The organism is Streptococcus sp. NPS 308, from assembly GCF_002355895.1.
Lineage (GTDB): Bacteria > Bacillota > Bacilli > Lactobacillales > Streptococcaceae > Streptococcus.
In genome coordinates, this window is sequence record NZ_AP017652.1 from 461,017 (window position 1) to 691,702 (window position 230,686).

A 230,686-nucleotide genomic window follows, 5' to 3' on the forward strand; every position below is an offset into this window, starting at 1 on the left:
TGCTTATAAAGCGGTCTTATCTTACTTTAATGATTATAGAAATGCCTCGTTATATGGCTCATCAGATCCAAAAGAAGCACATAGACGTAACTATGGTCATAGAATTCCATTGCTAGCAGCTTCTGGGACAGGGATGGCTGTCGGAGCATCCTCTAGCGAAAAAACAAGCTATGGTAATTATGGAGTATTAACATTTATTAGTGAGAATAAAGATGTTTATGGAATACTTCCTTCTGGAGCTAAAGGGTATAGTAGTTATTTTTTAGCAACAGCAGAAAATAAAGATAGTAATCCAGATTATAGCGAATTTTACTTTAATGGGAAACGAGTAAAATTCTTACCTAAAATAATCTTCCGTTATGTTTGGAATGAAATCACACATCCTAAAAATCCAGCCTATACTAAAGCGAAAGAAGCTTTAGATAATTTTAATCGAAAACAAAGAAATGAAGAGACTGTGGCAAATGAAAAACTATCGTCTCTAAACAATAACCTTACCATTGCTAAAACGACTTTAGATAAAGATAAAAAAGAACTAGACAAATCTAAAAAACGTCTTGTGGATTTGACAAAACAAAATGAAGCTAAGCTAAACGTTTTGAAATCAGCACAAGCAGAATTGAGTAAACAACAAACTTTGCTGAGTGCTGCTAAAACTGAGTTTTTGAAACAAGAGATTGAACTAAATCGATTGAAAGTAGTCAAAAACGATAAGATAAAATTCGTTAAGACTGCTGAACAATCACTTAAAAATGCTAAAAAAGAGTTGGATACAGCACATCAATATGTTACAAATCTCAAAAATGCTCCAAAAAAACTCGATGAAGCTAAAAAAAGTTTGATTATCGCTAAACAGAAGTTTGAGGAATCAAAAAAAGCACTTGAAAATGCAAATGCTAAATTAAAAAATGCAAAAGTTAAAAAGGAAACTGCTAAGAAAGAATACATCAAAGTATCTGAAGCCTATAAGTTAAAAGTAAGACTTGCTTCAAAAGGAAGTTGGATTCAATCTTCTGGTCGTTGGTGGTACAGACACAACAATGGTTCCTATACATCTAATGGATGGGAGCTAATCAATGGGAAATGGTACCATTTTGATCGCTCGGGTTGGATGCAGACTGGATGGATTCAATCAGGTAATTCGTGGTATTATCTCAGTGGTTCAGGGGATATGCAAACAGGATGGGTCAAATCAAGTGGCTCATGGTACTATTTGAATAGCTCAGGCTCTATGCAAACAGGATGGTTCACTGTTTCAGGGAAATGGTATTATGCATATGGTTCAGGTGCCTTAGCAGTCAATACAACTACACCTGATGGATATCATGTCAATTACAATGGGGAATGGATTAAATAGAGAGTTCTATGCTATTTAAAAAGATTAATACAAACTCTCATTTTATTCAGTATAGTATAACCATCAAATATAGAGATTTACAACTAATTGTAATACATTAAAAATATACAAAATTTGAAAACAATATTGCAACGTGTATGAACTTTCCAATCAAATTTCTTGAAACCCTTTCCTCCTTCTGATAGACTAATACATAGTTTGAAAAAAGGAGACTTATCATGAAAAAATTTGTTGCTGAATTAATCGGTACATTTATGCTTGTGTTCATCGGAACAGGAGCTGTTGTTTTTGGGAATGGTGTTGAAGGTCTTGGACACCTTGGAATTGCTTTTGCCTTTGGTTTGGCAATTGTAGTCGCAGCTTTCTCAATCGGAACTGTTTCAGGTGCTCACTTGAACCCAGCTGTTTCGATCGCTATGTTTGTAAACAAACGTTTGTCATCTTCAGAACTTGTAAACTACATCCTTGGACAAGTAGTTGGAGCTTTCCTTGCGTCAGCGGCAGTATTCTTCCTCTTGTCTAACTCAGGCATGTCAACTGCTAGTCTTGGTGAAAATGCCTTGGCAAACGGTGTCACTGTCTTTGGTGGTTTCTTGTTTGAAGTCATCGCAACTTTCTTGTTTGTCTTGGTTATCATGACTGTAACATCAGCAAGCAAAGGAAATGGTGCGATTGCTGGTTTGGTAATCGGTTTGTCATTGACAGCTTTGATTCTAGCTGGCTTGAACATCACTGGACTTTCAGTAAACCCAGCTCGTAGCTTGGCTCCTGCTGTATTGGTAGGTGGCGCAGCCCTTCAACAAGTTTGGATTTTCATCCTTGCTCCAATCGTTGGTGGTGTTCTTGCAGCTCTTGTTGCGAAAAACTGCCTTGGAACAGAAGAATAAGAAACGAAAAAAGAGTCCTGTTCTCAGTTTGAGGAACAGGGCTTTTTCTATGCAAACAAAAAAGCACTCCCTTTTTGAATGGGAGTGTTTCGTGATTAGCTCAATTCAGCAACGATGGCTTTGATTTGTTCTGCTGTGTGAACACCTGCAACCTGTTTCACAACTTGGCCATCTTTCTTGAAGAGAAGGGTTGGGATAGACATGATTCCAAAAGCACGAGCTGTGTTTGGATTTTCATCAACGTCCATTTTAACGATTTTCAAGACATCTTCTGAAAGTTCTTCAGACAATTTGTCCAAGATTGGACCTTGCATACGACATGGACCACACCAAGTTGCCCAGAAGTCTACCAAGACCAAACCGTCTTTTGTTTCTTGTTCAAATGTTGCATCTGTAATTGCTTTTGCCATTGTATTTCTCCTTTTTTAGTTATATTGGCTTAAATCTTGTTTCATGAGATAGAAGAAGACATCTCCATAAGTCCCATGGTAGTCCAAATCATGACCATTGTAGGTTAATTTTTGGACAGTGTAGTAATCCGCGACACCTATAAGGCAGGCTTGTTGAGAACGTTCAAAGTCTTGGTATGACTCGAAAGTCATGGTTCTCTTTTGCTTGCTGGCATCTAGGTAGGTAATTTCGATCATATAAAACTCCTTTGTTCGATCTTGACTTTATTTTACTCCTTGGAAAGAGGAATGTCAAGAAAAATGATTGCGCACGCAACCTTTTTTTAAAAAATCTGATTACGAAATGAAATCAAGACTCGTCTCCAGTCTTTCTTCGACAGCCTTTTGCAGGTAAGCTAGAGTTGTCTGTCCCTCGTCAGTCAGGCAGATAAAGCTAGCCCGTCTATCCTGATCGCAACACCGGCGACTAAGCAAACCGCAGTTTTTCTCTTCTAGTCGGGCCACCATTCGAGAAACAGCGCTCGGACTAAGATGGAGTTTATCTGGCAGGTCAATCTGTCGTAAGGATTTTTCATCAGCTAGATCCAGATAGTAGAGTAGGTAAAACTCTTTTAAGGTCAACCTTTGTTCACTCTGTTGGGCGATGGTTTCTTCTAACATGGCTTCCATTTCCTTTTGACGACGGTTGTAGTCAAACCATTTTTCTAAGTAGGTCATTGTTTTCTCCTTTCTTTTCAAAGTAAAAATCACAAAGTCATTACTGATTATCTTTGTAACACAAGATGATTGCGCATGCAATGATTATACTACTTTTATCTAATCCTTGCAAGCAAGAAGAATTCCAATATTTCCTTGAAATTTTCTGAAAAAAGAGTAAACTGGTATGCAAGAAGTCTATTTCGTGGAGTTTAGGATGAAATTATATGTTCAATTAATGATTCTCTTTGTGATTTCATTGATCGGTGAGGGAATCTCTAGTTTCTTTCATCTGCCCATCCCAGGCAGTATTATCGGGTTGCTGCTTCTCTTTCTAGCCCTACAGTTCAAGTGGTTACGGATCAGGCATGTCAATATGGTCGGGAATTTCTTGCTGGCCAATATGACCATTCTCTTTTTGCCACCAGCAGTGGGAATCATGGAAAAGTTTGATGTGATTGCCCCTTACCTCTTGCCTATCGTTTTGATTGTCTTTTTTGCAGCTGTTATCAATATTATCCTTATAGCCCTAGTGGTTCAGTTCATCAAACGACGGTTTGAGGGAGATTATGAGAAAGGAGACGCCAAATGAGTGAATTTGTTTCCAATCCCCTATTTGGAATTGCATTATCTATCCTAGCTTATCTAGTAGGGATGTTGATTTACAGACGTTTTCCCCATCCATTGACAACACCCTTGCTGTTGTCGGCTATTTTTATCATTATTTTCCTTAAGGCGACGGGTATTTCTTATCAAGATTATTACCAAGGTGGGGTTTATCTGAACAACTTGATAGTCCCATCGACCGTGGCTCTAGGGATTCCGCTTTACAAGAGTTTTCACCTGATGAAGCACCATGCACGGAGTATTCTCTTTGGTAGTCTGTTAGCAGTAGTTGTCAATACTAGTTTTACAGCCTTAGTTGCGAAAATATTTGGCATGGACTTCTTCCTAGCTATTTCTCTCTTTCCCAAGTCAGTGACAACCGCCATGGCAGTGGGGATCACAGAAAAATTGCAAGGTTTGACGACTGTGACCTTGGTCGTCGTAGTGGCGACTGGGATTTTGACCAGTGTTATCGGACCAACCCTTTTGAAGTGGTTGAAAATTGATGATCCAGTTGCGGTGGGACTTTCCCTTGGTGGAACAGGTCATGCTGTCGGAACGGGTACGGCTTTTCGATACGGTTCTGTAGCAGGAGCTATGGGTGGCTTGGCTATCGGTGTCACCGGTATTCTCTACGTCTTTGTAAGCCCCATCGTAGCCAGTTTGATATTGAGTTAAAGAAAAACCCAGCTTTCTAGCTGGGCATTTTTTATTGCAAATTAACCTTGTTTTTTAAGATATAGTAGGTTCCGAGATAGTAGATAGCCGATAAAAAGAGATCGCGTAAGATTTCTGTACCAGCCATCACGTTAAAGTCATTGTCAACTCTTAAGAAGAAAGTGATATAACCAATAACGATGGAAATGACGATATAGGCTAAAATTCCCATTGCTGTTCGATACTCGTTAAAGAGTTGCCCAATAGAGATGGAGAGGTAAATGGATAAAATCCATGCGATAGAACTGACAAATAGTGATAGGGCATACAGCCAGCCGTAGCTGAGGTAAGGGGAAATGAAGTTATAGAGAGCAGTGAAGTCTTTTTCTATTGGTGTTAAGAAGAAGATAATCAATATACTCAAGATAAAGACGATATAGCTTAAGATGGACCAGACAAGACCACCTAAAAGTTTTGCGATGATGATTTGGTGCTCGGAGACAGGCAAAGTCAAGGTCAAGTAACCTTGGCGGTCATAAACACTACCCTTAAATCTTCGGATGATTAAAAAGATTGTTGCAATCCAAAGAGTGACACTGAGTCCTCCGAAGACTAAAATCAAAAAGAAAATGAGATAGCCTGTATTATCAGGGTTGTAACTAGGGCTAAGACTGCTAATAAAAATTCCAATCAAAACTGAAATTGCAAGTACAGCACCGTAGAGTGCAAGATACCATTTATTGATATTTTTAAATTCATAGCGAACTAAATTCCAAAACATAATAATCTCCTTTAACTAAGCCTTGAACTCTTGACGGAAGAGCTGGTCAATGGATTCACCTGACTCGTAACGAATATCATCAACATTTCCTTGTCGGGCGACTTTTCCGTCTTTGAGGAAGATAATCTCATCCAAGATTGGCTCAATATCTGAAATCAAGTGGGTTGAAATCAGCACCGTAGAGGTTGGTGAGTAGTTGTTGATGATGGTATTGAGGATATAATCACGGGCAGCTGGATCCACTCCACCGATCGGTTCATCGAGGACATAAAGACGAGCTTCGCGGCTCATAACCAGGATGAGTTGAACTTTTTCCTTGTTCCCTTTTGATAGTTTCTTGAGGCGGTTGTTCTCATCAATGCCAAGATCAGCTAACAGGTGTTGGGCTCTTTCGAGATTGAAATCTTGATAGAAGGTTTTAAAATAGGTTAGAGCATCCTTAACCTTCATCTCTTCATTGAGATAAGTTGTGTCAGGCAGATAAGAGACAATCGCCTTGGTGGCTGGACTTGGATCCTGTCCGTTAATGAGGACACGTCCTTTATCGGGCTGAAGGAGGCCATTGATCAGTTTGATTAAGGTTGTTTTCCCGGATCCGTTTGGTCCAAGGAGTCCGACAATCTTTCCGGCTGAGATCTCTAGTGAGATATTGTCAAGTGCCGCAGTTGCTCCATAAGATTTTGATACATTCTCAAGTGCTAGTAGTGTCATAGTCTTAAACTCCTTTGATATAATCACTTAATACATTTGGCAGTTCTTCTTTTTGGTAGCCAAATTGGAGCATGCAAGAGACGAAGTGTTGCAGTTGCTCCTCGGAAAGTTGTTTGCGGGACTGAACGATGAGGTCCAAATCCTCGGTGACAAAACGACCAGTTGTTCGCTTGCTGTATACAAATCCTTCACGTTCAAGGTCAGATAAGGCGCGCTGAATGGTATTAGGATTGACCCCAGCCTGGCTCGCCAGTTCTCTCACGGTAGGGAGCTGTTGGTTGGGTTCCAGTTCATGGGAAACAATCTGTAGTTTGATTTTTTCCATAATCTGTAAATAAATCGGTTTTGTATTATCAAATGACCAGGACATCATAGTCTCCTTTCTTTGTCTTTCTTGTTCTAATCAAATAATACAATAAAACAAAAAACTTGTCAAGTAAAAATAAGAATTGTTTTGGGAATTGCTCAAAAAATGGTATAATGAAAAGAAAACGACAAGGAGGGAAATGCATGCGTTGTCCAAAATGTGGGGCTACAAAGTCAAGTGTTGTTGATAGTCGACAAGCCGAAGAAGGAAATACCATCCGCCGAAGACGTGAGTGCGATGAGTGTCAGCATCGTTTTACAACCTATGAACGAGTAGAAGAAAGAACGCTGGTCGTCGTCAAAAAAGACGGTACACGTGAGCAGTTTTCGAGAGATAAAATCTTTAATGGGATTATTCGCTCAGCCCAGAAACGCCCTGTTTCAAGTGACGAAATCGGCATGGTGGTCAATCGCATCGAACAAAAACTCCGTAGTCGCAGTGAGAATGAGATCCAAAGTGAATATATTGGGTCTTTAGTCATGGAAGAATTGGCAGAGCTGGATGAGATTACCTATGTTCGTTTTGCCAGTGTTTACCGTAGCTTTAAGGATGTAAGTGAGTTGGAGAGTCTGCTCCAGCAAATCACCCAGTCCTCTAAGAAGAAAAAGGAAAAATAGATGAAACCAAATGACCGTTTTTCTTTTCTAAAGAATAATCGGGTGTCGCAAGATACCTCTTCTCTGGTGCAGTGCTACCTCCCGATTATCGGTCAGGAGGCGCTGAGCCTCTATCTATATGCCATTACCTTTTGGGATGGTGGGCAAAAAGAACACCTCTTTTCCCATATCCTCAATCACTTAAACTTCGGCATGCCGACCTTGCTCCAATCCTTTAAAGTCTTATCTGCCTTAGATCTGTTGACCCTTTATCAGAAGGGGGAGAACTATGAATTGCAGCTCCATTCTCCCCTCTCCAGTCAAGAATTTCTAAGCCATTCTGTCTATAGTAGATTATTAGAGAAAAAGATTGGGGATACTGCAGTCGCTTCCATGAAGCAGGCTCCAAGTGAGGGAGAAGCACTCTCTGTTTCTTTGAGTCAAGTCTTTCCAACCCTGACTGACGAAGTGACTCCAAGCGAGTCTAAAAGCAAGTTAAAAAATGATTTTGATTTGGAACATTTCCAGCGCCTGATGGCTCGAGATGGTTTGCGTTTTAAAGACGAGCAGACGGATGTTTTGGAATTGTTTGCCATCGCAGATGAAAAAAAATGGACCTGGTTTGAAACTTATCAATTAGCCAAGGCGACAGCAGTAGCTCAGGTTATTTCAGTCAAACGCATGCGTGAAAAGATAGCACAAAAACCAGCATCTTCTGACTTTAGCCCCAAAGAAATGACCATTATCAGGGAAGCCAAAAATAAAACTCCCCTGCACTTTTTAGCGGAAATCAAGCAAACGCGTAAGGGGAACATCACCCAAAGTGAAAGAGAACTCCTTCACCAGATGGCGTCTTTAAGCTTGTTGGATGAAGTCATCAATATCATCTTGCTTCTAACCTTTAACAAGGTTGATTCGGCCAATGTCAATGAAAAATACGCCATGAAGGTCGCAAATGACTACGCTTATCACAAGATTCGAACAGCAGAGGAAGCTGTGCTTCGGATTCGAGAGCGTCGGCAAAAAGGGCAAGAAGAACAGAAAAACAAGGTCAGCTCAACTAAGACAAATGTTCCTAAGTGGAGTAATCCAGAATACAAGAATCAAACCAGTGAGGAAACTCGTCTGGAACTAGAACGCAAAAAACAAGAAATGTTAGCCCGATTAGAAGAAGGAGGAGACTAGATGGAAAGTGTTGGTGATGTAATCAAACGTCAGACAAGTCGTTTTCAGTATCAGGACCTAGTCCAGCAGATTATGAAAGACCCAGATGTAGCAGCTTTTATCCAGAAAGAATCCCTCAGCCAAGAGGAGTTAAATCGTAGCATCTCCAAGTTCAACCAATATATCACAGAACGGGATAAGTTTCTTCGTGGGGATGCGGACTATATAGCGCGTGGCTATAAGCCTATCTTGGTTATGAATCACGGTTATGCGGATGTGTCTTATGAAGAAACACCAGAACTAATCGCGGCAGAAAAAGAGGCGGCAATCAAAAATCGTCTCAAGTTGATCAATCTACCAGCAAGCCTTAAGAAAGCGAAATTGGCTCAGATTGACCTAGATGATCTAGGCCGTTTGCCGATTTTTGAGAGACTCTATGCCTTTGTTGACCTTTATCCAAGCATCCGAAAAGGCCTCTATCTTTACGGAGATTTTGGTGTTGGTAAGAGTTTCATGATGGCAGCCTTAGCTCATGACCTATCTGAAAAACGTGGGGCCTCAACAACTATTCTCCACTATCCAAGCTTTGTCATTGATGTGAAAAATGCCATCGGTGAAGGATCTGTGAAGACCTTGGTGGATGACATCAAGCTAGCAGAAGTCTTGGTCTTGGATGATATTGGTGCAGAGCAGTCAACACCTTGGGTGCGTGATGAGATTCTCCAAGTTATTCTCCAGTATCGTATGCAGGAAGATTTGCCGACCTTCTTTACTTCCAACTTTAATTTCCAAGATTTGGAAAAACATTTTTCCAAAGGAAAGAATGGAAATGACGAGACTTGGGAAGCTAGACGGGTCATGGAACGAATCCGTTATTTAGCTGAGGAAACCAGACTAGAAGGAGAAAATCGCCGATGACAGAAACCATTAAACTGATGAAAGCCCATACTTCAGTTCGTCGCTTTAAGGAGCAAGAAATTCCTCAAGCGGACTTGGACGAGATTTTGACTGCTGCTCAAATGGCGTCATCTTGGAAAAATTTCCAATCCTACTCTGTGATTCTTGTACGTAGTCAAGAGAAGAAAGATGCCTTATATGAATTGGTTCCTCAGGAAGCCATTCGCCAGTCAGCTGCCTTTTTGCTCTTTGTCGGTGACTTGAACCGAGCTGAAAAGGGAGCAAGTCTTCATACGGACACTTTCCAACCTCAAGGGGTAGAAGGCCTCCTTATCACGTCTGTTGACGCTGCGCTTGCGGGGCAAAATACCTTGCTTGCTGCTGAGAGTCTGGGATATGGTGGTGTTATCATCGGTTTAGTCCGCTACAAGTCAGAAGAAGTGGCAGCGCTTTTTAACCTACCTGACTATACCTACCCTGTTTTTGGGATTGCCCTTGGCGTGCCAGATCAACAACACGAGGTCAAACCAAGACTGCCTTTGAACCAAGTGGTATTTGAAGAAGAATACCAAGAACAGCCTGTTGCAGCGATTTTGGACTATGACAAAGTACAGGCAGACTATGCTGGTGCGCGTGCGACGACCTCTTGGAGTCAGCGTTTGGCAGAGCAGTTTGGTCAAGTCGAACCTCGTTCAACTCGGAAGAATCTAGAACAGAAAAAGTTATTGTAGAAAGTGAGAAAATATGGCCTTACCAACTGTTGCCATTGTAGGACGTCCCAATGTTGGGAAATCAACCCTATTTAACCGAATCGCTGGTGAGCGAATCTCAATCGTAGAAGATGTCGAGGGTGTGACACGTGACCGTATCTATGCAACGGGTGAGTGGCTCAATCGTTCCTTTAGTATGATTGATACTGGAGGGATTGACGACGTCGATGCTCCCTTCATGGAGCAAATCAAACACCAGGCAGAAATCGCTATGGAAGAAGCGGATGTCATCGTCTTTGTAGTTTCTGGGAAAGAAGGGATTACAGATGCGGATGAATACGTAGCCCGTAAACTCTATAAAACCCATAAACCTGTTATCCTTGCCGTTAACAAGGTTGACAACCCAGAAATGCGAAATGATATTTTTGATTTCTATGCGCTAGGATTGGGCGAACCGCTGCCAATTTCGTCTGTCCACGGTATTGGTACGGGTGATGTGCTGGATGCCATTGTGGAAAATCTACCACACGAAGTCGAAGAAGAAAATCCAGATGTGATCAAATTTAGCTTGATTGGCCGTCCTAACGTTGGAAAATCAAGTTTGATCAACGCTATTTTGGGAGAAGACCGCGTGATTGCTAGTCCAGTAGCTGGAACAACGCGTGATGCCATTGATACCCATTTTACAGATACGGATGGACAAGAGTTTACCATGATTGATACAGCTGGTATGCGTAAGTCTGGTAAAGTCTATGAAAATACGGAGAAATATTCTGTCATGCGTGCCATGCGTGCCATTGACCGTTCTGACGTGGTCTTGATGGTCCTCAATGCCGAAGAAGGTATCCGTGAGTACGACAAGCGTATCGCAGGTTTTGCCCATGAAGCCGGTAAAGGGATGATTATCGTGGTCAATAAGTGGGATACCCTTGAGAAAGACAACCACACCATGAAGAAATGGGAAGAGGATATCCGTGAGCAATTCCAATACCTACCTTATGCTCCGATTGTCTTTGTATCCGCTCTCACCAAGCAACGTCTCCATAAACTGCCTGAGATGATTAAGCAAATCAGTGAAAGCCAAAACACGCGTATTCCGTCTGCGGTGCTTAACGATGTCATCATGGATGCCATTGCTATCAATCCAACACCGACAGACAAAGGCAAGCGCCTTAAGATTTTCTACGCAACCCAAGTGGCAACAAAGCCACCAACCTTTGTCATCTTTGTCAACGAAGAAGAACTCATGCACTTTTCTTACTTGCGTTTCTTGGAAAATCAAATCCGCAAGGCCTTTGTCTTTGAGGGAACACCGATTCACTTGATCGCGAGAAAACGAAAGTAAACCTTGCTTGTTTTTCTACAAAAATAAACTAAAAGAAGACTTCATAGTCTTCTTTTTTCTATACTAAAAGGGGAGAAAAGAACCTGCCAAATTGGAGGAGAATCTGTCATCAAATTTCAATCATTTTCCTAGCTTTTGTAATCTATTTGTAATGAAAATGCACTTTCTTTGTAAAAATCAAAATGCTATAATTCCTTAAATCAATTTTCCTTTATCAGGGAGGATATTATGAAAAAAAGCAGATTATTTAAACATAGTTTGTTGGTTCGCTTGCTTGGGTTGCTGATGGTCTTTCTCTTCTTGTCAGCATTCACAGCACCTGAAAAACCTGAGTACGGGATCTATGACCCAGATCACTATCTAACGGATGAGACTATAAGTCAGATTCGGGAATTGAATAATGTCAATAGTAAAAAATCAGAAAAATTCCAGATGGGCGTTTACGTTGTGAAAAGCCTAGATGGAGAAACAATCGAGACTGTCGCCAACGAAACAGCTAGAGCTTGGAAGATTGGCTACTCGGGAGACAACAACGGCGCCTTGATTGTGGTCGCTGTTGAGGATAGAAAATCACGGATTGAAACCAGTAATAATGTGGCAAGTAAGATCACAGACTATCAGACCAATAGATTTTTGAAAACAGCACGACCTTACTTTCAAAAGGGAGACTACAGCAATGGAGTTCTTTCTATAGCAAACAATCTCAACTACATGTTTTATAGTGGATCGAGTACGACTGCTTCAAGTTCTAAAAGTAGTTACGACTATACTACCAACTCTAGTCGCTTAAGGGAACTGGAAAGGTATGCTGGTGAGAGGAGTTCTTCACGACGTCATCGAAAAAGCAGTTCGAGTGACGGAGTTATCGGATTTGGAATTCTCATTTACTTCATCGTGATGATTATCGGATTTATATCTGGAGGTCGTGGTGGTGGTTCACATGGCGATGATTCTGGCGGTGGCTGGTGGGGCGGTGACTCATCAGATTCAGGTTCCTCTTGGTCTGACTCAGGATCCGACTCATCTGGTGGCTGGGACGGCGGTGGCTTTGATGGCGGTGGTTCGTCTGATGACTGGTGAGTGATCATATATTACTCAAACCGATTTCTCCATACAGTAAGGTGACTCCTTTGCAACAGTTCACTCCTTAATTAAAAATAAAAACAAAGTTTGGGAAATTGATTTAAAATCTGAGTATTTTCTCAGAAAAGTTGATAAAAGAAAGTGTTAAGGTTTTGATATGAAACAAAATAAAGTAATTCTCTCAATAGTGGCGATTTTCTTTGGACTACTAGTTCTGGGAAGTTGTTCCGCAGTGACGACCTATAATGCTCTGGTTGGTGAACAGACTAAGGTGGAGCAGGCTCAGGCCGATGTCTCGACAGCCCTCCAACGTCGTTCGGACTTGATTGGTAACTTGGTGGAGTCCGTTAAAGGACAAATGAATCATGAAACCGAAGTCTTTACCAAGATTGCGGATGCTAGAGCTAAAATCGGTAGTAGCTCTGTTACATCGGAAGAAAACCAAAAGGCTCAGGGAGAGTTGAGCTCAGCTCTTTCCCGCTTGATTTCCTTGACGGAGAATTATCCAGAACTCAAGAGCAATCAAAATGTTGAGCAACTAATGGTCGAACTTTCAGGCAGTGAAAATCGTATCTTTGTAGCACGCAAGGACTATAATAAAGTCGCAGCCGAGTACAATCAAAAGTTGAGAAGTTTTCCAACCGTGCTTTTTGCGAATATGATGAACTTTAAAGAAGCTGAAACCTTTAAAGAAACTGAAGAAGCCAAGACAGTTCCTAAGGTTGATTTTGGAACCTCTTCATCAAGTCAATAAAGTGAATCAGCATATGAATAAAGTAATTTCTCTAGTAAGACTAGTGATTTCAAACTCAAACCTGGAAAGTCTTTTCCAGGTTTTTTTGGTATAATAAAAGGGAAGAGACAGTGACTCAAATGGAGGTTTGCTATGGAGAAAACAAAAGCCTTTCTTGAAGCGCACTACAAGAGATATATCCTTACGATTTGCCTTCTCTGGTTCCTCATGTTTTTTCTTCCTTGGGATTGGCAAATAGGAGGAGTTTCAGTATATTATTTCGTTATGAGAAAACTCTTTGTGGTTTTTGGTGTTTTATCTATCCTATACTCCGTGCTGATTAAAAAAATCAGTCTTCTCATCTTTGGCATCATCTTTTGCTTGGCCTTCTGGATCAATCTCTTTTTGTATTTTGGGATATTGCCTGCATTCTTGGGAAATTAAACATTAAAAATTGGTGGACTAGACGAGCTTCTAGTCCTTTTTTCTTTCTTGTTAAAATAGTTGGAGATATGAAAATAATTTTGTTGACGGGCTGTCTGTATGATATAATAAGTCCCGTAAAAAGAAGATTAAGGGATTTGAAAATGGCTAAAAAAGTAAAAGATTATTATGACTTGACTTATGCTAGGGATTTGAGTCGACGGTTGCAAGAAGCGTCCCCTGCCTTTGATGGACAAAAGTTTAGGCTGTTGTTAGAAAAAGACTTGGAAAATTTGGAGTTTAGCCAGCGTCAAGAACTCTTGGCTAAAAGTATCAAAGAATGTCTCCCCCTATCTTATCAGGACTCTCTCAAGGTTTTTGAGAAAATTTTAGGTCCTGAGTTAGAGGGTGGTTTAGGCATGTTTTCAGAAGGGTATTGGCTTTGGCCAATCGGCAAATATGTAGAACTATATGGAGACAAGGAATTTGAATTGAGCGCGGCCTTTAGTAAGGAACTCACCAAGCGGTTTACGGGAGAATTTTCCATGAGGCCCATACTGGCTCGCTATCCTAAGGCTACAATGGCTTTGCTGTTAGAATGGAGTCAGGATGAAAATTTGCGCGTTCGTAGACTTGCCAGCGAGTGCATGCGTATCCGTCTGCCTTGGGCTAAGAGACAAACCGTGGTGTTAGATTATCTTGAGGATTTCACCACTATTCTGACCAATCTAAAGGATGATGGAGACAAGTCCATTCAAAAAAGCGTAGCCAACAATCTAAATGATTTATATAAGGAAGCCCCCGATAAGTTTGAAAGAATTATTCAAGCTTGGCAAAAGGAGGAGCTAAGTCCAAGTTGTGCTTGGATCATCAAGCATGCATCTCGAACAAAAAACAAAAAAATAGCATCAGAAGATTTATGCAAAAAAAGCTGAATTTTGACTGGTCTTTTCCGTTGTAAATTAAGGATTCTTTCTTGAAAAATAATAGTAAATATGCTAAAATGAAAAGAACATTCTAAAATATTCAGAATTAAAAGTAAGGAAAATCATGGCTAATATTTTAAAAACGATTATTGAAAATGATAAAGGAGAACTTCGCCGTCTAGAAAAGATGGCCGATAAGGTTCTTAATTATGAGAGCCAAATGGCTGCGATGTCAGACGATGAGCTAAAAGCAAAAACTGACGAATTTAAAGAACGTTACAACAAGGGTGAATCACTTGATTCACTACTATATGAAGCTTTTGCGGTAGTACGTGAAGCAGCAAAACGTGTCCTTGGGCTTTTCCCTTATAAGGTTCAGGTCATGGGTGGGATTGTTCTTCACCATGGTGACGTTCCAGAGATGCGTACTGGTGAAGGGAAGACCTTGACAGCGACCATGCCAGTATACCTCAATGCCCTTGCAGGTAAAGGAGTTCACGTAGTTACAGTCAATGAATACCTAACAGAACGTGACGCGACTGAGATGGGTGAGCTCTACTCATGGCTCGGTCTGTCAGTAGGGATCAACTTGGCAGCTAAATCTCCAATGGAGAAAAAAGAAGCTTATCTTTGCGATATTACCTACTCAACCAACTCAGAGATTGGTTTCGACTACCTTCGTGACAACATGGTCGTTCGTGCAGAAAACATGGTACAACGTCCACTCAACTATGCCTTGGTCGATGAGGTGGACTCGATCTTGATCGATGAAGCCCGTACTCCTTTGATCGTTTCAGGTGCCAACGCAGTTGAAACAAGCCAACTCTACCATATGGCGGATCACTTCGTAAAATCCTTGGACAAGGACGACTATATCATTGACGTGCAGTCTAAGACGATTGGTTTATCTGATTCTGGTATTGACAAGGCTGAAAGCTACTTCAAACTAGAAAATCTCTACGATATCGAAAACGTAGCTCTTACACACTTTGTTGACAATGCCCTTCGTGCCAACTATATCATGATCCTTGATATCGACTATGTGGTTAGCGAAGAGCAGGAAATTTTGATTGTCGACCAATTTACAGGTCGTACCATGGAAGGTCGTCGTTACTCTGATGGCTTGCACCAAGCCATCGAAGCCAAAGAAGGTGTGCCAATCCAAGACGAGACCAAGACTTCAGCTTCTATTACCTACCAAAACCTCTTCCGTATGTATAAGAAATTGGCAGGGATGACAGGTACTGGTAAAACAGAAGAAGAAGAATTCCGCGAAATCTACAACATTCGTGTTATCCCAATCCCTACTAACCGTCCAATCCAACGTATTGACCACTCAGACCTTCTCTATGCAAGTATCGATGCCAAATTCAAGGCTGTTATTGAAGATGTGAAGGCGCGTTACCAAAAAGGTCAACCTGTCTTGGTTGGTACAGTTGCCGTTGAAACCAGTGATTATATTTCTAAGAAATTGGTAGCAGCAGGCGTTCCTCACGAAGTCTTGAATGCGAAGAACCACTATAGAGAAGCTCAAATTATCATGAACGCTGGTCAACGTGGTGCGGTTACTATTGCAACCAACATGGCCGGTCGTGGTACCGACATTAAGCTTGGTGAAGGGGTTCGTGAACTTGGTGGACTTTGCGTCATCGGTACAGAGCGCCACGAAAGTCGCCGTATTGATAATCAGCTTCGTGGACGTTCAGGACGTCAAGGAGATCCAGGTGAGTCACAATTCTACTTGTCTCTTGAAGATGATTTGATGAAACGTTTTGGTTCAGAACGTTTGAAAGGTGTCTTTGAACGCCTCAACATGTCTGACGAAGCTATCGAATCTCGCATGTTGACGCGTCAGGTTGAAGCAGCTCAAAAACGTGTCGAAGGAAACAACTACGATACTCGTAAACAAGTCCTTCAATACGATGATGTTATGCGTGAACAACGTGAGATCATCTATGCACAACGTTATGATGTCATTACTGCAGATCGTGACTTGGCACCAGAAATCCATGCTATGATTCGTCGTACCATTGGACGTATCGTGGATGCACATGCACGTTCTAAGGAAGATGAAAAATTGGAAGCAATCTTGAACTTTGCTAAGTATAACTTGCTTCCAGAAGATTCAATCAACCGTTCAGATTTTGCAGGTTTGTCAGACCAAGCTATCAAGGATGAACTTTACCAACGTGCCTTGAAAGTCTATGACAACCAAGTTGCTAAGCTTCGTGACGAAGATGCAGTAAAAGAATTCCAAAAAGTCTTGATTCTACGTGTTGTAGACAACAAGTGGACAGACCATATCGATGCTCTTGACCAGTTGCGAAACGCTGTTGGCCTTCGTGGTTATGCACAAAACAACCCTGTTGTAGAATACCAAGCAGAAGGTTTCCGCATGTTTAACGACATGATTGGTTCGATCGAATTCGATGTGACCCGCTTGATGATGAAAGCACAAATCCATGAACAAGAACGTCCGCAAACTGAACACAATATCAGTACAACTGCGACTCGTAATATCGCAGCTCAGCAGGCAAATCTTCCAGAAGATTTGGACTTGAGCCAAATCGGACGAAATGACCAATGTCCATGTGGATCTGGTAAGAAATTCAAGAACTGTCATGGTAAGAGACAATAATATGAGATAAGATACAGGCGGATACCTGGTGAAAATCATTTTTTACTTGGTGTCCGTTTGCTTTATAAGGAGATGAATCATGGTATTTACAGCTAAAAGCCCCAAAATTAATATTGAAGAAGTTCGTGCCTTGTCAAAACTAGATGATTTGGCTTATGAGAAAAAATACCAGCGTGATCAAGAACTAGAAGCGATTATCCGTGGAGAAGACCAGCGTATTCTTTTGGTGATTGGACCATGTTCATCTGATAATGAGGAGGCAGTCCTCGAGTATGCCAAGCGCTTATCTGCCTTGCAAGAAGAAGTCAAAGATCGTATTTTTATGGTCATGCGGGTCTATACAGCCAAACCTCGTACCAATGGAGATGGCTATAAGGGCTTGATTCACCAGCCGAATGCGACAGAAGCCCCTAGTTTGATCAATGGAATCAAGGCTGTTCGCCAACTGCACTATCGTGTGATTACCAAGACTGGTATGACAACTGCTGATGAGATGCTCTACCCAGAAAACCTTCCTTTGGTGGATGATTTGATTTCTTATATGGCTGTAGGAGCTCGTTCAGTCGAGGACCAGCAACACCGTTTTGTAGCGAGTGGAGCAGGTTTTTCTACAGGGTTTAAAAATCCAACATCTGGAAATCTCAATGTTATGTTTAACGGGATTTATGCAGCTCAAAATAAACAGAGTTTCCTTTTCCTCGGTAAAGAGGTGGAAACAACAGGGAATCCCTTGTCCCACGCCATTCTTCGTGGTGCCTTGAATGAATATGGGAAAAATATTCCCAACTATTACTATGACAATTTAGTGGATACCATTGATCAGTATGAGAAGATGGGCTTGGAAAATCCCTTTATCATCATCGATACCAATCATGACAATTCGGGCAAGCAGTACATGGATCAAATCCGTATCGTTCGCCAGACCTTGATCAACCGTGACTGGAATGAGAAAATCAAGAAATACGTTCGTGGTTTTATGATTGAGTCCTATCTAGAAGATGGACGTCAAAATGAACCAGAAGTTTTTGGTAAGTCCATTACAGATCCGTGTCTAGGATGGGACAATACGGAAGCACTTGTTCGCGAAATCTACCAAACGATAGGAGAATAAGATGGCATTTATCGAAAAAGGTCAAGAAATAGATATTGAAGCAATCAAGGCTGCAACTCAGCTGTCACCTGAAGTCTTGCGTTATAAGGAAGCACGAGATCGAGAGTTGGCAGCCATCATCTCGGGTGAGGATGACCGAATTCTTTTGGTGATGGGGCCTTGCTCTTCTGACAATGAAGAGGCTGTTTTGGAATATGCCCGCCGTTTAGCTGACTTGCAGAAAAAAGTTGCGGATAAAATCTTTATCGTCATGCGAGTCTATACAGCCAAACCTCGTACCAATGGAGATGGCTATAAGGGTTTGATTCATCAGCCAAATGCTAGCGAGGCTCCTAGTCTCATCAATGGTTTGCAGGCTGTTCGTCAGCTACACTACCGTGTGATTACCGAAACGGGCTTGACGACAGCTGATGAGATGCTTTATCCGTCTAACCTCGTTTTGGTCGATGATTTGGTCAGCTATCATGCGGTTGGAGCTCGCTCAGTGGAAGACCAGGAACATCGCTTTGTAGCTTCTGGGATTGATGCTCCAGTTGGGATGAAAAATCCAACATCTGGCAACCTCGGGGTTATGTTTAATGCTATCTATGCAGCTCAAAACAAGCAAACCTTCCTTTACCACGGCCAAGAAGTGGAGACTTCAGGAAATCCCTTGGCCCACGTGATCCTTCGTGGCGCCATGAATGAATATGGAAAAAATGAACCTAACTTCTACTATGAGACCCTCTTAAACGCTATCAACCGTTATGAGACCATGGGACTTGAAAATCCCTTTATCATCATCGATACCAATCATGACAATTCTGGTAAGCAGTATATGGAACAAATCCGCATTGTTCGCAAAGCCTTGCTGAATCGTGATTGGAATGAAAAGATTAAAAAGACGGTTCGAGGCTTTATGATTGAATCTTACCTAGCAGATGGTCGCCAAAACCAGCCAGAGGTCTTTGGTTGCTCTATTACTGACCCTTGTCTAGGTTGGGAAAATACAGTGGCCTTGGTAGACGAAATTTATACTACCTTAACAAAATAAGTGAAAAGGATGGAGTTGGGGGAATCTCAACTCCTTTTGATGAAAATGATAGTTGGACATGGAATTGACATCGAAGAATTGGCTTCGATAGAACGCGCTGCTACACGGCACACAGGATTTGCCGAGCGGGTGCTAACCACTAAGGAAATGGAGCGATTTACCAGTCTCAAAGGCCGCAGAAAAATCGAATATTTGGCAGGTCGTTGGTCGGCTAAGGAAGCCTTTTCCAAGGCTTTGGGAACTGGTATTGGCAAACTGACCTTTCAGGATTTGGAAGTCTTGAACAACGAAAGTGGGGCTCCCTATTTTAGTCAGGCACCGTTTTCAGGAAAGATTTGGCTATCGATCAGCCACACAGATCAGTTTGTGACAGCCAGTGTCATTTTGGAGGAAAATCATGAAAGCAAGTCCACATAGACCGACCAAGGCTCTGATTCATCTGGGAGCTATTCGAAAAAATATCCAACAGATGGGAGCTCATATCCCACAAAGGACGCTCAAGTGGGCAGTGGTTAAGGCCAATGCCTATGGACATGGTGCTGTAGCTGTTGCGACAGCTATCCAAGGAGATGTCGACGGCTTTTGCGTTTCCAATATTGATGAAGCTATTGAACTTCGTCAGGCTGGAGTTAGCAAGAAAATCCTTATCTTAGGTGTGTCTGAGTTAGAAGCTATTGGCCTAGCTAAAGAATATGACATCACTTTGACGGTGGCAGGACTGGAGTGGATTCGAGCACTCTTAGCTACTGGGGCTGACCTAGCTGGCTTATCGGTTCACCTCAAGATTGACTCAGGAATGGGACGGATTGGTTTTCGAGAAGCTAGTGAGGCTGAGCAGGCTCAAGCCTTGCTCAAGCAAGAGGGTGCTCGTGTTGAGGGAATCTTTACCCACTTTGCAACTGCAGATGAAGCTTCAGACACCTACTTTAATGCCCAGTTAGAACGATTTAAAACCATTCTGTCAAGCATGAAGGAAGTGCCAGAGTTGGTTCATGCCAGCAACTCGGCAACGACTCTTTGGCATGCAGAGACTATTTTCAATGCCGTCCGTATGGGAGACGCCATGTATGGTCTGAATCCTAGCGGAGAGGTCTTGGACTTGCCTTATGATTTGACACCGGCCTTGACCTTGCAATCTGCCCTTGTTCATGTCAAAACAGTTCCAGCTGGAGCTTGCATGGGCTATGGAGCCACCTATCAGGCGGATAGCGAACAAGTCATTGCGACGGTGCCAATCGGCTATGCGGATGGTTGGACACGAGACATGCAGAATTTCTCCGTCTTGGTAGATGGACAAGTTTGCCCAATCGTCGGCAGGGTTTCGATGGACCAAATCACCATTCGTCTGCCTAAGGTTTACCCGCTAGGAACCAAGGTAACCTTGATTGGCTCCGACGGAGATAAGGAAATCACAGCTACTCAGGTAGCAGTCTACCGTGGAACTATTAACTATGAGGTCGTTTGTCTCCTCAGCGATCGCATTCCTAGAGAATACTATTAAAACTAAGAAAGGAGGGGGAGCATGAATCTACACCAACCCTTGCATGTCTTGCCTGGTGTGGGGCCAAAGTCAGCAGAGAAATACGCCAAACTAGGAATTGAAAACTTGCAAGACCTCTTGCTCTACTTTCCTTTCCGTTATGAAAATTTCAAGACCAAGCAAGTATTGGAACTAGAAGATGGCGAAAAGGCTGTTCTGTCTGGTCAGGTAGTGACTCCTGCTAATGTCCAGTATTATGGTTTTAAGCGTAATCGCCTGCGCTTTAGCCTCAAGCAAGGAGAAGTCGTTTTTGCGGTTAATTTCTTTAACCAGCCTTATCTAGCTGATAAGATAGAATTGGGAGCAACGCTTGCCGTTTTTGGAAAATGGGATCGGGCTAAGGCCAGTCTGACTGGAATGAAGGTTCTTGCTCAGGTGGAGGATGACCTCCAGCCTGTCTATCGTCTGGCTCAAGGAATCAGTCAGGCAGGACTGGTCAAGGTCATCAAAACGGCTTTTGATCAGGGATTGGACCTCTTGATAGAGGAAAATCTTCCCCAGTCTTTACTTGATAAATACAAACTCATGTCCCGTTGTCAGGCCGTTCGTGCCATGCATTTCCCTAAGGATTTGGCAGAATACAAGCAGGCCCTTCGCCGTATCAAGTTTGAGGAACTCTTTTATTTTCAAATGCAGTTGCAGACGCTCAAGTCTGAAAATAGAGTTCAGGGAAGTGGTCTGGTTCTGAATTGGTCTCAGGAAAAGGTGACAGCTGCTAAAGAAAATCTGCCTTTTGCCTTGACCCCAGCTCAGGAAAAGAGTTTACAGGAAATTTTGGCCGACATGAAGTCCGACCACCACATGAATCGACTCTTACAAGGAGATGTGGGGAGTGGGAAAACGGTAGTCGCTGGCTTGACCATGTTTGCGGCAGTGACGGCTGGCTACCAGGCTGCTCTCATGGTACCGACAGAAATCCTAGCAGAGCAACATTTTGAGAGTTTACAGAGTCTCTTTCCAGACTTGAAACTCGCTCTCTTGACAGGGTCCTTGAAAGCTGCAGAAAAAAGAGAAGTCTTGGAGACCATAGCAAAGGGTGAGGCTGATTTGATTATCGGGACCCATGCTTTGATTCAGGATGGGGTCCAGTATGCTCGTCTTGGTTTGATTATCATCGATGAGCAGCACCGTTTTGGTGTGGGGCAAAGGCGGATTTTACGGGAAAAAGGGGACAATCCAGACGTCCTCATGATGACGGCGACTCCCATTCCACGGACCTTGGCCATCACAGCCTTTGGAGATATGGATGTTTCCATTATCGACCAGATGCCTGCGGGTCGGAAGCCCATTGTGACTCGCTGGATCAAGCATGAGCAGCTGCCTCAGGTCTTGACTTGGTTAGAGGGAGAAATTCAAAAAGGTTCCCAAGCCTACGTCATCTCTCCCTTGATTGAAGAATCTGAAGCTTTGGATCTGAAAAATGCCATTGCCTTATCAGAGGAGTTGACGGCTCATTTTGCAGGTAAGGCTGAAGTGACTCTTCTACATGGTAAGATGAAGAGTGATGAAAAAGACCAGATTATGCAGGATTTCAAAGAGAGAAAAACGGATATTCTAGTATCTACAACTGTTATCGAGGTTGGGGTCAATGTCCCTAATGCGACCGTTATGATTATCATGGATGCCGATCGGTTCGGTCTCAGCCAACTTCACCAGCTCAGAGGCCGTGTGGGTCGGGGTGACAAGCAGTCCTATGCTGTTCTCGTGGCTAATCCCAAGACTGACTCTGGGAAGGACCGCATGCGCATCATGACAGAAACGACCAATGGATTTGTCCTTGCGGAGGAAGATTTGAAAATGCGTGGTTCTGGTGAGATTTTTGGAACCAGACAGTCAGGACTTCCAGAGTTTCAAGTGGCTGATATTATCGAAGATTTTCCTATTTTAGAAGAAGCCAGGAAGGTTGCCAGCTACATTAGTTCGATAGAAGGTTGGCAAGAGGATCCAGAATGGCGCATGGTTGCTCTCCATCTGGAAAAGAAAGAACATCTAGATTAAGCCTTTTCTAAGAAATCTATAAGCTAGCTTTTAGGTTTGGGTCTTATACTAGAGTCATCAAAAAGAAACGAGGACTCACATATGACGATTAAAGTAACCTACCAAAAGAAATTTCAGACTTTCAAACTAGAGAAAGGAGCTAGTACCTATTGATACACAGAGAGCGGAAACGCTCTTTTTATTTTTATAATATGGTCGGCTATAAATCAAACTTAGTCGAGTGATAAAAAGATATTAGTCTCCAAGCCTATTTACTCTTTGACTGAAGCTTGATATAATTGCCCCATCTGAGTAAGGAGGAGTGAAAAGATTGTTAGAAACAAGAACGATTGCTATCCAAGATAGGTATGGAGAACGATTTCAGTATTGTTGGGGATGTGGTCCCAAGAATGATTTAGGCTTACATTTAAAAACCTATCCAAGTATAGATGGAAAGAGTTGTATTAGTCGGATAAAGCTTGAAAATGCTTATACTGGTGGAGTTCCATCAAATGTCTTTGGAGGAATGATAGCGACTATTTTTGATTGCCATGGCACGGCCTCAGCAGCTTGGTTTGCCCATCATCAAAAAGGGTTGGAACTGACGGAATCAACTGTGATAGGACGTTTTATTACTGCTCGCTTGGAGATTGATTACCTTAGTCCTAGTCCAATTGAAGATGAAATTGTGGTCACTTCTACATTGGAGGAATTAGGGGAAAGAAAAGCAATTATTGCTATGGAGATGACAGTGGCTACTAAAGTCCGTGCCAAAGCCAAAATGGTAGCAGTTGCTGTAAAGGATCATATGTAAAACGGAAGATTAGAAGTTTAAGATTTTAAAACTACTTTCAGACGATCAGTTTGAGGGAGGAGAATCTAAAATCACTTTCTGTTTACCATTCTTTCTTGCATTGCTTTTCTAGATATGCTACAGTTATGATAGCGATTACAATTCAAAAGGGGCATGCTATGAAAAATCCAGCTTTGTTAGAAGAAATCAAGACTTATAAAGGAAGGGATGAGGTTCCAGAAGACTTTGATGCTTTTTGGGATGAAGAGGTCAAAAAAGTTTCAGTCCTTCCTGCCTACCAATTGGAGGAAAGAGATTTCCATATTCCCCAAGTTAAGTGCTATGAGCTAACCTTTGAAGGAACGAATGAAGGCAAGGTCTATGCACGAATCGTCCTTCCAAAGACTGAGGAGAAGGTTCCGCTAATCTTCCATTTCCATGGATACATGGGGCGTGGTTGGGATTGGGCTGACATGCTGGCCTATACTGTGGCTGGTTACGGTGTTGTTTCCATGGATGTCCGTGGCCAGTCAGGCTATTCTCAAGATGGTTTGCGCTCTCCTTTGGGAAATACCGTTAAGGGACATATCATCCGTGGTGCTGTGGAAGGTCGAAACCAGCTCTTTTATAAGGATGTCTATCTTGATATTTACCAGTTGATCGAAATTGTTGCTAGTCTGCCACAGGTAGATAAGGAAAGACTTTCTAGCTATGGTGCCTCACAAGGAGGAGCTTTAGCCCTGGTTGCAGCAGCGCTCAATCCTCGGATTCAGCGAACAGTTGCCATCTATCCTTTCTTGTCCGACTTTAGAAGAGTGCTTGAGATTGGCAATACCAGTGAAGCCTATGACGAACTTTTCCGTTATTTCAAGTTTCACGATCCCTTCCATGAAACAGAGGATGAAATCATGGCGACTCTAGCCTATATCGATGTGAAGAATCTTGCCCATCGTATCAAGGGAGAGGTCAAGATGATTACGGGCTTGGATGACGATGTTTGCTATCCCATTACCCAGTTTGCGATATACAACCGTTTAACTTGCGACAAATCCTATCGTATCATGCCCGAGTATGCTCACGAAGCCATGAATGTTTTTGTCAATGACCAAGTTTATAACTGGCTCTGTGGCAGCGAGATTCCTTTTAAGTACGTAAGATAATGAATGAGAGAGCCCCCAGAGCTCTCTTTTTATGTCCAAAACCTGAAAGTACTTTTAGAAAATTCAAAATATTAAAATATTCTTAAAAGTAAAATCTATTCTGTGGGAACACAGATATAAATATAAGACTTTGTTGTATAATAAAGGAAAAGTCAAGTAAGAAAGGAGAAGGAATTCTACTGTTTAAAACAGATGACAGTAGGGAGATGGAGGTAAGAATGAGAGAGCTCATTCATTTGTATTGCTTTTTTATTGTATAGTCATAAGGACTAAAAATTTTAGACAAAAAAGAAAGCGCTTTATTTTTATGAAAAATGGAAGGACGAACATGAATTACAAATCTTTACATCGGAAACAGCGATACGGAATTCGAAAATTTGCTGTTGGAGCAGCATCAGTAGTGATTGGTACAGTAGTATTTGGAGTAAATCCAGTCTTAGCTCAAGAGCAAGCCAATGCAGCAGGAGCTAGTACAGAAACAGTTGAATCTGGTCAAGGGCAAGGATTATCAGAGTTACCAAAAGAAGTGTCCTCGGGAGATCTTGAACATTTGGATAAGGATTTGGCTGGTAAATTGGTAGCAGCTCAGGACAACGGAGTTGAAGTAGATCAAGATAAGCTTAAATCACAACCAACAGAAGAGACTGAAGCACCTGCGAACAAAACTGAAGACCCATCTGCAGAAGAAACAGAAGATGAAGGGGCAATTCCAAGAGATTATTATGCAAGAGAGCTCGAAAATGCTAATCCTGTCCTCGAAAAAGAAGATGTGGTAACGGATTCTACAAATGGGCAGAGAGTTGACCTTTCTGGAGAATTAGAAAAATTAAAGACACTCCAGAATGCTACAGTTCATATGGAGTTTAAGCCAGCCGCAAACGCCCCATCATTTTACAACTTATTTTCTTTATCAAGTGATAAAAAAGAAAATGAGTATTTTACGATGTCTGTTCTTAATAACACTGCCTTGATTGAAGGACGTGATGCGAACGGAAATCAGTTTTATGACAAATATACTGATGCTCCCCTGAAGATTAAACCAGGTCAATGGAATTCTGTGACCTTTACAGTTGAAAGACCAAGTGCAGAGCACCCAAATGGTAAGGTTAGACTCTACGTAAATGGTGTGCTTTCTCGCACTAGTTTGAAATCTGGTCGATTTATCAAGGATTTGCCAAATGTCAACCAAGCTCAAATTGGAGCAACTAAACGTGGAAACAAGACATTTTGGGCTTCAAATTTGCAAGTTCGTAATCTTACCGTTTATGATCGCACCTTGACACCAGAAGAAGTTAAAAAACGTAGCCAACTATTTGAGCGTTCTGAATTGGAGAGAAAGCTTCCTGAGGGTGCTAAAGTTACAGAAAAATATGATGTTTTTGAAGGTGGATCTAATCGCCAACCAAATAAAGATGGTATCAATAGTTATCGTATTCCAGCCCTTCTCAAAACAGACAAGGGAACTCTGATTGCTGGAACAGATGAGAGACGCTTGCACCATTCTGACTGGGGCGATATCGGAATGGTTATCCGTCGTAGTGATGACAATGGTAAGACATGGGGAGATAGAATCGTTGTTTCTAATCCTCGTGACAACGAAAATGCCAAGGATCCAAATGCACCATCTCCAGTGAATATCGATATGGCTCTGGTACAAGATCCAGAAACCAAGAGAATCTTTGCCATTTACGATATGTTCTTAGAAGGGAAAGCTGTTTTTGCTTTGCCAGGTCAAGCACCCAAAGCCTACGAGCAAATCGGAGATAAGGTTTATCAAATTTTGTATAAACAAGGGGAAACAGGACAGTACACTATTCGTGAAAATGGTGATGTTTATGATCCTCAAAATCAGAAGACAGACTACCGTGTTGTTGTAAATCCTAAGAAAGCTGCTTATAGTGACAAGGGAGACCTATACAAGGGTGATGAATTAGTTGGCAATATTTACTTTGCTTATAGTGAAAAGAATATCTTTAGAGTAGCAAATACTAGCTATCTATGGATGTCATACAGTGATGATGATGGTAAAACTTGGTCTGCGCCTCAAGATATTACACACGGAATTCGCAAGGAATGGATGCATTTCTTAGGAACAGGGCCTGGTACAGGAATTGCCTTGCGTACAGGCCCTCATAAAGGACGTCTTGTGATTCCAGTTTATACAACCAATAATGTATCACATCTAAGGGGTTCTCAGTCTTCACGTGTTATCTATTCGGATGATCATGGTAAAACATGGCATGCAGGAGCTGCAGTCAATGACAATCGTCCTGTCGGAAATCAAACTATCCACTCTTCCAATATGGATAATGCTGGTGCTCAAAACACAGAATCTACGGTTGTTCAATTGAATAACGGAGACCTCAAACTCTTTATGCGTGGATTGACAGGAGATCTTCAAGTTGCCACAAGTAAAGATGGTGGTGCAACGTGGGAGAAGGAAATCAAACGCTATCCTCAAGTTAAAGATGTTTATGTTCAAATGTCTGCTATTCATACCATGCATGAAGGTAAGGAGTATATTGTACTCAGCAATGCAGGGGGACCTGGACGTTACAATGGTTTGGTGCATTTGGCTCGTGTAGAAGAGAATGGTGAGTTGACATGGCTCAAACACAACCCTATCCAAAGTGGTAAGTTTGCTTACAACTCCCTCCAAGACCTTGGAAAGGGAGAATATGGTTTGCTTTACGAACATGCGGATAGCAACCAAAATGAATATACCTTATCTTATAAGAAATTTAACTGGGATTTCTTGAGCAAGGATATGATCGTTGCAAAAGAAGCTAGAGTGAAGCAAGCTATCGAAATGGGACAAGGAATTGTTGCCATGGAGTTTGATTCGGAAGTATTGGTGAATGAAGCGCCAACACTGAAATTGGCAAATGGCAAAACTGCTAACTTTGTGACCCAATATGATAGTAAAACTCTCTTGTTCTCAATTGATAAAGAGGATATTGGTCAGAAAATCACAGAGATCATTGATGGCCGTATTGAAAGCATCCATAATCTTGCCGTGACTGTAGCAGGTTCAAAAATTACCAATGGTGTTAATGCAACTGAGCCAGCAGTTGAAGAAGTTCCGGAGTTCGCAGGTGGTGTTAATGCAGAAGAAGCTGCTGTGACAGAAGTTCCGGAGTATACAGGTTCAATGGCAACAGTGGGTGAAGAAGCAGCTCCAACAGTAGACCAGCCTGAATTCACAGGTGGTGTTAATTCAGAAGAAGCTGCTGTGACAGAAATTCCGGAGTACACTGGTCCTTTGGCAACAGTGGGTGAAGAAGCAGCTCCAACGGTTGAAAAACCTGAATTTACAGGTGGTGTTAATGCTGAGGAAGCCCCAGTGGCAGAAATCCCAGAGTACACAGGTCCTTTGGCAACAGTAGGCGAAGAAGCAGCTCCAACGGTTGAAAAACCTGAATTTACAGGTGGGGTCAACGCTGTTGAAGCAGCAGTCCATGAACTGCCAGAGTTTAAAGGTGGCGTTAATGCGGTTCTAGCTGCATCTAACGAGCTTCCTGAATATAGAGGAGGCGCTAACTTTGTCTTAGCAGCTTCAAATGACCTACCAGAGTATGTAGGTGGCGTCAATGGCGCTGAGGCGGCAGTCCATGAACTTCCAGAGTTTAAGGGAGAAACCAAACCAGTCTTAGCGGCTACAAATGACAAACTATCTCTAGGAAAAGATGTTACCTATCAAGCTCCAGCAGTTAAACAAACGGATCTACCAAATACTGGAAGCAAGGAAACAAGCTCACTGATTTCCCTTGGTCTTGCAGGTGTTCTTTTATCCTTGTTTGCATTTGGCAAGAAGAGAAAAGAATAGTAAGCAAAAGCTATTTGAATAAGTCTCAGAAAAGATAGCAGGTTTTTCAGCCTGCTATCTTTCTTTATTACATTCAGGTTGATTCGAAATCATAAGAAGTCTGAAACTACTTTCAGGATAGTCTGTTCTATAAAATAGTTTTGAAACTGAAATCTATTCTATCACAATCTATTGAAAGCGCTTAACAAATGATATATAATAAGCCCATAGAAGAAAGAAAGGGAGGAAAGAGGATGCCACAGATCAGCAAAGAAGCCTTGATTGAACAGATCAAAGATGGAATCATTGTCTCTTGCCAGGCACTTCCTCACGAACCGCTTTATACAGAAGCGGGAGGGGTTATCCCCTTGCTAGTCAAAGCGGCTGAGCAAGGTGGAGCAGTCGGTATCCGAGCAAACAGTGTTCGTGATATCAAGGAGATTAAGGAGGTTACGAAACTCCCGATTATCGGGATCATCAAACGTGACTATCCGCCACAGGAGCCATTCATTACAGCGACTATGAAAGAAGTTGATGAGTTGGCTGAACTAGACATTGAGGTTATTGCTCTGGATTGTACCAAACGTGAACGTTACGACGGTTTGGAAATTCAGGACTTCATCCGACAAGTCAAAGAAAAGTATCCACATCAACTTTTAATGGCTGATACCAGTACTTTTGAAGAAGGGCTAGCAGCAGTCGAAGCAGGGATTGATTTTGTTGGAACAACCCTATCAGGTTACACTTCTTATAGTCCAAAAGTAGATGGTCCAGACTTTGAACTAATCAAAAAACTTTGTGAAGCAGGAGTGGATGTCATCGCTGAAGGGAAAATTCATACACCTGAACAAGCCAAACAAATCCTTGAATATGGGGTGCGAGGCATCGTTGTTGGTGGAGCGATTACTAGACCAAAAGAGATTACGGAGCGCTTTGTTGCCGGTCTTAAATAACACAATCTCAAAAAAGAGGAGAGTGGTTGATGCGTCGGAGAAAATGAAAACGTATACAAATATAAACTTGCTCATTATCCAATATGGATACGCTTATCAATTAGGAGAATACAAATGAAATTTAGAAAACTAGCTTGTACAGTACTTGCAGGTGCTGCGATTCTTGGCCTTGCTGCTTGTGGTAACTCTGGTGGAAGTAAAGATGCTGCAAATTCTGGTAGCGATAGCGGAAAAACAGAAATCACTTGGTGGGCATTCCCAGTCTTCACACAAGAAAAAACTGGTGACGGTGTTGGAACTTATGAAAAATCAATCATCGAAGCTTTTGAAAAAGCAAATCCAGATGTAAAAGTGAAATTGGAAACCATCGACTTTAAGTCAGGTCCAGAAAAGATCACAACAGCTATCGAAGCAGGAACAGCGCCAGACGTACTCTTTGACGCACCAGGACGTATCATCCAATACGGTAAAAATGGTAAATTGGCTGAGTTGAACGACCTCTTCACAGACGAATTTGTCAAAGATGTGAACAACGAAAACATCGTACAAGCAAGTAAGGCTGGAGACAAAGCTTACATGTATCCAATCAGTTCAGCACCATTCTACATGGCAATGAACAAGAAAATGTTGGAAGATGCTGGAGTTGCAAACCTTGTAAAAGAAGGTTGGACAACTGATGACTTTGAAAAAGTTTTGAAAGCGCTTAAAGATAAAGGCTACACTCCAGGTTCATTGTTCAGTTCTGGTCAAGGGGGAGACCAAGGAACACGTGCCTTCATTGCAAACCTTTATGGCGGCTCTGTAACAGATGAAAAAGTAACAAAATATACAACTGACGATCCTAAATTCGTCAAAGGTCTTGAAAAAGCTGCTAGCTGGATCAAAGACGGTTTGTTGAACAATGGTTCACAATTTGACGGTGGAGCAGACATCCAAAACTTTGCGAACGGTCAAACTTCATACACAATCCTTTGGGCACCAGCTCAAAACGGTATCCAAGCGAAACTCTTGGAAGCAAGTAAGGTAGATGTGGTAGAAGTACCATTCCCATCAGACTCTGGTAAACCATCTCTTGAATACCTTGTAAACGGATTTGCAGTATTCAACAACAAAGACGATAAGAAAATCGCAGCTGCTAAGAAATTCGTTCAATTCATCGCTGATGACAAAGAATGGGGTCCTAAAGACGTTGTTCGTACAGGTGCCTTCCCAGTTCGTACTTCATTTGGCAAACTTTATGAAGACAAACGTATGGAAACAATCAGTGGTTGGACTAAATACTACTCACCTTACTACAACACTATCGATGGATTTGCTGAAATGAGAACACTTTGGTTCCCAATGTTGCAATCTGTATCTAATGGTGACGAAAAACCAGCGGATGCTTTGAAAACCTTCACTGAAAAAGCTAACGAAACAATCAAAAAAGCTACAAAACAATAAGCACTAAGTCAGATTGATTCCCCCTTTTCCCTGTGCACTAAGGTGTAAGAAAAGGGGGACTTTTGTTTGAAATGGTAGGAACTGTCACGAAATTAAAATGAAGTTCTTACATAAGCGAATCTTAAAAAATTTCATTTTGATTTTAAAACAGTTTAAGAAAATCAAAAACTATTCTAATTGAAAGAGAGGTGCCGACTGTGAAAGTCAATAAAATTCGTATGCGGGAAACAGTGATTTCCTACGCTTTCCTAGCACCAGTATTATTCTTCTTTGTAATCTTTGTCTTGGCTCCTATGATTATGGGATTCATTACAAGTTTCTTTAACTACTCCATGACGAAATTTGAGTTTGTAGGCTTGGACAACTACATTCGTATGTTTAAAGATCCTGTCTTTACCAAGTCTTTGATCAATACCGTTATCCTGGTTATTGGATCTGTTCCGATTGTAGTTCTCTTCTCGCTCTTTGTAGCATCTCAAACCTATCATCAAAATGCCATTGCTCGATCTTTCTATCGTTTCGTCTTCTTCCTACCGGTTGTAACAGGTAGTGTTGCCGTAACGGTTGTATGGAAATGGATCTATGACCCCCTATCAGGGATTCTAAACTTTGTCCTTAAGTCAAGTCATATCATCAGCCAAAACATTTCTTGGTTGGGTGATAAAAACTGGGCTTTACTAGCGATTATGATCATCCTTTTGACAACATCTGTTGGTCAACCGATTATCCTTTATATCGCTGCTATGGGAAATATTGATAACTCACTAGTTGAAGCGGCGCGTGTTGACGGTGCGACTGAGTTTCAAGTCTTCTGGAAGATCAAATGGCCTAGCCTTCTTCCAACAACTCTTTACATCGCAATCATTACGACCATCAACTCATTCCAATGTTTCGCCTTGATTCAGCTCTTGACATCTGGTGGTCCAAACTACTCAACAAGTACCTTGATGTACTACCTTTACGAAAAAGCCTTCCAATTGACAGAATATGGCTATGCAAACACTATCGGTGTCTTCTTGGCAATTATGATTGCGATCGTAAGTTTTGTTCAATTTAAAGTACTTGGAAACGACGTAGAATACTAAAGAAAGGAGACAGCTATGCAATCTACACAAAAGAAACCCTTAACAGCTTTTACTGTTATTTCAACGATTATCTTGCTCTTGTTGACCGTGCTGTTCATCTTTCCATTCTACTGGATCTTGACAGGGGCCTTCAAATCACAGCCTGATACCATTATGATTCCGCCACAGTGGTTCCCTAAAATGCCAACCATGGAAAACTTCCAACAACTCATGGTGCAAAACCCTGCTATGCAGTGGATGTGGAACTCTGTATTTATCTCACTGGTAACCATGTTCCTAGTGTGTGCAACATCTTCTCTAGCAGGTTATGTCTTGGCTAAAAAACGTTTCTATGGGCAGCGCATCCTCTTTGCAGTCTTTATCGCTGCCATGGCTCTTCCAAAACAAGTTGTCCTTGTACCATTGGTACGTATCGTCAACTTCATGGGAATTCACGATACTCTTTGGGCAGTTATCCTACCTTTGATTGGATGGCCGTTCGGGGTCTTCCTCATGAAACAGTTCAGTGAAAATATTCCAACAGAATTGCTTGAATCAGCTAAAATCGACGGTTGTGGTGAAATTCGTACTTTCTGGAGCGTAGCCTTCCCTATTGTGAAGCCAGGATTTGCAGCCCTTGCAATCTTTACCTTCATCAATACTTGGAACGACTACTTCATGCAGTTGGTTATGTTGACTTCACGTCAAAACTTGACTATCTCACTCGGGGTTGCGACCATGCAGGCCGAAATGGCAACCAACTATGGTTTGATCATGGCTGGTGCAGCTCTTGCAGCCGTGCCAATCGTAACCGTCTTCCTTGTCTTCCAAAAATCCTTCACTCAAGGGATTACTATGGGAGCTGTTAAAGGATAAGATCCTGCGAAAATCGAATTCAAACAACTTTAGCATCACCTTGCCATACTTAAGTACAGCCTGCAGTTAGCTTCCTGGTTTGTTCTTCAATTTTTATTGAGTATAAAAGAATACAGAGTTATAAGTGTCTACAAAATGTTGGGTATTTGTATGCCATAGAGATTTTGTCAGACACTTATAAACTTAAGAATGAACTCTTTTCATGATACTAGTTAGAGTAGGTTCGTTTTATGGTAAGTATTTCCCGCTATAGTGGTATCTAAGATAAGCATCTTACGCTTATCTTAGACGGAATTTTTGAGACTGACGATGAAAGAGCAACAGGCTCAAAAATTAGGAATGAAATTCCGAAAGAATTTGCTTCCGTCCGCACTATTACAGGAAAATAGAAAAAGAATCATTTGAAACTGAAAAATAGTAACTATCAGAAACGAAGGAAATAGTATGATTTTTGACGATTTAAAAAATATCACCTTTTACAAAGGGATTCATCCCAATCTAGATAAGGCTATCGACTATCTCTATCAGCACCGTAAGGATTCTTTCGAACTAGGTAAGTATGAGATTGACGGGGACAAGGTCTTTCTAGTTGTTCAGGAAAATGTCCTCAATCAAGCTGAAAATGATCAGTTTGAGCACCATAAACACTATGCAGATTTGCATTTGCTGGTAGAAGGACATGAATATTCGAGCTATGGTTCACGTATCAAAGACGAAGCGGTAGCATTCGATGAAGCGAGTGACATTGGTTTTGTTCATTGTCATGAACGCTACCCACTCTTGTTGGGTTATCACAATTTTGCGATTTTCTTCCCAGGAGAACCGCATCAGCCAAATGGCTATGCAGGTATGGAAGAGAAGGTTCGCAAATATCTCTTTAAAATTTTGATTGATTAAAAGAATCAGGAGGAGCAAACATGGCACAAAAAGGAGTAAGCCTGATCAAGGCAGCATTTGATACAGATAATTTTCTCATGCGTTTCAGTGAGAAGGTCTTGGATATCGTGACAGCCAATCTTCTTTTTGTTGTCTCTTGTTTGCCTATCGTGACGATTGGAGTGGCAAAAATCAGCCTCTATGAGACTATGTTTGAGATTAAGAGAAGCAGACGGGTACCAGTCTTTAGAACTTATATAAGGGCCTTCAAGCAAAATCTGAAACTGGGTTTCCAGTTAGGTTTGCTAGAGTTGGGCATTGTTTTGCTGAGTCTTTTAGACCTCTATCTTTTCTGGGGCCAGACAGCTTTACCTTTCCAGATTGTGAAAGCTATTTGTTTGGGGATTCTCATCTTCCTCACTCTTGTGATGTTGGCTAGTTATCCCATCGCTGCGCGCTATGATTTGTCTTGGAAAGAAGTGCTGCAAAAAGGGCTTATCTTGGCAAGTTTTAACTTTCCGTGGTTCTTCCTCATGTTAGCCATTCTCTTTCTCATTGTGATGGTTCTTTATCTATCCGCCTTCACTCTCCTCTTGGGTGGATCAGCTTTTATCCTCTTTGGTTTTGGTTTGCTAGTCTTTCTCCAAGCAGGATTGATGGAGAAAATTTTCGCCAAATACCAGTAGGATGAGGTGTTTCTGAAACTACTTTCAATCGTTAAAGTTTCTAAAATACAAGTAGAAACTAAAATCTAAGTGTATACAAGATATTGAAAGCGATTTTCACAAGGTGTATACTAAACTTGTAAAAAATAGAACTGCTCTCAGCAGAAAAAAAGAAATCTTAGGAGAAAATCTATGTCAGATTTGAAAAAATACGAAGGTGTCATTCCAGCCTTCTACGCATGTTATGATGATCAAGGAGAAGTCAGTCCAGAACGTACGCGCGCCTTGGTTCAATACTTCATTGATAAGGGAGTTCAAGGTCTCTATGTCAATGGTTCTTCTGGTGAATGTATCTACCAAAGTGTGGCAGATCGCAAATTGATTTTGGAAGAAGTCATGGCAGTTGCCAAAGGAAAATTGACTATCATTGCTCACGTTGCTTGCAATAATACAAAGGATAGTATGGAACTTGCTCGCCACGCAGAAAGCTTGGGAGTAGATGCCATTGCAACGATTCCGCCGATTTACTTCCGCTTGCCAGAATACTCAGTTGCCAAATACTGGAACGATATCAGTGCTGCAGCTCCAAATACAGATTATGTGATTTATAACATTCCTCAATTGGCAGGTGTTGCTTTGACTCCAAGTCTTTATACTGAAATGTTGAAGAATCCTCGTGTTATCGGTGTTAAGAACTCTTCTATGCCAGTTCAAGATATCCAAACCTTTGTCAGCCTTGGTGGAGAAGACCACATCGTATTCAATGGCCCAGATGAACAATTCCTAGGTGGTCGCCTCATGGGTGCCAAAGCTGGTATTGGTGGTACTTATGGTGCGATGCCAGAACTCTTCTTGAAACTCAATGAGTTGATTGCTGAAAAAGACTTGGAAACAGCGCGTGAATTGCAATACGATATCAACGCAATCATTGGTAAATTGACTGCTGCACATGGAAATATGTACGGTGTGATCAAAGAAGTCTTGAAGATCAATGAAGGTTTGAATATTGGTTCAGTTCGTTCCCCATTGACACCAGTAACTGAAGAAGATCGCCCAGTTGTAGAAGCAGCAGCGCAATTGATTCGTGAAACCAAGGAGCGCTTCCTCTAATCCATAAGGAGGTATTTATGACACACTACGTTGCAATTGATATTGGCGGAACCAACATCAAATATGGTTTGATTGACCAAGAAGGCCAACTTGTTGAATCGCATGAAATGCCAACTGAGGCATATAAGGGTGGCCCCCATATCTTACAAAAGACAAAAGATATCGTTTCCAGCTATTTAGAAAAAGGCCCAGTAGCAGGTGTTGCCATTTCTTCTGCGGGGATGGTGGATCCAGATAAGGGTGAGATTTTCTATGCTGGCCCTCAAATTCCTAACTACGCAGGAACCCAGTTCAAGAAGGAAATCGAGACGAGTTTTGCTATTCCTTGTGAGATTGAAAATGATGTCAACTGTGCAGGTCTGGCTGAGGCAGTATCTGGTTCAGGCAAGGGAGCGAGTGTCACACTTTGCTTGACCATTGGAACCGGTATCGGTGGTTGCTTGATTATGGATGGGAAAGTCTTCCATGGATTTAGCAATTCGGCCTGCGAAGTTGGTTACATGCACATGCAGGATGGAGCTTTTCAGGATCTTGCTTCTACGACAGCCTTGGTTGAGTATGTAGCAACAGCTCACGGTGATCCAGTTGATCAGTGGAATGGCCGACGCATTTTCAAGGAAGCCACTGAAGGAAATAAAATCTGTATGGCAGGTATTGACCGCATGGTAGATTACCTTGGGAAAGGTCTGGCAAATATTTGCTACGTTGCCAATCCAGAAGTAGTCATTCTCGGTGGCGGTATCATGGGACAAGAGGCTATCCTCAAACCAAAGATCCGCACAGCCTTGAAGGCGGCCTTGGTACCAAGTCTAGCTGAAAAAACACGATTAGAATTTGCTCATCACCAAAATACAGCAGGTATGTTGGGAGCCTATTATCATTTCAAAACAAAACAATCCTAGTTTGGTTGGACCAAACTAGGATTTTCTAGCGCGTTTTTGTCTACGATAGCCGTTGAGTTTTTTATTTTCCCAATAACTATTAAAGATTTTTTCTTTGCTCTCACGATTGATTTCTAAAAAGTAGGCATAAATCAAATCTGTTAAAAAGAGCATAGGAAGTTGAGCGGAAATACGTTGGATGTAAGAAGATTGGCTATGACTTGCGACTAGGACTGTTTCGGTGTAGGCCTGAGAGTCTTTGCTAGGAGAACTGGTAAAGAGAATGGTCTTGGCACCCATATCCTTGGCATCCAGCAAACTATCTAGGACGGATTGGGTAGTGCCAGACAAGGAAAAACCTAGCACCAAACAATTTTCATCCATGATACTGGTCGTCCAAGCAAAGCCATCCCGATCGGTCAAAGCTTCACAGACAACACCTAGACGCATAAAGCGCAATTTCATCTCACGGGCAATCAGACCAGAACTTCCCGTCCCAAAAAAGTAAACCCGTTCCGCATCATCAATTAGCTGGGCAACTCGTTCAAGCTGCGCTTCATCAATCAAATCCTGCGTGTGTTCTCGCATGATGCTGTAGCTTCGCAAAACACGTTTGGTCAAGGGACTGTGTTTGTGTGAATGGATGTCCTGTTTACTAGCTTGGTGTTGGTATTGAAAAACAAATTCTCGGTAGCCTGTAAAACCACACTTTTTGGCAAAGCGAGTCAGAGCTGCTTGTGAGATATGTAATTTTTGGGTAACTTGCTGAGAAGAAAGATCATCTTGGATCGTATCAGACTGCAAAAAATAGCGAGCGATTTCTTGCTCGAGCTCAGTTAATTCTTCAAAATGGAGATCGATTATGGTTGCGATATCTGGCTTATTCATGAGGCTCCTTTTTATGAGTCAAAGTCTTAAAAGTTGACGCTTCCCTAACTATTACTATCATTATATCATAGAAGGTTGGATAACAAAATAAAAATGCGTTTTGGATGAAATCTCAAAAAAGAGATAGACTTTTCCAAGAGTTTCTCCATAAAATATGGTACAATGAAAAGTACTGGTCTTCGGTCAAATCCTAGTATTTTTTAGCTGAGATTTATCCGGAAGATCTGCAATTTTCTAGAAAAGGGTCTTAGTTGTATGAGAAAATTTAATAGCCACTCGATTCCGATTCGGCTTAATTTACTGTTTGCGATTGTCATCCTGCTCTTTATGGCCATTATTGGTCGATTGTTATACATGCAGGTACTGAATAAAGACTTCTATGAGGCAAAGTTGGCATCAGCCAGCCAGACTAGGGTAACAACCAGTTCAGCTCGTGGCCAAATCTACGATGCAACAGGCAAACCCTTGGTAGAAAACACACTCAAGCAAGTTGTTTCTTTCACACGAAACAATAAGATGACGGCAGCAGAGTTAAAGGAGACGGCTAAAAAACTGCTGACGTATGTGAATGTCACTTCCCCTGAACTCACAGACCGTCAGATTGCGGACTATTACTTAGCTGACCAAGAAATCTACAAGAAGACAGTCGAGGCCCTTCCAAGTGACAAACGCCTGGATTCAGATGGAAATCGCTTATCGGAAGCGACACTTTACAATAATGCGGTTGAAAGTATTGACGTGAGTCAACTCAATTATACAGATGAGCAAAAAAAGGAAATCTATCTGTTTAGCCAGCTCAATGCAGTTGGAAATTTCGCAACTGGAACCATTTCAACAGATGCCTTGGATGATACGCAAGTTGCACTTGTAGCTTCTGCGTCCAAGGAATTACCGGGCATTAGCATTTCAACCTCATGGGACCGAAAAGTACTGGACACTTCTTTATCGTCTATCGTCGGTAGTGTTTCCAGTGAAAAGTCAGGTCTTCCAGCAGAGGAAGTTGACGCTTATCTCAAGAAAGGATACTCTCTCAATGACCGAGTGGGGACTTCCTATCTTGAAAAGCAATATGAAGACGTCCTTCAAGGCAAACGCTCCGTCAAGGAAATCCACCTCGACAAGCACGGAAATATGGAAAGTGTGGAAAATGTCGAAGAAGGAAGCAAAGGAAACAATATCAAGTTAACGATTGACCTAGCTTTCCAGAATAGTGTGGATGACCTACTCAAGAGCTACTTCAACTCAGAGTTGGGTAACGGTGGAGCCAAATATTCTGAAGGAGTCTACGCTGTAGCCCTCAATCCTAAAACCGGTGCAGTTCTGGCGATGTCAGGTGTCAAGCATGATGTCGAATCCGGGAAATTAAGTTCAGATTCGCTTGGAACGATAACCAATGTCTTTGTACCAGGATCTGTTGTTAAAGCAGCGACCATCAGCTCTGGTTGGGAAAATGGAGTCTTGTCAGGCAATCAAACCTTGACAGACCAGCCGATTGTTTTCCAAGGTTCGGCCCCTATCAATTCATGGTACACCTTGTCCTATGGCTCTTTCCCGATCACAGCAGTTGAGGCTCTAGAGTACTCTTCTAATACCTACATGGTTCAAACCGCGCTAGGAATCATGGGACAGACCTACACGCCAAACATGGTGGCTGCAACGGGACAGTTAGAGACTGCAATGGGCAAATTGCGATCAACCTTTGGGGAATACGGACTCGGAGCTTCAACAGGGATTGACCTCCCAGATGAATCCACAGGATTCACGCCAAAAGAATTTGATTTGGGGAACTATATCAATAATTCCTTTGGTCAGTTTGATAACTACACACCGATGCAGTTAGCCCAGTATGTCGCAACCATTGCAAACAATGGTGTGCGTTTAGCTCCTCACATCGTTGAAGGAATCTATGGCAACAATGACCAAGGTGGCTTAGGCAGTCTAGTTCAGGAAACAGCTGCCAAGGAAATGAACAAGGTCAATATCTCAGAAGCCGATATGGCTATCTTGCACCAAGGTTTCTATCAAGTTTCGCATGGAACGAGTGCCCTTACGACAGGTCGTGCCTTTTCAAATGGCGCAGCCGTATCCATCAGTGGGAAAACGGGTACTGCCGAAAGTTACGTTAATGGCGGTCAAAAAGCTAATAACACCAATGCCGTCGCCTATGCACCGTCGGATAATCCCCAAATTGCGGTCGCAGTCGTCTTTCCTCATAACACCAATCTAACAAACGGTGTTGGACCTTCCATTGCGCGCGACATTATCAACCTTTATAACCAACACCATCCAATGAATTAGAAAGGAACTTATGCTGTATCCAACACCTATTGCCAAGCTGATTGATAGCTATTCCAAGCTTCCGGGTATCGGGATCAAAACGGCTACCCGCCTCGCCTTCTATACCATTGGAATGTCTGATGACGATGTCAATGAATTTGCCAAGAATCTCCTATCTGCCAAGCGGGAATTAACCTATTGTTCCATCTGTGGCCGTTTGACCGATGATGATCCTTGCTCGATCTGTACGGATCCGACTCGAGACCAGACAACCATCTTAGTGCTAGAAGATAGTCGCGATGTGGCTGCTATGGAAAACATCCAAGAATACCACGGACTCTATCATGTCTTGCATGGACTCATTTCTCCGATGAATGGCATTAGCCCAGATGATATCAATCTCAAGAGTCTCATGACTCGTCTCATGGATAACGAGGTTTCAGAGGTTATTGTGGCAACCAATGCGACAGCAGATGGAGAAGCGACCTCTATGTATCTCTCTCGTTTGCTCAAACCAGCTGGTATCAAAGTCACTCGTCTAGCACGAGGACTAGCCGTGGGAGCAGATATCGAGTATGCGGACGAAGTCACACTCTTACGAGCCATTGAAAATCGGACAGAGTTGTAAGTTTGGACAAATTTACGAATTCAATTCATTTAGTTAAAAACCAAGGAGACCGAATTTGATGTTAACGGTCTCTTTTTATCTCTCTGAAATTCTAGTACCATGTTCAAGTTTCAAAAAAAGAAGCAAATATGATATACTAAAGAACGAGTATTCTATTAGAATTAGGACAAGCAATATGAAACAAACGATTATTCTTTTATATGGTGGGCGTAGTGCAGAGCGTGAAGTCTCTGTCCTTTCAGCTGAAAGTGTTATGCGTGCGGTCAACTACGACCGTTTCACAGTCAAGACTTTCTTCATCAGCCAGTCAGGTGACTTTATCAAAACGCAAGAATTTAGCCAGACTCCAGGTCAAGAGGATCGTCTCATGACTAATGAGACCATTGACTGGGACAAGAAAATCGCGCCAAGTACTATCTACGAAGAAGGCGCTGTGGTCTTTCCAGTTCTTCATGGCCCAATGGGAGAAGATGGCTCTGTTCAAGGATTTCTTGAAGTTTTGAAAATGCCTTATGTCGGCTGCAATATCTTGTCATCCAGTCTTGCCATGGATAAAATCACGACCAAGCGTGTCTTGGAGTCTGCTGGGATTGCCCAAGTACCTTATGTGGCCATCGTTGAAGGCGATGATGTGACTGCTAAAATCGCTGAAGTTGAAGAAAAACTGACGTATCCAGTCTTCACGAAGCCGTCAAACATGGGTTCCAGTGTCGGTATTTCTAAGTCTGAAAACCATGAGGAACTCCGCCAAGCTTTGGAGCTTGCCTTCCAATATGACAGCCGTGTCTTGGTAGAGCAAGGGGTGAATGCCCGTGAAATCGAGGTTGGTCTTTTGGGCAACTACGATGTGAAGAGCACGCTTCCTGGTGAAGTGGTCAAGGATGTTGCCTTTTATGACTATGATGCCAAATATATCGATAACAAGATTACCATGGACATCCCAGCCAAGATTAGTGATGATGTAGTAGCTTTCATGCGTCGAAATGCAGAAACAGCCTTCCGTGCCATCGGTGGTCTCGGTCTGTCTCGTTGTGATTTCTTCTATACAGACAAGGGCGAGATTTTCCTAAACGAGCTCAATACCATGCCAGGCTTCACTCAGTGGTCTATGTACCCACTACTTTGGGACAATATGGGAATCAGCTACCCAGAACTAATCGAGCGTTTGGTTGACCTTGCTAAGGAAAGTTTTGACAAGCGCGAAGCGCATTTGCTATAAAATGAAAGAGAGGGTAGAAGACGGAACCGTCACTGTAGGTGATTAGAGTTCTAGGACTTCACCCCTTTTTAAAGGAGTAGAAATGAAATTAACGATCCATGAAGTGGCCCAAGTTGTTGGAGCTAAAAATGATGTTAGTCTTTTTGCGGATACCCAGTTAGAAAAGGCTGAGTTTGACAGTCGTTTGATTACTACAGGGGACTTGTTTGTGCCCCTTAAGGGAGCGCGTGACGGTCATGACTTTATCGAAACAGCTTTTGAAAATGGTGCAGTAGTAACCTTGACTGAGAAAGAGGTTGCAAATCATCCCTACATTCTAGTAGATGATATCTTGACTGCCTTTCAAACTCTCGCAGCCTACTATCTTGAAAAAAGAGCGGTTGATGTCTTTGCGGTTACAGGTTCAAATGGTAAGACAACGACCAAGGATATGTTGGCGCATTTACTGTCAACAACCTACAAGACCTACAAAACACAAGGCAATTACAATAACGAGATCGGACTTCCTTATACAGTTCTTCATATGCCTGATGATACTGAAAAGTTGGTCTTGGAGATGGGGCAGGATCACCTTGGAGATATCCATCTCTTGTCTGAATTGGCTCACCCCAAGACAGCCATCGTGACCTTGGTTGGAGAAGCTCATTTGGCCTTTTTCAAAGACCGTTCCGAGATTGCTAAAGGGAAAATGCAAATTGCAGATGGTATGGCGCCTGGTTCCTTGCTTTTAGCACCAGCCGACTCCATTGTAGAGGACTATTTGCCCACTGATAAAAAAGTGGTCCGTTTTGGGCAAGGAGCAGAGCTGGAAATTACAGACTTGATTGAGCGCAAGGATAGTCTGACCTTTAAGGCTAATTTCTTGGAGCAAACCCTTGATTTGCCAGTAACTGGCAAGTACAACGCTACTAATGCTATGATTGCATCATATGTTGCCCTGCAAGAGGGAGTTTCAGAGGAGCAAATTCGTCAGGCTTTTCATAATCTCGAATTGACGCGTAATCGTACCGAGTGGAAGAAAGCGGCCAATGGAGCAGATATCCTGTCAGATGTGTATAATGCCAATCCTACAGCGATGAAGTTGATTTTGGAGACTTTTTCGGCTATTCCAGCCAACGAAGGAGGCAAGAAAATTGCTGTTCTAGCAGATATGAAGGAATTAGGTAGCCAGTCTGTCCAACTCCATAACCAGATGATTTTGAGCCTTTCTCCAGATGTGCTTGATACTGTTATTTTCTATGGAGAAGACATTGCGGAATTAAGCCAACTGGCCAGTCAAATGTTCCCAATCGGTCACGTTTTCTACTTTAAGAAAACAGCCGACGAGGATCAATTTGAAGACCTAGTCAAGCAGGTTAAGGAAAGCCTCAGTGCCAATGACCAAATCTTGCTCAAAGGCTCTAACTCAATGAATCTAGCTAAGTTGGTAGAAAGTTTAGAAAATGGGAGCAAGTGATTTTGCCAAGTATCTGCAAAGAATGCTAGCCATTACGGATACTGGATTAACCTTTACAAAAGATCCTTTCGACCGTGAGCGCTACGAGGACTTGCGAAGTCTGTTATCTGAAATGTTGAATCAGGTATCAGACCTCGATGCAGAAGAAGTTGCAGAAGTCTTGAAACCAACTTCCGCTTATGCAACTCCTCTGATGGACGTCCGCGCTTGGATTGTTGAGGATGAAAAAGTCTGTTTAGTTAGAGGAAAAGGGGAGGATAGTTGGGCTTTGCCAGGTGGTTTTGGTGAAGTCGGATATTCTCCAACCGAAAATATTCTTAAAGAAATTGAAGAAGAAACCGGTTTTACAGCAAAAACTGAAAGGTTACTTGCAGTTTTTGATACCAATCGTTTCCAACTGCAGAGCAAACAATATGCAAAGTTTGTCTTTGAATGTAAGCTTCTTGATGGACAATTTCAAGAAAATCAAGAGATTGCTGAGCTTCAATTTTTTGCCATTGACCAATTGCCAGTCTTATCTGAAAAACGCATCACAAAAGAACAAATGGAGATTCTTTGGCAAATTCATCAAGGACAAAGAGAGCAATATCTTGACTAAGAAGATTATTATCGTATTTCTGAATTCATTTTTTTCGATTGACATGGTATAATATGTGAGAAGATTTTGAAATAATGAGGAATATTAAATGAATTTATGGGATATTTTCTTTACTACGCAAGCGACAGAACCCCCCCAATTTGATCTTGTCTGGTATGTAAGTTTATTTACGTTATTAGCTTTGACCTTCTACGCTTCTTATCGCTATTACGATAAAAAAGGCTACCAACGTTTTTTCCAAATTTTGCAAGCTGTCCAGTTGATCCTTCTCTACAGTTGGTACTGGGGAAATCACATGCCACTGTCAGAAAGTTTACCATTTTATCATTGTCGTATGGCGATGTTTGTAGTGCTGTTACTTCCTGGTAAGTCAATGTACAAGCAATATTTTTCTCTACTTGGAATCTTTGGAACGCTAGCGGCTTTTGTTTATCCAGTACCAGATGCCTATCCTTTTCCCCACATAGCCATCCTATCTTTCATTTTTGGTCACCTAGCTCTTCTAGGAAATTCTTTGGTTTATTTATTTAGACACTATGATTCTCAATTATTGGATGTTAAGAGGATTGTTTTATTAACCTTTTCACTTAATGCTCTGATTTTTGTGGTTAATTTAGTGACTGGAGGAGATTATGGTTTCTTGACAAAGCCACCATTAGTTGGTGATCATGGCTTAGTGGCCAATTATCTGATTGTGTCGCTGGTGTTAGCTACAGCTATTAGTTTGACTAAGAAAGTATTGGAAGTTTTTTTAGAGCAGAAAGCAGAAAAAATACTTGTGAAGAAAGCTTAAATATAAGCTTTCTTTTTTTGTAAAAAACGATACTTTTTTTAAAGTTAGGCTGTTAAGATAAAAAAATAGAAATAAAAAGCGAAAAATGACTAGGAAATTTATCAAAATCTGAGCACAATCGGATTTTTTGTGTTATAATATTCTGTGAATAGCTATGCCCAAGTATAGTTATTAAATAGAAGTGAGAAACTTGGAAGATAGAGAGGATGCGATGTAATGACTAGAGATGGTTTTTTTACAGGCTTAGATATCGGAACTAGCTCAATTAAAGTGCTAGTAGCTGAGCATAGAGATGGCGAAGTAAACGTAATTGGTGTAAGTAACGCCAAAAGTAAAGGTGTCAAAGACGGAATTATTGTTGATATTGAAGCAGCTGCTTCAGCGATCAAATCAGCAATCACACAGGCAGAAGAGAAAGCTGGTATTTCTATTAAGTCTGTTAACGTTGGACTTCCAGCAAACCTCTTGCAGGTCGAACCAACACAAGGAATGATTCCTGTTACTTCAGATACCAAAGAAATCACAGACCAGGATGTTGAGAATGTTGTCAAATCAGCTTTGACAAAGAGCATGACTCCTGATCGTGAAGTGATTACCTTTATTCCTGAAGAATTCATCGTGGATGGATTTCAAGGTATTCGTGACCCTCGTGGTATGATGGGTGTCCGTTTGGAAATGCGTGGTCTGCTTTACACAGGACCTCGTACAATTCTACACAATCTCCGCAAGACAGTGGAGCGTGTAGGTATCCATGTTGATAATGTGATTATCTCACCATTGGCAATCGTAAACTCAGTTCTCAATGAAGGTGAACGTGAATTTGGTGCGACTGTCATCGATATGGGTGGAGGTCAAACTACTGTAGCGACTATCCGTAACCAGGAATTGCAATTCACCAACATCTACCAAGAAGGTGGAGATTACGTTACAAAAGACATTTCTAAAGTCTTAAAAACATCTCAAAAAATTGCTGAAAGTTTGAAACTGAACTATGGTGAAGCTTATGTTCCACTAGCAAGTAACGAAACTTTCCAAGTTGAAGTAATCGGTGAAGTAGAACCTGTTGAAGTGACAGAAAGCTACTTAGCAGAAATTATTTCAGCACGCATCAAACATATCTTTGACCAAATCAAACAAGAGCTTGAAAGAAGACACTTGTTAGATTTGCCAGGTGGTATCGTCCTTATTGGTGGAAATGCAATTTTGCCAGGAATTGTTGAATTGGCCCAAGAAGTATTTGGTGTTCGCGTAAAACTTCACGTACCAAACCAAGTGGGAATTCGCAACCCTGCATTTGCTCATGTGATTAGTTTGTCTGAGTTTGCTGGTAAATTGACAGAAGTGAATCTTCTTGCTCAAAAAGCGGTTAAAGGAGACGAATTCCTTCGTCAAAAACCAATCAACTTTGGCATTCCAAATCAACGTTTAAATCCAGTAGCGCAACCAAGTCCAACACAAGCAGCTCCAGCTGAAACTGTGACGGAAGCTCCAGTTGCTCCTAAGGAAGAATTCCAGGCAAGTTCTCAAAGTAAACCGAAGCTAACAGAACGTTTCCGTGGTTTGATCGGAAGCATGTTTGATGAATAAAAGAGGATAAGAAATTATGACATTTTCATTTGATACAGCAGCAGCTCAAGGCGCAATTATTAAAGTAATTGGTGTCGGTGGCGGTGGTGGTAATGCCATCAACCGCATGGTTGACGAAGGTGTTGCTGGTGTAGAATTTATCGCAGCCAACACAGATGTACAAGCTCTTAGCAGTACGAAAGCAGAAACAGTTATCCAACTTGGTCCAAAATTGACTCGTGGTTTGGGTGCTGGAGGTCGTCCAGAAGTTGGACGTAAGGCTGCAGAAGAAAGCGAAGAAGCTCTGACGGAAGCAATCAGCGGTGCAGACATGGTCTTCATTACTGCTGGTATGGGTGGAGGATCTGGAACAGGTGCTGCCCCAGTGATCGCACGTATTGCTAAAGATCTTGGAGCCCTTACAGTCGGTGTTGTGACTCGTCCTTTCGGTTTTGAAGGAAGCAAACGTGGTCAGTACGCTGTTGAAGGAATCAACGAACTTCGCGAGCATGTTGATACTCTATTGATTATCTCAAACAACAACTTGCTAGAGATTGTTGACAAGAAAACGCCACTTCTTGAAGCACTTAGTGAAGCAGATAACGTTCTTCGCCAAGGTGTTCAAGGAATCACAGATTTGATCACGAACCCAGGATTGATTAACCTTGACTTTGCCGACGTGAAAACGGTTATGGCAAACAAAGGGAATGCCCTTATGGGTATCGGTATTGGTAGTGGTGAAGAGCGTGTCGTTGAAGCAGCTCGTAAAGCGATTTACTCACCACTTCTTGAAACAACTATTGACGGTGCTGAAGATGTCATCGTTAACGTTACGGGTGGTCTTGACTTGACTTTGATTGAAGCAGAAGAAGCTTCAGAAATCGTCAACCAAGCAGCTGGTCAAGGAGTGAACATCTGGCTTGGAACATCAATCGATGAAAGTATGAAAGATGAAATCCGTGTGACCGTTGTGGCTACAGGTGTTCGTCAAGATCGAGTGGAAAAAGTAGTTGGTTCTCATGCGCCATACACAACAGGCCGCCCATCAGCTAAAACTCCACAGTCTCATACTTTTGACCGTCAATTCGATTTGGAAGAAACAGCAGAATTGCCTAAATCAAGTCCACGTCGCTTTGAAACGAACCAAGCTTCTGCTTTTGGAGATTGGGATTTGCGTCGTGAATCAATTGTCCGCCAAACAGATTCAGTAGTTTCTCCAGTAGAACGTTTTGAGACACCAGTTTCACAGGATGAAGATGAGTTGGATACACCACCATTCTTCAAAAATCGTTAATCAATGAATTTGAAAAAAAATACTGAATTGGTTTTTCAGCAAATAGCTGATGCTAGTCAAGAAGCCAACCGTGCTTTAGATGCTGTTTCAGTTATTGCAGTGACAAAATATGTAGACATACAAACAGCGGAAGCCTTGCTTCCGCTTGGTGTCCGTCATATAGGTGAAAATCGAGTTGATAAATTCTTAGAAAAATATCAGGCCTTGAAAGATTATCCAGTCACTTGGCATTTAATAGGAACACTACAAAGACGGAAAGTAAAAGAAGTAATCCCATATGTGGATTACTTTCATGCTTTAGACTCCCTAAAATTGGCTCAGGAAATTCAAAAGAGAAGAGACCAGGTTATCAAGTGTTTCTTGCAGGTCAATATTTCTGGGGAAGAAAGCAAGCATGGGTTTTCAAAAGAAGAATTGCTAGAACTTTTGCCAGAATTGGCTAAGTTAGATCAGATTGAGTATGTTGGTTTAATGACCATGGCTCCTTTTGAGGCAGATAGTGAGGAATTGAAAGAAATTTTCAAAGAAACACAAGCTCTGCAGGCAGAAATTAGAGAAAAACAAATCCCTAATATGCCGATGACAGAACTCAGCATGGGAATGAGTCGTGATTTCAAAGAAGCCATTCAGTTCGGCTCAACCTTTGTTCGAATCGGTACAGCATTTTTTAAATAGGAGAGAGCTATGTCTTTAAAAGATAAATTCGATAAATTTATAGATTATTTCACAGAAGATGGAGAGGAAACAACTAACTACCAGCCTCAACAAGAGGAAACAGTTCGTCCAGCCGTTTCAACTTCTAAGGAATTACCAGCACCTGCTCAGTCAGGACCAGCAAAAGATGCAAACATTACTCGCTTACATGCTCGTCAACAAGAATTGGCAATGCAAAGCCATCGTTCTGATGAGAAAGTAACAATCGACGTTCGCTATCCAAGAAAATATGAAGATGCAACTGAAATTGTTAATTTGTTAGCTGGAAATGAAAGTATCTTGATCGATTTCCAATATATGACAGAAGTACAAGCCCGTCGTTGCCTTGATTACTTGGATGGAGCTCGTCATGTCTTGGCTGGAAATATGAAAAAAGTTGCGAGCACGATGTATCTATTGACTCCTGTTAATGTCATTGTGAATATTGAAGATATCAAACTTCCAGATGAATCACAAAGCGCTGAGTTTGGTTTTGATATTAAACGAAATAGAGCAAAATAATGATTTTCTTAATCCGTTTAATCCAAAATGCGGTTAGCATTTACTCCATCATTCTCGTTGCATTTGCTCTTCTTTCATGGTTTCCAAATGCTTATGAAAGTCAACTAGGTCGCTTAGTCATTAGACTTGCTCGTCCAGTTATCGAGCCTCTTCGTAAGCTCAATTTGCAATTTGCGGGGCTTGATTTTACTGTTTGGGCTGCGCTTATTCTAATCCAGTTTGTTGGAAATCTCTTAACACGACTAGTCCTATTACTATGACAGCAAATCGAGCCATTTATCAGCATTTTTCCCATGAAGATATTCCTTTTATTGATAAAGGATTGGAGTGGATTAAGCGGGTGGAAGATACCTATGCACCAGTGCTTAGCCCTTTTATCAATCCCCATCAAGAACAGATCTTGAGGGTGCTGGCTGGGACATATGGACTGGGTTGTCAAAGTAGCGGTGATTTTTTTCCGACTGAGTCGGTTCGTGTTCTTCTTTATCCAGATTACTTTGAACCGGAGATATCAGATTTTGAAATGACCCTGTTAGAAATTTGCTATCCGAGTAAGTTTGAACAACTGAGTCATGGAAAAATATTGGGAACAATCATCAATCAGCTAGGAATTGACCGTAAATTATTTGGTGATATCTTGGTAGATGAAAAGAGAGCACAGATTTTTGTCAATCGTGATTTTATTCCTCTTTTTCAAGATGGGATAAGAAAAATTGGCAGACTTCCTGTATCGCTGGAGGAACGTCCTTTTACCGATAGGATTAAATCTAAAATTGACTATAGAGAACGAGAAATTTTAGTTTCGAGTTTTCGATTGGATGCCCTCTTATCAAGTGCCTTGAAATTATCTAGAAATCAAACTAGTCAACTGATTGAGAAAAAATCTGTCCAGGTAAATTATCATGTGGTTGAAAAATCTGATTACCAGGTCGCAGTTGGAGATTTGATCAGTGTGAGAAAGTTTGGTCGTTTGAAAGTTGTCAAAGACAATGGTCAGACCAAAAAGGATAAGAAAAAACTAACAGTCCGGCTACTTTTAAGCAAGTGAGAAAAAATATGTCGATTACACCACAAGAAATAAGTGATAAAGCTTTCTCAAGAACATTCAGAGGCTACAATCAGGAAGAAGTTGACCTCTTTCTTGATAAGATTTACTTTGAATTAGAGGAGATGATTCGATACAAAGATGAAACTGAACTCTATATCAAAAAACTAGAAGAGCGTCTTTCCTATTATACGAATGATATTCCTAAGAGAACAGTAACAAGCGAGCAAGAACCAGAAGCAATTAATGATTCTATTTTTTATTAAGTAAGTGAGGAAAAGTATGCCAATTACATCGTTAGAAATTAAAGATAAAACCTTTGGTACAAGATTTAGAGGTTTTGACCCAGAAGAAGTAGACGAGTTTCTTGATATCGTTGTTCGTGATTATGAAGACTTGGTTCGTAGCAATCACGAAAAAGAAACACGCATCAAGAATTTGGAAGAACGTTTGTCTTACTTTGATGAAATGAAGGATTCCTTGAGCCAATCGGTTTTGATTGCCCAGGATACTGCTGAGCGTGTCAAACAAGCTGCTCAAGAACGTTCAAACAATATTATTCAACAAGCTGAACAAGACGCTCAGCGTTTGCTCGAAGAAGCGAAATACAAGGCAAACGAAATTCTCCGTCAGGCGACAGATAATGCTAAGAAAGTTGCTGTTGAAACTGAAGAATTGAAGAACAAGAGCCGTGTATTCCATCAGCGTCTTAAATCAACGATTGAAAGTCAGTTAGCTATTGTTGAATCATCTGATTGGGAAGATATTCTTCGCCCAACAGCTACTTACCTTCAAACAAGTGATGAAGCCTTTAAAGAGGTGGTTGGTGAAGTTCTTGGTGAATCCGTATCTTTACAACCAGAGGAAGAACCAATTGATATGACTCGTCAATTCACTCCAGAAGAGGTAGCAGAGTTGCAAGCTCGTATCGAGGCTGGCAATAAAGAATTGGCTGAATTCGAAGCCCAACAAAATCAACATACAGAAGAACTTGTCCAGCATGAAGAGTCAGTTGAAGTAGAAGCTACTGCAGCAACTGAGGAAGATGCAAACAAAGAATCTGTTCTTATCCTATAAGAAAATGTGAGAACAAGATCGAACCAACTATATTTTCAGCGAGCGGGAGATGGTGAGAGTCCTGCAATCCCTAGTGGTTAGATTATCCTCTCAAGCAATCCAATCTGAAAGCAGTAAGACTGGACGTTCCCCACGTTACGGGAAAAGAGGAAAAGAGACGCTGTCTTTTTTCGAACAAAGGTGGTACCACGATTTTCGTCCTTTTTTGCGAGTCGTGGTTTTTATTTTGTCTATATAATAAAGGAGATATAATGAAACTCAAAGATACCCTTAATCTTGGAAAAACAGACTTTCCAATGCGTGCCGGTCTTCCAACCAAAGAGCCAGTTTGGCAAAAAGAATGGGAAGAAGCAAAACTTTACCAACGTCGTCAAGAATTGAACCAAGGAAAACCGCATTTCACCTTACATGATGGTCCTCCGTATGCAAACGGAAATATCCACGTTGGACACGCTATGAACAAGATCTCCAAAGATATCATTGTTCGTTCGAAGTCTATGTCAGGTTTTTATGCACCTTATATCCCAGGTTGGGACACTCATGGTTTGCCAATCGAGCAAGTTTTGGCGAAACAAGGTGTCAAACGCAAAGAAATGGACTTGGTTGAGTACTTGAAACTTTGCCGTGAGTATGCTCTTTCTCAAGTTGATAAACAACGGGAAGACTTTAAATGTTTGGGGGTTTCTGGGGACTGGGAAAATCCTTATGTGACTTTGACTCCAGACTATGAGGCAGCTCAAATCCGTGTCTTTGGTGAAATGGCCAAGAAAGGCTATATCTACCGTGGTGCCAAGCCAGTTTATTGGTCATGGTCATCTGAGTCAGCCCTTGCAGAAGCGGAAATTGAATACCATGACTTAGTTTCAACTTCTCTTTACTATGCCAACAAGGTAAAAGATGGTAAAGGTGTCCTCGATACAGATACGTATATCGTTGTTTGGACAACAACTCCATTCACCATCACTGCTTCTCGTGGATTGACAGTTGGAGCGGATATTGATTACGTAGTCGTTCAACCAGCTGGTGAAACTCGTAAGTTTGTGGTTGCTTCAGAATTGTTGGCTAGTTTGTCTGAAAAGTTTGATTGGACTGATGTCCAAGTCTTGGCGACTTATCGTGGGCAAGAATTGAATCACATTGTGACAGTCCACCCATGGGATACAGCAGTAGATGAACTGGTAATCCTTGGTGACCACGTTACGACTGACTCTGGTACAGGTATCGTCCATACAGCTCCAGGTTTTGGTGAGGATGACTACAATGTCGGTGTTGCCAATGGACTTGAAGTTGCTGTAACCGTCAATGAACGCGGGATCATGATGGCAAATGCTGGCTCTGACTTTGAAGGTCAATTCTACGACAAGGTGGTACCAACGGTTATCGAGAAACTTGGTAATCTTCTCCTTGCCCAAGAAGAAATCTCTCACTCCTACCCATTTGACTGGCGTACCAAGAAACCAATCATTTGGCGTGCAGTACCACAATGGTTTGCCTCTGTATCAAAATTCCGCCAAGAAATCTTGGACGAAATTGAAAAAGTCAAGTTCCACTCAGAATGGGGTAAAGTCCGTCTTTACAACATGATTCGTGACCGTGGTGACTGGGTCATCTCTCGTCAACGTGCTTGGGGAGTTCCTCTTCCAATCTTCTACGCAGAAGATGGCACACCAATCATGACAGCTGAAACCATCGAACATGTAGCGCAACTCTTTGAAGAACATGGTTCAATCATCTGGTGGGAACGTGATGCCAAAGACCTCTTGCCAGAAGGATTTAGCCACCCAGGTTCACCAAATGGCGAGTTCAAGAAAGAAACAGACATCATGGACGTATGGTTTGACTCAGGTTCATCATGGAATGGAGTAGTGGTCAACCGTCCAGAACTCAAATATCCAGCAGACCTCTACCTAGAAGGCTCTGACCAATACCGTGGTTGGTTTAACTCATCACTTATCACATCTGTTGCCAACCATGGCGTAGCGCCTTACAAACAAATCTTGTCACAAGGATTTGCCCTTGACGGTAAAGGTGAAAAGATGTCTAAATCCCTTGGAAATACCATTGCTCCAAGTGATGTTGAAAAACAATTTGGTGCGGAAATCTTGCGTCTCTGGGTGACAAGTGTTGACTCAAGCAACGACGTGCGTATCTCTATGGATATCTTGAGCCAAGTCTCTGAAACTTACCGTAAGATCCGTAACACACTTCGCTTCTTGATTGCCAATACTTCTGACTTTAATCCAGCTGAAGATGCAGTCGCTTACGATGAACTTCGTTCAGTTGATAAGTACATGACGATTCGCTTTAACCAGCTTGTCAAGACCATTCGTGATGCCTATGCGAACTTTGAATTCTTAACCATCTACAAGGCCTTGGTAAACTTTATCAACGTTGATTTATCAGCCTTCTACCTTGACTTCGCTAAAGACGTTGTTTACATCGAAGGTGCCAAATCACTGGAACGTCGTCAAATGCAAACAGTCTTCTATGACATTCTTGTGAAAATCACCAAACTCTTGACACCAATTCTGCCTCACACTGCAGAAGAAATCTGGTCCTATCTTGAGTTTGAAGCTGAAGACTTCGTTCAATTGTCAGAATTACCAGAAGCTCAAACCTTTGCTAACCAAGAAGAAATCTTGGATACCTGGGCAGCCTTCATGGACTTCCGTGGACAAGCTCAAAAAGCCTTGGAAGAAGCTCGTAATGCAAAAGTTATCGGGAAATCGCTCGAAGCCCATTTGACAGTTTATCCAAATGAAGTGGTGAAAACTCTTCTTGGAGCAGTAAACAGCAATGTAGCTCAACTTTTGATCGTGTCAGAATTGACCATCGCTGAAGGTACAGCTCCAGAGAGTGCAGTAAGCTTTGAAGATGTAGCCTTTACAGTTGAACGCGCTACAGGTGAAGTATGTGACCGTTGCCGTCGTATCGATCCAACTACTGCAGAACGTAGTTACCATGCAGTTATCTGTGACCACTGTGCAAGCATCGTAGAAGAAAACTTTGCGGATGCAGTTGCAGAAGGATTTGAAGCCAAATAATCAGATTAGAAATATGTCTTCTCATAGTTTAAGATGAGAAGAAAAGGAAAAAGAGAGGAAGTCATTTCTCTCTTTTTTGCTGGAAAAAGTTTAGAACAAAGATGCAGAAATCTAATAATTTTGGGGCTCGTTTTAAGTTGATTTTTGAGATTTTTTTAAAAAGAGGAGTCGTGTTTTGGTACTTTTCAAAAGCATGTGTTGTTTCTAAAAATCGCGACAAATAATTTGAATAATCAAGTGAAATCAGGTAGAATAGAAAGGATTGAATAATATATTGAAAAGGAAATCTTTAGAATGAAACATCAGTTTTATGGAGAAAAACGACAACGTTTTTCTTTCAGAAAGTTGTCAGTTGGATTGGTTTCTGCCACTATTGGAAGCTTCTTTTTGAGTGGGCAAATAACTGGGGACTTGACTTCTGTAAAGGCAGCAGAAATTCAAAGTCAGCAGTCTGCTCAGGTCAAATACCACTACGTAGTGGAGTCTGAATTGACGGAGGCAGAGAAGAGTGCCTTGATAAGGGAGATTCCAAAGTATGTTGAGGATGCTTCAGAGACCTATTATTTAGTTTATCGTCCGACTACTCAAGGGGATTCATCTGGAGTATTGCCTAAGACAGGTCACTCTGGCCTTTGGGAATCAACTTTTACAGCGATGGGTCTTGCATTACTAGTACTTGTAGTTGTTAGAGGCAGGAATGGGAAGAGGTATTTATCTTCGATTTTGTTGGTAACTGGGATGGGATCCATGCTGTTATCTCCAACAGTCTTAGCAGTGACGAATATCGAGCTCGCTGCATATAATCAAAGTCTTAACTTGGGTCTTGGAGATGCACTGCCAGCACCATTGAAAATTGACGGTTACGACTATATCGGTTATCTAAAGAATGAAGAACAAAATGATAGTCATTTAGCTCATTCTGCTCAGAAGGAAAATCTGACACTGGACTTGGAAAAAGAGAAGGGAAGTGAACTTAAACCGAGTGAAACAAATCCGAATACAAAAGAGATTGTTTCGGATAAGGAAGACGGTCTGACAGAGCAAGATAGAGAAGCTATCGCTACTAAGGAGAGAGAACTCGCTCGCCTTGGAGCAGTTCATGAATTGCCAGAATTAAAAATTAGTGAACAAAAGTCGGTTCAAGATCTCCCTTATCAGACCCAATACCAGTATTCCGATGAATTGGCTCAAGGTCAATCAAAAGTCATACAATCAGGTGTTCGAGGCCAACGTACAGTTGTGACTCGTCATTATCGTGAGAATCAAGAAATCGTAAAAAGCGAAATGATTTCTGATCAAGTGACGCTTGAACCTGTTTCTGAAATTATTTTAGTTGGAACAGCTCCAACTAACTCGATACCAAAAGAAACTCCAGTTCACGAAGTTCCAGAATTGACAGAATATGGCACAACTCCAGAAACAGCGCCTGTTCATGAAGTTCCAGAATTGGCAGAATATGGTACAAATCCTGAAACAGCGCCAGTTCATGAAATTTCGGAATTGACGGAATATGGAACTAATCCTGAAACGGCTCCAGTTCATGAAGTTCCGGAATTGACAGAGTATGGCACCAGTCCTGAGACAACTCCAGTTCATGAAGCACCAGAATTGACAGAATACGGAACTAGTCCTGAGACAACCCCAGTTCGTGAGACTCCAGAACTGACGGAATATGGCACCAGTCCTGAAACATCCCCAGTTCACGAAGTTCCGGAATTGGCAGAGTACGGAACCAGTCCCGAGACAACTCTAGTTCAAGAGATTCCAGAATTGACGGAATATGGTACAACTCCTGATACAGCTCCTATTCATGAGACTTCTGAGTTGGAATTGACTACAAATGATGAGGTTAGAATAGAAAAGATTGATTTTTCTATTGACGAGCAATATACAGATGAGATTCCAGAAGGAAGTCGTCAAATCGCCACTCCGGGAGTACAAGGTGAGCGGACCATCAAGACTCGTGTCTACAGTTCCAATGGTCAAGAGGTTGACCGCCAAGAGTTGTCTAACGAGGAAACTCTGGCTCCTGTCACACAAATCGTCAAAGTCGGTACGGCTAAACCAAGCGTGGTACCAAACGATGCGCCAAAATCAGAAACTCTTCCAGAGTATCCGTTGACTTATACTGACGAAACTCGTGTTGAGAAAATAGCCTTCAACATCGAGGAGCAATATACCGATGAGCTTGTTCGAGATGCTCGTCAAATCGCGACCCCAGGAGTCCAAGGCGAACGAACTATCAAGACTCGCGTCTACAGTTCTAATGGCCAGGAAATTGACCGTCAAGAACTTTCGAATGAAGAAACCTTGGCTCCCGTAACACAAATCGTCAAAGTCGGTACGGCTAAACCAAGCGTGGTACCAAACGATGCGCCAAAATCAGAAACTCTTCCAGAGTATCCGTTGACTTATACTGACGAAACTCGTGTTGAGAAAATAGCCTTCAACATCGAGGAGCAATATACCGATGAGCTTGTTCGAGATGCTCGTCAAATCGCGACCCCAGGAGTCCAAGGCGAACGAACTATCAAGACTCGCGTCTACAGTTCTAATGGCCAGGAAATTGACCGTCAAGAACTTTCGAATGAAGAAACCTTGGCTCCTGTAACACAAATCGTCAAAGTCGGTACGGCTAAACCAAACATGGTACCGAACGATCCACCGCAAGCAGACGCACTGCCAGAATATCCGCTAACTTACACTGACGAAACGCGCGTTGAAAAAATCAACTTTAACATTCGTGAAGAAGAAAGCGATGAGCTTGTTCAAGATGCCCGTCAAATCGCGACTCCGGGAGTACAAGGTGAGCGGACCATCAAGACTCGTGTCTACAGTTCCAATGGTCAAGAGGTTGACCGCCAAGAGTTGTCTAACGAGGAAACTCTGGCTCCTGTCACACAAATCGTCAAAGTCGGTACGGCTAAACCAAGCGTGGTACCAAACGATGCGCCAAAATCAGAAACTCTTCCAGAGTATCCGTTGACTTATACTGACGAAACTCGTGTTGAGAAAATAGCCTTCAACATCGAGGAGCAATATACCGATGAGCTTGTTCGAGATGCTCGTCAAATCGCGACCCCAGGAGTCCAAGGCGAACGAACTATCAAGACTCGCGTCTACAGTTCTAATGGCCAGGAAATTGACCGTCAAGAACTTTCGAATGAAGAAACCTTGGCTCCTGTAACACAAATCGTCAAAGTCGGTACGGCTAAACCAAACATGGTACCGAACGATCCACCGCAAGCAGACGCACTGCCAGAATATCCGCTAACTTACACTGACGAAACGCGCGTTGAAAAAATCAACTTTAACATTCGTGAAGAAGAAAGCGATGAGCTTGTTCAAGATGCCCGTCAAATCGCGACTCCGGGAGTACAAGGTGAGCGGACCATCAAGACTCGTGTCTACAGTTCCAATGGTCAAGAGGTTGACCGCCAAGAGTTGTCTAACGAGGAAACTCTGGCTCCTGTCACACAAATCGTCAAGGTCGGCACGGCTAAATCGACTATGGTACCGAACGATCCACCGAAAGCAGAGGCTCTGCCAGAGTATCCGTTGACTTATACTGACGAAACGCGCGTTGAAAAAATCAACTTTAGCATTCGTGAGGAAGAAACCGATGAGCTTGTCCAAGATGCTCGTCAAATCGCCACTCCAGGAGTCCAAGGTGAACGGACTATCAAGACTCGCGTCTACAGTTCTAACGGTCAAGAGGTTGATCGCCAAGAGTTGTCCAACGAGGAAACTTTAGCTCCTGTCACACAAATCGTCAAGGTCGGCACGGCTAAACCAAGCATGGTGCCGAACGAAGCACCAAAAGCAGATGCTTTAGAGGAGTTCGATTTAATTTCACTGCATAATCTCTTAGCAGAAGCGGATCAGATTAAAGCTCAGGCCCGTTATTTCAACGATAGTCAGAGTCATCAAGCTAACTATGATGCTGCTTTGACGGCAGGTCAAGCGATTCTGAGTCAATCCCAAGCCAGCCAAGCAGAAGTCAACCAATTGGTGGAACAAATCAATCAAGCCAAGGCTCAATTAAGTGGTCTTGAGGTTGTCAAAACTGCTCTTCAGACTGAGTACGATTTAAATCCAAGAGTTAAAACTTCGGTTAAATATAAGAATGCGGATTCAGAAAAGCAGACAGCTTATACTGACGAATTGACCAAGGCAGAGGGAGTTTTGAACAATCAAACTGCTACACAAGTCCAAGTCAATCAAGTTCTTGCTAGCCTGACAGCAGCCAAAGAAGCACTGAATGGAGTGCCTAAAGTCAAGCCGACAGTTTCGATTCTAAGTCTAACCGAGAATGCCGATGATAAGTCGGTTACGGTCCAATATAGATTGGAAGACCAGACCAAATCCTTCCGTTCAGCGACTGCAGAATTGTACCAGGGAGATCAGCTGGTTCGCACTCTTCCGATTACTAACTTTGCTGGTAGCTTGAAAATTGGCGACCTAGACTACTATACAGGTTATACTTTGAAAACTAAGTTGACTTATGAACTGGATAATGGCAGCTTTACTGAGTTTGAAACAGACAGTCGTAATTTTGATTTAGAATACAAGAAGATTGCCTTCCGTGATATTGATTCTGTTGAGTTTTATCATAAAGAAAACGACCAATATAAGCGCTTTGTATCGATGAGTTCTATGCCTACGGATCTGTCTACCTACTTCGTCAAGATCAAATCAAGCGAATCCAAGGAAATTCTCCTACCAGTTCACAGCATTTCTGAAGCAGAGAAAGATGGCAAGGCAGTCTATAAGGTTAATGTAACGCTTCCTGAACTCGTCCAAGAAAGTGAGACGGGTTACAAGTCTGGGCACGACTTCTACATCAGTAAGGCAGTCCCAAGTCAGCAAAATGTCTACACCAGCTTTGCTGGATTGGTAGACGCTATGAAGCGAAATATGGCAGGAAATTATGTTCTGGGAGCTGATTTGGATGCGAGCGAGGTCAACCTAGCTCCTGCGGATTATGTCTACCTCAAAGGGAACTTCACAGGTAGTCTGACAGGTAGTCATAATGGTAAGCAATATGCCATTTACAATCTAGTCAAGCCTTTATTTGAAAACCTCAAGAGTGGGTCTACCATTTCAAATATTGACTTTAAAGATGTGAATATCGTGGGGACCTATGACTCAGCTGCGCTGGCACGCAATGCGGAAAATGCGCAAATTACAGATGTTTCTGTTCAGGGGAGAGTATCGGTAGTAGGCAACGCTTCTAACGTAGCGGGTCTTGTAGTTAATGGAACCAATACGAAGATTACCAATAGTTCCTTTACGGGTACCATCCTATCTAACAGTCAACACATCAAAGCCTATAACGTAGGTGGTTTGGTTGCAAGCCTTAAAGGAGGAGAATCACTCCTCAGCCAAAGTAAAGCAGATGTAACGATTATTAGCGGTGCAAGATCAAATGAACAACGTATTGGTGGTTTGGTTGGACGTCTAGAAAACAATGCTCGAATCACCAAATCTTATGTGACAGGAAAATTATATAATTCAACTACTAATGGTCAGATCGGTGGAGTGGTCGGTTCGAACTACTTTAATGGTTTAGTTGATAATGTTATCAGTAATGTTAGCGGTACAAATGTTTACAGTATTTCTGGGGATCAGGGATACAAGAACGACCGCATTACACAAGCATATAAAGTTGCCAAAAGTGAAACCTTGAAAAACGATCAGTTTGTTACTTCTACCATTACTCAAGAAGAAATGGAAGAAAAACTGACTGCTATGGACATAACAACTAGCCTAGATGACACGAATCTAAATATGCGTTTTGTCGACTATGGTCAAGTAAACAATGCTCAATTTGACCGCGGATATTCTTATGCAAATATGGAGAAACTGCTTCCTTTCTACAATAAAGAAACCATTGTTTCGTTTGCGAACAAGATTCCGAAAGAGCATAAGTTGAACAAGGAGTACCTACTGGATGTTGTTCCGATGAAGGGTGACCAGGTTATCACTGATATCCATGGCAATAAAACAGCAATCAATCGTTTGATGCTGCACTACATGGACAATACTATTGACTACCTAGAAATATCTTATCAGGGAGATTTCGTAAATCGAGGCATTGCTGAGTATAGTATCAAGGGGTTAGACCTTCTTTATACTCCAGAAGCCTTTGTATCAGATTATACTAGTATTCTAAATCAAGTCTTGCCAGAGCTAAACAAAGTCGTTCTTGATTCGCCAGCTATGCGAACAGCTCTTGGAGTAGCAGCAGATACTTCTTTAGATGAACTATACTTAGACACCGCATTTACGCAAGTGAAAAGCAAACTGTCAACAGAACTACGAAAAGTTCTGGCTATGGATAAGGCTATCAATACTGAAGGTGAAGTAGTTAAGGATTATCTTGTTAAGAAGATTCTTGCTGATAAGGAAGCTTTCCTATTAGGTTTGACTTACCTTAACCGATGGTACAATATCAACTATGACAACTTTAATGTCAAAGACCTGTCGGCTTACAAGTTGGATTTCTACGGTAAAAATGACGTTTCGGTTCTTGATACAATCATTGCTTTAGGGAAATCAGGACTAGAGAATCTCAAGGCTAAGAACAACTATACAGCGTATGATAATTCGCTCTCTGAAGCAACTGGCAAGCGAGGACTCTTCAATTACCTTGAAGGCTATCGTCAGCTCTTCCTACCATACAAGACCAATAATGAATGGCTCAAAACCAATACAAAAGCCTACATTGTTGAGGCTAAGTCAGATGTAGCAGAAGCGAGACAGCTTCAGGACGCAGCCGAGGGCAAGAGCAAGTATTCTGTTGGTGTTTATGACAAGATTACTGCAGATAATTGGGAACACAAAGGAATGCTCCTGCCACTCTTGACCATGACGGAGAAAGGTGTCTATGCGATCTCTAATATGTCTACCCTCTCTATGGGAGCTTATGATCGCTATCGCCTGGATGCCAATAACAGAGTGCGTACAGATGCAGAACTAGCTGAATATGTCGAAGACCGAGTGAGAAAAACTGCTGAATACCAGCGCGACCACTATGATTTCTGGTACAAGATTCTCAGCCCAGAAAGCAAGGACAAGCTTTTCCGTTCTGTTCTGGTTTATGACGGATTCTCATTGATTGACAAGAATGGTCAAAAATATTGGGCTCCAGCTAATGATAAAAAATCTCTAGCTATGCAGGAGTTCTTCGGACCTGCCGGCAAGTGGTATCCAAGCAAGGGTTATAATGCCTATGCTACGGGTAGTGTAACTCACTTTGATGCTGCTAAATTGTTGGAAGACTATGGTAACTCAGTCTACACGCATGAGATGACCCATAACTCTGACGGTGCTATTTACTTTGAAGGATATGGTCGTCGTGAGGGACTAGGTGCGGAACTCTATGCTCGCGGACTCTTGCAGTCTTCGCCGAGTGCAGATGAACCAACTATTACGCTCAATACTCTCTTCAAGGTGGACAAGGATTCTAAGACACGTATGCATACCTATAATTTCAAGGAACGTGTTCAAAATGAAGCCGACCTGCAACACTATGTCCATGGTATGTTTGACATGATCTACACCTTGGACTATCTAGAAGGTACTTCTATGCTGAAGCAGAGCGATGCTGCCAAGTTACAGTGGTTCAGGAAGATGGAAAATTACTATATTACAGATAAGTATGGTAAGGAGACCCACGCTGGTAACCAGACGCGAAGCTTCACTGCTGAAGAAATCAAGCAGCTGAAGACCTTTAACTCTCTGATTGAAAATGATGTGATCACTCGTCGTGAGAACAAGGATAGTGGGAATTACGGCCGAAATGGCTACCTGAGCCTCAGCCTCTTCTCACCGATTTACTCAGCCTTGAGCAATCCAAATGGAGCGCCAGGTGACGTTATGTTCCGTCGCACAGCCTATGAATTACTGGCAGCCAAGGGCTACCATGAAGGATTTGTCCCTTATGTTTCTGGTCAGTACTCTCAGGAAGCCTTCGATGAAGGGATGAAAACGTGGGATGGATGGTCTGGAAGAGATGTTGGTCTTGTGACAGACCAGAAAGTCTTGGAAAATGTATTTAAGGGTGAATATGACTCCTGGGTAGCCTTCAAGAAGGCTATGTACCAAGAGCGGATTGATAAGCTAACCAAGCTCAAACCAATCACTATTGAGTACGAACTCAGAAATCCAAATAGTACTAAGAAAGTAACCATTCGCTCTTATGCAGACATGCAAAGACTGATGGACGCAGCAGTAGCAGAGGATGTACGCAACATTACCAATGCTACTAGCCGTGTCGAATCTAGCTGGGTCAATCTGCTCAAGAAGAAGATTTACAACGCTTATCTTCGTGAGACAGACGACTTCAGACAGTCCATCTTTGAAAAATAAACTTCTTACAAAGATAGATACGAAAAAAGAAGATCCAAGTGATCTTCTTTTTTCTATGAAAATTGCTAGATTACTACTAAAAACGAATGGACTTACAAACCAATCTATAGATTTTTTATATCCTTCTTAGCATGTTTAGATAGAAATTTGAAATCATTCATCATCTAGTATACTCGTTTTGAAATTTCTTTTGTTTTTCATGAAAATATGATAAAATGATAGCTGTACAAATTTTTAAGGAGATTCAGATGAAAACAAATACACTTGCTCGCGTAAATGCGATTTTTGGTCTTATTTCTGGTATTGTCTTGCTGTTGGCTCCAGTTGTTATGTTTATGATAGCTGTCGGTGCTGCTGCAGCAACGGAGGACTCAGATGCCACAGTTGGGCTATTGACGATTTTTTCAATTATTTTATCATTGGTGAAAATTGCAATCTTGGTTTTAGGAATTGTAGCTATTGTTTATTACAAGGATGATGAGCGTGTGACTCCTGCACCGTCTGTCTTGTTTATCGTGGGTGGTGCTGTTGGATTGATCCCATTCTTGGGCTGGGTAGGAGGAATTTTGACAATCATTGGTGGCTCCCTCTACTTTGGACTTTTGAAAAAATTCGATGTTCAAGAATAACGACTTTTTGTTAGGAATATTTTTAAATAAGAGAAGGCGGTTAGCCTTCTTTTTTCTTACCAAGTAAGAGATAAATCTGATAGGATAAATAAACTTTTTAATTCGTAAAACCTAAAGCATTTATTTGAGACAAGGAACTCTTTTTGTAGTATAATGATGAATGTAAATTACCTATATCAAAATATAATCCTAGTTATTTTCTTGATAGAGGTTAAAAAGCGAGAGGATTTAAAATGAAAAAGATTTTTGGAGAGAAGCAGCATCGTTTTTCCTTACGAAAATTAGCAATTGGTCTTGTATCAGCTTCGATTTCAAGCCTATTTTTTGTGTCCATTGCTAGCAGTGGAACCGTATTTGCTCAAGAAAATGTAGCTGTTCACTACAAATATGTGACGGATACGGAGTTGAGTGGACAAGAAAAAGACTTGATTGTAAAGGACATTCCTAAAATTGCTGAAGATAGTGAGAGCACCTATTATCTAGTCTACCGTATGGATGAGAAAGCACAGCTAGGTCAGTTGCCCAATACAGGTGGGCAGAATAGCCTTACTAGTGTTTTAACTGGTGGAACCCTGGCTTCAATTGGCCTTCTTATTTTTGTTGTATCCAAAAAGAAAGGCAAGAAGAAAGCCCTCTTGAATGTGATTTTGGTAACAGGGATGGGCAGTGGTTTGGTTTCTTCGGTTCAGGCTATTGAAAATCAGCTTTTGCTACAATACAATCAGGAATACCAATTATCCCAAGGAGATAGTCTGCCTTTGCCACGCACCCTATCGGGTTATACTTACCTAGGCTATATTAAGCAAGACAAGGACTCTAGTCTGCAAGAAACTGCTGCTAGGGATCAGAAATTTGACTACACGGTTCAACCTCATTTTCAGACCAATGAAGGTGGGCAAAAGGTAGGAGATGAGCAGAAAAATCCATCTCCAACAAGCCCTGCTGACAAGCCAATCCCTTCTCAAGATTCATCCAATCAAAAGCCGTCCGGTATTGCTAGTGTGGATCCTCAGGATGAAGTCTTGGCTGGTCGTGTGAACAAACCAGAGCTCCTATACAAAGACCAAGAAATTGTAACCAAACTAGACTTTTCAGAAGTGGTTCAAGAAAATCCAGAACTAGCAGAGGGAACCATTCGTGTCAAACAAGAAGGTCATGTTGGGAAGAAGGTTGAAGTCGTTCGCATTTTCACTGTTGAAAACCAAGAAATTTCCCGAGAAGTTCTCTCGACCAAGGTAGAAGAAGCCTTGCCACGTATAGTAGAAAAAGGGACTAAGAAGGCAGTTGCTGCAAGTGAGGCACCTCAGTCTGCAAGAAAAGGAGAGCCTGAGACGCAGGCTCCATTACCAGAATACAATGGGAATCAAGCGGGAGCGATTGTAGCCCCAGAGACAGCTGAAAAACCAGAATATACTGGCACCCAAGCTGGAGCAGTCGTTGAACCCGAGCAAGTATCTCCATTACCTGAGTATCAGGGGACTCAAGCTGGTGCTATCGTCGAGCCAGAACAAGTTGAGCCAGAGGTTGGGGGTGTCCAGTCTGGTGCTTTGGTGGAACCAGAAACGGCTGAGAAACCAGAATATACAGGCGAGCAGTCTGGAGCAATCGTAGAGCCTGAACAGGTGCCACCGACACCAGAGTATACAGGAACTCAAGCGGGAGCGATTGTTGCCCCTGAAACAGCTGAAAAACCAGAATATACAGATACTCAATCAGGTGCCATAGTGGAACCAGAGCAAGTCGCTCCACAAGCTGAGTATCAGGGCACCCAGGCTGGTGCTATCGTTGAACCAGAAATCCAGTCTTCCCTTCCAGAGTATAAAGGCACCCAATCTGGAGCCATTGTTGAACCCGAACAAATTGCTCCTCTTCCAGAGTATACGGGTAATACCGAGCAAGTAAAACCGGAAACTCCAACAGAAAAACCAAAAGAAAAAGATCCAGAGAAGACGCTTGAGCTAAGAAATGTTTCGGATCTGGAGTTGTATAGTCAGATCAATGGTACTTACAAACAACATGTTTCTTTAGACAGTGTTCCAAAGAATACAGAAACTTACTTTGTCAAAGTCAAATCTTCGTCATTTAAAGATGTCTATCTACCAGTTTCTTCAATAACGGCTGAAACGAAAGATGGTCAGACAGTTTATAAAATTACAGCCAAGGCTGAGAAACTCCAGCAAGAGCTAGAAAATAAATATGCTGACAATTTCACCTTCTACCTAGCTAAGAAGGCTACAGAGGAAACGACAACCTTTACTTCCTTTAGCAACCTGGTCAATGCTATCAAGCAGAATCTCTCTGGAACCTATCATTTAGCAGCTAGCTTGAACGCCAACGAAGTAGAGTTGGGTCCTGATGAAAGATCCTATATCAAGGGCACCTTTACTGGTCAGTTGATCGGTGAAAAAGATGGCAAGCAGTATGCTATTTATAACTTGAAAAAGCCTCTATTTGAAACCTTGAGTGGCGCTAAAGTAGAAAAATTAAGTCTGAAAAATGTCTCCATTTCAGGGAAAGATGATATTGGTTCACTGGCCTATGAAGCCCAGAATGGTACAAAGATTCAGCAAGTTCATGTCGATGGTGTTCTAGCAGGTGAACGTGGTATCGGTGGTTTGCTGGCTAAGGCGGACCAATCAAGCATCACAGAGAGCAGTTTCAAGGGAAGAATTATCAACACTTATGAAACGACTGCTGCCTACAATATCGGTGGTCTGGTCGGTCATTTGACAGGAAACAGGGCTTTGCTGACGAAGTCAAAAGCGACAGTAGCCATTTCATCCAACACAAATAGTTCAGATCAGACTGTGGGTGGTCTTGCAGGTCTTGTAGACCAAGATGCGCAGATCCAGCATAGTTATGCTGAGGGTGATATTAACAATGTCAAGCACTTTGGTAGAGTCGCTGGAGTGGCAGGCAATTTGTGGGATCGAACTTCTGGTGATGTAAGGTATGCTGGAAGTTTGACCAATGTTCTCAGCGATGTCAATGTAACCAACGGAAATGCCATTACCGGTTACCACTACAATGGAATGAAGGTAAAGGACACATTCAGTAGCAAGGCCAACAGAGTCTACAATGTCACTTTAGTCAAGGATGAAGTCGTCAGCAAGGAATCCTTTGAAGAAAGAGGAACCATGCTAGATGCTTCTCAAATTGCAAGCAAGAAAGCAGCAATCAATCCTCTCACTCTACCAACAGTGGAACCACTCTCAACAAGTGGCAAAAAAGATAGTGATTTTTCTAAGGTTGCCCATTATCAATCTAAGCGCGCCTTGGCTTATAAGAACATTGAAAAATTGCTACCTTTCTACAACAAGGCAACTATCGTCAAATACGGAAATCTGGTCAATGAGAACAGCCTTTTATATCAAAAAGAACTCTTGTCAGCAGTTATGATGAAGGATGACCAAGTCATCACAGACATTGTTTCCAACAAAAAGACTGCAAACAAACTCTTGCTACACTACAAGGACCATTCATCTGAAAAACTCAATCTCAAATACCAGGCTGATTTCGCCAAATTAGCAGAATATAGTCTAGGAAATACTGGACTTCTCTATACGCCAAACCAATTCCTGTATGACCAATCTTCTATCATCAAGCAAGTCTTACCTGACTTACAAAAGGTTGACTACCACTCAGAAGCCATCAGAAAGACGCTCGGTATTTCTCCAAACGTCAAACAGACCGAGCTCTATCTAGAAGACCAGTTCGCCAAAACAAAACAACAACTGGAAGACAGTTTGAAAAAACTCTTGTCAGCTGATGCTGGACTTGTCGGTGACAATCCAGTCACCAAGGGCTATCTTGTAGATAAAATCAAGCACAACAAGGAAGCCTTGCTACTTGGCTTGACCTATCTGGAACGTTGGTATAACTTTAGCTATGGTCAAGTAAACGTCAAAGACCTGGTTCTGTACCATCTGGACTTCTTTGGAAAGGGAAATGCCTCACCACTCGATACTCTGATTGAGTTAGGTAAATCTGGCTTTAACAATCTTCTAGCTAAGAATAATGTCGATACTTATGGTATCAGTCTTGCCAGTCATCATGGAACGAAAGATTTGTTTAGCACTTTAGAACATTACCGAAAAGTCTTTTTACCAGATACAAGCACTAATGACTGGTTTAAATCAGAGACTAAGGCTTATATCGTCGAAGAAAAATCCACTATCGAAGAGGTGAAAACGAAGCAAGGACTAGCTGGCAGCAAGTATTCTATCGGTGTCTATGACCGCATCACGAGTGCCACATGGAAATACCGCAATATGGTCTTGCCTCTCCTAACCTTGCCAGAGAGATCCGTCTTTGTTATCTCAACTATGTCTAGTTTAGGATTTGGAGCCTATGATCGCTACCGCAATAGCGAGCATAAAGCGGGCAAGGCTCTCAATGATTTTGTAGAAGAAAATGCGCGTGAAACAGCCAAACGTCAGCGAGATCACTACGATTATTGGTATCGTATTTTAGATAATGAGGGACGTGAAAAACTCTATCGTACGATTCTCCTTTATGATGCCTATAAGTTTGGTGATGACACAACATCTGGAAAAGCTACAGTGGAGGCTAAGTTTGATAGCGCCAATCGAGCCATGAAGAACTTCTTTGGCCCAGTTGGCAATAAGGTAGTACACAACCAGCATGGAGCCTACGCAACAGGGGATGGCGTCTACTATATGTCTTACCGCATGCTCGACAAGGATGGCGCTATTACGTATACCCATGAGATGACCCATGATTCCGATCAGGATATTTACCTTGGCGGCCATGGTCGAAGAAGTGGTTTGGGACCAGAGTTCTTCGCAAAAGGCTTACTGCAAGCCCCTGACCAACCAAGTGACGCAACCCTCACCATCAACTCCATCTTGAAACACTCAACATCAGATAGTACAGAGGACTCCCGTCTGCAAGTCTTGGATCCGACAGAGAGATTCCAAAACGCTGCAGATCTTCAGAACTATGTCCATAATATGTTTGATCTCATCTACATGCTGGAATATCTCGAAGGGCAGTCAATTGTTAAGAAACTGAATGTTTACCAGAAAATGGCGGCTCTCAGAAAAATTGAGAACAAGTATGTGAAAGATCCAGCAGATGGAAATGAGGTTTATGCCACTAACGTAGTCAAAGAATTGACAGCAGAAGAGGCCCAAAAATTGACCAGCTTTGAGAGTTTGATTGACCATAACATCTTGTCAGCTCGTGAGTACCAGTCTGGCGACTATGAACGAAATGGCTACTATACAATTAAACTCTTTGCCCCAATCTATTCAGCTCTCAGCAGTGAGAAAGGCACGCCAGGGGACCTTATGGGACGCCGGATCGCTTACGAACTTTTGGCTGCCAAAGGCTTTAAGGATGGAATGGTACCTTATATCTCAAATCAATACGAAGAAATTGCCAAACAAAAAGGTAAAACCATCAATCTCTATGGTAAAGAACGTGGATTGGTGACAGATGATCTTGTTTTGGACAAGGTGTTTGAAGGCAGGTATGCATCTTGGGCTGCCTTTAAGAAAGCCATGTATAAAGAACGTGTGGATCAGTTTGAAAACTTGAAGCAAGTGACCTTCAAAGATCCGACGCAATCATGGATGAGCAATGCCACGAAAACCATTCAAAGAGTAAAAGAATTACAAGAACTGATGGACCAAGCTGTGCTACAGGATGCAGTGGCTCCTCGTTGGAGTAATTATGATCCAGAGATTGACAGTGCCGTTCATAAGTTGAAGAGAGCAATCTTTAAAGCTTATCTTGACCAAACAAACGACTTCAGAACCTCTATTTTTAAGAAATAAGGGTTGGAAAATGAAAAGGGAGGATCGACAGATCTTCTCTTTTTATGTTCGGATGTCTGAAAGCTGGTAGGCGATTTGTTTGTGACGGAGAAGGTCTTTTGTTTCTGGAGCAAATATGGTAGAATGATAGCTACTATAGAAGGAGGTTTTTATGGAGAGAGATAGATTGGTTCGACTCAATTGGAGATTGGGCATGCTGGCAGGTATAACCTTGCTTTTGGGACCTGTTCTACGATTTTTGCTATCCTATACTGGGGCCATCATCTATAAAGATCCTTCAAAAATGCTGGTTGTCACGGTTGCCTTTTCCCTGCTCCTGACATTTTTTAAGATTTTGATGATTGCATTAGGAACCTTTATGCTAATCTATTTCGAAGAAGACCAACAACTTCGAATGCTGCCATCTATTTTATTTATCATTGGTGGCGTGCTGGGCTTTCTTTCAGCGACCGAGTGGATAGGAGGATTTCTAATCATTAAAGGTGCTGTTACTTTTTCTAAATTTTTAAAAGAAGTCCGTGGTCTTGTCTGATAGTCTAGTGAAACAATCCGTTTGAGGGTTGTTTTTTATTTAAAGAATTATCTGGCGAAAGAATATGTTAGCAAAATGCTTTTTTTATAAGAAAACATGATGTAACTAAGAATACTAATCGTTTAATTGATGCTTAAAATAACAAATAATTGCAATTGTTTCTTGATTGAATATCGAGAATTAATAATAACTAGATGAGAGGACACTGTTCTCTCTTTTTAATTGATTTTAACTAGCTTTTTTGTGAAAAATTGTGTAAAATAGAATAGATAAACGAGGGAAACCTCGAAAAATAAAAGGAGAATCCATCTAATGGTAAAATTGGTTTTTGCTCGCCACGGTGAGTCTGAATGGAACAAAGCTAACCTTTTCACTGGTTGGGCTGATGTTGATTTGTCTGAAAAAGGAACACAACAAGCGATTGACGCTGGTAAATTGATCAAAGAAGCTGGTATCGAATTTGACCAAGCTTACACTTCAGTATTGAAACGTGCGATCAAAACAACAAACTTGGCTCTTGAAGCGGCTGACCAATTGTGGGTTCCAGTTGAAAAATCATGGCGCTTGAACGAACGTCACTACGGTGGTTTGACTGGTAAAAACAAGGCTGAAGCTGCTGAACAATTTGGTGATGAGCAAGTTCACATCTGGCGTCGTTCATACGATGTATTGCCTCCAAACATGGATCGTGATGATGAGCACTCAGCTCACACTGACCGTCGTTACGCTTCACTTGACGACTCAGTTATTCCAGATGCTGAAAACTTGAAAGTGACTTTGGAACGTGCCCTTCCATTCTGGGAAGACAAAATCGCTCCAGCACTTAAAGATGGTAAAAACGTATTCGTAGGAGCTCACGGTAACTCAATCCGTGCCCTTGTAAAACACATCAAACGCTTGTCAGACGACGAAATCATGGACGTGGAAATCCCTAACTTCCCACCATTGGTATTCGAATTCGACGAAAAATTGAACGTAGTTTCTGAATACTACCTTGGAAAATAATCTATAAACAGAAAGCCTAGGATTCCTAGGCTTTTTTGTTTTTGCTTCTAGTTTTCAACTAGTTGAAAAAGCGTTATAATGATAGTAAAGAGTGACTTGATTGTAAGAAAAGTAGATATGCTTGAAGCCCTGAAATCAGTAGAGTAATTCATTGCTTTAAACAGTAAATCAGTTGACAAAGTCCCTGCTTCTTGGTAGAATAAGAACTGTCGTAAAGACAAATAACTTCTTCTTGGTTACAGGCATGCCAACCTGTCACTCGGATGAAGCCAAATAAAAAGGAGAAACATCATGGCAATCTCAAAAGAGAAAAAAAATGAAATCATTGCACAATATGCACGTCACGAAGGTGATACAGGTTCAGTAGAGGTTCAAGTTGCTGTCCTTACTTGGGAAATCAACCACCTTAACGAACACATCAAACAACACAAAAAAGACCACGCTACTTACCGTGGATTGATGAAGAAAATCGGTCGCCGTCGTAACTTACTTGCATACTTGCGTAAAAACGACGTTAACCGTTACCGTGAGTTAATCAACTCTCTAGGACTTCGTCGTTAATCTGCTTTATTTTCCACTTACATTGCGTTGTCACCCTACCTCGATATACTAAAGTATTATCTTCGGTTACGGTTCCTAGCACTGTAAGGTAAAATAAACCAGATCATCTCCCTTCGGGGAGATTTTTTGTTTCACTAAAATTTTTATACAATCTTCGGTTCATCGCCTAGTCTATAAACGGTTTATCCGGCAAGAATCATGATGCTAAGGGCGTTAAAAATCCGTATGAAAATAGGGAAAGGAAACAGTGTTCGATGAACACAAGGAGTTTCATCTTTTTCACTAGGATTTTAGCCCGAGCTCAAATCAGCTCTCTGATATTCAGAGAGCTTTTTTATTGAGGTTTTATCGGTCATAATTTTGGAGACTACAAAAACGACCTTGGAGACCATCAGACGTATTGATAAGTTTTATCGGTCATAATTTTGGAGACTACAAAAACTTTCTGCGTTGGATGCGCCTTGGCGTTGTAGTTTTATCGGTCATAATTTTGGAGACTACAAAAACCTCAAATGGTATCAGCTAATGACACCATGAAGGTGCGCAGTTACTCGGCTTTTCAAGCCGAGTAACTGTCTGCAAGCCCCCTCGGAGAGTCCACACTTTACGAAGTAAAGTATAGTATGTTATACTTTACATGGAAGTAGTCACCGAATTCCAGTTAGAAATTACTTTGTAACTACGTTTTGAGGAGGAGTAAAATGCTTTCCTACGTTCGACATTACCCACTAGCGATAGCTAAATTAATGTGTCTGTGCTCTCCTAAAATCTGCTGATTTATTACTGACTAATACAGGAGGTTTTTATGGGACAGACAATCATATCTGCTATTGGTGTTTATATTTCCACCAGTATCGATTATTTAATTATTTTAATTATTTTATTTGCACAGCTATCACAGAATAAACAGAAATGGCATATTTATGCGGGGCAATATCTAGGAACAGGCTTACTTGTAGGGGCGAGTTTAGTTGCTGCTTATGTCGTTAATTTCGTGCCTGAAGAATGGATGGTTGGATTGCTTGGTTTAATCCCTATCTATTTAGGGATTCGCTTTGCAATTGTTGGAGAAGGTGAGGAAGAAGAGGAAGAAATTATTGAAAGATTAGAACAAAGCAAGGCAAATCAACTGTTTTGGACAGTTACATTGCTGACAATTGCGTCTGGCGGAGATAATTTAGGTATCTATATACCTTATTTTGCTTCGTTAGATTGGTCACAGACCCTCGTGGCGTTGCTTGTGTTTGTAATCGGCATAATTATCTTTTGCGAGATTAGTCGGATGTTATCCTCTATTCCGTTAATATTCGAGACAATTGAAAAATACGAGCGAATCATTGTGCCCATAGTATTCATTCTACTTGGACTATATATCATGTATGAAAATGGCACGATAGAGACTTTTCTGATCGTGTAGATTTTTTTTGTTTCACTAGGATTTTAGCCCGGGCTCAAATCAGCTCTCTAATTTTAGAGGGCTTTTTATGTTGTCACTTTACCTCGATATACCTAAGTATAATCTTCGGTTACGATTATTAGCACTGTAAGACCAACTATATTTATTTTTCTCATCTTGTTCCATTGTTGAAAATATGGTATACTTTTTATGAGAATTTTCTAAATTTTTAATTTTGTCTAAGGAGGTTTTCATGCTTTCCAAATTTTCTGGAAGCCGACAAGATTTGCAATTTGTGTTACTTTTAGTTATTTTACTAGGTATTTTAGGGATTTCTCTCTTTCTAGCAGTTTCAATGGGATCTGTTGCGATTGATTTAGGAGATACCTATCGAATCATTTTGAGCAGATTGGGATTTCCTCTTGAGATAGGAGAGGTTTCCAAGTCTACTCTTGCCATTGTATGGAATATGAGGTTCCCCCGAGTATTGTTAGGTCTGATAGTAGGGGTTGGTCTTTCTATGTGTGGTAGTGTGATGCAGTCCACAGTGAACAACCCCATCGCTGAGCCTTATGTCTTAGGAATTTCTGCGGGTGCAACTCTAGGGGCAACTTTGAGCATCATTATTGGTTTAAAATTGGTGATTAGCCTTGGAGCTTTCCTTGGAGCTATTTTGGCAACAATCGCTGTCCTTATCATTGCCTCTATGCAGGGCAGGATGACGACTTCTAGTCTGATCTTATCAGGAACGGTGGTCAATGCTCTCTTTCTGGCATTTTCCAACTTTATTATCTCAGTTGGCGCTAATGCGGACAGTGTGATGACCATTAAGTTTTGGACCATGGGTTCGCTTGCAGGGACTACTTGGTCTGACTTAGTCCTGCCAACTATAGTAGTAGGATTGGCCTTTCTATTTTTCACTACTCAGTATCGTGTTTTTAATGCGATGATGATGGGAGATGAGGCTGCTTTAACTTTGGGAATTCCCTTACGCTTCTATTGGTATCTTTACGTGACCGTGGTGGCTGTGCTGACAGCTGTCTTAGTGGCAACTTGTGGGATTATTGGATTTGTCGGTCTGATTACTCCACATTTAGCTCGAGGGTTAGTAGGAACGAATTACAAGAGGCTTTTTCCCGTTGCAACCTTGCTGGGTGCCCTCTTTGTCATCTGGGCAGATGTACTCTCTCGTATCATCATTCCAAATGCCGAGCTGCCGATTGGTATTTTCACAGCTTTAGTAGGTGCTCCCTTCTTTATCTACATTGTTGGAGGAAGGCGAAGGGAGGTGAGGGCCTGATATGGACTTGATTTGTCAGGATGTCCACTTTGGAATAGGAGAGAAAAAAATTCTCAAAGGAGTTTCTCTTAAGGTTGAGGGGCATCAATTTCACACGATACTAGGACCAAATGGAAGTGGAAAAACTAGCCTGCTTAAACTCCTCTATCGTCAGGAAAAGGCAGACAAAGGCTTGATAAGCCTAGATGGAAAGCCACTGGAGCATTGGTCACTCAAAGAAACAGCCAAGCAAATGGCAGTTGTTACCCAGTTTAATCAATTGCAGTTTGATTGTACAGTTGAGGAAATCGTCTTGCTGGGAAGAACGCCTCACCTCTCTTTTTTACAGAAGGAAAAGGAAAGGGATTATGCCCTCGTTCAAGATGCTCTCGTCAAGGTGGATATGCTTGAGAAGAAAACTCGTCTCTATTCGTCTCTGTCAGGGGGGGAGAAACAACGAGTCTTATTAGCCCGCGCCTTGGCGCAAGAACCGACTCTCTTGCTCCTGGACGAACCAACCAATCACCTGGATATCAAGTATCAGCTAGACTTGTTGGCCATTGTGAAGAATCTCAAGGTCAATGTTTTAGCTGTCCTACATGATATTCAACTTGCTTGTCGCTATTCGAATTATCTCTATCTGATGAAAGAGGGAGAAATCCTTTACCAAGGGACTCCAAAGGAGACCATCACCCCAGAGTCATTGCAAACTGTATATGGAGTTCAAAGTCAGGTTACTTGGACCGAGGATCAGCAAGCTATGATTCACTATTTATAAGAAAGAAAAGGAAAACAAGATGAAAAAAACACTAAGCATTTTACTCGTAACAGTAGCTACCTTAACGATGGCAGCTTGTGGCAATACCACTACAGAAAAAGCAACCACACAATCTAGCACGGAAACAAGTCAAAAGGCCAGCACAGAGACGACTTATCCGTTAACAGTCAAGACCTATGATGCTAAAGGGAATGAAGTCGAACAAGTCTTTGACAAGTCACCTGAAAAAGTTATCACCAACAATCTTTCAACCACTGAAATCTTATTGGAGTTAGGCTTGAAGGATAAAATTGCTGGCATGCTCAACCCTGACAATGCTGTAACAGACAAATACAAGGATGCGATTGCGACGATTCCTCAAATTGGGGACAAAAAAACAGTCTCACAAGAGACAGTCCTTTCTTATGAGCCAGATGCTGTGATGGGTCGAAACATGATGTTTTCTGAAAAATCCTTGGGGACAGTTAGCACCTGGAATGAAAACAAAATCCCAGTCTATACGCAAAAAGCTTCTCTTTCAACGATTCAGCAAGATTTGGGAAATATCGTAGAAGATGTCAAAAATCTTGGAATGATTTTCAATGTTCAGGACAAGGCTAATGAATACGCAGTCCAATTACAAGCTAAAATTGATGCTGTTAAGAAAGCAAACCCAGCAAGCCAAGGTGAAAAGAAAAAGGCTTTGATTATGGTTGCTTATAATGACGAAACCTTTGGTGCTTACAAGTCTGCTTTGCAAGAGAGCTTGTTGAATCAACTTGGTTATACCAACGTTGCAACGGGAACATCAGGCTTGACCTTGGAAAATCTCGTGTCAATGGATCCTGAGTTGATTATCTATGTGACCAGCGACCGCAATAAAAAATTGGATGCCAACGCAGTAGAGTTGATGAAGGCAAATGAAGTTTTAGAAAACGTTCCTGCAATTAAGAATCAAAAAATCATGACCATTTCTTACGATGAGTTGATGGACTATGGTCCAGCAGTGATTGATTCCCTTGAGAAAATCAATGACTTTATCAATAAATAATGAGTTTGATTGGGAAGGGATCCAAGTCAAGGTCAGCCTTCCTTCAACCTATGATCCCAATCAAATCTATCCAGCGATTCTCTTGAATGATGGAAACTTGGATTTTCTATCTTCCCTTTCAGAATCTGTGATTTTAGTGGGCTTGACCTCTAAAAATCGCCTAGATGACTACACTCCCTGGAAGGCACCTGCTCTGAGAGATGGAGCTCCAGATTTTGGCGGTCAGGCAAATGCCTATCATAGTCATTTATTTGGAGGTCTTTTAGACAAGTTGCAGTCGCTTTATCGCCTGGACAAAAATCGCCTTGCCTATGGGGGTTACTCACTAGGTGGTTTGACAGCAGTATACAGTCTTTTCCATTTTGACAAGGTCTCCTGTATCTTCTCTATCTGCGGTTCCTTTTGGTATCCTGATTTTGTGACTTACTGCAAGGAAGAAAAGGTGAGAAATTTAGATTGTTTGCTGTATTTACAGAACGGTCAAACAGAAGGAGCCCATCATACCAATCGCTTGGCTCAAGCACCAGTCTATGCTGAGCAGATCCATACTAGCCTTCAGAAGCACTATCCGGCTGGTCAGTTTGTCTTTGATTCTTATGGGCATCATGAGCAAGTGGTTGAGCGATTTCTAGTCTTTTCCAGCTGGTTGGCCCAAGAATGGGAAATTGCATAAAAGAAATATCCCTTGGTAAAAGCCAAGGGATAATTGTATTTTTTAACCAAGAGACTCTCTCTTCTTATCTGGATTCCAGATAAAGCTTGCGATGAAGGTAAAGATAATCGTTAGGATACCAACAATCACAGCAAGGAAGAGGGCAGGGATACGGACAAACCACCAGAGTGGATTTGGTTTTTTATCATTGTGCCATTGCTTGGTTTCTTCGTCCAAACGTTGGAATTCTGCTTGGATACGGTCTGCAACCATTTCAATCCCTTCATCATTCATTTTCTTGATGTCTGAGATATCGATTGGATTTCCAAAGTTCATATCGACACGTTCACGGCTAACCAAGCCCTTCAAGGTCATGGGACCGGTGTAGGTAACCGGCATGATACGGACCTTGGCCATTTTAGCAATCAAGGCAACTCCGCCTTTGACATCTGTCGAGTGGCGACTACCACTAGGAAACATGATAAGGGAACGGTCACTTTTTTTGAGAACATTGATAGGGTATTTGATAGCAGAGGCGCTAGGATTTTCCCGGTCGATAGGAAAGGCCCCACACATACGAATCCACCAGCCAAAGATGCGGTTGTTAAAAAGCTCTTTTTTAGCCATAAAGATGAACTGTTTTGGTTTGGTCGCAAAAGCCATGTAAACTGGATCCCACCAGGTACGATGAGGTGCGACCAGGATATAGTTTTCATCTTTACTAGGGATTTTATCAGTATTGTGGTAGTGGGCATTGCCGTTGATGGACCACAAAATTAGCATGACTAGTCCACGTAAATAAGTATAAAACATGAGATCTCCTTCGATTGTATTGCTTTTATTATTATACCTTATCAAAAGACTGCTGGCAAACTTTTTCAGTTATCAGCCAACAGTTTTAGATTGGATTAGAATTCTTTTAAAAAAAATGATATGATAGAATTTATGGATAAAAATAAGATAATGGGATTAACCCAAAGAGAAGTCAAGGAAAGACAGGCTCAAGGTTTGGTCAATGACTTTACCGCATCAGCCAGTACCAGTACTTGGCAAATCATCAAACGAAATGTTTTTACACTTTTTAACGCATTAAACTTTGTTATTGCCCTAGCGCTTGCCTTTGTGCAGGCTTGGAGCAATCTGGTCTTCTTTGCTGTTATCTGCTTTAACGCTTTTTCTGGAATTGTGACCGAACTACGTGCCAAGCACATGGTGGACAAGCTCAATCTCATGACCAAGGAAAAGGTCAAAACCATCCGTGAGGGTCAGGAAATTGCCATCAATCCAGAAGAATTGGTGCTGGGTGATGTGATTCGTCTGTCGGCTGGAGAGCAGATTCCTAGTGATGCGCGGGTTTTAGAAGGCTTTGCGGAAGTCAATGAAGCCATGTTGACGGGTGAGAGTGATTTGGTGCAAAAGGAAGTGGATGCCTTGCTTTTATCAGGGAGTTTCCTAGCCAGTGGCGCAGTTTTGGCTCAAGTCCACCATGTCGGGGCAGAAAACTATGCTTCCAAACTCATGCTGGAAGCTAAGACAGTGAAACCCATTAACTCCCGTATCATGAAATCGCTGGACAAGCTAGCTGGTTTTACTGGGAAGATTATCATTCCCTTTGGTCTGGCTCTCTTGCTAGAAGCCTTGATTTTAAAAGGCTTGCCTCTCAAGTCTTCTGTAGTGAATACTTCGACAGCACTTTTGGGTATGTTGCCCAAGGGAATCGCCCTTTTGACCATCACTTCGCTCTTGACTGCGGTGATCAAGCTGGGCTTGAAAAAGGTCTTGGTGCAGGAGATGTACTCTGTCGAGACCTTGGCGCGCGTGGATATTCTCTGTTTGGACAAGACGGGAACCATCACCCAAGGAAAGATGCAGGTGGAGGCCCTTCTTCCTTTGACCGAAGAGTATGGTGAGCATGCGATTGCCAGCATTCTGACCAGCTATATGGCCCATAGTGAGGATAAAAATCCTACAGCTCAAGCCATTCGCCAGCGTTTCCAAGGAAAGGTTGCCTACCCTATGCTTTCCAATCTTCCCTTCTCTAGCGACCGCAAGTGGGGAGCTATGGAGTTGGAAGGGCTAGGGACAGTTTTCTTAGGGGCGCCTGAGATGTTGTTGGACTCTGAAGTACCAGAAGCCAGAGAGGCCTTGGAACGAGGTTCTCGTGTCTTGGTCTTGGCTCTCAGTCAGGAAAAACTAGATCATCACAAACCACATAAACCATCTGATATTCAGGCTCTGGCCTTGCTGGAAATTTTGGACCCCATTCGAGAAGGAGCAGCAGAGACACTAGACTACCTCCGTTCTCAGGAAGTGGGCCTCAAAATCATTTCTGGGGACAATCCGGTCACTGTATCCAGCATTGCCCAGAAAGCTGGTTTTGCAGACTATCAAAGCTATGTAGATTGCTCAAAAATCACGGATGAGGAATTGATGGCCATGGCTGAGGCAACAGCCATTTTCGGACGGGTTTCTCCTCATCAAAAGAAACTACTGATCCAAACCCTGAAAAAAGCGGGTCATACAACGGCTATGACAGGGGACGGTGTCAATGATATTCTGGCCCTTCGTGAAGCAGACTGTTCGATTGTAATGGCAGAAGGAGATCCGGCAACACGTCAGATTGCCAATCTAGTTCTCTTGAACTCAGACTTTAATGATGTTCCTGAGATTCTATTTGAAGGTCGTCGGGTGGTTAATAACATTGCCCACATCGCTCCGATTTTCTTGATTAAGACCATTTATTCCTTCTTGCTTGCTGTCATCTGTATCGCCAGTGCTCTTCTAGGACGGTCTGAGTGGATTTTGATTTTCCCTTTCATTCCGATCCAGATTACCATGATCGACCAATTTGTGGAAGGTTTCCCGCCATTCGTTCTGACTTTTGAGCGAAATATTAAGCCTGTTGAGCCAAATTTCCTCAGAAGATCCATGCTTCGTGCCCTACCAAGTGCCCTTATGGTCGTCTTCAGTGTTCTTTTTGTCAAAATCTTTGGGGCTAGCCAAGGTTGGTCAGAGTTAGAAATCTCAACCCTACTTTATTATCTCCTTGGGTCTATCGGTTTCTTATCCGTATTTAGAGCCTGCATGCCATTTACCCTCTGGCGTGTGCTTTTGATTGTTTGGTCAGTAGGAGGCTTCCTGGCTACAGCTCTTTTCCCAAAAATCCAGAAACTGCTTGAAATTTCGACACTTACAGGACAAACATTCCCTGTTTACCTTGTCATGATGGCTGTCTTTACAGTGATATTTATCTTAACCAGTCGTTATCAAGCTAGAAAATAAAGAAAGGCTGCAATCTGTGGATTGCGGTCTTTTTAGGAGCGAGATTGCTAGCTGAAATATGGTATAATAAGAGGTAACAGAGTTTTGGAAAGAGAGAGAAGATGATTTCAAAGAGATTAGAATTGGTGGCGTCCTTTGTGACACAGGGGGCCATTTTACTAGATGTGGGGAGTGACCATGCTTATCTGCCTATCGAGTTGGTCGAGAGAGGCCAAATTGAGCGTGCTATTGCTGGTGAGGTGGTGGAAGGCCCCTACCAGTCTGCGGTCAAGAATGTTGAAGCTCACGGTCTAAAGAAGAAAATCCAAGTCCGTTTAGCCAATGGCTTGGCAGCTTTTGAAGAGGCAGACCAGGTATCGGTTATCACCATTGCTGGCATGGGAGGTCGTTTGATTGCTAGGATTTTAGAAGAGGGTTTGGACAAGTTAGCTAATGTAGAGCGTTTGATTCTTCAGCCAAATAATCGTGAAGACGACTTGCGCATCTGGCTACAAGACCACGGTTTTCAGATTGTAGCAGAAAGCATCCTAGAAGAAGCTGGCAAGTTTTATGAAATTCTAGTGGTGGAAGCTGGAGAGATGTACTTATCAGCAAGTGATCTTCGCTTTGGACCCTTCTTGTCCAAAGAGGTCAGTCCAGTATTTGTCCAAAAATGGCAAAAAGAAGCAAATAAGTTAGAGTTTGCTCTTGACCAAATCCCAGAGAAAAATCGAGAAGAACGTCAAGTTCTAGCTCATAAGATTCAAGCCATCAAGGAGGTGCTCCATGTTAGCAAGTGAAGTGATTAAACGTTATGAAGATTTTTGTCCTCAGGAATTTTCCATGGAGGGAGACAGTCGTGGCCTGCAAATCGGTACTTTAGACAAGGATATCCAAAGGGTCATGGTTGCCCTTGATATTCGTGAAGAGACGGTGGCAGAGGCTATTGAAAAGGGTGTAGATTTGATTATCGTTAAGCACGCGCCGATTTTCCGTCCGATTAAGGATTTGGTAGCTAGCCGTCCACAAAATCAGATTTACATTGATTTGATTAAGCATGATATCGCAGTTTATGTCAGTCACACCAATATTGACATTGTCGAGAATGGCCTCAATGATTGGTTCTGTCAGATGTTAGGTATCGAGGAGACGACTTATCTCCAGGAAACAGGCCCAGAACGTGGGATTGGGCGTATTGGTGACATTCAACCTCAAACATATGAAGAATTCGCCAGTCATGTCAAGCAAGTATTTGACCTAGATAACCTTCGCATGGTGCATTATCAAGAGAGTGATTTGAAGAAGGAAATTTCAAGAGTTGCCATTTGCGGTGGTAGTGGTCAGTCTTTCTATCCTGATGCTTTGGAAAAGGGGGCGGATGTCTATATTACTGGTGACATCTACTACCATACTGCCCAGGACATGCTGTCTGATGGCTTGTTGGCGCTGGACCCGGGCCACTATATCGAAATTCTTTTTGTTGAAAAAATTGCTGATCTCCTTGCACAATGGAAGGCAGAAAAGGATTGGACCATTGATATCATACCTAGTCAAGCATCGACCAATCCTTTCCACCATATCTAGTTAGAAAGAGAAAACAATGAAAAAAGTTGCCATTATTGGAGCAGGGATTGTAGGGGCAACTGCTGCCTACTACCTCTTCAAAGAAGCAGATTTAGAGGTGACCGTTTTTGACCATGGACAGGGTCAGGCAACCAAGGCAGCAGCAGGAATTATCAGTCCTTGGTTTTCCAAACGCCGTAATAAAGCCTGGTACAAGATGGCACGCTTGGGGGCTGACTTTTATGTGGGTTTGTTGGCCGATTTAGAAAAGTCTGGCCAGGAAATTGACTTTTACCAACGTTCGGGAGTTTTTCTCTTGAAAAAGGATGAATCCAAGCTTGAAGAACTCTATCAACTAGCTCTCCAGCGTAGGGAAGTATCTCCCTTGATAGGCCAGTTAGCTATTCTGGGCCAAGCGTCTGCAAATGAATTATTCCCTTGCTTGCAGGGATTTGACCGCCTGCTCTATGCTTCTGGTGGAGCGAGAGTCGATGGCCAACTTTTAGTGACTCGTTTGCTAGAAGCCAGTCAAGTCAAGCTGGTCAAAGAAAAAGTGAGTCTGACTCCTGTATCATCAGGTTACCAGATTGGTGAAGAGGTATTCGACCAGGTTGTTTTGGCAACAGGAGCTTGGTTGGGGGACATTTTGGAGCCTTTAGGATATGAGGTAGATGTTCGTCCTCAGAAAGGGCAACTCCGAGATTATCAACTTACCCAAGATATGGAATCCTATCCTGTTGTCATGCCAGAAGGGGAGTGGGATTTGATTCCTTTTGCAGGTGGGAAATTGTCCTTAGGAGCTACCCATGAAAATGATATGGGATTTGACTTGACGGTAGATGAAACCTTGCTCCAACAAATGGAGGATGCGGCCTTGCCTCACTACCCAGCCTTGGCTGAAGCTACTATAAGAGGTGAGCGAGTAGGAGTCCGTGCCTATACCAGTGATTTCTCCCCTTTCTTTGGGGAAGTACCTGACTTAGCAGGTGTCTATGCGGCTAGTGGCCTAGGTTCATCAGGCCTCACAACTGGGCCTATCATTGGTTACCACTTAGCTCAACTGATCCAAGACAAGGAATTGACCTTGGACCCAGTAAACTATCCAATTGCAAACTATGTCAAACAAGTAAAAAGCGAATAAGATTTTACTGAAATTTTAGCAGGTAGTTTAGGATGGCAAATGACATTCCCTATCAAAAATGATAAAATAAGAAAAAATAATCCGAGAATCGAGGAAAAAAGATGCAAGAAAAGATTTTGGTAACTGGCGGTGCCGGATTTATCGGAACCCACACTGTTATTGAATTGATCCAAGCAGGTCATCAAGTCGTTGTGGTGGATAATCTTGTCAATAGCAATCGTAAGAGTTTAGAAGTTGTTGAAAGAATCACAGGTGTTGAGATTCCTTTCTATGAGGCAGATATCCGTGACACGGATACCCTCAGAGATATTTTCAAGCAGGAAGAGCCGACTGGTGTCATTCACTTTGCTGGTCTGAAGGCTGTTGGTGAATCAACACGTATCCCTCTTGCCTACTATGACAACAATATCGCTGGAACTGTCAGCCTGCTAAAAGCCATGGAAGAAAATAACTGTAAGAACATCATCTTCAGTTCTTCGGCGACAGTTTACGGAGACCCTCATACAGTTCCAATCTTAGAAGATTTCCCGCTTTCAGTGACCAACCCTTACGGTCGTACCAAGCTCATGCTAGAGGAAATTTTGACCGATATCTACAAGGCAGACTCAGAATGGAACGTGGTCTTGCTTCGTTACTTCAACCCAATCGGAGCGCATGAAAGTGGAGATTTGGGAGAAAATCCAAACGGTATTCCAAACAACCTCTTACCTTATGTGGCACAAGTAGCCGTTGGCAAACTAGAGCAAGTACAAGTTTTCGGTGATGACTATGAAACTGAGGACGGAACAGGTGTTCGTGACTATATCCACGTTGTAGACCTAGCCAAAGGTCACGTTGCAGCTCTACAAAAGATCCAAAAAGGTTCAGGCCTTAACATTTACAACCTTGGAACAGGTAAAGGCTATTCAGTTCTTGAAATTATCCAAAACATGGAAAAAGCGGTAGGACGTCCCATTCCATACCGCATCGTAGAACGCCGCCCAGGTGATATCGCTGCCTGCTACTCAAACCCTGCAAAAGCCAAAGCTGAACTGGGATGGGAAGCAGAACTCAGCATCACCCAAATGTGTGAAGACGCATGGCGTTGGCAAAGCAAGCATCCAAATGGATTTGAAGACTAAGATGATGATCTCAATCATTGTCCCTTGTTTAAACGAAGAGGAAGTACTTCCTCTTTTTTATCAGTCTGTTGAAGCACTGCTTCCAGAATTGGGAGGAGAGATTGAGTATGTCTTTGTAGACGATGGCTCAAGTGATGGGACCTTAGACTTGCTAAAGGCCTATCGGCTGCAAAATCCTGCGGTACATTACATTTCTTTCTCGCGAAATTTTGGGAAAGAAGCAGCTCTGTATGCAGGCTTGCAGCATGCAACTGGAGACCTGGTGGTCGTGATGGATGCAGACCTTCAGGATCCTCCTAGTATGCTACTTGAGATGAAAGCCTTACTAGACCAAAATGCAGACTTGGACTGTGTTGGGACACGGAGAACTAGTCGGGAGGGAGAACCCTTTCTTCGAAGCTTCTGTGCCAATCTCTTTTACCGCCTCATGCAAAAAATTAGCCCAGTAGCCTTGCCCTCGGGTGTCCGTGATTTTCGGATGATGAGAAGGTCTGTGGTGGATGCTATTTTAGCCTTGACCGAATCCAATCGTTTTTCTAAGGGTCTCTTTGCCTGGGTTGGTTTTCGAACGCACTATCTTGACTATCCAAATGTCGAAAGACAGGCTGGCAAGACCAGTTGGAGTTTTAGGAAGCTCTTTTTCTACTCGATTGAAGGGATTCTCAACTTTTCAGATTTTCCCTTAAGTATAGCCTTTGTAGCGGGACTCCTATCTTGTTTTATTTCTTTTATGATGACTGTTTTTGTGGTGTTTCGGACCCTTATCTTGGGAAATCCGACATCTGGCTGGACCTCTCTGATGGCTGTCATTCTCTTTCTTGGAGGGATTCAACTCCTGACAATTGGGATTCTAGGCAAGTATATCAGTAAGATCTATCTGGAAACCAAAAAAAGACCACTCTATCTCGTTAAAGAAAAAAGTGATTTTTCTATTTTTGAAGGAAAAAATAGCCGGAAAAGACTATAATTTTACCTAGAAATATGCTAAACTAATAGATGAAGGGATTAAAGTGATAAAAAGAATCTACAATATCAATCTCCCTTTTAAACTATGACCGATCTTTTAGAAGTGCACGTGTAGGACAATTTTTGATGGCCTCTAGAACATCGCTGGTCTCAGTGATTTCTCTTTGCAATTCAACTGGATCATCGTAAAATCGAACGATTCCATTATCGTGATAATCAAAGAGTTCAGAATAGGTTTGGCAAAGCCCACAGGCGATGCATCGTTCAGGTATAAGTGTGAGTTTCATATTTATATTGTAATAAGAAAGTTTAAAAAATACAAGGAGTAAGGTATGGAAAAAGAACCATGGCAAGAAGATATTTATGAAAATAATGAGGAAGAATCAAGATCGGAACGTCGTCACCGTAAACAAAAGGGAAAAGGCGTTGTTGCCAATCGTGTCTTGACAGTTCTAGCTAGCCTCTTCTTTGTAATCGTTGTAGCAATGGTTGTCGTATTGATTTACCTTTCTACTGGAGGAAGCAACCGTACGGCTGCCTTGAAGGATTTTTATGATCCTTCAGCACCTGCTAGCAGTTCCACTTCAAAAGTGGAAGAGTCTTCATCTTCAAGCAGCAAGGTAGAGGAAACAGCTTCTTCTGAATCAACACCTTCACAGAGCAGTTCGGAAGAACATACTACAGAGGGTGAAGGAACACTTACAGTACAGCCTGGAGAGGGAGAAGCAGCTCTTGCACAACGTGCAGGGATTTCCATTGCCCAGTTGGAAGCTTTGAATCCTTCTCATATGTCATCTGGCTCTTGGTTTGCTAACCCAGGTGATGTCATCAAGACAAGATAGGAGTCGGAAATGAAGACAATTCAAATTGCTATTGATGGTCCTGCTTCCAGTGGTAAGAGTACGGTCGCAAAGATCGTCGCAAAAGATTTTGGCTATACTTATCTCGACACGGGTGCTATGTACCGTGCGGCTACCTATATTGCCATCAAACACCAAGTAGATGCTGAAACTGTAGACCAACTTCTTCATCTCCTTGACCAACATCCCATTAGTTTTGGGCGTTCGGAGGCAGGTGAACAACTTGTCTTTGTTGGTGATGTAGATATTACCCATCCGATTCGTGAAAATGAAGTGACCAACCAGGTTTCAAGCATCGCTGCCATTCCAGAAGTGCGTGAGAAACTGGTCTCTCTCCAACAGAAGATTGCCCAGCAAGGTGGTATTGTCATGGATGGACGTGATATCGGGACAGTTGTTTTACCACAAGCTGAACTCAAGATTTTCCTAGTAGCCTCTGTTGAAGAAAGAGCAGAGCGTCGTTACAAGGAAAATATTGCTAAAGGGATTGAGACGGACCTGGAAACTCTGAAAGAAGAGATTGCGGCACGTGATTACAAAGATAGTCATCGCGAAACCTCGCCTCTCAAACAAGCAGAGGACGCAGTTTACCTCGACACAACTGGATTGAGTATCCAAGAAGTAGTCGAAAGAATTGAATCAGAAGCAAAAAAATATATGTCCTAGGGACGAGAGGAGCAGGCTAAATGAAGCCTGCTCCTTTTCTCTCTTTTGCGCGCGTTTCAAAACAGCCTTTTTGGGAGAATTTTGATAAAATAGTAGTATCAATAAAAAGGACGGAAGCATGACAAAGAAAATCGTAGCCATTTGGGCCCAAGATGAAAAAGGTGTGATTGGGAAGGAAGATCGTCTCCCTTGGCATTTGCCAGCAGAGTTGCAACATTTTAAGGAAACAACTTTGAATCATGCTATACTGATGGGGCGAGTGACCTTTGATGGCATGGGACGTCGTCTGCTTCCAAAACGGCAAACCCTGATTTTAACGCGAAATAGCGAAGAAGTCATAGATGGGGCGCTCGTATTTCAAGATGTGGAGTCTGTTTTAGCTTGGTATCAGAGTCAGGAAAAAAATCTCTATATCATTGGCGGAAAGCAGATTTTTCAGGCTTTTGAGCCTTATTTAGATGAAATCATCGTGACGCAGATTCATGCTCAGGTGGAGGGAGATACCTATTTTCCTGAGGATTTTGACTTGTCTCTTTTTGAGACAGTCGCAAGCAAATCTTATGAGCGAGATGAGAAAAATAACTATGATTTCACCATCCAATACCGAAAGAGAAAGGAAGTCTAATGGAGCGCAGTATATTTGGATTTTTTACAGCTTTTTTGTGTGTGATCTGTATTTTGACTGGAGCACAGGCTTTTCGTAAGAAGCGCTATGGACTGTCTGCCTTACTCTGGTTGAATGCTTTTACCAATCTGGTAAACAGTGTCCATGCTTTTTATATGACCTTATTTTAGATAGAATGATAAATTAGAATGGAAGGAACTCATGCCTACAAATAGGAAAAATGATATGATAGTTTATTGCTCATTTTGTGGCAAAAGCCAAGAAGAAGTAAAGAAAATAATCGCTGGGAACAACGCCTTTATCTGTAATGAATGTGTGGAGTTGGCCCAGGAAATTATTCGGGAGGAGTTGGCCGAGGAAGTTTTGGCAGACTTGTCTGAAGTACCAAAACCAATCGAGCTCCTCAATATCTTAAACCACTATGTGATCGGTCAGGATCGTGCCAAACGTGCCTTGGCAGTAGCAGTTTACAATCACTATAAACGCATCAATTTCCACGATACGCGAGAAGAGTCTGAAGATGTGGATTTGCAGAAGTCAAACATCTTGATGATTGGTCCAACTGGTTCTGGGAAAACTTTCTTGGCTCAGACTTTGGCTAAGAGCTTGAATGTGCCTTTTGCTATTGCAGATGCGACAGCTCTGACTGAGGCTGGTTATGTGGGTGAGGACGTAGAAAATATCCTCCTCAAACTCTTGCAGGCTGCTGACTTTAACATCGAACGTGCAGAACGTGGGATTATCTACGTAGATGAAATTGACAAGATTGCCAAGAAGAGCGAGAACGTGTCTATCACACGTGACGTTTCTGGTGAAGGGGTGCAACAAGCTCTTCTCAAGATTATTGAGGGAACTGTAGCCAGTGTACCGCCTCAAGGTGGACGCAAGCATCCGCAACAAGAGATGATTCAGGTAGATACCAAGAATATCCTCTTCATCGTGGGTGGTGCTTTTGATGGCATCGAAGAAATTGTGAAACAACGTCTGGGAGAAAAAGTCATCGGTTTTGGCCAAAATAACAAGGCGATTGACGAAAACAGCTCCTACATGCAAGAAATCATCGCAGAAGACATTCAAAAATTCGGTATTATCCCTGAGTTGATTGGACGCTTACCTGTCTTTGCTGCTCTTGAGCAATTGACGGTCGATGACTTGGTTCGCATCTTGAAGGAGCCAAGAAATGCCTTGGTCAAACAATACCAAACCTTGCTTTCTTATGATGATGTTGAGTTGGAATTTGACGATGAAGCCCTTCAGGAAATCGCCAATAAGGCTATCGAACGCAAGACAGGGGCGCGTGGTCTTCGGTCTATTATCGAAGAAACCATGCTAGATGTTATGTTTGAAGTGCCAAGTCAGGAAAATGTGAAATTGGTCCGCATCACAAAAGAAGCTGTCGATGGAACGGAAAAACCCATCCTAGAAACAGCCTAGAGGTGACTATGGAAATCAATACACATAATGCTGAGATCCTGCTCAGTGCAGCCAATAAGTCTCACTATCCGCAGGATGAACTGCCAGAGATTGCTCTAGCAGGGCGTTCAAATGTTGGCAAATCTAGCTTTATCAACACCATGCTCAACCGCAAAAATCTGGCCCGTACATCTGGAAAACCTGGTAAAACCCAGCTCCTTAACTTTTTTAACATTGATGACAAGATGCGTTTTGTGGATGTACCAGGTTACGGCTACGCCCGCGTTTCCAAAAAAGAACGTGAAAAGTGGGGGCGCATGATTGAGGAGTACCTAACGACTCGTGAAAATCTACGTGCCGTAGTCAGTTTGGTGGACCTCCGTCACGACCCGTCAGCAGATGATGTGCAGATGTACGAATTTCTCAAGTATTATGAGATTCCGGTTATCATCGTTGCGACCAAGGCGGACAAAATTCCTCGCGGTAAGTGGAACAAGCACGAATCAGCAATCAAAAAGAAATTAAACTTTGACCCAAGTGACGACTTCATTCTCTTTTCATCAGTCAGCAAGGCAGGGATGGATCAGGCTTGGGATGCAATATTAGAAAAATTGTGAGGGAAAGAAATGGCAAAAACAATTCACACAGACAAGGCTCCAAAAGCAATCGGGCCTTATGTTCAAGGGAAAATCGTTGGCAATCTATTGTTTGCGAGTGGGCAAGTTCCTCTTTCGCCTGAAACTGGGGAGATTGTAGGAGAGACCATCCAAGAACAGACAGAACAAGTCTTGAAAAACATTGGTGCTATTTTGGCAGAAGCGGGAACGGACTTTGATCACGTTGTCAAAACAACGTGCTTCTTGAGCGATATGAACGACTTTGTTCCTTTTAATGAGGTTTACCAAACGGCCTTCAAAGAGGAATTCCCAGCTCGTTCAGCTGTGGAAGTAGCTCGTCTTCCTCGCGATGTGAAAGTCGAAATTGAAGTCATCGCAGAGATTGGATAAGCTAGTTGAAGTTTGGTTTTGCCAAACTTCTTTTGATATAAGGAGAGATAGATGACAAAAAAACAACTTCACCTAGTGATTGTGACAGGGATGAGTGGTGCAGGAAAAACCGTAGCCATTCAGTCCTTCGAGGATTTAGGATATTTCACCATTGACAACATGCCGCCAGCCCTCTTGCCAAAGTTTTTACAGTTGGTCGAAACCAAAGATGATGACCACAAACTGGCTTTGGTAGTGGACATGCGTAGCCGTTCTTTCTTCTCAGAGATTCAAGCTGTTTTGGATGAGTTGGAAAATCAAGATGATTTGGATTTCAAAATCCTCTTTTTGGATGCCAAAGATAAGGAATTAGTAGCCCGTTACAAGGAAACCAGACGGAGTCACCCTCTAGCAGCAGATGGTCGAATTTTAGATGGGATTAAGCTGGAACGTGAACTTTTGGCACCTTTGAAAAACATGAGCCAAAATGTGGTGGATACGACAGAACTTACCCCGCGTGAACTTCGTAAAACCATTGCTGAGCAATTTTCGGACCAAGAACAAGCCCAGTCTTTCCGTATCGAGGTCATGTCTTTTGGATTCAAGTACGGCATCCCTATCGATGCGGACTTGGTATTTGATGTCCGTTTCTTGCCAAATCCCTATTACCTACCAGAACTGCGCAATCAAACGGGGATGGATGAGCCTGTCTACAACTATGTCATGAAACATGCAGAATCAGAAAGTTTCTATCAGCACTTGCTTGCCTTGATTGAGCCGATTTTGCCAAGTTACAAGAAAGAAGGCAAGTCTGTTTTGACCATTGCAGTGGGATGTACAGGTGGACAGCACCGTAGTGTTGCCTTTGCCAAGCGAATCGCAGAGGACCTAGCTAAAAACTGGCCTGTCAATGAAAGCCATCGTGACAAAGACCGAAGAAAGGAAACGGTAAACCGTTCATGAGAAAACCTAAAATAACGGTGATTGGTGGAGGAACAGGTATCCCCGTCATTTTGAAAAGTTTGCGGGAAAAGGATGTTGAGATTGCAGCCATCGTAACAGTCGCCGATGATGGTGGATCTTCTGGTGAGTTAAGAAAGAATATCCAACAACTGACACCGCCTGGAGATCTTCGTAATGTTTTGGTGGCCATGTCGGATATGCCCAAGTTTTATGAGAAGGTTTTTCAGTACCGATTCTCAGAAGAGGCTGGCTCTTTTGCTGGTCATCCCCTAGGGAATCTCATCATCGCAGGCCTTTCTGAAATGCAGGGATCTACTTACAATGCCATGCAGCTACTAAGTCTCTTTTTCCATACAACAGGGAAGATTTACCCATCAAGTGACCACCCTTTGACGCTACATGCAGTCTTTAAAGACGGTTCTGAGGTGGCGGGTGAGAGCCATATTGCAGATCATCCAGGCATGATCGACCATGTCTATGTGACCAATACCTTGGATGATGAAACACCCCAAGCCAGCCGTCGAGTAGTCACTACTATTCTCGAGAGTGACATGATCGTCTTGGGTCCTGGTTCCCTCTTTACATCGATTTTACCCAATATCGTGATCGAAGAGATTGGACAAGCACTCTTGGAGACCAAGGCAGAAATAGCCTATGTCTGCAATATCATGACCCAACGTGGGGAAACAGAGCACTTTTCAGACAGTGACCATGTGGAAGTCCTCCATCGCCATCTAGGTCGGCCTTTTATTGATACGGTCTTGGTCAATATTGAAAAGGTTCCTAGAGAATACATGGATACCAACCGTTTCGATGAATATTTGGTACAGGTAGAGCATGATTTTGCTGGTCTTTGCAAGCAGGTTCCTCGTGTGATTTCTTCCAATTTCCTTCGTTTGGAAAATGGAGGAGCCTTCCATGATGGCGATTTGATTGTGGATGAATTGATGCGAATTATACAGGTGCGAAAATGAGTTTTACAGTTGCAGTAAAAGAAGAAATTCTTGGTCAGCACCATCTCAGTCGTCATGAATTATCAGCCATCATCAAGATGTCAGGTAGTATTGGTCTCTCAACTTCGGGCTTGACCCTGTCTGTTGTGACTGAAAATGCCAAGTTAGCTCGGCACCTTTATGAGTCCTTTCTCCATTTTTATGAAATCAAGTCAGAGATTCGTCACCATCAGAGAAGCAATCTTCGCAAGAACCGTGTCTATACGGTCTACACTGATGAGAGGGTACAGGAGCTTTTAGCTGATTTGCGGCTTGCGGATTCCTTCTTTGGTTTGGAGACGGGCATCGATCCTGATATTTTAGCAGATGAAGAAGCAGGTCGTGCTTATTTATGTGGGGCCTTTCTGGCAAATGGAAGTATCCGTGATCCTGAGTCTGGCAAATACCAGCTGGAGATCAGTTCTGTTTATCTGGACCACGCCCAAGGACTGGCCTCTCTCCTCCAGCAATTCTTACTGGATGCCAAGGTTATTGAGCGAAAGAAAGGTGCAGTTACCTATCTCCAGCGTGCAGAGGACATCATGGATTTCTTGATTGTGATTGGGGCCATGCAGGCGCGTGATAATTTTGAGCGCGTCAAGATTTTGCGTGAAACACGTAACGATCTCAATCGAGCCAATAATGCCGAGACAGCTAATATCGCTCGAACAGTTTCTGCCAGCATGAAAACCATCAATAATATCAGTAAAATCAAAGATCGAATGGGCTTGGAAAATTTACCCGTGGATTTGCAAGAGGTGGCTCAGTTGCGAATCCAGCACCCAGACTACTCTATCCAGCAGTTGGCAGATAGCCTCAGCAATCCCCTGACCAAGAGTGGTGTCAATCACAGACTGAGAAAAATAAACAAGATTGCAGAAGAGCTATAAAACCACGGATTAGTAAATCCGTGGTTCTTTTCTTATAAACTGGTTGAGTGTTTGGGTTGTACTTTTTGGTCAGGGTCGATGTAGTTGATAGCATTGTTCACAGCTGTAGGTGCTTCTCCAAGTCCTGTGGCAATCAAATCAATCTTTCCTTCGTAGTAGCAGCAGTCTCCGATAGCATAGATACCTGCTTGGCTAGATTCTTGTTTGCTATTGACGATAATCTTATGACGGTTGAGATCTAGACCCCAGTTTTTAAGATTTCCGACAGAAGACTTGAAGCCGTAGTTGACAAAGAGGTGGTCTACCTCAATCGTTTCGGCTTCATCCGATTTGACTTTTGTAATTTCCAGTTTATCAAGTGTTTTTCCATCTCCAAGGAGTTGGCTAGGAACGAATGGTGTCTTGATAGTCACAGATGATGCTTGCAGGGCTTGCACACTGTGTTCCAAGGCGCGGAAGTTATCTCGACGGTGAACGAGAGTAGTTGGGGCAATTTTTTCGAAAGCCAATGCCCAGTCAACTGCTGAGTCCCCTCCACCAAGGATGGTCACTTTCTTACCAGCGTATTGCTGGATATTGGCAACGTGGTAGTGGATATTTTCATAGTTTTCGACACCATCTAGTTCGAGCGGACGCGGTTTAAAGGCGCCACCACCCATGGCAATGATGACTGTTTTGGTCAGGTGGCTTCCCTTGTTGGTTGTGATGGTAAAACCTTCATCTTGTTTCACTATTTCAAGAACAGTTTCGTTGAGGTGAACAGGTGTTTCAAAGCCGTTTAGCTGTTCAATCAAGCGATTGGTCAACTCTTCTCCGGTTAAGTTTGGAAAACCTGGCACATCAAGGATTTGCTTCTCAGGATAGAGGATGGCTGGTTGACCACCGAGCTGGGGAAGAGAGTCAATGATTTTGACTTTGGCTTGGCGTAGGTGGGCGTAAAAGGCAGCAAAGAGCCCAACAGGACCGCCACCTACAATGGTAATATCATAGAGTTGAGACATGATTTCTCCTTCGTTTTTTCTAGTCAGTTTATTTTATCATAATTTTGCTTAATTTAAAATGAAGTAGGATAGGGAAAAAATAGGCAAAAAATGGTATAATGGTACAGAAAGTGTTTTGACGGGGAGGAGGCCAGGGATGAATTTTCAACAATTATCCAATTTACAATACTGGACGAGTTTGTTTTCAAGTCCTTGGACGATAGTCATCAATCTGATTGATATTCTCATTGTGACTTATATTTTATATCATTTTACCAAAGCGATTGCAGGGACCAAAATCATGATATTGGTGCGGGGAGTCTTGGTCTTTATTTTAGGTCAGATTCTGTCCAATATGATTGGTTTGACGACCATTTCCTGGTTGATCAATCAGATCATCACCTACGGGGTCATTGCAGCGGTAGTTATTTTTTCACCAGAGATTCGGACTGGTTTGGAACGATTGGGTCGGGCTACGGATTTCTTCTACAATGCTCCTATTAGTGCGGAAGAGCAAATGGTTCGTGCCTTTGTCAAATCAGTCGAGTACATGAGCCCGCGTAAGATTGGTGCTCTGGTTGCTGTTCAGCGAGTAAGAACCCTGCAGGAATATATCTCAACTGGGATTCCTCTAGATGCTAAGATTTCCTCTGAGTTATTGATTAATATCTTTATCCCTAATACTCCCTTACACGATGGTGCGGTCATTGTCAGAGAAGACCGGATTGCCGTAACTTCAGCCTACCTACCCCTGACTGAAAATACAGGAATTTCCAAGGAGTTTGGAACACGTCATAGGGCGGCGATTGGTTTGTCAGAAGTATCGGATGCTCTTACCTTTGTGGTTTCAGAGGAAACAGGCGGAATCTCAATCACCTATAATGGAGTCTTTAAGCATGATTTGACCTTGGAAGAGTTTGAAGCTGAATTGAGAAGAATCCTGCTTCCAACATCAGAGGAAAAACAAGGTCTGAAAGAGCGTCTGCTAGGAGGATTGAAACATGAGAAAAAATAGTCTTTATATCATTTCTTCCTTCTTTTTCGCCTGCATCCTCTTTATCTACGCGACTTCTACAAACTACCAGAATAGCAACAGTGCCAGACAAGTGCGGACAGAAACCTATACCAATACGGTTCTTAATGTCCCAATCGATATTCAGTATGACAGTGATCAGTACTTTATTAGTGGTTTTACATCTGAAGTGACCGTCTTTCTGACTGGGTCAAACAGAGTTGCTTTGGCGAGTGAGATGCAGGAAAGCACTCGGAAATTCAAGGTCAAAGCTGACTTAACCAATGTCAGTGTAGGAACCATCGAAGTTCCTCTAACCATTGAAAATTTACCGAGTGGTTTGACGGCTGTTGCAACTCCGCAAAAAATAACAGTGAAGGTTGGTAAAAAAGCAAAACGTGATAATGTAATTGTTGTGCCGGAGATTGACCCTAGCCAGATTGATTCTCGTGTCAAAATTGATACAGTCACTGTGTCTGATGAAAAAGTAACGGTTATTAGTGACGAGGAGACTCTCTCTAGAGTGGATCGAGTTATTGCCATCTTGCCGACGAGTGAACGGATAACAGGTAACTACTCGGCCTCTGTTCCACTACAAGCAGTTGACAAAAATGGGAATGTCCTACCAAGCGTCATTATGCCATTTGACACTACAATGAAAATTACAACCAAAACAGTATCGTCTAGCTCGAGTTCTTCGTCAATGACCTCGTCAACAGGGTCCTCGACTAGCAGCTCGTCTTCAACGAGTTCAGAAACAAAACCAGACTCGTCTAAACAAGAATAAATAAAAAAGTAGAAAAGGATGATTAACAAAATGGGTAAATATTTTGGAACCGATGGAGTCCGTGGAGAAGCAAACGTAGAACTGACGCCAGAATTAGCCTTTAAATTGGGACGTTTTGGTGGTTATGTTCTTAGCCAACATGAAACGGAAGCCCCTAAAGTCTTTGTAGGACGTGATACACGTATCTCAGGAGAAATGCTAGAATCTGCCTTGGTGGCAGGTCTTCTATCAGTAGGAATTCACGTCTACAAACTCGGTGTTCTTGCAACACCAGCAGTAGCTTATTTGGTTAAAACTGAGGGAGCTAGTGCGGGTGTCATGATTTCCGCTAGTCACAACCCAGCCCTTGATAATGGAATTAAGTTCTTTGGTGGGGATGGCTTCAAACTTGATGACGAAAAAGAAGCAGAAATCGAAGCCTTGTTGGACGCTGCCGAAGACACACTTCCTCGTCCAAGTGCCGAAGGATTGGGAACCTTAGTGGACTATCCAGAAGGCTTACGTAAGTATGAAGGCTACCTTGTTTCAACTGGAGCGCCTCTCGAAGGGATGAAAGTGGCCTTGGATACAGCCAACGGTGCAGCAGCTACGAGTGCTCGTCAGATTTTTGCTGATTTAGGTGCTCAGTTAACAGTTATCGGTGAGACACCAGATGGTCTGAATATCAACTTGAATGTGGGTTCTACACATCCAGAAGCTCTTCAAGAAGTGGTCAAAGAAAGCCAGTCAGCTATTGGTTTGGCCTTTGACGGAGACAGTGACCGCTTGATTGCTGTTGATGAAAATAGTGACATCGTTGATGGTGATAAGATCATGTACATCATCGGGAAATATCTTTCTGAAAAAGGACAGTTGGCTCAAAACACCATTGTGACAACGGTTATGTCTAACCTTGGCTTCCATAAGGCTTTGGATAGTGCTGGCATTAACAAAGCAGTCACTGCAGTTGGAGATCGCTATGTTGTCGAAGAAATGAGAAAATCAGGCTACAACCTAGGTGGTGAACAGTCTGGTCACGTTATCTTGATGGATTACAATACAACTGGTGATGGTCAATTATCAGCTGTCCAATTGACCAAAATCATGAAAGAAACAGGTAAGAGTTTGTCTCAACTGGCATCAGAAGTGACGATTTACCCACAAAAACTGGTCAATATCCGAGTGGAAAATGCCATGAAAGAAAAAGCCATGGAAGTACCAGCTATCAAAGCAATCATCGAAAAGATGGAAGAAGAGATGGCAGGCAACGGTCGTATCCTTGTCCGCCCAAGTGGAACAGAACCCCTCTTGCGTGTCATGGCAGAAGCACCAACAACAGAAGAAGTCAACTACTATGTAGATACGATTGCTGCTGTGGTTAAAGATGAAATCGGAATTGACTAAAGCCTAGAAAACTAGATGAAATGATAAAAATGTGGTACAATTGCATAGTAAATTGTAGCAAAGGGAGAGAAAAATGAATCTTAAAAGAGAACAAGAATTTGTTAGCCAGTATCACTTTGATGCTCGTAACTTTGAATGGGAAAATGAAAATGGCGCTCCTGAAACCAAGGTAGACGTGAACTTTCAGTTACTCCAACACGACCAAGAAAACCAAGTAACTTCGCTAGTTGTTATCTTGAGTTTCATGATTGTCTTTGACAAATTTGTCATCAGCGGAACAATTTCCCAAGTGAACCATGTGGAAGGTCGTATTGTTAACGAACCAAGCGAATTTAACCAAGAAGAAGTTGAAACCTTGGCACGTCCATGCTTGAACATGCTCAACCGTTTGACGTATGAAGTAACAGAAATCGCCTTGGATCTTCCAGGGATCAATTTGGAGTTTTAGTCATGAAATTAGCTGTCATTACAGATTCTTCCGCCTATTTAGAGGAGAAGACGCTGCAAAGAGAGAATCTATTTATCTTGGATATTCCTGTCAATATTGATGGGGAAGAGTATGTCGAAGGTGTCAATCTGACTGCTGAGGAATTTTATCAAAAAATGGCTCAGTCTGCTGAATTGCCTAAGACCAGTCAACCAAGTATTGCTAAATTGGATGAGATTCTAAGTTCCTTGAAAGAAGAGGGCTATACCCATGTCTTGGGACTCTTTCTTTCGTCAGGGATTTCAGGTTTTTATCAGAATATCCAATATATGTTAGACGAGTATGAAGGTTTGACCATTGCCTTTCCTGATACCCATATCACAAGCTCCCCTCTAGGATTTATGGTAGAGAGTGCCTTTGAATGGGCAGAACAGGGTGATGATTTTACTCAGATTCAGGAGAAATTGGCTATCCAAATCGCTGATAACTCAGCCTTTATCATAGTAGATGACCTTGATCACTTGGTTAAGGGAGGACGTCTATCAAATGGGGCTGCCATCCTAGGAAATCTTCTCAGTATCAAGCCCATTCTTTACTTCAATGACCAAGGTGTGATTGAAGTTTACGAAAAAGTTCGTACAGAGAAAAAAGCAACCAAACGTTTGGTGGAAATCATCAAAGAGTTGACAAAAGATGGGGACTACCGTATTACAGTCATTCATGGGAATGCTCCTCAAAAGGCGGCAGATTTGCGCCAACTCTTGATTGAGAGTGGTGTGAATTCTGAGATTCCAATTGTCAGCTTTGGTAGTGTCATTGGGACCCACCTTGGAGAAGGCAGTATTGCCTTGAGCTATACGCCAGTTGTCTAGAATGCTCTGGGCAGCTAACGTCCTTTGTATCTTGATAATTGAACACGCCTGGAACACTGTGTGAAAAAGATAGTTCTGATCAAGGAGTAGACACTCCTTGATCAGAACTCCTATTTTCACTTTGTGTTCTTGCAGACTTTGTATCTTAGACAGGAGTAGAGATGAGTATTCGAGTAATTATTGCCGGTTTTAAGGGAAAGATGGGCCAGGCTGCTTGTCAGATGGTCTTGGCTGATCTAGACTTGGACTTGGTCGCAGTTTTGGATCCGTTTGAGTCTGAGTCAGAGTGGCAGGGAATTCCTGTCTTCAATGATAAGGTTGACTTGGTTGGGTTTGAAGCGGATGTCTGGGTGGATTTCACCACACCAGCTGTTGCCTACGAAAATACACGCTTTGCTCTTGAAAATGGCTTTGCTCCTGTCGTAGGAACAACCGGTTTCACTAGTGAAGAAATTACAGAACTAAAAGAATTTTCCCGTAAGCAAAATATGGGTGGCTTGATTGCCCCTAACTTTGCCTTGGGAGCTGTCTTACTTATGCAATTTGCGTCCCAGGCTGCCAAATATTTCCCAAATGTGGAGATTATCGAGCTCCATCATGACAAGAAAAAAGATGCTCCGAGTGGAACAGCCATCAAAACAGCTGAGTTGATGGCTGAAGTTCGGGAGTCTATCCAGCAAGGTGCGCCCGATGAGGAGGAATTGATTGCGGGTGCACGTGGTGCTAATTTTGATGGCATGCGAATCCACTCAGTCCGTCTACCAGGATTGGTAGCCCATCAGGAAGTCATCTTCGGCAATCAGGGAGAGGGATTGACACTCCGTCATGACTCCTATGATCGCAGCTCCTTCATGACAGGGGTCAATTTGGGAATCAAAGAAGTTGTCAAGCGTCATGAGCTTGTTTATGGATTAGAACACTTATTATGAGATTAACACAAATGCCTTCTGAATTTCAGAAGGCTTTACCAGTATTAGAAAAAATTAAAGAAGCAGGTTTTGAAGCCTATTTTGTTGGAGGCTCTGTCAGAGATGCCATTCTCCATCGTCCCATCCATGATGTGGATATTGCGACTTCATCCTATCCAGAGGAAACCAAGCAGATTTTTCCGCGAACAGCTGATATCGGAATCGAGCACGGAACTGTCTTGGTTTTAGATGGTGACGAGGAGTATGAGGTAACCACCTTTCGGACAGAGGATGTCTATGTAGACTATCGCAGACCCAGTGCAGTTTCCTTTGTGCGCTCGCTAGAAGAGGACCTCAAGCGCCGTGATTTCACAGTTAATGCCTTTGCTTTGGATGAGACAGGCGAAATCATCGATTTGTTCCATGGTCTCAAAGATCTGGAAAATCAAGTCTTGCGAGCTGTCGGTATAGCCAGTGAGCGCTTCAATGAAGATGCTTTGCGTATCATGCGTGGTTTTCGTTTTCAGGCCAGTCTTGGTTTTGAACTTGAGCGAGAAACATTTGAAGCCATGAAATCCTTGACTCCGCTCTTGGAGAAAATCTCTGTGGAGCGTACCTTTGTTGAATTTGACAAACTCTTGCTTGCACCTTTTTGGCGTGTTGGCTTGTTTTCCATGATTGAGAGTCAAGCTTATGATTACCTCCCTGATATGGCAGATAGTCGAGAAAAGCTCCAAAAATTGTTTGATTTAGAGGCGAATTTCACCTTTGAGTCTTCTGAACAAGCCTGGGCGGCTCTCTTGTGGGTACTGGAAATTGAGGATGCTCAACCATTTTTGAAGCATTGGAAGACCTCACGCCAATTTACAAAGCAAGTACAGGATTTGCTGACTATTTTGGCTTTGCGTGAAAAGGGAGAATTGAGCAAGCGTGATTGTTACCGCTTTGACTTGGATTCCCTTTTACAAGCTGAACGTCTTCGTCAAGCCCAAGGAAAAGAGGTCAACCCCCAACTTATCACAGAAACTTACCAGAGTTTGACTATTCATGACAAGAAAGAAATCCAGATTAACGGTGGTATTTTAATCAAGGAATATGGTTACCAGCCAGGTCCAGATTTGGGAGATATTTTAACTGAGATTGAGTTTGCCATTGTCGATGGTGACTTGGAGAATGACCGTGATGCCATTCATACTTACCTGAGGGAGAAAAAATGAGTGATTTTATCGTTGAAAAACTAAGTAAATCCGTCGGTGACAAGACCGTTTTTAAGGATATTTCCTTTATCATCCATGATTTGGATAGAATCGGTCTCATTGGTGTCAATGGCACGGGTAAGACCACCCTTTTAGATGTTTTATCAGGTGTTTCAGGCTTTGATGGGGATGTCAGTCCTTTTTCAGCTAAAAATGATTACCAGATTGGCTACTTGACTCAGGATCCAGATTTTGATGATAGCAAGACAGTCTTGGATACGGTTCTATCCAGCGACCTCAAGGAAATCCAGTTGATTCGTGAGTATGAGTTAATCATGCTCAACTACAGTGAGGACAAGCAGGCTCGTTTGGAACAGGTCATGGCAGAGATGGATTCTCTCCAAGCCTGGGAAATCGAAAGTCAGGTCAAGACGGTCCTCAGTAAGCTAGGTATTCAGGACTTGTCGACTCCAGTTGGTGAATTGTCAGGTGGTCTAAGAAGACGGGTTCAGTTGGCGCAAGTTCTCCTAGGAAACCACGACCTCTTGCTTCTGGACGAGCCAACCAACCACCTGGACATTGCGACCATTGAGTGGCTGACTCTTTTTTTGAAAAATTCCAAGAAGACCGTTCTCTTTATCACCCACGATCGTTATTTCCTAGATGCACTATCAACGCGGATTTTCGAGTTGGACCGAGCAGGCTTGACCGAGTATCAGGGAAATTACCAGGACTATGTCCGCCTCAAGGCCGAACAGGATGAACGCGATGCCGCTCTCCTTCATAAAAAAGAACAACTCTACAAACAAGAACTGGCCTGGATGCGCAGACAACCGCAAGCGCGTGCGACCAAGCAACAGGCTCGGATCAATCGTTTCCACGACTTGAAAAAGGAAGTTTCAGATAATAGTAGTGAAACAGATTTAACCATGAACTTTGAGACCAGTCGAATTGGAAAGAAGGTCATCGAGTTTAAAGATGTTTCCTTCGCCTATGAGAACAAGCCTATTTTGAAAGATTTTAACCTTTTGGTGCAAGCCAAAGACCGTATCGGTATCGTTGGGGACAACGGTGTTGGAAAGTCAACCCTGCTTAACCTCATCGCAGGAAGTCTTGAGCCGACAGCAGGGCAAGTTGTGATTGGGGAGACCGTTCGTATCGCCTATTTCTCTCAACAAATCGAAGGCTTAGATGAAAGCAAACGGGTCATCAATTACCTGCAGGAAGTAGCAGAAGAGGTCAAGACTAGCGGTGGTTCTACAACTTCCATCGCTGAGTTGCTAGAGCAATTCCTCTTTCCACGTTCGACGCATGGAACCTTGATTGAGAAATTGTCTGGTGGCGAGAAAAAACGTCTTTATCTCCTCAAATTGCTCTTGGAGAAACCAAATGTTCTCCTCTTGGACGAGCCGACCAATGATTTGGATATTGCGACCTTGACAGTCTTGGAAAATTTCTTGCAGGGCTTTTCAGGTCCTGTCTTGACAGTTAGTCACGACCGTTATTTCTTGGATAAGGTAGCGACTAAGATTCTCGCTTTTGGGGATGGTAAGATTCGTCCTTTCTTTGGCCATTACACTGATTACCTTGACGAAAAAGCTTTTGAAGCAGAAACAGCAAGTCAAGTTCAAAAGGTCGAAAAAGAGAAAGTGGTCAAGGTCCGTGAAGACAAAAAACGCATGACCTACCAAGAAAAGCAGGAGTGGGCAAGCATTGAAGGCGATATTGAAGCCTTAGAAAATCGCATCGCTGCTATTGAAGAGGAGATGCAGGCAAATGGCTCCGATTTTGGTAAACTGGCTACTCTCCAAAAAGAGCTAGACGAGAAAAACGAAGAACTTCTTGAAAAATACGAACGCTATGAATACCTAAGTGAGTTAGCATGATGGAAGAAAAAATCATTAAACGTAGTCCCAAGAAAATCATTTGGAATGCCTTGTTTGGCCTAGCTTCGGTGCTTTTCTTCTTATTACCTCTCTATTATCTCCATTCGTATTCGGAAAAGGGGACGGGACTTCATACGATAAGTCTTTTGTTAATGCTGCTTGTACTTTTTTGCGCTGGAGTAGTCATTTATCAGACATACAGACTGTTAAGTTCCGATAAGGAATATTTGAGATGTACAGTTAAGGGGTTTTACTACAAACCGAATCCAAAGAAACCCAGTCATTTCTACGCTTGGGCTGATGTAGAGGAATTTTCCTTCTCTCGGATTCGAGGGAAGTATAGGGATTCCTACCGGATTGAAGTTGATTTTAAAAACAAGGAAAATGCGAAATCCCAATCACCTCTAGCCCTACTTAAGAAAATGTGTTTCCCTTTTCATCCGTCAGCAGATTTGATCATCCCTATCTTTCTACTAGATGTAGGTCTTCCTGAAAGGGTATACGAGACCATGAAGTACTATGAAAGAGAATGGCGTATCGAACAAAATCGTCAAGCAAGAAAACAGACAAAACAAGCTTCGAAAACCAGATCTTCCAAATAGCTATAAGCCCGTTTAGTTTAAAGAAAATCAATCAAAAAAGGCCCTATCCACTGGATAGGGTCATTGTTTGTCTTCTTTTTTAGTTTCCTGGTGGAAAATATTTTGCCAAGTCTCATGGTGACGCCATATACTAGTGTGGACGATGCCATCTAGCTCATAGCAAATGAGTTTGGTTTTTTGACTAATGGAAGTAATCTGAATGTCCTTGATTGTAGTAGGTAGTTCTTTTGCAACTTTATAAGCGCCCTTGTCCATCTGCTCTCCATCTTGACGGATATAGAGAAAGTCCTCAGCAAGGAGTTCTTCTAATTGATTTCCTTGGTCAATCAATTGCTCGCGCATGAGTAGTTTTTTATAGACATTGTCCAAAATTTCGTCCTCAGGTATGGGAGCTGGCTCGATATGAACATCGGTATCAAAGACTCCAAAACGCTCTTCTAGCATGGATTCGACCTGGTCTGCGATCTCATGACTTTCATAGACTGATAGGTCGGGATTCATCTCCAGCGTGATATCAAGGTAGATATTGCTACCGTAGGTACGCCCCCTTTGGGACTTGACCTTACTAATCTTTGGAATCTCCATGATGGCCTTTTGGTAGTCCTCCAGCAGACGGTCATCAAAACCATCTGAAAGACTGAAGGAAGACTCGATAAAGATATCATAGGCTGTCTTTAAGATAAAGAAAGTGATGATGATAGCGACCAGTTTATCCACGATTGGATAATTGAAACTGCTGGCTAGGATGGCAATGGAAGTCCCAAGTGAGGTAACAGCATCGGAAAGATTGTCCTTGGCGGCAGCCTTGAGGGCCTTGGACTTGGATTTTTTACTGAGGCGGGTATTATAGAGATAAACGGCGAACATGACCGCCGCAGAGACGACTCCGAGAGTTGCACCCAGAGGGTCGATAACTGTCTGTTCCCGACTGAGAATTTTTTGAATGGTGTCCCGAAGAACATCAAAGCCAACGTAGAACATGATGATGGAAGTAATCAAACTAGCCAAATCTTCAATCTTCCAGTGACCGAAACGATGATCACGGTCTGCAGGCTGGCGTGCCATACGAATACCGATCAGAAGAGCAACATTTCCGATAATATCGGATACGTTGTTGAAACCATCCGCTACCAAACTGGAAGAATGCAGGAGGTGACCAGTTGCCAATTTTGCTGCAGACAAGAGGAGGTAGGTCGAAATGCTGATAATGGCACCACGTTCCGCCAACTTGAGATTTGATATGGATTGATTCATCGGACTTCCTTTCTAGTGCTGAGATTCTGTTTTCATTATACTGGTTTTCATGGGAAAATTCAAATTTAGTCTTGTTTCATCGGATTTAAACCCTTGAAAATTGTTCAAATTTTGATATAATAGTACTACTCAAGGGAGTAGCTGGCAGAAACCTGTGATAGTGTCGTCATTCCGAATTTTATACTGCAAAGTATTCTTTCCGGCGCTATCTTAAACAGCGAGACTTGTTATGATTAACAGGTCTCTTTTTGTTTGTCATAAAACCAAAAGAGAGCTTGTTTTGCACACAAAGTCAAGGAGGAGACATATGTCAAAAGAACAAAAACGCCAAGCGTTTTATACTCAAAGTCCCGAAGAAGTCTTGAAGTCGGTTGAAGCAACTGAGCAAGGCCTTTCGTCAAGCGAAGCGCAGAAACGCCTAGCTGAATATGGGCGCAATGAACTCGAAGAGGGTGAGAAAAAATCTCTCTTGGTTAAATTCATTGAACAGTTTAAGGATTTGATGATTATTATTTTGGTTGCTGCAGCCATCTTGTCTGTCATAACTTCTGGTGGGGAAGATATTGCAGATGCCATCATTATTCTAGCCGTTGTTATCATCAACGCAGCCTTTGGTGTTTACCAAGAAGGAAAAGCAGAAGAAGCCATCGAAGCCCTCAAATCGATGTCTAGTCCAGCTGCGCGCGTTCTTCGTGATGGGCATATGGCTGAGATTGATTCCAAAGAATTGGTACCAGGAGATATCGTTGCCCTTGAAGCAGGTGACGTGGTACCAGCGGACCTACGTTTGCTAGAAGCTAATTCTCTTAAAATCGAAGAAGCAGCCCTAACAGGTGAGTCTGTTCCAGTCGAAAAAGACTTGACCGTCGAGCTCTCTGCAGATGCCGGTATTGGTGACCGTGTCAATATGGCCTTCCAAAACTCAAATGTGACTTATGGTCGTGGTCTTGGTGTTGTTGTCAATACAGGTATGTACACGGAAGTTGGTCATATCGCTGGCATGCTCCAAGATGCGGATGAGACGGATACACCACTCAAACAAAACTTGAACAACCTTTCTAAGGTCTTGACCTATGCAATTTTGGTCATTGCGCTTGTTACTTTTGTAGTCGGAGTCTTCATTCAAGGTAAAAATCCACTTGGTGAGTTGATGACCTCTGTTGCGCTTGCTGTTGCAGCCATCCCAGAAGGACTTCCTGCTATCGTGACCATCGTTCTTGCCCTTGGTACTCAAGTTTTGGCAAAACGAAACTCTATCGTTCGTAAGTTGCCAGCAGTAGAAACACTTGGTTCAACTGAAATCATCGCTTCTGATAAGACTGGTACGCTTACCATGAACAAGATGACAGTCGAAAAAGTCTTCTATGATGCAGTCTTACATGACTCTGCTGATGACATTGAACTAGGTCTTGAAATGCCTCTTCTTCGTTCTGTTGTTTTGGCTAATGATACTAAGATTGATGCAGAAGGAAACCTGATCGGGGATCCAACGGAAACAGCCTTCATCCAGTATGCCTTGGATAAGGGCTATGATGTTAAAGGATTTTTAGAGAAATATCCTCGTGTAGCTGAGTTACCGTTTGACTCAGATCGTAAGCTCATGTCAACAGTTCACCCATTACCAGATGGGAAATTCCTCGTAGCAGTCAAAGGGGCTCCAGATCAACTCTTGAAACGTTGTGTTGCTCGTGATAAAGCTGGCGATGTCGCTCCGATTGATAATCAAGTCAATGACTTAATTCACACAAATAACTCTGAAATGGCTCACCAAGCCTTGCGTGTCCTTGCGGGTGCTTATAAGATTATTGATAGCATTCCAGAAAACTTGACTTCTGAAGAACTGGAAAACAACTTGATCTTTACTGGATTGATTGGGATGATTGACCCTGAGCGTGCCGAAGCAGCTGAAGCAGTTCGTGTCGCTAAGGAAGCGGGAATTCGTCCAATCATGATCACGGGTGATCACCAAGATACAGCGGAAGCCATTGCCAAACGTTTGGGGATCATTGATGAAAATGACTCGGAAGACCATGTTTTGACTGGTGCTGAGCTCAACGAACTTTCTGATGAAGAATTTGAAAAAGTAGTTGGTCAATACTCTGTTTATGCGCGTGTATCTCCAGAGCACAAGGTTCGTATCGTGAAAGCTTGGCAAAAACAAGGTAAGGTCGTTGCCATGACAGGTGATGGTGTGAATGATGCACCAGCTCTGAAAACAGCCGATATTGGTATCGGTATGGGAATCACTGGTACTGAGGTTTCTAAGGGTGCATCTGACATGATTCTTGCGGATGATAACTTTGCGACTATTATCGTCGCAGTTGAAGAAGGACGTAAGGTCTTCTCAAACATTCAAAAGACTATTCAATATCTTCTTTCTGCCAATACAGCTGAAGTTTTGACCATCTTCTTAGCGACCCTCTTTGGATGGGATGTTTTGCAACCAGTTCATCTTTTGTGGATCAACTTGGTAACCGATACCTTCCCAGCTATTGCTCTTGGTGTTGAACCTGCTGAGCCAGGTGTTATGACCCACAAACCACGTGGACGTAAGTCAAGCTTCTTCTCAGGTGGGGTCTTGAGTTCTATCATCTATCAAGGTGTACTCCAAGGGGCACTGGTCTTGACCGTTTATGGCCTTGCTCTTGCCTATCCAGTCCATGTAGGAGACAACCAAGCTATTCACGCAGATGCCCTTACAATGGCCTTTGCAACACTCGGTTTGATTCAGCTCTTCCATGCCTACAATGTTAAGTCTGTTTACCAATCCATCTTGACAGTTGGACCATTCAAGTCTAAGACCTTCAACTGGTCAATCTTGGTATCCTTCATTCTTCTTATGGCAACCATCGTTGTAGAACCGCTTGAAGGTATCTTCCACGTAACCAAACTAGACTTATCACAATGGGCTATTGTTCTAGCTGGAAGCTTCTCAATGATACTTATCGTCGAAATCGTCAAGTTTGTTCAACGTAAACTTGGTCTTGATAAGAACGCGATTTAAAAAGAAAGTCATCTTCGGATGGCTTTTTTTGCATTTGAGGGAAAGGACTAGAAGTTGCCCCCTTTTGTGCTATAATAAAGTAAAGTTGTAAGGAGCGTAAGAGAATGGAAAAGAGAATTGTCCGAGATGTCTTATTCTTGTCGCAGGTCTCGAAACCTGCAAGTCAGGAAGACCTTTATCTGGCTAAGGATTTGCAGGATACCCTGCTGGCTAATCGCGAGACCTGTGTCGGTCTGGCGGCTAATATGATTGGGGTGCAGAAGCGCGTGATTATCTTTAATCTTGGTCTAGTTCCCATGGTTATGTTTAACCCCATTCTCCTTTCCTATAAAGGACCTTATGAGACAGAGGAAGGTTGTTTGTCTTTGACTGGGGTTAGAACGACGACTCGTTATGAAACGATTACGGTTTCCTATCGCGATAGCAAGTGGCAGGAACAGACTATTACACTGACAGGTTTTCCAGCTCAGATCTGCCAACATGAACTGGATCATTTGGAAGGACGGATTATTTAGGAGGAAGTCAAATGAAACGTATACTCTTTGAACTTGTTTTTATCGCAACGACCTGGTATATCTTTTTGCCTCCCTTCAATCTTACTAGCTGGGAATTCATCTTCTTTCTCTGTGGGCATCTGGTGGTGACGGGGATTTTGTTTAGTTTCCGCAAGGATTCCAATATCATCAAAACGGTTCATGTACGTCATGGCAAGGCTGCCAAAGATCTCAATCTAGAAGGATTCCTTTTTACCAAACTTAGTAGAGGATTGTTGCTGGCTGCAGGCCTTATCTTTGCCCTTGCTGGTCTGGTTAGCTTAGTGACATCAAGCTTTTTCCAAGCAAAAAACTATGCTCATGTAGTTTCTATCACAGAAAAAGACTTTAAAAATTTTCCTAAGAGTGATACCAGTAAGGTTCCAATCTTGGATCGGAGCACTGCAGAAAAAATTGGTGACCGTTATCTGGGCTCTCTGACAGATAAGGTATCCCAGTACGTAGCAGCAGACACCTATACCCAGCTGACGGTTGATGGCAAACCCTATCGAGTTACACCCTTGGAGTATGCCGATCCCATCAAATGGTTCAACAATCAAGCCAAGGGAATTGGCGAGTATATCAAGGTTGATATGGTGACAGGGAATGCGGAATTGGTAGATTTAAAAACACCGATGAAGTATTCGGACTCCGAGTATTTTAACCGTGATGTCAAACGTCATCTTCGGATCAAGTACCCAACCAAGATTTTTAAAACCCCGTCCTTTGAGGTGGATGATGAAGGAAATCCTTTCTATGTAGCAACCGTTTATCAAAAACAGTTTGGTCTAGGAGTACCTCGCCCTTCATCTGTTATTATCTTGGACGCTACTAATGGAGAAACCAAGGAATACAGCTTGGATGAAGTGCCAGAATGGGTGGATCGTGTTTATCCAGCAGAAGAAACCATCGAACAAATCAACTACAACGGCAAGTATAAAGACGGTTTCTGGAATGCCTTGATTTCCAAGAAAAATGTTACCCAAACGACAGAGGGCTATAACTATCTTTCTATCGGAAATGACATTTATCTCTACACGGGTGTGACTTCAGCAAATGCTGACGAAAGTAATCTAGGATTTATCCTTGAAAATATGCGCACTGGTGAAATCACCAAGTACAATCTAGCATCTGCAACCGAAGAATCTGCCCGTGCTTCAGCTGAAGGAGCCGTTCAGGAGAAGGCCTACAAGGCTACTTTCCCTATCCTTGTTAATCTCAATGACAAACCACTCTACATCATGGGCTTGAAGGACAATGCAGGCTTGGTCAAGGAGTATGCATTGGTTGATGCAGTAGAGTACCAAAACGTCATCGTAGCAGCTACGGTAGATGAACTCCTCAGTAAATATGCCAATAAAAACGACCTCGAGCTGGATAATGAAACGGTAGAAAACATTAAGGGAATCGTCTCAGACCTTAAATCAGCTGTCATCAAGGGTGACACCGTCTACTTCTTTAAAGTTGATGGCAAAATCTACAGGGTCAAGGCCTCAGTATCAGACGACCTTCCTTACCTTGAAAATGGCCAATCCTTCGAAGGTCAAGTTGGAAAAGATAATTACCTCAAAACCTTTAAAGTGCAGTAAATAAAGAAACCTCGGTATAAACCGAGGTTTTTCAGATGAAATTCTTGGTCGTGATTGAAAAATATGCTACACTAACAATATGAAAATTTTAATCCCAACAGCAAAAGAAATGAACACAGACCATCCTTGTATCCAAGCGTTCCCCTTGAGGGAAGAAAGTCAGGCAGTCCTTGAGGAGCTAGCTCGCTACTCAGCTAGTGAATTAGAGACCTTTTATAAAGTATCCGCCGAGAAAGCAGAGGAAGAGTACGCTCATATTCAAGCTCTAAAAGATTACAGAGCTAAGAACTATCCAGCCTTGAAACTTTTTGATGGTCTTATGTATCGTCACATCAAACGAGATGGTTTAACCGAGGCTGAACAAACCTATCTTGAAAATCATGTTTTAATTACATCAGCTTTTTATGGCGTAGTTCCTGCCCTATCTCCCATGGCTCCTCACCGTTTGGACTTCTTGATGAAGTTAAAAGTGGCTGGAAAAACCCTAAAGACTCATTGGAAATCAGCCTACGATGAAGCTTTGAGGGGTGAAGAAGTCATTTTTTCTCTCTTGTCATCAGAGTTTGAAACCGTATTTTCTAAGGAAATCAGAGAAAAGATGGTGACCTTCAAATTTATGGAGGACAAGGCTGGGCAGTTGAAAATCCACTCAACCATTTCTAAGAAAGCGCGTGGGGCCTTTTTGACCGCCTTGATAGAAGGACAAGTTCAAACAGTCGAACAAGCTCGTAAGCTCAGTTTCGCCGGTTTTGACTATCGACCTGATTTATCCAGTGACTTAGAACTCGTCTTTGTGAAACAAGCATAAAACCAGCTCATTCGAGCTGGTTTTTGCTTGATTAGTTGATGGCTGCAAGAAGGTCGTCCGCTTGTTTGGCAAGTGATGAAGCAGTTGCTTCTTCTAACACCAATTTTCCGTCTGCCCAAGCAGAGTCATTGACACGTGCAGCAGTGAAATCACCAACGACTAGTGTACGGATAAATGGCAAGAGATCTTTGTAAATAGCGAAGAGTTGATCGTGACCTGCATTGGCTACAGATGATACTGTGACAAACTTGTCTTGGAGGGCAGAAGCGCTACGTGTATCAGACAAGTCAAGAGCACGAGATAGCCAGTCAAGCAAGTTCTTCACTGTTCCAGGGATAGAGAAGTTGTAGACTGGAGAGAAGATCCAGATAGCATCGGCAGCAAGGACAGCTTCGCGAGCAGCAGCTACGGCTGGATGGGTTGGAACTTCCAAATCTTGGCTGAAGAGAGGAACAGCTGAGTAATCAAGATAGCTAACTTCCGCTTTTCCGGCAAGTGCTTTTTCAGCTTCGAGGGCCATTTGGTGGTTGAAAGAACCTTGGCGAAGTGAACCGACGATAAATAATACTTTTTTAGACATGATATGTCTCCTTTAGTTTAAAATTCAAAGAGCGAACCCTTTTGTTACCATCTATGTTACAACAAAAAATACTAATTAGCAATAATTTTGCTCACAAATTTTTAAATTTTTTTAAAATGTGGATTAAGTCTTCCTTTTCGCTATCTTCCAAGATGCTGAGTGCTTCTACGATAGAATCGATATGGTCAGGAAGAACCTCTTCAATTTTTTTGCGTCCTGCAGGTGTTAATTTCAGGAAAAAAGAACGACGGTCTTTTGGGTCACAAGTTCTAGAAATCCATCCATCTCGAACCATATTTCGAATGACAACAGTCATGTTTCCAGAAGTGGCCAACATTTTTTCAATCAAATCCTGAATGCGCAGTTCCCCTTTGCTATAGAGGGTTTCCAAAACTGAAAATTGAGTGGGTGTTAGTCCGTGTTCTTTAGCAGCCTTGGCTTCATAGGGTTTAAAACTTCGTATGGCCTTATTGAGGACGATAGCTGTTTTTAAGTCTAATTGATTATCGGAAATTTTTTCTTTCAAATATTGTTTCATAAGGGTATTCTATCAATAAATAAATAGAAATACAAGAGGCATGGATTTCATAGGGAAATTATCTCAGAAAGTTCCTATATTCACTTGTAATAAAGGAAGAGAGATGGTAAAATAGACGAGTGAAACTAAGACAGAAAAAAGCAAAAAACAAGCTACTTTTACAGTATGGAATCGGTATTTCTCTGGTACTGCTAGTCATGACGACTTCCTTCCTTTATCTGATATCACTCAGCATGAAACCCTATCAAGATGCTAGGGTTGAAGGAGAAAAACTAGCCAAGCAGTATGCAGAATTGGAACAGGCAGATCAGGTTGATTTTTATAATGGACTAGAAGGTTATTATAGCGTTTTAGGACATAATAAAAAGCAAGAGGCCATTACCGTACTGATTGAAAAGAATGACCATAAGATTTATGTTTATCAGCTTGATAAGGGGATTTCTCAAGACAAGGCAGCGACGATTTCGAGGGAAAAAGGAGCTAGCGACATTGATAAGATCACCTTTGGTCGTTATCAGGACAAGCCGATTTGGGAAGTTAAGTCAGGAAACCACTACTATCTGGTCGACTTTGAAACTGGAGCATTGATCCAATAAGGAGGACATATGAAACTATCCAAACGTGTACTAGAAATGGAAGAAAGCGTCACTCTAGCCAGTGATGCAAGAGCCAAGGCATTAAAAGCTCAGGGAAAAGATGTTCTTTTCTTAACCTTGGGACAGCCTGATTTTCATACTCCTGAAAATATTCAGGATGCGGCGGTGGAAGCGATTCGTGATGGACGAGCTTCCTTTTATACAGTTGCTTCAGGTCTGCCAGACTTAAAGGCTGCGGTTAATACCTACTTTGAACGCTATTATGGCTATTCTGTAGCAACCAACGAGATTACTTTTGCTACAGGTGCTAAGTTCTCTCTCTATACCTTTTTTATGGCTGTGGTCAATCCAGGTGATGAGGTCATCATCCCTACACCATACTGGGTCAGTTATGGGGACCAAGTCAAGATGGCAGAAGGTGTGCCGGTCTTTGTCCAAGCCAAGGAAGACAATCACTTTAAAGTAACGGTCGAGCAGCTAGAAGCGGCCCGAACAGATAAGACCAAGGTCTTGGTTCTCAATTCGCCATCGAATCCGACCGGTATGATTTACACTCGTGAGGAATTGATGGCTATCGGAAATTGGGCGGTTGAACATGATGTCCTCATCCTAGCAGATGATATCTATGGTCGCCTAGTTTATAATGGAAATGAATTTGTTCCAATTTCTAGTCTGTCAGAAGCGATTCGCAAGCAAACCATCGTGATCAACGGTGTATCTAAGGCCTATGCCATGACCGGTTGGCGGGTAGGTTATGCTGTAGGAAATCCTGAAATTATCGCTGCTATGAGCAAATTGACAGGACAAACAACCTCAAACCTAACTGCTGTATCACAATATGCTACCATTGAAGCCCTAACTGGACCACAAGACTCTGTCGAAACCATGCGCCAAGCATTTGAGGAACGGTTGAATACCATTTATCCTCTCTTGTGCCAAGTGCCAGGATTTGAAGTAGTCAAGCCCCAAGGAGCTTTCTATCTTTTCCCAAATGTAAAAAAAGCGATGGAGATGAAGGGCTATACCGATGTGACGGACTTTACAACAGCTATTCTTGAGGAAGTCGGCCTTGCCTTGATTACAGGAGCAGGATTTGGGGCGCCAGAAAATGTTCGTCTCAGTTATGCAACTGACTTGGACACCTTGAAAGAAGCCATTCGCCGTTTGCATCAATTTATGGAAAAATAAAACTCAGAATCTTCGTCATTTTGACGAAGATTTTTTGTATCGAAAATCTCGCGATTTTTCTCTAGTCGAACCTAGCTATCGCAGTCTATTTATGGTAAAATAATGAGTAATGACGTCTTCGGACAAGTTAAACGAAAAAAGGAAGATAGATTATGACAAAACGTGTAACAATTATCGATGTAAAAGACTACGTTGGTCAAGAAGTGACCATTGGGGCCTGGGTTGCCAACAAATCAGGAAAAGGAAAAATTGCCTTCTTGCAATTGCGTGATGGAACAGCCTTTTTCCAAGGAGTAGCCTTTAAACCAAACTTTATTGAAAAATTCGGCGAAGAAGTTGGTCTTGAAAAATTTGAAACGATCAAACACTTGAGCCAAGAGACTTCTGTTTATGTGACAGGAATTGTCAAAGAAGACGAACGTTCTAAGTTTGGTTATGAGCTCGATATCACAGACATCGAAGTGATCGGTGAATCTCAAGATTACCCAATCACACCAAAAGAACACGGAACAGACTTCTTGATGGACAACCGTCACTTGTGGCTCCGTTCTCGTAAGCAAGTAGCGGTCATGCAAATCCGTAACGCTATCATCTATGCAACCTATGAGTTTTTTGACAAGAACGGCTTCATGAAGTTTGATAGCCCAATTCTTTCAGGAAATGCGGCTGAAGATTCAACAGAACTCTTTGAAACAGACTACTTTGGGACACCAGCATACTTGAGCCAGTCAGGTCAGCTTTATCTTGAAGCAGGTGCTATGGCCCTTGGTCGTGTCTTTGACTTTGGACCAGTATTCCGTGCGGAGAAATCTAAGACTCGCCGTCACTTGACTGAGTTCTGGATGATGGATGCGGAGTACTCTTACTTGACACATGATGAGTCACTTGACTTGCAAGAAGCATATGTTAAAGCCCTTCTTCAAGGTGTTCTTGACCGTGCTCCTCAAGCCTTGGAAACTTTGGAACGCGATACAGAGCTTTTGAAACGCTACATTGCAGAGCCATTCAAACGCATCACTTACGATCAAGCTATTGACCTCTTGCAAGAGCATGAAAACGATGAAGATGCAGACTACGAGCATTTGGAACATGGAGATGACTTTGGCTCACCACACGAAACTTGGATTTCAAACCACTTTGGTGTGCCAACTTTCGTTATCAACTATCCAGCAGCTATTAAGGCCTTCTACATGAAACCAGTTCCTGGCAATCCAGAGCGCGTGCTTTGTGCAGACTTGCTTGCACCAGAAGGCTATGGAGAAATCATCGGTGGTTCCATGCGTGAGGAAGACTACGATGCCCTTGTCGCTAAGATGGAAGAACTTGGAATGGATCGTACAGAGTACGAATTCTACCTTGACCTTCGCAAATACGGTACTGTTCCACACGGTGGATTTGGTATCGGTATCGAGCGTATGGTAACTTTCGCAGCAGGTACAAAACACATCCGTGAAGCGATTCCATTCCCACGTATGTTGCACCGTATCAAACCATAAAAAGACTAAAACGCCCTAGGGGCGTTTTTTCAAAACACCATAATACTTGAAAGAAGAGGTGAGGGACATGTAAAGCACAGATTAACAAGTGACAAACACAAAGATACATATACACTTGTTAAAGGAGAAATGATGTTTAAACCAAATTATCGGAAGAATATCGGTCTCATGGCTGGAGTGGAATTTTTTGCCTTTCTGGGCATTACCAGCTTTTGGATTCTATTTCTCAGTCAAAACGGGATGTCGCTTTGGCAGATTGGCTTATTGGAAAGTATTTTTCACGCCACCAGTGTCATTTGCGAAATTCCCTCTGGAATGTTAGCTGACCGCTATTCATATAAAACCAATCTTTATCTCAGTCGGATTGCTGGGATTGCGTCGTCTATTCTCATGTTACTAGGACAAGGTAATTTTTGGATTTACGCACTCGCTATGGTGGTGAGTGCCTTGTCTTATAATTTTGATTCGGGGACGAGTGCAGCTATGGTTTATGATTCGGCCGTGGAGGCTGGATTAAAAGAGCGCTACTTGTCTATCTCAAGTTTTATGTCAGGAGTAGCAGAAGGAACTCGGTCTTTGGGGACCGTTTTAGCGGGATTTTTTGTCCATGGTCAATTGCACTTGACCTACTATATCATGATTGCCACTTCTATAATCGTCCTATTCTTAACTTGGATGCTAAAAGAGCCTAGTGTTAAAGCTCAAAAATCTGAGCGTCTGACCATGAAAAGGATTATGTTGACTGTCAAAGAGGAGTTGCGGAGAAACCCCAGTCTTTTTAGTTGGATGATTCTGTCCCAAATCATCGGGACACTGATGTGCATGTTTTATTTTTACTATCAAAATCAACTGCCGGACTTAGAAGGATGGCAGATTTCGATGGTCATGCTGATCGGCAGTGTTTTGAATATCTGGGCAGTTTATCTAGCGAGTAAGATTGGAAAGAAATATTCCGCCTTAAAGCTCTTTCCAATTCTTGTACTCTTAACGGGAGTGACCTACTTACTTTCCTACTTTGGTACGCCACTGATTTATATTTTGATTTATTTGATTAGTAACGCCTTATATGCTCTCTTTCAACCGATTTTTGACAACGATTTACAAAAGCGACTCCCAAGTGAGGTACGTGCAACCATGCTAAGTGTCTACTCCATGATGTTCAACCTGAGTATGATTGTTATTTTTCCTCTAACGGGTTGGCTGATTGATGCTATAGGTTTTGTAGTAGCCTTCATTTACTTAGGATTCTTTTTAGTAATAGTCGGATTTTCACTATTCTTCATTTTGAAAGAGATGGCCAGAGCTGTAGAACTGAAAGAGAATGTTATTTCTAAGCAATAGAGTTATTTTTCATTTTTATCTTTTTTCTCTTGCTATCTACTAGTATTTCTAGTATAATAGTTAATTGTGAGCAAACCTCACTTACCCCTTGCAAAGTCTTGGGGTCATTAGACCAAAAGGAGGAACATATCAATGGCTAAATACGAAATTCTTTATATCATTCGTCCAAACATTGAAGAAGAAGCGAAAAACGCTTTGGTAGCACGTTTTGACTCTATCTTGACTGACAACGGTGCAACTGTTGTTGAATCAAAATCATGGGAAAAACGTCGTCTTGCATACGAAATCCAAGATTTCCGTGAAGGACTTTACCACATCGTTAACGTTGAAGCAAACGACGACGCAGCTCTTAAAGAGTTTGACCGTCTTTCAAAAATCAACGCTGACATTCTTCGTCACATGATCGTCAAACTTGACGCGTAAGAAGGTAAATTATGATTAACAATGTTGTACTTGTAGGGCGTATGACTCGTGACGCTGAGTTGCGTTATACCCCATCAAATGTAGCAGTTGCGACTTTTACTCTTGCAGTAAACCGTACATTCAAGAGTCAAAATGGCGAACGTGAGGCTGATTTTATCAATGTCGTTATGTGGCGCCAACAGGCTGAAAATCTTGCTAACTGGGCTAAAAAAGGCTCTCTTATCGGGATCACAGGTCGTATCCAGACTCGTAGTTACGATAACCAGCAAGGACAACGTGTCTACGTAACAGAAGTCGTGGCTGAGAATTTCCAAATGTTGGAAAGCCGCGGAGTGCGTGAAGGACATACAGGTGGGGCTTATTCTGCACCAACTGCAGGTCAATCAGCACCTGCAAACCCAGTACCAGACTTTTCACGTTCTGAAAATCCATTTGGAGCAACAAATCCATTGGACATTTCAGATGATGATTTACCATTCTAATGGACAATTAATACTATAAAGGAGAAAAAACATGGCTCAACAACGTCGTGGCGGATTCAAACGCCGTAAAAAAGTTGATTACATCGCAGCAAACAAAATTGAATATGTTGATTACAAAGATACTGAGCTTCTTAGCCGTTTCGTTTCAGAACGTGGGAAAATCCTTCCTCGTCGTGTAACAGGAACTTCAGCTAAAAACCAACGTAAAGTAACAACAGCTATCAAACGCGCTCGCGTAATGGCTTTGATGCCTTTCGTAAACGAAGATTAAAAAAGAGGTCCGGGTGGACCTCTTTTTCATGAGCTTGAAAACTAGAAAGCGAATTAAGACCCTGGTGGGTCTTTTTTTCACGAGCTTTGAAACGAGAGAGCGAGTTGAGGTCCGGGTGGCCCTCTTTTTCAGACCCTGGTGGGTCTTTTTTTTTCACGAGCATAGAAATGTGATTGCGAGTTGAGCCCGGGTGGCCCTCTTTTTCACGAGCCTTGAAATGAGAGAGCAAGTTGAGGTCCGGGTGGGTCTTTTTTTCACGAGCTTTGAAACGAGAGAGCGAGTTGAGGTCCGGGTGGCCCTCTTTTTCAGACCCTGGTGGGTCATTTTTCACGAGCTTTGAAACGAGAAGGCGACTTCGGTCCAGTGGCCCTTTTTTTCAGACTTTTCCAGGACTCTGTTAGAATGGAGTCCCTTTTGACCTAGTAAGATTCTTTTGTCTTACTAGGTTTTTTCTTTTAATCTTTATTATCGTGCTATAATGGTAGGAGAAAGCTTTAAAGGAGCAACTTATGAAGACGATATGTTCAATTAGAAAAATGCAAGAATCTGACATAAAAAATCTATCTCGAGGATTTATCAGCCAAGGTTGGCCAAGTAGAGAGGAGATTTTAACTCGATACTTTAAGGAGCAAGAAAGTGGGGAGAGAGAAGTCTTAGTTGCAGAGGTTGAGGGTGCTGTAGCGGGTTACATTACGATTTTACCCGACGCTAAGCAGGGGCCTTTTGCTGGAATGGCTCCAGAACTTTCAGATTTCAATGTCTTTGAGCCCTTTCAAAATCAAGGTATTGGAAATCTCTTGCTGGAAGAAGCAGAAAAACGAGTTAGGCTCATATCGGATAAGGTGACCCTTGGTGTTGGGCTCCATTCAGGCTATGGTCCTGCTCAGAGATTGTACATCAAACGAGGCTATATTCCAGATGGTTCAGGTGTTTGGTATCGAAATCAGCCCTTGGAAATGAATGCTACTATTCAAAATAATGATGATTTAGTTCTGTACCTATCCAAGAAATTCGAATAAGAGATAGTGAATTTTTTTGAAGATAGGGGATTTCTCTACTTTATGGTATAATGGAAAGAGTGATGGAAAAGAGGTAGAGAGATGGATGCAAAATTAAAATACAAGGCAAAGAAGATTAAAATCGTCTTTTTTGATATTGATGATACCTTGCGTACGTCAAAGACGGGCTTTATTCCGGCGACAATTCCCACTGTTTTTAAGCAGTTGCGAGAGAAAGGAATTTTAACAGGAATCGCCTCTGGACGAGGTATTTTTGGTGTTGTTCCAGAGATTCGTGATCTTAAACCTGACTTTTTTGTAACCCTAAATGGGGCCTATATAGAAGATAAAAAAGGTCAAATCATTTATCAGCATCAGATTGCCAAAGAAGATGTGGAAGAATACATCGCTTGGACAAAACAAGAGGGGATTGAGTACGGCTTGGTTGGCAGTCATGACGCCAAACTCTCCACTCGAACAGAACTGATCAGTGAGGCTATTGATCCGATTTATCCAAACTTGGATGTGGATCCAGATTTTCATGAAAAAGTAGAGATTTATCAGATGTGGACCTTTGAGGAAAAAGGAGATGACCTGCACTTGCCAGATAGTCTCTCTGGTAAACTTCGCATGGTGCGTTGGCATGAACATTCATCTGATATCGTGCCTATTTCAGGTTCAAAAGCCACAGGTGTAGCCAAGGTGGTAGAGCATTTAGGCTTGAAACCAGAGAATGTCATGGTCTTTGGAGACGGTCTGAATGACTTGGAACTCTTTGATTATGCAGGAATTAGCATTGCCATGGGAATTTCCCATGAAAAAATCAAAGAAAAAGCAGATTATATTACAAAAACAGTAGAAAAAGATGGCATTTTTGATGCCTTAGAAGGATTTGGTATGGTAGAAAAAGAATTGCATTTCCCACAAGTAGACATTGAAACAGTAGAAGGTCCGTTGGCGACTATTAAGACAAATTACGGAGACTTGCGTATCAAGCTTTTCCCTGAGCAGGCTCCCAAAACAGTAGCCAACTTTGTTGCTCTTTCAAAAGATGGTTACTATGATGGTGTGATTTTCCACCGCATTATCAAGGACTTTATGATCCAAGGTGGAGACCCAACTGGTACTGGTATGGGCGGAGAGTCAATTTATGGTCAAGCGTTTGAGGATGAATTTTCAGAAGAACTTTATAATATTCGTGGTGCTCTTTCTATGGCCAATGCTGGACCGAATACCAATGGAAGCCAGTTTTTCATCGTGCAAAACCAACACTTGCCATACTCTAAGAAAGAGATTGCGCGTGGTGGTTGGCCAGAACCAATCGCTGAGATTTATGCAGAGCAAGGTGGAACTCCTCACCTTGACCGCCGCCATACTGTTTTTGGGCAATTGGTAGATGCAGCATCTTTTGCTGTCTTAGATACCATTGCAGCTGTTGAGACTGGTGCAATGGACAAGCCAGTTGAAGATGTGGTAATTGAAACGATTGAAATTGAGGACTAGGATGAAAATTGGTGATAAGCTAAACGGGCGTATTACAGGAATTCAGCCCTATGGTGCCTTTGTCGAGTTAGAGACAGGGGTGACAGGGCTGATTCACATCTCGGAAATCCGGACGGGATTTATTGAGAATATCTATGATATTTTAAAAATTGGTGATGAGGTTCAAGTACAGGTGGTGGATTTTGACGAATACACTGGGAAAGCCAGTCTTTCTATCCGTACTTTGGAGGAAGAAAAACATCAATTGCCAAGACGGAGACGTTTTTCAAATGATCGTATCAAGCACGGTTTTGCGCCACTTGCTCGAATGATGCCTGTTTGGACAAGAGAAGCCTTGGAGCATTTAAAAAAGAAGCCGTAAATACGGTTATTTAAATCATTTGTAATGTTAACATAGTTTGATATAATGGAAGTATGAAAGAAGAACAATTATTAAAATCAGGAGAGCGAATCAACCAGCTCTTTTCGACAGATATCAAGATCATTCAAAATAGAGAAGTGTTCAGCTATTCGGTGGATAGTGTTCTCTTGTCACGCTTTCCTCGCTTTCCTAAAAATGGCTTAATTGTGGACTTTTGTGCTGGCAATGGTGCAGTAGGACTTTTTGCAAGTAGTCGTACCAAGGCAAAAATTCTCTCTGTAGAAATTCAGGAGCGTTTGGCGGATATGGCAGAGCGTTCGGTTCAGTTGAATGGCTTGGAAGAGCAGATGCAGGTTATTTGCGATGATTTGAAAAATATGCCTGCTCGCATTCAGGGAAGTAAGGTGGACATGATTTTGTGCAATCCGCCTTATTTCAAGGTGGATCCGCATTCCAATCTGAACGAGAGTGAACACTACCTCCTAGCAAGACACGAAATTGCGACTAATCTTAAGGAAATCTGTCGAAGTGCTCAGAGTATTCTCAAGTCTAATGGTCGTTTTGTCATGGTTCACCGTCCAGATCGACTGTTGGATATTCTAGACATGCTTCAACGCCACAATTTAGCACCCAAGCGCCTGCAATTTGTCTATCCTAAACGAGAGAAGGAGGCTAATATGCTTTTAATCGAAGCTATCAAAGATGGATCTATTAGTGGCTTCAAGGTCTTGCCACCGCTCATTGTTCACAATGATGATGGTTCTTATACCCCAGAAATTCAAGAGATTTACTATGGATCATAAGGCCTACATGTATGTGGTAGAGTGTCGCGACGGTTCTTATTATACGGGCTATACAACGGATGTGAAGAGGCGCCTTGCCGTTCATAATAGTGGTAAGGGAGCCAAGTATACCCGAGCTCGATTACCAGTCAAACTTATCTATGTGGAGGCTTTTGCTAGCAAGGAAGAAGCCATGTCTGCAGAGGCTCTTCTCAAACGTAAGAAAAGACCACAGAAAGAACGATTTTTATCCGAAAATCAAGAGAAAAATCTAGCCAACCATATTGATGTCTAATGAGGAGTCCTTTGACTCCTCTTACTTTTGTCAAAAGAGGAAAAAAGTGCTACAATAAGGAGAATAAAGAAACGAGGTATTATCATGTCTAAGATTCTAGTATTTGGTCACCAAAATCCAGATTCAGATGCCATTGGGTCATCTGTAGCCTTTGCTTATCTTGCAAAAGAGGCTTATGGATTGGACACAGAAGCAGTAGCACTTGGAACCCCTAATGAAGAAACAGCCTATGTATTGAACTATTTTGGTGTTGAAGCACCACGCGTTATCACATCTGCTAAAGCAGAAGGTGCAGAGCAAGTCATCTTGACTGACCACAATGAATTCCAACAATCAGTGTCAGATATCGCTGAAGTAGAAGTTTACGGTGTTGTAGACCACCACCGTGTGGCTAACTTTGAAACTGCAAGCCCACTTTACATGCGCTTGGAACCAGTTGGATCAGCTTCATCTATCGTTTACCGCATGTTCAAAGAACACGGTGTAGCAGTTCCTAAAGAAATTGCAGGTTTGATGCTGTCTGGTTTGATTTCAGATACCCTTCTTTTGAAATCACCAACAACTCACCCATCTGATAAAGTCATTGCTCCTGAATTGGCTGAATTGGCTGGTGTCAACTTGGAAGAGTACGGTCTTGCCATGCTGAAAGCTGGTACAAACTTAGCTAGCAAATCTGCTGAAGAATTGATTGATATCGATGCTAAGACCTTTGAACTCAACGGAAATAAGGTCCGTGTTGCCCAAGTAAACACAGTTGATATTGCTGAAGTCTTGGAACGTCAAGCAGAAATTGAAGCTGCAATGCAAGCGGCCAATACAGCAAATGGCTACTCTGACTTTGTCTTGATGATTACAGATATCGTTAACTCAAACTCAGAAATTTTGGCTCTTGGATCAAACATGGACAAGGTCGAAGCAGCCTTCAACTTCAAACTTGAAAACAACCATGCTTTCCTTCCAGGTGCCGTTTCACGTAAGAAACAAGTGGTGCCTCAGTTGACAGAAAGCTTTAATGGCTAATAGTCTGAGTGATAGTTGAAATGAGGAAACGTTAGTTTCCTTATAGCTAAAGGGGTTTCGGCTCCTTTTTTTCTAGGAGAGAAAGATGTTAGAAAATGGTGATTTGATTTTTGTGAAGGACCTTTCAGATATGGGGCAGGCCATCCAGGCTTCTACTGGTAACTATAGCCATGTAGCCATCTTTTTGGACGGATTGATCTACCATGCTAGTGGGCAAGCAGGTGTTATCTGTCAAGAACCAGCTGATTTTTTTGAATCAACTCATCTCTACGATCTCTATACCTACCCAGAGCTGGAAGTTGACTTGGTAAAGGAGAGAGCTAGCAAACATTTAGGTGCACCCTATAATGCCTCTTTTTATCCAGATGGGTCTGGTTTTTACTGCTCCCAGTACATCGCGGAAATTCTCCCTATTTTTGAAAGTGTTCCGATGAAATTTGGGGATGGGGAGCAGGAGATTAGTGATTTTTGGAGAGAATATTATGGGAAACTCGAACTTCCTGTGCCTCTAAACCAGCCGGGGACCAATCCCAGTCAGTTGGCAGCATCTCCTCTTTTAGAATGTAAAGAAAGGAATCTTCATGATTCAGATTTTTAATCCCTCCCGTTTAACTGGACAGTCATTTTTTATAGATTTGGTGGACTATCTTGACCGTCATGATGATGTAATCCTCCGGGAAATCAAGGCTCAGTTTCCAGATGTGGCAGTTGATAAACTGATGGAAGAGTATATAAAGGCAGGTTTAATCCTAAGGGAAAATAAACGCTATTCCCTCAATCTCCCTTTTTTAGAATCTACGGATAATTTAGCCCTTGACCAAGAAATTTTTATCAGAGAGGACAGTCCAGTCTATCAAGCTTTGCTAGAGAATACTTTTGAGACAGAATTGCGCAATCAAACCAATGCTGCCATTTTAGTCGAATCTACGGATTTTGCTAGAGAAAAGATGACCCTGTCGAATTATTTCTACAAGGTCAAGAATCAATATCCTTTGACAGAAAAACAGCAGGAACTCTATGCCATTTTGGGAGATGTCAATCCTGAGTATGCCCTCAAGTATATGACGACGTTTTTACTCAAGTTCCTCAAAAAGGACCAGCTTATGCAGAAACGGCGTGATATCTTTGTTGAGAGTTTAGTCGTCTTGGGTTATATTGTTCAAAATGAAGAAGGAAAGTATGAGTTGGCTGTTGATTTTGACAAGGAACGCTTGTCTTTCTATTTGTCTTAATTGTTTGCTTTTGAGCAGATTGTTTGACTTTGCTAAAGAATAAGCATAAACTAAATGTAAGCGATAACCATTATCGTATTAAAACAAAAGGAGACAGAGCTATGTCACTTGAAAATAAATTGGAACAAGCAACTGGTGCTATCAAAGAAGGATTTGGTAAAGTTACTGGCGATAGCAAAACTGAAGCAGAAGGTGCTGTAGAAAAAACAGTTGCCAAAGCAAAAGAAGTTGTTGAAGATGCTAAAGGTGCTGTAGAAGGTGCCGTTGAAGGTCTTAAAAACTCATTTAAGAAAGAAGACTAAAAAATCAAGGGAAAACTTCCCTTGATTTTTTGATTTTATAGGTAACGTTCTGCGACAGCTGCGTCACCAGGGTAGGATTCTTTCACTCCATTGACGATTTGGTAGCGATCAGCACCCTTACCCGCAATAATCACGGCATCTAGTTCTTGATTTGTGATGGCCATCGCTGCCTTGATGGCTTGTTCGCGATCGGCAATCTTTTCAACAGGATGACTGATATAGCTGCTGATTTCTTCCGCAATCACCATTGGATCTTCATAGTTGGGGTCATCAGCTGTGAGAAAGACTTGAATCTCAGGATGTTGATTGAGGAGGAGACCAAAGTCTTTGCGACGACTCTCCCCCTTGTTTCCAGTCGAACCGAGAACCAGAGCGATTTTTCCAGTTTGATGAGTTTCAACTACATTGATGAGTTTTTTTAGACTGTCCCCGTTGTGGGCATAGTCGATGAAGACTTTAGCACCATTTTTCTGTGTGAGGACTTCCATACGTCCAGGAACTCGGGTTGCAGCGATTCCTTTTTTGATGTCCTCTAGACTAGCACCTAGACGAAGGCAGGCAAGTCCAGCAGCGACTGCATTTTCTTGATTAAAGTGGCCGATGAGTAGGATATCATAATCACCAGCGAGTTTACCTGTAGCTGAAAAGCTAAAGGCTTTGGAATTCTCGATTTGGTTGCTCGACTGACTACCGTAGAAATCATGCTCTTGATGTTCAACTTGCTCTTTCAAGACAGAAAAGTGGTCCATGTCGCTGTTAATGACAACTGCTCGGCTATTTTTCATCAAGAGACGTTTATGGTAGAAGTAATCTTCAAAAGTCGGATGCTCAATTGGTCCGATATGGTCAGGAGTGATGTTAAGAAAGACTCCTACATCAAAGGTCAGACCATAGACTCGATGGACTAGATAGGCTTGACTAGAGACTTCCATTACGAGATGGGTTCTACCATTTTTAACAGCCTGAGCCATCATGTCGAAAAGATCGATATTTTCAGGTGTTGAAAAGGAAGATTTAAAGAAAGTCTTGCCATCTAGAGTTGTGTTCATAGTTGACAAAAGGGCTGTTGGGTAGCGTTGAGATAGGATGTTGTATGCAAAGTAAGCTGCTGTTGTTTTTCCTTTTGTCCCTGTGAAAGCGAGAATTTTGAGTTTCTCTTGGGGATTACCATAAAATTCCATAGCAATCAAACTCATGGCTTTTTTGATATCGTTCACAACGATGACGGGGATACCGACTTCATAGTCCTTTTCTGCGACATACCAAGCTAAACCTTGACTTATAGCAGAAATGAGGTATTCTTTTTTAAATGCAGCGCCTTTTGCAAAAAATAGAGTATTTTCTTTGGTTGTTCGGCTATCGTAACTGATGTTGTCAAAAATAACATCGCTGTAGTTGTAGTGGTAATGTCCTTGGTCGATAATCTCACGGAAGAGACCATCATTTTTTAAAATGTCTAATATAGTTTCAATCTTTATCATACTTTCTATTGTAAACCGAAAGTCTGAATTTTACAAGTAACAAGGAAAAGTTTATAATGGAAGATAAGGAACTTTTCCTAGTTATCAAAATTGAATGAGGAAGCTATGTCTAACGAAAACAATCACCAGCAAGCCCAGATGTTGCGAGGGACTGCTTGGCTAACAGCTAGTAACTTTATTAGTCGCCTCCTTGGTGCTATCTATATTATTCCCTGGTATATCTGGATGGGGACTTATGCCGCTAAGGCAAATGGACTCTTTACTATGGGTTATAATATTTATGCTTGGTTCTTGCTGATTTCAACAGCGGGTATCCCAGTTGCGGTCGCAAAACAAGTGGCTAAATACAATACCATGCGGGAAGAAGAGCACAGCTTTGCCTTGATTCGGAGTTTCCTAGGCTTTATGACTGGCTTGGGACTGGTCTTTGCCTTGGTCTTGTATCTCTTTTCTCCTTGGTTAGCAGATTTATCAGGTGTTGGCAAAGATTTGATACCTATCATGCAGAGCTTGGCTTGGGCGGTCTTGATTTTCCCGTCCATGAGTGTCATCCGAGGTTTCTTCCAAGGGATGAATAACCTCAAGCCTTATGCTATGAGCCAAATCGCTGAGCAGGTGATTCGTGTCATCTGGATGTTGATGGCGACCTTCTTCATTATGAAGATGGGTTCTGGTGACTACTTATCAGCAGTTACCCAATCGACCTTTGCGGCTTTTGTGGGGATGGTGGCTAGTTTTGTAGTCCTGATCTACTTCCTAGCCCAAGAAGGTTTACTCAAAAGAGTATTTGAAACACGGGATAAAATCAATAGCAAGCGACTCTTAGTCGATACTATCAAGGAAGCCATTCCCTTCATCCTGACAGGATCAGCCATCCAGCTTTTCCAAATCTTGGACCAGATGACTTTTATCAGAAGCATGACTTGGTTTACCAACTACAGCAATGAAGACTTGGTTGTTATGTTTTCTTATTTCTCTGCCAATCCGAATAAAATTACCATGATTTTAATCTCTGTAGGAGTTTCCATTGGTAGTGTTGGCTTGCCACTTTTGACGGAGAACTATGTAAAAGGTGACTTGCAGGCAGCAGCTCGCCTAGTTCAAGATAGTATGACCATGCTTCTCTTATTCTTGCTGCCAGCAACGGTTGGAGTTGTCATGGTAGGAGAACCGCTCTACACAGTCTTTTATGGTAAGCCAGATAGTCTGGCTATGGGTTTATTTGTCTTTGCAGTTTTGCAGTCTACTATCCTAGGCTTGTATATGGTCTTGTCTCCTATGCTTCAGGCCATGTTCCGCAACCGCAAGGCAGTTCTTTACTTTATCTATGGTTCCATTGCTAAGATCATCTTGCAATTGCCAACCATTGCTATTTTCCACAGCTACGGTCCTTTGATTTCAACGACTATCGGCTTGATCATTCCGAATGTCTTGATGTACCGAGATATCTGCCAAGTAACGGGTGCTCGTCGAAAGATTATCTTGAAGCGAACTATCTTGATTACTATTTTGACCCTTGTCATGTTTATCTTAGTTGGTTTCATACAGTGGCTACTCGGTTTTGTCTTCCAGCCAAGTGGACGCTTCTGGAGTTTCCTTTATGTAGCTCTCATCGGAGGGCTTGGAGGAGGTCTTTATGGCTTGATGAGTCTACGGACACGACTCTTGGACAAGATAATTGGCCAAGCTCAAGCAGATCGACTACGGACACGATTGAAAATATCGTAAATGATTTATAAATAAAAGTTATAATTACAACCTTTCTATTAAAGAAAGGTTGTTTTATTGTTCAAAATATTAAAAAAGTAGAACTTTTTCTAAATTTAGTAGCAAAAAAATATGTTTTTTGACTTTTTCTTCAAAAAAAGCTTGACTAAATAAAACCAAAACTGTATAATATAACAAATATTTAAAACAGGAGGTTCTGGAAATGAAAAAGTCTAAGGCCAAGTATCTGACACTGGCAGGTGTCGTGTTAAGCGCAGGTATCCTACTAAGCGCATGTGGGAACTCAGCAAGTTCATCTAAAACATACAACTATGTTTACTCTAGTGATCCATCTAGTTTGAACTATCTGGCTGAAAACCGTGCAACAACCAATGATATTGTTACCAATTTGGTTGATGGTTTGATGGAAAATGACCAATATGGGAACTATGTTCCATCTTTAGCGGAGGACTGGACCGTTTCTAAGGATGGTTTGACCTATACCTATAAACTTCGTAAGGACGCTAAGTGGTATACATACGAGGGTGAAGAATACGCCCCTGTAACGGCTCAAGACTTCGTGACAGGTTTGAAATATGCTGCTGATAAAAAATCCGAAGCCTTGTACCTGGTTCAAGACTCTGTAGCAGGTTTGGATGACTATATCAACGGGAAAACAACTGACTTTTCAACTGTCGGTGTTAAGGCGATTGACGACCAAACAGTTCAGTACACTTTGACACGTCCAGAATCTTATTGGAATTCTAAAACAACTTCAACCATTCTCTTCCCTGTCAATGCAGATTTCTTAAAATCAAAAGGGGATGACTTTGGTAAGGTAGACCCTTCTAGTATTTTGTACAATGGACCTTTCTTGATGAAATCGTTTGTTTCAAAATCTGTTATCGAATTCAAGAAAAATCCCAACTACTGGGATGAAAAAAATGTCTTTGTGGATGATGTGAAATTGGCCTATTATGATGGTAGTGACCAAGATGCACTAGCACGTAACTTTGTAGAAGGAGTCTACAGCTATGCACGTCTCTATCCAAATAGCTCAAGTTTTGAAGGAATTAAAGAGAAGAACAAGGATAACATCATCTATAGTATGCAAAATGCAACTTCTTATTACATAAACTTCAACTTGGACAGAAAGTCTTATAACTTCACGTCTAAATCTTCAGATATCGAAAAGAAATCAACCCAAGAAGCAGTTCTGAATAAAAACTTCCGTCAAGCCTTCAACTATGCTTATAACCGTACAGCCTATGGAGCACAATCTCAAGGGGAGGACGGAGCAACAAAGATTATTCGTAACTTGGTTGTACCTCCAACATTTGTAAGCATCAACGGAAAAGACTTTGGCGATGTTGTTTCAGAAAAGATGGTCAACTATGGCCAAGAATGGCAAGGAATCAACTTTGCAGATGCGCAAGATCCATACTACAATCCTGACAAGGCTAAAGCTAAATTTGCAGAAGCTAAGAAAGAATTGGAAGCTAAGGGTGTGCAATTCCCAATCCACTTGGATGTATCTGTAGACCAATCAGCTAAAAAAGGTGTACTTGAAGCAAGCTCTTTGAAACAATCCATCGAATCTGTTCTAGGAGCTGAGAATGTGGTTATCGATATCCAACAGCTATCAACAGATGACTTTGACAACTCTAGCTACCTAGCTCAAACTGCAGCTCAAAAAGACTTTGATATCTATAATGGCGGTTGGAGTGCGGACTACTTGGATCCATCAAGTTATCTTGATATCTTAAATGTCAATAACGGTGGTATGTTGCAAAACATTGGTCTAGAACCAGGTGAGGTCAATGACAAGGCTAAGGCAGTTGGTCTGGATACTTACACTCAAATGTTAGAAGAAGCGAACAAGGAGCAAGATCCAGCAAAACGTTATGAAAAATATGCTGAAATTCAAGCTTGGCTCGTTGATAGCGCCCTTGCTATTCCAAACGTTTCTCAGGGTGGAACACCGACCTTGAGAAAGACAGTTCCATTCTCATCACCATTCTCACAAGCTGGAAATAAGGGTGTCGAATCATACAAGTATCTCAAGTTACAAGATAAGACTGTAACGGCTGATGAGTATGAAAAAGCTAAAGAAAAATGGTTGAAAGAAAAAGAAGAATCAAATAAGAAAGCCCAAGAAGAACTGGCAAAACACGTTAAATAACCAGTCTATTCAACAGGAAAAACGATAGTTTCTCAAGAAACTATCGTTTTTATATAGTTTGAAACTATAACTAGCTCTTGAAAACAAGAAAATGAGTTAGTAAAAATAAGTGGTACAATAGTTACTATAGATTTGGAGGTATTGTATGAGCAAAGAACGACACATCAACACAATTTTGGCCCAGGCTGGGATCAAGTCAGATGAGGCTACAGGTGCCTTGGTAACACCGCTTCATTTTTCAACCACTTATCAGCATCCAGAGTTTGGCCAGTCTACTGGATTTGACTATACCCGTACTAAAAATCCAACTCGCAGTAAGGCGGAGGAAGTCTTGGCGGCAATCGAATCAGCAGATTATGCCCTAGCGACAAGCTCAGGAATGGCTGCGATTGTACTGGCTTTTAGTGTTTTTCCAGTAGGAAGTAAAGTCTTGGCTGTACGCGATCTGTATGGGGGTTCTTTCCGTTGGTTCAATCAAGTCGAGCAAGAAGGCCGTTTCCATTTTACCTATGCCAATACTGAAGCAGAGTTGATTGCTGAGCTGGAAAATGATGTGGATGTTCTCTATATCGAAACGCCAACCAATCCCTTGATGTTGGAATTTGATATTGCAAAACTGGCAAAACTAGCTCATGCCAAGGGCGCCAAGGTTGTGGTGGACAATACCTTCTACAGCCCGATTTACCAACGTCCGATTGAAGACGGTGCGGATATTGTTCTTCATTCAGCTACCAAGTATTTAGCAGGGCACAATGATGTCTTGGCTGGGGTGGTTGTGACTAATAGTTTAGAACTATATGAACAATTGTTCTATAATCTCAATACGACAGGTGCGGTCTTATCACCGTTTGATAGTTATCAGTTGATTCGTGGTCTTAAAACTCTATCTCTTCGTATGGAACGTTCCACAGCCAATGCCCAAGAAGTGGTTGCCTTTTTGAAGGATTCACCTGCTGTCAAGGAAGTGCTCTATACTGGACGTGGGGGTATGATTTCCTTTAAAGTAGTGGATGAAAAGCGTATTCCTCATATTTTAAATAGCTTAAAGGTATTCTCTTTTGCGGAAAGTTTGGGTGGAGTGGAGAGTCTGATCACCTATCCGACGACTCAAACCCATGCGGATATTCCAGCAGAAGTACGCCATTCCTACGGTTTGACAGACGACCTCTTGCGCTTGTCTATTGGGATTGAAGATGCTAGAGATTTGATTGCGGACTTGCGCCGAGCTTTGGAAGGATAAGACAAATATGGGAAAATATGATTTTACAAGCCTGCCCAATCGTTTTGGACACCATACCTATAAATGGAAAGAAGCGGAAGCTGATCGAGAAGTTCTACCAGCCTGGATAGCAGATATGGACTTTGTGGTTTTGCCTGAGGTTCGACAAGCTGTACAAGCCTATGCGGATCAGTTGGTCTATGGTTATACTTATGCAAGCAACGCTTTGATTGAGTCGGTTCAGGATTGGGAAGCCAGTCAACACGGGTATCACTTTGACAAGGATGCTCTTTTCTTTATCGAGGGAGTGGTGCCAGCTATCTCAACAGCCATTCAAGCCTTTACAAAAGAGGGGGAAGCTGTTCTAATTAACACACCGGTCTATCCACCTTTTGCTCGCAGTGTCAAACTCAACAATCGCCGATTGATTACCAATCATTTGGTGGAAAAGGACGGGTTGTTTGAGATTGATTTTGACCAGTTGGAGAAGGAATTGGTGGAAGAGGATGTGAAGCTTTATATCCTTTGCAACCCTCATAATCCTGGGGGCCGTGTGTGGGAAAAGGAAGTGTTAGAAAAGATTGGTCATCTCTGCCAAAAACATGGTGTATTGCTGGTTTCGGATGAGATTCACCAAGATTTGGCCCTCTTTGGTCACAAACACCAGTCTTTTAATACCATTGATCCTGCTTTCAAAGACTTTGCCCTCATCTTGAGCAGTGCTACCAAGACCTTTAATATTGCTGGAACGAAAAATTCCTATGCTGTCATTGAAAATCCAAAGCTTCGTGTTGCTTTTCAAAAACGACAGTTGGCCAATAACCAGCATGAAATTTCAGGTTTGGGGTATTTGGCAACAGAAGCTGCCTACCGTTATGGCAAGAACTGGTTAGGAGAGCTAAAAGAAGTCATCGAAGACCACATTAACTATGTAGTGGATGTTTTGGGCAACGAAACCAAGATTCAGGTCATGAAACCCCAAGGGACCTATTTAATCTGGCTGGATTTTTCTGCCTATAACCTAACGGATGAGCGCTTGCAAGAGCTTTTGAAGAATAAAGCCAAGGTCATCTTGAACCGAGGCTTGGACTTTGGAGAAGAAGGGACCCTTCATGCCCGTCTCAATGTTGCCATGCCTAAAACACTTTTGGAAGAGGTTTGTCAACGCATCATGACCACTTTTGCTACACTTTAAGAATCGAGCCTTCTAGGAGAAAAGTCTTCCTGGAAGGCTATTTTCATAGGGGATAATATGGTATAATGAGGAGATAAGATAAAGGGGTAACTATGGCTAAATTGATTCCAGGAAAATTGCGCATGGAGGGGGTCACCCTCTATGAGACGGGCAAGATTGAGATCATCAAGGAAAAAGGGAATCGCCTCTATACACGTGTAGCTGGAGAAGATTTGCGCTACAGTTTAGAGGATGATCTTGTTTTTTGCGCTTGCGATTTTTTCCAAAAAAGAGGTTACTGTATTCACCTAGCAGCGCTCGAGCATTATCTGAAAAATGATGAAGAAGGTCAGGTGATTTTACAAACCTTAGAAAAAGGACATGAAGAGCAAGAAGAAGTTGAAACCAAGGTTAGTTTTGGTGGTAGTTTTTTGGAGCGTGTTCAACCTCAAAAACGAGAAGAGACATACACTTTGTCGGCTCTAGGCCAGGTGGAAGCTGGAACCAATCGCCTCCTTTGGACTCTTCGAATCGGTTTGCTTGAGAGTCAAAAATATTATGTCATCCGTGATATTCCACTCTTTTTGAAGGTCTTGGCCCAAAGCAAATCTTACATGATCGGGAAACACTATGAGAATAACTTGTTTTGGGAGGTTTTTAACGAATCGAGTCAAGAAGTTCTTACTTTTTTACGGGGCTTGATTGAGGAGGGGCTCAGTCAGGAACTCTTTTTCCCAAATCAAGGTCGTCATCTCTTTATTCCTCTGACCTTTTTTGAGCAGGGTGTGGGGTTATTGATGAACTTGGAAGATTTTCATTTTGACCACCAGCTTGATAGCTATGAGAATCTCCTCTTTCATGATTTAGATCCTGATGCAGGACTTTTCTCTTTTTCCGTGCAGGAGTACCCTGATTATTTTGAGATGGAAATCGCTGAAAGTGAGCGGGTCAATGTATTCTATGGAGGGGCGGTTCTCTTTCGTAAGGGCAATGTTTATCTCTTAACCCCTAAACAAATGAGTCTTTTAAAAGAAATCAATGAACTTCCTCAGGAAACAAAAGGGAGAAAATGCCTCCAGTTTGATACTGGAGATCGGGATCGATTGGCTTCCTGTCTTCCTTTGTTTGGACAGCTGGGCACAGTTTCTGCTCCTGAGCGCTTGCAAATCAGACCCTTTTCACCGATCTTTTACTTTGACAAGGAGAAGGATGGTCGTATCCGCTTGGATATCGAGTTTGATTATGGAGATATTAAGGTGACTAGTCGTCAACAGCTGGAAGAATTACCTTTCGCTAGCGATGCTGCCCTAGAAAGCCAGATATTTCAAGTTAGTTTAGGGGCTGGTTTTGAGGCTGATTTTCAGTCTTGGAGACAGGCTTTGAAGCCTGAGGTAGTTTACTCTTTCTTTCACCATACGATTCCTGCTTTTGAGAAGTTGGGTCAAGTTTTCTTGTCTGATGAGATAAATCAGCTCTACAGCCTTCAAACTCCTCAGGTTCAGATTGAGTCCAAAGGAGGACTGCTGGAAATTCAGTTTGACTTCCAAGGGATTGGGCAAGAAGAGATTAATCAAGCTCTTAAAGCCTTAACCAGCAATCAGGATTTCTATATCAGTTCTTCTGATCAAGTATTCTTTTTTGATGAGGAAACCAAGCAGATTCGTCAGAATTTGCAGGAACTGGGTGTTGAACTAAAAGATGGCTCTTTCAAAGCTAGGAAATCTTTAGCTTATAGTCTTTCTCAAATTTTTGAAGGTCGCGATCGGATAGCATTTTCGGAGGAATTTCAGCATTTGGCCCATGATTTGACCCATCCTGAGGACTTTCCTTTAGGAGCGGTACAGGTTCAAGCGAGTTTGAGAGACTATCAAGAAAAGGGTGTGCGTTGGCTCCAGATGCTCCATCATTACGGTTTTGGAGGCATCTTGGCAGACGATATGGGACTGGGTAAAACACTGCAGACCATTGCTTTTTTGACAAGTCAGGTTACAGAAGATAGTCGTGTCTTGATTTTGGCGCCGTCAGGTTTGATCTACAACTGGGCAGATGAATTCAGAAGATTTGCACCGCAGTTGGATTTGGCTGTTGTTCATGGTTTGAAAGCGAATAGAGAAGTGATTCTTTCTCAAAATCATCAAATCTATGTGACAAGTTATGCGAGCTTTCGTCAAGACAGTGACCTCTATCAAGAGATGTCCTTTGATTTTCTCTTTTTAGATGAGGCTCAGGTCATGAAAAATGCTCACACCAAGATTGCTCAGAGTTTGCGCCAGTTTGTGGTGCCAGCAGTCTTTGCCTTGTCAGGTACGCCCATAGAAAACCATCTAGGAGAGTTGTGGTCTATCTTTCAAATTGTGCTACCTGGGCTTTTACCGAACAAGAAAGAGTTTATGAAATTACCAGCTGAGCAGGTGGCGCAGTTTATCAAGCCCTTTGTCATGAGACGTAAGAAAGAAGAAGTTCTTACAGAACTGCCTGATCTGATCGAAGTCGTCTATAAAAATGAACTGGAAGACCAGCAGAAGGCCATCTATTTGGCCCAGTTGCAACAGATGCGAGAGCGTCTAGCGCAAGTGACAGATCAAGAATTCCAAAGAAGTAGGGTAGAAATCTTATCTGGCCTCATGCGATTGCGCCAGATCTGCGATACGCCAGCTCTCTTTATGGACGATTACCATGGCGCCAGCGGGAAACTCGATAGTCTCCGAGATTTATTGCTACAAGTGGCTGATGGTGGCCATCGGGTCTTGATTTTCTCACAATTCAAAGGAATGTTGGAAAAAATCGAGCAAGAACTTCCAGACTTGGGTTTGACTTCTTTCAAAATCACAGGCTCAACTCCTGCTCAAGACAGACAAGAGATGACCAAGGCCTTTAATCAGGGAGAAAGAGACACCTTTCTCATCTCTCTGAAGGCAGGAGGTGTCGGTCTTAATTTAACGGGAGCTGATACCGTCATCCTAGTTGACCTTTGGTGGAATCCTGCGGTTGAAGCCCAAGCTATCGGACGTGCTCATCGTATGGGACAGGAGCAGAAGGTAGAGGTCTATCGTTTGATTACTAAGGGAACCATTGAAGAAAAAATCCAGGAACTTCAAGAACAGAAAAAACATTTGGTTTCCCAAGTTTTAGATGGTACGGAGTCACGTGCGAGTCTCAGTCTGGCAGAAATTCGTGAAATTTTGGGAATTTCTGAAGCCAACACTTGAAAAATCAAGACAATACGCTATAATGAAGAGTTGAAAGGAAATACAAAATGAAACAAGATCGATTTCCATTGGTGTCAGATGACGAAATCATGCTGACCGAAATGCCAGTCATGGACTTGTATGATGAGTCAGACTTTATTAGCAATATCAAAGGTGATTACCGAGATAAAAACTATTTAGAATGGTCTCCTATTGTTGAGGAAGCTAGTGTAGTTGCTCCTGTGGTAAGCAAAAAGCCAGAACCAGCTCCAGAAGTAAAAAAAGTTGAAAAGACTTATGCAGAGTTGGCTCGAGAAGAGGCGCGTGCGGATCTAAAAAAGAAACGTTCAGCCAAGTATTTGACCCAAGACGTTAGTCATACTAGACGTCATTCTTCTTCAACTCATGCTCGTCATGGAAGCCAACCAACAGCACCATTTCAAAAGGAAAATCCAGGTGAGTTTGCTAAATTTAGCAAAAACTTGAGTCAGTCCCACTATATTCTAGCTGAAGAAGCTGGACAAGTAGCGACTCCGACTTTTGAAAATCAATCTGGTAAAGCTAAAAAGAACAACTATGATTTTCTGAAGAAGAGCCAGATTTATAATAAAAAGAATAAGCAATCAGAACAGGAACGTCAGGTTGCCCAAGAGTTGAACCTGACAAGAATCACGGAATAAGGGAGAAAAGCATGTCAAAGACATATCATTTTATTGGAATTAAAGGATCAGGGATGAGTGCCTTGGCCTTGATGTTGCACCAAATGGGGCATAAGGTTCAAGGGTCAGATGTTGAAAAGTACTACTTTACACAACGTGGTTTGGAGCAAGCAGGAATTACCATTCTTCCGTTTGATGAAAAGAATCTGCAAGGTGATCTAGAAATTATCGCCGGGAATGCCTTTCGTCCAGATAATAATGTTGAAGTTGCCTACGCTGATCAAAATGGCCTCAGCTACAAACGTTACCATGAATTTCTAGGGAGCTTTATGCGTGACTTTGTCAGCATGGGAGTTGCTGGAGCACATGGGAAAACCTCAACAACTGGTATGTTGTCTCATGTTTTGTCTCACATCACAGATACAAGTTTCTTGATTGGGGACGGGACAGGTCGTGGTTCAGAAAATGCTAAATATTTTGTCTTCGAATCAGACGAATACGAGCGCCATTTCATGCCTTACCACCCAGAATATTCTATCATCACCAACATTGACTTTGACCATCCAGACTACTTCACAAGTCTAGAGGATGTTTTCAATGCCTTTAACGACTATGCTAAACAAATCACGAAAGGTTTGTTCATCTACGGTGAGGATGCTGAGTTGCGTAAGATTACAGCCAATGCTCCAATCTATTACTATGGTTTTGAAGCTGAGGGCAATGACTTTGTAGCTAGCGATCTCCTTCGTTCAACAACTGGTTCGACCTTCACTGTTCATTTCCGTGGACAAGAGCTGGGGCAATTCCACATTCCAACCTTTGGCCGTCACAATATCATGAACGCGACAGCTGTAATTGGTTTGCTTTACACAGCAGGATTTGATTTGAACTTGGTTCGTGAACACTTGAAAACTTTTGCGGGTGTTAAGCGCCGTTTCACTGAGAAAATCGTTAATGATACGGTAATCATCGATGACTTTGCCCACCATCCAACAGAAATCATCGCGACCTTGGATGCGGCTCGCCAGAAATACCCAAGCAAGGAAATCGTGGCAATCTTCCAACCGCACACCTTCACTCGAACTATTGCCTTGTTAGATGATTTTGCACAAGCCTTGAATCAGGCAGATGCCGTTTACCTAGCTCAAATCTATGGATCTGCTCGTGAAGTGGACAATGGGGATGTCAAGGTAGAAGACCTAGCAAGCAAGATCACTAAGAAAAACCAAGTTATCACCGTTGAAAATGTATCGCCACTCCTTGACCATGATAATGCTGTTTACGTCTTTATGGGAGCAGGAGACATCCAAACCTATGAGTACTCATTTGAACGTCTCTTGTCAAACTTGACAAGCAACGTCCAATAGGAAAAACAAATGGAAATTCCAATTACTATAAGGCAAGCCACCTTATCAGATCTAGATGAAATTTTGGCGATTGAAGAAGCTAAATTTTCAGCAGAAGAGGCAGTGAGTCGACAATCCTTAGAAGAGTGTATCCGCAAGTCTGCGGGTACCTTTCTTGTAGCTAGGGATGAAAATCAGCTGGTGGGCTATGTTCTTGGGGCTGAAGTGTCAGAAACACACACTCAAGCACTCCTAAACCTTGAAATCAAGCGTTTAGCCATTCATCCTGACCATTGGAGACAGGGACTGGGAACTCTTCTTCTTGCAGCCTTGAAACAGGTGACAGTCGAACTAGATTATCAAGGTATTCTTTTGCAGAGTCCTGATGAACTACTATCTTATTTTGAAATGAATGGCTTTGTTGAAGAAGAAGTGACAGGGATTCAATATGACAGTGGTTCTGAATGGTATATGACTTGGGTCAATCCTTTTTATCAGGAGGAAGTATGAAAATCAGACAAGCAAGATTTTCGGATTTGGACCGAATTTTAGAGATAGAGCTAGAGAATTTCTCCCTTGAAGAAGCCATTCCTCGTTCGATCTTTGAGGCGCATTTACGTGAAATTCAGACCAGCTTTCTCGTCGCTGAAAAAGAAGGACGTGTCCTTGGCTACATTGAGGGTCCAGTCGTTCCACACCGTCACCTTCAAGATTTGTCCTTTACAGAAGAAATAGCGGACCACAGTCACAAATCTGGAGGTTATATCTCTGTTACCTGTCTATCCATTGCTAAAGAAGCACAAGCTTTGGGAGTCGGTAAGAGATTGCTGACGGCCCTAAAAGAAGTGGCTTTAGAGCATGAAAGGGAAGGTATCAACCTGACCTGCCATGACTACTTGATTCCCTATTATGAAAAACACGGCTTTGTTAATGAAGGATTATCCCAGTCAAGCTTTGCTGGGGAAACATGGTATGATATGGTTTGGCAGCCAGAAAATAAAGAAAACTAGCTAGGGAATGCCCTAGTTAGTTGCTTTTCTGCTACTTTTAAGATATAATATTATGGATTGTCAACAAGGAGGTAAAGCTTTTGACTGAAAAACAAAGAGATACAGAAAAATTAAGTTTTAAAGAGCAGATTCTACGTGACTTAGAGAGAGTGAAAGAACAAGATAGAAGAGAGAGAGAAGTTGAAATTCCAAATGTGAAAACTTCATCAACTCAGCCAAGTTCAGCAACTCCTTCAGATCTTGAACCAGAAACATCAACAGAAGAGTTGATGGCTGATTCCCTGTCTGTTGTCGATAAAATTCTAAAGAATGCACCAAGTGTTCCTCCACTTTCAAGTGCTAGAACTGATGAAACGGATGACCAAGAAGAGAAAGAGATTAGACAGCCAATCATTGATAAGATTGAAGTTGTAGAATCTGAAGAACCTCTAGTAGAGCCGATTCATCTGGCTGAAGAACCTGTAGTGGAACCTGTTCAACCTAAGGTTGAACCAGTTGAGCTTAAACCCGAAGAAAAAGAATTTAACGATACTCCAACCAAGGTAGCCGTAACCTATAAAACAGAAGACAAGAAAGAGGAAATCACCCCAGGAATGCCTGAAAGAGTTGAGCCTGTTTCTACAGAATCTAGCAGTGGATTAGCTGATGCTCCACGTCGTAGTCGTCGTCAAGGTGCAACATCAACTAAGAAAAAGAAAAAATCAAAAGCTAAAGGTTGCCTAGTAACAGTTCTAGTCTTCCTAGTACTCGTTGTAGTTGGCGGTTACTTTGGTTATGGTTATGTTCAAGATTCTTTGAAACCTGTGGATGCGAGCTCTAAGGACTACGTAACGGTTCAAATCCCAGACGGAGCCAATGTTCAAGAAATTGGAAGCACCTTGGAAAAATCTGGATTGGTTAAACATGGACTTATCTTTAGTCTTTATGCTAAATACTATAGCCATGCTAACTTGAAGTCAGGTTATTACAACTTGAAGAAGAGTATGAGTACGGATGAGTTGATTCAAGAATTGGAAAAAGGTGGGACTCCTGAAGCTCAGGCGCCTGTTCTTGCAAACTTGACCATTCCAGAAGGTTATACACTAGAGCAAATCGCTCAAACAGTAGGACAACTTCAAGGTGAATTTAAAGAACCTCTTACTGCGGATGCTTTCTTGGCAAAAGCTCAAGATGAGACCTTTATTTCCCAATTAGTAGCTAAGTATCCAAACCTACTTGGAAGCCTCCCAACAAAAGACAGTGGCGTTCGCTATCGTCTTGAAGGCTACCTTTTCCCAGCAACCTACACTATCAAAGACAGCACAACTGTTGAAAGCTTGATTGATGAGATGGTTGCTGCTATGGACAAGGCCATGTCACCATACTACGCAACGATTAAAGAAAAGAATCTGACAGTTAATGAATTGCTCAGCATTGCTTCTCTTGTCGAAAAAGAAGGTGCTAAGACCGAAGACCGCAAGAAAATCGCAGGTGTCTTCTATAACCGTTTGAATGTCGGCATGCCACTTCAAAGCAACATTGCTATCCTGTATGCTGAAGGCAAACTTGGTCAAAAGATTAGTTTAGCTGATGACGCTACAATTGATACAAATATCGACTCACCATACAATGTCTATACGCATCTTGGCCTCATGCCTGGACCAGTTGATAGTCCAAGTCTGGATGCTATTGAAGCAAGTGTAAATCAGACAAAGAGTGACTACTTGTACTTTGTAGCCAATGTTGAAGACGGTAAAGTATACTTTGCGACAACAAAAGAAGAACATGATCAAAATGTTGCAGAGCATATCAATAGCAAATTACCCCAATCAAGTAGTTCAAACTAAAATTATGTGGTTTTCCACATAATTTTGTTTTAAAAACCTAATAGAAAAAGAAAGTTGAGAAAAATGGCAGAAAAAACTTATCCAATGACCCTTGAAGAAAAGGAAAAACTTGAAAAAGAATTAGAAGAATTGAAACTCGTTCGTCGTCCCGAAGTTGTAGAGCGTATCAAAATCGCTCGTTCATACGGAGACCTTTCAGAAAACAGTGAATATGAAGCAGCAAAAGATGAACAAGCCTTTGTTGAAGGACAAATCTCTAGTCTGGAAACAAAGATTCGCTATGCTGAAATCGTCAACAGCGATGCAGTTGCACTGGATGAAGTTGCGATTGGTAAGACTGTAACTATCCAAGAAATTGGAGAAGATGACGAAGAAGTTTACATCATCGTTGGTTCTGCGGGTGCAGATGCTTTTGCTGGTAAAGTATCAAATGAGAGTCCGATTGGACAAGCCTTGATTGGTAAAAAGACTGGAGATACAGCAACCATCGAGACACCAGTTGGCAGCTATCAAGTAAAAATCTTGAAGGTTGAAAAAACAGCTTAATGAGAATAAAAAGGAGTAGGGGAGGCTTTTCGCCTCGTTCAACTCCTTTTTGGTTTTTTAGATGAAATGGGGGACTATATGAGTGAATACAAGAAGAAAAATAAAATGGAGCGTGGATTAACCAATCGCCATGTTCAGGTGATGGCCATTGCGGGAACAATCGGAACAGGACTTTTCCTAGGTGCTGGTCGCTCTATCAGCCTTACAGGACCTTCGATCATCCTGATTTATATGATTACAGGAGCTTTTATGTTTTTGATGATGAGAGCTGTTGGGGAGATGCTGTATCAGGATCCAGAACAGCATACCTTTATCAACTTTATCACCCGTCATTTGGGGAAAGGCTGGGGATATTTTTCAGTTTGGTCTTATTGGTTGTCTGTTGTCTTTATCGGTATGGCAGAAATCACTGCCATCTCAGACTATGTCCGCTTCTGGTTCCCTACCTGGCCTAGCTGGATGGTTCAGCTTGTCTTTTTAACGATTTTGGCTTTGGTCAACTTGATTGCGGTTAAGCTCTTTGGAGAAGTCGAGTTTTGGTTTGCTATGGTCAAGATTGTGGCGATTTTATCCATGATTGCCACTGGGGTCTTTATGGTTTTGACGGGCTTTAAGACACCGCATGGTGTTGCAAGTTTGGCAAATATCAGTGACCAGTTCTCTCTTTTTCCAAACGGAGTTATGAACTTTGTCATGGCTTTTCAAATGGTATTTTTTGCCTATCTGATGATTGAGTTTATCGGGGTGACAACTTCTGAAACAAAGAACCCTCGTCAGGTCTTGCCCAAAGCTGTTAAGGAAATTCCTCTCAGAATTATCTTCTTCTATGGGGGAGCTCTTATTGCGATTATGGCCATTATTCCTTGGTCTTATCTTAATTCTTCAGATTCTCCATTTGTAACGGTTTTTGAACTGGCGGGAATCAAGTGGGCAGCAGCTCTAATCAACTTTGTTGTCTTGACCTCAGCGGCGTCTGCTCTTAACTCAACTCTCTACTCAACAGGGAGACACTTATATCAGATTGCCCATGATTCGCCCAATCGTTTCTTAAAGGCCATCAAGGTCGATACCCTTTCTCGCCACAATGTTCCACAAAATGCCATCATCGCCTCAGCAATCTTGATTGCTCTCGCTGCCTTTATCAATGTGCTACCAGGTGTTTCAGATGCCTTTGCTTTGATTACGGCATCTTCATCAGGTGTTTACATCGCGATTTATATCTTGATTATGATGGCCCATCTAAAATACCGCAAGTCACAAGATTTCATGGCTGATGGCTACCTCATGCCTCAGTATCGCTTGCTTAATCCCCTAACCATCCTCTTTTTTGTCTTTGTTTTTGTGACTCTCTTTTTGCAAGAGTCGACTTTCTTGGGGGCAGTTGGTTCTGCTATCTGGATCCTTGTTTTTGGGATTTATAGTCAGTGGAAATTTAGAAAATAAATCATGAACTCATCAACTCTGTTTGGTGAGTTTTTCTAGTTTGACAGTCTATTGAAATAGGATTATAATCAAGCTGTAGCAGTTTATTAGGAGGTTTGGATGTACCTTAGATTGGAGAATATAGAGTCCGAGAAAGCGAGAGAAATCGCGAATCAAATTCGTGCTTATAATCGTTCAAAAAGAGAAGAGGCTGAGAGCGAACCACTGAATCTTTATCTCGAAGACGAAAAGGGCAATCTCATGGCGGGCTTAGTAGCTGAGACTTTCGGAAATTGGCTGGAAATCGAATATTTGTTTGTGAAAGAGGAGCTACGAGGACAAGGAATTGGTTCGAAACTACTGCAACAAGCAGAAAATGAAGCTAAGAATCGAAATTGTCGTTTTGCTTTTGTCAACACTTACCAGTTTCAAGCACCAGATTTTTATCTAAGTCATGGCTACAAGGAAGTCTTTACCTTGCAAGACTATCCCTATACAGGACAAAGATACTATTACCAAAAGGATTTGTGACCTAGACTTCTTTCCTTTGAAGAGGAGCTTAGCTAAGTGGCATAAAATAACGAATACTCTTTATCATGTAAGATGATAGAGAGTTTTTTTGTTAATAAAATATTACAAAATGACATTTATATATTGCATTAAGTTAGATATATGGTATAATGTTTTTAAAAGAAGCGTAACTTTTTAAAAAATAGAAGGAGGATGCAAGTGGCTAAAAATTTAAAGTTAAAACTAGCTCGTGTGGAGCTTGATATGACACAGGGTGATTTGGCAGAGGCTGTGGGTGTTACTAGGCAGACTATAGGCTTGATTGAAGCTGGGAAATACAATCCTAGTCTCTCCCTTTGCCAGTCTATTTGCAGATGCTTAGGCAAAACTTTAGATCAATTATTTTGGGAGGAAGAAGATGAAAAATAGAAAGAAACTTGTGATTAAAGATGAACGTACGGAAAAATTGGACGGAAACATTTCAGGAGAAATTCTCTTGGGAATTTGCCTATTTTTGGCACTGGAAATTTTTGCCAAAGTTTATATTTTCAATTTAACACTTTTGTCCTATTTACCAGAATTACTTTTATTGATTGGAGTCGGTTTGTATGCCATTATTCGCCGCATGTATGTTGGAATTGACATTCGAGATATTGTTGAGAATACTGGAAAAGAAAGAATTTTATCTGCTTTGGTATTCTCTATAGTGATTTTATTGATTGATATCGTTGGCAATCGCGAGGAACTGGTCAATCTATTGACTTGGAAGTACTCCCTAAAAGTTGTTCTAGCAGTTATCATCTATCTCGTTGGGAGTTTTTCTATGGATAGAGTTATCCTATACTTGAATCGCAGAAATCAGCAAGTTTGGGAGGAAGAAGATGAAAAATAGATTTTTTTATTATCAATTATTAGACGAAAGAGAAGAACAACTGATGAATAAAGCGGGGGCTGAAAGTTTCTATATCTCTATAGCTTTCTTGCTTTTATCTTATATGATTGCAGTATTAGCACCAAGTCTTTTTAATCCGAGAATGATTCTCATCATTATCATTATTGGAACTTCTTACTTTTTCGGCCGTGCTCGAGATTTGGGTGTGAACTACTATAGTCGTTTTCATTTTACAATTTTAGGGTGTTTGCTGGTGACTCTCGCTATTACAACTCTTTTGATGTTGCAGAATTATCAATTCAATATCGAAATTTATCAGCACAATCCTCTGAACGTTAAATACTTGTCTGCTTGGGCCATTACTTATCTGATTTACCTTCCTTGGGTTTTTATCGGCAATCTAGGACTTAAAAGTTATGGCGAATGGGCTCAAAAAAGGTTTGAGCGAGATATGGATGAACTGGAGAACGGAGAATAGCTTGTTAGCTTTTTATCCATCTCGGTAAAATGTGTTATAATAGTACTAATTTATCGGATGGTGTGAAAGTGGTAGAATACGTTCATACCTTTGTAAAGTAGGAAGAAGGAAAACATATGTATCCAGATGATAGTTTGACATTGCACACGGACTTGTACCAGATCAACATGATGCAAGTTTACTTTGACCAAGGAATTCACAATAAGAAGGCGGTTTTTGAGGTCTATTTCCGTCAGCAACCGTTCAACAACGGTTATGCGGTTTTTGCTGGTTTGGAAAGAATTGTACATTATCTTGAAGACTTACGCTTTTCAGATAGCGATATTGCCTACTTGGAGACGCTTGGGTATCATGGAGAATTCTTGGATTACCTACGAAATCTCAAGTTAGAACTAACGGTTCGTTCTGCTCAGGAAGGGGACTTGGTTTTTGCTAATGAGCCGATTGTGCAGGTTGAAGGACCTCTAGCCCAATGTCAATTGGTTGAAACGGCTCTCTTGAACATCGTTAACTTTCAAACCTTGATAGCGACCAAGGCAGCACGTATTCGTTCAGTCATTGAAGATGAGCCCTTGATGGAATTCGGGACACGTCGTGCGCAAGAAATGGATGCGGCTATCTGGGGAACACGCGCAGCCGTGATTGGTGGAGCCAACGGGACTAGCAATGTGCGAGCAGGGAAGCTCTTTGGTATTCCAGTATTGGGTACTCATGCGCATGCCTTGGTACAGGTTTATGGAAACGACTATGAAGCCTTTAAGGCCTATGCTTCAACCCATCGTGACTGTGTCTTTCTAGTAGATACTTATGATACGCTTCGCATTGGTGTGCCAGCTGCCATTCAGGTAGCGCGTGAACTGGGAGAGAAGATTAATTTTAAAGGTGTTCGTATCGACTCGGGGGATATAGCCTATATTTCCAAGAAAGTTCGCCAACAGTTAGATGAGGCTGGATACCCAGATGCCAAAATTTACGCTTCCAATGACCTCGATGAAAATACTATTCTTAACCTCAAAATGCAACACGCTAAGATTGATGTCTGGGGTGTCGGAACCAAGCTGATTACAGCCTATGACCAGCCTGCTCTTGGGGCAGTTTATAAGATTGTAGCTATCGAAGATGAAACTGGTAAGATGCGCAATACCATCAAGCTTTCAAGCAATGCTGAAAAAGTGTCGACACCAGGTAAGAAGCAGGTATGGCGGATTACCAGTCGTGAAAAAGGCAAGTCAGAAGGTGACTACATTACTTATGATGGTGTGGATGTGAGTGACCTGACAGAAATCAAGATGTTCCATCCGACTTATACCTACATCAAAAAGACCGTTCGAAATTTTGATGCCGTTCCTCTCTTGGTGGATATTTTCAAAGAAGGAACATTAGTTTACAACTTGCCTAGTTTGACTGAGATTCAGTCCTATGCTCGCAAGGAATTTGACAAGCTATGGGATGAGTACAAGCGCGTGCTCAATCCGCAGCACTATCCAGTGGACTTGGCGCGTGATATTTGGCAAGATAAGATGGACTTGATTGACAAGATGCGCAAGGAGGCCCTTGGCGAAGGAGAAGAAGAATGAGTTTGCAAGAGACCATTATCCAGCAACTAGAGGTTAAACCAGTGATTGACGCCCAGGAGGAAATTCGTCGTTCCATTGACTTCTTAAAGAAATACTTGAAAAAACACCCCTTTCTTAAAACTTTTGTACTGGGGATTTCTGGAGGACAAGACTCAACCTTAGCAGGGCGCTTAGCACAATTAGCCATGGAAGAAATGAGAGCAGAGACAGGAGATGACAGCTACCAATTTATCGCTGTCCGCCTGCCATATGGCGTGCAAGCTGATGAAGCAGATGCACAAAAAGCTCTCGCTTTCATCCAGCCAGATGTCAGCTTGGTTGTGAATATCAAGGAATCAGCTGATGCCATGACAGCTGCAGTTGAAGCGGCAGGAAGTCCTGTTTCAGACTTTAACAAGGGTAATATTAAAGCTCGTAGTCGTATGATTGCCCAATATGCCCTTGCGGGTGCCCATAGCGGAGCGGTCATTGGAACAGACCATGCTGCGGAAAATATCACAGGTTTCTTTACCAAGTTTGGTGATGGCGGTGCGGATATTCTTCCACTTTACCGCCTCAATAAACGCCAAGGAAAACAACTCTTGAAGGAACTTGGTGCAGACCCAGCACTTTATGAAAAAATCCCAACAGCAGATTTGGAAGAAGAAAAACCAGGTATTGCAGACGAAGTAGCCTTGGGAGTCACTTACAATGAAATTGATGACTACCTTGAAGGCAAAACAATCAGCCCAGAATCCCAAGCGACTATTGAAAACTGGTGGCATAAAGGCCAACACAAACGCCACCTACCAATCACCGTATTTGATGACTTTTGGGAGTAAAAATCTCCAGTGGAGGTTTTTAGCCTCTCACCTTGAAATAAAAAAGTGAGAGTTAGTCCTGGGGACCTTTTCAGCCCGAGTCTAGAAATGAGAAAGCGAGGAAGGTCCTGTAGACCTTTTTACCCTGAGTCTAGAAACGAGAAAGCGAGGCAGATTCGGTAACTCGTAGAGTTCGATTTTCGTTGTCTCACCCCCGCAACGATGACTAGGTTTGAAAAAGCTTGGTAAAGTGCATTTCAAACCAGACAGCGACTGCGTCAAGTAACTAAATGAAAAACTTGTTTTCTAGCTGTTACTGAGTATAGTCTTTTTACCCTGAGCCTAGAAATAAGAAAGCGAGGTAACATTATGAAAGCAATCGGTACGCAAATGTTACAGACAGAGCGTTTAATCTTGAGAAGATTTGTGGAGAGTGATGCGGAAGCCATGTTTCAAAATTGGGCTTCGTCTGCTGAGAATCTGACCTATGTCACCTGGGATCCTCATCCTGATGTTGAGGTGACTCGGAATTCGATTCGCAATTGGGTTGCTTCTTATGTCAATCCCAACTATTACAAATGGGCCATTTGTCTCAAAGAAAATCCTGAGCAAGTGATAGGAGATATCAGCATCGTTGAGATGAATGAGAAAGATTCAAGTTGTGAAATTGGCTATGTTTTAGGAAAAGATTATTGGGGCCGAGGTATGATGACAGAAGCCTTGAAAGCTGTCTTAGACTTTTGTTTTACTCAAGCAGGCTTTCAAAAAGTCAGAGCTCGTTACGCCAGTCTCAACCCAGCTTCAGGCCGTGTGATGGAAAAAGCGGGAATGTCTTATCTAAAAACCATTGCCAATGGTGTGGAGAGAAAAGACTATGTTGCGGATCTTATTTATTACCAGATAAGCAGGGAAGATAGGTGATTTTCTTTTCTGTTTCTATCAAAGTCAGACCTTGTCTGGCTTTTTTTGTGCCAGATTTCTGAATAAACTGATTAAATTCCTATTTTTTCCTATCATTGTCCCTGTTTTTTCTGGGGTTTTGGAGCTATAATAGTCCTATCAAATCAAAGAATGGAGGAAGGCAATGGACAATGTAATCTTTTTTATCAGTGTTTTTTTTGCTGGAATTCTTTCCTTCTTTTCTCCTTGTATTTTACCCTTGTTACCGGTCTATGCAGGGGTCTTGTTGGATGATAAGAATGATGCTCAGGCTTCTAGTGGAAAATTTTCAATCTCACTTGTTAGTTTATTGCGAACATTGGCCTTTATAGCAGGGATTTCTTTTATCTTTATCTTACTGGGTTATGGAGCTGGTTTTTTAGGCAATTTTCTTTATGCTTCTTGGTTTCAGTATGTGACGGGTGCGGTTATCATTCTCTTAGGCTTGCACCAGATGGAAGTCTTACATTTGCAGGGGCTTTACAAGGAAAAAAGGCTACAATTAAAGAGACAGGGGCAAAAGGGTAACGGCTATAGTCAGGCATTTTTACTGGGGTTGACCTTTAGTTTTGCTTGGACTCCATGTGTAGGGCCAGTTCTGGGGTCTGTTTTGGCCTTAGCGGCTTCAGGTGGCTCAGGTGCTTGGCAGGGAGCTGGTCTCATGTTGGTTTACACGCTGGGATTGGCGCTACCATTTTTGGTTCTAGCTCTTGCTTCCAGTTATGTTTTAAAACATTTCCGAAAACTCCATCCTTATCTCGGAACCCTCAAAAAAGTGGGTGGTTTCCTCATTATCGTGATGGGAATCTTGGTGCTTTTGGGAAATGCTTCCATTTTGACTACATTATTTGAATAGGGAGGAAAAAGAAATGAAAAAATGGCAAACATGTCTCCTTGGAGTAGGCTCCATCTGTTGCTTGGCAGCTTGTTCGGCTAAAAATATGTCAGACGAAGCTACTATGAAGGAGCAAAACAAAACAGAACAAGTCGGTGCGCAAACTGCGACTAAAGGTCAGGCGGTTGCTGATTTTGAACTAACAGGAGTAGATGGTAAGACCTATCGTTTATCTGACTACAAAGGCAAGAAAGTCTATCTTAAATTCTGGGCTTCTTGGTGTTCTATCTGTTTAGCCAGTCTTCCAGATACGGATGAAATTGCTAAGGATGCTGGTGATGACTATGTGGTCTTGACAGTGGTGTCTCCTGGTCACAAGGGAGAACAAGCGGAAGCAGACTTTAAGAACTGGTACAAGGGATTAGATTATAAAAATTTACCGGTTTTAATTGATCCGTCAGGCAAACTTTTGGAAAGTTATGGTGTTCGTTCTTACCCTACTCAAGCCTTTATAGACAAGGAAGGCAAGCTGGTCAAAACGCAACCAGGTTTTATGGATAAGGATATGATTTTAAAAACATTAAAGGAAATGGGGTAGAGAAAGGCTATGAATGATAAAGTAAAACTTTTTGTCTTGGCAGGGGTCATTCTCCTAGTCCTAACCGGTTTCTATTTTCTATTGATGCGAAATGCAGGGCAGACAGATAGCTCGCAAATTGAGAAAGCATCAGTTAGCCAAGGAGGAAAAACAGTGAAAAAAACAGAAGTGAGTAAAGACGCAGACTTGCACGAAATTTATCTAGCTGGGGGATGTTTCTGGGGAGTGGAGGAATACTTCTCACGCGTGCCCGGAGTGACAGATGCCGTTTCAGGCTATGCAAATGGTAGAGGGGAAACAACCAAGTACGAATTGATTAACCAAACAGGACATGCGGAAACCGTCCATGTCACCTATGATGCTAATCAAATTTCCCTCAAGGAAATCTTGCTTCATTACTTCCGCATTATCAATCCAACCAGCAAAAATAAACAAGGAAATGATGTGGGGACCCAGTACCGTACTGGTGTCTATTACACAGATGACAAGGATTTGGAAGTAATCAACCAAGTCTTTGATGAGGTGGCTAAGAAATACGATCAACCTTTGGCAGTTGAAAAGGAAAACTTGAAGAATTTTGTAGTGGCTGAGGATTACCACCAAGACTACCTCAAGAAAAATCCAAATGGCTACTGTCATATCAATGTCAATCAAGCTGCCTATCCCGTCATCGATGCCAGCAAATATCCCAAACCAAGCGATGAAGAATTGAAAAAGACCTTGTCACCTGAGGAGTATGCAGTTACCCAGAAAAATCAAACAGAACGAGCTTTTTCAAATCGCTACTGGGATAAATTTGAATCTGGTATCTATGTGGATGTGGCAACTGGCGAACCCCTCTTTTCATCAAAGGATAAGTTTGAGTCTGGTTGCGGATGGCCTAGTTTCACTCAACCCATCAGTCCAGATGTTGCCACCTACAAGGAAGATAAGTCTTACAATATGACGCGTATGGAAGTGAGAAGCCGAGTTGGAGATTCTCACCTTGGCCATGTCTTTACGGATGGACCACAGGATAAGGGGGGCTTGCGCTACTGTATCAATAGTCTTTCTATCCGCTTTATTCCCAAAGACCAAATGGCAGAAAAAGGCTATGCTTATTTACTAGATTATGTTGATTAAGAAGTCTTTCCTAAGCACTTAGAGAAGAATTTTGCTATACTGATACTAGTAAGTGACAAAGGAGCCGAGCATGACCTACACAATCTTAATCGTAGAAGATGAGTATCTAGTAAGACAAGGCTTGACCAAACTGGTCAATGTAGCAGCCTACGATATGGAAATCATCGGTCAGGCTGAAAATGGAAGACAGGCTTGGGAATTGATTCAACAACAAGTGCCGGATATCATTTTAACCGATATCAACATGCCTCAGCTAAATGGCATCCAGTTGGCCAGTCTGGTACGAGAAACCTATCCACAAGTGCATTTGGTCTTTTTGACTGGTTACGATGATTTTGATTATGCCTTGTCTGCCGTCAAACTAGGTGTCGATGACTATCTGCTCAAGCCCTTTTCTCGTCAGGATATTGAGGAAATGTTGGGGAAAATCAAGCAAAAACTAGATAAGGAAGAGAAGGAAGAGCAGTTACAAGATTTACTGACCGATAAGTTTGAAGGAAACATAGCCCAGAAGATCCAGTCTCATCTAGCTGACAGCCAATTTAGTTTAAAGTCTTTGGCCAGTGAATTGGGCTTTAGTTCGACTTATCTGAGCTCCTTGATTAAGAAAGAGTTGGGTCTGCCTTTTCAGGATTATTTGGTGCGAGAGCGTGTCAAACAAGCCAAGCTCTTGCTATTGACAACGGATTTAAAGATTTATGAGATAGCCGAAAAGGTTGGTTTTGAAGATATGAACTACTTTACCCAACGCTTTAAACAGATTGCAGGTGTGACCCCTCGTCAGTTTAAGAAGGGGGAAGGTCGATGAAGCGTTCTTCTCTCCTAGTCAGAATGGTTATTTCCATCTTTCTGGTCTTTCTCATTCTCCTAGCTGTGGTTGGGACTTTCTACTATCAATCTAGTTCTTCAGCCATTGAGGCTACCATTGAAGGCAATAGTCAAACGACCATCAGCCAAACTAGCCACTTTATTCAGTCTTATATCAAAAAATTAGAAACCACCTCTACCAGTTTGACCCAGCAGGAGGATTTGTTAGCCTATGCTGAGAATCCTAATCAAGACCAAGTCAAGGGAATCCGAGATCTGTTTTTGACGATCTTAAAGGCAGACCAAGACTTGAAAACGGTGGTGTTGGTAACCAAGTCTGGTCAGGTCATTTCCACTGATGACAGTGTGCAGATGAAAACTTCCTCAGATATGATGGCTGAGGATTGGTATCAAAAGGCTATTCATCAGGGAGCTAAGCCAGTTTTAACCCCAGCTCGTAAATCGGATAGCCAGTGGGTCATTTCTGTCACTCAGGAACTTGTTGATGCAAAGGGAGCCAATCTTGGGGTGCTTCGTTTGGATATTTCCTACGAAACTCTGGAAGCCTATCTCAACCAACTCCAGTTGGGCCAGCAGGGTTTTGCCTTTATCATCAATGAAAAGCATGAATTTGTATACCATCCTAAACGTACTGTCTATAGCTCAGCGAGTGAAATGGAAGCCATGAAACCCTATATTGAGACAGGGCAGGGCTATACTCCAGATCACCAATCCTACGTCAGTCAGGAAAAGATAGCAGGAACTGATTGGACGGTTATAGGCGTGTCTTCACTGGAGAAGTTAGATCAGGTTCGGAGTCAACTCATGTGGACCTTGCTTGCTGCTAGTGTTACATCTCTTCTTGCCTGTCTCTGCTTGGTGTGGTTCAGTCTCAAACGCTGGATTGCTCCTTTGAAGGATTTGAGAGAAACCATGCTGAAAATTGCTTCTGGTGGTCAGAATCTGCGTGCCAAGGAAACTGGTGCCCATGAACTGAGAGAAGTGACTCGACAGTTCAATGCTATGTTGGATCAGATTGATCAGTTGATGGCAGCTATTCGCAGGCAGGAAGAAACGACCCGTCAGTATGAACTTCAAGCCTTGTCAAGTCAGATCAATCCGCATTTTCTCTATAATACTTTGGACACTATCATCTGGATGGCTGAATTTCAGGATAGTCAGCGAGTGGTTCAGGTGACCAAGTCCTTGGCAACCTATTTCCGCTTGGCGCTCAATCAAGGAAAGGACTTGATTTTCCTGTCTGATGAAATCAATCATGTTCGCCAGTACCTCTTTATCCAGAAACAACGTTATGGGGAAAAGCTGGAGTATGAAATTGCTGAAGATCCTGACTTTGATAATTTAGTCTTGCCTAAACTGGTGCTACAACCCCTTGTAGAAAATGCCCTTTATCACGGCATCAAGGAGAAAGATGGACAGGGACATATTAAAGTTTCCGTCCAGAAAAAGGATTCAGGACTAATCATCCGCATTGAGGATGATGGTGTTGGTTTCCAAGCTACTAGCGATAGTAGTCAAAGTCAGCTCAAACGTGGGGGAGTTGGTCTTCAAAATGTTGACCAACGGCTCAAACTTCATTTTGGAGAAGATTACCAAATGAAGATTGATTCTATTCCCTCAAAAGGTACGACAGTTGAAATATACATAAATGGAATAGAAACTAGCTAACTCCCAGTCAATTCTGGGAGTTTTATGCGTAATTGGGCAAGCTTTCTAGGTTGTCTATCTTGCTAAAACGTAGAAAAAACGATATGATAGATAATGACAAAAGAGGTATCAAGTATGAAGGAAAAAGACATTCAAAGAGCAACAAGCCAGATTGTAGAAGATGTAATAGACAAGGCTAATTTGAAGCAAGGAGCTATCTTTGTTTTGGGCCTTTCTTCTAGTGAGGTGATAGGTGGTCAGATTGGCAAGGAATCCAGCCAAGAAATTGGCGAAATCATTGTGAAGACCATCCTAGATATTCTAGAGGAAAAAGGAATTCATCTAGCTGTTCAAGGTTGTGAACATGTCAATCGGGCCCTCGTCGTTGAACGTCAGGTGGCAGAGCAGTTTGGTCTGGAAATGGTCAGCGTCCTTCCTAGTCTCCATGCAGGAGGTTCAGGCCAGTTGGCAGCCTTCAAGTTTATGCAAGATCCAGTTGAAGTTGAATTTATCAAGGCTCATGCTGGATTGGATATCGGAGACACTGCAATTGGCATGCATGTCAAGCATGTTCAGGTTCCGATTCGCCCTGTACTGCGTGAAATTGGGTATGCCCATGTAACGGCTCTAGCTAGCCGTCCAAAACTCATTGGTGGTGCGCGTGCGCAGTATCCAGAAGATTCTATCAGAAAGTCATGAGAATGAAAAAAACAAAACAACAACTAGAAAAAATTACCAAATATTCCATTCGTAAGCTAACTGTTGGGGTAGGTCCTGTAGCCATTGGTGCCTTCCTTTTTGGTGCCAGTACCCTTTCAGTAGATAAGGTGCACGCCAATGAAGTCGGTGGTGCTCATAGTGTTCATTACCGTTATTTGGCGGAGCAGGAATTGACCGAGTCTGAAAAAGCCTTGATTCATCATGAGGTTCCTACAGAATTTCAAGATGAAGATATTATTTATGTAGTTTATCGCAAGAAGGAGACTAACAGTCAACAACTTCCATATACAGGAAGTAAGGAGCTTGCTTTGGCAGGTCTTGGATTGGCAACAGCCTCACTAGCGGTTCTATTAGTTTCTAAGAAACACCGTAGTAAAGTACTTGGGATTCTGTTAATCAGCTCTATCTGCATCAGCAATTTTGTACCTTTTACTGCCTTTGCATTTGAAAATAAAGAATTGCTTTCTTATAACCAAACTATTTCTGCATCTACACATGAAGGTTTGGCTAAAGGTGTTATTCATATTGAAGGATATGAGTATGTTGGTTACTTTAAAGAATCAAAATCGACTATCAACACAAGCAGTAAAAAAGGCGAATCTTTAGTTCAAGAACCGCAAGCAGCATATACTGGAAAGGTTGAGGCTAAAGGCACTCAAGAACCTGGTAAAGAGGGCGAGTCTTTAGCTCAAGAACCACAAGAAGCATATACTGGAAAAGTTGAGGCTAAAGGTACTCAAGAACCAGGCAAAGAGGGAGAATCCTTAGTACAAGAACCACAGGCGGAATATACAGGCAAGATTGAAGCTAAAGGTACTCAGGAACCAGGCAAAGAGGGTGAGTCTTTAGTTCAAGAACCACAGGCGGAATATACAGGTGAGCTTGAAGCTAAAGGTACTCAGGAACCAGGCAAAGAGGGTGAGTCTTTAGTTCAAGAACCACAGGCGGAATATACAGGTGAGCTTGAAGCTAAAGGTACTCAGGAGCCAGGAAAAGAGGGCGAGTCTTTAGTTCAAGAACCACAGGCGGAATATACAGGCAAGCTTGAAGCTAAAGGTACTCAGGAGCCAGGTAAAAAGGGCGAGTCTTTAGTTCAAGAACCACAGGCAGAATATACAGGCAAGCTTGAAGCCAAAGGTACTCAGGAAACGGGTAAAGAAGGTGAGTCGGTAGTTCAAGAAAAGTTACCTGAATATAAAGTAGCTGAGGGCGCGGTTACGAAAGAAACCACTACGGAGATTGACTATAAGATAGAAATTATCGAAGATCCAACCAAGTATACGGACGAAGAAACTGTCATCCAAGATGGAGAAAAGGGTAGTCAAATTACCAAAACGACTTATAAGGCTCTCGACGGTATTGAGACTGATCAAGTTTTAAATACAACAACCACTGTCATCAAAGAACCGGTTACTAAAAAAATAAGTCGTGGTACAAAACCAATTGAAGGAACTCTGGTAGAAGAAAGTCTTGAAAAGATTCCATTTAAGGAAGTTGTTAAAGAAGATGACCAACTGAAAAAAGGTGAAAGAGTTACTGTCCAAGAAGGAAAAGACGGACAGAAAAAGGTTATAAAGACTTACAAAACTATCAAAGGTTTAAAAACTGAAGAAGCACCGAAAGTTGTCGAACAGGTTTTGGAGTTGGATCAAGATCGTATCGTCAAATTAGGAACTAAAAACTTTGAAAAACCAGTATTGACCATCACAGCAGTTGAGCCTAAGGATTTGAAGCGTACTTCAGATGTTAAGTATAGTCTAGAAAATCCAAGTAAGGTAGCCATTAAATCTATCACCTTAACTCTGAAAAAAGGTGATGAGATTGTCAAAACTTTGACTATTTCACCAGACAACTTAACAGCTAGCCTGACAGATTTGCAGTACTATAAGGATTATAAACTCGAAACCAAAATGGTTTATGACCGTGGTGAAGGTGATGAAGAAGAAATTCTAAGGGAAGAACCACTAAGAATTGACCTCAAAAAAGTTGAAGTCAAAAATATTAAAGAAACAAGCTTAATAAGTGTTGATACTGATGGTGTTGAAACGGATAGTAGCTTCTTAACTTCTGTTCCAACTGATGTAAAACCATACTATCTAAAAATCGCTACGCATGATAATAAGGTGACCCGTCTTGCTGTGGATAAAATCGAAGAAGTTACTGTCGATGGAAAAACACTATACAAGGTCACTGCTAAAGCTCCTGATCTAGTTCAGCATACTAATGGTAATGAACTCAGTGAAGAATATGTTCATTATTTTGCCAAGCCAAAATCTCACGAAGAGAATGTCTACTACGATTTCAATGAATTGGTAAAAGCTATGCAGGCTAATCGTAAGGGGACGTTTAAGCTTGGTGCAGATTTGAACGCAGCAAATGTTCCAACTCCAAATAAACAATATGTACCAGGTGTATTTAATGGTCATTTAACAAGTGTTGATGGAAAACAGTATACCATTCATAATATCGCTCGACCATTGTTTGAGCGTATTGAAAATGCTTCTGTGAAGAATATCAATCTTGGCAATGTGAATATTAATATGCCTTGGGCAGAAAATATTGCACCCGTTGCAAGAATTGTTAAAAATGCTGTAATCGAAAATGTCAAAGTTACAGGCCATATTATTGCGAAAAATGATATTGCTGGTGTGGTTAATAAATTAGATGGTGAGGGCGCTAAAGTTAATAATGTTGCTTTCATTGGTAAAATTGATGGTGTTGGGGATAAAGGATGGAATCTTGCTGGTATTGTGGGTGAGATTTGGAAAGGCCATGCGAATAAAACATATGTAGAAGCTGATATTACAGCAACTAAGGCTCGGGTTGCTGGTCTTGCGTCTACTGTTGACAATAGTTCGGACCCTAATGGCATCGGTAAATATGGGACTGTACGAAATTCAGTTGCTAAAGGAACAATTAAAGTTAAATCACCTGTAGATGTTGGAGGTTTCATCAGTAAGAACTGGGTATGGGGCAAACTTGAAAATAATGTTTCAATGATGAAAGTTGAGAACGGTGAAGAATTCTATGGTTCCGGTGATATTGATTACGATGGGGGATACTTCACGAATAATGCTCTTGAAAGAAACTTTGTTGTAAAAGATGTTAGTGCGGGTAAACATTCGTTCAAATATTCTCGTTCACATAGAATTAGGGAAATTAGTCTCGAAGAAGCTAATACCAAGATTGATGCAATGGGAATCACTGCTGATAAGTTTGAAATTAAACCTCTAATTGAGGACACTCTTAACAATACGAAATCATTAGATAAGACCTATAAAGATACTCAAGACTACAGAATTGACCGGGAACTTGCTTATCGCAATATCGAAAAATTACAACCTTTCTATAATAAGGAGTGGATTGTCAATCAGGCCAATAAATTGGAAGCTAGTTCAAACTTGGTTACGAAAGAAGTTCTTTCTGTTACAGGTATGAAAGATGGGCAATTTGTAACTGACTTGTCAGATGTTGATCATATTATGATTCATTATGCTGATGGTACTAAGGAAGAAAAAGTTGTCACACGTAAAGCTGATTCTCAAGTCCAACAAGTTCGTGAATATAGTATTGAAGGATTAGGTGATGTTGTCTATACACCAAACATGGTTGTTAAAGATAGAACACAATTAATCAACGATATTAAAGCAAAATTAGCAGGTGTTGAATTGATTTCACCTGAAGTGCGTGCGTTAATGGACAAGCGGAACAAACCGCAAGAAAACACGGATGAACGAAAAAATGGTTACATTCGCGATTTATTCTTAGAAGAAAGTTTTGATGAAGTAAAACAAAATCTTGGAAACTTGGTGAAACAAATTGTTGAAAATGAAGATCATCAACTAAATGATGATGAAGCAGCTCAACGTGCTTTCATTAAGAAAGTTAAAGACAATAAGGCCAACATTATGATGGGGCTTGCTTATTTGAACCAATACTATGGCATTAAATATGATGAATTGTCGATCAAAGATATTATGATGTTTAAACCAGATTTTTATGGTAAGAACGTGAATGTCTTAGATCGCTTGATCACTATCGGCTCAAAAGAGAACAATCTTAAGGGCGACCAATCCCAAGATGCGTATAGTCGAGTGATTGCAGGTGCTACAGGTAAAGGAAGCCTTCATGAGTTTCTAACATATAACATGAAATTGTTTACAAATGAAACCGATATGAATGTTTGGTTTAAAAAGGCAATTGAAAAGAATGCTTATGTGGTAGAACAGCCATCACTGAACCCCGATTTTGCTCATAAGAAGTATCGTCTGTATGAAGGGATTAATAATGGCGTGCATGGTCGGATGATTTTGCCTCTATTAAACTTGAAGAACTCGCATCTCTTCATGATTTCGACCTATAATACCATTTCTTTTAGTGCTTTTGAAAAATATGGTAAAAATACTGAGGAGGCTCGTGAAGCCTTCAAGAGTGAAATCAATAAGAGAGCAAAAGAGCAGGTGAACTACTTAGACTTTTGGTCAAAATTAGCTGCTGATAATGTACGTAATAAGCTCCTCAAGAGTGAAAATAGTGTTCCAACACCTGTTTGGGACAATCATGATGCGCCTGGTATCGGTTGGGCAAACCGATATGGTCACAAGGATGGGAAACCAGATTATGCTCCGATTCGAGAGTTCTTTGGACGGATTCATAAATATCATGGCTATCAGTATGGATATGGTGCTTACGCATATATCTTTGCAGCTCCAAATCAGCAAGATGCTGTCTACTTTGTTATGACAGAGTTGATAAGTGATTTTGGTACATCGGCCTTCACGCATGAAACGACTCATGTTAATGATCGTATGGCTTACTATGGCGGTTGGTATCATCGTGAAGGGACGGACTTAGAGTCCTTTGCGCAAGGTATGCTCCAGTCACCATCGTTGACAAATCCAAATGGTGAATACGGCGCCTTAGGTTTGAACATGGCTTATGAACGTCAGAATGATGGCAATCAAATCTACAATTATGATCCAAATAAGTTAAAGAACCGTGAAGAAATTGATCACTATATGAAGAACTATAACGAGGCTCTGATGATGCTGGACCATCTAGAAGCAGATGCAGTTATTGGAAAACACTTGGACGACAACAGTAAGTGGTTCAAGAAGATGGACCGAGAATGGCGTACGAACGCTGAACGAAACAATCTGAAAGGCGAGCCACATCAATGGGATAAATTACGTGATTTAACGGATAATGAGAAGAAATTGACGATTACGAGCATTGATCAATTGGTTGATCATAACTTCGTTACAAAACATGGTATGCCAGGGAACGGACGTTATCGTTCGGAAGGTTTTGACAGTGCTTACCAAACCGTAAATATGATGTCGGGTATCTTTGGTGGTAATACTAGCAAGAGTACAGTTGGTTCGATTTCATTCAAACATAATGCTTTCCGTATGTGGGGATACTATGGTTATCTTAACGGATTTATTGGTTACGCTTCAAACAAATATAAGGCGGAAGCTAACAATGAAAACAAAGGGTTGTTGGGTGATGACTTCATTATCAAGAAAATCTCTAATGGGCAATTTGATACTCTTGAAGCATGGAAGAAACATTGGTATAAAGAAGTCTATGACAAAGCTCAAAACGGCTTCACTACAATCGAAATCAATGGCAGATCTATCTCTACTTATGCTGAGTTAAAGTCCTTATTTGATGAAGCTGTTCAAAAAGACCTAGATAGCTTGGAAAATCCAAATATAAAGAATCATTATAAAAATACTGAAGATCTTAAATGGAAGGTTTACAAACAGCTCCTTCAAAAATCAGATGGATTCTCTGGAAATTTATTTACCAAAACATCGTTATAAAGTCGAAATGACTAAAAAGGTAGATCAGCTTTGTCTGTATCTGCCTTTTTGTGCTATACTTAAGATATGCATAGAAAAACAGTGATTGATTTTAGGGCTTTGGGGGAGAGATACACCTTTACCCAGCCGATTAAAGAGTTAAAAACGAGAGATTTAGCAGAAGTGGCGGACTTGCTAGCACAAGTGGAAAGCTACCAAGAGCAAGGCTATTATGTCGTGGGCTATGTCAGCTATGAGGCTGCACCTGCTTTTGAGGAAAAGCTAGCAGTTCACAAGCTTCCTCTACTGGGCGAATATTTGCTTTACTTTACCGTTCACGATAGGGTGGAAACATCCCCTATTCCACTGACTTATGAGGAAGTAGATCTGCCTTCAAAGTGGCAGGAAGTAACGTCTGAAGCAGACTATGAAAAGGCTATTGGGCAGATTCACCATCATTTGCGTCAGGGGGACACCTATCAGGTCAACTACACCGTCCAACTCAAGCAAGACCTAAGTGCCAATCCTTTTGCCATCTACAATCGCATGGTGGTAGAACAGGAGGCGGGTTACAATGCCTATGTTGAACATGATGAGATGGCAGTGATTTCCATGAGTCCAGAACTCTTTTTTGAGCAAAATGACCGAGAATTAACGACTCGTCCAATGAAGGGAACAACCCAGCGGGGAGTGACTGACCAAGAAGACCTTGCCCAAGCTAGTTGGCTAGAACAGGATCCTAAAAATCGCTCTGAAAATATGATGATTGTAGACCTTTTGCGCAATGATATGAACCGTATTTCTGAAGTTGGATGTGAGCATGTAGAACGTCTGTGTCAAGTGGAGCAGTATTCAACCGTTTGGCAAATGACTTCGACCATCAAGAGTCAGTTACGACCGGATGTGGACTTGGTTGCCATTTTTCGCTCCCTCTTTCCATGTGGATCCATCACAGGAGCACCGAAAATTGCGACTATGGAAATCATCAAGGACTTGGAGCCACAACCCAGAGGAGTCTACTGTGGAACGATTGGTCTCTTACTTCCAAATGGGCGACGAATTTTCAATGTCGCCATTCGGACTATCCAACTGCATCAAGGGAAAGCCATCTATGGAGTTGGCGGAGGGATTACATGGGATAGTACTTGGGAATCTGAATACCGAGAAGTTCATCAAAAGGCGGCTGTTCTCTATCGTAAACAAGCTCGTTTCAAATTGATTACTACAGGAAGAGTCAGCCAGAAGAGCCTGCTATTTGAAGATCAACATCTGGAAAGACTGACAAAGGCGAGTCGTTATTTTGCTTATCCTTTTGATCTAGAAGAACTGAGACAAAAGATAGAGGAAGAGTGTCAAGCTTGTGATTCCCACCAAGACTACCGTTTACGAATTAGTCTCAGCAAATCTGGAGAGATAGAACTCAGTCGCCAAATCTTAGCCCCCCTCAGTCCAAGTTTCTGCAAAGCCAAACTTTGTCTGCAAGAAGCAGATTTGAATCAATCATTTACCTACTTCAAAACCACTCACAGACCGCACCTGAGCTTAGGGGAACAGGAAATCATTTACCATAATGTGGCAGGAGAGCTATTAGAAACCTCTATCGGGAATCTAGTTCTGAAAATTGCTGGAAAACTTTACACACCGCCTACCAGTCTAGGAATTTTACCAGGAACTTATCGTCAGCATTTGCTGGAAAGAGGACAGGTAGAGGAAAAAGTTTTGACTTTGGCAGACTTGAACCAAGCGGAGACTATCTATGGCTGTAATGCAGTCAGAGGCTTGTATGAGTTGGAATTAATAGTATTGTGAGTTTTATAGATTAATAGTTTTTAGTATATATTAATACATATTTGTGTTATAATGTAACCGTAAACAATAAAAATTTAAAGGAGATTTTTGATGAAAAAATCAAAAAAAATTTTAGTAACTAGCTTAGCAACTGCAACACTGGGACTTATTTCATTTGCGGATACAACTGGAGACTTTCCTTTTTCGGCTCAGCATGTTTCTGCTCAAGAAAAGGACGCATCTAAAAATGGTAAGGTTGTAAAAGAGAATACAACTTCGGCGCCAAATCAAGCTGAGAAACCGAAAACACCAGCGCCGAAATCAGCACCGAAACCAGAGCCAAAACCCGCGCCGAAACCAGAGCCAAAGCCAGCACCAAAACCAGCGCCAAAACCAGCTGAGAAACCGAAAACGCCAGCTCAAAAACCTGCTGAGAAACCTAAAAATATAAGTCCTAAAGAGGATAAGTCCAAATCTACAGCTCAGTCTGGTTGGGTAGGCTCATCGTACTATGAAAATGGTGCTAAAGTTACTAATAAGTGGATTTTTGATAAAAAAGCTAATTCTTATTTCTATCTAAATTCTTCGGGAAACTATGTCCAAAATGCTTGGGTAGACAATTACTATCTTAAATCAGATGGTAAAATGGCCAAGAATGAATGGATTTATGATAAAAACTATGGGTCATACTATTATCTAACAGCAGAAGGTAGCTACGCTCGCAACACATGGGTAGGTAATTACTATCTCAAATCAAATGGTAAGATGGCTAAAGGTGAGTGGGTTTATGATAAGAACTATGGTTCGTACTACTACCTAACAGCAGAAGGTAGCTATGCTCGTGACGCTTGGTCAGGCAACTACTATTTGAAATCAAATGGTAAGATGGCTAAAGGTGAGTGGATTTATGATAAGAACAATGGTTCATACTACTACCTAACAGCAGAAGGTAGCTATGCTCGCAATGCTTGGTCAGGCAACTACTATTTGAAGTCAAATGGTAAGATGGCTAAGAGTGAGTGGGTTTATGATAAGAACTATGGTTCGTACTACTACTTGACTTCAGAGGGAAGTTACGCTCGTAGTACTTGGGTAGGAAATTACTATCTTAAATCAAACGGTAAGATGGCTAAAAGTGAATGGGTAGATGGTGGTCGTTACTATGTAGGAGCTAATGGATTATGGGAAACCAAATCATCAACCAATAGTGAATATTCTGCTGCTTTAGAAAAGGCAAAGAGTTATAACTCGCTATTCCATATGTCAAAAAAACGTATGTATAGACAATTAACTTCTCAATTTGATAAATTTTCAAATGATGCAGCTCAATATGCTATTGATCATCTAAAAGCTGATTATAAGTATAATGCATTGTTTAATGCTAAGAACTATAGAAAATTATTTAATATGTCTAAATCTGGTCTTTTCAATCAATTGACTTCTTATATAGATGGCTTTACAGAAGAAGAAGCTAATTATGCCATTCAACATCTTGACGACTAATTATTTAGAATAACTATTTTAACACTGATTGACAAGTCAAGTGCAACAAAGTTGTTCCTCTAATTAAGAGAGTATCTTTAAAGCTGTTTGAGTGAACTCAAACAGCTTTTTTTGCGGACTATAGCCAAGTTCAAAATAGAAGGTTCTCCTATTGTCTTTCCACTTAGAACAGAATGGATTTTCCAATTTCAAAAAGGGGTTGGAGTTTATAGGTGTGAACAAAGGCATCTATGCTATGTCCCGTTGGTTTCTCTCCCATTACTTCTGTAAATTCTTTCAGAAAGTTGTCCGATAAACGATCTAGTTTCAAATAATAGCTGGCTTCTCTAGCATAATGATAACGGTTATAGGTAGCATCTGCATAACGGTGTAGGTAATAGATCTTCTGCCCATTGACTTATTTCACTTGTGTTATGGAACCACGATTCATTTTACGAGTAATAGTAGAGCAGTTTCCCCCAGTCTACGAGAAAACTCAGCAGATTTGAGTCCTACGTTTAAATAAGATTCAATTTCTAGTCGCTCAGCTTCAGATAAGTGCTTGTATGAGAATAATGAGTGGACATGTTCATCTTCCTTTATATTGTTTTTCGCAACTCTAGTATATCAGATGAACATGTCTTTTGTGTTGCACTTCATTTTAAAATAGGGCTTTCATAAATAGTTATTATTTGAGTGTAAAAAAATTAAGTATATGGTATACTATAGGTATAAATCATTAAAAACAATGGAGATTTTTATGAAAAAATCAAAAAAAATTTTAGTAACCAGCTTAGCAACTGCAACACTGGGACTTATTTCATTTGCAGATACAACTGGAGACTTTCCTTTTTCGGCTCAGCATGTTTCTGCTCAAGAAAAGGATGCGTCTAAAAATGGTAAGGTTGTAAAAGAGAATACAACTTCGGCGCCAAATCAAGCTGAGAAACCGAAAACACCAGCTCAAAACCCTGCTGAGAAACCAAAAACACCAGCACCGAAACCAGAGCCAAAACCAGCGCCGAAACCAGCACCAAAACCAGCACCAAAACCAGCTGAGAAACCGAAAACACCAGCTCAAAAACCTGCTGAGAAACCTAAAAATACAAGTCCTAAAGAGGATAAGTCCAAATCTACAGCTCAGTCTGGTTGGGTAGGCTCATCGTACTATGAAAATGGTACTAAAGTTACTAATAAGTGGATTTTTGATAAAAAAGCTAATTCTTATTTCTATCTAAATGCTTCGGGAAACTATGTCCAAAATGCTTGGGAAGGCAATTACTATCTTAAATCAGATGGCAAGATGGCCAAGAATGAATGGATTTATGATAAAAACTATGGGTCATACTATTATCTAACAGGAGAAGGCAGCTACGCTCGCAACACATGGGTAGGTAATTACTATCTCAAATCAAATGGGAAGAGAGCTAAAAATGAATGGATTTATGACAAAAACTATGGGTCATACTATTATTTAACAGGAGAAGGCAACTACGCTCGCAACACATGGGTAGGCAATTACTATCTAAAATCAGATGGTAAGATGGCTAAAGCTGAGTGGATTTATGACAAAAACTATGGATCCTATTATTATCTAACCGCAGAAGGTAGCTACGCTCGCAACAAATGGGTAGGTAATTACTATCTAAAATCAGATGGTAAGATGGCCAAAAATGAATGGGTAGATGGTGGTCGTTATTATGTAGGAGACGATGGTGTGTGGCAACCAAAACCAGCGCCAAAGCCAGCACCAAAACCAGCTGAGAAACCGAAAACGCCAGCACCAAAACCAGCTGAGAAACCGAAAACGCCAGCACCAAAACCAGCTGAGAAACCGAAAACGCCAGCACCAAAACCAGCTGAGAAACCGAAAACGCCAGCACCAAAACCAGCTGAGAAACCAAAAACACCAGCACAAAAACCTACTGAAAAAGCTAAAGAAACAACTCCTAAACAGGATAAATCACAATCTAAAGTTCAGTCTGGCTGGGTAGGAAATTACTACCTCAAATCAGATGGAAAGAGAGCTAAAAATGAATGGGTAGATGGTGGTCGTTATTATGTTGATTCTGATGGAAAAAAGGTTAAAAGTGACTGGATTTATGATAAAAACTATGGTTCATATTATTATCTAACAGCAGAAGGCAGCTACGCTCGCAACAAATGGGTAGGAAATTATTATCTCAAATCAGATGGAAAGGTGGCCAAGAATGAATGGGTAGATGGTGGCCGTTACTATGTTAATTCTGAAGGCAAAATGGTAAGGGGTAAATGGGTAGATGGTGGCCGTTACTATGTAGGAAACGATGGTGTGCGACAACCAAAACCAGCAGCCGGGAATCCATACTCAGCAGCTTTAAAGACAGCACAAGATTATAATAGGATTCATTTGTCAAAAAAAAGAATTTATGAGATGTTAATTTATGAAGGTTTTAATAGTGACACTGCACAATATGCTATCAATCATTTGCAAGCAGACTATAAGGCGAATGCCTTAGCTCAAGCAAGAGAATACCGAAAGAATGCCAATTTATCAAAGACAGAAATTTATGAGAGGCTAACTTCTCCTTATTTTAGAAAATTTACAAAAGAAGAAGCAGACTATGCCATTCAAAAACTAGATTTAACACCAGAAGGAAGCATTGCCCGCAATAAATGGGTAGGGGACTATTATTATAAATCAGATGGAAAGTTGGCCAAGAATGAATGGGTAGATGGTGGCCGTTACTATGTTAATTCTGAAGGCAAAATGGTAAGGGGTAAATGGGTAGATGGTGGTCGTTACTATGTAGGAAACGATGGTGTGCGACAACCAAAACCAGCAGCCGGGAATCCATACTCAGCAGCTTTAAAGACAGCACAAGATTATAATAGGATTCATTTGTCAAAAAAAAGAATTTATGAGATGTTAATTTATGAAGGTTTTAATAGTGACACTGCACAATATGCTATCAATCATTTGCAAGCAGACTATAAGGCGAATGCCTTAGCTCAAGCAAGAGAATACCGAAAGAATGCCAATTTATCAAAGACAGAAATTTATGAGAGGCTAACTTCTCCTTATTTTAGAAAATTTACTAAAGAAGAAGCAAACTATGCCATTCAACATTTAGGTGACTAATTTTTACAAATAGTGAAGCAAATGAGATGTTTTAATTTTGGCTTGTAGCCTGCAAACCTTTGCACAAATCTAACGATTTTGTTATACTATATCTGTAAGCATTTTCAATTAAAAAGGAGAATATGATGAGTCAAAAGATTATTGGGATTGACCTTGGTGGAACATCTATCAAGTTTGCAATTTTAACTCAAGAGGGAGAAATCCAAGAAAAATGGTCTATCAAGACTAATATTTTGGATGAAGGAAGCCATATTGTAGATGATATGATTGAGTCTATTCAACATCGTTTGGACTTGCTTGGATTGTCAGCTACGGATTTCCGAGGTATTGGAATGGGATCACCTGGTGTGGTTGACCGTGAAAAAGGGACTGTTATCGGTGCCTACAACCTCAACTGGAAAACCCTTCAACCAATTAAAGAAAAGATTGAAAAAGCCTTGGGGATTCCATTCTTCATTGACAATGATGCCAACGTAGCTGCTCTTGGTGAGCGCTGGATGGGGGCTGGTGAAAACCAACCAGACGTTGTCTTTATGACACTTGGTACAGGTGTTGGTGGCGGTATCGTGGCAGAAGGCAAATTGCTCCACGGTGTTGCTGGTGCAGCAGGAGAGCTTGGCCACATCACTGTTGACTTTGACCAACCAATCTCATGTACCTGTGGTAAAAAAGGCTGTCTTGAGACAGTTGCTTCTGCAACAGGGATTGTCAACTTGACTCGTCGATATGCAGATGAATACGAAGGCGATGCGGCCTTGAAACGCTTGATAGACGACGGTGAAGAAGTAACAGCCAAAACTGTTTTTGACTTGGCTAAAGAAGGGGACGACCTTGCTTTGATCGTTTACCGTAACTTCTCACGTTACTTGGGAATCGCGTGTGCCAACATCGGCTCCATCCTCAACCCTTCAACAATCGTTATCGGTGGTGGGGTGTCAGCTGCGGGAGAATTCCTTCTACAAGGTGTTCAAAAAGTCTACGACGAAAATACTTTCCCACAAGTACGCACAACAACTAAACTAGCTCTTGCAACTCTAGGAAATGACGCTGGAGTTATTGGAGCAGCATCACTTGTATTGCAGTAAAATAAAAAAGGAGAAAATTGCTTTCTAGAAGCGAGTGATTTTCCTCCTTTCTTTTTTTATGCTATACTAGTTAAGACTATAAATGAGGTGAGAGTAAATGACAAAAGCTGATACGATTTTTAAAGAGAATATTGAACGAATCCTCAAAGACGGCGTCTTTTCCGAGCAGGCACGTCCCAAGTACAAGGATGGGACTGTTGCCAACTCCAAGTACGTAACGGGTGCCTTTGCCGAGTATGATTTGTCTAAGGGCGAATTTCCCATCACAACCTTGCGTCCCATTGCGATCAAATCTGCCATCAAGGAAGTGCTCTGGATTTACCAAGACCAGTCTAATAGCTTAGAGGTGCTAAATGACAAGTACAATGTTCACTACTGGAATGACTGGGAAGTGGGGGATACAGGAACCATCGGTGAGCGCTATGGGGCAGTTGTTAAGAAACACGACATCATCAATAAAATTCTCAAACAGTTGGAAGCCAACCCTTGGAATCGTCGCAATATCATCTCGCTCTGGGATTATCAAGCTTTTGAGGAGACAGATGGTCTTCTTCCATGCGCTTTTCAGACCATGTTTGATGTCCGTCGTGTTGATGGGGAAATCTATCTAGATGCGACCTTGACCCAGCGTTCAAATGATATGCTGGTGGCCCACCACATCAATGCTATGCAGTATGTGGCTCTTCAGATGATGATTGCCAAGCATTTTGGATGGAAGGTTGGGAAGTTTTTCTATTTTATCAACAACCTCCATATCTATGATAATCAGTTTGAACAAGCAGAGGAATTGCTCCGTCGTGAACCGTCAAACTGCCAACCACGCTTGGTTTTAAATGTTCCTGATGGGACCAATTTCTTTGATATCAAAGCCGAGGACTTTGAGTTGGTTGACTATGATCCGGTCAAGCCACAGCTGAAGTTTGATTTGGCTATTTAAGAAAATAAAAAGAAGTTGAGATTTCTCAACTTCTTTTGTTGCTTAATGTGATACGCGGCGGCGAGCTGCTTTTTTGCGGTTTTCTTCGATGAAAGCTGCTTTTTGCTCTTCTGGCTCAATCACTTTCTTTTTAATTGCGTATACTGCACCTGCAACGGCAGCGACAGTTCCTGCGACACCTGTTACAAGACCTTTAGCGAATCCTTTAGCCATGAGTCTTCCTCCTTTATCTTCCCGATCAGCCAGGCTCCTCAAGAGGTAGCATTTTTCTGACCGACCTTTTTGTGATATAATAATAGTAACGAAAAAATGGGAATTTTTCAAGGAAAAAAGATGAAAACAAAAATAATTGTGATTGTTGGACCGACTGCTGTTGGGAAAACAGCCCTGGCTATTGAAGTAGCCAAGCGCTTTGGTGGAGAGGTGGTTAGCGGTGACAGTCAGCAAGTATACAGGAGGCTAGATATTGGGACGGCCAAGGCTAGTCCAGAGGAGCAAGCTGCAGTTCCTCATCATTTGATTGATGTCAGAGAGGTGACCGAGTCTTACTCGGCTTTTGATTTTGTTTCAGAAGCTAAGAAAGCTATTGAGGATATTAAAAGCCGTGGCAAGCTAGCTATTATCGCTGGAGGAACAGGGCTTTATATTCAGAGCCTCTTGGAAGGCTACCATCTAGGTGGGGAGACACCTCATGAGGAGATATTAGCCTATCGAGCTAGTTTAGAGCCTTATTCAGATGAGGAATTAGTCCATCTCGTGAAGCAAGCTGGCCTTGAAATTCCCCAGTTTAACCGTCGTCGTGCTATGCGGGCCTTGGAAATCGCCCATTTTGCTCAGGATTTGGAGAATCAAGAGACTTTGTATCAACCGTTGATTATCTGCTTGGATGATGAACGCAGTAAACTCTATGAGCGTATCAACCACCGAGTGGATTTGATGTTTGAGGCCGGGCTTTTGGCCGAGGCTAAGTGGCTTTTTGACCATTATCCAGATGTGCAGGCTGCCAAAGGCATTGGCTACAAGGAACTTTTTCCTTATTTTCGTGGGGAGCAGACACTCGAGGAAGCCAGCGAGAGTCTTAAACAGGCAACGCGTCGTTTTGCTAAGCGCCAGCTGACCTGGTTCCGTAATCGCATGCAGGTGACCTTTTATCAAATCGGAGAGTCTGGCGTGAAGGACCGCATTCTAAGCCAGATTGAGGAGTTTTTAAATGATTGAAACGGAGAAAAAAGAGGAACGGGTCCTGCTGATTGGTGTTGAGCTACAAGGCATGGATAATTTTGACCTCTCCATGGAAGAATTGGCCAGTCTAGCTAAGACAGCTGGGGCAGTTGTTGTAGATAGCTACAGGCAAAAACGTGAAAAGTATGATTCCAAGACTTTTGTTGGCTCTGGTAAGTTGGAAGAAATTGCGCGAATGGTGGATGCTGAGGAAATTACTACTGTCATCGTCAATAATCGCTTGACTCCACGGCAAAATGTCAATTTGGAGGAAATTCTTGGAGTAAAAGTCATTGACCGTATGCAGTTGATTTTGGACATCTTTGCCATGCGGGCTCGTAGCCATGAAGGGAAACTCCAAGTTCATTTGGCTCAGCTTAAGTACCTCTTACCTCGCTTGGTGGGACAAGGGATTATGCTTAGTCGTCAGGCAGGGGGAATTGGTTCCCGTGGTCCAGGTGAGAGTCAGTTGGAACTGAACCGACGTAGTGTTCGCAACCAGATTACAGATATCGAACGTCAACTCAAGGTGGTTGAGAAAAACCGAGCGACAGTTCGAGAAAAACGTTTGGAATCAAGTACCTTTAAGATTGGTTTGATAGGTTACACTAATGCTGGGAAGTCAACTATTATGAATATTTTGACCAGCAAGACCCAGTATGAAGCGGATGAGCTTTTTGCAACTCTAGATGCAACAACTAAAAGCATCCATCTGGGGGGCAATCTACAGGTAACCTTGACAGATACCGTTGGATTTATCCAAGATCTACCGACAGAGTTGGTGTCAAGTTTCAAGTCTACCTTGGAAGAAAGCAAGCATGTAGACCTTCTAGTTCATGTCATTGATGCCAGCAATCCTTATCATGAGGAGCATGAAAAAACGGTTCTGTCTATCATGAAAGATTTGGACATGGAGGATATTCCTCGTTTGACCCTTTATAATAAAGCGGATTTGGTGGAGGATTTCACGCCTACTCAAACACCTTATGCCCTCATTTCTGCCAAGTCGAAGTATAGTCGTGAGCAGTTGCAGGCTTTATTTTTAGAGAAAATCAAGGATATTTTTGAAGCATTTACCCTGCGCGTCCCTTTTTCTAAGTCCTACAAGATTCATGATTTGGAAAGTGTAGCGATTCTTGAAGATCGTGACTACCAAGATGACGGCGAAGTCATCACAGGCTTCATTTCTGAGAAAAATAAATGGAGATTAGAAGAATTTTATGACTGATATCAAATCATTAGCTCTCAAGTATGGTGGCTATACAAGTTTAGACAAGGTCTATCTGGACCAGCTTTTAGCTGGTAGGTCTGAAGAGGAGCAACTAGCTCTCATTACACCTCCACCCAGCGTAGTGAATGCCTACTTTGCCGAGCTGTACCAGAAAAAGAGCCCTCAAGCTGCGACGGATTATTATTCAGAACTTAGTCAGGAACTGAACCTCTATAATGCTGAACCAAGTTTCACTCTAGAAAGCAAGCCCTTTATTCGCCTCAATCTATCAGGAAAATCTTTTGGCTTTTGCTATGAGGAAGAAGGACTAGGTCGCATTTTCTCAGAGACTGAGGAAGCAATTACGGATGAATTACTCTTTGAGATTGCGCAAATTTTCCCTCATCAGTTGGTCTTTGAAAAGTCTGGAAAGATTTACATGAAAGCTGTCGGGGACGAGGAAGTGGTTAGTGTAGAAAATCTCACAGCTTTAACAGATTTGGAAAGCTTAGCTGATGGTCGCAAGCGTCTCAAAGGCTACAGCCAAGAGGATTTACTGCAAGAAGCTGCTGCTTTTTCTGGCAAGCGCTATTTCCGATCGGAAAACCGCACCGCTATGTTATATATTGATTAATTAGAAAGTATCGAATGGATATTCAATTTTTAGGAACGGGGGCTGGTCAGCCCTCCAAAGCCCGCAACGTTTCAAGCCTCGCCCTCAAACTCTTGGACGAGATTAACGAAGTCTGGCTCTTTGACTGTGGAGAAGGGACGCAAAATCGCATTCTGGAAACTACGATTCGACCACGAAAAATCAGCAAAATCTTTATCACCCATTTACATGGAGACCACATCTTTGGATTGCCTGGTTTTCTTTCTAGTCGTGCTTTTCAGGCTAATGAAGAGCAGACAGATTTGGACATCTATGGACCGCAAGGGATCAAGTCCTTTGTCTTAACTAGTTTACGTGTGTCAGGTTCTCGTTTGCCTTACCGCATTCATTTTCATGAGTTTGACCAAAATTCACTAGGGAAAATCCTTGAGACCGATAAATTCACTGTGTACGCAGAGGAACTGGACCACACTATTTTCTGTGTTGGTTATCGTGTCATGCAAAAGGATCTTGAAGGAACTTTGGATGCTGAAAAACTTAAGGCTGCTGGTGTTCCATTTGGCCCGCTTTTTGGAAAAATCAAAAACGGTCAGGATGTTGTTCTGGAAGATGGAACTCAAATTAAGGCAGCAGACTATATTTCAGCTCCTCGTCCGGGAAAGATTATTACCATTCTTGGTGACACCCGAAAAACCAATGCCAGTGTCCGTCTAGCTGTCAACGCTGATGTCCTTGTCCATGAGTCCACTTATGGCAAGGGCGATGAAAAAATCGCTCGTAATCATGGTCATTCTACTAACATGCAGGCTGCTCAGGTTGCTGCAGAAGCTGGAGCCAAACGCCTCTTGCTCAACCATATCAGTGCCCGTTTCCTTTCAAAAGATATCAGCCAGCTTAAGAAAGATGCTGCAACGATTTTTGAAAATGTCCATGTGGTTAAAGACTTGGAAGAAGTGGAAATCTAAAAGATTGAAAAAGGATAAGTATGCGAACAATTCTCATTACAGGTGCTAGCGGTGGCTTAGCCCAAGAAATGGTCAAACTTTTGCCAGATGACCAACTCATCTTACTAGGTAGAAATAAGGAAAAACTAGGACAACTCTATGGAAATCATGCCCATGTGGAATTGATTGAAATCGACATTACCGATGACTCGATCCTAGAGGATCTGGTAACTGACCTCTATCTCCGCTATGGTAAGATTGATGTCTTGATTAACAATGCTGGTTATGGAATATTTGAAGAATTTGACAAGATTTCTAATCAAGACATTCACCAGATGTTCGAGGTCAATACCTTTGCCCTGATGAATCTGTCTCGTCGCCTTGCGGAGCGCATGAAGGAAAGTCGAAAAGGCCATATCATCAATATCGTCAGCATGGCAGGATTGATTGCAACAGCTAAGTCTAGCCTCTACTCAGCGACCAAGTTTGCGGCTATTGGTTTTTCCAATGCTCTACGCCTCGAACTCATGCCTGATGGAGTCTATGTGACAACAGTCAATACAGGACCGATTCGTACTGCCTTTTTTGACCAGGCAGACCCAGATGGGACCTACCTCAAGTCGGTTGACCGCTTTCTCTTAGAACCAGATGCAGTGGCTAGAAAGATTGTCAAAACCATAGGAAAAAACAAACGGGAACTCAATCTCCCAGTTTTGTTGAACCTAGCCCATAAGTTTTATACCCTCTTTCCCAAGCTAGCTGATAAGTTGGCAGGGGGAATCTTTAACTATAAGTAAAAGGAGTTCCTTTTGTAAGGAACTTTTTTATGATATTTTACTGAGTGACAAGAAATGTTTGTTTTTTTGTTCTAAATCTACATTCACATTTTTTGAATCTTCTACAAATTTTAGAAAAAACAATCAAAAATATGATTTTTTGTGTTTAGGGTATTGAAATTTCCTATATTATTTTATAAAATAAGGATAAAAGGCTATAAAAAAGTAATGCGCTTGCAAAGAAATGGAAGCGGTTACTAAAGGAGGATTTTATGGAAAAAGGCTTTTGGAATCGTAAAAGAGTATACAGTATTCGTAAGTTTGCTGTAGGAGCTTGCTCTGTCATGATTGGAACCTGTGCTTTTCTATTTGGAGGAAGTGTTGTTGGAGAATCACCAGTTTTTGCCGATGAAACTCCTATTGCGCACACTGTAGAACAAGCAAAAGAGGAAAGTCCAGCAGTGGAGGAAAAACAGGATCAAGCAGTAGTAGAGAATAACGAGGCTGTAAGTGTCGATCAAGGTCAAGCTGCTCAAATTGAAGAAAGCAAACTAGAGAAGAAAGAAGATGAACCTGTAGCTCCGAAAGAGGAGAAAGCGTCACTAAAACCTGAAGAAACAGCTCCAAAGGTAGAATCTCAAGCTTCAAGTCAAGAAAAACCTATTAAGGAAGATTTGAAAGCTGCGACAAATGAAGAAGTAAATCAAATGATTGAAGACAGAAAAGTGAATTTTAATCAAAATTGGCACTTTAAACTCAATGCGAACTCTAAAGAAGCTGTGAAACCAGATGCAGATGTTTCGTCATGGAAAAAATTGGATCTACCACACGACTGGAGTATCTTTAACGATTTTGACCATCAATCACCTGCCCAAAACGAAGGTGGACAGCTCAATGGTGGTGAAGCTTGGTATCGTAAGACTTTTAAACTTGATGAAAAAGATCTCAAGAAGAATGTTCGTGTGACCTTTGATGGTGTCTACATGGATTCTCAAGTCTTTGTCAATGGCCAGTTAGTGGGACATTATCCAAACGGTTATAACCAGTTCTCATACGATATTACCAAATACCTCCACAAAGATGGTCGTGAGAATGTGATTGCTGTCCATGCAATCAACAAACAACCAAGTAGCCGTTGGTATTCAGGTAGCGGTATCTACCGTGATGTGACCTTGCAAGTGACAGATAAGGTTCATGTTGAGAAAAATGGTACAACCATCTTAACGCCAAAACTAGAACAACAGCAACATGGCAAGGTTGAAACACATGTGACCAGCAAAATCGTCAATACAGACGATAAAGACCATGAACTTGTAGCAGAGTATCAAATCGTTGAACGTGGTGGTCAGGCTGTAACAGGCTTGGTTCGTACAGCGAGTCGTACCTTGAAAGCACATGAATCAACAAGCCTAGATGCGATTTTAGAAGTTGAAAGACCAAAACTCTGGACAGTTTTAAATGATAAACCTGCCTTGTACGAATTGATTACGCGTGTTTACCGTGATGGTCAGTTGGTGGATGCTAAGAAGGATCTGTTTGGTTACCGTTACTATCACTGGACTCCAAATGAAGGTTTCTCTTTGAATGGTGAACGCATTAAATTCCATGGAGTTTCCTTGCACCATGACCACGGAGCACTTGGAGCAGAAGAAAACTATAAGGCAGAATACCGTCGTCTCAAACAAATGAAGGAGATGGGGGTCAACTCCATCCGTACAACCCACAACCCTGCTAGTGAGCAAACCTTGCAAATCGCTGCAGAACTTGGTTTGCTGGTTCAGGAAGAGGCCTTTGATACTTGGTATGGTGGAAAGAAACCTTATGACTATGGTCGTTTCTTTGAAAAAGATGCCACTCACCCAGAAGCTCGAAAAGGCGAAAAATGGTCTGATTTTGACCTACGTACCATGGTCGAAAGAGGCAAGAACAACCCAGCTATCTTCATGTGGTCGATTGGTAATGAAATCGGTGAAGCTAATGGGGATGCCCACTCTCTAGCAACTGTTAAACGTTTGGTCAAAGTTATCAAGGATGTTGATAAGACTCGTTACGTTACCATGGGTGCAGATAAGTTCCGTTTCGGTAATGGTAGTGGTGGACATGAGAAAATTGCTGATGAACTGGATGCGGTTGGATTCAACTATTCTGAAGACAACTACAAAGCTCTTCGTGCAAAACATCCTAACTGGTTGATTTACGGTTCTGAGACATCTTCAGCTACCCGTACACGTGGAAGTTACTATCGCCCTGAACAGGAATTGAAACATAGTAACGGACCTGAGCGTCATTACGAACAGTCTGATTATGGAAATGACCGTGTTGGTTGGGGTAAAACTGCAACCGCTTCATGGACTTTTGACCGTGACAATGCTGGTTACGCAGGACAATTTATCTGGACTGGTACAGACTATATCGGGGAGCCTACACCATGGCACAACCAAAACCATACACCAGTTAAGAGTTCTTACTTTGGTATTGTTGATACAGCTGGTATTCCAAAACATGACTTCTACCTCTACCAAAGCCAATGGGTTTCTGTTAAGAAGAAACCAATGGTTCACCTTCTTCCTCACTGGAACTGGGAGAATAGAGACTTGGCCTCTAAAGTAGAAGATGCACAAGGAAAGATTCCAGTTCGCGCTTACTCTAATGCTGCAAGTGTTGAATTGTTCTTGAACGGTCAATCTCTCGGAGTTAAGACCTTCAACAAAAAACAAACTAGCGATGGACGCACTTACCAAGAAGGTGCCAATGCCAAGGAACTCTACCTTGAGTGGAAGGTTGCTTACCAACCAGGTACTTTAGAAGCAGTAGCTCGTGATGAAGCTGGTAAAGAAATTGCACGTGATAAGATCACTACTGCAGGCCAACCAGCAGGTGTTCGCCTCGTCAAGGAAGAGCATGCAATCGCAGCAGATGGAAAAGACTTGACCTACATCTACTACGAAATCGTAGACAGTGAAGGAAATGTGGTACCAACTGCCAATAAATTGGTTCGTTTCCAATTGCATGGACAAGGTCAACTGGTCGGTGTCGATAATGGGGAACAAGCCAGTCGTGAACGTTATAAGGCACAAGCAGATGGTTCTTGGATTCGCAGAGCCTTTAACGGTAAAGGGGTTGCCATTGTTAAATCAACTGAGCAAGCAGGCAAATTCACGCTAACAGCCCATTCAGATCTCTTGAAATCGGACCAAGTCACCGTCTTTACTGGTAAGAAAGAAGGACAAGAAAAGACTGTTTTAGGTACAGAGGTGCCAAAAGTACGTACTGTTATTGAGAAAGAGCCAAAAATGCCGAAGACAGTCGGTTTTATCTACAGTGATGGCAGTCGTGAAAAACGTCCAGTAACTTGGTCTTCAGTTGATGTGAGCCAAGCAGGAGTTGTGACTGTTAAAGGTATGGCAGACGGACGCGAAGTTGAGGCCCGTGTCGAAATTCTAGCAATTGCAAATGAGCTTCCAACTGTTAAGCGTGTTGCTCCAGGAACAGACTTGAGCGCTGTTGACAAATACGTTTCTATTGCTGTAACGGATGGAAGCGTTCAAGAATACGAAGTTGATAAGTGGGAGATTGCGGAAACAGATAAAGCTAAACTGTCAGTTGCAGGATCACGTATTCCAATGACTGGCCAACTGGGTGGTGAGACTATTCACGCTACCCTTGTAGTAGAAGAAGGTGAGGCTGCGGCACCTGCAGTACCAACTGTAACGGTTGGTGGTGAAGCTGTCACTGGTCTTACTACTCAAAATCCAATGCAATATCGAACTCTTGCTTACGGTGCATCCTTGCCAGAAGTTGTAGCAAGTGCTGAAAATGCGGATGTTACTGTAGTCCAAGCAAGTGCAGCAAACGGCATGCGCGCAAGCATCTATGTTCAACCAAAAGATGGTGGCCCTCTTCAAACCTATGCAATTCAATTCCTTGAAGAAGCACCAAAAATTGACCACTTGAGCCTACAAGTAGAGCAAGCTAACGCACTTAAAGAAGACCAAACAGTGAAATTGTCCGTCCTCGCTCACTATCAAGACGGAACACAAGCAGTTTTACCAGCTGATAAAGTAACCTTCTCTACAAGTGGTGAAGGGGAAGTCGCAGTTCGTAAAGGAATGCTTGAGTTACATAAGCCTGGAGCAGTCACTCTGAAAGCGGAATATGAGGGAGCTAAAGGCCAAGTTGAACTCACTATCCAAGCCAATACTGAGACGAAGGTTGCGCAATCTATCCGTCCAGTAAATGTAGTGACAGACTTGCATCAAGAACCTACTCTTCCAACAACAGTAACTGTTGAGTATGACAAAGGTTTCCCTAAAACTCATAAAGTCATTTGGCAAGCTATTCCGAAAGAAAAACTAGACTCCTATCAAACCTTTGAAGTACTAGGTAAAGTTGAAGGGATTGACCTTGAAGCGCGTGCTAAAGTCTCTGTAGAAGGTATTGTTTCTGTTGAAGAAGTCAGTGTGACAACACCAATCGCTGAAGCACCACAATTACCAGAAAGTGTTCGTACCTACGATTCAAATGGTCACGTTTCATCAGCTAAGGTTACTTGGGATACGATTCGTTCAGAGCAATACGCCAAGGAAGGTGTCTTTACAGTTAATGGTCGCCTAGAAGGTACGCAATTAACTACCAAACTTCATGTTCGTGTGTCTGCTCAAACTGAGCAAGGAGCAAATATTTCTGACCAATGGACCGGTTCAGAATTGCCACTTGCCTTTGCTTCAGACTCAAATCCAAGCGACCCTGTTTCAAATGTCAACGATAAATTGATTTCCTTTAATGACCGACCAGCCAACCGTTGGACAAACTGGAATCGTACTAATCCAGAAGCTTCAGTCGGTGTCCTATTCGGAGATTCAGGTATCTTGAGCAAACGTTCTGTTGATAATCTAAGTGTCGGATTCCACGAAGACCACGGAGTTGGTGTACCTAAGTCTTATGTGATTGAGTATTATGTTGGTAAGACTGTTCCAACAGCTCCTAAAAATCCTAGCTTTGTAGGTGAGGAAAACCATGTCTTTAACGATCCTGCAAACTGGAAAGAGGTAAGCAATCTCAAAGCACCAGCTCAATTAAAAGCTGGAGAAATGAATCATTTCAGTTTTGATAAAGTTGATACCTATGCGGTTCGCATTCGTATGGTTCGACTTGATAGCAAGAAAGGAACATCTATCACAGAGGTACAAATCTTTGCGAAACAAGTTGCGGCAGCCAAACAAGGACAAACGAGAATCCAAGTTGACGGTAAAGAATTAGCAAACTTCAACCCTGATTTGACAGACTACTATCTTGAGTCTGTAGATGGAAAAGTTCCTACAGTAACAGCAAGTGTTAGCAACAATGGTCTTGCGACGGTTGTTCCAAGCGTTCGTGAAGGTGAGCCAGTTCGTGTCATCGCGAAAGCTGAAAATGGTGACATCTTAGGAGAATACCGTCTACATTTCACTAAGGACAAAGACTTACTTTCTCGTAAACCTCTTGCTGCGGTTAAACAAGCACGTTTGGTACAAGTAGGTCAACCACTTGAATTGCCAACTAAGGTTCCGGTTTACTTCACAGGTAAAGACGGCTATGAAACAAAAGACTTGGCAGTTGAATGGGAAGAAGTTCCAGCAGAAAATCTGACAAAAGCAGGTCAATTTACTGTTCGAGGTCGTGTCCTTGGTAGTGACCTCGTTGCGGAATTCTCTGTACGAGTGACAGACAAACTTGGTGAGGCCCTCTCAGAAAACCCTAACTATGATGAAAATAGTAACCAAGCCTTTGCCTCAGCAACTAATGATATTGACGACAGTTCTCATGACCGTGTTGACTATATCAATGATAGAGATCATTCTGAAAATCGTCGTTGGACAAACTGGTCTCCAACACCATCTTCTAATCCAGAAGTATCAGCGGGTGTGATCTTCCGTGAAAATGGTAAGATTGTAGAACGGACTGTTGCTCAAGCTAAACTTCACTTCTTTGCAGATAGTGGTACGGATGCACCATCTAAACTCGTTTTAGAACGCTATGTCGGTCCAGAGTTTGAAGTGCCAACCTACTATTCAAACTACCAAGCCTACGACGCAGACCATCCATTCAACAATCCAGAAAATTGGGAAGCTGTTCCTTATCGTGCGGATAAAGACATTGAAGCCGGTGATGAAATTAACGTTACCTTTAAAGCTGTCAAAGCCAAAGCCATGAGATGGCGTATGGAGCGCAAAGCGGATAAGAAGGGTGTTGCGATAATTGAGATGACCTTCCTTGCTCCAAGCGAATTGCCTCAAGAAAGCACTCAATCGAAGATTCTTGTAGATGGAAAAGAACTTCCTGATTTCGCTGAAAACCGTCAAGACTATCAAGTAACTTATAGCGGACAACGTCCAAAAGTTTCAGTTGAGGAAACAGACCAAGTGGCTTCAACAGTTGTAGATAGCGGAGACGATAGCCTTCCAGTACTTGTTCGTCTTGTTTCAGAAAGTGGAAAACAAGTCAAGGAATACCGTATCCAGTTGACCAAGGAAAAACCAGTTTCTGAGAAGACAGTTGCTGCTGTACAAGAAGAACTTCCAAAACTCGAATTTGTTGAAAACGATTTGGCCTACAAGACAGTTGAGAAAAAGGATTCAACGCTGTATCTAGGAGAAACTCGTGTAGAACAAGAAGGAAAAGTTGGTAAAGAACGTATCTTTTCAGCGATTAATCCTGATGGAAGTAAAGAAGAAAAACTTCGGGAAGTGGTAGAGGCTCCGACAGACCGCATCGTCTTGGTCGGAACAAAACCAGGAACCTCTCTTCCAGAAGACGAAGTGAAGAACCTAGTCCTTAACAGACCAGAACTTGTAGTTGAAGAAGAAACCATCGACTTCAAGGTTCAGGAGCGTAAGTCTGATAAGTTGTACCTAGGAGAAACTCGTGTTGTCCAAGAAGGTCAAAAAGGTATCCGTCTTCACTTGATTGAAGTGGAAAATGGAAAACGTCAGCTTAAAGAAACTTACGATAAAGTCGCTGTTCAAGATCGTATAGTAGAAGTTGGTACTAAACCAGGAACTTCTCTTCCAGAAGACGAAGTTAAGAACCTCGTTCTTAATCTTCCTGAGCTTATCTCAGAAGAAGAAATCATTGATTTCAAAGTTCAGGAACAAAAGAATGACAAACTTCCAGCAGGTCAAACTCGCATCCTTCAAGAAGGAAGACAAGGTATCCGTGTTCACTTAATCGAAGTTGAAAATGGCAAGCGAACTGAAAAAGATAGCTATGATAAAGTTATAGCTCAGGATCGCATCATCGAAGTCGGTACAGCTGGTGAAACGACCAAACCAGTACCTCAAGAAATTACAAAACCACAAGTATCAGAAAAAGCAGATACAAAAGAAATTGCTTCAAGTAAAGCTAATCAAGCTCAAAAAGAGCAGTTGCCAAATACAGGAAGTGCTGCAAGCCAAGTAGCAGTAGCAGCAGGTTTAGCTCTTCTCGGTTTGGGTGCAGGCTTAGTCGCCACTAAAGGCAAAAAAGAAGATTAGAGTTTAGTATTTTCAGGCTGTAGAATGCCTTATAGCTTAAAAGAGGCTGTGACAAAAAGACCAGAGGCTTCCTCTGGTCTTTTTAAGTATAGGAGTAAAAGAAAAACCCGGTAATTAAATACAGGGTTAGTGATCATTTTACCATCATCAATTCGACAATCATAGCTATGTAGATAATCAGGGTAAGGAGAAAACCAGCTCTCCAGAAGAATTTGATAAATTTAGGGTAGTAAAAACTTCTTTTTTTGAGGAGAAAAAAGATAACTAGGAGGATTGCTAGGAGAGAAAGGGTAACACCAAGTCGCGGTAGAAAGTTGTGGGTAAAGGCTTTAGCAGTGATAAGGTAGTACTCGAATACCAAAAGTGGAAAAGCTAAATCCGCGAAATTAAATCCTATTTTCCTAAGTCCGAAAAGCTTGGTGACAATAAAGCAAACTACCAAGGTTAAAATCAATAATAAAATAGATGCTATTTTCATTAAAATCATACCCATATTGTATCATAAAAAATCACTAAAGGAAACGAGAAACAGAGGATTTTATGGCAAAGGCAGGCTTTTGAGATTGTTAGTGATTTTTGTTATAATGAAGGTTATGAAATCTTATAATACCTTGAATGATTATTATCGAAAACTTTTTGGAGAAAAGACTTTTAAAGTTCCTATTGACGCAGGGTTTGACTGTCCAAATCGGGATGGAACTGTGGCTCATGGGGGCTGTACCTTTTGTACGGTTTCGGGTTCTGGAGATGCCATTGTAGCACCAGATGCCCCTATCCGTGAGCAATTTTATAAGGAAATCGACTTTATGCACCGCAAGTGGCCGGATGTTAAAAAGTATCTGGTTTATTTTCAAAACTTTACCAATACCCATGAAAAGGTGGAAGTGATTCGGGAGCGTTATGAACAAGCCATCAACGAACCTGGTGTAGTGGGAATCAATATCGGAACGCGGCCAGACTGTTTACCCAATGAAACCATCGAATATTTGGCTGAGTTGTCAGAACGAATGCATGTGACGGTGGAATTAGGCTTACAGACTACATATGAGACAACCTCTGACTTGATTAACCGTGCCCATTCTTATAAATTGTATGTAGAAACAGTCAAACGCTTGAGGAAATATCCTAAGATTGAGATTGTTTCCCATCTGATCAACGGACTGCCTGGGGAAACTCATGAGATGATGGTCGAAAATGTTCGCCGTTGTGTCACCGATAATGATATTCAAGGAATTAAACTGCACTTGCTTCACCTCATGACCAATACACGGATGCAAAGAGATTACCACGAAGGACGCTTGCAACTAATGAGTCAGGACGAATATGTCAAGGTCATTTGTGATCAGCTAGAAATCATTCCCAAGCATATCGTTATTCATCGGATCACAGGAGATGCACCTAGAGATATGTTGATTGGCCCCATGTGGAGCCTCAATAAATGGGAAGTGCTAAATGCTATTGAAACTGAGATGAGACGTCGAGGAAGTGTTCAAGGATGCAAGGTTGTAAAACAGGAGTTTGGAAATGAAAAGACCACTTGAGATGGCACATGATTTTTTGGCTGAAGTCGTGACAAAAGAGGATATCGTTGTGGATGCGACCATGGGGAATGGACATGACACGCTTTTTTTAGCCAAGCTAGCCAAGCAAGTCTATGCCTTTGATATTCAAGAGCAAGCTTTGGAGAAAACCCAAGACCGTTTAAATGAAGCAGGTTTAGAAAATGTCCAGTTGATTTTGAAAGGGCATGAGACACTTGACCAGTTTGTGACAGAAGCTAAGGCAGGGATTTTTAATCTGGGTTATTTGCCTTCTGCTGACAAATCCGTCATCACCAAACCTCAGACTACCATGGAAGCACTTGAAAAGCTCTGTCATTTGCTTGTCAAGGGTGGACGGATTGCCATTATGATTTATTATGGTCATGAGGGAGGAGACACCGAGAGGGATGCTGTTTTGGACTTTGTGAGTCAGTTGAACCAACAAGAGTACACAGTTGTGATTTATCGAACCCTCAACCAAGTCAATAATCCCCCGTTTTTAGTTATGATTGAGAAATTAGAAAGATATAGGCATGGATAAACAATACCTACGTGAGAAATTAGAGGCTATGCGCCAAAATTTTGTTGAGTCAACGCAGCATGAGCGAGCGGTTGGAGTACTCGACGAGGAGCATATGAGTAAGAAAATGCTCAAAATCAAGAAAAAGTTAGTAGCTCTTGAAATGGAACGGTGCCAGAAAAAAATTGAGCACAAAGACTGTTCCAAGATTGATCAGAAAATCCAAGAGCAGAAGGAGATATTTGAATCTTGCTGTAAAAAAGACTAAGGAGGAATTGCGTGGAATTACTCATTTACCTGATTCTATTTTTATTTGTCTTAATTGTTTCCAGTACGACTAATAAACTCTTGCCTTTTTTGCCCCTTCCCCTAGTACAAATCCTTTTGGGAATTGGCATTGGTCTCTTTTTGCCAAATACTGAATATCATCTCAATACCGAGCTGTTTTTGGCAGTTGTTATTGGTCCCCTACTCTTTCGTGAAGCTCAAGAAGCAGATATTACATCTGTTTTAAAACACTGGCGTATCATTGTCTACTTAATATTTCCAGTGATTTTCATCTCGACCTTGAGTTTGGGAGCCTTGGCTCATTTCCTTTGGCTCAGCCTTCCCTTAGCCGCCTGCGTGGCTGTTGGTGCAGCGCTTGGTCCGACGGATTTGGTAGCCTTTGCTTCTCTGTCTGAGCGTTTTAGTTTCCCAAAGCGGGTATCTAATATCCTCAAAGGAGAAGGACTTTTAAATGACGCTTCTGGCTTGGTAGCCTTTCGAGTGGCTCTGGCTGCCTGGACAACAGGTGCTTTTTCTCTTAGTCAGGCTGGGACTTCTTTAGCCCTGTCTATCATAGGTGGTTTTGCGGTCGGCTTTGTGACGGCAATGATCAATCGTTTCCTACATACATTTTTACTGAGTGTGCGAGCGACGGATATAGCCAGTGAACTTTTGCTTGAACTGAGTTTGCCTCTTATGACCTTTTTTATCGCCGAAGAAATCCATGTTTCAGGGATTATCGCAGTTGTAGTTGCAGGGATTTTGAAGGCCAGTCGTTTCAAGAAAATCACACTACTTGAAGCCCAAGTTGATACCGTTACTGATACTGTTTGGCATACCGTGACCTTTATGCTCAATGGATCTGTCTTTGTCATCTTGGGAATAGAATTGGAAATGATAGCAGAACCTATTCTGACTAATCCCCTTTATAATCCCCTACTTTTATTGGTATCGGTTGTTTTACTGACACTTTTACTTTTTGCCATTCGCTTTGTCATGATTTATGGCTTCTATATTTGGAGAACTCGACGGCTCAAGAAAAATCTTCGTAATTACATGAAGGATATGCTTCTTTTGACCTTCTCTGGTGTAAAAGGAACGGTATCTATTGCAACCATTCTTCTCATACCTAGTAATCTAGAGCAGGAGTATCCCCTCTTACTTTTCCTTGTAGCGGGTGTCACGCTATTAAGCTTTCTAACAGGTCTCTTAGTTCTTCCCCACCTTTCCGAGGAGCAAGAAGAAACCAAGGATTACCTCATGCACATTGCAATTTTAAATGAGGTCACAGGAGAGTTAGAAAAAGAACTGGAAGGGCATAAGAACAAACTACCCCTTTATGCGGCTATTGATAATTATCACGGTCGAATTGAAAACCTAATCCTTAGTCAAGAAAATAAAAGCGCCCAAGAAGACTGGGAGGCTTTAAAACTCCTCATCTTGAGTATCGAAAGCGATGGTTTAGAGCAGGCTTACGAGGAAGGGAAAATCGGTGAGCGTGGCTATCAAGTTTACCAACGCTATTTGAAAAATATGGAACAGAGCATCAATCGCAAGGTGGCTTCGCGCCTAACATATTACTTCCTTGTATCCCTCCGTATCTTGCGTTTTGTCTTGCATGAATTGCTGACCTTTGGCCAGACCTTCCGTAGTTGGAATGACAAGGAGCAACGTCGCCTTCGAGCTCTTGACTATGATCAAATATCCGAACTTTATCTGGAGAATACGGAGTTGATTATCGAAAGTTTGGAAAACCTAAAAGGAATCTACAAGAGTAGTCTGATTAGCTTTATGCAGGAGTCTCGCTTGCGTGAAACAGCTATTATCGGTAGTGGGGCCTTTGTCGAACGTGTTATCACTCGTATCAAACCAAACAATATCGATGAAATGCTAAGAGGTTACTACCTAGAACGTAAGTTAATCTTTGAATACGAAGAGAAGAAATTGATTACGACCAAGTATGCCAAGAAATTACGGCAAAATGTCAACAATCTTGAAAATTATTCTCTAAAAGAAGCCGCAAATACCCTACCCTATGATATGATGGAATTAGTCAGAAGAAATTAGTTTAGAAAATCAAATTGTATTAGGAGGATCGCAACATGAAAAAGTGGTGGAAAGAGCTGATGGAACGGCCCTTGTTGAAAGCTTTTTTACATTTTTATCAAGCTTCCGATAGTGAACTGACCAGTGTTGCGGTTGCCTACTATTGGTTGATTTCAATCTTTCCTTTGCTGATGATAGTGGTCAATATTTTGCCCTACTTTCAAATTCCGATTTCAAATTTTTTGCTCACCATCAAGGAATTTGTACCAGATACAGTCTATGATGTGGTTGAAAAGATTGTCCGAGAAGTTCTGACTCAACCATCGACTGGTTTGCTGAGTTTTGCAGTCTTGTCTGCACTTTGGACCTTCTCGAAATCGATGGATTTCCTCCAAAAAGCCTTTAATAAGGCTTATGGAGTGGCCAAGAGCCGAGGAATTATCTCCCATCAACTGATGAGTTTACTCGTCAGCTTTGGCTTGCAAATTCTTTTTGCCTTAGCCTTATTTTTGAGTATGTTTGGACGTATGTTGCTCAACCTCCTCAAAACTTACTGGCAATCAGACAGTCCTTTCTTTGATTATCTACAGGACTTTACAGGCCCTTTGATTTATGCCTTGCTCTTTGCCATCTTGGTCATGCTCTACTATTTCCTTCCAAACGTTAGAGTCCCTCGTATTCGCTACGTTTTTCCTGGTAGTATCTTCGTTTTGCTGACTCTTGTCTTTCTGTTGAATATCTTTTCTGTCTATTTCAATAACTATGTCAATCATCTGGTCGATGTTCGATTCTTCAGTTCCATTATCGTGGTGGTCATGATGTTCTGGTTTATTCTCATCGCTAAGATTTTGATTATCGGAGCAGTTATCAATGCCAGTGTGCAGAGTTTGAAGGATCCAAAGTTTAGTATGGAATAATTAGAAAAATCCCTATTAGGTTTTCTAATAGGGATTTTCTTAATAGATAAACATGGCATCTCCAAAACTGAAGAAGCGGTAGTGTTCTTGGATGGCATGGTGATAGGCATCTAGGACTAAGTCACGTCCGGCAAAGGCAGAAACCAACATGACGAGAGTTGATTTTGGCAGATGGAAGTTGGTTGAAAATGCATCCACGACCTTCCACTCATATCCAGGCTTGATAAAGATATTGGTCCAGCCAGAATCTGCTTGGATTTGTCCGTCAAACTTGGAGCCGATAGTTTCCAGCGTGCGGATTGAAGTAGTTCCTACAGCGATGACACGGCCTCCATTTTCCTTGACAGAGCGAAGGGTGGTAGCCGCTTCCTCAGAAAGTTGGTAGAACTCTGAGTGCATTTCATGTTCGTCCAGATTGTCAACAGAAACGGGACGGAAAGTTCCGAGTCCGACGTGCAGAGTGAGATAGACTAGATGGACACCTTTGGCTTGGATTTCTGCTAGCAGTTCTTTGGTGAAGTGGAGGCCAGCAGTCGGTGCAGCAGCAGAGCCACTTTCTTTAGCGTAGACCGTTTGATAACGTTCGCGATCATCTAGTTTTTCATGGATATAAGGCGGCAGTGGCATTTCACCTAGACTTTCCAAAACTTCTAGGAAAATTCCTTGGTATTCAAAGCGGACAATACGGCCCCCGTGGGTCAATTCTTCCGTAACGACAGCGCTGAGACGACCATCTCCAAAGCTGACGCGAGTACCGACCTTGAGGCGTTTGGCAGGTTTAGCTAGGACTTCCCACTCATCACCAGCAGTATTTTTAAGAAGGAGAAGCTCCACGTGGCCACCTGTTTCTTCCTTTTGACCATAGAGGCGGGCTGGGAGAACACGGGTGTCGTTCATGACAAGGGCATCACCTGGTTCCAACATATCAATAATAGAGTGGAAGTGTTTATCCTGAAATTCTCCCGTCTCACGATTGACGATGAGGAGTTTAGAGGCATCACGTTTTTCAAGGGGTGTTTGGGCAATCAATTCCTCAGGCAAGTGGAAATCAAAATCAGCTGTATTCATTTTTTCATCATTCTTTCTAACTTCTAATCTTATCCATTATAACACGTTTCAAGTTTGGACGCTCTTTTTTTAGAAATTAAATCGTTTTCACTTGACAAGAATTGGTCTATACCATATAATAAATATAGATTAAAATGGAGGATGAAAAGATGAAAGTTATTAAAGTTGAAAACCAAATCGAAGGTGGAAAAGTAGCTTTTGAAATTTTGAAGGAAAAGTTGGCCAATGGCGCTCAAACTTTGGGACTTGCGACAGGAAGTAGTCCACTTGAGTTTTACAAAGAAATCGTTGAAAGTGACCTTGATTTTTCAAATCTAACAAGTGTCAACCTTGATGAGTATGTGGGACTTGATGGGGACAATCCACAATCTTACCGTTACTTCATGCAAGAGAACTTGTTCAACCAAAAACCATTTAAAGAAAGTTTCTTGCCTCGTGGGGTTAAGGATAATGCTGAAGCTGAAGTTGAACGCTACAACCAAATTTTGGCTGACCATCCAGTTGATTTGCAAATCTTGGGAATCGGTCGCAATGGACATATCGGCTTTAACGAGCCAGGAACTCCATTTGATAGCCAAACACATCTAGTCGAACTTGACCAGTCTACCATCGAAGCTAATGCTCGCTTCTTTGACAAGATTGAAGACGTCCCAACCCAAGCCATTTCAATGGGAATTAAAAACATCTTGGATGCCAAGTCTATCCTTCTCTTTGCTTATGGTGAGTCAAAAGCAGAAGCCATTGCTGGAACAGTGTCAGGCCCAGTAACTGAAAATCTACCAGCAAGTAGCCTACAAAACCACCCTGACGTGACCATCATTGCAGATGCAGAAGCGCTAAGCTTACTTGAAAAATAAAACTGAAGAATAATGTTAGCCATTCAATCCTTTGGGTTGGATGGTTCTTTAACACTAAATTGATGTAAATAGAACGATGGTATAGGAATAGAATCGTACTTGGTCACTTGGTAGATAAGCATTACATAAAAGTAAGTGATAGTTGACAGAAAATAATATTTTTAAAAGGATTTTTTATGAGAGAATATTCAGTAACTTATAATAATTTAACAAAAAAATTAAAAGAGCATTATAAACAACATAAATTTAAAGGCCAAACTACTAGAAATGTTACATCTTTCGTAAGAAGCCATACCATCAATATTGAGACATTTCATGATCTAATTATGGAAATAGCAGAACTCTCATATAAAAATCCTGATGTTATGTTGTTTTATCGTGGACAAAATAATAACTATATAAAAAATAAATACGCTACTTTATATCCTACAATATATCGTTTAAATAGTGAGAAAGATATCAAATTTGAATTTGATATTTTAGAACAAGCATCGAGTACCTTAATGAAGGAATTAGAAAATAATAGTAGTGTTGATAAAGAAGAGATAAAAGAAATAAAGAAAATAAAGCTACTGCAATATTCAATATTACAGCACTATGAAGTATGTAAAACCCCACTATTAGATCTAACCCAGTCCTTAAAAGTTGCTTGTTCATTTGCTATATTAGACAATGTAGATAATACTGGATATATTTATGTATTAGGAATGCCTTATGTAAACGGTAGGATTTCGGTAGATTCTGAAGATTATATTACAAACGTAAGATTACTAAGCATAAGTTCTAGCTCTTCAAAAAGACCGTTTTTTCAAGAAGGTTATTTGGTACAGACAGAATTCATTTCTGATGACGATATAGAAAAAGGGGAATTAGATTTTAATAGAAGAATAGTTGCTATTTATAAATTTGAAAATACTGAGAGCTTTTGGGGCTCTGAAAGACCTATTGAAAAGGGAAATTTATATCCAGAAGAAGATATAATGAAAGATATTTGTGATAGACTTAAGGAGAGAAAATACGACTATATAGGAAATGAGGAGAATAGCGGAAATTTAATCGGAACATTTTTAAACTTGTGGAATAGCTTAGAGGATGAGATAAGGTATAAAACCCAACTTAATGATTTCCATAAAGGCTTAAAAGTACTTGTAAGTGGAAGAGATGAATTAAATAAAGAAGACAGAACAAACATAGATGAAATTCGTAGGTTTAGAAATAACCTTGTACACAATACTAAAGCAGTTTCAGATAAAGATTTAGAAAATAAAATTGAAGATTTAAAGAAATTATTAAAAGATTTAAAAATAAGGTTTGAAGACATCAATTAAATTTTTTTTAATGTTTATTAATAGCTTTGAAAAAGAAATATTACATACTAATGGTGGTTTTTAACTAGTTTCCTCTTGACATTTATTCATTTTGCATGTAAAATAGAATAGATCTTGAACTTGAAGGGAGTGAAAAAAATGTCTAAAACAGTAGTACGTAAGAATGAATCTCTTGACGATGCACTTCGTCGTTTCAAACGTGCGGTTACTAAAGCTGGTACTCTTCAAGAAACACGCAAACGTGAATTCTATGAAAAACCTTCTGTAAAACGTAAACGTAAATCAGAAGCAGCTCGTAAACGTAAAAAATTCTAATTTGAAATGAAAGGCTAGACTTGTCTAGTCTTTTTATTTTTAAATAAATACTGTAAATCCTGCAAAAAAAGGAAACTTCCAACTACAATTTGATATAATAGTAAGGAGAACTCGATTGAAGGAGGAAATTATGTCGGTTTTAGTAAGAGAAGTAATTGAAAAGCTCAGACTAGATATTGTATACGGCGAAGGCGAATTGCTTGAAAAAGAAATCAACACAGCGGACATTACGAGACCTGGTCTTGAAATGACGGGCTATTTTGATTACTACACTCCAGAACGGATCCAACTTTTGGGGATGAAGGAGTGGTCCTATTTGGTTAGTATGCCTTCTCAAAACCGTTATCAAGTTTTGAAAAAAATGTTTCTGCCAGAAACACCAGCGGTCATCGTCGCACGTGGCTTGGTGGTTCCAGAAGAAATGTTGAAGGCTGCTAGAGAATGCAAGATTGCGATTTTAACCAGTCGGACAGCAACCAGCCGTTTGTCTGGAGAGTTATCTAGTTATCTTGATTCCCGTTTAGCTAAACGTACGAGTGTACATGGTGTTTTGATGGATATCTATGGCATGGGAGTCTTGATCCAAGGGGATAGTGGTATCGGTAAGAGTGAGACAGGTCTAGAACTCGTGAAGCGTGGCCATCGTCTAGTAGCGGATGACCGTGTCGATATTTATTCTAAGGATGAGATGACTCTTTGGGGAGAACCAGCTGAAATTTTAAGGCATCTGCTTGAAATTCGTGGAGTTGGGATTATCGATGTTATGAGTCTCTATGGAGCAAGCGCTGTAAAAGATTCTTCACAAGTTCAGCTGGCTGTCTATTTGGAAAATTACGATACCCATAAGACTTTTGACCGTCTAGGAAACAATGCAGAAGAATTAGAAGTTTCTGGTGTAGCTATTCCACGTATCCGCATCCCGGTAAAAACAGGACGCAATATCTCTGTTGTTATTGAGGCGGCAGCAATGAACTATCGTGCTAAGGAAATGGGCTTTGATGCGACACGTTTATTTGAAGAACGTTTGACAAATCTGATCGCTCAAAATGAGGTGAAACATGATTAATCCAGTTGCATTTGAAATCGGTCCTTTTTCCATTCGTTGGTATGCCCTGTGTATTGTGGCAGGCTTGGTCTTGGCAGTCTATCTTGCCATGAAAGAAGCCCCTAAAAAGAAGATTTTGTCAGATGACATTCTAGATTTTATCTTAATTGCCTTTCCTATTGCAATTTTAGGTGCCAGACTTTACTATGTGCTTTTCCGCTTAGATTACTATCTTCAAAATCCAGGTGATGTGATTGCCATCTGGAATGGCGGTTTGGCCATTTATGGTGGTTTGATAGCAGGAGCTATTGTACTCTATATCTTCGCAGATAGAAAGTTGATTAATACTTGGGATTTCTTAGATATTGCGGCGCCGAGCGTTCTGATTGCCCAAAGTTTAGGCCGCTGGGGAAATTTCTTTAACCAAGAAGCCTACGGTGCAGCAGTAGATAGTCTGGATTATTTGCCAGGCTTCATTCGTGATCAGATGTACATTGACGGTAGTTACCGTCGGCCAACCTTCTTATATGAGTCGGTTTGGAATCTGATTGGATTTGCTTTGATTCTGATTTTTAGACGAAAATTAAAGGGAATCAGACGTGGTCATATCACTGCTTTCTACTTGATTTGGTATGGCTTTGGTCGTATGATTATCGAAGGGATGCGGACAGACAGCCTCATGTTCTTTGGTTTGCGAGTTTCCCAATGGTTATCAGTTGTCCTTATCGGACTCGGTATTTTTATCATACTTTATCAAAATCGAAAGAAAGCCCCTTTCTATCATACAGAGGAGGAAAAATAAATGTTAGAAGTTGCTTATATTCTTGTTGCCATTGCTTTGATTGTCTGTTTAGTCTATTTGACAATTACGATTCAAAAAGCAGGTCGAATGATTGATGAGACGGAGAAAACCATCAAAACCTTGTCTTCAGATGTAGATGTTACCTTACATCATACCAATGAATTGTTGGTAAAAGTTAATGTCTTGGTTGACGATATCAATGTTAAGGTTGCGACGATCGACCCACTCTTTACGGCGGTGGCGGACTTATCTGAGTCAGTATCTGACCTCAATAGTCAAGCTCGTGTCTTGAGCAAGAAAGCTTCATCAGCTGGATCAAAAACACTTAAGACGGGTGCTGGATTATCTGCACTCCGTGTCGCAAGTAAATTTTTCAAAAAATAAAAAAGGAGAAATCTCATGGGAAAACTATCCTCTATCCTTTTAGGAACTGTATCAGGTGCAGCTTTAGCCTTGTTCTTAACCAGTGACAAGGGCAAGCAAGTTTGCAGTCAAGCTCAAGATTTTCTAGATGATTTGAGAGAAGATCCAGAATATGCCAAAGAGCAAGTCTGTGAGAAATTGACAGAAGTGAAAGAACAAGCAACGGACTTTGTGCTGAGAACAAAGGAACAAGTAGAATCTGGTGAAATTACTTTTGAAAGTGTCCTTGATCAAGCCAAAACATGTGCACGACAAGCGACAGAAGCATCAAAAGAAACCTTTAACAATCTCAAGGAGCAATGGCAAGAACAGTCAGCAACTCCCGATGTTGCTGAAGACCAAGAAGAAATCATCATTGATATTACTGAAGTATAAGGTATCACCATCTCTGGTTCTGGAGATGGTGATTTTTATCTGGAAAGCAGTCTTTGTGGTATAATAAATAATATGCAGAAAAAACCAACGTCAGCCTATGTGCATATCCCCTTTTGCACACAGATTTGTTATTATTGTGACTTTTCAAAGGTGTTTATTAAGAATCAACCAGTAGATAGTTATTTGGAGCATCTGCTAGAAGAGTTTCGTTCTTATGATATCCAAAAGTTGCGAACTCTCTATATTGGAGGTGGGACACCAACAGCTTTGTCAGCTCCGCAACTAGAAGTGCTCTTGAATGGCTTGACCAAAAACTTGGACTTGTCAGTCTTAGAAGAGTTGACCATTGAGGCCAATCCAGGAGATCTAGACGTGGATAAGATTGCGGTTTTGAAACAGTCGCCAGTCAATCGTGTTTCTTTAGGTGTGCAGACTTTTGATGACAAAATGCTGAAAAAGATTGGGCGTAGTCACTTGGAGAAGGATATTTATGAAAATATTGACCGCCTCAAACTCGCTGGTTTTGATAATATTTCCATCGATTTGATTTACGCTCTACCTGGTCAAACTATGGCTCAGGTCAAGGACAATGTAGCTAAGGCTATATCGCTTGATATTCCCCATATGAGTCTTTATAGCTTGATTTTGGAGAATCATACAGTCTTTATGAACCGCATGAGACGTGGGAAATTGCCTCTGCCCAAGGAGGAACTGGAAGCGGAGATGTTTGAATACATCATTACAGAGCTTGAGCGAGCTGGTTTTGAGCATTATGAGATTTCCAATTTCTCTAAACCCGGATTTGAAAGTCGCCACAATCTCATGTACTGGGACAATGCCGAGTATTATGGTATCGGTGCAGGTGCTTCAGGTTATGTGAACGGAATTCGTTATAAAAACCACGGACCTATTCGACATTATCTAGGCGCAGTGGAGGCAGGAAATGCTCGGATAACTGAAGAACACCTGAGCCAAAAGGAGCAGATGGAAGAAGAAATGTTCCTAGGCCTCCGCAAGAAATCTGGGGTTTCCATGGCGCGATTTGAGGAAAAATTTGGACGATCCTTTGATGGACTTTATGGCGAAATCATCAGAGACTTGGTTCAACAAGGTCTTATGCAGATCGATGGTGATCGTGTCCGAATGACAAAGAGAGGTCTCTTTTTAGGAGACACTGTAGCAGAACGATTTATTTTGGAGTAGAACAATGGGCTTAACTTATCAAATGAAAATGAAAATTCCTTTTGATATGGCGGACATGAACGGTCATATCAAACTTCCAGATGTGATTTTGCTGTCCCTGCAAGTATCAGGTATGCAGTCGATTGAACTGGGAGTTAGCGACAAGGATGTGTTAGAACGTTACAATCTGGTCTGGATTATCACGGATTATGAAATTGAAGTGGTTCGCTTGCCTCGCTTTTCTGAAGAGATTACGATTGAAACAGAAGCATTGACTTACAATCGTCTTTTTTGCTACCGCCGTTTCACTATCTATGATGAAGCAGGTCAAGAAATCATTCGCATGGTAGCAACCTTTGTTCTCATGGACAGAGATAGTCGGAAAGTCCATGCTGTAGAACCGGAGATTGTTGCGCCTTACCAGTCTGAGTTTGATAAAAAACTCATCCGTGGGCCAAAGTATGTAAATCTAGAAGATCCAATCAGTAAAGACTACCATGTTCGTTTTTACGATTTGGATATGAATGGTCATGTCAATAATAGTAAATACCTAGACTGGATTTTTGAGGTCATGGGTGCCGATTTTCTAACCAAGTACATTCCAAAGAAAATCAATCTCAAGTATGTCAAAGAAGTGCGGCCAGGTGGCATGATTGCTTCAGCTTATGAACTCAAGGGACTAGAAAGCAAGCATGAGATTATCAGTGATGGCGAGATCAATGCCCAAGCTATGATTACTTGGCAAGAAATTGAAGGCAATTAGAAAGAGCGATATGACTTATAAAGGTTATTTAATTGATTTAGACGGAACCATTTACAAGGGGAAAGACCGAATTCCGGCAGGAGAGGTTTTTGTCCATGAGTTGCAAAAGCGAGAAATTCCTTATCTCTTTGTAACCAACAATACAACTCGTACTCCTGAGAGCGTTCAAGAGATGTTGGCTCAGAATTTTAATATCAACACGGCTCTATCGACTTTATACACAGCAACTTTGGCAACCATCGACTATATGAATGACTTGGGACTGGAAAAGACAGTCTATGTCATCGGTGAAGCGGGGCTCAAGGATGCCATTCAGGCGGCTGGTTATGTCGAAGACAAGCAAAATCCAGCCTATGTGGTAGTTGGACTGGACTGGCAAGTCGACTATGAAAAATTTGCCACAGCAACTCTAGCTATCCAAAAGGGTGCTCACTTTATCGGAACCAACCCTGACCTCAATATCCCGACGGAACGTGGTCTTTTGCCAGGTGCTGGTTCACTAATTACACTTCTTGAAGTAGCAACACGAGTGAAACCAGTTTATATCGGGAAACCAAATGCTATCATTATGGACAAGGCAGTTGAGCACTTGGGCTTGAAAAGAGAAGAATTGCTCATGGTTGGGGACAACTACCTGACAGATATCCGAGCAGGGATTGACAATGGTATTCCAACGCTCTTGGTGACGACAGGTTTTACCAAGGCAGAGGAAGTAGCGGACCTGCCAATTGCACCAACTCATGTCCTTTCGAGCCTTGCGGAGTGGGATTTTGATGAAAACTAAACTAACCTTTTGGGGAAGTATGCTCTTTCTCTTCTCCCTTTCTATTCTCTTAACCATTTATCTGGCTTGGATTTTCTATCCCATGGAGATTCAGTGGCTGAACTTAGAGAATCGAGTCTATCTAAAGCCAGAAACCATTCTTTATAACTTTCATATCTTGATGAATTACCTGGCCAATCCCTTTAGTCAGGTCTTAGAGATGCCAGATTTTCGTTCGTCAGCGGCTGGTCTACACCACTTTGCGGTGGTGAAGAATCTCTTCCACTTGGTTCAGCTAGTTGCCCTAGTGACACTTCCAAGTTTCTATTTCTTTGTTAGAAAGATTGTGAAAAAAGGCTTTTTAGCACTATATCGTAAAAGTATTCTGACTTTAGTACTATTGCCTCTGATCATTGGGCTTGTAGGAGTGTTGATTGGTTTTGAGCAATTCTTTACTCTTTTCCATCAGATTCTCTTTGTGGGAGACGATACCTGGCTTTTTGATCCAGCAAAGGATCGAGTTATTCTGATTTTACCAGAGACTTTCTTCCTCCATGCCTTTGTACTTTTCTTTGCCTTGTATGAAGGAATGTTTGGTTTCCTTCTTGCTAAAGCTTCAAGGAAAAAGTAGATAAAATTCTGTATTTTTAATAAAAAACGAGAGAAGTTACTCCACTCCCTATATATTGTTAGGTTATCCTAAAAATAAACTTGTAAAACAGGTAATTTTTACAGAAAAGAGTCTATTTTCTATGAAAAAATAGGCTTTTTTTCTAAAAATACCTAGTCAAGCGCTTTATTTTTTTGTATAATAGAAATAGCAAGTATAGATTAAAGAAGAGAAAAGCATGATTACACTATTTTTATCACCGAGTTGTACATCATGTCGTAAGGCAAAGGCTTGGTTAGAGACGCATAAAGTGCCCTTTCAAGAGCATAATATTATGACTAGTCCTTTAACAAGAAAAGAATTACAACATATTCTTTCCTTGACCGAAAATGGTACTGATGACATCATTTCAACTCGTTCAAAAATTTTTCAAAAATTAGATATTGATGTAGAGAGTATCTCGGTATCGGAGTTGCTTCAGTTGATTGAGCAATATCCTAGTCTTTTGCGTCGCCCAATTATTATAGATACCAAACGCATGCAGATCGGTTTTAATGAAGATGAGATTCGTGCTTTTCTCCCTCGTAGTTACCGTAAACAAGAATTGAAAGAAGCAACATTGAGAGCTGGTATAGGATAGATGAACAAACAGTATAGTTACCCACTAGATTTGTCGTGGAGCACTGAAGAACTTGCTTCAGTGCTTTCTTTTTTTAATGATGTTGAAGCTGCTTATGAAGATAAGGTAGAAGCAAAAAAACTGCTAGATTCTTATAGGGAATTTAAGTCTGTGGTTCCGAGCAAAAGTGAAGAAAAGCGCCTAGGTCGCGAATTTGAAACGGCTAGCGGTTACTCCTTCTATCATGCAGTTCAATTAGCAAAAGAAAAAAGAGAAGGGAAGATTTCTCTTGGAAACTAAATTTGAATTTGCCAAACAGATTGTGCAGGAAGCTGCTGCCTATATTTTGGCTCACATGAAAGAAGATTTACAGGTTGAGCGCAAGTCTTCCCCTACTGACTTGGTGACACGTTTGGACAAGGAGGTTCAGCAACTCTTGGTTGATCGGATCAGGTCCTCCTATCCTAAGGACTTGATTTGCGCGGAAGAGGGTTGTTTACGTGCTGCAGTCGGTCAAGGTTCCGTTTGGGTGATTGATCCCATTGACGGTACCAATAATTTTGTCGCCCAGCAGGAAGATTTTGCCGTGATGTTGGCTTATTTTGAGGATGGTGTGGGCAAATTTGGCATCATCTATGATGTCATGAAAGGCGATTGTTACCATGGTGGTGGTGCCTTTCCTCCTTGTCGTAATAATGATCCCTTACCGCCTTTTAAAAAGAAACCTCTTCAAGAATTTTTAGTTGCCGGTAACTCAAGTATGTTTGAAACCAATGAGTGGGGCTTGGGTGATTTGGGTCGAGCAGCGTTGGGAGTCCGTGTCTACGGTAGTGCGGCCATTAGTTTTTCCAAGGTTTTATCAGGTCGACTTCTGACTTACATTACCTACCTACAGCCATGGGACTACGCTGCGGCCAGTATCTTAGGGGAAAGTCTGGGTTATCGTCTTCTTACAGTATCAGGTGAGCCCGCTGATTTTAAAACGCGTCAGCCTGTCATGATGGTACCAATCGAGATGCAAGAAGAGATTCAGTCTTATATCTACGAAAGGAAAGAAAACTAAATGCAATTTCCAAAAGGATTTGTTGAAAAATATGAAGCGATACTAGAAGATGAGGCAAGAGATTTTCTTGCCTCTTTTAAACAGGAAGCAGTATCGGCTTTTCGGGTTAATCCCTTAAAAGAAAGTCAGTTGTCGTTTGCGGATGCTATTCCCCATACACCTTGGGGACACTATGGTAAGGTCTCAGGGAAGTCACCAGAGCACGTGACAGGTCTCGTTTATTCGCAAGAGCCTGCAGCCCAAATGGTGGCCCAGATAGCTCAGCCCCTTCCTGGCATGAAGGTCTTGGACTTGGCGGCAGCACCAGGTGGAAAATCCACTCAACTAGTAGCTTATCTGGCTAATCAAGGAGTCCTTGTTTCCAATGAAATTTCAAGCAAGCGGTCTAAGATTTTAGTGGAAAATATGGAGCGATTTGGAGCTACAAATGTTGTTGTAACCAATGAATCTGCTGATCGCTTGGCCAAGGTTTTTAAAGGTTATTTTGATGTGATTGTACTTGATGCCCCTTGCTCGGGTGAAGGGATGTTTCGTAAGCAGCCCGATGCCATGGATTATTGGAGTACCGATTATCCTAGCCAATGTGCTAGTCTCCAAAGAGAAATTTTAGAAGATGCAGTGACCATGTTGGCAGAAGGTGGCCGTCTGGTTTATTCGACCTGTACCTGGTCGCCAGAGGAAAACGAAGAGATTGTCCACTGGTTACTAGATACTTATGATTTTGATCTACTTCCAGTCGAGCATGTGAACGGTATGGTAGCAGGAATTGATCTTCCTGAAACGGCTAGGATGTACCCACACCATTTTAAGGGAGAAGGTCAGTTTGTTGCCCATTTGCAGTTTAAGGGAGAAAATCCAACACCCAAATTCAAACCCTGCAAGATCAATCTCAGTCGCGAACAGCAGAACTTGTGGCAAGAGTTTGCCCAAAAACATCTCAAAATATCACTAACTGGTCTTCTACAAACTTTTGGAGATCAGCTCTATCTTTTGCCAGAGATGCTACCTGATCTAGGGAAACTCAAAATTGCCCGAAATGGACTTCATTTGGGTACTTTTAAGAAGAAACGCTTCGAACCAAGCTTTGCTCTGGGACTAGCCTTAAAACCAAGTCAGGTGAAACAAAGGGTCGAAATCAATGGTGAGGACTTTGTAAAATATGTGGCTGGGGAAACAGTTCAGCTAGCTGAAAGTCTACCAAATGGCTGGTATCAAGTTGTGGTTCAAGGAAACGGTCTGGGCTTTGCAAAAGTTACTGGAAATGTTTTAAAAAATTATTATCCAAAAGGCCTCAGATTCAAGTGAAAAAACTAGTCAAAGAATCTATTCTATGTTATATTGGAAGTATGATTTTTTTCTGATAGTCTTTCATTTTTACTTATATTATGTGATGAACCGACTGGTCTTCAAGGGGCTTCCAGTCTATAAATCGTAAACCAAATCTTATCATCACTAATTGTCATGATAGGAACTGAAAGAAATCAGAACATTCATCATTATGTTCAAGGAGAAAAATAGTGAAAAAAAGAAAAAAGCTCGTCCTATCTCTTGCGACACTTTTGCTTGCAGGGTCTCTAGCGGGATGTGCAAGCTGGATTGATCGTGGAGAAACCATGACAGCCGTCGGTTCAACTGCCCTTCAGCCTCTGGTCGAAGCAGCAGCTGACGAATTTGGTTCAAGAAACATTGGAAAAACAGTCAACGTTCAAGGAGGAGGTTCGGGAACAGGACTTTCTCAAGTGCAGTCAGGAGCGGTTGATATTGGTAACTCTGACGTTTTTGCTGAGGAAAAAGCTGGAATTGACGCTTCAGCGCTTGTGGACCATAAGGTTGCAGTAGCTGGTCTGGCAGTAATTGTGAACAAAGAAGTGACTGTTGAAAATCTGACAATTGAGCAACTTCGTAAAATCTTTACCGGTGAAGTGACTAACTGGAAAGAGGTTGGGGGCAAAGACCTTGCAATTTCGATTATTAACCGTGCAGCAAGTTCTGGTTCGCGAGCAACCTTTGACAATGTCGTAATGAATGGTCAAGCGGCTATGCAGAGCCAAGAGCAGGATTCTAACGGGATGGTCAAGTCGATTGTATCCCAAACACCTGGAGCCATTTCTTACCTGGCTTTTGCCTATGTAGATGACTCGGTCAAGACCATGAAGCTCAATGGCTATGAGCCAACAACTGAAAATGTAACAACCAACAACTGGCCTTTGTGGTCTTATGAGCACATGTATACCCTAGGTCAGCCGAATGAGTTGGCGACTGAATTTTTAAAATTCATCCTCTCAGACGAAGCCCAGACTGGAATTGTTAAGGGAATGGGTTATATTTCCATTAATGAGATGAAAGTCCAAAAGGATGCTTCAGGTACCGTTACAGCAGTAGAAGGAGGTCAATAATGAATCAAGAAGAATTATCTAAAAAATTACTCTCTCCTTCAAAGAACTCTCGCCTTGAGAAGTTTGGTAAAGGATTGACCTTCGCTTGCCTTTCTTTGATTGTTATCATTGTGGCGATGATTTTGATTTTTGTAGCGCAGAAAGGCTTGTCGACCTTCTTTGTCAATGGGGTGAACATCTTTGATTTCCTCTTTGGACAGACTTGGAATCCTTCAGGAAAACAATTTGGTGCCCTGCCAATGATTTTGGGTTCCTTTATTGTAACAATTTTGTCAGCCCTGATTGCAACTCCCTTTGCTATTGGTGCTGCAGTCTTTATGACAGAAGTATCACCAAAAGGTGCTAAGATTTTGCAACCAGCCATTGAACTTCTCGTTGGGATTCCATCAGTTGTCTATGGATTTATCGGTTTGCAGGTTGTGGTTCCATTTGTTCGTAGTGTCTTTGGTGGAACTGGTTTTGGAATCTTGTCAGGGATTTTCGTTCTCTTTGTCATGATTCTACCAACTGTAACCTTTATGACAACAGACAGCTTGCGTGCTGTTCCCCGTCACTACCGTGAAGCCAGTTTGGCAATGGGAGCGACTCGCTGGCAAACCATCTGGCGTGTGACCTTGAAAGCAGCGCGTTCAGGTATTTTTACAGCAGTGGTCTTTGGGATGGCACGTGCCTTTGGTGAAGCCCTTGCTATTCAGATGGTGGTCGGAAACTCAGCAGTTATCCCAACCTCGCTAACAACGCCAGCTGCGACTTTGACTTCTGTTTTGACTATGGGTATCGGAAATACCGTCATGGGTACAGTTGATAATAACGTACTCTGGTCACTGGCCTTGGTATTGCTCTTGATGAGTTTGGCCTTTAACAGTGTGATTAAATTGATTACGAAAGAAAGAGGAAAGAAAAACTATGCACGCTAAGAAATTAGATAAACTTGCAACAGCTGTCCTCTATACCATCTCGGGTATCATCGTGACCATTCTGGCGTCCTTGATTCTCTATATCCTGGTTCGTGGTTTACCTCACATCTCTTGGTCCTTCTTGACTGGAAAATCTTCTTCCTATCAAGCAGGCGGAGGTATCGGAATTCAGCTTTATAATTCCTTCTTCCTTTTGGTTATTACCTTGGTTATTTCTGTTCCTTTATCCATGGGAGCGGGGATTTTCCTTGCTGAATATGCCAAAAAGGGTCCTGTGACCAATTTCATCCGTACTTGTATCGAAATTTTGTCTTCTCTACCGTCGGTCGTTGTGGGGCTCTTTGGTTACTTAATCTTTGTAGTCCAGTTTGAGTATGGATTTTCCATTATTTCTGGTGCCTTGGCCTTGACGGTCTTTAACCTGCCTCAGATGACTCGAAATGTTGAAGACAGTTTGAGACACGTTCACCATACCCAACGTGAGGCTGGTCTGGCCCTCGGAATTTCTCGTTGGGAGACTGTGGTCCATGTCGTCATTCCAGAAGCCCTTCCAGGTATCGTAACGGGTGTTGTCTTGGCATCTGGCCGTATCTTTGGTGAGGCCGCCGCTCTTATCTATACGGCAGGACAATCCGCTCCAGCCCTTGACTGGTCTAACTGGAATGTCCTCAGTGTTACCAGTCCTATCTCAATCTTCCGTCAAGCAGAAACCTTGGCTGTCCACATCTGGAAGGTCAACAGTGAAGGAACCATTCCTGATGCTACTATCGTATCAGCAGGTTCTGCCGCTGTGCTCCTCATCTTTATCTTGATTTTTAACTTTGGAGCACGCAAACTTGGAAGCTATTTACACAAGAAATTAACCGCTGCCTAAAGGAGAAGCCATGTCAAAATATAACTGGGATGAAAAGCATATCATCACCTTCCCTGAAGAAAAAGTGGCCCTCTCTACCAAGGATTTACATGTTTACTATGGTAAAAATGAATCCATCAAGGGCATCGATATGCAATTTGAAAAAAATAAAATTACAGCCTTGATTGGTCCTTCTGGATCAGGGAAATCTACTTATCTTCGCAGTCTCAATCGGATGAATGATACAATTGATATTGCCAAGGTCACAGGTCAAATCCTCTACCGAGGGATTGACGTTAATCGTCCAGAAATCAATGTCTATGAGATGCGCAAGCATATCGGAATGGTCTTCCAACGTCCAAATCCATTTGCCAAGTCTATTTACCGTAACATCACTTTTGCCCATGAACGTGCAGGTGTTAAGGATAAGAAGGTCTTGGATGAAATTGTAGAAACCTCTCTAAGACAGGCTGCCCTATGGGATCAGGTCAAAGACGACCTCCACAAATCAGCCTTGATGCTTTCTGGAGGTCAGCAACAACGTCTCTGTATCGCTCGCGCCATCTCTGTTAAGCCAGATATCCTCTTGATGGATGAACCGGCGTCAGCCTTGGATCCGATTGCGACAGCCCAGCTGGAAGAAACCATGTTGGAATTAAAGAAGGACTTTACCATCATCATCGTTACCCACAGTATGCAGCAGGCTGCCCGTGCGAGTGACTATACTGGATTTTTCTACTTGGGTGATTTGATTGAGTATGATAAGACGTCCAATATTTTCCAAAATGCCAAGCTACAGTCAACCAATGACTATGTAACGGGACACTTTGGTTAGAAAGGAAACAGCATGACAGAACCGATTTTGCAGGTTAAAGACCTGTCCGTTTATTACAACAAAAAGAAGGCCTTGAATAGTGTTTCCCTTTCTTTCCAACCCAAGGAAATAACCGCCCTCATTGGTCCATCTGGTTCAGGGAAGTCAACTCTTCTCAAGGCCATCAACCGGATGGGAGATTTAAACCCTGAGGTGACAACAACGGGGACAGTGATTTATAATGGTCACAATATCTATAGTCCTCGCACAGATACAGTTGAATTGCGTAAGGAAATCGGCATGGTTTTCCAACAGCCCAATCCATTTCCTATGTCTATCTACGAAAATGTTGTTTACGGACTGCGAATCAATGGAGTCAAGGATAAACAAGTCCTTGATGAAGCAGTAGAAAAGGCCTTGCAACGTGCTTCTATCTGGGATGAGGTCAAGGACCGTTTGCATGATTCGGCTATTGGTCTCTCAGGAGGTCAACAGCAACGTGTCTGTGTTGCTCGTGTTTTGGCAACCAGCCCTAAAATTATCCTCTTGGACGAACCAACTTCAGCCTTGGATCCTATCTCGGCTGGTAAGATTGAGGAAACCTTGTATGGTCTAAAGGATAAATACACCATGCTCTTGGTAACGCGTTCCATGCAGCAGGCTTCTCGTATCTCTGATAAAACTGGCTTTTTCCTAGATGGGAATTTAATCGAGTTTAACGATACGAAGAAGATGTTCCTCAACCCACAAAACAAGGAAACAGAAGATTATATTACAGGAAAATTTGGATAAGGAGTTGAATGATGTTACGATCTCAATTTGAAGAAGATTTAGAGAAATTGCACAACCAGTTCTACGCAATGGGACAAGAAGTGCTTTCGCAGATCAATCGTACAGTGCGCGCCTTTGTCACGCACGACCGTGATTTGGCAAAAGAAGTCATTGAAGACGATGCAGAAGTAAATGAATACGAAGTGAAGTTGGAAAAGAAATCATTTGAAATGATTGCTCTTCAGCAACCCGTTTCTCAGGACCTTCGAACAGTTTTGACCGTTCTCAAGGCGGTTTCAGACGTCGAACGCATGGGAGATCATGCAGTCTCTATCGCTGAGGCAACCATTCGTATGAAAGGGGAGCAACGTATCCCTGCCGTTGAAGAAGAAATCAAACAGATGGGACGCGACGTGAAGAATTTCGTCGAAGCAGCTCTGGATCTCTACCTGAACGGCACTGTGGATCAAGCCTACGAAGTAGCGGCTATGGATGAAAAAATCAACCATTACTTTGACAGCATTCGTGAATTGGCTACAGAAGAAATCAAGAAAAATCCTGAAGCTATTGTTACAGGACGTGATTACTTCCAGGTTATTTCCTTCTTGGAACGTATCGGAGACTACGCAAAAAATATCTGTGAATGGGTTGTTTACTTTGAAACAGGTAAAATTGTTGAATTATAAAGTATTCAAATGATAAAATGATTGTGAAAGCTTACTTTTTAATAGTAAGCTTTCGTTGTATTGATGTTTTTTTTATCAGAGGTGAGTAATGGACTACATACAGAATATAAGAAAAAAAGTTGGGAAAGATAAAATTATTTTAAATTTCACCTGTGGAATATTAAATCAATCAGGAAAAATATTATTACAAAAACGAGCAGATAAAGGAACGTGGGGATTACCAGGTGGTGCTATTGAATTAGGTGAATCGGCTTTAGAAGCTTTAGTGAGAGAGTTTTATGAAGAAACGGGAATCGAAGTGAGAGCGGAAAAACTCTTAAATGTTTATACTAAATATTCAGATAGTTATCCGAATGGTGATGAGGCTCAAGTTCTTACAATTTTGTATTTAGTTTCATCTGAAACTTTTATTTCTACAAATTCTTTTTCAAGTGATGAAACTTTAGAATTAGGATTTTTTGATCATAGGGACGTACAAAATATTGCAATCGTAAACCAGCAACATCAAGATATGATAAACGATTTTTTTGAAAATAAGTTCCCAATAGATAGATAAACTAATCTCGGAATTTTTATTTTTTGTAACTATATTTTATGAAAATGCAAGAAAAAACGTTGACAAGCATTTTCGAATGAGTTATAATTATTCATAAATAACAGAAAGGTCGTTTATTTATGAAGTTCAAGAAATGGATATTAGTAGTGTGTAGCATGCTAGCCAGCATGATTTTAGTAGCTTGTCAATCCAGTACGGATAGTTCCCAGTCTGCTGTGGATGCTATCAAACAAAAAGGGAAGCTAGTTGTGGCGACTAGCCCAGACTATGCGCCATTTGAATTCCAAGCCTTGGTTGATGGTAAAAACCAAGTGGTTGGTGCAGATATTGATATGGCTCAAGCGATTGCGGATGAACTTGGAGTTAAGCTTGAAATCTCTAGTATGAGTTTTGACAATGTCTTGACCAGTCTTCAAACTGGAAAGGCTGACTTGGCCATTGCAGGAATTAGTGCCACCGATGAGAGAAAAGAAGTCTTTGACTTTTCAATTCCTTACTATGAAAACAAGATGAGTTTCTTGGTTAGAAAAGCCGATTTAGACAAGTTCAAGGATCTTTCAAACCTCGCAAGTGCAAATATCGCAGCTCAAAAGGGAACTGTTCCAGAAACCATGGTCAAGGAACAATTGCCAAATGCTCAATTGACATCCCTGACCAATATGGGTGAAGCAGTCAATGAATTGCAGGCTGGGAAAGTGGATGCTGTTCATATGGATGAACCAGTGGCTCTTAGTTACGCTGGTAAAAACTCCGACCTTGTCGTTGCGACAGCTACTTTGACGATGAAAGATGGCGAAGCCAATGCCGTTGCCATCAAGAAGAATCAATCAGACTTGAAAGCAGTAGTCGATAAGGTTATCCAAAAACTGAAAGATGAAGGAACTTATCAAACCTATCTAGAAAAAGCAGCGAAACTAACAGAAGTTGAACAGTAAAAAAGAAAGCAGAGTTGGACTTTAATCCAATTCTGCTTTTATGTATTGTAATAGTGCTTCTAGATTTTCAAGAGAGACTTTGGCGAACTGATAAGGACAGGCATCCAAATAAGCCTTCTCAAAAAAGTCTAGTTTGAGTGAGCTGTGTTTCAAACTGGCAATTTTAGGATAATTTCTCAAATCAAGCAAAAGACCATCGTGTAGAGGATAGTAGGGCAAGGGACAGGTGTTTTTTTCAAGCACTTCCTTAATCTGAGCCTGATAGTTCTCCTGAAGGGTCAGTCTGGCCAGTCGATTTTTTTCAAATAACTGGCTATCGATGTAAAGAGAAAGAGCCTTTTGCATGATGAGATTGCTGTCATAGTCCAGGATATTTTTGTAGGAAACAAAGGTCTCTTTTAGAGCATTTGGGAGAATGAGGGCGGTAATACGAAGGGCTGGAAAGAGACTGGTTGAGAAGGACTTGATATAAATGACTCGATCCTTAGTATCCAGATAGTGGAAGGTTTGACCCTTTCTAGGATCTAAGTCCCCTAAATAGTCATCCTCGACGATATATACACCATACTGATTTGTTAGATCCAGAATAGCCCTCTTTTCCTGATCAGAATAGGAATGGCCTAGGGGATAGTGGAAGCGAGGAATGGTATAGAAAAACTTGATTTTCCCAGATTTGAACTGTTCTTCCAGTTCTTCAAGGTCAATGCCATCAATTCGGCGTTCAATGGTCTGGTAGGCCAATTCTTGAGCGACCAAGAGACGATTCATTCGGTGGTAAGTCGGCTGTTCAACCAAAATCTCCTCTCCCTCGCTCGGAAAGTTAATCTGAGAAAGGATAAAGAGAGCTTGCTGGGTGCCAGATGTTAGAACCAGTTGGTCGGGTTTGCAGTAGAGGGCTTGGTCAAAGAGGAGTTGATGGACAGATTGTCTCAGTTCCTCAAGGCCTTCTTGGTTGTCATAGTAGTTGAAGAGGTAGTTTTCTCTTCCAATCAGTGTTTCATTGACGCAGAGTCTGAAATCGTCATAAGCACTGGCGTGTTCGTCAGTGACTTCGATTTCCAAGTCCTGATGCTGGCCCTGTTCCAGAACATAGTAGCCACTCTGTGGTTTGGCATAGAGGTATTGTTCATGGCGTAATTCCAGTAGGGCTCGTTGGATAGTGTCCTTGCTACAGTGGAAGTCTTGGCTCAGTTGACGGATGGAGGGAAGCCGGCTACCTGTTGGAAATTTTCCTGATTCGATACCTTTTTTGAGAAAGGAAACAACTGCTTGGTATTTACTTTCTTTCTTCATTCCAGACCTCCGTTGATTTTGTTACATTGTACCTTTTTTTTGCCTGCTTGGCAATGGGAAAAGCATTTCCCCCTTTCACAACTAGGAGCAAATGTGGTATACTTAGAAAGTATGATGATTTATTGAACAGAAGATAAGAAAGAGAATGGATAGAAAAGTGCAGGAACCGGTTAAATTATTTCAATACAATACTCTAGGTGCCCTAATGGCAGGTCTCTATGGTGGAACCATGACAGTGGGAGAATTGTTGGAGCATGGTGACCTTGGTTTGGGAACCCTTGATTCGATTGATGGGGAGTTGATTGTCCTTGATGGCAAGGCTTATCAAGCCAAGGGTTCAGGTCAAACGCCTGAAATCGTCGAAGTGGCAGCGGATGCTCTTATTCCCTATGCAGCAGTGGTCCCTCATCAGGCAGAAGTGATTTTTCGTCAGCGCTTTGAGATGACTGATAAGGAATTGGAAAAGCGAATTGAGTCCTACTATGATGGGGAAAATCTTTTTCGCTCCATCAAGATTCATGGGGAATTTGCCCACATGCATGTACGAATGATTCCCAAATCAACAACAGACACCAAGTTTGCGGAGGTTGCTACCCATCAGCCTGAATATAGTCGTGAAAATGTATCGGGAACCATCGTTGGATTTTGGACACCAGAGATTTTCCATGGGGTCAGTGTGGCGGGTTACCATTTGCACTTTATCTCAGATGATTTGACCTTTGGTGGACACGTGATGGACTTTGTTATTAAGGAAGGCATAATCGAGGTGGGGGCTGTTGATCAATTGGACCAACGTTTTCCAGTCCAAGATCGCCAGTATTTATTTGCTAAATTTAACGTTGACGAGATGAAGAAAGATATTGATAAGTCAGAATAGGAGAAAAAGATGATATTACATATTATCCTCACCATGATCGCTTTAGTTCTCATTCTAGTAGGTGGAACTTGGTATGCCAAAAAACGGTTTAAAATCTCTCTTGCAGTGATGGGCTTGGGGGCAATCGCATTTTTTGTTTCTTCTCAAGTGTTAGAGAAGATGGTTCATCTTCTGGTACTCCATCCGCAAAAAGATGGAACCATTCCTCTCATGCAGGAGCAGCCTTTCTTATACGTCCTTTATGGAATCGCTATGGCTGCCCTCTTTGAGGAAACAGCTCGTCTTGTCTTTTTTAAATGGTTGGAGAAAAAGAGAAGTCTAGAAGAGAAAGACGCTTTGGCTTATGGCTTGGGACATGGAGGTTTGGAGTTGCTCTATCTTGGGATGGGAAGCTTGATCAGTTTGTTGATCCTCTTTTCACTCATCCAGTCCTCAAATACTGATGTGGCTAATCTTCTTCCAAAGACGACACTCGAAACGGTTCAGTCTCTTTCTGTGTGGCAGGTTTATTTACTAGGAGTTGAGCGTGTGCTTGCTCTGGTTCTGCAAATTGGTCTCTCTATCTGGGTCTATCAAAGTGTTCGTAAAAAGAAATGGATCTACCTCCTTGCTGCCTATGGTTTGCATGCCTTGTTTGACTTGGCTCCAGCCTTATCTCAGGTAGGCTGGATTGCAAATCCACTTGTAGTGGAGGGCATTCTTCTTGTAGAAGTACTGGCCTTTGTCTGGCTTACAAAATCTACATTTTGGAAAAAATCATCATAAAAAGAGGTTCACCTCTTTTTTTATGCAATGCTTTGATGCTTCCATTTTTCGGTTCGTCAAAAGCCTTTAAAAATGGTATAATGAAATGACTTTACAAAAGGATGAGAGATATGACATTAGTAACTAAAATACAAGAACAATTAGAAGGAATTGATATTCGTTTCAAGGAACCTTTGAAGACCTATACCTATACAAAGGTTGGAGGTCGAGCGGATTATCTAGTTTTGCCACGTAATCGCTATGAGATGGCGCGTGTCGTCCAATTTGCCAATCAAGAGAATATTCCCTGGATGGTGCTAGGAAATGCCAGCAATATCATCGTTCGTGAAGGTGGAATCCGTGGTTTTGTCATCTTGTGTGATAAGCTTAATAACGTTTCGGTTGATGGCTACACTATTGAAGCAGAAGCAGGAGCCAACTTGATTGAAACGACACGTATTGCCCTTCGTCATAGTTTGACTGGTTTTGAGTTTGCTTGTGGCATTCCAGGGAGCGTCGGCGGTGCGGTCTTTATGAATGCGGGTGCTTATGGAGGAGAGATTGCTCACATCTTGCAGTCTTGTCAAATTTTGACCAAGGAAGGGGAAATCGAGACCTTATCTGCCAAGGATTTGGCTTTTGGTTACCGCCATTCAGCTATTCAGGATTCTGGGGCCATTGTCTTGTCAGCTAAATTTGCGCTAGCTCCAGGAAATCACCAGGTTATCAAGCAGGAAATGGATCGCTTGACGCACCTACGTGAACTCAAACAACCTTTAGAATACCCATCTTGCGGTTCAGTCTTTAAGCGTCCAGTGGGGCATTTTGCAGGACAATTGATTTCAGAAGCTGGTTTGAAGGGCTACCGTATCGGTGGTGTTGAAGTCTCAGAAAAACATGCAGGCTTTATGATTAATGTAGCCGATGGGACTGCAAGAGATTATGAAGACTTAATTGAATCTGTCATTGAAAAAGTTAAAGAACATTCAGGTGTTACCTTAGAGCGAGAAGTTCGTATCTTGGGTGAACACGAATAACATTATTTTTACATAGCATTCAAAGATTGGGATTTTATCGCTAAATGAGGTTTAGGTCAATTTATTTCCTACGCTTGTATCTAGCATTCTAACAAGGTCCCAATCTGTTAATTTACGAAGAAGAAGGAATTTAGAGGAATTGAAAAAACCAATTATCGAATTCAGAAACGTTACTAAAGTTTTTGAAGACAGCAACACAAAGGTTCTCAAAGATATTAACTTTGAGTTGGAAGAAGGGAAATTTTACACTCTTTTGGGCGCGTCTGGTTCAGGAAAGTCAACCATCCTGAACATCATTGCAGGTTTACTGGATGCGACGGCAGGAGATATTTTACTGGATGGGGTACGGATTAATGACATCCCAACCAACAAACGAGATGTTCATACGGTCTTCCAATCCTATGCCTTGTTTCCACATATGAATGTGTTTGAAAATGTTGCCTTTCCACTCCGCTTGCGTAAGATTGACAAGAAAGAAATCGAACAACGCGTAGCGGAAGTTCTCAAGATGGTTCAGTTGGAAGGTTACGAGAAGCGTTCCATTCGTAAACTCTCTGGAGGACAACGTCAGCGTGTAGCCATTGCCCGTGCCATCATCAACCAACCCCGTGTGGTTTTGTTGGACGAGCCCTTGTCAGCGCTGGACTTGAAATTGCGAACAGACATGCAGTACGAACTGCGTGAACTGCAACAACGATTGGGGATTACCTTTGTCTTTGTCACTCACGATCAGGAAGAAGCTCTTGCCATGAGTGACTGGATTTTCGTTATGAATGATGGCGAGATTGTTCAGTCTGGAACGCCTGTGGACATCTATGATGAGCCGATCAACCATTTTGTTGCCACCTTTATCGGCGAGTCCAACATCTTGCCAGGAACCATGATTGAGGACTACTTGGTCGAGTTTAACGGCAAACGCTTTGAAGCGGTCGATGGTGGGATGAAGCCAAACGAGCCTGTTGAGATTGTCATTCGTCCAGAGGACTTGCGCATTACTCTTCCTGAAGAAGGCAAGCTCCAAGTTAAGGTGGATACCCAGCTTTTCCGTGGGGTTCACTATGAGATTATCGCCTATGACGAACTCGGAAACGAATGGATGATCCACTCGACCCGTAAGGCCATTGTGGGTGAGGAAATCGGTCTGGACTTTGAACCAGAAGATATCCACATCATGCGTCTCAACGAAACCGAAGAAGAGTTCGATGCTCGTATCGAGGAGTATGTAGAAATCGAAGAGCAAGAAGCAGGTCTGATTAACGCGATCGAGGAGGAAAGAGATGAAGAAAACAACCTCTAAACTCTTTGTAGTGCCTTACATGCTTTGGATTGCCCTTTTTGTCCTCGCACCTTTGGTCTTGATTTTTGGACAATCTTTTTTCAACATTGAAGGGCAGTTTAGTTTAGAAAACTATAAATCCTACTTTGCGTCACAAAACTTGACCTATCTCAAAATGAGCTTCAACTCTGTGCTTTATGCAGGGATTGTGACCATGGTGACACTGCTCATCAGCTATCCAACAGCCCTCTTTTTGACCCGTCTCAAGCACCGTCAACTCTGGCTCATGCTGATTATCCTGCCGACATGGATTAATCTGCTCCTCAAGGCCTATGCCTTTATCGGGATTTTTGGTCAAAATGGCTCTATTAATCAATTTTTGGAATTTATCGGAATCGGTTCGCAACAGTTGCTATTTACCGATTTCTCCTTTATCTTTGTCGCAAGCTACATCGAGCTTCCCTTTATGATTTTGCCGATTTTCAATGTCTTGGATGACATGGATAACAATCTCATCAATGCCAGCTACGACCTCGGTGCGACCAAGTGGGAAACTTTCCGCCAAGTTATCTTCCCTCTGTCTATGAACGGGGTGAGAAGTGGGGTTCAGTCGGTCTTTATCCCAAGTTTGAGTCTCTTCATGCTGACACGTTTGATTGGTGGGAACCGTGTTATCACGCTGGGAACGGCTATTGAGCAGAACTTCCTGACCAATGACAACTATGGTATGGGTTCAACCATCGGTGTGATTCTTATCCTGACTATGTTTCTCACCATGTGGGTGACCAAGGAAAGGAGAGAACGATGAAAAAATTTGCCAATCTCTACCTAGCCTTTGTCTTTATCATCCTATATTTGCCAATCTTTTACTTGATTGGCTATGCCTTTAATGCAGGGGATGATATGAATAGTTTTACTGGTTTTAGCTTGAGCCATTTTAAAACTATGTTTGGTGATGGTCGTCTCATGTTGATCCTCACCCAAACCTTTTTCTTGGCCTTTCTGTCAGCCTTGATTGCGACTGTTATAGGGACTTTCGGTGCCATCTATATCTATCAGTCTCGTAAGAAATACCAAGAAGCCTTTCTATCTTTTAATAATATTTTGATGGTTGCGCCAGACGTTATGATTGGTGCCAGCTTCTTGATTCTCTTTACCCAACTCAAGTTTTCACTTGGCTTTTTGACGGTTCTATCTAGTCACGTGGCCTTTTCCATCCCTATCGTGGTCTTGATGGTCTTACCTCGCCTCAAGGAGATGAATGATGACATGATTCATGCGGCCTATGACTTGGGAGCCAGCCAGTTTCAGATGTTTAAGGAAATCATGCTTCCTTACCTGACTCCGTCTATCATTGCAGGTTATTTCATGGCCTTCACCTATTCGCTAGATGACTTTGCCGTGACCTTCTTTGTAACAGGAAATGGCTTTTCAACCCTGTCAGTTGAGATTTACTCTCGTGCTCGTAAGGGAATTTCGCTGGAAATCAATGCCCTGTCTGCCCTTGTCTTTCTCTTTAGTATTATCCTAGTTGTTGGCTATTACTTTATCTCACGTGAGAAGGAGGAGCAAGCATGAAAAAACTCTATTCATTTTTAGCAGGAATTGCAGCAATTATCCTTGTCTTGTGGGGGATTGCGACTCATCTAGACAGTAAAATCAATAGCCGAGACAGTCAGAAATTGGTTATTTACAACTGGGGAGACTATATCGATCCCGAACTCTTGGAGAAATTCACAGAAGAAACAGGAATCCAAGTCCAGTACGAGACCTTTGATTCCAATGAAGCCATGTATACCAAGATCAAGCAGGGTGGAACGACCTATGATATTGCCATCCCAAGTGAGTACATGATCAACAAGATGAAGGACGAAGATCTCTTGGTTCCGCTTGATTATTCAAAAATTGAAGGCATCGAAAATATCGGACCTGAGTTCCTCAACCAGTCTTTTGACCCGGGCAATAAATTCTCCATCCCTTACTTCTGGGGGACTTTGGGAATTGTTTACAATGAAACCATGGTAGATGAGGCGCCCGAGCATTGGGATGACCTCTGGAAACCAGAATACAAGGATTCCATTATGCTCTTTGATGGGGCGCGTGAGGTGCTGGGACTCGGGCTTAACTCACTTGGTTACAGCCTCAACTCCAAGGATCCTCAACAGTTGGAAGAGACAGTGGATAAGCTCTACAAACTGACTCCAAATATCAAGGCCATTGTGGCCGACGAGATGAAGGGTTACATGATTCAGAATAACGCGGCCATCGGTGTGACCTTCTCAGGAGAAGCCAGTCAGATGTTGGAGAAAAATCCTAACCTCAAATATGTCGTTCCGACTGAGGCCAGCAATCTCTGGTTTGATAACATGGTCATTCCAAAAACCGTGAAAAACCAAGATGCAGCCTATGCTTTTATCAACTTTATGTTGAAACCCGAAAATGCTCTGAAAAATGCCGAGTATGTGGGCTACTCAACACCGAACCTACCAGCCAAGGAAATGCTCCCAGAGGAGACCAAGGAAGACAAATCCTTCTATCCAGACGCTGATACCATGAAACACCTAGAAGTTTATGAAAAGTTTGACCATAAATGGACAGGAAAATACAGCGACCTCTTCCTCCAGTTTAAAATGTATCGGAAGTAGGAGTTAGCAGGTATGAAACGAATCAGTCAAGCTGATTCGTTTTTTTAATAGAAGTTAACTTTTACAGCCTTATCTTTTTCTATTCTAGTTGCTTATTTGCTTGCCTAGTAGTATACTAAGTTTATACGAATAGAAAGCGGTAACAAAGATGAAAATATCTACTTTTTTCAAAAAAAGTTACTGGCCAACCTTTTTAATTGTTAACGAAACAATTATACTATTTCATTTAAAGGATGGCTTGGATCGGCAATATCTAACAATGGATTCCATATATTTGGTGATAGGTTACTTTATATTTGCAAATGTTTTCATAGCTATCTTTAGCAATTCAAAACTTTGGGATAAAAGTTGGGATAAAAAGAGTGATAGCAGTAAGAAAAAATATATTCTGAAAAAGTAATCTGAGATGTAGGGAATGGGTTATTTAAATAGGAATCATTTCCAGTTGACGCAGACTTAAAAAAACGATATAATACTAGAGTTGAGAATTGATTTTCAATCAACTTAGTCCAGAGAAATGGCGGTGCTGCGAGCCATCTAAGCTAGGAAATCATGCTACTCAATCAGACAATTGCATAAGAACAAGAGAATGACAAGTTCATTGAATGAAGGTGGTACCGCGGTTTTTCGCCCTTCGTGATGTGAGCTTGTCTTTTGATTTTTGGAGGTGTTTATGAAGACATTTCTCGTGAAACAAAAGTTTCGTCTTGGAGGCGAACGCTTTGATATCAAGGATGATAGAGGAGTGGTAAACTATCAGGTAGAGGGCTCTTTCTTCCAAATTCCTAAGACCTTTACTATCTATGACGCCTATGGTGAGCAAGTCAGTGAGATTAGTAAAGAATTTTTCACTTTGCTTCCTCGCTTTACTATCCAGTTACGAAACGGTTCCAATTTCGTCATTCGTAAGAAGTTGACCTTCTTTCGAGATAAGTATGAGTTTGATAATCTGGGACTTCGTATCGAGGGCAATATCTGGGATTTGAATTTTAAATTGCTAGATGATCGTGATCAGCTTGTCGCCGAGATTCGAAAAGAGATTTTCCATCTGACCTCAACTTACACCGTAACCGTCTATGAAGACTCGTATGCAGATTTGGTCATTTCCCTTTGTGTCGCGATTGACTATGTGGAAATGCTGGAAAGCCAATCAAATTAGACAAGTAAATAAGGAGATATTATGAAACAACTATCTAGTGCTCAAGTTCGCCAAATGTGGCTAGATTTCTGGGCAAGCAAAGGCCACTCTGTAGAACCATCAGTCAGCTTGGTTCCAGTAAACGACCCAACTCTTTTATGGATCAACTCAGGGGTTGCTACCCTTAAGAAATACTTTGACGGAACCATCATTCCTGAAAATCCACGTATTACCAATGCGCAAAAAGCTATCCGTACTAACGATATTGAAAACGTAGGGAAGACTGCGCGCCACCATACTATGTTTGAAATGTTGGGGAACTTCTCTATCGGGGATTACTTCCGTGACGAAGCCATCACTTGGGCTTATGAGCTCTTGACAAGTCCTGAATGGTTTGATTTCCCAGCTGAAAAACTCTACATGACCTACTATCCTGAAGATAAGGATTCTTACAACCGTTGGATTGAAGTAGGAGTAGACCCAAGTCACTTGATTCCAATTGAGGACAACTTCTGGGAAATTGGTGCGGGACCTTCTGGACCAGATACTGAAATCTTCTTTGACCGTGGAGAAGCCTTTGACCCAGAAAATATTGGCATTCGTCTTCTTGCAGAAGATATCGAAAACGATCGTTATATCGAAATCTGGAACATCGTCTTGTCACAATTTAACGCTGACCCTGCTGTTCCTCGTAGCGAGTACAAGGAATTGCCACACAAGAACATTGATACGGGCGCTGGTTTGGAGCGTTTGGTAGCTGTTATCCAAGGTGCTAAGACCAACTTTGAAACAGACCTCTTCATGCCAATCATCCGTGAAGTGGAGAAATTGTCAGGTAAGGTTTATGACCAAGATGGCGACAATATGAGTTTCAAGGTTATTGCAGACCACATCCGTTCGCTTTCATTTGCCATTGGGGATGGTGCCCTTCCAGGAAATGAAAGTCGTGGTTATGTCCTTCGTCGTCTTCTCCGTCGTGCTTCTATGCACGGTCAAAAATTGGGAATCAACGAGCCTTTCCTTTACAAACTCGTTCCAACTGTTGGAAAAATCATGGAAAGCTACTACCCAGAAGTGCTTGAAAAACGGGATTTTATTGAAAAAATTGTGAAGAGCGAAGAAGAGTCATTTGCCCGTACCCTTCACTCAGGTCAACACTTTGCCCAAGGCATCGTAGCAGACTTGAAAGAAAAAGGCCAAACAGTTATCGCTGGTTCAGATGTCTTTAAACTCTACGACACATACGGATTCCCAGTAGAGTTGACAGAAGAAATCGCTGAAGAAGCTGGGATGACTGTCGACCGTGAAGGTTTTGAAGCAGCCATGAAAGAACAGCAAGAGCGTGCGCGTGCGTCAGCTGTCAAAGGTGGCTCTATGGGCATGCAAAATGAAACCCTCCAAAACATTACAGTGGAAAGTGTCTTCAACTACAATGCTAGTCAATTGCCTTCTAAGTTGGTTGCTATCGTAGCTGAAAATGCTGAAGTAGAAGCTGTTTCTGAAGGAACTGCCTCTCTTATCTTTGCGGAAACACCATTCTACGCTGAAATGGGTGGACAAGTAGCTGACCACGGTCAAATCTTGGATGCTGTAGGAAACCTTGTGGCTACTGTGACAGATGTTCAAAAAGCACCAAATGGACAACCACTCCATACCGTTGAAGTTCTTGCACCGCTTGCTTTGAACCAAGACTACACTTTGGCAATTGATACCAATCGTCGTCATCGTGTTATGAAGAACCACACAGCGACTCACTTGCTCCATGCGGCTCTTCACAATATCCTTGGTCACCATGCGACTCAAGCAGGATCTCTTAATGAAGTAGAATTCCTTCGCTTTGACTTCACGCACTTCCAAGCCGTAACTCCTGAAGAGTTGCGTGCTATTGAGCAACAAGTCAATGAGAAAATTTGGGAAGCAATTGCTGTAGAAACTGTTGAAACAGATATTGACACTGCCAAGGAAATGGGAGCGATGGCCCTCTTTGGTGAGAAATACGGTAAGGAAGTTCGTGTTGTGACCATTGGTGACTATTCAGTCGAGCTTTGTGGTGGTACCCACGTTGGCAATACTTCAGAGATTGGCCTCTTCAAGATTGTCAAAGAAGAAGGGATCGGATCAGGAACTCGCCGTATCTTGGCAGTGACTGGTAAGGAAGCCTTTGAAGCTTATCGTGAACAAGAAGATGCTCTGAAAGCAGTCGCATCAACCTTGAAAGCACCTCAACTCAAGGAAGTGCCTCACAAGGTCGAAGGGCTTCAAGAGCAACTCCGTCAATTGCAAAAAGAAAATTCAGAATTGAAGGAAAAAGCCGCAGCCGCAGCCGCAGGTGATGTCTTCAAGGAAGTGAAGGAAGTCAACGGCCACCGTTACATTGCTAGTCAAGTTTCTGTATCAGATGCAGGTGCCCTTCGTACCTTTGCGGATAACTGGAAACAAAAAGACTACTCTGACGTGCTTGTCCTAGTTGCAGCTATCGGTGACAAGGTCAACCTTCTTGTAGCTAGCAAGACAAAAGACATCCACGCAGGTAACTTGGTTAAAGAATTGGCTCCAATCGTCGATGGACGTGGTGGTGGAAAACCAGACATGGCCATGGCAGGAGGAAGCAACCAAGCTAAGATTCAGGAATTGTTGGATGCAGTTGCAGATAAATTGTAAGAAAACATTTAGGATCTATCCATTTGGATAGGTCTTTTTGTGAATACAAAAAAGCCAAATCCGGTTGGACTTGGCTTGTAACTGATAGGTTTATTTTGTTGCCCAGACACTGACTGAACCCGCCGCTACTGGGAATTCTCCATAACCTTCAGCATTGATCGTAACTTGTGCTGGATGATTTTCAAGAAGATCAACAAAGGTTTGGCCAGCCCATTCTTGACCAACAAACATAGACTTGCTATTTTCTTGGTCGTTTGAGATAAGGACCGCGAGCGGTGTTTGGTTTTCAGCACCTGCACGAACCCACCCGATGCAGTTGGCATCGTCAAAGTAGTCTGTTTGCTCTCCATAGGCCAAGTCTTTTCGGATGGCTAGGAGACGGTCAAGAACTTCTCTGAAATCTTCTTGGGCATACTGCCCAGAAATTCCATAGTAGTCTCCATAAAAGACACATGGAAGGCCTTGCTCACGAAGAAGAATGAGCGCATAGGCTGCTGGCTTGAACCATTCTTGGACGGTTGATTCAAGTGCCTGTCCTCGTTGAGTATCATGGTTGTCAACGAAAGTGACAGCCTTGTCAGCCTTGACTTCAACCAAGCTATCAGTAAAGATAGTACGAAGGTCGTAGCTTGCTCCAGCCTGACTGGCTTCAAAGAAATTTTGGTGGAGATGCACATCGACAAGGTCAAAGCGCTCCTCAATTCTTTCAAGATAGTCCAGATTGGCTTCTTTGTCTGGATTCCAAAATTCACCAAAAACATAGAAATCTTCACCGTATTTTTCCTTCATATCACGGATAAAATTACCCATAAAGAAGGAGTCAATGTGTTTAACAGCATCCAAGCGGAAACCAGCAACTCCAGTCGTTTCCATGAACCAGTCAGCCCAGTCATAGATGTTTTGGATGACTTCAGGGTGCTTAAAGTCCAGGTCAGCGTACATGAGATAGTCGTAGTTGCCGTTTTCGTTATCGACCAATTCCTCGTTTGCCCAACCTTTATTGTCTCCTTGGATCAGGTAAATGCCAGACTTACGGCGCTTGGCATCATAGTCTGTACCTGTGAAATGGTACCAGTGCCATTCAAAGTCATTATAGGTTTTCTGACGTCCATCAAAAGTAAAGTGGGTCCATCCGTTGATAGTAAAGGGCTCACTTAGTTGAACTGTACGGTCTTCTGGATCGACTTCGATAACCTGAAAGGCTTCTAGTTTATCTGCTGCTGCCTTGTGATTAAGAACGATGTCAGCCATTGGTTGGATTCCGTGCTCCTTGAGAGTCTGAATCGTTTGGAGATAATCTTCCTTAAATCCATATTTAGTACGAACAGTCCCTTTTTGATGAAATTCGCCTAGGTCAAAAAGATCATAAACACCATAGCCTACATCTTTTTCGTTGGTTGCCTTGAAGGCAGGTGGCATCCAGACATGGCTGATACCAAGGTTTGCTAGGTGCTCTGCGTCATTTGTTAGTCGAGCCCAGTGCTGGCCGTCATGAGGCAGATACCATTCAAAGTATTGCATAAGTGTTTGATTTTGCATTGTTTTTCCTCTTGCTTATCAATGTTGTGTTTTATTCTACCATAAAGTTTAGAACTAGGCAAACGTTTGCGCAAGATTCTATACTCATTTCTAGAAATGTCTATTTTTTGAAATTCCCCATTATTTTTTCATTGGTCAGGAAAGAAGGATTAAAAAAAATGAATTGACTAAACTTTTTTTAACAAAAATGACACTTAGTAAACTAAAGTAAAAATGGACAAACGCTTTCTATTTTGAGAATTGTCACAAAATTTGCTATAATAGTAGCTATGAATAGAATTAGGGTCAGCAGACGTGTTGAAAAAAAGCTAGCTAAGGGTCTAGTTCTTTTGGAAGCGAGTGATTTAACAGATATTGAACTGACGGATCAGGAAGTCGAAGTTCTTAGTCAAGACGGGAAGTTTTTAGGGAGTGCCTATCTTTCTCAGCAGAACAAGGGCATTGGCTGGTTTGTCAGCAAGGAAAAGGTTGGTTTCAACCAATCCTTCTTTGAAATTCTGTTTCGTAAGGCCAAGGAAGCTAGAAAGCCTTATTATCAAGATGACTTGACTACTGCCTTTCGCCTTTTTAACCAAGAGGGAGATGGTTTTGGTGGTCTGACTGTTGATCTCTATGGAGATTATGCTGTCTTTTCTTGGTACAACTCCTTTGTTTACCAGATTCGTGAGCTGATCGTAAAGGCTTTTAAGGAAGTTTTTCCTGAGGTATTGGGGGCTTATGAAAAGATTCGCTTTAAAGGTCTAGACTACGAGTCTGCTCATGTCTATGGTGAGAAAGCGCCAGACTACTTTACTGTTCTTGAAAATGGTGTACTCTATCAGGTCTTTATGAATGATGGCTTGATGACAGGTATTTTTCTGGATCAGCACGATGTTCGTGGGAGTCTGGTAGACGGTCTAGCCAAGGGCAAATCCTTACTCAATATGTTTTCCTATACAGCTGCCTTTTCAGTTGCTGCAGCTATGGGAGGCGCGAGTGAGACGACTTCTGTTGACTTGGCAAAACGGTCTAGAGAGTTGTCAGAAGCTCATTTTCAGGCAAATGGACTCAGTACAGACAACCATCGTTTTATCGTCATGGATGTCTTTGAGTATTTCAGGTATGCCAAGCGAAAAGGCTTGACCTATGATGTGATTGTCCTGGATCCGCCCAGCTTTGCTCGCAATAAAAAACAAACTTTTTCTGTAGCTAAGGACTATCACAAGCTGATTTCCCAAAGTCTAGAGATTTTAAATCCGGGAGGCATTATCATTGCCAGTACCAATGCTGCCAATGTTTCCCATCAGAAATTTACAGAACAAATTGATAAAGGTTTTGCAGGAAGAAAATATCAGATCTTAAACCAATATGGTCTTCCAGCAGACTTTGCCTATAATAAAAAAGATGAAAGCAGTAATTACCTCAAGGTGATTAGTATGAAGGTTAGTAGATGAAATTAATCGTTTCAGTAATGCCAAGAAGTTTAGAAGAAGCCCAAGAACTGGATGCCACACGGTATGAAGATGCCGATATCATTGAGTGGCGTGCGGACTTTCTTACAAAGGAAGCCATTTTACAGGTAGCACCTGCAATCTTTGAGAAATTCGCAGGCCGCGAACTGGTCTTTACCCTTCGGACTCGCTCTGAGGGAGGAGAAATTGAACTGTCTTCTGAGGAGTATGTTCAAATCATCAAGGAAGTCACTCAACTCTATCAACCAGACTATGTGGATTTTGAGTACTTCAGCTACAAGGATGTATTTGAGGAAATGTTGGATTTTCCAAATCTTGTTTTGAGTTATCATAATTTCCAGGAGACACCTGAAAACATGATGGAGATCCTGTCTGAGTTGACTAGTCTTTCTCCAAAAGTGGTCAAGGTATCTGTCATGGCCCATACGGAGCAGGATGTTTTAGACCTGATGAACTACACACGAGGATTTAAAACACTCAATCCTGAGCAAGAATACGTGACCATTTCCATGGGGAAAATGGGCAAGGTATCACGCATTACTTCAGATGTGACGGGTTCGAGTTGGTCATTTGCTAGCCTGGATGAAGCGAGTGCCCCAGGTCAGATTTCTCTATCAAACATGAAAAAAATTAGGGAGATTTTGGATGAAGCTTGATGGCTACACACGTATGGCGGCTGTCGTTGCAAATCCCATTAAACACTCTATTTCACCCTTAATCCACAATAGGGCCTTTGAGGCGACTGCTACCAATGGTGTCTATGTGGCTTGGGAAATCGAAGCGGGGGACTTAGAGGAAACAGTCGCTAATATTCGCCGTTACCAGATGTTTGGGATTAATCTTTCTATGCCATACAAGGAGCAAGTGATTCCCTTTTTGGATGAATTGAGTGATGAAGCTCGTTTGATTGGGGCGGTTAACACCGTTGTCAATGATAATGGGAATTTAATTGGATATAATACAGATGGCAAGGGATTTTTTAAGAGCTTGCCTTCTTTTACAATTTCGGATAATAAAATGACCATTCTGGGAGCAGGTGGTGCGGCCAAATCCATTTTGGCACAAGCCATTTTGGATGGCGTCAGTCAGATTTCAGTCTTTGTTCGTTCAGTTTCCATGGAAAAAACAAGACCTTACCTAGACAAGTTACAGCAGCAAACAGGATTTAAAGTGGACTTGTATGCTTTAGAAGATCTTTCTGACCTGCAAGCAAAGATTGCCAAGTCGGACCTGCTCGTCAATGCGACTAGTGTGGGGATGGATGGCCAGTCGTCCCCAGTTCCAGAAAGCATCAATTTGCCAGAAACTCTCTTGGTCGCAGATATCATTTACCAACCCTTTGAAACACCATTTTTGAAATGGGCTAGAAGTCAGGGGAATCCCACCATAAATGGCCTTGGAATGTTGCTCTATCAAGCTGCTGAAGCTTTTCAACTGTGGACAGGTAAAGAAATGCCAACAGACGAGATTTGGCAGTCCTTGACAGAAAAATACCAATAATGAAAAGGAGAATCTACTATGAAAATCAGAATCGATATTCCGCATCATCCTTATGATATTCAGATTGAAAAAGGTTGTCTATCGCAAGCAGGTCAATGGTTGCGAGAACTCTGGCAACCTCAAAAAGTGCTTATCGTAACCGACAACCATGTAGCTTCTCTCTATGCAGAGAAGGTTAAACTCAGCCTAGAAGATGCTGGTTTTCAGGTAGTTGTTTTTGATTTCTTAGAAGGGGAAGAAAGAAAAAATTTAACCACTGTTCAGAAAGTCTATGAATTTCTGGTTAAGCAAGGTTTGACTCGTAGCGATGGGATTGTGGCCCTCGGTGGTGGTGTCGTTGGGGACTTGGCTGGCTTTGTGGCCTCTACCTATATGCGGGGGATTCACTTTGTTCAGATTCCGACTAGTTTGACAGCTCAGGTGGATTCTTCTATCGGTGGAAAGACAGGTGTCAATACTCCTTTTGCTAAAAATATGGTGGGAACTTTTGCTCAACCAGATGGGGTTCTGATTGACCCGCTGGTCCTTGAAACACTCGGGAAAAGAGAGCTGATTGAGGGGATGGGTGAGGTTATCAAGTATGGCTTGATTGAGGATTCAGAACTATGGGCTCTCTTAACGGAGCTGGATGGTTCTGTTGAGAGCATTCTGGAACATGCAGAGACTTTGATTGAACATTCTTGTCAGGTAAAGCGCAAGATGGTGGTTGAGGATGAGTTGGATAACGGTGTTCGCCTTTACCTCAATTTTGGCCACACCATTGGCCATGCCATTGAAGCAACGGCCGGTTATGGCAAAGTCATGCATGGTGAGGCCGTGGCCATGGGGATGGTGCAGATTTCCAAGGTTGCTGAGGAAAAAGGTCTTATGCCAGAAGGAATAACCCTGTCCATCAAAGAGATGTGCCAGAAATTTGGTTTGCCTGTTGACTATGAAAACTGGGATGTTGATAAACTTTATCAAGCTTTGACTCATGATAAGAAAGCGCGTGGGAACACCTTGAAATTGGTCTTGGTGCCAGAGCTTGGTTCGGCGAGCATTCACCCTGTTTCCTTAGAAGAGATGAAAGACTACTTGGTAAAATAAGGAGAACCTATGAGATATTTAACTGCGGGAGAATCACACGGACCCCGTCTGACAGCTATCATTGAAGGAATTCCTGCTGGACTTCCTTTGACAGCAGAGGACATCAATGAGGATTTGAAACGTCGTCAGGGCGGATACGGACGTGGTGGTCGTATGAAGATTGAGAGTGATCAGGTTGTCTTTACTTCGGGTGTTCGCCATGGGAAGACGACTGGGGCTCCTATTACTATGGATGTCGTCAATAAAGACCACCAAAAATGGCTGGACATCATGTCTGCTGAGGACATTGAAGACCGCCTTAAAAGCAAACGGAAAATCACTCATCCTCGACCAGGTCATGCCGATTTGGTTGGGGGTATCAAGTACCGTTTTGATGATTTGCGTAATTCCTTGGAGCGCTCATCCGCCCGTGAAACCACCATGCGGGTGGCAGTTGGAGCAGTAGCCAAACGTCTTTTAGCTGAGCTAGATATGGAGATTGCCAATCACGTTGTGGTCTTTGGTGGTAAGGAAATCGATGTTCCTGAAAATCTAACAGTTGCTGAGATTAAGCAAAGAGCTGCCCAGTCTGAAGTTTCTATTGTCAACCAAGAACGAGAACAAGAAATCAAGGACTATATTGACCAAATCAAACGTGACGGTGATACCATCGGTGGGGTTGTGGAGACAGTCGTCGGAGGTGTTCCAGTTGGCCTTGGTTCCTATGTCCAATGGGACAGAAAATTAGATGCGCGATTGGCCCAAGCAGTTGTCTCTATCAATGCCTTTAAAGGAGTGGAATTTGGTCTCGGCTTTGAAGCTGGTTACCGAAAAGGCAGCCAAGTCATGGATGAAATTCTCTGGTCTAAAGAAGACGGATATACTCGTCGTACCAATAATCTAGGTGGGTTTGAAGGTGGTATGACCAATGGGCAACCCATCGTTGTTCGAGGTGTTATGAAACCCATTCCCACTCTTTATAAACCACTTATGAGTGTGGATATCGAAACTCACGCACCTTACAAGGCAACCGTGGAGAGAAGTGATCCGACGGCTCTTCCAGCAGCAGGTGTTGTCATGGAGGCTGTTGTGGCAACAGTTCTGGCGCAGGAAATTCTTGAAAAATTTTCATCGGACAACCTAGAGGAATTAAAAGAAGCGGTAGCCAAACACCGTGAGTATACAAAGAACTATTAAGGAGTCTCTATGGCAAAAACCATCTATATCGCAGGTCTCGGTTTGATTGGTGCCTCGATGGCGCTTGGTATCAAGCGCGATCATCCCGATTACAAAATTCTAGGTTACAATCGCAGTCAGGCTTCGAGAGACATTGCCTTGGAGCGGGGGATAATTGACCGCGGAACGGATGATTTTGCCAGTTTTGCTCCTCTGGCAGATGTCATCATTCTGACCTTGCCGATCAAGCAGACCATTGCTTTTATTCAGGAGTTGGCAGGTTTGAACTTGAAAGAAGGCGTCATTATTTCAGATGCTGGCTCGACCAAGGCTGCCATTGTGGAAGTGGCGGAGGAATATTTGGCTGGCAAGCCTGTTCGCTTTGTCGGGGCCCATCCCATGGCTGGTAGCCACAAGACAGGGGCTGCCTCTGCGGATGTTAATCTCTTTGAAAATGCCTACTATATCTTTACTCCATCTAGTTTGACTAGTTCAGACACGCTTGAGGAAATGAAGGACCTACTTTCTGGTCTCCATGCTCGTTTCATTGAAATTGATGCCAAGGAGCACGATCGTGTAACTTCACAGATTAGCCATTTTCCCCATATCTTGGCATCAGGTCTCATGGAGCAAACAGCTGTTTATGCTCAAGAACATGAGATGACAAGGCGCTTTGCGGCGGGTGGTTTTCGAGATATGACCCGGATTGCAGAGAGTGAACCAGGTATGTGGACTTCCATTCTCTTGTCCAATCGCGAGACCATCCTAGAGCGGATTGAGGATTTCAAGAACCGCTTAGATGAGATTGGTCAGGCTATTAGCAAGGGGGAAGAAGAGCAGATTTGGAACTTTTTCAACCAAGCGCGTGAGCAACGTCAGGTCATGGAAATCCATAAACGTGGAGGCGTGGACAGTTCTTATGACCTCTATGTCGATGTTCCCGATGAAGAAGATGTTATCTTGCGGATTTTGGAATTGCTACGTGGGACTTCTTTGGTTAATATCCACATCAATGAGGAAAACCGTGAGGATGTTCACGGGATTCTCCAAATTTCCTTTAAAAATGCTCAGGATCTGGAACGAGCTGAGCGCTTAATTTCAGAAAATACGGACTACACAGTCGTCATCAAATAAGGAGAAAATCATGTCAAATATTTACGATAGTGCAAATGAACTTAGTCGTGGATTACGCGAATTACCAGAATACAAGGCTGTCAAAGCAGCTAAAGATGCCATCCAAGCTGATGAACAAGCAGGCAAGATTTTTGCAGATTACCTTGCCTTCCAGCAAGAAATCCAAGTCATGGCGCAAACTGGACAAATGCCAGATGCTTCTTTCCAAGAAAAGATGCAGTCTTTTAGCAAGCAAATCCAAGAGAACGCTCTTTTGTCAGATTTCTTTGCCAAACAGCAACAACTTTCGATTTACCTTTCTGATATTGAAAAAATTGTCTTTGAACCAATTTCAGAATTGCTAAAATAAGAAAATTATTTTGCTCATTATTTATAGGTATTTCTTTTAAGAGAATTTTTATTATTGGTAACTACTGTATCAGCTAGAGTTATTAGCATGGTCTGTTTAATAATGATTGTGGGTATGGATGTCTTTACTAATCAACAAAATACAAAACCAATTAAATAGGCTATTGAAAATCATAACTATAATACAAAACGAATTTGAAAGCTTCTAACTGTTATTTTCAACTTCAATTGATAAGTTAGGAATTTTTGATGAGATAATAAATACAAAAAAATTACGAAAAAGAATGAAATTTTTATTATCGATAAATCTTAGTTAAATGATGAACAATAGAAAATAGGAAATAATATGTCAAAAAAACTAATTGCTCTAATCGGAGTTCTTGTAGGAATTATCTTCATCAGTTTTATAGTGTTGACAAGTTCGTACAACAGTCTTGTAAGTAAAGATGAATCTGTGAAACAAGCAAACTCGAAGATTGAAGTGGCACTTCAACGTAGGGCTGACTTAATTCCAAATGTTGTAAATTCTGTAAAAGGGTACATGAAGCACGAAGAAGACATCTTTACAAAGATTGCAGATGCTCGTTCTAAGATTGGATCAGGAAATAAAGAAACAAAAAATGAAGGAGAGAGCGAATTAACGTCTGCTATTTCTCTATTGCTAGTTGTTCAAGAAAATTATCCTGAGTTAAAAGCCGATACACAAGTGTCTTCTCTAATATCAGAGCTTGAGGGAACTGAAAATCGTTTGTTTGTTACTCGTAAAGATTACAACGATACTGCAACAGAATATAAAAAGACCATTAGACGTTTTCCTACTAATATGATAGCTGGTTTGTTTGGTTTCCAAAGAGCTGAGTTAATTGAAGCAGAGAAAGATGCAAAGGTTGTCCCTAAAGTCAATTTAACTGATTAGTCTTGTGGGGTATCTCCTATGAAAAAGTTAATTTTACTCTTAATTACTCCTTTATTCTTTTTTATGCCTCTAGTGGCGGCTAATATAGCTGTTCCAGATCGTCCTTTAAATGGTATTTACGATCCTAACGGTTATTTAACCACTAGTGTTGCAGAAACGTTAGAGAGTATGAATGCTAGAAGTGAAACCCAAGTAGGTATTTACATTGTAGATACCCTGGATGATTCCAGTATCGAAGAGGTAGCCAATGAGGTTGCACGCAAATGGAAAATTGGGAAACAAGATTCCAACAGTGGAATTTTAATCGCTATTGCTATAAAGGATAGGAAGTTTCGTATTGAAACATCCAACGAAGCAGCAATTTGGCTTCCTGACTCGAAGGCTAGTTCTTTACTAAATGATTCGAAGCCTTACATGAAAGTAGGGAAATATACTGATGCTCTTAATAGAATTCTAGTAGGTATCTCTAAAGCCGAATCTGGGAAATCTGAAATCATAAACAAGAAAGAGAATAAGAATACTCAGCTTCCAAAAAGCTTAGAATACACAGCAATAATTATTGCATTCCTTAGGATATGCTTTAACTACATTCCGTTATTTATCTTGGTTTATGTACTTTTAGCAACTTGCTTCGATTACTTAAAAAGATGTCGCTTTTCTAAGTATGAGTACGAGGGAAAGGGGAAGCTGTATCCAGATTTTCCTAACTTTGTACCTAACGATACATGGACTGAAGAACGTAAAACGAACTATAAAAAAAATAAGCGTTTAATTAGGTCTCAGTATAACTACTCTGGATATAACAAACTATATCCAGACTCAAAAGGTTTTCTGCCTAATGATACTTGGACTACATTACTGATAGAAGCATACTACGCAGAAGTTGAAAGAAAGCAACTAGATAGGCTGAACCGCTCTCAATACTCTTATAATGGGAAGGGAAAACTCTATCCAAACGATAAAGATTTTGTGAAGAATGCTTCTTGGACTTCTGAGCTCAAAAAAAGCTACTATGCTTCACAAAGAGTACAGTCAAGTTCTTATGGTAGATTAGATTCTTCCACATCTGGATATGATACTGGTAGTTCTAGTTCATCTTGGTCTTCTGATGATTGGGATGGCGGAGGATTTGATGGTGGTGGCTCTTCAGATAGCTGGTAAATTGAAAATGAAAAAAATTGCTATTAAAGATCTTTAGGTTGAAATAAATCAAAAAGGTAAAAGTTTATTAAAAAATATTTTTAACTATCATAAAGTCAGAAATTTTTAAGAAGTTTCTGACTTTTTGTGATAAAATAAGAAAAGTATTGCAAGTATGAGGTCAACTATGAAACTAAAAACAAACATTCGCCACTTACATGGCAGTATCCGGGTTCCAGGTGACAAGTCTATCAGCCATCGTTCGATTATTTTTGGTAGTTTGGCTGAGGGAGAGACCAAGGTTTATGATATTCTGCGTGGAGAGGATGTGCTCTCAACCATGCAGGTCTTTCGTGACCTTGGTGTTGAAATTGAGGACAAAGATGGGGTTATTACCATTCAAGGTGTAGGCATGGATGGCTTAAAAGCGCCGCAGAACGCTTTGGATATGGGAAATTCTGGTACCTCGATTCGCCTGATTTCAGGTGTCCTTGCTGGTGCAGACTTCGAAGTAGAGATGTTTGGAGATGATAGTCTTTCCAAACGTCCTATGGATCGTGTGACGATTCCATTGAAAAAAATGGGGGTTAGCATTTCAGGGCAAACAGAGCGAGACCTGCCTCCCCTTCATTTAAAAGGGACGAAAAATTTAAGACCGATTCATTATGAGTTGCCAATCGCCTCTGCCCAAGTTAAGTCAGCCTTGATGTTTGCAGCCTTGCAGGCTCAGGGGGAGTCCGTTATTATCGAGAAAGAATGCACTCGTAACCACACCGAAGATATGCTACAGCAATTTGGTGGCCATTTAAGTGTGGATGGCAAGAAAATCACAGTCCAAGGACCACAAAAACTGACCGGACAAAAGGTTGTCGTGCCAGGAGATATTTCCAGTGCAGCCTTTTGGTTGGTCGCAGGTTTGATTGTTCCAAACTCTCGTGTGGTGCTGCAGAATGTGGGCATCAATGAAACGCGTACAGGTATTATTGATGTCATTCGCGCCATGGGTGGAAGATTGGAAATAACTGATATTGACCCAGTCGCTAAATCAGCAACCTTGAATGTCGAGTCTTCAGACCTGAAAGGAACGGAGATAGGTGGAGCCTTGATTCCACGTTTGATTGATGAATTACCTATTATTGCCCTTTTAGCGACACAAGCACAAGGTGTAACAGTCATTAAGGATGCTGAGGAACTCAAGGTCAAGGAAACAGACCGCATTCAGGTGGTGGCAGATGCCTTAAATAGCATGGGGGCGGCTATCACTCCTACAGCAGACGGGATGATTATCAAAGGGAAATCAAGACTTCATGGCGCTAGAGTCAATACGTTTGGTGACCATCGAATTGGAATGATGACAGCCATCGCAGCCCTCTTGGTTGCGGATGGAGAAGTGGAACTTGATCGTGCTGAAGCCATCAATACCAGCTATCCTAGCTTCTTTGATGATTTGGAGAGCTTGATTCATGGCTAAGGTATTACTCGGATTTATGGGGGCTGGCAAATCGACAATCGCTAGAGGATTGGACTCAGACTACATCGATATGGATGCCTTAATCGAGGAACGTTTGGGCATGTCCATTGCGGATTTCTTCGCTGAAAAAGGAGAAGATGCCTTTCGTCAGGTGGAGTCTGAAGTTTTAGCGGACTTACTAAAAACGGACCGAGTTGTGTCAACTGGTGGAGGAGTAGTCGTTTCTCAGAGAAATCGTGACTTGCTCAAACAAAATCCTGATAACATTTATCTGAAAGCAAATTTTGAAACCCTTTACCAACGGATCGCAGCTGATAAGGACAATCAACGGCCGCTTTTTCTAAATAATAGCAAGGAAGAACTGGCAGCTATTTTCCAAGAAAGACAAGCTTGGTATGAGGAAATAGCCAGTCAAGTTCTGGATGTGACCAAGTTAAGTCCAGAGGAAATTATAGAGGAACTGAGATGAAAATTGCCTATCTAGGTCCCAAGGGATCTTTTTCTCACCACGTTGTGAAGACTGCTTTTCCTAATGAGGAATTACAAGCCTTTGCCAATATCACAGATGTTATCAAGGCCTATGAACAAGGATTGGTGGACTATTCGGTGGTGCCAGTTGAAAACTCTATCGAAGGCAGTGTGCATGAAAGCTTGGACTATCTTTTTCATCAGGCGGACATTCAGGCTGTTGCAGAAATAGTACAACCCATTCATCAGCAACTGATGGCAGTTCCTGGTCATACTAAGATTGAAAAGATTTTTTCACACCCTCAAGCTTTGGCTCAAGGAAAAAAATTCATAGAGGAGCATTATCCAGAAGCCCAGCTTGAAGTGACGGCAAGCACAGCCTATGCAGCCCACTTTATCGCTGAACATCCAGACCAGCCTTTTGCAGCCATTGCCCCTAGAAACTCCGCTACTGAGTATGGTTTGGAATTGATAGCAGAAGATATCCAAGAAATGGAAGCCAACTTCACTCGTTTTTGGGTATTAGGGTCTGAGATTCCCACTATCCATATGCAATCACAAACTGAAAAAATGAGTTTGGCCTTAACCTTACCGGATAACCTTCCTGGTGCCCTTTACAAGGCTCTGTCAACCTTCGCTTGGCGAGGGATTGATTTAACCAAGATAGAAAGTCGTCCTCTCAAAACGGTACTAGGTGAATACTTTTTCATCATAGATGTGGATTATAGTGCCAAAGAGCTGGTTCATTTTGCCAGACAAGAACTAGAAACAATTGGGATCCAGTACAAGATACTGGGAACCTACCCTATTTTCACTATTAGGGATTTAGGAAAGGAGAGCCTATGAGCAAAGAAAGCCCGTTAAGTCATCATGAGCAGTTACGTTATGACTATCTCTTTAAGAATTTTCACTACCTCAATGATCGGGAGCGAAAGGAGTTTGATTACCTGCAGCAAAAGATGACAGGACCCAAGCAAGAAGTTCACCATTTCCAACAAGAAGAAAAAGAAGAATCTTGGGGTAGAGACATTAATCTTCCGACTTATGGAAATAGAAGTCGGGCTAAGAAACGTGAAAAGGTAGCTCCTCTACCTAAAGTCAAAAAGAAAAAGAGAAGAATTCGCTTCAAACGAATACTGACTTGGTTCTTGCTGTTGATTACATGTGTGGCTGCAGGGATGATTTTCATGTTTCTTCGAGGATTCCAGTCGGCAGCCAATCCAAGCAATAAGCCAGCTGATGCCAAGGCAGCCCAAGTAGAAGTCTTTAACGGTCAGGATACCAAAGATGGTGTGAATATCCTAATCATGGGGACAGATGGCCGTATTGGTCAAAATAGTGCGGAGACCCGTACAGACACAATCATGGTGCTAAATGTCAGTGGTTCGGATAAGAAGATTAAGCTCGTCAGCTTTATGCGTGACAACTTGGTTTATATCGACGGGTATAGTAAGATTGTAAATGGCCAGAAACAAACGGATAACAAACTCAATGTTGCCTACGAACTTGGGGAACAAGAAGGGCAAAAAGGAGCGGAAATGGTCCGCAAGGTTCTAAAAGATAATTTTGACTTGGATATCAAGTACTACGCCCTAGTTGACTTTCAGGCTTTTGCAACAGCTATTGACACACTTTTCCCTGAAGGAGTGACTATCGATGCTCAATTTTCAACTCTGAACGGTCAACCTCTGACAGAAGCCACAGTCGGAGATGATCTTCATGCAACAGAAACAGAGTCTCCAACCCAAACCATCAAAGTTGGAAAACAGCAGATGAATGGTTCTACCTTGCTGAACTATGCTCGCTTCCGTGATGATGATGAAGGAGACTACGGACGCACAAAACGTCAGCAACAAGTCATGTCAGCCGTTCTTGAGCAGATCAAAGATCCAACCAAACTCTTTACAGGATCTGAGGCACTTGGAAAAGTCTTTGCGATGACTTCGACCAATCTACCGTATAGCTTCTTGTTGACCAATGGTTTATCTGTCATAGAAGGCGCTCAGAATGGTATCGAAAGATTAACTATTCCCGAACTTGGTGACTGGGTAGATGACTACGATGTTTATGGAGGGCAGGCTCTCCTTGTCGACCAAAAAAAATACAAGACAAAACTCGCCCAAATGGGAATGAGATAGAAAACTCTTATAAAGAAAATCAAAGTTTAAATCACTAGCAAAAAAGTGGTTTAGGCTTTGATTTTTCTTACTCTCTGATGGATTTTTAAGGCTTTTTTATGGTATAATAAAATGATATAACTCGTTTTTGAAAAGAAGAGGAGAGATATGAGTGATTTGAAAGCGATTCAGGCTCGTAGTCTGGAAATGGCTGAATATTTCGTCGCATTTTGTAAAGAACATGACTTGTTGTGCTATCTCTGTGGTGGAGGGGCTATTGGTGCTCTTCGCAACAAGGGCTTCATTCCTTGGGATGATGACCTAGACTTTTTCATGCCTCGCAAGGACTATGAAAAATTAGTTGAACTATGGCCTCGTTATGCAGATGAGCGTTATTTTTTGTCAAAGAGTCACAAGGATTTTGTAGACCGTAACCTTTTTATTACCATTCGTGATAAGGAAACAACTTGTATCAAGCCTTATCAAAAGGATTTGGATTTGCCACACGGTTTAGCTTTGGATGTTTTGCCTTTAGATTATTATCCTAAAAATCCAGCTGAACGAAAGAAACAAGTCCGCTGGGCCTTGATTTATTCCCTTTTCTGTGCCCAAACTGTCCCAGAAAAGCATGGTGCAGTCATGAAATGGGGAAGTCGCATCTTACTTGGTTTGACACCAAAATCTCTACGTTATCGCATTTGGAAAAAAGCTGAGAAAGAAATGACCAAGTACACTTTATCAGAGAGTGATGGAATCACAGAATTATGCTCAGGACCTGGCTACATGAGAAACAAGTACCCAATCGCAGCCTTTGAAGATAATCTCTTCTTGCCATTTGAAGGAACTGAGATGCCTATCCCAGTCGGCTATGATGCCTATCTCAGCACTGCTTTTGGGGATTATATGACACCACCACCAGCAGACAAGCAAGTACCGCATCATGATGCCATTATAGCAGACATGGACAAGAGTTACACAGAGTACAAGGGAGAATACGGAGCATGATGGGAGAAAAAATAAGCGTTATCGTTCCAGTCTACAATGTAGAAGCCTATCTGGAGAAGTGTGTCGAATCCATTTTAAAACAGACCTATACCAACTTGGAAATTCTTCTTGTCAATGACGGCTCAACGGATACTAGTGGAGAACTGTGTGACCAATTAGCTCAAAGAGATCAACGGATTCGTGTCATTCACAAGGAAAACGGTGGCTTGTCTGACGCTCGAAATAGAGGGATTGAAGAGGCAAGTTCTGATTTGATTGGTTTTATCGATAGTGATGACTACATTGACGAAGATATGTATGAGACCCTTTACCGTCAAATGCTAGAAACCAATGCTGATCTTTCTATGTGTGGACATTATGATGTCTACCACCAAATTCCAGAAAAGCAAGTTGCAGCGATTCAGACTTGGGAATTAACTCCCCAAGAAGCCATTAAAATGGTTATGGAAGCTAAAATCCTCTCGGTCACAGCTGTCAACAAACTTTATAAAAAAGAACTCTTTGAACACCTACGATTTGAAATTGGCAAAATAGCAGAAGATGCCTTCATCATGATTGCCTTGATTCATCACTGTCGCAAGGTTGTCGCAACAAATGAGAAGAAATACTACTATGTTCACCGTGAAAATAGTATCACGACTCAAAAATTCTCCTTGAAATTCTTAAACGTTATTGAGGCTTATGAGCAAAACGCCGATATTATCAGAGAGAATTATCCTGAACTGGCAGATGTTGCAACCATGCGTTTAAACTGGGCTTACTTCTATGTATTGGATAGGCTCTTGGTTGATGCAGATTTCAAGGATAGGGTCTTAGAAGACCGTTTGATTGCCTATCTAAAGAAAAACACAAAGAACATTCTTTTAGATAGTCGTTTTACAAGAGCAAGAAAAGTGAGCTTTTTAGCTTTGTGCCTGAGTCGAAAATTGTATACGAAAATCTTGCTTGCACAAACTAAGCGTTAGGAGAAACAATGATTTCATTTATTGAAAAAAACTATTTTAAAATCAATCTGCTGTTTTTATCAGTTATATCTTTTTACTGTATGGCAGGCTTGATTGTCCCACTTCAGTCGATTTCGGCCAATAAATTTGTCACTCTTGGCATGACCCTCATGGGCGTTTTGTTGGGACTTTATAATTTCTTTATCAAAAAAGCCTATCTGACTGTCAGAAAAATTGAGTATTTGATTCTCTTTTTTATAATGAATATCCTGACCGCGGTCTTAGTTGTAAAGTATGGATTTTCAACAAACATAAAGAACTTAGTCGTCTTTTTCATCTATTTCTTTGCACTCTATCCAGTCTTTCAGTCTTTCACAGTGAAAAAAGCGCGTGTTCTATTTGATGTCTTCTTTTCAGTCATCACTGTCGCAAATACCCTAGGTGTTCTTGTCTCAATTTGGCAATTCTTCATGTTGCAAGGTTACCGCGTATTTGATTACAAGGGCTTATTGATCCGCCAAGGATTTGTAGAATCTCGTCTATTTGGGATCTTAGCTAGTCCCAACTATCTCTCTATTATTTCTTTGATGGTGATTATTTATTTGTGGATGCGCTTATCACTCTACAATACAGTCCTTAAAACTCTGGCTATCTCATCCATTCTGCTAAATTTTGCTTATATTGTATTGTCAGGTTCAAGGACAACCTATATCTGTTTGGTAGTCGTTGCTTTCTTTTATGCTTTAATGACGGCTAACTGGACTAAAAAAACTAAGTCACTTCTTACTGTTCTAGTGACAGTAGGATTGGTATTTGTCGGCTATAATGGTATCAAATATAGTAGCGATATTTACTTGAAAGCTCACTCAGCTCAAATCCAAAAAAACCAAGAAAATGGACAAAATGGGGACAACAATCTTTCCCTTGAGAGAACAGACACCAGCGAAGAAAATATCTCTAATAACCGTTTTGCTATTTGGCAGTCAACAGCTTCCTTTATTCCTAAACGTCCCTTATTTGGATATTCAGGTGGAAACTGGTATGAGTTAGGTAAAGAGTATGATGCTTCAGCCTATATCATCAAGCAACATTATCTTACTCACAACGGCTACCTTGAGTTGTTATTCTATGATGGTCTGACAGGTTTTATCCCGCTAGCTATCTTTATGCTTGCCTTCATCATTTCAAGTCTCAAGAAATATAAGAAAGACCTTCAAGAGGGTCGCCACAATCATGAATTGATCACCATTCTGTTAATGACTGTTGTTATTCTCATTTCTAACTTGTTCTTGAGTTCAACCTTCTATGGAATTTCACTACAGGGTTGTATCTTGTTTGTGATTTCAGGTTACTATTTCTCTGTTCTCTATAAAAAAAGAGATGGCTACAGAAAGCTAGATGAAGCAGAGATCAAAGAAGTTGAACTAGGTGTCATGGATTACATCCACAATCTCTGTCAAAAAGAGAACATCAACTATTCACTGGCTTATGGAACCTTGCTGGGAGCAGTAAGACACAAGGGCTACATTCCTTGGGATGACGATATTGATATCTCCTTGAAACGCGATGAATACGATAAATTGTATCAAGCAATTTTGCAAG

210 protein-coding genes and 1 pseudogene (2 of these 211 running past the window's edge) are annotated in these 230,686 nt (G+C 41.8%); 191 read left to right on the plus strand and 20 right to left on the minus strand.

Annotated features, from left to right (window positions below; translation table 11 throughout):
- Both SNAG_RS09950 and SNAG_RS02600 read left to right on the plus strand, forming a co-directional pair.
- On the plus strand, positions 1-1,357 hold the 3' portion of the coding sequence (locus SNAG_RS09950; protein ID WP_269456850.1) for a hypothetical protein. Its footprint begins 1,202 nt before the window's first position; only the last 1,357 of its 2,559 coding nucleotides appear in the window; the start codon falls outside the window, past its left edge; its stop codon occupies positions 1,355-1,357.
- 218 nt (positions 1,358-1,575) lie between these two features.
- Positions 1,576-2,244, plus strand: a complete 669-nt coding sequence (locus SNAG_RS02600; protein ID WP_096406256.1) for an MIP/aquaporin family protein — start codon at positions 1,576-1,578, stop codon at positions 2,242-2,244.
- A 95-nt stretch (positions 2,245-2,339) separates the two neighbouring features.
- On the opposite strand, the gene trxA is transcribed toward SNAG_RS02600, so the two are convergent.
- From trxA to SNAG_RS02615, 3 genes are all read right to left on the minus strand, one after another.
- Positions 2,340-2,654, minus strand: coding sequence for a thioredoxin (gene trxA, locus SNAG_RS02605; RefSeq protein WP_001029581.1), 315 nt, complete (start codon positions 2,652-2,654; stop codon positions 2,340-2,342).
- A gap of 15 nt (positions 2,655-2,669) precedes the next feature.
- The gene (locus SNAG_RS02610) at positions 2,670-2,891 is read right to left on the minus strand and encodes a DUF4649 family protein (RefSeq protein WP_096406258.1); all 222 of its coding nucleotides are present in this window, start codon (positions 2,889-2,891) and stop codon (positions 2,670-2,672) included.
- 99 nt (positions 2,892-2,990) lie between these two features.
- Positions 2,991-3,371, minus strand: coding sequence for a MarR family winged helix-turn-helix transcriptional regulator (locus SNAG_RS02615; protein WP_084971259.1), 381 nt, complete (start codon positions 3,369-3,371; stop codon positions 2,991-2,993).
- A 196-nt stretch (positions 3,372-3,567) separates the two neighbouring features.
- Between SNAG_RS02615 and SNAG_RS02620 the strand changes: the two genes are divergently transcribed.
- Positions 3,568-3,942, plus strand: coding sequence for a CidA/LrgA family protein (locus SNAG_RS02620; protein ID WP_096408816.1), 375 nt, complete (start codon positions 3,568-3,570; stop codon positions 3,940-3,942).
- A complete protein-coding gene (locus tag SNAG_RS02625; RefSeq protein WP_049490044.1) occupies positions 3,939-4,634 on the plus strand; it encodes an LrgB family protein in 696 nt (231 codons plus the stop codon). The genes SNAG_RS02620 and SNAG_RS02625 overlap by 4 nt, the downstream gene beginning before the upstream one ends.
- Positions 4,635-4,665: 31 nt before the next feature.
- On the opposite strand, the gene SNAG_RS02630 is transcribed toward SNAG_RS02625, so the two are convergent.
- Genes SNAG_RS02630 through SNAG_RS02640 form a run of 3 tightly spaced genes read right to left on the minus strand, consistent with a single transcriptional unit; the run spans position 4,666 to position 6,475 of the window.
- Entirely contained in the window at positions 4,666-5,394 is a 729-nt protein-coding gene (locus SNAG_RS02630; RefSeq protein WP_096406261.1) for a hypothetical protein, read from the minus strand.
- A 15-nt stretch (positions 5,395-5,409) separates the two neighbouring features.
- The gene (locus SNAG_RS02635; RefSeq protein ID WP_096406263.1) at positions 5,410-6,105 is read right to left on the minus strand and encodes an ABC transporter ATP-binding protein; all 696 of its coding nucleotides are present in this window, start codon (positions 6,103-6,105) and stop codon (positions 5,410-5,412) included.
- 4 nt (positions 6,106-6,109) lie between these two features.
- Positions 6,110-6,475, minus strand: a complete 366-nt coding sequence (locus SNAG_RS02640) for a GntR family transcriptional regulator (RefSeq protein WP_096406266.1) — start codon at positions 6,473-6,475, stop codon at positions 6,110-6,112.
- A gap of 140 nt (positions 6,476-6,615) precedes the next feature.
- Here SNAG_RS02640 and nrdR point away from each other — a divergent pair, with 140 nt between their 5' ends.
- From nrdR to SNAG_RS02775, 26 genes are all read left to right on the plus strand, one after another.
- A complete protein-coding gene (gene nrdR, locus SNAG_RS02645) occupies positions 6,616-7,089 on the plus strand; it encodes a transcriptional regulator NrdR (RefSeq protein ID WP_001203676.1) in 474 nt (157 codons plus the stop codon).
- Positions 7,090-8,253 (plus strand): DnaD domain protein, encoded by a 1,164-nt coding sequence (locus tag SNAG_RS02650; protein WP_096406268.1) that lies wholly within the window; start codon positions 7,090-7,092, stop codon positions 8,251-8,253.
- Positions 8,254-9,150 (plus strand): primosomal protein DnaI, encoded by an 897-nt coding sequence (gene dnaI, locus SNAG_RS02655; RefSeq protein WP_096406271.1) that lies wholly within the window; start codon positions 8,254-8,256, stop codon positions 9,148-9,150.
- Positions 9,147-9,860 carry an NADPH-dependent oxidoreductase gene (locus SNAG_RS02660; RefSeq protein ID WP_096406274.1) on the plus strand — a complete coding sequence of 238 codons (714 nt, stop codon included), beginning with the start codon at positions 9,147-9,149 and terminating at the stop codon, positions 9,858-9,860. The genes dnaI and SNAG_RS02660 overlap by 4 nt, the downstream gene beginning before the upstream one ends.
- Positions 9,861-9,873: 13 nt before the next feature.
- Positions 9,874-11,184 (plus strand): ribosome biogenesis GTPase Der, encoded by a 1,311-nt coding sequence (gene der, locus SNAG_RS02665; protein ID WP_001207709.1) that lies wholly within the window; start codon positions 9,874-9,876, stop codon positions 11,182-11,184.
- A gap of 228 nt (positions 11,185-11,412) precedes the next feature.
- The gene (locus tag SNAG_RS02670) at positions 11,413-12,264 is read left to right on the plus strand and encodes a TPM domain-containing protein (protein ID WP_096406276.1); all 852 of its coding nucleotides are present in this window, start codon (positions 11,413-11,415) and stop codon (positions 12,262-12,264) included.
- A gap of 160 nt (positions 12,265-12,424) precedes the next feature.
- Positions 12,425-13,021: a LemA family protein gene (locus SNAG_RS02675; protein WP_096406279.1), complete on the plus strand. Its 597-nt coding sequence runs from the start codon at positions 12,425-12,427 to the stop codon at positions 13,019-13,021.
- A 132-nt stretch (positions 13,022-13,153) separates the two neighbouring features.
- Entirely contained in the window at positions 13,154-13,444 is a 291-nt protein-coding gene (locus tag SNAG_RS02680) for a hypothetical protein (RefSeq protein ID WP_096406280.1), read from the plus strand.
- Positions 13,445-13,587: 143 nt separating this feature from the next.
- Entirely contained in the window at positions 13,588-14,358 is a 771-nt protein-coding gene (locus SNAG_RS02685; RefSeq protein WP_096406283.1) for a DNA alkylation repair protein, read from the plus strand.
- A gap of 115 nt (positions 14,359-14,473) precedes the next feature.
- The gene (gene secA / locus SNAG_RS02690; protein WP_096406286.1) at positions 14,474-16,987 is read left to right on the plus strand and encodes a preprotein translocase subunit SecA; all 2,514 of its coding nucleotides are present in this window, start codon (positions 14,474-14,476) and stop codon (positions 16,985-16,987) included.
- Between the two features lie 79 nt (positions 16,988-17,066).
- Positions 17,067-18,098 (plus strand): 3-deoxy-7-phosphoheptulonate synthase, encoded by a 1,032-nt coding sequence (locus tag SNAG_RS02695; protein WP_096406288.1) that lies wholly within the window; start codon positions 17,067-17,069, stop codon positions 18,096-18,098.
- Between the two features lies 1 nt (position 18,099).
- The gene (locus tag SNAG_RS02700; RefSeq protein ID WP_096406291.1) at positions 18,100-19,131 is read left to right on the plus strand and encodes a 3-deoxy-7-phosphoheptulonate synthase; all 1,032 of its coding nucleotides are present in this window, start codon (positions 18,100-18,102) and stop codon (positions 19,129-19,131) included.
- Between the two features lie 45 nt (positions 19,132-19,176).
- Complete coding sequence (gene acpS / locus SNAG_RS02705) at positions 19,177-19,548, plus strand: holo-ACP synthase (protein ID WP_096408819.1); 372 nt, start codon at positions 19,177-19,179, stop codon at positions 19,546-19,548.
- Complete coding sequence (gene alr / locus SNAG_RS02710; RefSeq protein WP_096406294.1) at positions 19,529-20,632, plus strand: alanine racemase; 1,104 nt, start codon at positions 19,529-19,531, stop codon at positions 20,630-20,632. Before acpS ends, alr begins: the two co-directional genes overlap by 20 nt.
- A 21-nt stretch (positions 20,633-20,653) precedes the next feature.
- Positions 20,654-22,669 (plus strand): ATP-dependent DNA helicase RecG, encoded by a 2,016-nt coding sequence (gene recG / locus SNAG_RS02715; RefSeq protein ID WP_096406297.1) that lies wholly within the window; start codon positions 20,654-20,656, stop codon positions 22,667-22,669.
- Positions 22,670-22,979: 310 nt separating this feature from the next.
- On the plus strand, positions 22,980-23,462 hold the full coding sequence (locus SNAG_RS02725; protein ID WP_096406300.1) for an acyl-CoA thioesterase: 483 nt from the start codon (positions 22,980-22,982) through the stop codon (positions 23,460-23,462).
- Between the two features lie 158 nt (positions 23,463-23,620).
- Complete coding sequence (locus SNAG_RS02730) at positions 23,621-24,601, plus strand: acetylxylan esterase (protein ID WP_096406302.1); 981 nt, start codon at positions 23,621-23,623, stop codon at positions 24,599-24,601.
- 328 nt (positions 24,602-24,929) lie between these two features.
- Positions 24,930-28,427, plus strand: a complete 3,498-nt coding sequence (locus tag SNAG_RS02735; RefSeq protein WP_096406305.1) for an SIALI-17 repeat-containing surface protein — start codon at positions 24,930-24,932, stop codon at positions 28,425-28,427.
- Positions 28,428-28,660: 233 nt separating this feature from the next.
- Entirely contained in the window at positions 28,661-29,359 is a 699-nt protein-coding gene (locus tag SNAG_RS02740) for an N-acetylmannosamine-6-phosphate 2-epimerase (RefSeq protein WP_001135647.1), read from the plus strand.
- Between the two features lie 114 nt (positions 29,360-29,473).
- Complete coding sequence (locus tag SNAG_RS02745) at positions 29,474-30,802, plus strand: ABC transporter substrate-binding protein (protein ID WP_049537111.1); 1,329 nt, start codon at positions 29,474-29,476, stop codon at positions 30,800-30,802.
- A 218-nt stretch (positions 30,803-31,020) separates the two neighbouring features.
- Positions 31,021-31,887, plus strand: coding sequence for a carbohydrate ABC transporter permease (locus SNAG_RS02750; protein WP_001209416.1), 867 nt, complete (start codon positions 31,021-31,023; stop codon positions 31,885-31,887).
- Between the two features lie 15 nt (positions 31,888-31,902).
- The gene (locus SNAG_RS02755) at positions 31,903-32,742 is read left to right on the plus strand and encodes a carbohydrate ABC transporter permease (protein WP_070696207.1); all 840 of its coding nucleotides are present in this window, start codon (positions 31,903-31,905) and stop codon (positions 32,740-32,742) included.
- 444 nt (positions 32,743-33,186) lie between these two features.
- Complete coding sequence (locus SNAG_RS02760; protein WP_000575446.1) at positions 33,187-33,639, plus strand: YhcH/YjgK/YiaL family protein; 453 nt, start codon at positions 33,187-33,189, stop codon at positions 33,637-33,639.
- Between the two features lie 20 nt (positions 33,640-33,659).
- Entirely contained in the window at positions 33,660-34,304 is a 645-nt protein-coding gene (locus SNAG_RS02765; RefSeq protein ID WP_000057481.1) for a YesL family protein, read from the plus strand.
- 171 nt (positions 34,305-34,475) lie between these two features.
- Positions 34,476-35,393, plus strand: coding sequence for a dihydrodipicolinate synthase family protein (locus SNAG_RS02770; RefSeq protein WP_096406307.1), 918 nt, complete (start codon positions 34,476-34,478; stop codon positions 35,391-35,393).
- Positions 35,394-35,410: 17 nt separating this feature from the next.
- Positions 35,411-36,295, plus strand: a complete 885-nt coding sequence (locus tag SNAG_RS02775; RefSeq protein ID WP_096406310.1) for an ROK family protein — start codon at positions 35,411-35,413, stop codon at positions 36,293-36,295.
- 15 nt (positions 36,296-36,310) lie between these two features.
- On the opposite strand, the gene SNAG_RS02780 is transcribed toward SNAG_RS02775, so the two are convergent.
- Complete coding sequence (locus SNAG_RS02780) at positions 36,311-37,162, minus strand: MurR/RpiR family transcriptional regulator (RefSeq protein ID WP_096406311.1); 852 nt, start codon at positions 37,160-37,162, stop codon at positions 36,311-36,313.
- A 255-nt stretch (positions 37,163-37,417) separates the two neighbouring features.
- Between SNAG_RS02780 and pbp2b the strand changes: the two genes are divergently transcribed.
- The 26 genes from pbp2b (at position 37,418) to SNAG_RS02915 (ending at position 75,431) form a co-directional block, all read left to right on the plus strand.
- Positions 37,418-39,460, plus strand: a complete 2,043-nt coding sequence (gene pbp2b, locus SNAG_RS02785; RefSeq protein WP_096406313.1) for a penicillin-binding protein PBP2B — start codon at positions 37,418-37,420, stop codon at positions 39,458-39,460.
- 10 nt (positions 39,461-39,470) lie between these two features.
- Positions 39,471-40,067 (plus strand): recombination mediator RecR, encoded by a 597-nt coding sequence (recR, locus tag SNAG_RS02790; protein ID WP_000966752.1) that lies wholly within the window; start codon positions 39,471-39,473, stop codon positions 40,065-40,067.
- A gap of 175 nt (positions 40,068-40,242) precedes the next feature.
- The gene (locus tag SNAG_RS02795) at positions 40,243-41,286 is read left to right on the plus strand and encodes a D-alanine--D-alanine ligase (protein WP_096406316.1); all 1,044 of its coding nucleotides are present in this window, start codon (positions 40,243-40,245) and stop codon (positions 41,284-41,286) included.
- Positions 41,287-41,368: 82 nt separating this feature from the next.
- Positions 41,369-42,742 (plus strand): UDP-N-acetylmuramoyl-tripeptide--D-alanyl-D-alanine ligase, encoded by a 1,374-nt coding sequence (locus SNAG_RS02800; protein WP_096406318.1) that lies wholly within the window; start codon positions 41,369-41,371, stop codon positions 42,740-42,742.
- Positions 42,729-43,340, plus strand: coding sequence for an NUDIX hydrolase N-terminal domain-containing protein (locus tag SNAG_RS02805; protein ID WP_096406321.1), 612 nt, complete (start codon positions 42,729-42,731; stop codon positions 43,338-43,340). Before SNAG_RS02800 ends, SNAG_RS02805 begins: the two co-directional genes overlap by 14 nt.
- Positions 43,341-43,428: 88 nt before the next feature.
- Entirely contained in the window at positions 43,429-44,133 is a 705-nt protein-coding gene (locus SNAG_RS02810) for a YwaF family protein (RefSeq protein WP_096406323.1), read from the plus strand.
- A gap of 216 nt (positions 44,134-44,349) precedes the next feature.
- Positions 44,350-45,720 carry a cell division protein FtsA gene (ftsA, locus tag SNAG_RS02815; RefSeq protein ID WP_000196343.1) on the plus strand — a complete coding sequence of 457 codons (1,371 nt, stop codon included), beginning with the start codon at positions 44,350-44,352 and terminating at the stop codon, positions 45,718-45,720.
- A 16-nt stretch (positions 45,721-45,736) separates the two neighbouring features.
- Positions 45,737-46,993, plus strand: a complete 1,257-nt coding sequence (gene ftsZ / locus SNAG_RS02820) for a cell division protein FtsZ (RefSeq protein WP_000144251.1) — start codon at positions 45,737-45,739, stop codon at positions 46,991-46,993.
- Between the two features lie 3 nt (positions 46,994-46,996).
- Positions 46,997-47,668, plus strand: a complete 672-nt coding sequence (locus tag SNAG_RS02825; RefSeq protein WP_096406326.1) for a YggS family pyridoxal phosphate-dependent enzyme — start codon at positions 46,997-46,999, stop codon at positions 47,666-47,668.
- Between the two features lie 9 nt (positions 47,669-47,677).
- Positions 47,678-48,208, plus strand: coding sequence for a cell division protein SepF (locus tag SNAG_RS02830; RefSeq protein ID WP_096406328.1), 531 nt, complete (start codon positions 47,678-47,680; stop codon positions 48,206-48,208).
- On the plus strand, positions 48,208-48,468 hold the full coding sequence (locus SNAG_RS02835) for a YggT family protein (protein WP_000576501.1): 261 nt from the start codon (positions 48,208-48,210) through the stop codon (positions 48,466-48,468). The genes SNAG_RS02830 and SNAG_RS02835 overlap by 1 nt, the downstream gene beginning before the upstream one ends.
- Positions 48,465-49,256 (plus strand): YlmH family RNA-binding protein, encoded by a 792-nt coding sequence (locus tag SNAG_RS02840; protein ID WP_096406331.1) that lies wholly within the window; start codon positions 48,465-48,467, stop codon positions 49,254-49,256. The genes SNAG_RS02835 and SNAG_RS02840 overlap by 4 nt, the downstream gene beginning before the upstream one ends.
- An 8-nt stretch (positions 49,257-49,264) precedes the next feature.
- The gene (locus SNAG_RS02845; protein WP_000028988.1) at positions 49,265-49,519 is read left to right on the plus strand and encodes a DivIVA domain-containing protein; all 255 of its coding nucleotides are present in this window, start codon (positions 49,265-49,267) and stop codon (positions 49,517-49,519) included.
- Positions 49,520-49,535: 16 nt separating this feature from the next.
- Entirely contained in the window at positions 49,536-50,330 is a 795-nt protein-coding gene (locus tag SNAG_RS02850; protein WP_096406333.1) for a DivIVA domain-containing protein, read from the plus strand.
- A gap of 251 nt (positions 50,331-50,581) precedes the next feature.
- Positions 50,582-53,374, plus strand: coding sequence for an isoleucine--tRNA ligase (gene ileS, locus SNAG_RS02855; RefSeq protein WP_096406336.1), 2,793 nt, complete (start codon positions 50,582-50,584; stop codon positions 53,372-53,374).
- A 294-nt stretch (positions 53,375-53,668) separates the two neighbouring features.
- Positions 53,669-61,747 (plus strand): ZmpA/ZmpB/ZmpC family metallo-endopeptidase, encoded by an 8,079-nt coding sequence (locus SNAG_RS02865; protein WP_096406341.1) that lies wholly within the window; start codon positions 53,669-53,671, stop codon positions 61,745-61,747.
- Positions 61,748-61,995: 248 nt separating this feature from the next.
- Complete coding sequence (locus SNAG_RS02870; protein ID WP_096406343.1) at positions 61,996-62,376, plus strand: hypothetical protein; 381 nt, start codon at positions 61,996-61,998, stop codon at positions 62,374-62,376.
- A 233-nt stretch (positions 62,377-62,609) separates the two neighbouring features.
- Positions 62,610-68,177, plus strand: coding sequence for a ZmpA/ZmpB/ZmpC family metallo-endopeptidase (locus SNAG_RS02875; protein WP_096406346.1), 5,568 nt, complete (start codon positions 62,610-62,612; stop codon positions 68,175-68,177).
- 151 nt (positions 68,178-68,328) lie between these two features.
- The gene (locus SNAG_RS02880; protein WP_044020432.1) at positions 68,329-68,709 is read left to right on the plus strand and encodes a hypothetical protein; all 381 of its coding nucleotides are present in this window, start codon (positions 68,329-68,331) and stop codon (positions 68,707-68,709) included.
- A 312-nt stretch (positions 68,710-69,021) separates the two neighbouring features.
- Positions 69,022-69,714 carry a phosphoglycerate mutase gene (locus SNAG_RS02885; RefSeq protein WP_000240126.1) on the plus strand — a complete coding sequence of 231 codons (693 nt, stop codon included), beginning with the start codon at positions 69,022-69,024 and terminating at the stop codon, positions 69,712-69,714.
- A gap of 291 nt (positions 69,715-70,005) precedes the next feature.
- On the plus strand, positions 70,006-70,275 hold the full coding sequence (gene rpsO / locus SNAG_RS02890; protein WP_001018251.1) for a 30S ribosomal protein S15: 270 nt from the start codon (positions 70,006-70,008) through the stop codon (positions 70,273-70,275).
- An 805-nt stretch (positions 70,276-71,080) separates the two neighbouring features.
- Positions 71,081-71,692, plus strand: a complete 612-nt coding sequence (locus SNAG_RS02895) for a CadD family cadmium resistance transporter (RefSeq protein ID WP_000531728.1) — start codon at positions 71,081-71,083, stop codon at positions 71,690-71,692.
- 232 nt (positions 71,693-71,924) lie between these two features.
- A complete protein-coding gene (locus SNAG_RS02900; RefSeq protein WP_096406348.1) occupies positions 71,925-72,971 on the plus strand; it encodes a FecCD family ABC transporter permease in 1,047 nt (348 codons plus the stop codon).
- Between the two features lies 1 nt (position 72,972).
- Positions 72,973-73,728 (plus strand): ABC transporter ATP-binding protein, encoded by a 756-nt coding sequence (locus SNAG_RS02905; RefSeq protein ID WP_096406351.1) that lies wholly within the window; start codon positions 72,973-72,975, stop codon positions 73,726-73,728.
- Positions 73,729-73,747: 19 nt separating this feature from the next.
- Positions 73,748-74,758 carry an ABC transporter substrate-binding protein gene (locus SNAG_RS02910; protein WP_096406354.1) on the plus strand — a complete coding sequence of 337 codons (1,011 nt, stop codon included), beginning with the start codon at positions 73,748-73,750 and terminating at the stop codon, positions 74,756-74,758.
- Positions 74,739-75,431 (plus strand): alpha/beta hydrolase-fold protein, encoded by a 693-nt coding sequence (locus SNAG_RS02915; RefSeq protein WP_096406356.1) that lies wholly within the window; start codon positions 74,739-74,741, stop codon positions 75,429-75,431. The genes SNAG_RS02910 and SNAG_RS02915 overlap by 20 nt, the downstream gene beginning before the upstream one ends.
- Positions 75,432-75,473: 42 nt before the next feature.
- Here the strand turns inward: SNAG_RS02915 and SNAG_RS02920 are convergent, their stop codons facing one another.
- The gene (locus SNAG_RS02920; RefSeq protein WP_096406359.1) at positions 75,474-76,223 is read right to left on the minus strand and encodes a lysophospholipid acyltransferase family protein; all 750 of its coding nucleotides are present in this window, start codon (positions 76,221-76,223) and stop codon (positions 75,474-75,476) included.
- Positions 76,224-76,355: 132 nt separating this feature from the next.
- On the opposite strand from SNAG_RS02920, the gene SNAG_RS02925 reads away from it, so the two are divergent.
- From SNAG_RS02925 to SNAG_RS02950, 6 genes are all read left to right on the plus strand, one after another.
- Positions 76,356-78,692 (plus strand): cation-translocating P-type ATPase, encoded by a 2,337-nt coding sequence (locus tag SNAG_RS02925; RefSeq protein WP_096406361.1) that lies wholly within the window; start codon positions 76,356-76,358, stop codon positions 78,690-78,692.
- 101 nt (positions 78,693-78,793) lie between these two features.
- Positions 78,794-79,471 (plus strand): tRNA (adenine(22)-N(1))-methyltransferase, encoded by a 678-nt coding sequence (locus SNAG_RS02930; RefSeq protein ID WP_096406364.1) that lies wholly within the window; start codon positions 78,794-78,796, stop codon positions 79,469-79,471.
- On the plus strand, positions 79,458-80,255 hold the full coding sequence (locus SNAG_RS02935) for a Nif3-like dinuclear metal center hexameric protein (protein ID WP_096406366.1): 798 nt from the start codon (positions 79,458-79,460) through the stop codon (positions 80,253-80,255). Before SNAG_RS02930 ends, SNAG_RS02935 begins: the two co-directional genes overlap by 14 nt.
- Before the next feature lie 16 nt (positions 80,256-80,271).
- Positions 80,272-81,375, plus strand: coding sequence for an NAD(P)/FAD-dependent oxidoreductase (locus SNAG_RS02940; RefSeq protein ID WP_096406369.1), 1,104 nt, complete (start codon positions 80,272-80,274; stop codon positions 81,373-81,375).
- Between the two features lie 101 nt (positions 81,376-81,476).
- Positions 81,477-82,496 carry a UDP-glucose 4-epimerase GalE gene (gene galE / locus SNAG_RS02945; RefSeq protein WP_096406372.1) on the plus strand — a complete coding sequence of 340 codons (1,020 nt, stop codon included), beginning with the start codon at positions 81,477-81,479 and terminating at the stop codon, positions 82,494-82,496.
- Positions 82,480-83,463 carry a glycosyltransferase family 2 protein gene (locus SNAG_RS02950; protein ID WP_172842380.1) on the plus strand — a complete coding sequence of 328 codons (984 nt, stop codon included), beginning with the start codon at positions 82,480-82,482 and terminating at the stop codon, positions 83,461-83,463. Before galE ends, SNAG_RS02950 begins: the two co-directional genes overlap by 17 nt.
- Before the next feature lie 82 nt (positions 83,464-83,545).
- Here the strand turns inward: SNAG_RS02950 and SNAG_RS02955 are convergent, their stop codons facing one another.
- A complete protein-coding gene (locus SNAG_RS02955; protein ID WP_004240353.1) occupies positions 83,546-83,749 on the minus strand; it encodes a ferredoxin in 204 nt (67 codons plus the stop codon).
- Positions 83,750-83,794: 45 nt separating this feature from the next.
- Here SNAG_RS02955 and SNAG_RS02960 point away from each other — a divergent pair, with 45 nt between their 5' ends.
- The 9 genes from SNAG_RS02960 (at position 83,795) to whiA (ending at position 90,857) form a co-directional block, all read left to right on the plus strand.
- Complete coding sequence (locus SNAG_RS02960; protein WP_000410182.1) at positions 83,795-84,304, plus strand: SAG1386/EF1546 family surface-associated protein; 510 nt, start codon at positions 83,795-83,797, stop codon at positions 84,302-84,304.
- A gap of 9 nt (positions 84,305-84,313) precedes the next feature.
- The gene (cmk, locus tag SNAG_RS02965) at positions 84,314-84,988 is read left to right on the plus strand and encodes a (d)CMP kinase (RefSeq protein WP_096406377.1); all 675 of its coding nucleotides are present in this window, start codon (positions 84,314-84,316) and stop codon (positions 84,986-84,988) included.
- A 118-nt stretch (positions 84,989-85,106) separates the two neighbouring features.
- Positions 85,107-85,613 (plus strand): dihydrofolate reductase, encoded by a 507-nt coding sequence (locus SNAG_RS02970; protein WP_096406380.1) that lies wholly within the window; start codon positions 85,107-85,109, stop codon positions 85,611-85,613.
- A 201-nt stretch (positions 85,614-85,814) separates the two neighbouring features.
- Positions 85,815-87,047 (plus strand): ATP-dependent Clp protease ATP-binding subunit ClpX, encoded by a 1,233-nt coding sequence (gene clpX / locus SNAG_RS02980; protein ID WP_096406382.1) that lies wholly within the window; start codon positions 85,815-85,817, stop codon positions 87,045-87,047.
- 8 nt (positions 87,048-87,055) lie between these two features.
- Positions 87,056-87,643 carry a ribosome biogenesis GTP-binding protein YihA/YsxC gene (gene yihA, locus SNAG_RS02985; RefSeq protein WP_000405203.1) on the plus strand — a complete coding sequence of 196 codons (588 nt, stop codon included), beginning with the start codon at positions 87,056-87,058 and terminating at the stop codon, positions 87,641-87,643.
- 9 nt (positions 87,644-87,652) lie between these two features.
- A complete protein-coding gene (locus tag SNAG_RS02990; RefSeq protein ID WP_001140420.1) occupies positions 87,653-88,033 on the plus strand; it encodes a RidA family protein in 381 nt (126 codons plus the stop codon).
- 51 nt (positions 88,034-88,084) lie between these two features.
- Positions 88,085-88,975, plus strand: a complete 891-nt coding sequence (rapZ, locus tag SNAG_RS02995) for an RNase adapter RapZ (RefSeq protein WP_096406386.1) — start codon at positions 88,085-88,087, stop codon at positions 88,973-88,975.
- Complete coding sequence (locus SNAG_RS03000) at positions 88,972-89,949, plus strand: YvcK family protein (RefSeq protein ID WP_096406389.1); 978 nt, start codon at positions 88,972-88,974, stop codon at positions 89,947-89,949. The genes rapZ and SNAG_RS03000 overlap by 4 nt, the downstream gene beginning before the upstream one ends.
- Entirely contained in the window at positions 89,946-90,857 is a 912-nt protein-coding gene (whiA, locus tag SNAG_RS03005) for a DNA-binding protein WhiA (protein WP_096406391.1), read from the plus strand. Before SNAG_RS03000 ends, whiA begins: the two co-directional genes overlap by 4 nt.
- A gap of 32 nt (positions 90,858-90,889) precedes the next feature.
- Here whiA and SNAG_RS03010 read toward each other — a convergent pair whose 3' ends face one another.
- Positions 90,890-91,858, minus strand: a complete 969-nt coding sequence (locus SNAG_RS03010) for an NAD(P)/FAD-dependent oxidoreductase (RefSeq protein ID WP_096406394.1) — start codon at positions 91,856-91,858, stop codon at positions 90,890-90,892.
- A 136-nt stretch (positions 91,859-91,994) separates the two neighbouring features.
- On the opposite strand from SNAG_RS03010, the gene cdaA reads away from it, so the two are divergent.
- The 9 genes from cdaA (at position 91,995) to SNAG_RS03060 (ending at position 100,910) form a co-directional block, all read left to right on the plus strand.
- Positions 91,995-92,852 carry a diadenylate cyclase CdaA gene (cdaA, locus tag SNAG_RS03020; RefSeq protein WP_096406397.1) on the plus strand — a complete coding sequence of 286 codons (858 nt, stop codon included), beginning with the start codon at positions 91,995-91,997 and terminating at the stop codon, positions 92,850-92,852.
- A complete protein-coding gene (locus SNAG_RS03025; protein WP_096406400.1) occupies positions 92,839-93,636 on the plus strand; it encodes a CdaR family protein in 798 nt (265 codons plus the stop codon). Before cdaA ends, SNAG_RS03025 begins: the two co-directional genes overlap by 14 nt.
- A 30-nt stretch (positions 93,637-93,666) precedes the next feature.
- Positions 93,667-95,019: a phosphoglucosamine mutase gene (gene glmM / locus SNAG_RS03030; RefSeq protein ID WP_096408824.1), complete on the plus strand. Its 1,353-nt coding sequence runs from the start codon at positions 93,667-93,669 to the stop codon at positions 95,017-95,019.
- A 73-nt stretch (positions 95,020-95,092) separates the two neighbouring features.
- Positions 95,093-95,467 (plus strand): DUF1149 family protein, encoded by a 375-nt coding sequence (locus SNAG_RS03035; RefSeq protein ID WP_001050092.1) that lies wholly within the window; start codon positions 95,093-95,095, stop codon positions 95,465-95,467.
- A 2-nt stretch (positions 95,468-95,469) separates the two neighbouring features.
- Positions 95,470-96,318 (plus strand): DegV family protein, encoded by an 849-nt coding sequence (locus tag SNAG_RS03040; protein ID WP_096406403.1) that lies wholly within the window; start codon positions 95,470-95,472, stop codon positions 96,316-96,318.
- 161 nt (positions 96,319-96,479) lie between these two features.
- Complete coding sequence (gene dapB, locus SNAG_RS03045; RefSeq protein ID WP_096406406.1) at positions 96,480-97,247, plus strand: 4-hydroxy-tetrahydrodipicolinate reductase; 768 nt, start codon at positions 96,480-96,482, stop codon at positions 97,245-97,247.
- Positions 97,244-98,443, plus strand: coding sequence for a CCA tRNA nucleotidyltransferase (locus SNAG_RS03050; RefSeq protein ID WP_096406408.1), 1,200 nt, complete (start codon positions 97,244-97,246; stop codon positions 98,441-98,443). Before dapB ends, SNAG_RS03050 begins: the two co-directional genes overlap by 4 nt.
- Positions 98,440-100,308 carry an ABC-F family ATP-binding cassette domain-containing protein gene (locus tag SNAG_RS03055; protein ID WP_096406411.1) on the plus strand — a complete coding sequence of 623 codons (1,869 nt, stop codon included), beginning with the start codon at positions 98,440-98,442 and terminating at the stop codon, positions 100,306-100,308. Before SNAG_RS03050 ends, SNAG_RS03055 begins: the two co-directional genes overlap by 4 nt.
- Positions 100,305-100,910, plus strand: coding sequence for a hypothetical protein (locus tag SNAG_RS03060; RefSeq protein ID WP_096406413.1), 606 nt, complete (start codon positions 100,305-100,307; stop codon positions 100,908-100,910). The genes SNAG_RS03055 and SNAG_RS03060 overlap by 4 nt, the downstream gene beginning before the upstream one ends.
- A gap of 60 nt (positions 100,911-100,970) precedes the next feature.
- On the opposite strand, the gene mntE is transcribed toward SNAG_RS03060, so the two are convergent.
- On the minus strand, positions 100,971-102,164 hold the full coding sequence (gene mntE, locus SNAG_RS03065) for a CDF family manganese efflux transporter MntE (protein ID WP_096406416.1): 1,194 nt from the start codon (positions 102,162-102,164) through the stop codon (positions 100,971-100,973).
- Between the two features lie 307 nt (positions 102,165-102,471).
- Here mntE and SNAG_RS03070 point away from each other — a divergent pair, with 307 nt between their 5' ends.
- From SNAG_RS03070 to yaaA, 4 genes are all read left to right on the plus strand, one after another.
- Positions 102,472-105,168: a cation-translocating P-type ATPase gene (locus SNAG_RS03070; RefSeq protein WP_096406419.1), complete on the plus strand. Its 2,697-nt coding sequence runs from the start codon at positions 102,472-102,474 to the stop codon at positions 105,166-105,168.
- Positions 105,169-105,272: 104 nt separating this feature from the next.
- Entirely contained in the window at positions 105,273-105,683 is a 411-nt protein-coding gene (locus SNAG_RS03075) for a peptide deformylase (protein WP_096406421.1), read from the plus strand.
- Positions 105,684-105,694: 11 nt separating this feature from the next.
- Positions 105,695-107,290 (plus strand): hypothetical protein, encoded by a 1,596-nt coding sequence (locus SNAG_RS03080; RefSeq protein WP_096406424.1) that lies wholly within the window; start codon positions 105,695-105,697, stop codon positions 107,288-107,290.
- A gap of 79 nt (positions 107,291-107,369) precedes the next feature.
- A complete protein-coding gene (gene yaaA / locus SNAG_RS03085) occupies positions 107,370-108,098 on the plus strand; it encodes a peroxide stress protein YaaA (RefSeq protein WP_096406426.1) in 729 nt (242 codons plus the stop codon).
- Between the two features lie 31 nt (positions 108,099-108,129).
- Here the strand turns inward: yaaA and SNAG_RS03090 are convergent, their stop codons facing one another.
- Positions 108,130-108,678, minus strand: coding sequence for an NADPH-dependent FMN reductase (locus SNAG_RS03090; protein ID WP_096406428.1), 549 nt, complete (start codon positions 108,676-108,678; stop codon positions 108,130-108,132).
- 91 nt (positions 108,679-108,769) lie between these two features.
- Positions 108,770-109,216 (minus strand): MarR family winged helix-turn-helix transcriptional regulator, encoded by a 447-nt coding sequence (locus tag SNAG_RS03095; RefSeq protein WP_096406431.1) that lies wholly within the window; start codon positions 109,214-109,216, stop codon positions 108,770-108,772.
- Positions 109,217-109,335: 119 nt separating this feature from the next.
- Here SNAG_RS03095 and SNAG_RS03100 point away from each other — a divergent pair, with 119 nt between their 5' ends.
- The 16 genes from SNAG_RS03100 (at position 109,336) to SNAG_RS03175 (ending at position 121,506) form a co-directional block, all read left to right on the plus strand.
- The gene (locus tag SNAG_RS03100) at positions 109,336-109,812 is read left to right on the plus strand and encodes a cell wall elongation regulator TseB-like domain-containing protein (protein WP_096406433.1); all 477 of its coding nucleotides are present in this window, start codon (positions 109,336-109,338) and stop codon (positions 109,810-109,812) included.
- A gap of 9 nt (positions 109,813-109,821) precedes the next feature.
- A complete protein-coding gene (locus tag SNAG_RS03105) occupies positions 109,822-111,000 on the plus strand; it encodes a pyridoxal phosphate-dependent aminotransferase (protein ID WP_096406435.1) in 1,179 nt (392 codons plus the stop codon).
- A 152-nt stretch (positions 111,001-111,152) separates the two neighbouring features.
- Positions 111,153-112,496: an asparagine--tRNA ligase gene (asnS, locus tag SNAG_RS03110; protein WP_096406437.1), complete on the plus strand. Its 1,344-nt coding sequence runs from the start codon at positions 111,153-111,155 to the stop codon at positions 112,494-112,496.
- A gap of 132 nt (positions 112,497-112,628) precedes the next feature.
- Positions 112,629-113,837, plus strand: a complete 1,209-nt coding sequence (locus SNAG_RS03115; RefSeq protein ID WP_096406440.1) for an MFS transporter — start codon at positions 112,629-112,631, stop codon at positions 113,835-113,837.
- 132 nt (positions 113,838-113,969) lie between these two features.
- Positions 113,970-114,260, plus strand: a complete 291-nt coding sequence (gene rpsF / locus SNAG_RS03120; RefSeq protein WP_001151782.1) for a 30S ribosomal protein S6 — start codon at positions 113,970-113,972, stop codon at positions 114,258-114,260.
- 11 nt (positions 114,261-114,271) lie between these two features.
- A complete protein-coding gene (gene ssbA, locus SNAG_RS03125; RefSeq protein WP_000609596.1) occupies positions 114,272-114,742 on the plus strand; it encodes a single-stranded DNA-binding protein SsbA in 471 nt (156 codons plus the stop codon).
- A 31-nt stretch (positions 114,743-114,773) separates the two neighbouring features.
- Positions 114,774-115,013, plus strand: a complete 240-nt coding sequence (rpsR, locus tag SNAG_RS03130) for a 30S ribosomal protein S18 (protein WP_000068664.1) — start codon at positions 114,774-114,776, stop codon at positions 115,011-115,013.
- A 509-nt stretch (positions 115,014-115,522) separates the two neighbouring features.
- The gene (locus SNAG_RS03135; RefSeq protein ID WP_096406443.1) at positions 115,523-116,032 is read left to right on the plus strand and encodes a GNAT family N-acetyltransferase; all 510 of its coding nucleotides are present in this window, start codon (positions 115,523-115,525) and stop codon (positions 116,030-116,032) included.
- An 81-nt stretch (positions 116,033-116,113) separates the two neighbouring features.
- Complete coding sequence (locus SNAG_RS03140) at positions 116,114-117,514, plus strand: bifunctional Cof-type HAD-IIB family hydrolase/peptidylprolyl isomerase (protein WP_096406445.1); 1,401 nt, start codon at positions 116,114-116,116, stop codon at positions 117,512-117,514.
- 1 nt (position 117,515) lies between these two features.
- Complete coding sequence (locus SNAG_RS03145; protein WP_000689613.1) at positions 117,516-117,875, plus strand: S1 RNA-binding domain-containing protein; 360 nt, start codon at positions 117,516-117,518, stop codon at positions 117,873-117,875.
- A gap of 53 nt (positions 117,876-117,928) precedes the next feature.
- Entirely contained in the window at positions 117,929-118,678 is a 750-nt protein-coding gene (locus SNAG_RS03150) for a tRNA1(Val) (adenine(37)-N6)-methyltransferase (RefSeq protein WP_096406448.1), read from the plus strand.
- Positions 118,668-118,952: a GIY-YIG nuclease family protein gene (locus SNAG_RS03155; RefSeq protein ID WP_096406451.1), complete on the plus strand. Its 285-nt coding sequence runs from the start codon at positions 118,668-118,670 to the stop codon at positions 118,950-118,952. The genes SNAG_RS03150 and SNAG_RS03155 overlap by 11 nt, the downstream gene beginning before the upstream one ends.
- 84 nt (positions 118,953-119,036) lie before the next feature.
- Entirely contained in the window at positions 119,037-119,972 is a 936-nt protein-coding gene (locus tag SNAG_RS03160) for a manganese-dependent inorganic pyrophosphatase (protein WP_070837304.1), read from the plus strand.
- Positions 119,973-120,057: 85 nt separating this feature from the next.
- The gene (locus tag SNAG_RS03165) at positions 120,058-120,570 is read left to right on the plus strand and encodes a YiiX/YebB-like N1pC/P60 family cysteine hydrolase (protein ID WP_096406453.1); all 513 of its coding nucleotides are present in this window, start codon (positions 120,058-120,060) and stop codon (positions 120,568-120,570) included.
- On the plus strand, positions 120,554-121,204 hold the full coding sequence (locus SNAG_RS03170; RefSeq protein WP_096406456.1) for a DUF1803 domain-containing protein: 651 nt from the start codon (positions 120,554-120,556) through the stop codon (positions 121,202-121,204). The genes SNAG_RS03165 and SNAG_RS03170 overlap by 17 nt, the downstream gene beginning before the upstream one ends.
- Positions 121,205-121,305: 101 nt before the next feature.
- Complete coding sequence (locus SNAG_RS03175; RefSeq protein WP_000051185.1) at positions 121,306-121,506, plus strand: CsbD family protein; 201 nt, start codon at positions 121,306-121,308, stop codon at positions 121,504-121,506.
- 35 nt (positions 121,507-121,541) lie between these two features.
- Here SNAG_RS03175 and SNAG_RS03180 read toward each other — a convergent pair whose 3' ends face one another.
- Positions 121,542-122,987 (minus strand): UDP-N-acetylmuramoyl-L-alanyl-D-glutamate--L-lysine ligase, encoded by a 1,446-nt coding sequence (locus SNAG_RS03180; protein ID WP_096406458.1) that lies wholly within the window; start codon positions 122,985-122,987, stop codon positions 121,542-121,544.
- A gap of 105 nt (positions 122,988-123,092) precedes the next feature.
- Between SNAG_RS03180 and SNAG_RS03185 the strand changes: the two genes are divergently transcribed.
- From SNAG_RS03185 to SNAG_RS03320, 28 genes are all read left to right on the plus strand, one after another.
- Entirely contained in the window at positions 123,093-124,715 is a 1,623-nt protein-coding gene (locus SNAG_RS03185) for a putative polysaccharide biosynthesis protein (protein ID WP_096406461.1), read from the plus strand.
- Between the two features lie 202 nt (positions 124,716-124,917).
- Positions 124,918-126,876 carry a peptide ABC transporter substrate-binding protein gene (locus tag SNAG_RS03190; protein WP_096406463.1) on the plus strand — a complete coding sequence of 653 codons (1,959 nt, stop codon included), beginning with the start codon at positions 124,918-124,920 and terminating at the stop codon, positions 126,874-126,876.
- Positions 126,877-127,021: 145 nt separating this feature from the next.
- Positions 127,022-128,116, plus strand: a complete 1,095-nt coding sequence (locus tag SNAG_RS03195) for a cystathionine gamma-synthase (RefSeq protein WP_096406466.1) — start codon at positions 127,022-127,024, stop codon at positions 128,114-128,116.
- A 7-nt stretch (positions 128,117-128,123) separates the two neighbouring features.
- Positions 128,124-129,290 (plus strand): MalY/PatB family protein, encoded by a 1,167-nt coding sequence (locus SNAG_RS03200; protein ID WP_096406468.1) that lies wholly within the window; start codon positions 128,124-128,126, stop codon positions 129,288-129,290.
- A 92-nt stretch (positions 129,291-129,382) separates the two neighbouring features.
- Complete coding sequence (locus SNAG_RS03205; RefSeq protein WP_096406471.1) at positions 129,383-132,478, plus strand: DEAD/DEAH box helicase; 3,096 nt, start codon at positions 129,383-129,385, stop codon at positions 132,476-132,478.
- A 47-nt stretch (positions 132,479-132,525) separates the two neighbouring features.
- The gene (locus tag SNAG_RS03210; protein ID WP_096406474.1) at positions 132,526-133,137 is read left to right on the plus strand and encodes a cystathionine gamma-synthase; all 612 of its coding nucleotides are present in this window, start codon (positions 132,526-132,528) and stop codon (positions 133,135-133,137) included.
- Between the two features lie 11 nt (positions 133,138-133,148).
- Complete coding sequence (gene murC, locus SNAG_RS03215) at positions 133,149-134,483, plus strand: UDP-N-acetylmuramate--L-alanine ligase (protein WP_096406476.1); 1,335 nt, start codon at positions 133,149-133,151, stop codon at positions 134,481-134,483.
- Positions 134,484-134,492: 9 nt separating this feature from the next.
- Positions 134,493-134,972 (plus strand): GNAT family N-acetyltransferase, encoded by a 480-nt coding sequence (locus SNAG_RS03220; protein WP_096406479.1) that lies wholly within the window; start codon positions 134,493-134,495, stop codon positions 134,970-134,972.
- Positions 134,969-135,472: a GNAT family N-acetyltransferase gene (locus SNAG_RS03225; RefSeq protein WP_096406481.1), complete on the plus strand. Its 504-nt coding sequence runs from the start codon at positions 134,969-134,971 to the stop codon at positions 135,470-135,472. Before SNAG_RS03220 ends, SNAG_RS03225 begins: the two co-directional genes overlap by 4 nt.
- 80 nt (positions 135,473-135,552) lie before the next feature.
- Positions 135,553-137,298, plus strand: a complete 1,746-nt coding sequence (mltG, locus tag SNAG_RS03230; protein ID WP_096406484.1) for an endolytic transglycosylase MltG — start codon at positions 135,553-135,555, stop codon at positions 137,296-137,298.
- 63 nt (positions 137,299-137,361) lie between these two features.
- The gene (greA, locus tag SNAG_RS03235; protein WP_096406487.1) at positions 137,362-137,844 is read left to right on the plus strand and encodes a transcription elongation factor GreA; all 483 of its coding nucleotides are present in this window, start codon (positions 137,362-137,364) and stop codon (positions 137,842-137,844) included.
- A 78-nt stretch (positions 137,845-137,922) separates the two neighbouring features.
- Positions 137,923-139,287 (plus strand): amino acid permease, encoded by a 1,365-nt coding sequence (locus SNAG_RS03240; RefSeq protein WP_172842381.1) that lies wholly within the window; start codon positions 137,923-137,925, stop codon positions 139,285-139,287.
- Between the two features lie 99 nt (positions 139,288-139,386).
- Positions 139,387-139,797, plus strand: a complete 411-nt coding sequence (locus SNAG_RS03245) for a GNAT family N-acetyltransferase (protein ID WP_096406489.1) — start codon at positions 139,387-139,389, stop codon at positions 139,795-139,797.
- 198 nt (positions 139,798-139,995) lie between these two features.
- Positions 139,996-140,205 carry a helix-turn-helix transcriptional regulator gene (locus SNAG_RS03250; protein ID WP_001107501.1) on the plus strand — a complete coding sequence of 70 codons (210 nt, stop codon included), beginning with the start codon at positions 139,996-139,998 and terminating at the stop codon, positions 140,203-140,205.
- A complete protein-coding gene (locus tag SNAG_RS03255; RefSeq protein ID WP_096406492.1) occupies positions 140,195-140,668 on the plus strand; it encodes a DUF6773 family protein in 474 nt (157 codons plus the stop codon). Before SNAG_RS03250 ends, SNAG_RS03255 begins: the two co-directional genes overlap by 11 nt.
- Positions 140,658-141,146, plus strand: coding sequence for a DUF6773 family protein (locus SNAG_RS03260; protein ID WP_096406495.1), 489 nt, complete (start codon positions 140,658-140,660; stop codon positions 141,144-141,146). Before SNAG_RS03255 ends, SNAG_RS03260 begins: the two co-directional genes overlap by 11 nt.
- 116 nt (positions 141,147-141,262) lie before the next feature.
- Positions 141,263-142,723, plus strand: a complete 1,461-nt coding sequence (locus SNAG_RS03265; protein ID WP_096406497.1) for a nicotinate phosphoribosyltransferase — start codon at positions 141,263-141,265, stop codon at positions 142,721-142,723.
- Positions 142,720-143,544, plus strand: a complete 825-nt coding sequence (gene nadE, locus SNAG_RS03270; RefSeq protein WP_096406500.1) for an ammonia-dependent NAD(+) synthetase — start codon at positions 142,720-142,722, stop codon at positions 143,542-143,544. Before SNAG_RS03265 ends, nadE begins: the two co-directional genes overlap by 4 nt.
- 348 nt (positions 143,545-143,892) lie before the next feature.
- A complete protein-coding gene (locus tag SNAG_RS03275; protein ID WP_096406502.1) occupies positions 143,893-144,444 on the plus strand; it encodes a GNAT family N-acetyltransferase in 552 nt (183 codons plus the stop codon).
- Between the two features lie 163 nt (positions 144,445-144,607).
- Positions 144,608-145,318, plus strand: coding sequence for a thiol-disulfide oxidoreductase-associated membrane protein CcdA2 (gene ccdA2, locus SNAG_RS03280; RefSeq protein WP_096406505.1), 711 nt, complete (start codon positions 144,608-144,610; stop codon positions 145,316-145,318).
- 13 nt (positions 145,319-145,331) lie between these two features.
- Positions 145,332-145,895, plus strand: coding sequence for a redoxin family protein (locus SNAG_RS03285; RefSeq protein ID WP_096406507.1), 564 nt, complete (start codon positions 145,332-145,334; stop codon positions 145,893-145,895).
- Positions 145,896-145,904: 9 nt separating this feature from the next.
- Positions 145,905-147,017: a peptide-methionine (R)-S-oxide reductase MsrB gene (gene msrB, locus SNAG_RS03290; protein WP_096406510.1), complete on the plus strand. Its 1,113-nt coding sequence runs from the start codon at positions 145,905-145,907 to the stop codon at positions 147,015-147,017.
- Positions 147,018-147,087: 70 nt separating this feature from the next.
- Positions 147,088-147,825 carry a response regulator transcription factor gene (locus SNAG_RS03295; RefSeq protein WP_096406513.1) on the plus strand — a complete coding sequence of 246 codons (738 nt, stop codon included), beginning with the start codon at positions 147,088-147,090 and terminating at the stop codon, positions 147,823-147,825.
- Complete coding sequence (locus SNAG_RS03300; RefSeq protein ID WP_096406515.1) at positions 147,822-149,513, plus strand: cache domain-containing sensor histidine kinase; 1,692 nt, start codon at positions 147,822-147,824, stop codon at positions 149,511-149,513. Before SNAG_RS03295 ends, SNAG_RS03300 begins: the two co-directional genes overlap by 4 nt.
- 114 nt (positions 149,514-149,627) lie before the next feature.
- The gene (locus SNAG_RS03305; protein WP_000659498.1) at positions 149,628-150,191 is read left to right on the plus strand and encodes a TIGR01440 family protein; all 564 of its coding nucleotides are present in this window, start codon (positions 149,628-149,630) and stop codon (positions 150,189-150,191) included.
- Positions 150,192-150,193: 2 nt separating this feature from the next.
- Entirely contained in the window at positions 150,194-156,040 is a 5,847-nt protein-coding gene (locus tag SNAG_RS03310) for a ZmpA/ZmpB/ZmpC family metallo-endopeptidase (RefSeq protein ID WP_172842382.1), read from the plus strand.
- 66 nt (positions 156,041-156,106) lie between these two features.
- Positions 156,107-157,828 carry an aminodeoxychorismate synthase component I gene (pabB, locus tag SNAG_RS03315; protein ID WP_096406520.1) on the plus strand — a complete coding sequence of 574 codons (1,722 nt, stop codon included), beginning with the start codon at positions 156,107-156,109 and terminating at the stop codon, positions 157,826-157,828.
- Between the two features lie 90 nt (positions 157,829-157,918).
- On the plus strand, positions 157,919-159,310 hold the full coding sequence (locus SNAG_RS03320) for an Ltp family lipoprotein (RefSeq protein WP_096406523.1): 1,392 nt from the start codon (positions 157,919-157,921) through the stop codon (positions 159,308-159,310).
- 199 nt (positions 159,311-159,509) lie between these two features.
- Here the strand turns inward: SNAG_RS03320 and SNAG_RS09810 are convergent.
- A pseudogene (locus SNAG_RS09810) lies at positions 159,510-159,892 on the minus strand (IS30 family transposase); the annotation flags it as partial.
- A 157-nt stretch (positions 159,893-160,049) separates the two neighbouring features.
- Between SNAG_RS09810 and SNAG_RS03330 the strand changes: the two are divergent.
- The 3 genes from SNAG_RS03330 (at position 160,050) to SNAG_RS03340 (ending at position 164,432) form a co-directional block, all read left to right on the plus strand.
- Complete coding sequence (locus tag SNAG_RS03330; protein WP_096406525.1) at positions 160,050-162,410, plus strand: Ltp family lipoprotein; 2,361 nt, start codon at positions 160,050-160,052, stop codon at positions 162,408-162,410.
- A 125-nt stretch (positions 162,411-162,535) separates the two neighbouring features.
- Entirely contained in the window at positions 162,536-163,495 is a 960-nt protein-coding gene (locus SNAG_RS03335; RefSeq protein WP_096406528.1) for an ROK family glucokinase, read from the plus strand.
- A gap of 97 nt (positions 163,496-163,592) precedes the next feature.
- Positions 163,593-164,432 (plus strand): thymidylate synthase, encoded by an 840-nt coding sequence (locus tag SNAG_RS03340; protein ID WP_096406530.1) that lies wholly within the window; start codon positions 163,593-163,595, stop codon positions 164,430-164,432.
- Positions 164,433-164,474: 42 nt separating this feature from the next.
- On the opposite strand, the gene SNAG_RS03345 is transcribed toward SNAG_RS03340, so the two are convergent.
- Positions 164,475-164,645, minus strand: coding sequence for a DUF3042 family protein (locus SNAG_RS03345; protein ID WP_001051782.1), 171 nt, complete (start codon positions 164,643-164,645; stop codon positions 164,475-164,477).
- Positions 164,646-164,765: 120 nt separating this feature from the next.
- Between SNAG_RS03345 and miaA the strand changes: the two genes are divergently transcribed.
- The 6 genes from miaA (at position 164,766) to bgaA (ending at position 176,707) form a co-directional block, all read left to right on the plus strand.
- Positions 164,766-165,650, plus strand: coding sequence for a tRNA (adenosine(37)-N6)-dimethylallyltransferase MiaA (gene miaA, locus SNAG_RS03350; protein WP_096406533.1), 885 nt, complete (start codon positions 164,766-164,768; stop codon positions 165,648-165,650).
- On the plus strand, positions 165,643-166,881 hold the full coding sequence (hflX, locus tag SNAG_RS03355; protein ID WP_096406536.1) for a GTPase HflX: 1,239 nt from the start codon (positions 165,643-165,645) through the stop codon (positions 166,879-166,881). The genes miaA and hflX overlap by 8 nt, the downstream gene beginning before the upstream one ends.
- On the plus strand, positions 166,874-167,497 hold the full coding sequence (locus tag SNAG_RS03360; RefSeq protein WP_096406538.1) for a cystathionine beta-lyase: 624 nt from the start codon (positions 166,874-166,876) through the stop codon (positions 167,495-167,497). Before hflX ends, SNAG_RS03360 begins: the two co-directional genes overlap by 8 nt.
- A 14-nt stretch (positions 167,498-167,511) precedes the next feature.
- Positions 167,512-168,441 (plus strand): ribonuclease Z, encoded by a 930-nt coding sequence (gene rnz / locus SNAG_RS03365; protein WP_096406540.1) that lies wholly within the window; start codon positions 167,512-167,514, stop codon positions 168,439-168,441.
- 20 nt (positions 168,442-168,461) lie between these two features.
- Entirely contained in the window at positions 168,462-169,217 is a 756-nt protein-coding gene (locus SNAG_RS03370) for an SDR family NAD(P)-dependent oxidoreductase (RefSeq protein WP_096406542.1), read from the plus strand.
- Positions 169,218-169,468: 251 nt separating this feature from the next.
- A complete protein-coding gene (bgaA, locus tag SNAG_RS03375; RefSeq protein ID WP_096406545.1) occupies positions 169,469-176,707 on the plus strand; it encodes an LPXTG-anchored adhesin/beta-galactosidase BgaA in 7,239 nt (2,412 codons plus the stop codon).
- Between the two features lie 133 nt (positions 176,708-176,840).
- Here bgaA and SNAG_RS03380 read toward each other — a convergent pair whose 3' ends face one another.
- Positions 176,841-177,200: a DUF3397 domain-containing protein gene (locus SNAG_RS03380; RefSeq protein WP_096406548.1), complete on the minus strand. Its 360-nt coding sequence runs from the start codon at positions 177,198-177,200 to the stop codon at positions 176,841-176,843.
- Positions 177,201-177,291: 91 nt separating this feature from the next.
- Between SNAG_RS03380 and SNAG_RS03385 the strand changes: the two genes are divergently transcribed.
- The 5 genes from SNAG_RS03385 to SNAG_RS03405 are packed head-to-tail and all read left to right on the plus strand — an operon-like array spanning position 177,292 to position 181,998.
- On the plus strand, positions 177,292-178,248 hold the full coding sequence (locus tag SNAG_RS03385) for a TIGR01212 family radical SAM protein (protein ID WP_096406550.1): 957 nt from the start codon (positions 177,292-177,294) through the stop codon (positions 178,246-178,248).
- Positions 178,232-178,789, plus strand: coding sequence for a tRNA (mnm(5)s(2)U34)-methyltransferase (locus tag SNAG_RS03390; protein WP_172842383.1), 558 nt, complete (start codon positions 178,232-178,234; stop codon positions 178,787-178,789). Before SNAG_RS03385 ends, SNAG_RS03390 begins: the two co-directional genes overlap by 17 nt.
- Complete coding sequence (locus tag SNAG_RS03395; protein ID WP_000361099.1) at positions 178,782-179,036, plus strand: hypothetical protein; 255 nt, start codon at positions 178,782-178,784, stop codon at positions 179,034-179,036. The genes SNAG_RS03390 and SNAG_RS03395 overlap by 8 nt, the downstream gene beginning before the upstream one ends.
- 11 nt (positions 179,037-179,047) lie before the next feature.
- Positions 179,048-181,102, plus strand: coding sequence for a cation:proton antiporter (locus SNAG_RS03400; protein WP_096406555.1), 2,055 nt, complete (start codon positions 179,048-179,050; stop codon positions 181,100-181,102).
- A gap of 35 nt (positions 181,103-181,137) precedes the next feature.
- Entirely contained in the window at positions 181,138-181,998 is an 861-nt protein-coding gene (locus SNAG_RS03405; RefSeq protein ID WP_096406558.1) for a YihY/virulence factor BrkB family protein, read from the plus strand.
- Between the two features lie 39 nt (positions 181,999-182,037).
- On the opposite strand, the gene queA is transcribed toward SNAG_RS03405, so the two are convergent.
- A complete protein-coding gene (gene queA / locus SNAG_RS03410; RefSeq protein ID WP_096406560.1) occupies positions 182,038-183,066 on the minus strand; it encodes a tRNA preQ1(34) S-adenosylmethionine ribosyltransferase-isomerase QueA in 1,029 nt (342 codons plus the stop codon).
- 149 nt (positions 183,067-183,215) lie between these two features.
- On the opposite strand from queA, the gene SNAG_RS03415 reads away from it, so the two are divergent.
- The 23 genes from SNAG_RS03415 (at position 183,216) to SNAG_RS03530 (ending at position 201,139) form a co-directional block, all read left to right on the plus strand.
- A complete protein-coding gene (locus SNAG_RS03415) occupies positions 183,216-183,923 on the plus strand; it encodes a glucosamine-6-phosphate deaminase (RefSeq protein ID WP_000864591.1) in 708 nt (235 codons plus the stop codon).
- Positions 183,924-184,099: 176 nt separating this feature from the next.
- Positions 184,100-185,251 carry an FRG domain-containing protein gene (locus SNAG_RS03420; RefSeq protein ID WP_197702782.1) on the plus strand — a complete coding sequence of 384 codons (1,152 nt, stop codon included), beginning with the start codon at positions 184,100-184,102 and terminating at the stop codon, positions 185,249-185,251.
- A 138-nt stretch (positions 185,252-185,389) separates the two neighbouring features.
- The gene (gene rpsU / locus SNAG_RS03425; RefSeq protein WP_000048054.1) at positions 185,390-185,566 is read left to right on the plus strand and encodes a 30S ribosomal protein S21; all 177 of its coding nucleotides are present in this window, start codon (positions 185,390-185,392) and stop codon (positions 185,564-185,566) included.
- A 130-nt stretch (positions 185,567-185,696) separates the two neighbouring features.
- On the plus strand, positions 185,697-186,632 hold the full coding sequence (gene hprK, locus SNAG_RS03430) for an HPr(Ser) kinase/phosphatase (RefSeq protein ID WP_000115193.1): 936 nt from the start codon (positions 185,697-185,699) through the stop codon (positions 186,630-186,632).
- Positions 186,625-187,413 carry a prolipoprotein diacylglyceryl transferase gene (gene lgt, locus SNAG_RS03435; RefSeq protein WP_096406563.1) on the plus strand — a complete coding sequence of 263 codons (789 nt, stop codon included), beginning with the start codon at positions 186,625-186,627 and terminating at the stop codon, positions 187,411-187,413. The genes hprK and lgt overlap by 8 nt, the downstream gene beginning before the upstream one ends.
- A complete protein-coding gene (locus SNAG_RS03440) occupies positions 187,414-187,797 on the plus strand; it encodes a DUF948 domain-containing protein (protein WP_049538298.1) in 384 nt (127 codons plus the stop codon).
- 15 nt (positions 187,798-187,812) lie between these two features.
- Positions 187,813-188,211 (plus strand): YtxH domain-containing protein, encoded by a 399-nt coding sequence (locus tag SNAG_RS03445; protein WP_000517385.1) that lies wholly within the window; start codon positions 187,813-187,815, stop codon positions 188,209-188,211.
- Positions 188,212-188,283: 72 nt separating this feature from the next.
- On the plus strand, positions 188,284-189,414 hold the full coding sequence (gene hemW, locus SNAG_RS03450; RefSeq protein ID WP_096406565.1) for a radical SAM family heme chaperone HemW: 1,131 nt from the start codon (positions 188,284-188,286) through the stop codon (positions 189,412-189,414).
- Between the two features lie 4 nt (positions 189,415-189,418).
- Positions 189,419-190,156, plus strand: a complete 738-nt coding sequence (locus tag SNAG_RS03455; RefSeq protein ID WP_096406568.1) for an acyl-[acyl-carrier-protein] thioesterase — start codon at positions 189,419-189,421, stop codon at positions 190,154-190,156.
- A gap of 10 nt (positions 190,157-190,166) precedes the next feature.
- A complete protein-coding gene (locus SNAG_RS03460) occupies positions 190,167-190,940 on the plus strand; it encodes a TIGR01457 family HAD-type hydrolase (RefSeq protein ID WP_096406570.1) in 774 nt (257 codons plus the stop codon).
- Entirely contained in the window at positions 190,930-191,550 is a 621-nt protein-coding gene (locus SNAG_RS03465; RefSeq protein WP_000850611.1) for a TIGR01906 family membrane protein, read from the plus strand. Before SNAG_RS03460 ends, SNAG_RS03465 begins: the two co-directional genes overlap by 11 nt.
- A 217-nt stretch (positions 191,551-191,767) precedes the next feature.
- A complete protein-coding gene (locus SNAG_RS03475) occupies positions 191,768-192,169 on the plus strand; it encodes a Spx/MgsR family RNA polymerase-binding regulatory protein (RefSeq protein WP_000631261.1) in 402 nt (133 codons plus the stop codon).
- Positions 192,170-192,448: a UPF0223 family protein gene (locus tag SNAG_RS03480; RefSeq protein ID WP_001041965.1), complete on the plus strand. Its 279-nt coding sequence runs from the start codon at positions 192,170-192,172 to the stop codon at positions 192,446-192,448.
- On the plus strand, positions 192,438-193,211 hold the full coding sequence (locus tag SNAG_RS03485) for an inositol monophosphatase family protein (protein ID WP_000448237.1): 774 nt from the start codon (positions 192,438-192,440) through the stop codon (positions 193,209-193,211). The genes SNAG_RS03480 and SNAG_RS03485 overlap by 11 nt, the downstream gene beginning before the upstream one ends.
- Positions 193,212-194,516 carry an RsmF rRNA methyltransferase first C-terminal domain-containing protein gene (locus tag SNAG_RS03490; RefSeq protein WP_096406573.1) on the plus strand — a complete coding sequence of 435 codons (1,305 nt, stop codon included), beginning with the start codon at positions 193,212-193,214 and terminating at the stop codon, positions 194,514-194,516. It begins immediately after the preceding gene.
- Positions 194,517-194,728: 212 nt separating this feature from the next.
- Positions 194,729-195,607, plus strand: a complete 879-nt coding sequence (locus SNAG_RS03495) for a phosphate ABC transporter substrate-binding protein PstS (RefSeq protein ID WP_096406576.1) — start codon at positions 194,729-194,731, stop codon at positions 195,605-195,607.
- Entirely contained in the window at positions 195,607-196,524 is a 918-nt protein-coding gene (gene pstC, locus SNAG_RS03500; protein ID WP_001070944.1) for a phosphate ABC transporter permease subunit PstC, read from the plus strand. The genes SNAG_RS03495 and pstC overlap by 1 nt, the downstream gene beginning before the upstream one ends.
- Entirely contained in the window at positions 196,514-197,398 is an 885-nt protein-coding gene (gene pstA / locus SNAG_RS03505; protein WP_096406580.1) for a phosphate ABC transporter permease PstA, read from the plus strand. Before pstC ends, pstA begins: the two co-directional genes overlap by 11 nt.
- Before the next feature lie 10 nt (positions 197,399-197,408).
- The gene (gene pstB, locus SNAG_RS03510) at positions 197,409-198,212 is read left to right on the plus strand and encodes a phosphate ABC transporter ATP-binding protein PstB (RefSeq protein WP_000049851.1); all 804 of its coding nucleotides are present in this window, start codon (positions 197,409-197,411) and stop codon (positions 198,210-198,212) included.
- A 12-nt stretch (positions 198,213-198,224) separates the two neighbouring features.
- Positions 198,225-198,983 carry a phosphate ABC transporter ATP-binding protein PstB gene (pstB, locus tag SNAG_RS03515; protein ID WP_096406583.1) on the plus strand — a complete coding sequence of 253 codons (759 nt, stop codon included), beginning with the start codon at positions 198,225-198,227 and terminating at the stop codon, positions 198,981-198,983.
- 11 nt (positions 198,984-198,994) lie between these two features.
- Complete coding sequence (phoU, locus tag SNAG_RS03520; protein ID WP_096406585.1) at positions 198,995-199,648, plus strand: phosphate signaling complex protein PhoU; 654 nt, start codon at positions 198,995-198,997, stop codon at positions 199,646-199,648.
- Positions 199,649-199,736: 88 nt separating this feature from the next.
- Positions 199,737-200,204, plus strand: coding sequence for an NUDIX hydrolase (locus tag SNAG_RS03525; protein ID WP_096406588.1), 468 nt, complete (start codon positions 199,737-199,739; stop codon positions 200,202-200,204).
- 119 nt (positions 200,205-200,323) lie between these two features.
- Positions 200,324-201,139, plus strand: a complete 816-nt coding sequence (locus SNAG_RS03530; RefSeq protein WP_096406590.1) for an ABC transporter substrate-binding protein — start codon at positions 200,324-200,326, stop codon at positions 201,137-201,139.
- A gap of 21 nt (positions 201,140-201,160) precedes the next feature.
- Here the strand turns inward: SNAG_RS03530 and SNAG_RS03535 are convergent, their stop codons facing one another.
- On the minus strand, positions 201,161-202,432 hold the full coding sequence (locus SNAG_RS03535; RefSeq protein ID WP_096406593.1) for an aminotransferase-like domain-containing protein: 1,272 nt from the start codon (positions 202,430-202,432) through the stop codon (positions 201,161-201,163).
- A gap of 145 nt (positions 202,433-202,577) precedes the next feature.
- On the opposite strand from SNAG_RS03535, the gene budA reads away from it, so the two are divergent.
- From budA to alaS, 10 genes are all read left to right on the plus strand, one after another.
- Positions 202,578-203,309, plus strand: a complete 732-nt coding sequence (gene budA / locus SNAG_RS03540; protein ID WP_096406595.1) for an acetolactate decarboxylase — start codon at positions 202,578-202,580, stop codon at positions 203,307-203,309.
- Positions 203,310-203,318: 9 nt separating this feature from the next.
- Complete coding sequence (locus tag SNAG_RS03545; RefSeq protein ID WP_096406598.1) at positions 203,319-204,074, plus strand: YhfC family intramembrane metalloprotease; 756 nt, start codon at positions 203,319-203,321, stop codon at positions 204,072-204,074.
- 110 nt (positions 204,075-204,184) lie between these two features.
- Positions 204,185-205,090, plus strand: a complete 906-nt coding sequence (murB, locus tag SNAG_RS03550; protein WP_096406600.1) for a UDP-N-acetylmuramate dehydrogenase — start codon at positions 204,185-204,187, stop codon at positions 205,088-205,090.
- Positions 205,091-205,229: 139 nt separating this feature from the next.
- On the plus strand, positions 205,230-206,387 hold the full coding sequence (locus tag SNAG_RS03555; protein ID WP_096406603.1) for an ABC transporter ATP-binding protein: 1,158 nt from the start codon (positions 205,230-205,232) through the stop codon (positions 206,385-206,387).
- Entirely contained in the window at positions 206,368-207,174 is an 807-nt protein-coding gene (locus tag SNAG_RS03560) for an ABC transporter permease (protein ID WP_096406606.1), read from the plus strand. Before SNAG_RS03555 ends, SNAG_RS03560 begins: the two co-directional genes overlap by 20 nt.
- The gene (locus SNAG_RS03565) at positions 207,171-207,944 is read left to right on the plus strand and encodes an ABC transporter permease (RefSeq protein ID WP_096406608.1); all 774 of its coding nucleotides are present in this window, start codon (positions 207,171-207,173) and stop codon (positions 207,942-207,944) included. Before SNAG_RS03560 ends, SNAG_RS03565 begins: the two co-directional genes overlap by 4 nt.
- On the plus strand, positions 207,941-209,011 hold the full coding sequence (locus tag SNAG_RS03570) for an ABC transporter substrate-binding protein (protein ID WP_096406611.1): 1,071 nt from the start codon (positions 207,941-207,943) through the stop codon (positions 209,009-209,011). Before SNAG_RS03565 ends, SNAG_RS03570 begins: the two co-directional genes overlap by 4 nt.
- 148 nt (positions 209,012-209,159) lie before the next feature.
- Positions 209,160-209,411: a hypothetical protein gene (locus SNAG_RS09890; RefSeq protein ID WP_096406613.1), complete on the plus strand. Its 252-nt coding sequence runs from the start codon at positions 209,160-209,162 to the stop codon at positions 209,409-209,411.
- Positions 209,412-209,684: 273 nt separating this feature from the next.
- The gene (locus SNAG_RS03580; RefSeq protein WP_096406616.1) at positions 209,685-210,170 is read left to right on the plus strand and encodes an LURP-one-related/scramblase family protein; all 486 of its coding nucleotides are present in this window, start codon (positions 209,685-209,687) and stop codon (positions 210,168-210,170) included.
- A 21-nt stretch (positions 210,171-210,191) separates the two neighbouring features.
- Positions 210,192-212,810: an alanine--tRNA ligase gene (alaS, locus tag SNAG_RS03585; protein WP_096406618.1), complete on the plus strand. Its 2,619-nt coding sequence runs from the start codon at positions 210,192-210,194 to the stop codon at positions 212,808-212,810.
- A 90-nt stretch (positions 212,811-212,900) separates the two neighbouring features.
- Here the strand turns inward: alaS and SNAG_RS03590 are convergent, their stop codons facing one another.
- A complete protein-coding gene (locus tag SNAG_RS03590; RefSeq protein ID WP_096406621.1) occupies positions 212,901-214,349 on the minus strand; it encodes an alpha-amylase in 1,449 nt (482 codons plus the stop codon).
- 269 nt (positions 214,350-214,618) lie between these two features.
- On the opposite strand from SNAG_RS03590, the gene SNAG_RS03595 reads away from it, so the two are divergent.
- The 16 genes from SNAG_RS03595 to SNAG_RS03670 form a co-directional block, all read left to right on the plus strand.
- Positions 214,619-215,782 carry a class I SAM-dependent rRNA methyltransferase gene (locus SNAG_RS03595; protein ID WP_172842384.1) on the plus strand — a complete coding sequence of 388 codons (1,164 nt, stop codon included), beginning with the start codon at positions 214,619-214,621 and terminating at the stop codon, positions 215,780-215,782.
- Positions 215,779-216,456 (plus strand): type I 3-dehydroquinate dehydratase, encoded by a 678-nt coding sequence (gene aroD, locus SNAG_RS03600; RefSeq protein WP_096406624.1) that lies wholly within the window; start codon positions 215,779-215,781, stop codon positions 216,454-216,456. The genes SNAG_RS03595 and aroD overlap by 4 nt, the downstream gene beginning before the upstream one ends.
- A complete protein-coding gene (locus tag SNAG_RS03605) occupies positions 216,446-217,300 on the plus strand; it encodes a shikimate dehydrogenase (protein WP_096406626.1) in 855 nt (284 codons plus the stop codon). Before aroD ends, SNAG_RS03605 begins: the two co-directional genes overlap by 11 nt.
- A gap of 18 nt (positions 217,301-217,318) precedes the next feature.
- Positions 217,319-218,386, plus strand: a complete 1,068-nt coding sequence (gene aroB, locus SNAG_RS03610) for a 3-dehydroquinate synthase (RefSeq protein WP_096406629.1) — start codon at positions 217,319-217,321, stop codon at positions 218,384-218,386.
- 9 nt (positions 218,387-218,395) lie between these two features.
- Entirely contained in the window at positions 218,396-219,562 is a 1,167-nt protein-coding gene (aroC, locus tag SNAG_RS03615) for a chorismate synthase (RefSeq protein ID WP_096406631.1), read from the plus strand.
- Between the two features lie 9 nt (positions 219,563-219,571).
- Entirely contained in the window at positions 219,572-220,675 is a 1,104-nt protein-coding gene (locus SNAG_RS03620) for a prephenate dehydrogenase (protein ID WP_096406634.1), read from the plus strand.
- Positions 220,676-220,685: 10 nt separating this feature from the next.
- Positions 220,686-221,024, plus strand: coding sequence for a YlbF/YmcA family competence regulator (locus tag SNAG_RS03625; RefSeq protein WP_096406636.1), 339 nt, complete (start codon positions 220,686-220,688; stop codon positions 221,022-221,024).
- 345 nt (positions 221,025-221,369) lie between these two features.
- The gene (locus SNAG_RS03630) at positions 221,370-221,939 is read left to right on the plus strand and encodes a LemA family protein (RefSeq protein WP_096406639.1); all 570 of its coding nucleotides are present in this window, start codon (positions 221,370-221,372) and stop codon (positions 221,937-221,939) included.
- An 18-nt stretch (positions 221,940-221,957) separates the two neighbouring features.
- Positions 221,958-223,100, plus strand: coding sequence for a TPM domain-containing protein (locus tag SNAG_RS03635; protein WP_096406641.1), 1,143 nt, complete (start codon positions 221,958-221,960; stop codon positions 223,098-223,100).
- A 166-nt stretch (positions 223,101-223,266) separates the two neighbouring features.
- A complete protein-coding gene (gene aroA, locus SNAG_RS03640) occupies positions 223,267-224,550 on the plus strand; it encodes a 3-phosphoshikimate 1-carboxyvinyltransferase (RefSeq protein WP_096406644.1) in 1,284 nt (427 codons plus the stop codon).
- A complete protein-coding gene (locus SNAG_RS03645) occupies positions 224,543-225,019 on the plus strand; it encodes a shikimate kinase (RefSeq protein WP_096406646.1) in 477 nt (158 codons plus the stop codon). The genes aroA and SNAG_RS03645 overlap by 8 nt, the downstream gene beginning before the upstream one ends.
- A complete protein-coding gene (pheA, locus tag SNAG_RS03650) occupies positions 225,016-225,864 on the plus strand; it encodes a prephenate dehydratase (protein ID WP_096406649.1) in 849 nt (282 codons plus the stop codon). Before SNAG_RS03645 ends, pheA begins: the two co-directional genes overlap by 4 nt.
- Complete coding sequence (locus SNAG_RS03655) at positions 225,861-227,156, plus strand: LCP family protein (protein WP_096406652.1); 1,296 nt, start codon at positions 225,861-225,863, stop codon at positions 227,154-227,156. The genes pheA and SNAG_RS03655 overlap by 4 nt, the downstream gene beginning before the upstream one ends.
- Before the next feature lie 147 nt (positions 227,157-227,303).
- A complete protein-coding gene (locus SNAG_RS03660) occupies positions 227,304-228,140 on the plus strand; it encodes a LicD family protein (RefSeq protein WP_096406655.1) in 837 nt (278 codons plus the stop codon).
- Positions 228,137-229,105: a glycosyltransferase family 2 protein gene (locus SNAG_RS03665; RefSeq protein WP_172842385.1), complete on the plus strand. Its 969-nt coding sequence runs from the start codon at positions 228,137-228,139 to the stop codon at positions 229,103-229,105. The genes SNAG_RS03660 and SNAG_RS03665 overlap by 4 nt, the downstream gene beginning before the upstream one ends.
- Positions 229,106-229,113: 8 nt before the next feature.
- On the plus strand, positions 229,114-230,686 hold the 5' portion of the coding sequence (locus tag SNAG_RS03670; protein ID WP_096406660.1) for a LicD family protein. Its footprint extends 581 nt past the window's final position; only the first 1,573 of its 2,154 coding nucleotides appear in the window; the start codon lies at positions 229,114-229,116; the stop codon falls past the right edge of the window.

Bases quoted from the DNA above. Each gene is read 5' to 3' on its own strand.
- SNAG_RS02600 (WP_096406256.1), top strand. From the start codon at position 1,576: ATGAAAAAATTTGTTGCTGAATTAATCGGTACATTTATGCTTGTGTTC.
- trxA (WP_001029581.1), bottom strand. From the start codon at position 2,654: ATGGCAAAAGCAATTACAGATGCAACATTTGAACAAGAAACAAAAGAC.
- SNAG_RS02610 (WP_096406258.1), bottom strand. From the start codon at position 2,891: ATGATCGAAATTACCTACCTAGATGCCAGCAAGCAAAAGAGAACCATG.
- SNAG_RS02615 (WP_084971259.1), bottom strand. From the start codon at position 3,371: ATGACCTACTTAGAAAAATGGTTTGACTACAACCGTCGTCAAAAGGAA.
- SNAG_RS02620 (WP_096408816.1), top strand. From the start codon at position 3,568: ATGAAATTATATGTTCAATTAATGATTCTCTTTGTGATTTCATTGATC.
- SNAG_RS02625 (WP_049490044.1), top strand. From the start codon at position 3,939: ATGAGTGAATTTGTTTCCAATCCCCTATTTGGAATTGCATTATCTATC.
- SNAG_RS02630 (WP_096406261.1), bottom strand. From the start codon at position 5,394: ATGTTTTGGAATTTAGTTCGCTATGAATTTAAAAATATCAATAAATGG.
- SNAG_RS02635 (WP_096406263.1), bottom strand. From the start codon at position 6,105: ATGACACTACTAGCACTTGAGAATGTATCAAAATCTTATGGAGCAACT.
- SNAG_RS02640 (WP_096406266.1), bottom strand. From the start codon at position 6,475: ATGTCCTGGTCATTTGATAATACAAAACCGATTTATTTACAGATTATG.
- nrdR (WP_001203676.1), top strand. From the start codon at position 6,616: ATGCGTTGTCCAAAATGTGGGGCTACAAAGTCAAGTGTTGTTGATAGT.
- SNAG_RS02650 (WP_096406268.1), top strand. From the start codon at position 7,090: ATGAAACCAAATGACCGTTTTTCTTTTCTAAAGAATAATCGGGTGTCG.
- dnaI (WP_096406271.1), top strand. From the start codon at position 8,254: ATGGAAAGTGTTGGTGATGTAATCAAACGTCAGACAAGTCGTTTTCAG.
- SNAG_RS02660 (WP_096406274.1), top strand. From the start codon at position 9,147: ATGACAGAAACCATTAAACTGATGAAAGCCCATACTTCAGTTCGTCGC.
- der (WP_001207709.1), top strand. From the start codon at position 9,874: ATGGCCTTACCAACTGTTGCCATTGTAGGACGTCCCAATGTTGGGAAA.
- SNAG_RS02670 (WP_096406276.1), top strand. From the start codon at position 11,413: ATGAAAAAAAGCAGATTATTTAAACATAGTTTGTTGGTTCGCTTGCTT.
- SNAG_RS02675 (WP_096406279.1), top strand. From the start codon at position 12,425: ATGAAACAAAATAAAGTAATTCTCTCAATAGTGGCGATTTTCTTTGGA.
- SNAG_RS02680 (WP_096406280.1), top strand. From the start codon at position 13,154: ATGGAGAAAACAAAAGCCTTTCTTGAAGCGCACTACAAGAGATATATC.
- SNAG_RS02685 (WP_096406283.1), top strand. From the start codon at position 13,588: ATGGCTAAAAAAGTAAAAGATTATTATGACTTGACTTATGCTAGGGAT.
- secA (WP_096406286.1), top strand. From the start codon at position 14,474: ATGGCTAATATTTTAAAAACGATTATTGAAAATGATAAAGGAGAACTT.
- SNAG_RS02695 (WP_096406288.1), top strand. From the start codon at position 17,067: ATGGTATTTACAGCTAAAAGCCCCAAAATTAATATTGAAGAAGTTCGT.
- SNAG_RS02700 (WP_096406291.1), top strand. From the start codon at position 18,100: ATGGCATTTATCGAAAAAGGTCAAGAAATAGATATTGAAGCAATCAAG.
- acpS (WP_096408819.1), top strand. From the start codon at position 19,177: ATGATAGTTGGACATGGAATTGACATCGAAGAATTGGCTTCGATAGAA.
- alr (WP_096406294.1), top strand. From the start codon at position 19,529: ATGAAAGCAAGTCCACATAGACCGACCAAGGCTCTGATTCATCTGGGA.
- recG (WP_096406297.1), top strand. From the start codon at position 20,654: ATGAATCTACACCAACCCTTGCATGTCTTGCCTGGTGTGGGGCCAAAG.
- SNAG_RS02730 (WP_096406302.1), top strand. From the start codon at position 23,621: ATGAAAAATCCAGCTTTGTTAGAAGAAATCAAGACTTATAAAGGAAGG.
- SNAG_RS02735 (WP_096406305.1), top strand. From the start codon at position 24,930: ATGAATTACAAATCTTTACATCGGAAACAGCGATACGGAATTCGAAAA.
- SNAG_RS02740 (WP_001135647.1), top strand. From the start codon at position 28,661: ATGCCACAGATCAGCAAAGAAGCCTTGATTGAACAGATCAAAGATGGA.
- SNAG_RS02745 (WP_049537111.1), top strand. From the start codon at position 29,474: ATGAAATTTAGAAAACTAGCTTGTACAGTACTTGCAGGTGCTGCGATT.
- SNAG_RS02750 (WP_001209416.1), top strand. From the start codon at position 31,021: ATGCGGGAAACAGTGATTTCCTACGCTTTCCTAGCACCAGTATTATTC.
- SNAG_RS02755 (WP_070696207.1), top strand. From the start codon at position 31,903: ATGCAATCTACACAAAAGAAACCCTTAACAGCTTTTACTGTTATTTCA.
- SNAG_RS02760 (WP_000575446.1), top strand. From the start codon at position 33,187: ATGATTTTTGACGATTTAAAAAATATCACCTTTTACAAAGGGATTCAT.
- SNAG_RS02765 (WP_000057481.1), top strand. From the start codon at position 33,660: ATGGCACAAAAAGGAGTAAGCCTGATCAAGGCAGCATTTGATACAGAT.
- SNAG_RS02770 (WP_096406307.1), top strand. From the start codon at position 34,476: ATGTCAGATTTGAAAAAATACGAAGGTGTCATTCCAGCCTTCTACGCA.
- SNAG_RS02775 (WP_096406310.1), top strand. From the start codon at position 35,411: ATGACACACTACGTTGCAATTGATATTGGCGGAACCAACATCAAATAT.
- SNAG_RS02780 (WP_096406311.1), bottom strand. From the start codon at position 37,162: ATGAATAAGCCAGATATCGCAACCATAATCGATCTCCATTTTGAAGAA.
- pbp2b (WP_096406313.1), top strand. From the start codon at position 37,418: ATGAGAAAATTTAATAGCCACTCGATTCCGATTCGGCTTAATTTACTG.
- recR (WP_000966752.1), top strand. From the start codon at position 39,471: ATGCTGTATCCAACACCTATTGCCAAGCTGATTGATAGCTATTCCAAG.
- SNAG_RS02795 (WP_096406316.1), top strand. From the start codon at position 40,243: ATGAAACAAACGATTATTCTTTTATATGGTGGGCGTAGTGCAGAGCGT.
- SNAG_RS02800 (WP_096406318.1), top strand. From the start codon at position 41,369: ATGAAATTAACGATCCATGAAGTGGCCCAAGTTGTTGGAGCTAAAAAT.
- SNAG_RS02805 (WP_096406321.1), top strand. From the start codon at position 42,729: ATGGGAGCAAGTGATTTTGCCAAGTATCTGCAAAGAATGCTAGCCATT.
- SNAG_RS02810 (WP_096406323.1), top strand. From the start codon at position 43,429: ATGAATTTATGGGATATTTTCTTTACTACGCAAGCGACAGAACCCCCC.
- ftsA (WP_000196343.1), top strand. From the start codon at position 44,350: ATGACTAGAGATGGTTTTTTTACAGGCTTAGATATCGGAACTAGCTCA.
- ftsZ (WP_000144251.1), top strand. From the start codon at position 45,737: ATGACATTTTCATTTGATACAGCAGCAGCTCAAGGCGCAATTATTAAA.
- SNAG_RS02825 (WP_096406326.1), top strand. From the start codon at position 46,997: ATGAATTTGAAAAAAAATACTGAATTGGTTTTTCAGCAAATAGCTGAT.
- SNAG_RS02830 (WP_096406328.1), top strand. From the start codon at position 47,678: ATGTCTTTAAAAGATAAATTCGATAAATTTATAGATTATTTCACAGAA.
- SNAG_RS02835 (WP_000576501.1), top strand. From the start codon at position 48,208: ATGATTTTCTTAATCCGTTTAATCCAAAATGCGGTTAGCATTTACTCC.
- SNAG_RS02840 (WP_096406331.1), top strand. From the start codon at position 48,465: ATGACAGCAAATCGAGCCATTTATCAGCATTTTTCCCATGAAGATATT.
- SNAG_RS02845 (WP_000028988.1), top strand. From the start codon at position 49,265: ATGTCGATTACACCACAAGAAATAAGTGATAAAGCTTTCTCAAGAACA.
- SNAG_RS02850 (WP_096406333.1), top strand. From the start codon at position 49,536: ATGCCAATTACATCGTTAGAAATTAAAGATAAAACCTTTGGTACAAGA.
- ileS (WP_096406336.1), top strand. From the start codon at position 50,582: ATGAAACTCAAAGATACCCTTAATCTTGGAAAAACAGACTTTCCAATG.
- SNAG_RS02865 (WP_096406341.1), top strand. From the start codon at position 53,669: ATGAAACATCAGTTTTATGGAGAAAAACGACAACGTTTTTCTTTCAGA.
- SNAG_RS02870 (WP_096406343.1), top strand. From the start codon at position 61,996: ATGAAAACAAATACACTTGCTCGCGTAAATGCGATTTTTGGTCTTATT.
- SNAG_RS02875 (WP_096406346.1), top strand. From the start codon at position 62,610: ATGAAAAAGATTTTTGGAGAGAAGCAGCATCGTTTTTCCTTACGAAAA.
- SNAG_RS02880 (WP_044020432.1), top strand. From the start codon at position 68,329: ATGGAGAGAGATAGATTGGTTCGACTCAATTGGAGATTGGGCATGCTG.
- SNAG_RS02885 (WP_000240126.1), top strand. From the start codon at position 69,022: ATGGTAAAATTGGTTTTTGCTCGCCACGGTGAGTCTGAATGGAACAAA.
- rpsO (WP_001018251.1), top strand. From the start codon at position 70,006: ATGGCAATCTCAAAAGAGAAAAAAAATGAAATCATTGCACAATATGCA.
- SNAG_RS02895 (WP_000531728.1), top strand. From the start codon at position 71,081: ATGGGACAGACAATCATATCTGCTATTGGTGTTTATATTTCCACCAGT.
- SNAG_RS02900 (WP_096406348.1), top strand. From the start codon at position 71,925: ATGCTTTCCAAATTTTCTGGAAGCCGACAAGATTTGCAATTTGTGTTA.
- SNAG_RS02905 (WP_096406351.1), top strand. From the start codon at position 72,973: ATGGACTTGATTTGTCAGGATGTCCACTTTGGAATAGGAGAGAAAAAA.
- SNAG_RS02910 (WP_096406354.1), top strand. From the start codon at position 73,748: ATGAAAAAAACACTAAGCATTTTACTCGTAACAGTAGCTACCTTAACG.
- SNAG_RS02915 (WP_096406356.1), top strand. From the start codon at position 74,739: ATGACTTTATCAATAAATAATGAGTTTGATTGGGAAGGGATCCAAGTC.
- SNAG_RS02920 (WP_096406359.1), bottom strand. From the start codon at position 76,223: ATGTTTTATACTTATTTACGTGGACTAGTCATGCTAATTTTGTGGTCC.
- SNAG_RS02925 (WP_096406361.1), top strand. From the start codon at position 76,356: ATGGATAAAAATAAGATAATGGGATTAACCCAAAGAGAAGTCAAGGAA.
- SNAG_RS02930 (WP_096406364.1), top strand. From the start codon at position 78,794: ATGATTTCAAAGAGATTAGAATTGGTGGCGTCCTTTGTGACACAGGGG.
- SNAG_RS02935 (WP_096406366.1), top strand. From the start codon at position 79,458: ATGTTAGCAAGTGAAGTGATTAAACGTTATGAAGATTTTTGTCCTCAG.
- SNAG_RS02940 (WP_096406369.1), top strand. From the start codon at position 80,272: ATGAAAAAAGTTGCCATTATTGGAGCAGGGATTGTAGGGGCAACTGCT.
- galE (WP_096406372.1), top strand. From the start codon at position 81,477: ATGCAAGAAAAGATTTTGGTAACTGGCGGTGCCGGATTTATCGGAACC.
- SNAG_RS02950 (WP_172842380.1), top strand. From the start codon at position 82,480: ATGGATTTGAAGACTAAGATGATGATCTCAATCATTGTCCCTTGTTTA.
- SNAG_RS02955 (WP_004240353.1), bottom strand. From the start codon at position 83,749: ATGAAACTCACACTTATACCTGAACGATGCATCGCCTGTGGGCTTTGC.
- SNAG_RS02960 (WP_000410182.1), top strand. From the start codon at position 83,795: ATGGAAAAAGAACCATGGCAAGAAGATATTTATGAAAATAATGAGGAA.
- cmk (WP_096406377.1), top strand. From the start codon at position 84,314: ATGAAGACAATTCAAATTGCTATTGATGGTCCTGCTTCCAGTGGTAAG.
- SNAG_RS02970 (WP_096406380.1), top strand. From the start codon at position 85,107: ATGACAAAGAAAATCGTAGCCATTTGGGCCCAAGATGAAAAAGGTGTG.
- clpX (WP_096406382.1), top strand. From the start codon at position 85,815: ATGCCTACAAATAGGAAAAATGATATGATAGTTTATTGCTCATTTTGT.
- yihA (WP_000405203.1), top strand. From the start codon at position 87,056: ATGGAAATCAATACACATAATGCTGAGATCCTGCTCAGTGCAGCCAAT.
- SNAG_RS02990 (WP_001140420.1), top strand. From the start codon at position 87,653: ATGGCAAAAACAATTCACACAGACAAGGCTCCAAAAGCAATCGGGCCT.
- rapZ (WP_096406386.1), top strand. From the start codon at position 88,085: ATGACAAAAAAACAACTTCACCTAGTGATTGTGACAGGGATGAGTGGT.
- SNAG_RS03000 (WP_096406389.1), top strand. From the start codon at position 88,972: ATGAGAAAACCTAAAATAACGGTGATTGGTGGAGGAACAGGTATCCCC.
- whiA (WP_096406391.1), top strand. From the start codon at position 89,946: ATGAGTTTTACAGTTGCAGTAAAAGAAGAAATTCTTGGTCAGCACCAT.
- SNAG_RS03010 (WP_096406394.1), bottom strand. From the start codon at position 91,858: ATGTCTCAACTCTATGATATTACCATTGTAGGTGGCGGTCCTGTTGGG.
- cdaA (WP_096406397.1), top strand. From the start codon at position 91,995: ATGAATTTTCAACAATTATCCAATTTACAATACTGGACGAGTTTGTTT.
- SNAG_RS03025 (WP_096406400.1), top strand. From the start codon at position 92,839: ATGAGAAAAAATAGTCTTTATATCATTTCTTCCTTCTTTTTCGCCTGC.
- glmM (WP_096408824.1), top strand. From the start codon at position 93,667: ATGGGTAAATATTTTGGAACCGATGGAGTCCGTGGAGAAGCAAACGTA.
- SNAG_RS03035 (WP_001050092.1), top strand. From the start codon at position 95,093: ATGAATCTTAAAAGAGAACAAGAATTTGTTAGCCAGTATCACTTTGAT.
- SNAG_RS03040 (WP_096406403.1), top strand. From the start codon at position 95,470: ATGAAATTAGCTGTCATTACAGATTCTTCCGCCTATTTAGAGGAGAAG.
- dapB (WP_096406406.1), top strand. From the start codon at position 96,480: ATGAGTATTCGAGTAATTATTGCCGGTTTTAAGGGAAAGATGGGCCAG.
- SNAG_RS03050 (WP_096406408.1), top strand. From the start codon at position 97,244: ATGAGATTAACACAAATGCCTTCTGAATTTCAGAAGGCTTTACCAGTA.
- SNAG_RS03055 (WP_096406411.1), top strand. From the start codon at position 98,440: ATGAGTGATTTTATCGTTGAAAAACTAAGTAAATCCGTCGGTGACAAG.
- SNAG_RS03060 (WP_096406413.1), top strand. From the start codon at position 100,305: ATGATGGAAGAAAAAATCATTAAACGTAGTCCCAAGAAAATCATTTGG.
- mntE (WP_096406416.1), bottom strand. From the start codon at position 102,164: ATGAATCAATCCATATCAAATCTCAAGTTGGCGGAACGTGGTGCCATT.
- SNAG_RS03070 (WP_096406419.1), top strand. From the start codon at position 102,472: ATGTCAAAAGAACAAAAACGCCAAGCGTTTTATACTCAAAGTCCCGAA.
- SNAG_RS03075 (WP_096406421.1), top strand. From the start codon at position 105,273: ATGGAAAAGAGAATTGTCCGAGATGTCTTATTCTTGTCGCAGGTCTCG.
- SNAG_RS03080 (WP_096406424.1), top strand. From the start codon at position 105,695: ATGAAACGTATACTCTTTGAACTTGTTTTTATCGCAACGACCTGGTAT.
- yaaA (WP_096406426.1), top strand. From the start codon at position 107,370: ATGAAAATTTTAATCCCAACAGCAAAAGAAATGAACACAGACCATCCT.
- SNAG_RS03090 (WP_096406428.1), bottom strand. From the start codon at position 108,678: ATGTCTAAAAAAGTATTATTTATCGTCGGTTCACTTCGCCAAGGTTCT.
- SNAG_RS03095 (WP_096406431.1), bottom strand. From the start codon at position 109,216: ATGAAACAATATTTGAAAGAAAAAATTTCCGATAATCAATTAGACTTA.
- SNAG_RS03105 (WP_096406435.1), top strand. From the start codon at position 109,822: ATGAAACTATCCAAACGTGTACTAGAAATGGAAGAAAGCGTCACTCTA.
- asnS (WP_096406437.1), top strand. From the start codon at position 111,153: ATGACAAAACGTGTAACAATTATCGATGTAAAAGACTACGTTGGTCAA.
- SNAG_RS03115 (WP_096406440.1), top strand. From the start codon at position 112,629: ATGTTTAAACCAAATTATCGGAAGAATATCGGTCTCATGGCTGGAGTG.
- rpsF (WP_001151782.1), top strand. From the start codon at position 113,970: ATGGCTAAATACGAAATTCTTTATATCATTCGTCCAAACATTGAAGAA.
- ssbA (WP_000609596.1), top strand. From the start codon at position 114,272: ATGATTAACAATGTTGTACTTGTAGGGCGTATGACTCGTGACGCTGAG.
- rpsR (WP_000068664.1), top strand. From the start codon at position 114,774: ATGGCTCAACAACGTCGTGGCGGATTCAAACGCCGTAAAAAAGTTGAT.
- SNAG_RS03135 (WP_096406443.1), top strand. From the start codon at position 115,523: ATGAAGACGATATGTTCAATTAGAAAAATGCAAGAATCTGACATAAAA.
- SNAG_RS03140 (WP_096406445.1), top strand. From the start codon at position 116,114: ATGGATGCAAAATTAAAATACAAGGCAAAGAAGATTAAAATCGTCTTT.
- SNAG_RS03145 (WP_000689613.1), top strand. From the start codon at position 117,516: ATGAAAATTGGTGATAAGCTAAACGGGCGTATTACAGGAATTCAGCCC.
- SNAG_RS03150 (WP_096406448.1), top strand. From the start codon at position 117,929: ATGAAAGAAGAACAATTATTAAAATCAGGAGAGCGAATCAACCAGCTC.
- SNAG_RS03155 (WP_096406451.1), top strand. From the start codon at position 118,668: ATGGATCATAAGGCCTACATGTATGTGGTAGAGTGTCGCGACGGTTCT.
- SNAG_RS03160 (WP_070837304.1), top strand. From the start codon at position 119,037: ATGTCTAAGATTCTAGTATTTGGTCACCAAAATCCAGATTCAGATGCC.
- SNAG_RS03165 (WP_096406453.1), top strand. From the start codon at position 120,058: ATGTTAGAAAATGGTGATTTGATTTTTGTGAAGGACCTTTCAGATATG.
- SNAG_RS03170 (WP_096406456.1), top strand. From the start codon at position 120,554: ATGATTCAGATTTTTAATCCCTCCCGTTTAACTGGACAGTCATTTTTT.
- SNAG_RS03175 (WP_000051185.1), top strand. From the start codon at position 121,306: ATGTCACTTGAAAATAAATTGGAACAAGCAACTGGTGCTATCAAAGAA.
- SNAG_RS03180 (WP_096406458.1), bottom strand. From the start codon at position 122,987: ATGATAAAGATTGAAACTATATTAGACATTTTAAAAAATGATGGTCTC.
- SNAG_RS03185 (WP_096406461.1), top strand. From the start codon at position 123,093: ATGTCTAACGAAAACAATCACCAGCAAGCCCAGATGTTGCGAGGGACT.
- SNAG_RS03190 (WP_096406463.1), top strand. From the start codon at position 124,918: ATGAAAAAGTCTAAGGCCAAGTATCTGACACTGGCAGGTGTCGTGTTA.
- SNAG_RS03195 (WP_096406466.1), top strand. From the start codon at position 127,022: ATGAGCAAAGAACGACACATCAACACAATTTTGGCCCAGGCTGGGATC.
- SNAG_RS03200 (WP_096406468.1), top strand. From the start codon at position 128,124: ATGGGAAAATATGATTTTACAAGCCTGCCCAATCGTTTTGGACACCAT.
- SNAG_RS03205 (WP_096406471.1), top strand. From the start codon at position 129,383: ATGGCTAAATTGATTCCAGGAAAATTGCGCATGGAGGGGGTCACCCTC.
- SNAG_RS03210 (WP_096406474.1), top strand. From the start codon at position 132,526: ATGAAACAAGATCGATTTCCATTGGTGTCAGATGACGAAATCATGCTG.
- murC (WP_096406476.1), top strand. From the start codon at position 133,149: ATGTCAAAGACATATCATTTTATTGGAATTAAAGGATCAGGGATGAGT.
- SNAG_RS03220 (WP_096406479.1), top strand. From the start codon at position 134,493: ATGGAAATTCCAATTACTATAAGGCAAGCCACCTTATCAGATCTAGAT.
- SNAG_RS03225 (WP_096406481.1), top strand. From the start codon at position 134,969: ATGAAAATCAGACAAGCAAGATTTTCGGATTTGGACCGAATTTTAGAG.
- greA (WP_096406487.1), top strand. From the start codon at position 137,362: ATGGCAGAAAAAACTTATCCAATGACCCTTGAAGAAAAGGAAAAACTT.
- SNAG_RS03240 (WP_172842381.1), top strand. From the start codon at position 137,923: ATGAGTGAATACAAGAAGAAAAATAAAATGGAGCGTGGATTAACCAAT.
- SNAG_RS03245 (WP_096406489.1), top strand. From the start codon at position 139,387: ATGTACCTTAGATTGGAGAATATAGAGTCCGAGAAAGCGAGAGAAATC.
- SNAG_RS03255 (WP_096406492.1), top strand. From the start codon at position 140,195: ATGAAAAATAGAAAGAAACTTGTGATTAAAGATGAACGTACGGAAAAA.
- SNAG_RS03260 (WP_096406495.1), top strand. From the start codon at position 140,658: ATGAAAAATAGATTTTTTTATTATCAATTATTAGACGAAAGAGAAGAA.
- SNAG_RS03265 (WP_096406497.1), top strand. From the start codon at position 141,263: ATGTATCCAGATGATAGTTTGACATTGCACACGGACTTGTACCAGATC.
- nadE (WP_096406500.1), top strand. From the start codon at position 142,720: ATGAGTTTGCAAGAGACCATTATCCAGCAACTAGAGGTTAAACCAGTG.
- SNAG_RS03275 (WP_096406502.1), top strand. From the start codon at position 143,893: ATGAAAGCAATCGGTACGCAAATGTTACAGACAGAGCGTTTAATCTTG.
- ccdA2 (WP_096406505.1), top strand. From the start codon at position 144,608: ATGGACAATGTAATCTTTTTTATCAGTGTTTTTTTTGCTGGAATTCTT.
- SNAG_RS03285 (WP_096406507.1), top strand. From the start codon at position 145,332: ATGAAAAAATGGCAAACATGTCTCCTTGGAGTAGGCTCCATCTGTTGC.
- msrB (WP_096406510.1), top strand. From the start codon at position 145,905: ATGAATGATAAAGTAAAACTTTTTGTCTTGGCAGGGGTCATTCTCCTA.
- SNAG_RS03295 (WP_096406513.1), top strand. From the start codon at position 147,088: ATGACCTACACAATCTTAATCGTAGAAGATGAGTATCTAGTAAGACAA.
- SNAG_RS03300 (WP_096406515.1), top strand. From the start codon at position 147,822: ATGAAGCGTTCTTCTCTCCTAGTCAGAATGGTTATTTCCATCTTTCTG.
- SNAG_RS03305 (WP_000659498.1), top strand. From the start codon at position 149,628: ATGAAGGAAAAAGACATTCAAAGAGCAACAAGCCAGATTGTAGAAGAT.
- SNAG_RS03310 (WP_172842382.1), top strand. From the start codon at position 150,194: ATGAAAAAAACAAAACAACAACTAGAAAAAATTACCAAATATTCCATT.
- pabB (WP_096406520.1), top strand. From the start codon at position 156,107: ATGCATAGAAAAACAGTGATTGATTTTAGGGCTTTGGGGGAGAGATAC.
- SNAG_RS03320 (WP_096406523.1), top strand. From the start codon at position 157,919: ATGAAAAAATCAAAAAAAATTTTAGTAACTAGCTTAGCAACTGCAACA.
- SNAG_RS03330 (WP_096406525.1), top strand. From the start codon at position 160,050: ATGAAAAAATCAAAAAAAATTTTAGTAACCAGCTTAGCAACTGCAACA.
- SNAG_RS03335 (WP_096406528.1), top strand. From the start codon at position 162,536: ATGAGTCAAAAGATTATTGGGATTGACCTTGGTGGAACATCTATCAAG.
- SNAG_RS03340 (WP_096406530.1), top strand. From the start codon at position 163,593: ATGACAAAAGCTGATACGATTTTTAAAGAGAATATTGAACGAATCCTC.
- SNAG_RS03345 (WP_001051782.1), bottom strand. From the start codon at position 164,645: ATGGCTAAAGGATTCGCTAAAGGTCTTGTAACAGGTGTCGCAGGAACT.
- miaA (WP_096406533.1), top strand. From the start codon at position 164,766: ATGAAAACAAAAATAATTGTGATTGTTGGACCGACTGCTGTTGGGAAA.
- hflX (WP_096406536.1), top strand. From the start codon at position 165,643: ATGATTGAAACGGAGAAAAAAGAGGAACGGGTCCTGCTGATTGGTGTT.
- SNAG_RS03360 (WP_096406538.1), top strand. From the start codon at position 166,874: ATGACTGATATCAAATCATTAGCTCTCAAGTATGGTGGCTATACAAGT.
- rnz (WP_096406540.1), top strand. From the start codon at position 167,512: ATGGATATTCAATTTTTAGGAACGGGGGCTGGTCAGCCCTCCAAAGCC.
- SNAG_RS03370 (WP_096406542.1), top strand. From the start codon at position 168,462: ATGCGAACAATTCTCATTACAGGTGCTAGCGGTGGCTTAGCCCAAGAA.
- bgaA (WP_096406545.1), top strand. From the start codon at position 169,469: ATGGAAAAAGGCTTTTGGAATCGTAAAAGAGTATACAGTATTCGTAAG.
- SNAG_RS03380 (WP_096406548.1), bottom strand. From the start codon at position 177,200: ATGGGTATGATTTTAATGAAAATAGCATCTATTTTATTATTGATTTTA.
- SNAG_RS03385 (WP_096406550.1), top strand. From the start codon at position 177,292: ATGAAGGTTATGAAATCTTATAATACCTTGAATGATTATTATCGAAAA.
- SNAG_RS03390 (WP_172842383.1), top strand. From the start codon at position 178,232: ATGAAAAGACCACTTGAGATGGCACATGATTTTTTGGCTGAAGTCGTG.
- SNAG_RS03395 (WP_000361099.1), top strand. From the start codon at position 178,782: ATGGATAAACAATACCTACGTGAGAAATTAGAGGCTATGCGCCAAAAT.
- SNAG_RS03405 (WP_096406558.1), top strand. From the start codon at position 181,138: ATGAAAAAGTGGTGGAAAGAGCTGATGGAACGGCCCTTGTTGAAAGCT.
- queA (WP_096406560.1), bottom strand. From the start codon at position 183,066: ATGAATACAGCTGATTTTGATTTCCACTTGCCTGAGGAATTGATTGCC.
- SNAG_RS03415 (WP_000864591.1), top strand. From the start codon at position 183,216: ATGAAAGTTATTAAAGTTGAAAACCAAATCGAAGGTGGAAAAGTAGCT.
- SNAG_RS03420 (WP_197702782.1), top strand. From the start codon at position 184,100: ATGAGAGAATATTCAGTAACTTATAATAATTTAACAAAAAAATTAAAA.
- rpsU (WP_000048054.1), top strand. From the start codon at position 185,390: ATGTCTAAAACAGTAGTACGTAAGAATGAATCTCTTGACGATGCACTT.
- hprK (WP_000115193.1), top strand. From the start codon at position 185,697: ATGTCGGTTTTAGTAAGAGAAGTAATTGAAAAGCTCAGACTAGATATT.
- lgt (WP_096406563.1), top strand. From the start codon at position 186,625: ATGATTAATCCAGTTGCATTTGAAATCGGTCCTTTTTCCATTCGTTGG.
- SNAG_RS03440 (WP_049538298.1), top strand. From the start codon at position 187,414: ATGTTAGAAGTTGCTTATATTCTTGTTGCCATTGCTTTGATTGTCTGT.
- SNAG_RS03445 (WP_000517385.1), top strand. From the start codon at position 187,813: ATGGGAAAACTATCCTCTATCCTTTTAGGAACTGTATCAGGTGCAGCT.
- hemW (WP_096406565.1), top strand. From the start codon at position 188,284: ATGCAGAAAAAACCAACGTCAGCCTATGTGCATATCCCCTTTTGCACA.
- SNAG_RS03455 (WP_096406568.1), top strand. From the start codon at position 189,419: ATGGGCTTAACTTATCAAATGAAAATGAAAATTCCTTTTGATATGGCG.
- SNAG_RS03460 (WP_096406570.1), top strand. From the start codon at position 190,167: ATGACTTATAAAGGTTATTTAATTGATTTAGACGGAACCATTTACAAG.
- SNAG_RS03465 (WP_000850611.1), top strand. From the start codon at position 190,930: ATGAAAACTAAACTAACCTTTTGGGGAAGTATGCTCTTTCTCTTCTCC.
- SNAG_RS03475 (WP_000631261.1), top strand. From the start codon at position 191,768: ATGATTACACTATTTTTATCACCGAGTTGTACATCATGTCGTAAGGCA.
- SNAG_RS03480 (WP_001041965.1), top strand. From the start codon at position 192,170: ATGAACAAACAGTATAGTTACCCACTAGATTTGTCGTGGAGCACTGAA.
- SNAG_RS03490 (WP_096406573.1), top strand. From the start codon at position 193,212: ATGCAATTTCCAAAAGGATTTGTTGAAAAATATGAAGCGATACTAGAA.
- pstC (WP_001070944.1), top strand. From the start codon at position 195,607: ATGAATCAAGAAGAATTATCTAAAAAATTACTCTCTCCTTCAAAGAAC.
- pstA (WP_096406580.1), top strand. From the start codon at position 196,514: ATGCACGCTAAGAAATTAGATAAACTTGCAACAGCTGTCCTCTATACC.
- pstB (WP_000049851.1), top strand. From the start codon at position 197,409: ATGTCAAAATATAACTGGGATGAAAAGCATATCATCACCTTCCCTGAA.
- pstB (WP_096406583.1), top strand. From the start codon at position 198,225: ATGACAGAACCGATTTTGCAGGTTAAAGACCTGTCCGTTTATTACAAC.
- phoU (WP_096406585.1), top strand. From the start codon at position 198,995: ATGTTACGATCTCAATTTGAAGAAGATTTAGAGAAATTGCACAACCAG.
- SNAG_RS03525 (WP_096406588.1), top strand. From the start codon at position 199,737: ATGGACTACATACAGAATATAAGAAAAAAAGTTGGGAAAGATAAAATT.
- SNAG_RS03530 (WP_096406590.1), top strand. From the start codon at position 200,324: ATGAAGTTCAAGAAATGGATATTAGTAGTGTGTAGCATGCTAGCCAGC.
- SNAG_RS03535 (WP_096406593.1), bottom strand. From the start codon at position 202,432: ATGAAGAAAGAAAGTAAATACCAAGCAGTTGTTTCCTTTCTCAAAAAA.
- budA (WP_096406595.1), top strand. From the start codon at position 202,578: ATGGATAGAAAAGTGCAGGAACCGGTTAAATTATTTCAATACAATACT.
- SNAG_RS03545 (WP_096406598.1), top strand. From the start codon at position 203,319: ATGATATTACATATTATCCTCACCATGATCGCTTTAGTTCTCATTCTA.
- murB (WP_096406600.1), top strand. From the start codon at position 204,185: ATGACATTAGTAACTAAAATACAAGAACAATTAGAAGGAATTGATATT.
- SNAG_RS03560 (WP_096406606.1), top strand. From the start codon at position 206,368: ATGAAGAAAACAACCTCTAAACTCTTTGTAGTGCCTTACATGCTTTGG.
- SNAG_RS03565 (WP_096406608.1), top strand. From the start codon at position 207,171: ATGAAAAAATTTGCCAATCTCTACCTAGCCTTTGTCTTTATCATCCTA.
- SNAG_RS03570 (WP_096406611.1), top strand. From the start codon at position 207,941: ATGAAAAAACTCTATTCATTTTTAGCAGGAATTGCAGCAATTATCCTT.
- SNAG_RS09890 (WP_096406613.1), top strand. From the start codon at position 209,160: ATGAAAATATCTACTTTTTTCAAAAAAAGTTACTGGCCAACCTTTTTA.
- SNAG_RS03580 (WP_096406616.1), top strand. From the start codon at position 209,685: ATGAAGACATTTCTCGTGAAACAAAAGTTTCGTCTTGGAGGCGAACGC.
- alaS (WP_096406618.1), top strand. From the start codon at position 210,192: ATGAAACAACTATCTAGTGCTCAAGTTCGCCAAATGTGGCTAGATTTC.
- SNAG_RS03590 (WP_096406621.1), bottom strand. From the start codon at position 214,349: ATGCAAAATCAAACACTTATGCAATACTTTGAATGGTATCTGCCTCAT.
- SNAG_RS03595 (WP_172842384.1), top strand. From the start codon at position 214,619: ATGAATAGAATTAGGGTCAGCAGACGTGTTGAAAAAAAGCTAGCTAAG.
- aroD (WP_096406624.1), top strand. From the start codon at position 215,779: ATGAAATTAATCGTTTCAGTAATGCCAAGAAGTTTAGAAGAAGCCCAA.
- SNAG_RS03605 (WP_096406626.1), top strand. From the start codon at position 216,446: ATGAAGCTTGATGGCTACACACGTATGGCGGCTGTCGTTGCAAATCCC.
- aroB (WP_096406629.1), top strand. From the start codon at position 217,319: ATGAAAATCAGAATCGATATTCCGCATCATCCTTATGATATTCAGATT.
- aroC (WP_096406631.1), top strand. From the start codon at position 218,396: ATGAGATATTTAACTGCGGGAGAATCACACGGACCCCGTCTGACAGCT.
- SNAG_RS03620 (WP_096406634.1), top strand. From the start codon at position 219,572: ATGGCAAAAACCATCTATATCGCAGGTCTCGGTTTGATTGGTGCCTCG.
- SNAG_RS03625 (WP_096406636.1), top strand. From the start codon at position 220,686: ATGTCAAATATTTACGATAGTGCAAATGAACTTAGTCGTGGATTACGC.
- SNAG_RS03630 (WP_096406639.1), top strand. From the start codon at position 221,370: ATGTCAAAAAAACTAATTGCTCTAATCGGAGTTCTTGTAGGAATTATC.
- SNAG_RS03635 (WP_096406641.1), top strand. From the start codon at position 221,958: ATGAAAAAGTTAATTTTACTCTTAATTACTCCTTTATTCTTTTTTATG.
- aroA (WP_096406644.1), top strand. From the start codon at position 223,267: ATGAAACTAAAAACAAACATTCGCCACTTACATGGCAGTATCCGGGTT.
- SNAG_RS03645 (WP_096406646.1), top strand. From the start codon at position 224,543: ATGGCTAAGGTATTACTCGGATTTATGGGGGCTGGCAAATCGACAATC.
- pheA (WP_096406649.1), top strand. From the start codon at position 225,016: ATGAAAATTGCCTATCTAGGTCCCAAGGGATCTTTTTCTCACCACGTT.
- SNAG_RS03655 (WP_096406652.1), top strand. From the start codon at position 225,861: ATGAGCAAAGAAAGCCCGTTAAGTCATCATGAGCAGTTACGTTATGAC.
- SNAG_RS03660 (WP_096406655.1), top strand. From the start codon at position 227,304: ATGAGTGATTTGAAAGCGATTCAGGCTCGTAGTCTGGAAATGGCTGAA.
- SNAG_RS03665 (WP_172842385.1), top strand. From the start codon at position 228,137: ATGATGGGAGAAAAAATAAGCGTTATCGTTCCAGTCTACAATGTAGAA.